Consider the following 222,794-nt stretch of genomic DNA (forward strand, 5'->3'; position numbering starts at 1 on the left):
TCGATGTCGCGGGGGTCGCGGGGGCCGGGGCCGATGTAGCGGGCGGAGGGGCGGACCAGGCGGCCGGTGCGCTTCTGTTCCAGGATGTGTGCGGACCAGCCGGCCGTGCGGGCGCAGGTGAACATGGAGGTGAACATGTGCGCCGGGACCTCGGCGAAGTCGAGGACGATGGCCGCCCAGAACTCGACGTTCGTCGCGAGCACGCGGTCGGGGCGGCGGTTGTGGAGCTCTTCCAGGGCGGCCTTCTCCAGCGCTTCGGCGACCTCGAAGCGGGGGGCGCCCAGCTCGCGGGCGGTGCGGCGCAGTACGCGCGCGCGGGGGTCCTCGGCGCGGTAGACGCGGTGGCCGAAGCCCATCAGGCGTTCGCCCTGGTCGAGGGCGCGCCGGACGTACGCCTCGGCGTCCCCGGTCCGTTCGATCTCCTCGATCATGCCGAGGACGCGGGAGGGGGCGCCGCCGTGCAGGGGGCCGGACATGGCTCCCACGGCGCCGGAGAGGGCCGCGGCGACGTCCGCGCCGGTGGAGGCGATGACGCGGGCGGTGAAGGTGGACGCGTTCATGCCGTGTTCGGCGGCGGAGGTCCAGTAGGCGTCGACGGCGGCGACGTGCTTGGGGTCGGGTTCGCCACGCCAGCGGATCATGAAGCGTTCGACGACGGACTGGGCCTTGTCGATCTCGCGCTGCGGGACCATGGGGCGGCCCTGGCCGCGGGCGGACTGGGCGACGTAGGACAGGGCCATGACGGCGGCGCGGGCGAGGTCTTCGCGGGCCTGCCCGGCGTCGATGTCGAGGAGGGGTTTCAGGCCCCAGACCGGGGCGAGCATGGCGAGGGCGGACTGGACGTCGACGCGGATGTCGCCGGAGTGGACGGGGATGGGGAACGGCTCGGCGGGCGGCAGGCCGGGGTTGAAGGCGCCGTCGACGAGCAGGCCCCACACGTTGCCGAAGGAGACGTGGCCGACGAGGTCCTCGATGTCGACGCCCCGGTACCGGAGTGCGCCGCCCTCCTTGTCGGGTTCGGCGATCTCCGTCTCGAACGCGACGACTCCTTCGAGCCCGGGTACGAAGTCGGACATCAGGCGGCTCCTCGAGATGTGTGCGACAGATGGTGCGACCGATGGCGCCGGCGGTTCCACGGTCCGTGCGGGGACTCGCGGTCCTGGGCGGTCACCCCAGTGATGCCCCGTGCGGCCGGCGGTCACCCAACCGGGATGGCATCAGCACCATATCCCCGAGTGCCACCTTTGGGGAGCCCTCGCGGCACTCAGTGCCACCTTCGGTGGGTGGCCTTCCGGTGGGTGGCCTCCGATACGGCAAGATGACCGCGTGAACGCCGCAGACGCCGTCTCTCCCGACCCCGCCTCGATGCGCAAGCAGTACCGGGCCGAGGGCCTCGCCGAGTCCGACCTGACCGCGACGCCCGTGGAGCAGTTCGCGCGCTGGTTCAAGCAGGCCGCGGCGGAGGCCCACCTGTTCGAGCCGAACGCCATGGTGGTCTCCACGGCGGACGCCGAGGGGCGGCCCAGCTCCCGCACGGTGCTGCTGAAGCACTTCGACGAGCAGGGCTTCGTCTTCTATACGAACTACGACTCGCGCAAGGCCCGTGACCTCGCGGAGAACCCGTACGTCTCGCTGCTCTTCCCGTGGCATGCGATGGCCCGGCAGGTGATCGTGCAGGGGGTGGCCCGGCGTACCGGCCGGGACGAGACGGCCGCGTACTTCCGCACCCGGCCGCACGGCTCGCAGCTCGGCGCGTGGGCCAGCGCCCAGTCGTCGGTCATCACCACCCGCGCCGAACTCGACGTCTCCTACGCCGAGCTGGCGGCCCGCTATCCGCAGGGCGAGCAGGTGCCGGTGCCGCCGCACTGGGGTGGTTTCCGGGTGGCGCCGCAGTCGGTGGAGTTCTGGCAGGGGCGGGAGAACCGGTTGCACGACCGGCTGCGGTACGTGGCGCAGGCGGACGGCAGCTGGCGGGTGGAGCGGCTCAGTCCGTGACGGGGTCAGCCCAGCGTCTCCTCCAGCAGCGTCGCCCACTGGGCCACGACCCGTTCGCGGCGCGGGCCGTCGTCGGTGAGGAGGTTGGCCAGGCCCAGGCCGCGGGCCATGTCCAGCAGGCCCTGGACGGTTTCCCGGACGCCGGGGCGGGACTCGTCGGCGTTCAGCAGTTCCACGGCTATGCGGTGGGTCTCGCGGCCGACGCGGGCCTCCAGCTCCGTCACGCGCGGGCGCAGTTGCTCCTCGTTCGACGCGGCCACCCACAGGTGCAGGGCCGCGCGGAAGAGAGGGCCGGTGTAGAGGTCGACGAGGGCCGAGACGACCGCTCGCCGGTCGCCCGCGGCGCCTTGGGGGAAGAGGGCGCGCAGCGCGAGGGAGCGTTCCTCGGCGACGTACTCGACGGCCGCGGTGAACAGGTCCTCGCGGGTGGGGAAGTGGTGCTGGGCGGCGCCGCGGGAGACGCCCGCGCGTTCGGCGACGACCGAGACGGTGGAGCCTGTCCAGCCGTGTTCGGCGAGGCAGGCCACGGCGGCTTCCAGGAGCCGCTGCCGAGTGGCCCGGCTGCGGTCCTGCTTGGGGGCGCGGTCGCCCGGGACACGGTCGACCGTGGTCACAGCACCCATGGGGGATCCCGTCGTTCGAGGAAGGCCGTCATCCCTTCGCGGGCGTCGGGCTGGGCGAACAACGAGGCGGAGAGCCTGTTCATCTCGCCCGCGTCCTCGGCGAAGGCCTCCAGAACTGTAGCCGTGAGCAGTTCCTTCGTCCGGGCCAGGGCCCCGGGTGCGGCCCTGCGCAGGCCGTCGAGGACGGGGGCGAGGGCGTCGTCCAGGTCGAGGTCGCCGGCGGCCCCGGTGACCAGGCCGATGCGGGCGGCCTCGGCCGCGCCGAAGGTCTCGCCGGTGAGGCAGTAGCGGGCGAGGGCCCGCGGGTCGACGCGGGGCAGCAGCGGCAGGGAGATGACGGCGGGCGCGACGCCGATGCGCACCTCGGTGAAAGAGAAGGTCGCCGCGGCGGAGGCGACCGCGATGTCGCAGGCCCCGAGCAGGCCCAGGCCGCCCGCCCGGACGTGCCCGGCGACCCGGGCCACGACCGGCTTGGGCAGCGTGACGATTCCCTCCAGCAGTCCGGTGAACGCCTCGGCGGGCGGGGGGTCGCGCAGGTCGGCGCCCGCGCAGAAGGTGTTGCCGGTGTGGGTGAGGACGACGGCGCGTACGCCGGGGTCCTGCCCGCACTGGCCGAGTGCGTCGGTCAGCTCGGCCACGAGCGCGCGCGACAGGGCGTTGCGGGTGTCCGGTGCGTCGAGGCTGAGGGTCTCGACACCCCGCGCGCGGGTACGGCCGATCAGTGACGTCATGTGCGTTCCTCCCTGAGCTGTCGGCGGAGGATCTTCCCGGAGGCGGCGCGGGGTACGGCGTCGATGAAGGTGACGTGGCGGACGCGCTTGTAGGGGGCGACCCGCTCGGCGACGTACAGGGCGACCTCCCCCTCGGAGAGGTCGGGCGCGGTGGGCCGGCGGACCACGTAGGCGTGCGGCACCTCGTTGCCGTCGTCGTGGTACTCGCCGATGACGGCGGCGTCGGCGATGCCGGGGTGGGTGAGCAGCAGTGCCTCGAGTTCGGCGGGGGCCACCTGGAAGCCCTTGTACTTGATGAGTTCCTTGACGCGGTCGACGACGAAGAGCCAGCCGTCCTCGTCGACGCGGCCGATGTCGCCGGTGTGCAGCCAGCCGTCGCCGTCGATCATGGCGGCGGTGGCGTCGGGGCGGCCGAGGTAGCCCTTCATGATCTGCGGGCCGCGGATGAGGATCTCGCCGGCCTCGCCCGCGCCGAGGTCCTTGTCGGGGTCGTCGAGGGAGACGATGCGCATCTCGGTGCCGGCGATGAGCTTGCCGACGGTGCCGGCGGGGGCGTCGGCCATGGCGTCGAGGGGGACGACGTGGGTGCCGGGGGACAGTTCCGTCATGCCGTAGGCCTGGCCGACGGGCGGCAGGCCGAGGCGTTCGGCGCAGGCGGCGGCGAGGCCGGCGTCCAGGGGCGCGGCGGCGCTGATGACGTACTCCACGGAGGAGAGGTCGTACTGGGTGACGGCCGGGTGCTTGGCGAGGGCCAGCACGATCGGTGGGGCCACGTACAGGGCGGTGATGCGGTGGTTCTGGATGGCCGCGAGGAAGGTCTCCAGGTCGAAGCGGGGCAGGACGACGACGGTGGCGCCCTTGCGCAGCGGCGCGTTCATCAGCGCGGTGAGGCCGTAGATGTGGAAGAAGGGCAGGACGGCGAGGACGCGGTCGCCGGGGCCGGCCGGGATCGCCGGTTCGAGCTGGGCGAGGTTGGTGGCGATCTGCCGGTGGGTGAGCATCACGCCCTTGGGGATGCCGGTGGTGCCGGAGGAGTACGGCAGGGCCGCCACGTCCTCGACGGGGTCGACGGCGGTCCGCGGCTCGGGGGCGGCCGAGGCGAGCATGTCGATCAGGGAGCGGTGGCCGGAGGCGCTGTCGCAGACGAAGATCTCCTTGACACCGCCCGAGAGTTCGGCGGCCCGGCGGGCCGTCTCCAGCAGCGGTGAGACGGTGACGATCCAGCGGGCGGCACAGTCGCCGAGCTGCTTGGCGAACTCCTCGGCCGTGCAGAGCGGGTGCACGGTGGTGACGGTGGCTCCCGCGCGCGTGGCGGCGTAGAACGCGAGCGGGAAGGCGACGGTGTTGGGGCTGTGCAGGGCGAGCACATCGCCCTTGCGGACTCCGGCGTCGGCGAGGGCGGCGGCGATCCGCCGGTGGAAGCGGTCCACCTGTTCGTAGGTGAGGGTGGTGCCGTCGGTGCCGTCGACGAGGGCCGGCCGGTCGCCGAACTCGGCGGCGCGGCCCAGCACGGCGTCGTGGATGGGGAGTTCTACGGGCGGAACGTCTGCGTACTCGCTGCGGAACATGGTTCCTCCTCGCTCACCGGCGGGTGGCCAGACGGTCAGTACGACTTGGGCAGGCCCAGGGTCTGGTGGGAGACGTAGTTGAGAATCATCTCCCGGCTCACCGGAGCAATACGAGCCACGCGCGCCGCCGTTATCAGCGAGGCGAGGCCGAACTCGCGCGTGAGGCCGTTGCCGCCGAGGGTGTGCACGGCCTGGTCGACCGCCTTCACGCAAGCCTCCCCGGCCGCGTACTTCGCCATGTTGGCGGCTTCGCCCGCCCCGGCGTCGTCCCCCGCGTCGTACAGACGGGCCGCCTTCTGCATCATCAGGCGGGCCAGTTCGAGGTCGATGTGCGCCTGCGCCAGGGGATGGGCGATGGCCTGGTGGGCGCCGATGGGGGTCGTCCAGACGGTGCGCTCGCGCGCGTACGCGACGGCTTTGGCGAGGGCGTGGCGGCCCATGCCGATCGCGAAGGCGGCCGTCATGATCCGCTCCGGGTTCAGGCCGGCGAACAGTTGGAGGAGCCCCGCGTCCTCGTCGCCGACGAGCGCGTCGGCGGGCAGCCGCACGTCGTCCAGGACCAGTTCGAACTGCTTCTCCGCGCCGTGCAGTTCCATGTCGATGCGGTGGCGGGTGAAGCCCTCCGCGTCGCGCGGGACGATGAACAGGCAGGGCTTGAGGCGGCCGGTGCGGGCGTCTTCCGTGCGGCCGACGATCAGGGTGGCGTCGGCGATGTCGACGCCGGAGACGAAGACCTTCCGGCCGGTCAGCAGCCAGTCGGTGCCGTCGCGGCGGGCGGTGGTGGTGATGCGGTGGCTGTTGGAGCCGGCGTCGGGCTCGGTGATGCCGAAGGCCATGAGGCGGGTGCCGTCCGCCAGCGCGGGGAGCCAGGTCCGTTTCTGGGCTTCCGTGCCGAAGCGGGCGATGACCGTGCCGCAGATCGCCGGGGAGACGATCATCATGAGGAGGGGGTTGCCCGCGGCGCCCAGCTCTTCGAGGACCAGGGAGAGCTCGGTGATGCCGCCGCCGCCTCCTCCGTAGGCTTCCGGGAGGTTGACGCCGATGTAGCCGAGCCTGGCGGCCTCTTGCCAGAGGGTCCTGGAGTCGCGCGGGTGGGTGGTGGCGAAGGACGAGACCGCCGCGCGGAGTGCCTTGTGCTCGTCGGGTTCGATGAGGGTGGTCATGATGGCTCCTTCGGGTGCTGCATCGTCGTGGTCGCTCGCGCTCACGCGGCGGAGCCGCCCGAGGGCACGGCCCCGCGCCACTAGGCCGCTTGCACTACCGCCAGCAGAGTGCCGACCTGTACCTGCTGTCCCGTCGTCACCGGCAGGGCGGTCAGCGTCCCCGTGACCGGTGCCGTGATGACGTGTTGCATCTTCATCGCTTCGAGCCAGACGATCGGTTCGCCCGCCTCGACACTCGATCCGGTGACGAGGCCGTTCGCGATCCTGACGACCGTGCCGGGCATGGGGGCGAGCAGGGAGCCCGGGGCGTGCCGGGCCACCGGCTCGGGGAACCGGGGAAGGGCCGTGAGGGTCGTGGCGTTCACGTGCACCTGGTCGTCGTAGCGGGCCACCTCGAAACGGCGCCGGACGCCCTCGACCTCCAGGACGACCAGCCCCGCGTCCGCGTGCACGACCCGCACGCCGTCCGCCGTCAGCCCGGTTCGCGTGTGCCGGTAGTGGACCTCGTGCGGCTCGCCCCCCACGGCGTAGCGCCTGACCTGCGGTTGTGAGGGCAGGTTGCGCCAGCCGCCGAAGCGGGAGCGGCCGTGCGCGTCCGCGAGGGCCGCCGCCAGGGGGGCGTACGGGTCGGGGGCCGGCGCGGTGAGCGTGGTGAGGTGGCGGTCGTAGAAGCCCGTGGTCATGCGGGCCGAGGTGAACTCCTCGTGACGCAGGGAGCGGATCAGGAGGTCCCGGTTGGTCACCGGGCCGTGGATCGTGGCCCTCTCCAGCGCGCCCGCCAGTTTGCGGACGGCCTCCGTGCGGGTGGGGGCGTGGGCGACGACCTTGGCGAGCATGGGGTCGTAGTGGACGCCGATCTCGTCGCCGTCGGTGCAGCCCGTGTCCAGGCGGACGCCGTCGGGGACGGTGAGGCGGTGCAGGGTGCCGGTCTGGGGGGTCCAGTCGTGCGCGGGGTCCTCGGCGTAGAGGCGGGCCTCGACGGCGTGGCCACGCGCGCGTGGGGGCTCGGGGGCCAGGGCGTGGCCTTCCGCGATGCGGAGCTGCTCCGCCACCAGGTCGAGGCCGAAGACGGCCTCCGTCACCGGGTGTTCGACCTGGAGGCGGGTGTTCATCTCCAGGAAGTGCGCCCGGCCGTCGGCGACGAGGAACTCGACGGTGCCCGCGCCGACGTAGTCGACGGCGCGGGCGGCGCGCACGGCGAGCGCGCACAGCTCCCGAGTGAGTTCCTCGGAGAGTCCGGGTGCCGGCGCCTCCTCGATCACCTTCTGGTGGCGGCGCTGGAGGGAGCAGTCGCGGGTGCCGAGCGCCCACACGGTGCCGTGGGCGTCGGCGAGCACCTGCACCTCCACATGGCGCCCGTTCTCGACGTAGGGCTCGACGAAGACCTCGCCGTCGCCGAAGGCGCTCGCGGCCTCGGCGCGCGCGCCGTCCATCGCGGCGCTCAGTTCGTCCAGGCGGCGCACGACGCGCATTCCGCGCCCTCCGCCGCCCGCGGCCGCCTTCACGAGCACCGGCAGGTCGGCCTCGGTGAGGGCGTCCTGGCGCAGGGGCGGGAGTCCCATGAGCGCCTTCGCGCGGGTCTTGGACGCCATCGCCTCGATCGCCTCCGGCGGCGGCCCGATCCAGACCAGGCCCGCGTCCAGGACGGCGCGCGCGAAGTCGGCGTTCTCGGAGAGGAAGCCGTACCCCGGGTGCACGGCGTCCGCGCCCGCCGTCACGGCCGCCTTCACGATCAGGTCGGCGCGCAGGTACGTGTCGGCGGGCGCCGCGCCCGGCAGGCGTACCGCCGTGTCGGCCACGCGCGCGTGCAGGGCGTTCGCGTCGGCGTCCGAGTGCACGGCGACCGTCCGGATCCCCGCCTCACGGCAGGTGCGGAAGACGCGGCAGGCGATCTCGCCTCGGTTGGCGGCGAGCACAGAAGTGATCACTTGGGGGTTCCTCACATCCGGAAGACGCCGAAGCCGCCCCGCGCTCCCTCGTAGGGCGCGGTGTGGACGGCCGACAGGCACAGGCCGAGGACGGTGCGGGTGTCGCGCGGGTCGATGACGCCGTCGTCGTACAGCCGCCCGGACAGGAACATCGGCAGCGACTCGGACTCGATCTGCTGCTCGACCATCGCGCGCAGGGCGGCGTCGGCGTCCTCGTCGTAGGGCCGTCCCTTCGCGGCGGCCGACTGGCGGGCGACGATCGACAGGACGCCCGCGAGCTGCTGCGGGCCCATGACGGCGGACTTGGCGCTGGGCCAGGCGAACAGGAAGCGGGGGTCGTAGGCGCGCCCGCACATGCCGTAGTGGCCGGCGCCGTACGACGCGCCCATGAGCACGGAGAGGTGCGGGACCCTCGAGTTGGAGACGGCGTTGATCATCATCGCGCCGTGCTTGATGATGCCGCCCTGCTCGTACTCTCTGCCGACCATGTAGCCGGTGGTGTTGTGCAGGAAGAGCAGCGGGATGTCGCGCTGGTTGGCGAGCTGGATGAACTGGGCGGCCTTCTGGGACTCCTCGCTGAACAGCACCCCCTGGGCGTTGGCCAGGATGCCGACCGGGTAGCCGTGCAGGGTCGCCCAGCCGGTGGCCAGGCTCGTCCCGTACAGCGGCTTGAACTCGTCGAAGTCGGAGGCGTCGACGACACGGGCGATCACCTCGCGCGGGTCGAAGGGGACCTTCAGGTCGCCGGGGACGATCCCCAGCAGTTCCTCCGGGTCGTACGCGGGAGGCGCGGCGGGGCCGGGATCCTCGTACGCCTTGCGGTGGTTGAGCCGCGCGACCACCCGCCGCGCCTGCCGCAGCGCGTCCCGCTCGTCGACGGCGAAGTAGTCGGCGAGGCCCGACACGCGCGCGTGCATCTCCGCGCCGCCCAGGGACTCGTCGTCGCTCTCCTCGCCGGTGGCCATCCTCACCAGCGGCGGCCCGCCGAGGAACACCTTGGCCCGCTCCTTGACCATGATCACGTGGTCGGACATGCCGGGGATGTACGCGCCCCCGGCGGTGGAGTTGCCGAAGACGACGGCGACGGTCGGGATGCCGGCGGCGGACAGCCGCGTCAGGTCCCGGAAGACGGCGCCCCCGGGGACGAAGATCTCCTTCTGCGAGGGCAGATCCGCCCCGCCGGACTCCACCAGGCTGATGCAGGGCAGCCGGTTGGCGAGCGCGATGTCGTTCGCGCGCAGGGCCTTCCTCAGGCTCCAGGGGTTGCTGGCGCCCCCGCGCACGGTCGGGTCGTTGGCGGTGATCAGGCACTCGACGCCCTCGACGACCCCGATGCCGGTGACGAGCGAGGCGCCGACCGCGTACTCGCTGCCCCAGGCGGCCAGCGGCGACAGCTCCAGGAAGGGGGTGTCGGGGTCGAGGAGCAGCTCGACGCGCTCGCGGGCGAGGAGCTTGCCGCGCGCGCGGTGCCTCGCCACGTACTTCTCCCCGCCTCCCGCGAGCGCCTTGGCGTGCTCGGCGGACAGGTCGGCGAGCTTGGCGAGCATGGCCTCGCGGTGGGCGCGGTAGTCGGGGCCGCGGGGGTCCAGGGCGGACGTGATGACCGTCAAAGGAGGGCCTCCGGAAGGTCCAGGTGGCGGGAGCGCAGCCATTCGCCGAGCGCCTTGGCCTGCGGGTCGAAACGGTGCTGTGCGGCGACGCCGTCGCCGAGGATGCCCTCGACGACGAAGTTCAGGGCGCGCAGGCCGGGCAGGACGTGCCGGGTGACCGTCAGCTCGCGGCTCTCCGGGATCAGCTCCCGGAACCGTTCGACGGTCAGCGCGTGCGCCAGCCACCGCCAGGCCTCGTCCGACCGCACCCACACCCCCACGTTGGCGTTCCCGCCCTTGTCGCCGCTGCGGGCGCCGGCGACGAGTCCGAGCGGGGCGCGCCGGACGGGCCCCGGCGGCAGCGGTTCGGGAAGGGGCGGCTGCGCCACCTCCTCCAGTACGCGGGTGCCGGCGGCCGGGGGTACGGGGATCCGGCGCCCGTCGGGGAGGACCGCTTGGTGCGCGACGGCGTCCTGGGGGACCTGGGCGGCCTCGAAGACGCCGTAGGGGGACCCCTTGCCGGGCGGCGCGAGCACATGGAACCCGGGGTAACTGGCCAGCGCCAGTTCCACGGCCGCACCGCTCGACGCGCGCCCCACCACCTCCTGCCGGGGATCCCGTACGACGAGCCGCAGCAGGGCGCTCGCGGTCTCCTCGGTCCCGGCGTCGGGACGGTCGGTACGGACGAGCTCCCACCGCACCTCTGCCGGCGGGGACTCGGCCAGGGCCCGCGCCATCTGCTCCCGCACCAGCGCGGCCTTGGCCTCGATGTCGAGGCCGGTGAGGACGAAGACGACCTCGTTGCGGAAGCCGCCGAGGCGGGTGCGGCCGACCTTCAGGGCCGGGGGCGGGGCCTCACCGCGCACGCCCTCGATCCGCACCCGGTCCGGGGCCTCCTGGGTGAGCCGTACGGTGTCCAGCCGGGCGGTGACGTCGGGTCCCGCGTACCGGGCGCCGCCGGTCTCGTACAGCAGCTGGGCGGTCACCGTGCCGATGTCGACGAAGCCGCCCGTCCCCGGGTGCTTGGTGATGACGCACCGGCCGTCCTCGTGCAGCTCGGCGAGGGGGAAGCCGGGCCGGCGGACGTCACCGCCGTGCTCCCGGAAGAAGGCGTAGTTGCCGCCGGTGGCCTGCGTCCCGCACTCCAGGACGTGTCCGGCGACGACGGCGCCCGCGAGCCGGTCGTACTCCGTGGGCCCCCAGCCGAAGTGGGCGGCGGCGGGCCCGGTGACGAGGGCCGCGTCCGTCACCCGCCCGGTCACCACGACGTCGGCGCCCTCCCGCAGACAGGCGGCGATACCGAAACCGCCGAGGTACGCGTGGGCGGTGAGGCTGTCGGGGTGGGAGGGGCCGAGGTCGTCGCCCTCGACGTGCGCGACGCGTACGGGGATGCCGAGCCGTTGCGCCGACTTCCGTACGGCGTCGGCGAGTCCGGCCGGGTTGAGGCCCCCGGCGTTGGTGACGATCCGCACGCCCCGGTCGTGGGCGAGGCCGAGGCATTCCTCCAGCTGGCGCAGGAAGGTGCGCGCGTACCCGGCGGACGGATCCCTGAGCCGGTCCCGACCGAGGATCAGCATGGTGAGTTCGGCGAGGTAGTCGCCGGTGAGGACGTCGAGTTCACCGCCGGTGAGCATCTCGCGCATCGCGTCGAAGCGGTCGCCGTAGAAGCCGGAGGCGTTGCCGACGCGCAGGACCGTCATCGCGCGGATCCCTCCGGCGGGCGGCCGGAGCCGGGCGGTCCCGCGAAGGCCTGGGCGATGTCCAGCCAGCGGTCGGCGTCGGGGCCGTACGCGTGGAGGGCGAGGTCGGCGCGGTGGGCGCGCCGGGTGACCAGGAGGCAGAAGTCGAGGGCGGGCCCGGTGACGCGCTGGGGGGCGTCCTCGGGGCCGTACGCCCACGACTCGCCCGACGGGCCGGTGAGTTCGACGCGGACGGGCTCGGTGGGGGCGGGCAGGCCGTGGACGCCGAAGGCGAAGTCACGGGTCCGCGTCCCGAGCCACGCGATGTGGCGGATGCGGTCGGTGGGAGCGCGGGTGACACCCAGGGCGTCGGCGACGTCCTGGCCGTGGGCCCAGGTCTCCATGAGGCGGGCGGTCGCCATGGACGCGGCGGACATGGGCGGGCCGTACCAGGGGAACCGTGCCCCGGCGGGCGCCGCGCGCAGCGCCTCCGCCAGGGCCTGTCGCCCGGCCCGCCAGTCGGCGAGGATCCGGGCGGGCGGCCCGGCGGCACCCTCCTCCGCCCCGTCGTCGACGAACCGGTCCGGCGCGGCCAGCGCCTTCTCGACCTCGCGGGCGAAGGCCTCCTGGTCCGTCACGGCGAGCAGCGCGGCGCGGTCGGTCCAGGCGAGATGCGCGATCTGATGGGCGATCGTCCACCCGGCGGCGGGCGTGGCGAGCGCCCACCGCTCTTCCGTCAACTCCGCGACGAGCGCGTCGAGTTCCTCGCTCTCGCGGTGCAGATCGCCGAACACGTCCACGTGACGCTCCCTCGGGGCACGACGGTGTGTGGTCGGGAGCATGCCAGCACGCCAGGAAACAAGCAAGCGTGCTTGCATTTTTAGGGGGCGCGGGTGCGGCGCGGGTACGCGAGCCGCTGCCGCCCGCTCACGTTCGCCGCCGACGCGAGGGCTCCGGGCGCGGGCGCCGCGCGGGTACCCGAGCCGCTGCCGCCCGCTCGCGTTCGCCGCCGACGCGAGGGCTCGGGGCGCGGGCGCAGGGGGTGGGCGATCCGCGTGGCGTAACCGTCCGGCAGGGCGTGGTGTCGAAGTCGTGCGCTCCCCCGGGGGCGACCCGCGCGTCGCAGCCGTCCGGCAGGGCGGTGACGGAGTCGTGCGCGCCGGCCGCGTCGGCCGCCCGGGCCGCGTGCCGCGCGGCCTGGGCGGCCCGCGCAGGCCGCCCGGAAGACCCCGGAATCTCCAGGCCCTGACGGCCAGCCAGCGCCACCCACCGGAAAGCCCCAGGTGGGGAGCCGTCAGGAAACCGGCCCCGTCGCCTTCCCGCGCCCCACCTGCGTCCGTACGGCACCCATGCTCGCCGCGATGACGAGGGCGATCGCGGCCGCCTCCGTGGCGGACAGGGCCTGGTCGAGGATGAGGAAGCCGGCCGTGGCCGCGAGGGCGGGCTCCAGGCTCATGAGGACGGCGAAGGTGGAGGCGGGCAGGCGGCGCAGGGCGAGGAGTTCGAGGGTGTACGGGAGGACGGAGGACAGCACCGCCACCGCCGCGCCGAGGCCCAGCGTCACCGGGTCGGCCAGCTTCGCGCCCGACTCGGCGATCCCCAGGGGCAGGAAGAGCAGCGCGCCCACCGCCATCGCGAGGGCGAGGCCGTCGGCCTGCGGGAAGCGGCGGCCCGTACGGGCGCTGAAGACGATGTACGCCGCCCACATCGCGCCCGCGCCCAGCGCGAACGCGACCCCCGCCCGGTCGAGGTCGCCGAATCCCCCGCCGCCGAGCAGGAAGACGCCGGCGAGGGCCAGCCCGGCCCAGACGAGGTTGATCGCCCGGCGCGAGGCCAGGACGGACAGGGCGAGGGGGCCGAGGACCTCCAGGGTGACCGCCGGGCCGAGCGGGATGCGGGCGACGGCCTGGTAGAAGAGGCCGTTCATCGCGGCCATCGTGATGCCGAAGACGACGACCGTGCCCCAGTCCGCGCGCGAGTGCCCGCGCAGGCGGGGCCGGCAGACCAGAAGGAGCACGACGGCCGCGACGAGCAGCCGGAGGGCCACCACCCCCAGCGCGCCCGCCCTCGGCATCAGGGTCACCGCGAGCGCCCCGCCGAACTGGACGGAGACACCGCCGGCGAGCACCAGGCCGACGGGTCCGAGAGAGCCGAAGCGGCCGGGGCCGCGCACCGTCCCGGCTGCTGCGGCCGACCGGGCGGGTGTGGCGGTGTCGGGGGTACTCACGGGCGGTCCTGGGGGCTCGACTCGGGCAGGCGTGTTCAGCGCGATGTACTACTCGGTGCAGGGTAGTGGACTCCGGTCAGGTGTGCGAAGGGATTACGCGCCTGTCCCGGCAGTGTCTCGAATACCGGACGCGGACACGGGGCCCGCAGGCCCCGCTCTCTCGCCATCGCCGCACCGCGCCCGCCACGGGTGCGCGCGGCCCGACGTGCGCGCGACCGACGTACGAGCACGCCGACGTACGGGCGGTCGACGCACGGACGGGCCGACGTACGGGCAGGCCGACGTACGGGCAGGCCGACGTGATGTACGGGCGCCCGTGCCGCCCTCAGTGCCGCCGCGTCATGTACAGCTCCAGTGCCTTGTGCAGCAGCCGGTTCAGCGGGAAGTCCCACTCCCCCAGGTACTCCACGGCCTCTCCGCCCGTGCCCACCTTGAAGCGGAGCAGGCCGAGCAGGTGGTTGGAGTCCTCCAGGGTGTCGGTGATGCCCCGCAGGTCGTAGACGCCGGCGCCGAGTTCGTGGGCGTCGCACATCATGCGCCACTGCATGGCGTTGTTGGGCTGGACCTCGCGCTTGCGGCTGGTGGAGGCGCCGTACGAGTACCAGACGTGCCGGCCCACGGTCAGCATGGTGGCCGCGGCGAGGACGTCGCCGTCGTGGTGGGCGAGGTAGAGCCGCATACGGTCGGGGTGTTCGGCGTTCAGCGCGGTCCACATGCGCTGGAAGTAGGGCAGGGGGCGCGGGATGAAGCGGTCGCGTTCGGCGGTCTCGGTGTAGAGCGTGTAGAAGGCCGGCAGGTCCTCGTAGCCGCCGCGGGCCACCTTCACCCCCGCCTTCTCCGCCTTCTTGATGTTGCGCCGCCACTGCTGGTTGAGGCCGCCGTGGATCTCCTCCAACGACCGTCCCGCGTACGGCACCTGGAACACGTACCGCGGCTGTCCGGCGGCGAAGCCGTCCTCGCCGCCGGGTTCGGCCCGCAGCCAGCCGGCGCGGCGCAGCCGGTCGGCGACGTCGACGGCGCGCGGCTCGTGCGAGGTCGCCTCGGCGTCCCGCAGGCGGTGGGCGTCCGGGTCGGCGATGGCCGCCTTGACGGCGTCGGCACTCCAGCGCCGTACGACGACGGGCGGGCCCATCTTCACCGAGAACGCGCCCCGCGCCTTGAGATGGGCGAGCATCGGCTCCAGCCAGCGCTCGACGAGATCCGGCGCGAACCAGTCGACGAGCGGCCCCTCGGGCAGATACGCCAGGTACTTCCTCAGCTTCGGCAGCGGCCGGAACAGCACCAGCCCCGCCCCGACGAGCCGGCCCTCCTCGAACCAGCCCACGCTCTCCGCCCGCCAGTCCGGCTTCACGTCGCCCCACGCGGGGATCTGCATGTGGCTGGCGGAAGGGAGGGCCTCGACGAACGCCAGGTGCTCGTCACGGGTGATGGACCGGACAGTGAGGATCATGCGCGGGGCTCCTTCGGAATGATCGCTGCGGCCATCGCACGACCGTTCCGGCCAGCCTAGGAGGCCATCCACGGCCGTCCCGGAGACCGAAGGCCCCCAGCGCCCGCGTGTCCCCCACCCGCGCGCGCAGGCGGACGTCCGCCCACTCGGCGGTCGCCTTCTGCGCCCCTTCCGCCACCACCTCCACCACACCTGGCGGCTGTGACGTCCTCCGCCCCCGGCCGTCACCTCCACCACACCTGGCGGCTGTGACGTCCCCCGCCCCCGGGGCCGTCACCTCCTCCGTCGCCCCTCTTCTCCGTCCGGCCCTTCTCGCCCGTCCAGCCCCTCCGCCAGCACTTCCGCCAGGTGCCGCCCCCGCACCCCCGCCAGTTGTTCCAGCTGTGTCCGGCAGGAGAAGCCGTCCGCCAGGACCACCGCGCCCGACGGCGCCTCGCGCACGGACGGCAGGAGCTGTTCCTCCGCACACGCCCTGGACACCTCGAAGTGCCCCGGCTCGAAGCCGAAGTTCCCGGCGAGGCCGCAGCAGCCGCCGCTCAGGTCGCCGGTGAGGCCGGCGGCCTCGCGCAGCCGGCGGTCGGCCGTGTCGCCCAGGACCGCGTGCTGGTGGCAGTGGGTCTGCCCGACCGCCGGGCGGTCCAGCCGGGGCGGTCTCCAGCCGGGAGCGTGCCGCTCCAGGGTTTCCGCGAGGGTCAGGACGCGGGCGGCGAGGCGGGCCGCGCGCGGGTCGTCGTGCAGCAACTCGGGGAGGTCGCCGCGCAGGGCGGCCGCGCAGCTCGGCTCCAGCACGACGACCGGGGCGTCCGTCTCCAGCACCGGCTCCATCAGCTCCAGGGTGCGGCGCAGCACCACGCGCGCGTGGTCGAGCTGCCCCGTGGAGATGTACGTCAGGCCGCAGCAGACGCGGTCGCGGCGGGCCGTCAGCAGGGCGGCCGCGGATCGCGACCGGGCGTCCCCGACCGGCCGGCCGCGCATCCGCAGCGTCGGCGGCAGCGCCACCCGCAGCCCGGCCGCCTCCAGAACGCGTACGGCCGCCCGTCCGACGGACGGTGAGAGGTACTCGGTGAAGGTGTCGGGCCACAGCACGACCAGCTCACCGCCGTCGGCGGCGGCACCGGTGGTCATCGCCCGCCCCCGCCTCCGCCACCACCGGCCGAACGGCTCCGTCGCCAGGCGGGGGATGTCCCGCTCCGGCGCGATCCCGCCGAGCCGCTTCGCCACCCGCCCCAACGGTCCGACGGCCGCCAGGGTGTTGAGCAGCGGTGCCGCGCGCGTACGGGCGGCCCAGCGCAGCCACAGCGGCAGACGGCCCATGGAGTAGTGGGCGGCCGGGCGGCGGCGGCCCGCGTAGTGGTGGTGGAGGAACTCCGCCTTGTACGTGGCCATGTCGACCTCGACCGGGCAGTCGGATCGGCAGCCCTTGCAGGACAGGCACAGGTCGAGGGCGTCGCGGACCTCCGGGGAGCGCCAGCCGTCGGTGACCAGCTCACCCGCCAGCATCTCGTGCAGCAGGCGGGCCCGCCCGCGCGTGGAGTGCTCCTCGCGGCCCGTCGCGCGAAACGACGGGCACATCACGGCCGGCCCGGTCGCCGTCGTCGTACGGCACTTGGCGACGCCGACGCAGCGGCGGACCGCGGCGGAGAAGTCGCCGTGGTCGCCGGGGTAGCCGAAGGCCACGTCGACGGGCTCACGCGGCAGGACGGAGAAGCGGAGGCCGGCGTCGAGGGGCGCGGGGCGGACCAGCATGCCCGGGTTGAGCAGGTCGTCGGGGTCCCAGACCGTCTTCGCCCGGGCGAAGAGGGCCACCATCTCCTCCCCGTACATGCGCGGCAGCAGCTCGGCGCGGGCCTGTCCGTCGCCGTGCTCCCCGGACAGCGAGCCGCCGTGCGCGACCACCAGGTCGGCCAGTTCCTCCGAGAAGCGCCGGAAGCGGGCGATGCCGGTGTCCGTGAGCAGGTCGAAGTCGATGCGGACGTGGATGCAGCCGTCCCCGAAGTGTCCGTACGGCGTGCCGCGCAGGCCGTGGGCGGCCAGCAGGGCGCGGAAGTCCCGAAGGTAGGCGCCGAGCCGGGCGGGCGGGACCGCGCAGTCCTCCCAGCCGGGCCAGGCCTCGGAGCCGTCCGGCATCCGGGTCGCCGTACCGCTGGCGTCCTCCCGGATCCGCCACAGGGCGCGCTGCCCGGCCGGGTCGGTCACCACGGCCGCGTCGACGACGTCCGCCGCGCGCACGATCGCCTCCGCACGCGCGCGTGCCCGCGCCGCCGACTCGCCGCCCGTCTCCACGAACAGCCAGGCCGCGCCGCGCGGCAGCTCCGCCGCCGACGGCACCAGGTCGGCCGCCATCCCCTCGACCGTCAGCGGCCGGTACGGCAACAGCCCGGCGGCGGCCTCGGCGGCGGCACTCTCGTCGGCGTAACCGAGGACCGCGAGCGCACGCGCGCGCGGTGCCTCGACGAGGTCGACGACCGCCTCCGTCAGCACGGCCAGGGTGCCCTCGGAGCCGCAGAAGGAGCGGGCGACGTCGGCGCCCTTCTCCGGCAGCAGCGCGTCCAGCGCGTACCCGGAGATCCGGCGGGGCAGCTCCGGGAAGCCGGTGCGCAGCCGCGCCAGCTCGCCCTCGACGAGGGGCCGCAGCCCGTCCGGTGCCCCCGCCCACTCCCGCCCGAGCCGCAGGCGCCGCCCGCGCGCGGTGACCACGGACAGCTCGCGCACGCTGTCCGCGGTCGTCCCCCACGCCACCGAGTGCGAGCCACAGGAGTTGTTGCCGATCATGCCGCCGAGCGTGCACCGGCTGTGCGTGGCGGGATCGGGGCCGAAGCGCAGCCCGTGCGGGGCGGCGGCCTCCTGGAGCCGGTCCAGGACCAGCCCGGGCTGCACGACGGCCGTCCGCGCGACCGGGTCCAGGGCGATCAGCCGGTTCAGGTACCGCGTGAAGTCCAGCACCACGCCCGTGCCCGTCGCCTGGCCCGCGATCGACGTGCCTGCGCCCCGCGGGACGACCGGCACGCCGTGGGCCCGGCACACCTCCAGCACGGCCGCCACGTCGTCGGCGTCCCGCGGGGCGACGACGCCCCGGGGGACCCGCCGGTAGTTGGACGCGTCCATGGTGACCAGCGCCCGGGAGGTGACGTCGAAGCCCACGTCGCCCCGGACGGCCCTGCGCAGCTCGGCCTCGAGATCCGTCATGCGTCCAGGATGCACCTCGTCACCGACAGTGACGGGAACGCCGGTCACCTCGTAGTTCCGCACAGGTCCGAACGCCGGAGATCTCGTCTCATCGAACGGACACGTTTCCGCGCCGTTTCCCCTAGGGGATACCCTCCGGACCGTGGCTGAGATCCAGATTCCTGCTGACATCAAGCCCGCGGACGGTCGATTCGGCGCGGGTCCCTCCAAGGTGCGGGTGGAGGCGCTGGACGCCCTGGCCGCCACCGGTACGTCCCTCCTCGGTACCTCCCACCGCCAGGCCCCGGTGAAGAACCTGGTCGGCCAGGTCCGTGAAGGCATCAGCGAGCTGTTCCAGCTCCCCGACGGCTACGAGGTCGTCCTCGGCAACGGCGGCTCCACCGCCTTCTGGGACATCGCGACCCACGGCCTGATCGAGAACAAGTCGCAGCACCTCAGCTTCGGCGAGTTCAGCTCCAAGTTCGCCAAGGCCGCCAAGCTGGCTCCCTGGCTCGCCGAGCCCACCGTGATCTCCTCCGACCCGGGCACCCACCCCGACCCGGAGGCCGAGGCGGGCGTCGACGTCTACGCCTTCACGCACAACGAGACGTCCACCGGTGTCGCCGCCCCCGTGAAGCGGGTCGAGGGCGCCGACGAGGGCGCGCTGGTCCTGGTGGACGCCACCTCCGGCGCCGGCGGCCTCCCGGTCGACATCGCCGAGACCGACGTCTACTACTTCGCCCCGCAGAAGTCCTTCGCCTCCGACGGCGGCCTGTGGATCGGGGTGTTCTCCCCGGCGGCGATCGAGCGCGCCGAGCGCGTCCACGCGTCCGGCCGCCACATCCCGGAGTTCTTCAGCCTCCCCACGGCGATCGACAACTCCCGCAAGAACCAGACGTACAACACCCCGGCGCTGGCCACCCTCTTCCTGCTGAACCAGCAGCTGGAGTGGATCAACGGCCAGGGCGGCCTCGACTGGTCCGTCCGCCGTACCGCCACCTCCGCGCGGACGCTGTACGGCTGGGCCGAGGACGTCAAGTACGCCAACCCCTTCGTCACCGACCCGGCCAAGCGCTCCCAGGTCATCGGCACGATCGACTTCACCGACGAGGTCGACGCCGCCGCCGTCGCCAAGGTCCTGCGCGCCAACGGCATCGTCGACACCGAGCCCTACCGCAAGCTCGGCCGCAACCAGCTCCGCGTCGCCATGTTCCCGGCGATCGACCCGGCGGACGTCGAGGCACTCACCAAGTGCGTCGACCACGTGATCGAGAAGCTGTAGTCGTCGTCCCTACGACGGTGAAGGGCGCCCGGCGAACACCGGGCGCCCTTCTCCGTGTCACGGCCAGGCCGCCCGGGCAGCCCGGGCCGGCTAGGCCGCCGTACAGCTCACACTCGGCACACCCCCGCCCCCGGGCGTGCCGCCGAACCCGAAGCTCGCCGAACCGCCCGCCGGGACGGTCCCGTTGTGGGCGGCGTTCGACGCCGTCACCGTCGGTCCGCTCTGGGTGTACGACGCGTTCCACATGCTGGTGACCTTTTGCGCGCCGCTCCAGGTCCAGGTCACCTTCCAGGAGTTGAGCGGCGCGGTCCCCGTGTTGGTCACCTTCACCTCGGCGTTGAAGCCGCCGCCCCAGTCGCTGCTGACGGTGTAGGCGGCGGCGCAGGCGGCCGTGCCGCCGCCACCGCCACCACCGCCACCGCCACCGCCGCTTCCCCCGCCGGCCGGGAAGCCCGGCGCCTTGATGCTCGCCAGGTACCCGTCCTTCACGGTGTCCACGGTCGACCAGTCGTCCTTGAGGATCCCGCCGGTGTCGCCGGAGTTGGGGTTCCACGACCAGAAGGTCCAGTGGAAGCTGTCGGCGCCGTACGCCGACGTCGAGCGCAGGTAGGTCACCAGCGCCGCCAGCCACTTCTGGTCCACGCCCGACTGGAGCGTCGTACCGAACTCGCCGAGCCAGACCGGGGCGATGTTCTGCTTGAAGACGTAGCCCCAGTACTTGTCCCAGATGCCGGGCAGGTTGTCGGGGAACGACGGGTCGCTGAACCAGGGCTGCTGGGCGACACTGGTGGCGTAGTCGTGGGCGGAGTACACCAGCCGGTTGGGGACGTCGAGCTGGACGGGGTACTGGGCCACGCCCATCAGGTTGCCGCCCCACCAGCCGTTGACGCCGTTGTGCGACTGGACGCCCTCGACCATGATCAGCAGCTCGGGGTTGACGGACAGGACGGCGTTGCCCGCCCGCTGGGCCGCGAGGCGCCAGTCCCGCGCGGTGTCGCCGCAGCCCCAACAGGCCGGGTCGTGCGGCTCGTTGTGCAGATCGATGCCGATGACCGTGGAGTTGCCCTTGTATCGGGTCGCCAGGGCCTTCAGGTTGGCGATCCACGTCGACTCGGGGACCGCCGAGGTGTACCAGAGCGCCGACTGGCCGGCCGCGTCCGGGCGGTGCCGGTCGAGGACGACCTTCAGGCCCGCCTGACCGGCGTACGCCACGATCCTGTCGAGCACCTGGAGGGACGTCAGGCCCTGGAGGTCGGCGTTCTTCCCGTCGGAGAAGTTGACGCTGTCCGGCATGGTGCCGCTCTTGAGGATGTCGTCGCTGAACGGCATGCGGATGGTGTTGTAGCCCAGCGACTTCATCTGGTCGATCATGCTCTTGTAGTCGCGGGCCCACAGGCCGTGGACGACGTGGTTGCCGGTCTCGAAGCCGAACCAGTTGATGCCGGCGATCCGGACCGGCTGCCCGGCCGCGTCGAGGATCTGGCGGCCGCTGGTGTGCCAGTAGCCGGCGCCGGCCTCGGCCGCACCGGCTTGCGCCGTTCCGGCGTCGGCCGCGCGGGCGCTCTGCGCGCCCGCCGCCAGCGGTAACAGCAGGGCCGCGACGACGGCGCACAGCGCTCTGCGCAGGTTGCGGAACATGTCGTTGCTTCCTCTCGGGGGAGGCGCGGGCCCGGAACTTATGGGAGCGCTCCCACAACACCGCGCACCTCCCAGGAAACTGACACAACATGACCACGTCAAGGCAACGGACAGCACCGGCGACGGACGATGCCGACGACGGCGACGAGGGCGCCGACGACGGCGGCGGCACCGGGACAGGTGCCGCCGCCGTGGCGCGCCGCCTCAGGTCCACCCGGGTCGGGTGAGCGCCCCTGTCACGGCGACCCGGACGGGCTGGACCGGATGCGGCGGGACGATGATGCCGCGGGACGATCGGGCCGGGCGGGACGTACGGACTGAACTGCCACCCGCTCGGCATCCCCCGCTCTCACCGGCTCAGCTTCTGGAACCTCCGTACCGCCAGCGGCAGGAAGATCACCGTCAGCACCACCGGCCAGATCCCCGCCATCAGCAGCGCGTGCTGTTCGACCCAGGAGTCACCGCCCCCGCCCGGCGTGCCCAGCAGTTCGCGTGCGGCGGCGGCCGTCGAGGAGATGGGGTTCCAGGCGGCCACGAAGCCCAGCCAGTCCGGCATGAGCTGGGGCGCGACGAAGATGCTGGAGATCATCGTCAGCGGGAAGGCCACCACGAACAGTCCGCCCGCCGCCTCCGGGTTGGGGACCAGCAGCCCCAGCCACACGCCGATCCAGATCAGCGCGAAGCGGAGCCACAGCAGCAGTCCGAACGCGGCCAGGAAGCCCCAGCCCCCGTCCGGCCGCCAGCCCATGGCGAACGCGGTCAGCATCATGATCGCCAACTCGGCGCAGGCGATGACCAGATCGGTCACCCCGCGTCCGGCGACCACGGCCGAGGAGGCCATCGGCATGGAGCGGAACCGGTCGATGACGCCCTTGGTGGAGTCGTGGACCACGAGGGTCGCCGTGTTGATGAAGCCGAACGCCATCGTCATCACGAACATGCCCGGCATCAGGAAGTCCTTGTAGTCCCCGCCGCCGGGCACCTGCATCGCGCTGCCGAAGACATAGCCGTAGAGGAGGACGGAGAGGATCGGGAAGCCCAGTTGCCAGGCGATGTTGACCGGTTGGCGCTGGTAGTGGGTCAGGCCGCGGCGGACGATGTTCCAGCAGTCGGCCAGCACCCAGTACGTGCGGCCGTGGCCGCTCTTCGAGGTCAGTTCGAGGGTGCTCACGCGGCGGCCTCCTTCTCCCGCTCGTCCCGCGAGACGTCGGTGCGGTGTCCGGTCAGGCGCAGGAACACGTCGTCGAGGCTCGGCCTGCGCAGTCCGATGTCCTCGACGGGCACGCCCTCGTCCTGGAGGGTGCGCGCCACCTCGGTGAGGGCGGCCACCCGGTCGGTCACGGGCGCGTGCACCCGCGACTCGCCCTCGTCCGCCTCCGGTTCGCCGTCCGAGACGCGGGCGACGACCTTCACCACGCGCGCGATGTCGGACCGCTCGGCGACCACGACCTCGATGCGGTCACCGCCGACGCGGTCCTTCAGCCCGTCCGGGCTGTCGTCGGCGATGGCCCGCCCCTGGTCGATGACGGTGATCCGGGAGGCGAGCTTGTCGGCCTCCTCCAGGTACTGCGTGGTCAGCAGCACGGTCGTACCGCCCGCCACCAACGCCCGTACGGACTCCCAGACCTCGCCGCGGCTACGGGGGTCCAGTCCCGTGGTCGGCTCGTCGAGGAAGAGGACGGCCGGGGCGAGGATCATCGAGGCGGCGAGGTCGAGGCGGCGCCGCATGCCGCCGCTGTACTTGGCGACGCCCCGGTCGGCGGCGTCGGTCAGGTCGAACTGCTCCAGGAGTTCGGTCGCCCGCAGTCGTGCCCGCTTCCCGCCCAGGTGGAACAGCCGCCCGAACATCTCCAGGTTCTGCCGTCCGGTGAGCACCTCGTCCACCGCCGCGTACTGTCCGGTGAGCCCGATCCGGGCGCGGACCTCGCGCGGCTGCCGGGCGACGTCCAGGCCGGCCACGCTCGCCCGGCCGCCGTCCAGCCGGACCAGCGTGGACAGGATGCGCACGGCGGTGGTCTTGCCGGCGCCGTTCGGCCCGAGCAGGCCGTGCACGGTGCCCTCACGGACGGCCAGGTCGAAGCCGTCCAGGGCGCGTTTCTCGCCGTACCTCTTGTGAAGTCCCTCGGCGTGCACGGCGTATCCGTCGGTCATGGGTCCCCCTTCCACTCAACTGGGTACAGCGTACCCGATTGCGCGTACGACGTACTCAGTTTTTTGCCGCGGGCATCTAAGCTGGTCTCCATGACGAGCGGTACGGGCAGTGCGAGTGGTGCGGGCGGCACGGAGACCAGCGGCAGCGGCGACATCGTGCGCACGCTCGAACTGCTGTGGGACACCGGTCGGCGCCCCAGCCGCGGGCCCAAGCCCGGCCTGACGCTCGACCGGATCGTGGAAGCGGCTGTCCACGTCGCGGACACCGAGGGCCTGGAGGCGCTGTCCATGCGCCGGGTCGCCACCGAACTCGGCACCGGCGCCATGTCGCTGTACCGCTACGTCCCCGGCAAGGCCGAGCTGCTCGACCTCATGCTCGACCGCGTCCAGCGACCCGGCGACCCGGCCGAACTCGGCGACGGCGGCTGGCGCGCGGCCCTGGAGGCCATGGCGCGCGGCACCCTCGCCCTCTACCGCCGCCACCCGTGGCTGCTCCGGATCAACCAGAGCCGCCCGCTCCTCGGCCCGAGCACCCTGGACGGCATGGAGCTGGTGCTCTCCCGCATCCGCCCCATGGGCCTGACCGACGCCGAGCTGGTCTCGGCGGTCGTCATGGTCGACGGGTACGTCGTCGGCGCCGCGCGCACCCAGGTGTACCAGGAGGAGGCGGAACTGAAGTCGGGTCGGACCACCGCCGAGTTCTACGCCGCCCAGGCCCCCTTCCTGGAGAAGATCATGACCACCGGCCGCTATCCCGTCCTCGCGTCCCTCGCCGAGGACACCTGGAGCCCCGACTTCGACCACTTCGAGTTCGGACTCCAGCGGATCCTGGACGGCCTGGAGGTGCTGGTGGAGCGGCGGCGGCGCGAGGACACCGCCCCCTAGGCCGGCCTCAGCGGCGCCGGAACAAGCGCCGGAAGCCGAACAGCGCGACGCACACGACGGCCACGGCGGCGGCGCCCAGCTTCACGTTCCCGCTCGCCCCCTCACCGCCGTCACCGTCGCCCGAGGCCGCCGAAGTCCCCTTCCCGGAGGGCGACTTCGAGGACTCCTCGGCGCCGGGCGCGTCCTCCGCCCGTACACCGCTGCCGGTGCCCTCGGTCCCGTACATCAGCTTCGAGCCGTCGGCCGAGTACGTCACGGACTCACCCTGCTGCTGCAACGGCACGTCGAGCCGCTCCAGCCGCTTGGGCCTGCCGTCGTTCCAGTCGTAGAGGATGCCGCCGAAGTAGCCCCGGACGGCGAGTCGCCGGCCGTCCGGGGAGAGGGCGGCGTCGGTGGCCCACAGGTCGATGGGGGTGACGGGGCTGAAGACGTTCGTGCCGGAGGCGGAGAGCGTGGCGGGGCCCTCGTACAGGTGCCCGCCGTCCTCCTGCTTGTCGATGAGGTAGACGCGCCCGGTGGTGGGGTGCACGACGAGCGACTCGGCGTCGCGGGAGCCGTCCGCGTACCTCACCACGTACTGGGTGGCGCGGACCGTCCGGTCCTTGAGCGTCGTGGGCTCGGGCAGCCGGTAGACCCATACGTAGGGCCACTGGACGCCGTCGTTGTCGCCGATGTCACCGACGTAGATCTGGTTGTCCGGGCCGATGGCGATCGCCTCGACGTCGCGCGGGGTGCCCACGCCGGTCATGGTGATCCTCGCGACCGTCCTGCCGGTGGCGCTGTCGACGGCGTAGAGGAAGGCGCCGGTGTCCTGGTCGTTGTGGGTCCAGTAGACGCCGGGGTGTTGGCGGGAGGCGGCCAGGCCGCTGGACTCGGTGATGCGGGAGTCCTCGATCGTGAAGCTCGGGTCTCCGTCGGCGGCGGAGGCGGGCGCCGCTTGGGCGGCCACGAGCAGGGCCCCGGCAAGGAGGGCGAACGGTCGGCGCATGCCCCAAGCCTGCCACCCCACCCGCGTTTTCCGGCGTGGTGGCAGGCCTCACACCCCACACGTCACCGTGATCCCCCATGATGAGCGGATGCTCAGGTTCATGCCCGTCGGTGACTCGATGACGATCGGCAGCGCCGGTGAACACACCTGGCGTTACCGGATGTGGCAGCACCTGTGCGCGACCTACGGCGGCCCCTTCACGCTCGTCGGCCCCCGCGAGACGCTGTACGACAAGGCGGCGGACGCCCCCACGTCGTACGCGTACGCCGAGCCCGGGTTCCCCCGTCATCACCTGGCCGGCTGGGGCGAGGGCTGGCAGCACATGGCGCCGCTGATCGGCGAGGCGGTGCGCGGGAGCCGGGCCGACGTCCTGCTGGTCTCCCTGGGCCTGATCGACCTCGGCTTCTACACGAACGCCGAGCAGACGGCGGAGAACGTCCGCGCCTTCATCGCCGCGGCCCGGGCGGCGAACCCGCGGGTGGGCATGGTCCTCCTCCCCGTCATCCCCAACATCCGCGCCACGGCCGACGCGCCCTTCGCCGTCCAGGTCGCCCGCTTCAACGAGCTCCTGGCGAAGACGGCCGCCGACCTCGACGAACCCGCCTCGCCCCTCCTGCTGGCCTCGGTTCCGGAGTCGTACGACATCCACACCGACACCTACGACGGCACCCACCCCAACGCGAGCGGCGAGCACAAGCTGGCGGCCGCCTTCGCCGAGGCGATGCACCAGGGCTGGGACGTGGGCGGGCCGTACGAGCCGGCCTGAGCTGCCAGAGGCGCACAACGGGAGCGCGCGGCGCGGTGAGTGCGGCGGGAGCGCGCGGCGCGGTGAGTGCGCCGTGTGACGTGGTCACCGTGCGTATCGTTGTACCGCGCGGCTGTGCTCGTCGATGGGACAGCCGGGGAGGAGCGCCACGATGACCGTCCTTGACGACAGGATCGCGATGGCCGAGAGCGACAACACGAGCACGCTCGACGAGATGTTCGAGCGACTCGAGAAGATGCCCGTCCCCGAGGGATACAAGGTCGAGATCGTCGAGGGGACCGTCTACATGTCGCCGCAGCGGGACACCCACTGGGAGATCATCCTGGACTTCGTCGAGCAACTGCGGACCAAGTACCCGCGCACGCGCGTGAAGTCCGACGTGCGCATCGACTACCCGGGTCACCTCAACGGGTTCGCGACCGACGTGACCGTGATGGCCGAGGGTGCCGCCAGGACGCAGGACGGCCACTGGCGCCACGAGGACGTGGAATTCGTCGCCGAGGTGATCTCCAAGGGGACCGCCGCCAACGACTACGGGCCCAAGAAGACCGCGTACGCCACCGCGGAGGTCCCCGTGTACGTCATCGCCGACCCCTACCAGGGGCGGTGCCACGTCTACACCGACCCCAAGGAAGGCGATTACCAGATCGAGACCACGGTCGCCTTCGGCAAGGACCTGGACCTCACCGGCACCGTCGTCGGCCTGACCCTCACCACCGACGAGTTCCCCCGCGACTGACCGGAACCGCTTGCATGGAGCGCACTCCAAGCCGTTGGCTTGGCAGTCATGAAGTACACGCAGCTGGGACGCACCGGCCTCAAGGTCAGCCGACTGGTCCTCGGGACCATGAACTTCGGACCGCAGACGGACGAGGCCGACAGTCACGCGATCATGGACGCGGCGCTGGACGCCGGCATCAACTTCTTCGACACCGCGAACGTGTACGGCTGGGGTGAGAACAAGGGCCGTACCGAGAAGATCATCGGCAGCTGGTTCGCGAAGGGCGGCGAGCGCCGCGACAAGGTGGTCCTCGCCACCAAGGTGTACGCGAACATGGCGGCGGACGACAACGCCTGGCCCAACCACGACAAGCTGTCCGCCCTCAACATCCGGCGGGCCGTCGACGCGTCGCTCAAGCGGCTGGGGACCGACTACATCGACCTCTACCAGTTCCACCACATCGACCGCGACACCCCGTTCGAGGAGATCTGGCAGGCCATCGACGTCCTCGTCCAGCAGGGCAAGATCCTCTACGCCGGCTCCTCCAACTTCCCCGGCTACAAGATCGCCCAGGCCAACGAGGCCGCCGCCCGGCGCGGATCGTACGGCCTGGTCAGCGAGCAGTGCCTGTACAACCTGGCCGAGCGGCGCGCCGAGATGGAGGTGATCCCGGCCGCACAGGACTACGGCCTCGGGGTGATCCCCTGGTCGCCGCTGCACGGCGGGCTGCTCGGCGGCGTCCTCAAGAAGGAGACCGAGGGCGGGCGCCGCGCCTCCGGACGGGCCGCCGACTCCCTCGCCGACCCCGCCGTCCGCGCCCAGGTCCAGGCCTACGAGGACCTCCTCGACAAGCACGGGCTGGAGCCCGGCGAGGCCGCGCTGGCCTGGCTGCTCACCCGGCCCGGCGTGACCGGCCCGATCGTCGGCCCGCGCACCGCCGGGCAGCTCGACTCCGCCCTGCGCGCGGCCGAACTGGAGCTGAGCGAGGACGTGCTGGCCGGCCTCGACGAGATCTTCCCGGGTCCGGGCCCCTCTCCGGAGGCCTTCGCCTGGTGACCCCGGCACCGGGTACGTCCCTCTAGGGGCGCGGGGAACCGCGCGGTCCCCCTGGGGGCGCGGGGAACCGCGCCCCCGGCCACAGCCGGCCCGCAGCCGACCGGCGACCCGTAGTTCCCCACCCCACCGGCAAAGCACCCGACCGCCGACCACGCTCGACAAGACCTCCCCGGCCCCACCCCCGGACGCCTTCCCCGGTGGCGACCGGCAGGGCTACATCCCGCCGAGGGCGCGGGGAACCGCGCATCCGGCCACAGCCGGCCCGCAGCCGCTGGGCGACCCGCAGTTCCCCGGCTCCACCGGCGGAGCGCCTCCGCTACTTTCCGAGCGCCGCCGCCACCGCCACGACGACGAACATCAACACGAGCACGGCGGCCATGATCTGGTTACGGGTTTTCGGGTCCACGCTTCGAGACTAACCGGCCCCGCCGAGCGTCCAGCGGGCGACCGCCTCGTAACGGGGCTGCTCCCCCGGCACCCCGGAGCGCGGCAGGTCGCTGCGGACCAGCACCAGCTCCTCCACCGTCCACGTCCGGCCGGCGAAGGCGGCCAGGGCCTCGACGTACGGCCGCGCGTCCACCGCGTCCCGGCTGCGGGCCAGCGTCAGGTGGGCCTTGTAGCGGCGGTGCTCCCCCATGTCCAGGCCGGCCTTGCGCGCCGCCGCCTCCGCCCGGTCGGCCAGCAGCCGCAGCGCCGCCACCTCCCCGGCCGCCCCGGCCCACAGCGCCCGCCCGTGCCCGAACTGCCCCCCGCCGCGCAACGCCAGCGCGAAGGGCGCGCTGCGGTGCGCGGCCCGCTCCAGCCGCGCCGACAGCTCCGGTACGACGTCCTCGTCGACCTCCCCGTAGAAGGCGAGCGTGAAGTGCCAGCCGGGGCGGCCGGTCCAGCGCAGCCCGTCCGCCCCGGGCAGCTTCCTCAACCGGGCGACCTCGGCGGCGAGTTCGTTGGCCACAGGCGCGGGCGGCAGGACGGCGGCGAAGAGTCTCATGCCCTCGATTTTCCCGGCGGACGCGCCCGCCCGCCCGGCATGATGACGTCATGGAGATCACCATCAGAGAAGGCGGCCCGGAGGACCTCCCCGTGATCCTCGGCATGCTGGACAGCAGTGTGGAGTGGCTGGTCTCACAGGGGCGCACCGGCCAGTGGGGGACCACTCCCCTGTCGGAGAACCCGAAGGTGGTGGAGTCGGTCCTCCGGTACATGGACGAGGGCAGCGCGTTCGTCGCCGAGGCCGACGGCGTACCGGCCGCCACCCTCACCCTCGACGGCGCGCCCGGCGCCTACCTGTCCCACCTCCCGCCGCCCGGCGAGCCCGAGCGGTACATCCACTGGCTCGCCTCCGACCGCCGCTTCAAGGGACTCGGCGTGGGCGGTGTCCTGCTCGAACACGCCGCCGAGGTGACCCGGCGGGCGGGCGTGGGCCTGCTGCGGGTGGACTGTTACGCGGGCGGCGACCGCAAGCTCGTCGCCTATTACGAGAGCCACGGCTTCACGCCCACGCAGACGTACACCGTCGGCGAGAACGACTGGCCGGGGCAGGTGCTGGCCCGGCGGGTGTGAGGTCCCGCCGGTCAGGCCGCCGCGGCCAGTTCCTCACGCCGCTCCCGCGGCACGAACCGCACCGTCGGATGCCCGTGCCGCCAGCCCACCGACAGCCGCAGGCCGCCGACGCGGGCCAGGAGCAGGCCGATGGTGACGGCCGCGGCGGCGGAGACCGCGCCGCCCACCGCGAGCCCGGCCCGGACGCCGTACGCGTCCGTGATCCAGCCGGCGATCGGCGCGCCCACCGGGGAGCCGCCCAGGAAGACCATCATGTACAGGGCCATGACACGGCCGCGCATGGCCGGGTCGGTGCCCATCTGGATGCTGGTGTTGGCGGTGACGTTGACCGTCATGCCGAACATCCCGATCGGGGCCATGAGCAGGGCGAACAGCCAGAGCGAGGGCGCCGTCGCCGCCACCAGCTCCACCACGCCGAACGCCACCGCCGCCGCGATCAGCACCCGCATCCGGGCCGTGCCGCGCCGGGCCGCCAGCAGCGCGCCGACCAGCGAGCCCACCGCCATCAGCGTGTTGAAGAGGCTGTAGGAGCCCGCGCCCGCGTGGAAGACGTCGTCGGCGAAGGCGGAGAGGTAGACGGGGAAGTTGAAGCCGAAGGTGCCGACGAAGCCGACCAGGACGATCGGCCAGATCAGGTCCGGGCGCCCGGCCACGTACCGCAGCCCCTCCCGCAGCTGGCCCTTGCCGCGCGGGGCGCGCTCGACGACGTGCAGCTCCCGCGCCCGCATCAGCAGCAGGCCGGCGATGGGCGCGACGAACGACAGGCCGTTGACGAGGAACGCCCATCCGGTGCCCACGCCGGTGATCATCAGACCGGCGACGGCGGGGCCGACCAGGCGGGCGGACTGGAAGTTGGCGGAGTTGAGGCTGACCGCGTTCTGCAACTGGTCCGGGCCGACCATCTCGGAGACGAAGGACTGGCGGGCCGGGTTGTCGACGACGGTCGCCAGACCGACGGCGAAGGCGGCGACGTAGACGTGCCAGACCTCGACGTGTCCGGAGAGGGTGAGCAGCGCGAGCGCGATGCCGGTGACGGCCATCGAGGACTGGGTGACCAGCAGGGCGCGGCGCTTGGGCAGACGGTCGACGAGGACGCCGCCGTACAGGCCGAACAGCAGCATCGGCAGGAACTGCAGGGCCGTCGTGACGCCGACGGCGGTGGCGGAGCCGGTGAGGCTGAGCACCAGCCAGTCCTGGGCGATGCGCTGCATCCAGGTGCCGATGTTGGAGACGACCTGGCCGGCGAAGAACAGGCGGTAGTTCCTGACCTTCAGCGAGCTGAACATCGAGGACCTGCGGGTGTCCCCGGACAGGCCGGGGGGAGAGTCGTGGGTGGTCGGTGCGGGGGCGGAGTCTGCTCCGGGTCCCGTACTCAAAAGGGTTCGCCTCCTCGTGAACTGCCTACAGGTGTGCGAGCTTCTCCAGCACGGGGGCGGCGGCGCGCAGTGCGGCCCACTCGTCCTCGTCGAGGCCGTCGACCAGGGAGGCCAGGAACGCGTTCCGCTTGCGGCGGCTCTCCTCGAGCATGGTCTCGGCCTGCTCGGTCTTGGTGACGACCTTCTGGCGCCGGTCCTCCGGGTGCGGCTCCAGCCGGACCAGGCCCTTGGCCTCCAGCAGCGCGACGATGCGGGTCATCGAGGGTGGCTGCACATGCTCCTTGCGGGCGAGCTCACCAGGGGTGGCACTGCCGCACAGGGAGAGGGTGCCGAGCACCGACATCTCGGTCGGGCTCAGCGACTCGTCGACCCGCTGGTGCTTGAGCCGACGGGACAACCGCATCACAGCGGATCGCAGCGAGTTCACGGCGGCAGCGTCGTCGCCATGGGTAAGGTCCGGCATGTTCTTTAGCGTAACTCATTACCCTCGCTAAAGACCAGTGGGGGCAGGCCCGATGCCCGTGACGCCCGACACGGAACCGCGAGGACGCCCCGATATCACTCATACGGGTGATACGCCCGGGGAAGGCCACCCGCCACCCCGAACCGTGCCGCGACCCTCATACGCATGGGGACCAGCGTGCTCAGCCTGCGCATAGACCACGAACTGCTCGAACGGCTCCGGCACCACGCCGCCAAACGAGGAATGAGCGTCCAGGACTATGTCGTCCGGACGCTCATTCGCGATGACTTCGACGAGCGGTTCCAGACCGCCGTCGAGGAGACGGAGAAGTTCTACGGGCTCACCTGAGGCACCCCGGCGGGGGCCCCATGCGTGAGGCACCCCGGGGGACTCAGGTCAGGCCCAGGGCCGGCATCAGGTAGTAGAAGGCGAACACGGCGGAGACCACGTACATCGGCGCCGGCACCTCCCGGCCGCGCCCGGCGGCCAGGCGCAGGACCGCGAAGGTGATGAAGCCCATGCCGATGCCGTTGGTGATCGAGTAGGTGAACGGCATCATCACCATCGTGACGAAGGCCGGGATGGCGATGGTGTGGTCGGCCCAGTCGATCTCCCGGACCGAGTTCGCCAGGATCAGGAAGCCGACGGCCAGCAGGGCCGGGGTGGCCGCCTGGGACGGGACCATCGTGGCGACGGGGGTCAGGAAGAGGGCGACGGTGAACAGGCCGCCGGTGACGAGGTTCGCGAAGCCGGTGCGGGCGCCCTCGCCGACGCCGGCCGTGGACTCCACGAAGGCGGTGGTGGCGGAGGAGGAACCGGCGCCACCGGCGGCGACGGCGAGACCGTCGACGAAGAGGACCTTGTTGATGCCGGGCATCTGACCCTGCGCGTCGGTCAGCTTGGCCTCGTCGCTGACGCCCATGATCGTGCCCATCGCGTCGAAGAAGCACGACAGCAGGACCGTGAAGACGAACAGGACGCCGGTCAGCACGCCGACCTTGGCGAACCCGCCGAACAGGCTGACCTCGCCGAGCAGCCCGAAGTCGGGGGTGGCGACGGGGTTGCCGGGCCACTCGGGGGTGGTCAGTCCCCAGCTCGGCACCTTGGCGACGGCGTTGACGACCAGCGCCAGGGCGGTCATGGCGACGATCGAGATCAGGATCGCGCCGGGCACCTTGCGCACGATCAGCGCGAGCGTCAGCAGCGCGCCCAGGACGAAGACGAGCACCGGCCAGCCGGTGAGGTGACCGCCACCGCCGAGCTGGAGCGGGACGGTCGTCCGGGCGGCGTCCGGCATACGGGTGACGAACCCGGAGTCCACGAGCCCGATCAGCATGATGAACAGGCCGATACCGATGGAGATCGCCTTGCGCAGCCCGAACGGCACGGCGTTCATGACGCGCTCGCGCAGGCCGGTGGCGACCAGCAGCATGACCGCGAAGCCCGCCAGCACCACCATGCCCATCGCGTCCGGCCAGGCCATACGGGGCGCGAGCTGGAGCGCGACGACGGAGTTCACGCCGAGACCGGCGGCCAGCGCGATCGGCACGTTGCCGATGACGCCCATCAGCAGCGTCGTGAACGCCGCGGTCACGCAGGTCGCGGTGACCAACTGGCCGTTGTCGAGCTGGTGCCCGTACATGTCCTTCGCGCTGCCCAGGATGATCGGGTTCAGCACGATGATGTACGCCATCGCGAAGAAGGTGGCGAAACCGCCACGGACCTCACGGGCCAGGGTGCTGCCCCGCTCGGAGATCCGGAAGTAGCGGTCGAGAGCGCCCTGGGCGGGCGCGCCGCCCGGCTCTTCGGGCGCGGGAACCTTGGCGGGGGCCGAGGTGGACATTGGCGATTCCTACGAACAGAAATGGTCAAAGACAAACGGTTTCAGTATGAACACATAAATGTACGGGACACCATCTCCGCGCGTAGACCCGTTCGCCTCGTAGGCTGTCCCCCATGGCGAAGTGGACCCCAACGCACGAGGCGCCGGAGCCCCTGGAGGGCCCCGTGGTCGCCACCATCACCGGCGGCACGATCCTCTGGTTCGCCCTCTTCCTCGTGCAGCTGCCCTTCTACGGCTGGTTCGACGACCACGGCCACCTGTGGTGGCTGTGGACCTGCCTGGCGGGCGGCGGCCTCGGCCTCATCGGGATCTGGTACGTCCGCAAGAGGGACGCGGCGCTCCGGCGGGCCGCGGACGCCGAGGAGGCCGGCGCGCCCCAGTAGGCGACGCGTAGTCCCACCGCACGACGTCCCGCCCCCCTCCGTCCTCCCCTGGTCGGATCTTCCGGGCATCCGGCGGGTGAACGCCCCAATCCGCACGTACCGTCGATTCCATGACCCATACCGACGCCGCCGCCCCCGCCCCGGCCTCCACGGCGACCGGGCTCACCACCGCCGAGGTCGCGGAGCGTGTCGCACGCGGTCAGGTCAACGACGTTCCGGTCCGCAGCAGTCGCGGCGTCGGCGAGATCGTCCGGGCGAACGTCTTCACCCGCTTCAACGCGATCATCGGCGTGCTCTGGCTGATCATGCTGGTGGTCGCGCCGATCCAGGACAGCCTCTTCGGGTTCGTGATCCTCGCCAACACCGGCATCGGCATCATCCAGGAGTGGCGGGCGAAGAAGACCCTCGACTCCCTGGCCGTGATCGGCGAGGCCCGGCCGACCGTCCGCCGGGACGGAATCGCCGTCGAGGTCAGCACCTCCGCCCTGGTCCTGGACGACCTCATCGAGATCGGCCCCGGGGACAAGATCGTCGTGGACGGCGTCTGCGTCGAGGCCGACAGCCTCGAGATCGACGAGTCCCTGCTGACCGGCGAGTCCGACCCCGTCGTCAAACACCCCGGCGACGCGGTCATGTCCGGCAGCTTCGTCGTCGCCGGCGGCGGCGCCTTCCGGGCCACGAAGGTCGGCCGCGAGGCCTACGCCGCCCAGCTCGCGGAGGAGGCCTCCCGCTTCACCCTCGTCCACTCCGAGCTGCGCTCCGGCATCTCCACGATCCTCAAGTACGTGACCTGGATGATGATCCCGGCCGCGGTCGGCCTGGTCATCACCCAGCTCTTCGTCAAGCAGAACGACCTCGGGGACTCCGTCGCCCGCACGGTCGGCGGCATCGTCCCGATGGTCCCGGAGGGCCTCGTCCTCCTCACCTCGGTCGCCTTCGCCATCGGCGTCATCCGGCTCGGCCGCAAGCAGTGCCTCGTCCAGGAACTCCCGGCCATCGAGGGCCTCGCCCGCGTCGACACCGTCTGCCTGGACAAGACCGGCACCCTCACCGAGGGCGGCATGGACGTCACCGAGGTCCGCTCCCTCAACGGCTGCGACGAGACCTACGTACGGCAGGTCCTCGGCGCGCTCGGCGAGTCGGACCCGCGCCCCAACGCCTCCCTCCAGGCCATCATCGACGCCTTCCCCGACGCCGACGACTGGCGCTGCACCATGTCGCTGCCCTTCTCCTCCGCCCGCAAGTACAGCGGCGCCACCTTCAGCGAGGGCGACGGCGAGACCAGTACCTGGCTGCTCGGCGCCCCCGACGTCCTGCTGACCGCGGACGACCCCGCCCTCGCCGAGACCGAGCGGCTCAACGAGCAGGGCCTGCGGGTGCTGCTGCTCGCCCGCGCCGCCCGTGACCTCGACGACCCCGAGGTCGCCCGCGGCGCCGGCGCCACCGCCCTCGTCGTCCTGGAGCAGCGGCTGCGCCCGGACGCCGCCGACACCCTGCGCTACTTCGCCGAGCAGAACGTCCACGCCAAGGTCATCTCCGGCGACAACGCGGTGTCGGTCGGCGCCGTGGCCGCCAAGCTCGGCCTGGACGCCCGTACGGTCGACGCGCGCCGGCTGCCCGCCGGGCGGGACGACATGGGCCGGGCCCTCGACGAGGCCACCGTGTTCGGCCGGGTCACCCCGCAGCAGAAGCGGGACATGGTCGGCGCCCTCCAGTCCCGCGGACGCACGGTCGCGATGACCGGGGACGGCGTCAACGACGTCCTCGCGCTGAAGGACGCGGACATCGGCGTGGCGATGGGCTCCGGCTCCGAGGCGACCCGGGCGGTCGCCCAGATCGTGCTGCTGAACAACAGCTTCGCCACCCTGCCCTCGGTGGTGGCGGAGGGTCGGCGGGTCATCGGCAACATCACCCGCGTGGCGACCCTGTTCCTGGTGAAGACGGTCTACTCGGTGCTGCTGGCGCTGCTGGTGGTGTGCTGGCAAGTGGAGTACCCGTTCCTGCCCCGCCACCTGACCCTGCTGTCCACCCTCACCATCGGCGTCCCCGCCTTCTTCCTCGCCCTCGCCCCCAACAGGGAACGGGCCCGGCCCCACTTCGTGCGCCGTGTGATGCGGTACTCGATCCCGGGCGGGGTGCTGGCCGGTGCGGCGACCTTCGTGACGTATCTCCTCGCCCGCCACCACTACACGGGCGCCGGCGCGCTGGACGCCGAGACGAGCGCCGCGACCCTCACGCTGTTCCTGATCTCGATGTGGGTGCTGGCGATCATCGCCCGCCCGTACACCTGGTGGCGGGTGGCGCTGGTGGCGTCGATGGGCGCGGCGTTCCTGGTCGTGCTGGTGGTGCCGTGGTTGCAGGACTTCTTCGCGCTGAAGCTGGTCGGGGTGACGATGCCGTGGATCGCGGTGGGCATCGCGGTGGCGGCGGCGGCCGCCCTGGAGTTCCTGTGGAAGTGGGTCGACCGCCGGTTCCCCGCCTGACGGCACCGGGGCGGGGGCGCCGACCCGACCGCCGGGGACAAGGCCCGCTCCCCGCTGGTTGCGGGGAGCGGGCCTCTCACTCGAAGTCCCTCGAGGACTCCGTCACTTCACGACCAAGTCGTTTCCGGCTCAGCCGTTTCGGGACCGGGTCGCGTCAGCGCACGTCGACGAAGTCACCCGCGGCCTTGACCGCCGGGGCGGTCGTGGTGCCCACGAAGCTGTAGCGGTAGTAGCCGTCCACGCTCGCCTTGACGGTGGTGCTCAGACCGCCGGTCGAGGTGGTCTTGACGCTCTTCACCGTGCTGTAGGTGGTGGAGCCCTTCTTGCGGAACTGGAGCTGCGCGTACACGCCGGCGTAGCCGGTGTACGTGTTGCTGTCCCAGTTGGCGCGGGTCAGCCGGCCCGTGACGGTGAGGGTCTTGCCCTTCGTCACCGGCTCCGGGGAGGCGTTGACCGTCAGCTGCGACAGGCGCTGGAGGCGGGTGGTGGCCAGGGCGTCGCCCTCGGTGTAGCCGACCTTGCTCCAGTCGATGTCGTCGGCCATCGGGTCGACGTCGTTCCAGTCGATGATGTAGCCGAGCGCCTTGAAGGTGGTGGCGTCGGCGTTGGTCAGCTCCTCGGACGGATAGATGTCGACGGTGCCCTTGCAGTTGGACACGGTCGCCGAGGCGGAGGTGCAGCTCGGCCAGTCGTCGCCGAGCAGGAAGTTGTCCGGGCTGTCGTACGAACCGCGGTAGATGAGGACGTCCAGCTCGGTGTCGGCCGCGTTGAGGTCGACGTCCGCGGCGTGCGTGACCGTGAAGGTGACCGGGACGGTGACCTTGGCGGTGGGGCCGACGACGATCGGCTTGCCGTTGTTGATCTTCACGCCGGAGAACTTGGCGTCCAGCGCGTAGGGGGTGCCGGTGTCGGCGGCGTCCTCACCCGTGAAGGCGGTCTTGCCGGAGGCGGCCTGGTGCGCGGCCTGGGCAGCCTTGAAGGAGTCGGCCTTGCTCGGCGTGGTGCCGTCGGCCTGCGCGGCCGGCACGGCAAGGGCGGAGAGGGCCAGGGCGCCGCTGACGGCGGCCACAGTGGCTCGAATGCGCATGAATGTCCCAAGTGGAGAAAGGGACTCTCCGGGCGGGTGCCTCCAGAGAGCCCGATTGGACGCGAGCCTGTCGGCTCGCGGGGTCAGATTCCCGACCGGGGGAAAAGGTTGTGCGGCTCGCGAAGGTGGAGCGGTGGCTGCCGTGCGCCGTCGCCTGTCACCGTCCCCGGCGATCCTCACGGAGGCGGTACAGGTGGACGTGGTGGTGCTGACGACCTTGCAGCATGTGTTTCCCCCCAGGTCGGTGGCGCCCGCGGAACGTGTGCGTCCCGGCGGGGCCCAAGTGCTCGACGAACCGGCAGAGACTGCCGGTTCGCTGCTTGAGACTCGCGACCCCGCCCAACGGTTGCACGTTGAGGAAGGAAATGTGGGCGACGTGTGAATGACCGTCAGTCGAACCAGCGGTCCCGCGCCAACTCCTGGGTCCGCGACGGGTCCTCCAGCAGCGCCGCCACCTCGAAGCGCCGCGGCCACTGCCGCGCCGCCCAGGCCAGCCCCGCGGCGACGCCCTCCAGGGTGGCGGCGTGCAGGACACCGTCGTGGGTGAGCCGCCAGTCGATCTCCACGCCGTCGACGACGAGTTCCTCGTGCTCCACGTACGTGTCCGGGGCTTGCGCCCCGAGCAGCACCCGCACCGGTTCCGGCACGTCGTGCTCGGTTCCCTCGGAGTCGACCTCGCCCGTCACGGACTCGCTCAGCCGCCGCACCTGGAACAGCTCGGCCAGCTCGGCGGCGCGCGACGGCCGTACGGGCAGCAGCGGGACGCCCTCGGTGAACGGCAGCAGGTCGGGCGAGTCCACGACGACCGCGTCGGCCGCGTCCACGACCTCCACCCGCCCGTCGACGACGGCCCGCACCTCGTCCGGCAGGGTCACCTGCTCCGGATCCAGCTCGGCCAACGCACCGTAGAGCCCGTGCAGTTGGCCTGCGGTGACCGGCCGCTCCGGATCGGCGAGCCGGTCCAGCAGTTCGGCGGCCCCGCCCGGCTCGTCGAGGAGCGCGGCCACGGACGTCCGTACGCCCAGCGCCCGCAGCACCTGCTCGTCGTCGAAGCCGGTGGCGTCGGCCTCGTCGTACAGCCCGCGCAGCAGCGGGTCCCCGCCGGCGGCGAGCAGCCCGGCCGGGCGCCGCCCGTCGAGCACGGGGTGCCCGCGCAGCCACCAGGCCGTGTACGGCCGTACGACCTCGTGGGTGCCGTCCGGCAGCAGGATGCGCATCGGCTGGATGAGGGCGTCGCGCAGGGGCGGCCGGGCGAGCAGGGCGAGGGCCTGCGGCCAGCGGTCGTCGTCGACGAGATCGAGATCGCGCACGGCGACCAGCTCGGTGGCGACCGGCGGCACCGGACTGTCGGGGAAACGGTCCAGGACGTCCTCGCACCACACGTCCACCGCGTCGAGCAGACCGGCGTCGTCGGGCTCGGCGAAGTCGCCCTCCCGGGGCTCGAGTTCGTCGGGGTCGAGGACGACGTCGGTGGCGCGTACGAGCGCGAAGTCGGCGAGGACCCCGCACGCGGCGAGGGGCTGCTCGCCCCACCTCTCGGCCAGCTCGGCATCGACCGCGGCCAGTTCGCCCTCGCGGATGACCTGCGCGAACGGGCTGCCGGGAAGCACGAGTTCACCCGCCGGGGCCGGCTCGCCGTCCTCGTCGGGAAGGGCGAGGGCCCCCAGCCAGGGCTCGTCGCCCGGCTCCAGACCGGCATCCCGGACCAGCGCGAGGACGGTGTCGGCGAGTTCCTCCGCGTCCGGGGCGTCCTCGTCCCAGGCACCGCCGTCGTCGTCCAGGGAGGCGGCGACGGCGGCCCGCACCTGCGGGGTGGTCAGGACGGCACGCGGGGTCGCGGGCAGCGCCCCGAGCTTCTCCAGAAGCGGATGCGCGGCCTGCGCGTGGGCGACCTTGAGCCCGAGCCGGCCGAGGACGTCGGCGTCGACGCCCGCCATGTCCGGCGTGGGAAGCAGCACCTGCCGGGGCCCGATCGTCGTCCGGCCGTCGGCGAGCGGCACCGGCAGCCCGGACAGCCGGTCCGGGTCGACCCCGGCGAGGCTGTCGTACAGCCAGTACCACCACTCGGGGTCCTTCTCCAGCCCCGCCAGCCGGTCGACGGCGTCGGCGAGCGGGATCCGGGCCACGCCGAGCGTACGCAGCTCCACGCGCCGCTCCAGCCCCGCGGGCAGCAGGGTCGGCAGCACCTCCGCGAGCACCCGTACGGTGTCGGCGCCGGCCCCCTCGACGACCTCGGCGTCGCGCGGCCGCAGGGCCTCCGGCAGCTCGCTGTCGCCCTCGGCGGGCCGCACGGCGGGCGGCAGGAAGGAGGTGCGCGGCAACCGGTCGAGGATCGCCTGCCGCAGGGCCCCGTCCAGCTCGCCCTTGCCCAGCGGACCCGGCACCAGGTCGATGATCCCGGCGGTCACCGGCCGCCAGTCGGCGAGCAGTTCGGTGTACCCGTCCGCCGCCCGCTGCACGAGGAAGTCGGTGAGCGGCCCGGGCGCGGCGTGCCGCCGGGTGGTGTCGAGGGGGAAGGAGGCGATGAGCAGGGCGGGCACGCCGAGGGGCTCGTCGCTGGGCGTCGGCGCGTGCACGACGGGGCTGGTACGCGGCCGGGCGGGCGCACCGTCGGCGTCGACGGGCACGGCCCACGTCACCGACCAGTGGGGCCGCAACCGCTCCTCCACCGGCCGGTCGGCGAGCAGGTCGGCGGTGAGGCGCCCGTGACCGGCGGCGATCCGCCACCGGGTGGTCCCGTCGCGCGAGTCCTCCACGACGGTGAGGGCGCCGTCGGTGTGCCGGCGCAGGGTGCGGGGAGCGGCGTCCCCGATCTCCACCACGACCTCTTCCAGTCCCGGCAGGGCGAGCAGCAGGGCGTCGTCGACGGCGGTGAGGAGCCGCTCGGCGAGATCGGCGGCGGCGGCGTCCCGCAGCGGCAGGATGACCGCCGTGTCGTACGGCTCGGGAGCGGTGCCCTCGGCCGCGAAGGGCAGCCGCAGCAGGGGCACGTGCCCGTCCCGGCGCCGGATCTCGTCGCCCAGCCCGGGACTGTGCCGGGCGGTCTCGGAGGCCAGCACCCGGGCCTCGGCGAGGGACCAGCGGATCCCGCCGTGCCGGCCGACGACGGCGGGTTCGTCGGTGACGGCGAGCACGGCGGCGAAACCGACACCGAACCGGCCGACCGACACCTGCTGTGTGTCCCGCTTGGCGGAGGCACGCAGGGTGGCGAGCGACTCGACACCGGCGGCGTCCAACGGCGCCCCGGTGTTCGCGGCGACCAGCACCTGTCCCCGGAGGGTCAGCCGAAGCCGCCCCGGCACCCCGGCCCTGGCGGCCGCGTCGGCGGCGTTCTGCGCGAGCTCGACGACGAGCCGGTCCCGGTAACCGCCGAGGACGAGATCCTCCTCGGCGTTGGCGTCCTCCCGGAATCGAGCGGGACTGGTGGCCCAGGCGTCCAGCACTCCACGACGCAGACGCGCCGTACCGAAAGGATCCGCACCCTCAGCTGCCGGCCGCACGAACTTGCTCACGTCGGTTCACTCTCCTCATCGGCGTGAGCTCGAAGGTACCGCGCCCCGACACCCCCCATCCTCCGGCCCACCCACCGGCCGCCGGAGCACCCGCCAAGGGGCTCCGCTCGGCCGGACAGCGCCCTGCCGTCGCCGTACGGCCCAGGACCGGGCCACCGTGGCAGCGGGCGGAGGGGGCGCAGCCGCGGCGGGCGCGTCGTGCCGCCACGACCCCGGCCCACCCACCGGCGGCAGGCGCTTCCACGCCCGCCCCCGCGGACGGTCCGCCGACCGCTACGAGTGCCCCAGCTCCGCCGACTCCTCGTCCGTGACCACCGGCACCGAGCCGGAGTCCGGCGACGGCCGCAGCGGGAAGGGATCCACACGCGTCTCGTCGATCACCGGCGCGGCCGGCCGCGGCGGCTTCGGCATGACCGCGGCCTCGGAGTGGCCGCCGCAGCCGTACGCCAGCGACACCACACGGCCGTCGGCGGGAGAGAACTCGTTGGCGCAGACCCCGAAGGCCTGGCCGAGGGAGCCCCCGATGGGGGTCAGGAAGCCGCACGTGACACATGACGCGGGCGCGGCCTGGGCCATGGGCGTCTTGGGCCCGAAGGACTCCTCCCAGCGGTCGGCGGCGGTGTGCAGCCCGTACCGCGAGAGGACCCGGGCGCGGCGCATGCCGAGCTCCTCCGCGACCGCCGCGATCGACCCCCGCGACGGCACCGTCGGAAGCTTCGCCGGCGGCCCCGCCGTCACCTCCGCGTCCTCCGCCTCCACCAGCTCGGCCATCTCCTCCGAGACGGCGGAACTCGGCGGCGCCACGTCCTCGCCGGTGTAGCCCGGTTCCAGGCGCAGGTCCTCCGCGTCCGTCGGCAGCAGATCGCCGGGGCCCATGTCCCCGGGGCGCAGCCGCTCGCTCCACGGCACCCACTCGGGAGCCAGCACCGCGTCCGGACCCGGCAGCAGCACCACCTCGTCCAGCGTCACGACCTTCGCGCGCGACGCCCGCGCCACCGTCACCGCCCAGCGCCAGCCCCGGTACCCGAGCTCCCGGCACTCGAAGAAGTGCGTCACCACACGGTCGCCCTCGGACAGCACGCCGACGTGCTCCCCGACCACGCCGGGCGCGGCGGCCTCCTCTGCCGCGGTGCGGGCGAGGTCGACGGCCTCGGCGCACAGGCGGTCGGGGGTGCGGCTTCGCGTGGTCGCTGCGCTCACAGGTATCGCTTCTCTCCTACGCCGTCACTCGGGTGCGGTTGCCACCGGCGGCGAAGCGAACGGAGCGGACCTGGGGGCCGCGTCGACGTTCGCGTCCGATCGCGCTCGGGCGCACCTCTGCCATCCATTGTGGGGGATGGCTGAGATACGCACGCTACCTGTTCGGAAGCTCTCAGCCCACACCGACGGTCCTTCTACGGGACTCCGAGCCGTGTTTCCCCCACCGTGACCCACGCGTTCCCCCCACCCACGACGGCCACCCACCCCGCACTCGCCCCCCGCTCGTCCCCGCCCCACCCCCGCCGCCGACCGGGCCGTACGCGCCCATACGCGCGGTAACCGCACTACACGGGCCCTTCTCGGGGCACTATGACGGGGTGGCAACCGCGAAGACACCCCAGGGCGCCACCGGGGCCGGTGGGGCGAAGGGGCACAAGGGGAGGATCCGGGTGAGCGGTTCGGGCCGGATGGGCGGGCCCGTCCGCGCGGTCGGTCGTGCCCTGCACCTTCCGTTCACGGGCACCGCCCGCGGCATCCGCAGAGCCACGCACGCGCACGGCGCCGGCGAGTCCGGCCTCGGCAAGCTGATCGAGCTGCACGGTGTGAACGGCGCCGGCGACGTGATGATCACCGTGGCCCTCGCCTCCACGGTCTTCTTCTCGGTCCCGACGGACGAGGCCCGCGGCCGGGTGGCGCTGTACCTGGCGATCACGATGGCGCCGTTCACGGTCCTGGCCCCGGTGATCGGCCCGCTCCTCGACAAGCTGCCGCACGGCCGCCGGGCCGCCATGGCGGGCGCCATGCTCGCCCGCGCCCTGCTGGCCCTGGTCCTCTCCGGCGCGGTCGTCACCGGCAGCATCGAGATGTACCCGGCGGCCCTCGGCGTCCTGGTCGCGTCGAAGGCGTACGGCGTGGTGAGAAGCGCCGTGGTGCCCCGTCTCCTGCCACCCCGCTTCTCCCTGGTGAAGGCGAACTCCCGGGTCACGCTCGGCGGCCTCCTGGCCACCGGCATCGCCGCCCCGGTGGCGGCCGGCCTCCAGGTCCTCGGCCCGCGCTATCCGCTCTACGGCGCCTTCGTGATCTTCGTCGCGGGAACGTTCCTGTCCTTCTCCCTCCCCCCGAAGGTCGACTCGGCGAAGGGCGAGGACACCGCGCTGCTCGCGGCGGACGAGCAGCACCTGCACGGCCCGCACCGCCGGCCGGTGAAGCGCCCGGGCCTCAGGACGGTCGGTATCGCCGTCACGCACGCCCTGGGCGCGAACGCCTCCCTGCGCTGGCTGTCCGGGTTCCTGACGTTCTTCCTGGCGTTCCTGCTGCGCGAGCACCCGCTGACCGGCCAGAGCGCGGCGGTGTCGCTGGGCATGGTGGCCGTGGCGGCGGGCACGGGCAACGCGCTCGGTACGGCGGTGGGGGCGTGGCTGCGCTCCAGGGCGCCGGAGCTGATCATCGTGACGGTGGTGGCGGTCGTGCTGGGCGCGGTGATCACGGCGGCCGTGTTCTTCGGGGCGTTCCTGGTGGCCTGCCTGGCTGCCGTCGCCGGCTTCTCGCAGGCGCTGTCGAAGCTGTCCCTGGACGCGCTGATCCAGCGGAACGTGCCGGAACTGGTGCGGACGTCGGCGTTCGCGCGCTCGGAGACGCTGCTCCAGATGTCCTGGGTGTTCGGCGGCGCGGTCGGTATCGCGATGCCGCTGAACGGGACGCTGGGCCTGTCGGTGGCCGCGGTGGTCGTGGCGACCGGCTGGGCCACCACCGCCCCCGGCCTGCTCGGCACGGCCCGGCAGGGCGGCCGGCCACGGACGGACGTGGCGTGACCGGCCCGGCGTGACCGACCCCGTGACCGACCCTGCGTGAGGGACGGCCTGACCAGGCACGCCCGGGGCTTCGGGGCGTATCCGGGCGGCCCCCGGTGCGTACCGCGTGGCGTAACGCACGGCCACGCCGCCCCCCGCGTAGGAGGACCGCTGGACGTGCCCGATAGCCTTCGGCCATGACCACGCTGCAATCCGCTGTGCGACGCCGCCGCGCCGTCGCCGCCGCCGGCGCCGTTTCCGCCGGACTGCTCGTCCTGTCGGCCTGCGACAAGCCGACGCCCCTGTCCACGATCACCGTCGGCCGCTCCTCGGTCAGCGCGGAGGCCACCTGCGGCGGCGAGGGCGACACCCTCAAGCCCGCGGACCTCACGAAGTGCCTGAAGGACGAGGACATCAAGTCGATCAGCGTCGACCCGGACGAGACCGTCCGCTTCGGCGTCGACCCCGAGGTCGCCGACGAGCGCTGGACGATCCTGATGAACGGTCAGCCGCTCACCGAGGACAGCGACAAGACGTACCGCACGATCCCGGGCAGCGTGTTCTTCAACGCCCAGTACGGCGCCCAGGGCGACTCCACCCTGGTCTCCATCAAGGCGGGCGACGGCAAGAAGGACAGCCAGGCGGTCACCGGCCTGTGGTCCTTCAAGCTCAAGAAGGACGACTGACCACGTCCCCCGCACCGTCCGCGCCGCGCGTCCTCGTGACCACCGCGGTCCCCGTCGAACGGGACGCGGTGGCACGAGCGTTTCCGGGGCCCGCCCGAGAGGTACGCCTCCCCGGCACGACCCTGCACCGCATCACCCCTGCCACATCGGCCACAGCCGCCACAGCCGGCACACGGCCGTACGACCTGCTGGCCGCGGGCGTGGGCCCCGCCCTCGCCGCCGCCTCCGTCGCCGCCGCCCTCACCGCGGCAGCCCTCGCCGACGCCCCCTACGGCCTGGTCGTCTCGACCGGCATCGCCGGCGGTTTCGCCCCCGAGGCGCCCCTCGGCTCGCTGGTCGTCGCCGACGAGATCACCGCCGCCGACCTGGGCGCGGAGACCGCCGACGGCTTCCTGCCGGTCACCGAGCTGGGCTTCGGCACGATCACCCACCGCCCGCCCGCGGCCCTCGTACGGCAGGCCGCGTCCGCCACCGGAGCGCGCACCGGCACGGTTCTGACCGTCTCGACCGTCACCGGCACCGCGGCCCGCGCGGCCGCCCTGCGCGAGCGCCACCCGCGGGCCCTCGCCGAGGCCATGGAGGGCTTCGGGGTCGCCGAGGCGGCCGCCGCGCACGGCACGCCCGTGCTGGAGATCCGCGCGGTCTCCAACCCCGTGGGCCCGCGCGACCGGGCCGCCTGGCGCATCGCGGACGCCCTGACCGCCCTGACGGAGGCCTTCGGGAAGCTCGCACCCGTCCTGGAGAGTTGGACCCCACATGACGACCAGTGACCCGCTGCCCGCCCCGCACCCGCTGCGCATCGCGTACTCGCCCTGCCCGAACGACACCTTCGTCTTCGACGCCCTCGCCCACGGCCGTGTCCCGGACGCGCCCGCGCTCGACGTGACGTTCGCGGACATCGACGTCACCAACGGCATGGCGGAGCGCGGCGAGTACGACGTGCTGAAGGTGTCGTACGCCGTGCTGCCGTACGTCCTCGACGAGTACGCGCTGCTGCCCTGCGGGGGCGCGCTGGGGCGGGGCTGCGGCCCGCTGGTGCTGACGCGGGAGGCGGGCACGGACCTCACCGGCCGTACGGTCGCCGTACCGAGCGAGAAGTCGACGGCGTATCTCCTCTTCCGCCTCTGGGCGGCGGACACCGTCCCCGGCGGGGTGGGCGAGATCGTGGTGATGCCGTTCCACGAGATCATGCCGGCCGTACGGGACGGGAAGGTCGACGCGGGCCTGGTCATCCACGAGGCACGCTTCACGTACCGGAACTACGGCCTGCACAGGCTCGCGGACATGGGCGAGCACTGGGAGTCCACGACCGGCCTGCCGATCCCGCTGGGCGCGATCATCGCGAAGCGGTCGCTGGGACCGGAGCGGCTGGGCCGGCTCGCCGCGTCGATCCGCGCCTCCGTCCGCGCGGCCTGGGACGCCCCCGAGATCTCCCGCCCGTACGTGATGGAACACGCCCAGGAAATGGACCCGTCGGTCGCCGACCAGCACATCGGCCTGTACGTCAACGAGTTCACGGCGGACCTGGGCGAGGACGGCTACGCGGCCGTACGCGGCCTGCTCACCCGCGCGGCGGCCGAGGGGCTGTTGCCGCCCCTCGGGCCGGGCGCGCTCGATTTCCCGTGAGCCGGGGCGGCCGGGTCAGACGTCCAACTGGTCGGCGACCGCGCGCAGCAGGCCCGCGATCTTCTTGCCCGAGGTCTTGTCGGGGTAGCGGCCCTTCTCCAGCATCGGGGTGATGTTCTCGAGGAGGGTCGTCAGGTCCTGGACGATGGAGGCCAGTTCGTCCGGCTTCTTGCGCTGGGCCGCCGCCACGGAAGGGGTCGGGTCGAGGATGACGACGGAGAGTGCCTGGTCACCGCGCTGTCCGGCCACGACGCCGAACTCCACGCGCTGTCCCGGCTTCAGCGTCTCGACTCCGGCGGGGAGGACCGAGGAATGGACGAAGACGTCGCCGCCGTCGTCGCGGGAGAGGAAGCCGAAGCCCTTCTCGCTGTTGAACCACTTGACCTTGCCGGTGGGCACGTCTGTCCTCGTCCTCGTACTCGTCGGAAAACTGCTTCGGAAAACGGCTCTTGATAGCACTACAGCGGGTCGACCATGACCCGCCGGTACCAAGGCTAATGGTCTCCGGGCGGGTGACAAGACGTCGCCCGGTTGTTCCTTCGCGCTGGGAACTACCCTGGTCCGGTGCGTGACAAAACCCAAACGAATTCCGCCGCGCCCGGTGACCGACTGATCCGTGCCGGTGCCATCGTGTTCTTCATCGGTGCCGTGGCCACTCTCGTCACCGTCGCCCCGCTGTTCCTCGGGACGACGCCTTTCCCGACGTACATGTTCGGATTGAGCATGCTCATGGGCGTCGGGTTCCTCATCGCGGGAGCGGGCGTCCTCCAGTCGGTCGCGGCGGGGCGCCGGCAGGCGCGAACGGCCGGAAGGTGACGGTCGCCGTGGCCGCCCCGGCGCACCGACCGGCGTGAACGGCCCCGGCGGTCAGGACACCGGGGCCGCCGCGAGGTGCCCGGCGAGCCACCCGGGGAACTCCGTGAGGTCGCCGAGCACCACGTCGGCCCCGGCGCCGGCCAGCTCCTCGGCGCTGCACGGGCCGGTCGCCACGGACACCGCGAGCGTGCCCGCGCCGCGGGCGCCGCGTATGTCGCCGACGTGGTCGCCGACGTAGACGCTCGCGCCGTGCTCGCGCAGCGCCGCCGCCTTCTGCTCCGCCCAGAGGTTGCCGATGACCGCGTCGGCGTCGATGCCGAGGTGCTCCAGGTGGAGCTTGGCGTTGGGCTCCCACTTGGCGGTCACCACGACCGCCCGCCCACCGGCCGCCCGCACGGCCTCGACCGCCTCCCGGGCGCCGGACATGGCGAGCGTGCGGGTGATCGCGTAGGCGGGGTACAGCTCGCGGTAGAAGTCGGCCACGGCCGCGACCCGCTCCGCCGGGAACCAGTTCGCGATCTCCTCCTCCAACGGCGGCCCCAGCCGCGTGATCACCAGATCGGCGTCGATGTACGCCCCCGTCCGCTCCGCCAGCGCCGTGTACACGGCGTGGATGCCCGGGCGGGAGTCGATCAGGGTCATGTCCAGATCGAAGCCGACGGTCGGCGCGGGTGAACTCGTGGAGGCCATGGGGGCCATTGTGCCGGGGCGGCGGGGGCGGCCACCGGCCTACTTCCGCCGTTGCGACCGCCACACCAGGAACAGCGCCGACGCCACCGCCGCGCCCCGCACCACCCACGGCAGGGTGTCGTTGACGGCGTCGTTCATCCGCCCCTCGGCGATGGGGGCGCCCCAGCGGCCCTCGCCGCGCCCCCACAGCCACACGAATCCCGCCGCGACCGCGAGCCCCGGCAGGACCATGACCGCCCACTTCGTCTCCCGCTCGGTCAGCCGGCGGGAGGCGTAGGCGATGAGCCAGCCCACGATCATCACGGGCCACTTCCCGATCACCGCGCCGACGACGAGACAGCCGGCGGCGATCAGCAGGAGGGGGTTGCTCCAGCGGCGGGCGCGCAGGGCGGGCAGCAGACGCCGGCGCCGGGCGGGCGCCTCTCCGTCCGCCGCGCCCTCCGCCGCCGCCGGCTGCGCCGCCCGCTCCGTCTCCTCCGGGTCCTCGGGGCGCGGCGGCTTCAGCATGTCCGGGATCTCGACGCCGCCGACGAACCCCGGCACCTCGTCACCGAGCCCGAAGGGGTTGGGCTCGCGCCGCCACCAGTCGGGGGTCTCCATGGCGTCGCCGAGTTCGTGCGCGCCGGCCCGGTGCGGTGGCGACGGCACGTCCGAGGGGGCGGGCGGGGGCGGGTCGGACCGGCGGGGGCGCGGTACGACCCGCCGGATCCCCTTCGGCCGCTCCGCCTCCCCCGCACGGTCCCGCTGTGCGGGCACGGAGGGCGCCCCCGTCTCCGGCGCAGCCGGGCTGTCGCCGGCCGCGGCCGCCACGATCTCGTCCGGCGAGCCGAGGCGGGCGAGGATCCGGCGCACGGCGGCGGGACTGTCGACGGGCGTCCTGGCCCGGCGCCGGTCGATCTCGTTCCGCAACTCCGAGACGAGCCGCATGCGCGTGGCCGACGACAACTGCCGCTGCTGCGCCACGTCTCCGACGCGGCTCAGATACTCGTAGACGACCTGGTCGCTCTCGATCCCCACGGGGAAGACGCTATCGCGCGCCCCGGACAAACCAGCCGCACACCAGTCAACCGGTACGGCACCTTGCGGGCGGGGACCGAGGCAGTCGGCCCACCCGGCACCTTGCGGGCGGAGGCCGACCCCCACCAGCCCGCCCGGGCATCTTGGGCGAGGGCCGACTCCACCGGCCGCCCGGCGCCCTTTGGCCGAGGGCCGACCCCCACCAGCTCGCCCGGCGCCCTTTGGGCGAGGACCGACCCCACCAGCCCGCCCCGCACCTCTCCGGCGCAAGCCGATCCCGTCAGCCCGCCCGGACCTCTTGAGCGAGCACCGACCCCACCAGCCCGCCCGGCACCTCTCCGGCGCAAGCCGATCCCGTCAGCCCGCCCGGACCTCTTGGGCGAGCACCGACCCCACCAGCCCGCCCGGCACCTCTCCGGCGGAGGCCGATTCCGTCAGCCCGTCCGGCGTTCGAGGACGAGGCCCCTTCAGGGCCGACGCGGGGGTCTGGGGGCGGCAGCCCCCGGGGACGGCCACCCCGACCAACCCGCACCACGTCGGCACAACCGCCGGAGGCAACCCGCTACCGTGGGTCAGATGAGCACCGAGGACCCCCCGGCCCCCCGGTCCCTCGCGGAAGCGCTCCGCGTTCGGGACGACGCCTCCCTGGCCGCTCTTCTGCGCCGTCGCCCCGATCTCATCACCCCGGTCCCCACCGACCTCACGCAGCTCGCCACCCGCGCCGGCACCCGCGCCTCCGTCGTACGGGCGCTGGAACGGCTGGACCGGTTCGCGTTGCAGACGGCGGAGGCGCTGGCCGTGGCCGGGGATCCGGCGACGTACGAGGAGCTGCTGGGGCTGATGGCGGGGGACGCGCCCGACCAGGCCGTCGCCCGTGCGCTGCCCGGTGCCGTGGCCGCCCTGCGTGAGCAGGCGCTCGTCTGGGGTGCCGACGACCGGCTGCGGCTGGTCCGCACCGCCCGTGAGCTGCTGGCGCCGTCCCCGCAGCACCCCTCCCCGACGGGTCTCGGCCCGTCCGTGCAGGAGGCCACCGCGGGCATGTCACCGGGCCGGATCCAGGAGATCGTGTCGGCGGCCGGGCTGCCGTCGACCCACGACTCCGTGTCCGCGGTCGCCGCGCTGACCGGCCTCTTCACCGACCGCGAGAAGATGAGGGCCCTGCTGGCCACGGCCCCCGCCGACTCCCTGGAGGTCCTCGAGCGGCTCGTCTGGGGGCCGCCGTACGGACAGGTCACCGCCGACCCCGCGCCCCGGCTGCGCTGGCTGCTCGACCGGGGTCTGCTGCTGCCGACCGCGCCCGGCACCGTGGTGCTGCCCCGCGAGGTCGCCCTGCACCTGCGGGCCGGCCGCGCGCACCGCACGCCCGAGCCGGCCCCGCCCGCCGTCGAGCCGACCGCCACCCATCGTCCACAGCTTGTGGACGCGACGGCGGCCGGCCAGGCGTACACGGCGCTGGCGACCGTCGAGGAACTGCTGAAGGACTGGGACGAGGGCGGCCCCGCCGTGCTGCGGGCGGGCGGACTCAGCGTGCGCGACCTGAAGCGGACCGCCGTCGCCCTGGACGTGTCCGAGCCGGTCGCCGCCTTCTGGGTCGAGCTGGCGTACGCGGCCGGGCTGCTCGCCTCCGACGGCGAGGCCGACGAGCGGTACGCGGCGACCCCGGCGTACGACGAGTGGCGGGAGCGTCCGGCCGCGGAGCGGTGGGCACGGCTGGCCGAGGCGTGGCTGGTGGCGACACGGACGTCGGGGCTGGTCGGCGGGCGGGACGCGAAGGACCGGACGCTGTCGGCGCTCGGGCCGGGGCTGGACCGTTCGGCCGCGCCGGAGGTGCGGCACCGGGTGCTGACACTGCTGGCCGCGCTGCCGGAGGGCGGCGCGCCGAACGCGGAGGCGGTGCTCGGCCTGCTGCGCTGGGAGCGGCCGCTGCGGGGCCCGCAAGGGGCTCAGGGCGAGGACGACCTGCGGTCCCGGCTGGCCCGCTGGACACTCACGGAGGCCGAGCTGCTGGGCGTGACCGGCCGGGGCGCGCTGTCGGCGCACGGCCGCGCCCTGCTGGGGGCACCGCCCGCCCCCCGGCCGGCCGCGCCCGGTCATCAGGCCGCCCCCCAGGCCGCCCCCGAGGACTCGGCCGGGCCCGGCGACAAGCTGCCCGTCCACCACCGCCCGACCACCACCGCCGCCACCCCGGCGCCCCTCTCCCCGCCCGAGCAGGCCGTGGCCACCGCGGCCGCCGCCCGCCTCCTCGCCCCCCTCCTCCCCGAACCCCTGGACCACGTGCTCCTCCAGGCCGACCTGACGGCGGTGGCCCCGGGCCCGCTGCAACGCCCGCTCGCCGACATGCTGGGCGTCCTCGCGGACGTCGAGTCGAAGGGCGGCGCGACCGTCTACCGGTTCACGCCCGCTTCCGTACGGCGCGCCCTGGACGCCGGCCGTACCGCCTCCGACCTGCACGCCTTCCTCGCCGAGCACTCCCGTACCCCGGCGCCGCAGCCGCTGGCGTACCTGATCGACGACGTGGCGCGCAGACACGGCCATCTGCGCGTGGGCGCGGCCTCCGCGTACGTCCGCTGCGACGACGACGCCCTCCTGAACGAGATCCTCGCCGACAAGCGCTCCGCCGCCCTGCGGCTGCGCCGCCTCGCGCCGACCGTGCTGGCGGCGCAGGCCGACCCGGCGACCCTCCTCGACGGCCTGCGCTCCCTGGGCTACGCGCCCGCCGCCGAGTCCGCCGAGGGTGACGTCCTGATCGCCCGCGCCCACGCCCACCGCACTCCGCCCCGTACGGCCCCCGAACCGGTCCCGGACGGCCCGCCCGTCCCCGACGCGACCCTCCTGACGGCGGCGATCCGCGCGATCCGGGCGGGCGACCTCGCCTCCACGGCCCCCCGCAAGCCCACCGACACCACCGCGCTCACCCCCGGCGAACTCCCCCGCACCAGCTCCGCCGAGACCCTCGCCACCGTGCAGGCCGCCGTCCTCACCGGCGAATCCCTGTGGATCGGCTACGTCAACGCCGAGGGGGGCGCCACCCAGCGCGTCATCGCCCCGGTCCGGGTGGAGGGCGGCTTCGTGACGGCGTACGACCACACGGCGGACGAGGTACGGACGTATCCGCTGCACCGGATCACCGGGGTGGCGGAGCTGGCGGACGACTGACTCGGCGGTCCTCGGCCGATTCAGCAGTCCTCGGCCCACTCAGCAGTCCTCGGCCCACTCAGCAGTCCTCTGCGGGCTCAGCAGTTCTCCGCGGGCTCAGCAGTTCTCCGCGGGCTCAGCAGTTCTCCGCGGGCTCAGCAGTCCTCGACCGGGGTCCCGGCGGGGACCCGGAAGTGTGCGCGGGCCGCGGTCTCCAGGCTCTCGGGCGACTCGGGGTCGCCGAGGCGGGATTCGGCGAAGAAGCTGAAGTGGGTCTCCTGCCACTCCGCGTTCCCCGCGCCGTCCGGCGCCTCCTCCCGCGAAACGACGCGGTAGCCGCCGTCCGTGTCCCGCCGCAGCCGCACCACCTGCGGGACGTGCGCGCCGCTGCACTCCACCAGGGCGCCGTCCCGCACCCCGTACTCCATGCAGAACGTGTCGACGCCGGCCCGCACCCCGCCCGCGCGCTCGTCCAGGTCCAGCGCCTCCGCCCGGCAGAACCACCTCGCCCGGAGGGCGGGCGTGCTCTCCCCGAGCCCGCTGCCCCGGGACTCCGCCACCAGCCGGGCCTCGATGACCGGCCGCACCTCGGCCCACAGCCGTGCGTCGACGGGCACCGGCCGCAGCACCCACGCCCCCGTCGCCACCAGAACCACGACGGCTCCCACGCCGGTGCCCCATCTGCGTGCCGACATCACCGCGAGCTCCTCACCGCGCCGCGCGCACCGCGCCGCTCCCGCCGGTCAAGACTCCCCGACGGCGTGCGGGGTTGCACGGCCCGCCGCACACCGCCGCCCGACGGCCCGTCGCCAACGGTGTGAGCCACGCCCCGGCCCGATCGGCGGCCCGTACGGCACACTGGATGTTTGGCCCGCGCGGAAGGATGCACGTACGTGAACGGACCTCTCATCGTCCAGTCCGACAAGACCCTGCTCCTGGAGGTCGACCACGAGCAGGCCGACGACTGCCGTCGGGCGATCGCGCCGTTCGCGGAGCTGGAGCGGGCGCCGGAGCACATCCACACCTACCGGGTGACCCCGCTGGGCCTGTGGAACGCGCGGGCGGCCGGGCACGACGCCGAGCAGGTCGTGGACGCGCTGGTGCAGTACAGCCGCTACCCGGTGCCGCACGCGCTGCTGGTCGACATCGCCGAGACGATGGACCGCTACGGCCGGCTGACCCTGAGCAAGCACCCGGCCCACGGCCTGGTCCTGACGACCACCGACCGGCCGGTCCTCGAGGAGATCCTCCGCTCCAAGCGGATCATCCCGCTCGTCGGCGCCCGCATCGACCCGGACACGGTCGCCGTGCACCCCTCCGAGCGCGGGCAGATCAAGCAGACGCTGCTGAGGCTGGGCTGGCCGGCCGAGGACCTCGCCGGGTACGTCGACGGCGAGGCGCACCCGATCGAGCTGGCCGAGGACGGCTGGGCGCTGCGGCCCTACCAGAAGCAGGCCGTGGAGAACTTCTGGCACGGCGGGTCCGGGGTCGTCGTCCTGCCCTGCGGTGCGGGCAAGACGCTGGTCGGCGCCGGCTCCATGGCGCAGGCGAAGTCCACCACCCTCATCCTCGTCACGAACACCGTCTCCGCCCGGCAGTGGAAGCACGAGCTGGTGAAGCGGACGTCGCTGACCGAGGACGAGATCGGCGAGTACAGCGGGACGAAGAAGGAGATCCGGCCCGTCACGATCGCCACGTACCAGGTGCTGACGACGAAGCGGAAGGGTGTCTACCCGCACCTGGAGCTGTTCGACTCCCGGGACTGGGGCCTGATCGTCTACGACGAGGTGCATCTGCTGCCGGCACCGGTCTTCAAGTTCACGGCGGACCTCCAGGCGCGCCGCCGTCTCGGCCTGACCGCGACGCTCGTCCGCGAGGACGGCCGTGAGTCGGACGTGTTCTCCCTGATCGGGCCGAAGCGGTTCGACGCGCCCTGGAAGGAGATCGAGGCGCAGGGATACATCGCGCCGGCCGACTGTGTCGAGGTCCGGGTGAACCTCACCGACTCCGAGCGGCTGGCGTACGCGACCGCCGAGACGGAGGAGAAGTACCGCTTCTGTGCGACGACGGCGACGAAGCGGAAGGTGACGGAGGCGCTCGTCCGCCGCTTCGCGGGCCAGCAGATCCTCGTCATCGGCCAGTACATCGACCAGCTCGACGAGTTGGGCGAGCACCTCGACGCGCCCGTGATCAAGGGCGAGACCTCCAACGCCCAGCGCGAGAAGCTCTTCGACGCCTTCCGGGAGGGCGAGATCAGCGTGCTGGTGGTCTCGAAGGTCGCGAACTTCTCGATCGACCTGCCGGAGGCGACGGTCGCCATCCAGGTGTCGGGAACCTTCGGGTCACGCCAGGAGGAGGCACAGCGTCTGGGCCGGGTGCTGCGGCCCAAGGCCGACGGCCACCAGGCCCACTTCTACTCGGTGGTAGCCCGCGACACGATCGACCAGGACTTCGCCGCGCACCGCCAGCGGTTCCTGGCGGAGCAGGGGTACGCCTACCGGATCGTGGACGCGGACGAGTTGCTGGCGGAGGGGGCCTGAGGCGCGGGCTCACAGGCGGGCGGCCGGACGCGTCACGCGCGGGCGCAAGGCGCGGACCCTCACAGGTCGGCGGCCCGGCGCGTCACCCGCGGGCCTGAGACGCGGGCTGCGTCACGGGGGCGGCCGGACGCGTCACCTGCGGCGGACGCCCGCCTCCTCCGCGTACTCGCCGAGCAGGATCACGTCGAAGGCGGCGCCGGCGAAGACCCTCACCGCGCGGAGGGCGTCGCCGAGGCGGTGGCGGTGGATGCCGGAGACGGAGGTCGCCCCGGACGGGCGACCGGGGGCCGGGTGGAGGGTCGCTGTACTCATGACTCCATGATGGAATCCGGGGCCCGAGCGCGGCATCGGTCTGCGGTGCCAAGCCGCGTACCGCGTTCGTACGCCTTCGGAGGGATGGCGTCCCCCTGGGGACGAGGCCGGTATCCCCTAGGGGTCGACAGCCACCGGCCGTACGTGAGGTCCCCGCGGCGCCGGGAAATCCGTTGGCCTCCCCCGATCCCCTCCCCCTAGAATCTCCGCTCTTGCCCGCCTCCCTCACGGAGAGCCGCCGTCCGGACGGAAACCGGACGGCATCCCGCAGCGCCCCTCTCGCAGGTCCCTCCGGAGGCACCCCCTTGTCCACGCCCGCCCACGACTCCCCCGCCGACCCCCTCGCCCGCGAGCGCGCCCACCTGAGCGCCTCCCGCTCCGCGCTGCGCGCCATGCGCGAGGACGTCGAGGCCCTCGACATCAGCGACGTCACCGCGAACTGGGTCAACGCCCAGATCCTGGAACGGCAGATCGCGGACCGCGTCAAGGCGCTCGCCGACCTCAGCGACACCCCGCTGTTCTTCGGCCGGCTCGACTACCTGCACCCACCGGGCGCCGAGCGGGCGGAGGGCGCCGAGGGGGAACGCTTCTACATCGGGCGCCGGCATGTGCACGACGCGGACGGCGACCCGATGGTCGTCGACTGGCGTGCGCCGGTGTCACAGCCGTTCTACCGGGCGTCCAGGAAGGACCCGATGGACATCGCGCTGCGCCGCCGCTTCGGGTACACGGGCGGCGACCTCACCGCGTACGAGGACGAGCGGCTCTCCGACCCGGCCGAGGCGGCGACCACCAGCAAGCTGCTCCAGCGGGAGATCGAGCGTCCGCGTGTCGGCCCGATGCGCGACATCGTGGCGACCATCCAGCCGGAGCAGGACGAGATCGTACGGTCGGGGCTGTCGGGCAGCGTGTGCGTGCAGGGAGGCCCGGGGACCGGGAAGACGGCCGTCGGCCTGCACCGCGTCGCGTACCTGCTCTACGCCCACCGCGAGCGGCTGGCCCGCACCGGGACGCTGGTCATCGGGCCGAACCGGTCCTTCCTCCACTACATCGAACAGGTGCTGCCCGCGCTGGGCGAACTGACGGTGCGCCAGTCCACGGTCGACGACCTGGTCGCGCACGTGGAGGTGCGGGGCACGGACGACGCGGCGGCCGCCGTCGTCAAGGGCGACGCCCGGATGGCGGAGGTGCTGCGCCGGGCCGTCCACTCCCACGTCACGCCGCCCACCGAGCCGGTCGTGGTCGTGCGCGGCTCCCGCCGCTGGCGCGTCCCGGCGTACGAACTCCAGGACATCGTCCGGGAGTTGCAGGACCGGGGCATCCGCTACGGCGCCGCCCGCGCCGCCCTGCCGCAGCGCATCGCGCACGCCGTGCTGGTGCAGATGGAGCGGGCCGGGGAGGCGCCGGACGACCGGGTGCAGGACGCCGTCGCCCGCAACAGCGCGGTGAAGGCGGCGGTCAGGGCGGTCTGGCCGGCCGTCGATCCGGCGAAACTGGTGCTGCGCCTGCTCACGGACGCGGACTTCCTCGCCCTGCACGCGGAGGGGATCCTCACCGAGGACGAGCGGAAGACGATCCTGTGGGCGAAGCCGGTGCGGTCGGTGAAGGCCGCCAAGTGGTCGGCCGCGGACGCGGTGTTGATCGACGAGGCGGCGGACCTGGTGGAGCGTACGCACTCGCTGGGGCACGTGGTGCTGGACGAGGCACAGGACCTGTCCCCCATGCAGTACCGGGCCGTCGGCCGCCGCTGCTCCACCGGCAGCGCGACCGTCCTCGGCGACCTGGCACAGGGCACCACGCCGTGGGCGACCCGGAGTTGGCAGGAGGCCCTGGCCCACCTCGGCAAGCCCGACGCGGCGGTCGAGGAACTGACGGCCGGTTTCCGCGTCCCGACGGACGTCATCACCTACGCCTCCCGCCTGCTCCCGCACATCGCCCCGGGCCTGACCCCGGTCGCGTCGGTCCGTGAGAACCCGGGCTTCTTCGACCTGCGCCCGGTCGGCGACACCGCCGAAGTCGTCGCCGCCTGCGAGGAGTTGCTGCGCAACGAGGGCTCGACGGGCCTGATCGCGGCCGACGCACGCGTCCCCGCTCTGGCCGAGGCACTCACGGCGGCCGGAATCCCGTATCTCGCCCCCGGCGAGGAGACGACCCGGGAAACCCGTCTGACCCTGGTCCCGGCGTCCCTGGCCAAGGGCTTGGAGTACGACTACGTGGTCCTCGACGAACCCCGGGCCGTGGTCGACGGCGAACCGGACGAACGCACCGGCCTGCGCCGCCTGTACGTCGCCCTGACCCGAGCCGTCTCGGGCCTGATCGTCACCCACACGGCACCCCTGCCGGCCCAGCTCACCTGACCGGTTCGGCCGCCGCACCCCTCCCGTCTTTCAGGCTTCAACGAAACTGCCTCCCATATCCACCAACGAGTACATTGGGTAAGAGGCAGGACAAAACAGGGTTGATGGCGATGGATGCGATCGTATCGTCGGCAGCCACGGCCTTGGTGGGGGCCATGACCACCGACGCATGGCAGCAGGCTCGAACGGCTCTCGTCACCTGGTGGCGCCGTATCCGCCCCCGCCAGGCGGGCAGGGTCGACGCGGCGCTCGTGGAGTCACGGGACCGTGTGCTGACGGCCCGTCGCACCGGGGACGAGAGCGCGGAATCCCACCTCGTCGCGGCCTGGGGTTCCCGCCTGGACGCGCTGCTGCGGGACGACCCCGCGCTGGTGGACGAGCTGCGGCGGCTGATCGACGAGGAGATCGCCCCGCTCCTGCGCGGCGAGGACGGCGCCCGCACCGGATCACACGAGTTCCGGGCCGAGGCATCCGGACACGGCCGGGTGTACCAGGCCGGGCGCGACCAGCACATTCACGGGCCATGAACCCCGCCGACCAGGATCTCGCGCACGGCGAGGGAATCCGGCTGGAGGCCCACGCCTCGGACCGGGCCAGGATCTACCAGGCGCGCCGGGATCTGTTCGTGTCGGAGCGGGACCTGCACCTGCACTACGAGGACGGCGTGCGCACGGCCCGCCGAGTCCGCACCGCCGCGGCCTCCCAGGGGTGCCCGTACCCCGGTCTGGCCGCCTTCAGCGCCGAACAGGCCCCGTACTTCTTCGGACGGGACGCGCTGGTGGCCAAGCTGCTGGTGCGGCTGGACGCCTGCCTCGCGGTGGGCGGCGCACTGGTCGTCGTCGCCCCTTCCGGCGCCGGGAAGTCCTCACTGCTCAGGGCGGGGCTCCTGCCCGAGGTCGCCCGTGGCGCTCTGCCGGGCTCGGCGCACTGGCCGCTCCTGTGGACGACCCCGACCGCGCACCCGATGGCGGAGCTCGGTGCCCGCCTGTCGGAGCTGGTGCCCGGCGGCCGGGGAACACCCGGCGACGGACCGGACGGGCCGCCGTGGCAGCCGGCCGTCCTGCGGCGCGCGCTCGCGGCGGACGACCGCGGGACCGGCGCGGAACGGCATCTGGTCCTGGTCGTGGACCAGCTGGAGGAACTGTTCACGCTCTGCGCCGACGAGCGGGAGCGGCGGGACTTCCTGGACGCGGTCCTGCGCATGGCCGACCTGGGCCCCGGCGGCGAACCACCCGTCGGCCTGGTCGTCTTCGGCCTGCGTTCGGACTTCTACACCCACTGCGCCACCCATCCGGGGCTCCTCGAAGCGGTGGAACGCAACCAGGTGATCGTGGGGCCGCTGTCCCGGGCCGGCGTGCGTGAGGTGATCCTGCATCCGGCCCGCGCGGTCGGGCTGGACGTCGAACCGGGCCTCGTACCGGTCCTGTTGCGTGACCTCGGCGCACCGGAGCCGGACCCCGCGCACCCGGGGACGGACGACGACGACGCCTACGAGATCGGGCGGCTGCCGCTCCTCGCCCACGCCCTGCGGGCCACCTGGCTGTGCCGGGCGGGCCACGTCCTCACCGTGGACGGCTACGAGTCCACCGGCGGCATCGCGCACAGTGTGACGGCCGCGGCGGACCGCTGCTTCGACCGGCTGGATCCGCGGGCCCGGCGGACGGCGCAGTCCGTGTTCCTGCGCCTGGTCAAGTTCGGCGACGGCACGGACGACACCCGTCGCCCGGCACGCTACGCGGAACTGCTGGACCGCTGCGGGCGCTCCGCCGAAACGGCCGAGGTCGTCGAGACGTTCACCCGGGGACGGCTGCTGACCCGGGAGCGGGACACGGTCACCATCACCCACGAGGTGCTGCTGCGGGCCTGGCCGCGCCTGCGGCAGTGGATCGAGGCCCACCGCGCGCAGTACATGGTCCGCCAGCGGCTGGAGGACGCGGCCGCCGCGTGGCAGGAGGCCGGCCGCGACCCGGGACTGCTGTACCGGGGCCACCGGCTGGACGAGGCCCGCGCCCTGGCCGACGACGAGGAAACGGACGGGCTCGGCCCCCTCGAGTCCGCGTTCCTGGCCGCCTCGGTACGGCAGCGGCACCGTACGCGCCGGATCCGCCAGGCGGTCATCGCCGGGCTGACGGCGTTGGCCGTCCTCGCCGCGGTCTCCGCCGTCCTCGCGTTCCACCAGCGCGACACGGCCCAGCAGGAACGCAACACCGCGATCCTCGGCCGGATCAGGGCCGAGGCCGAGCAGCTGCGCGCGACCGACCCCTCGCTGGCCGCCCAGCTGGATCTGGTCGCGCACCGGATGTCACCGGCCGATTCGACGGAGACCCGGCTGCTCAGCGCGCAGAACGTGCCCCTGGCCACCGTGCTGCGCGGTCACACCGACCGGGTGAACGCCGTGGACTTCGCTCCGGACGGGCGCACGCTGGCCAGCGCGGGCGGCGACGGCACGATCCGGCTGTGGGACACCACCCGGGCGGGCGGGCCGGTGCCGCTGGGCGCCCCGTTGGAAGGCTCCCCGGACGCGATACGGGCGCTCGCCTTCAGCCCTCGGGGACGGCACCTGGTCAGCACGGGCGACGACGGCGTCGTACGTCTGTGGGACATCGGCGACCCCGGCCGCCCGGACGACCTGGGGACCGCGGCCCGTGACGGTACCGGCGCCCTGAGGACGCTCGCCTTCAGCCCGGACGGACGCGCCCTGGCCGTGGCGGGCCACGACGGCCGCGTCCACCTGTGGGACGTCATCGACCCGGGGCACCCGACCTCACTCGCCGAACCTCTCCCCGCCTCCGCCGACCAGGTGAACGGGGTGGCCTTCAGCCCGGACGGCAGGCTGCTGGCGTCCGCGGGGAGCGACGGGACGGTGCGGCTGTGGAAGGTGACGGACCTGCGGCATCCGACGCCCGCCGGGCGGACGACCGACGTCCCCTTCCGGGCCGGCCTGCCGGGCTTCGCCCAGGCGGTCTCCTTCAGCCCGGACAGCGGCACGCTGGCAGTGGCCGGCAGCGATCAGGCCGCTCATCTGTGGGACGTCAGGAACCCGGCCAAGCCGGTCGCGCTCGAGGCCCCGGGCAGCAACAACGCCGTCAACACCGTCGACTTCTCCCACCGCGGCCACCTGATGGCCTACGGCGGGGACGACAACACCATCGGACTCGAGAACATGACGGATCCGGGCACCGTCCAGGAGTTCACCCAAGCCCTGAACGGCCACACCGGACCTGTGCTGGCCCTGGCCTTCGACCCGAAGGACAGCATGCTGGCCAGTGCGGGCGCCGACCACACCGTCCGCCTGTGGACGATCCCGCGCACGATCCTCAGCGGTCACACCGGTTTCGTCGACACCGTCGACGTGAGCCCCGACGGCCGTCTGCTCGCCTCGGGCTCGGAGGACAACACCGTCCGTCTCTGGGACGTCACGGACCCGGCCGATCCCCGTCCGGTCAGCGCGTCGATCCGCGGCCGCACACCGTACGTCAACTGGGTCGCCTTCAGCCCCGACGGGAGGACGCTCGCCGTGGCGGCCGGGCCGGACATCCGGATGTGGGACGTCACCGCCCCGTCCAGGCCCAAGCCGCTGAGCGAGCCGCTCCACAATCCGCGGGGGAACTTTCTGGCCGTCGAGTTCACCCCGGACGGGCGCACCCTGGCAGCCGGGAACGGCGACGGCACGGTCGCACTGTGGAACGTCTTCGATCCGTCCCGCCCCGTGCCCCTCGGACGGCCGCTGGAGACCCGCGCAGGCATCATCTGGCGGGTGGCCATCAGCCCGGACGGCCGCACGCTCGCCGCCTCCGGCGACGACGGCACGCTCCGCCTGTGGGACATCACCAGGCCCACGAACCCGTCGGCCCTGGGTGCACCCCTGCACGCCAGTGCGGACCCGCTCAGGACAGTCGCCTTCAGTCCGAACGGCCGTACCCTCGCCGCCTCCGGCAACGACGGCACGCTCCGTCTGTGGAACCTCACCGACCGCGCGCACCCCGCGTCCGTGGGCCCGCCCCTCACAGGCCACTCGGACACCGTCTACGGCCTGGCGTTCAGCCCGGACGGACGCACTCTGATCAGCAGCAGTTACGACACGACACTCAGGCTGTGGGACATCGACGAGCGAGGCCACGCGCAAGCCCACGGCTTGGCGGTGACCGGCCCCTCCGACTACGCCAACGTCGCTGTGTTCTCCCCTGACGGGCGCTTCCTCTTCATCGGCGTCGGTGAGGCGACGGTGCAGATCCTGCCGCTGTCCCCCCAGTCCGCCATCGACTACGTGTGCCGAGCGACCGGGAACCTGCTGACACCCGCGCTCTGGCACAAGCACGTCCCGCACCTGAGCTACGACCCGCCGTGCGACCGGCGGTGAGGGCCGCGCAGCCGGTCAGGCGCCGTCGAGCGCGCGCCGCCACTCCCCGACGGCCTCCGCCGACACCGGATTCGCCCAGCCCCCGGGCCGGGCCGCCCCGCCGATGTGGAACGCGTCGATGCCACCGGCCTTCAAGGCCGGTACGTGATCCAGCCGCAGCCCGCCGCCCACGAGAACCCGCTGCTCGTAGCCCTGCTCCCCGCGCCGTGCCGCCTCCGCGAGCAGCGTCGGGAGCCCGTCGTCCACCCCGGCGGCCGATCCCGCCGTGAGGTAGGTGTCCAGGCCGGGCAACCCGTCCAGTTGTTTGCGCAGGGCGTCCCGGTCGGCCGCGTGGTCGATGGCCCGGTGGAAGGTCCACCGGCAGCCGTCCAGCTCACCGACCACGCGCTCCACGGCGTCCAGGTCGACCCCGCCCTGCGGGTCGAGGAACCCCAGCACGAACTCCTCCGCGCCGGCCTCCCGCAGCTCCCGCGCGACCCGGGCCAGCCGGGGGAGGTCGCCTGCGGCGAAGCCGTCCGTCAGCCGCAGCATCACGCGCAGGTCGATGTCGACGGCGGCACGGATCCGGGCGACGGCCGCCACGGGCGGGGTGAGCCCGTCGGCGGCCATGTCGGTGACCAGCTCGAGGCGGTCCGCGCCTCCGGCCCGGGCGGCGATCGCGTCCTCGACGTCGAGGGCGATCACCTCCAGGACTGCACGCTTGCTCATGGGACCCCATTCGTCCGTCGGCGGCTTCCACAGTTCCACACAGGTCTAGTCCAATCTCAGCGTACGCCTGTCCGGGCCGGGACTCACCCGCCCTCCCCGGACGACCCGCGCGAAAATGCACCCATGGCCGATGCCTTCGACACCCCGGACACCTCCGACACCTCCGATGCCCCCGACGCCCTCGCGGCCCTCCGCGCCCGTTTCACCCGGGCCCTCGAAGCGGCCCGCGCCCCCGTCACCGCCCCCAACCCCCTCCCCTACGCCGACGACCTCCTCGCCCGCTGGCGGGAACCACAGCGCCGCTACCACACCCTCGCCCACCTCACCGCGGTCCTGGACCACGTCGACACCCTGGCCGGGTACGCCGACGACCCGGACGTCGTCCGGCTGGCCGCCTGGTTCCACGACGCGGTCTACCTGCCCGACCGCTCCGAGAACGAGGAGCGCTCGGCCCGCCTCGCCGAACGCGCCCTGCCCGAGGCCGGCCTGCCCGACGCGAAGACCGCCGAGGTCGCCCGTCTGGTCCGGCTGACCGTCACCCACGACCCGGGCGGCGACGACCGCGACGGCCAGGTCCTGTGCGACGCCGACCTCGCGATCCTGGCCGCACCGCCGTCGGCGTACGCCGCGTACACGGCCGCCGTCCGCGCGGAGTACCACTTCGTCCCGAACGAGGCCTTCCGCGAGGGCCGCGCGGCGATCCTGCGTCAGCTCCTCGCCCTGCCCCGCCTGTTCCGCACCCCGCACGGCGCGCGGGAGTGGGAGGCGACGGCGCGCTACAACCTGCGGGGCGAGCTGGACCTGCTGACGCGCTGACGCACGCGCCCCACCCGCACCTCGCACACGGAGCGCCGCGCATCGCACTGGCGGCCGAGGTGGGCGAGAAGATCTACGCGTATGAGCTGCGCGGGCGGCCGCGACCTGGCGTATGCGGGGCCCATCCTCGTGCTTTCGCCTCCCGCGGCCCCGCCCCCTTCCCGATAATTCCGTACGGCCGTGCCGCCGCGCGCGGGTCCGTGTACGTCGGGGGAAGCGGGGAGCGTCATGAGTCACCACGGCCCGTCCACGCCACCGGAGCCGCCCGGCCCCCCGCTCCCGGACCCCGACCACCACCGGCTGGCCCGGCGGAGCGTGCGCTGGACCGTGATCGGCGTGGTGATCAGCACCGCCCTCGCCCTGATCGGGCTGTACGTCGAGGCGGACGACTCCGGCCACGTTTCCGGCTCGGGCGGCACGACGAGCATCGGCGGCTCCACCGACACGGGCGGCACGGACAGCGGTGGAGGCACGGACACCGGCGGAGGCACCGACTCCGAGGGGACCACCGACGACGGGGGCACGTCCGACACCGGAGGCGCCTCGGAGGGCGCCACCACCGACGGGAGCTCCACCGACGGGAGCACCACCGACGGCGGTACGTCGGACGGGGGCACGTCCGACTCCGGCGGCACCTCCGGCGACGACGGCGGCACGGACGGCCTCACCTCCGCCGAGCACGACCTGCGCGACTCGCTCAACAGCGAGCAGTGGTCGCGCGACAGTTGCACGCGCACCTCGTGGCCCGGCTCGGACGCCGCCCTGTTCTGCACGGTGACCACCACCGACGAGTACGGCGTCGCCCACACCGGCAAGGCGAGCGTCGTGACGTACCCGACGAAGAGCGCCCGGGACGCCGTCTTCCAGCACTACGCCTCCCGCGTCCAGATGGGCGACTGCGAGACGCAGACCAACGTGTACGGCAGCTGGGCCGAGAACGACAGCCCCGAGCTGGCGGCCGGCGACGTGGTCTGCTACCTGGCGACCTCGGGGCAGTACGTCTTCCTCTGCAGCTACTACGACCGGCCCACGCTCGTGCAGATCACCGGCCCCGACCAGGCGAGCCTCGCCGCCTGGTGGCACACGATGGAGCCGGTGTTCAGCGACTGACGCCGTCCGCCCGGCCGCCGCCGCCCGCCCGGCCGCCGCCCTTGCGCCGGCGCAGCCCCGCCCCGTGCAGCAGCCGCACCACCTCCCGGCTGCTCACCTCGACCGCGCCGGCCGCCACCGCGTCCGCGTACGCGTGCGAGGGCACGTCGTAGTGGTCGCGCTCGAAGGCCCGCCTCGGGACCCCCAACTTCTCGGCGAAGACGTGCAGTTCCTCGTAGGAGACGTCGCTGACGAGGTGGGACCACATGCGTCCGTGCCCCGGCCAGTTCGGCGGGTCGATGTAGATCGTCACGCGCGCCTCACGAGGACGGCATCCCGCCGGTCGCCGAGCCGAGCGCGCCCACCGCCGCGACCTTCACGCCCGCCTTGTGGCACACCCAGTGCGGATCGGGCCCCAGTTCCGGCTCGACGTCGAGGGCGTGCGGATCGCCGGAGCCGCAGACCGGACACAGCGGCCAGCGCCCGTACCGCTCCAGCAGCGCGTCCTGCACGTCCTGCGCCACCAGCCCGGCGACGAAGGCCATGCCGTCCGGCCACTGCTCGACCCACCACCGCCGCTGGACGACGGACTCCTCGACCATGGACACCACGTCCGCCGCGGCCACCTCGCCCGCGGCCAGGTCGGCGAGCACGAGGGCACGGGCCGCGTGCAGCGCCTGTTCCAGAGGGCTGATGGGGTTGCCGGAGGGATCCATGTCCCCATTGTGCGCACTCTTGACCCCGGCGCCGAACCGAAAATAGCTTTCCTTGGTGACCCGGGACGTGAAGGAAACCTTCGGCGGCGCCGCGGCCTCCGCCCTGGCCTCGAAGATCCGCACGCTCGGCCCCTCCATGACCCGCTCCATGCAGCGCGTCGCCGAAGCCGTCGCGGGCGACCCCGCCGGCTGCGCCGCCCTCACGGTCACCGGCCTCGCCGAGCGGACCGGCACCAGCGAGGCCACCGTCGTCCGCACCGCCCGCCTCCTCGGCTACCCCGGCTACCGCGACCTGCGCCTCGCCCTCGCCGGCCTCGCGGCGCACCAGAAGTCCGGCCGCGCGCCCGCCCTCACCACCGACATCGCCGTCGACGACCCCCTCGCCGACGTCGTCGCCAAACTCGCCCACGACGAGCAGCGGACCCTCGCCGACACCGCCGCCGGTCTCGACACCGTCCAACTCGGCGCGGCGGTCGAGGCGGTGGCCGCCGCCCGCCGGACCGACGTCTACGGCATCGGCGCGTCCGGGCTGGTCGCCCAGGACCTCGTCCAGAAACTGCTGCGGATAGGGCTCATCGCCCACGCCCACAGCGATCCGCACCTCGCCGTGACCAACGCCGTGCAGCTGCGGGCGGGTGACGTCGCCGTCGCCATCACGCACTCCGGGTCGACGGGGGACGTCATCGAGCCGTTGCGGGTGGCGTTCGAACGGGGCGCGACGACCGTCGCCCTCACCGGGCGGCCCGGCGGGGCGGTCACGCAGTACGCGGATCACGTGCTGACGACGTCCACCGCGCGGGAGAGCGAGTTGCGGCCCGCGGCCATGTCGTCGCGTACGGGGCAGTTGCTGGTGGTGGACTGTCTGTTCGTGGGGGTGGCCCAGCGGACGTACGAGACGGCCGCGCCGGCGCTGGCCGCGAGCTACGAGGCGTTGGCTCACCGGCACCGGTAGGCGGCCGTGGGCCGCAGACCGTGGGGCTGATCGTTCGCGGACGGGCGCGGCGCCGTCGTGGCTCGTCGCGTCCACGCGGCGGAGCCGCATATCCATACAGTTCCGCGCCCCCGGGCCGCCCGCACGACCCACGTTGGAAAGAACCGGAAAGAGCCGCCTCCCATGACCTCCGCCTCCCGCCCCCACGACCTCCTCTCCCAACTGGACTCCCTCACCACCGAGGCCTTCCGTCCCGACCTCGCCGAGATCGACCGGTTGTCCACCCTCGAGATCGCCCGTCTCATGAACGGCGAGGACACCGCCGTACCCGCCGCCGTCGCACAGCGGTTGCCGGCCGTGGCCGCCGCCATCGACGCCATCGCCGAGCGGATGGCGCGGGGCGGGCGGCTGATCTACGCCGGTGCGGGCACCGCGGGTCGCCTGGGCGTCCTGGACGCCTCCGAGTGCCCGCCCACCTTCAACACCGCCCCGGGGCAGGTGGTGGGGCTCATCGCGGGCGGCCCGGAGGCCGTGGTCACCTCGGTCGAGGGGGCCGAGGACTCCCGGGAGCTGGCGCAGGCCGACCTGGCGGCGCTGGCGCTGACCCCCGACGACACGGTGGTCGGCATCTCGGCGTCCGGGCGTACGCCGTACGCGCTCGGGGCGGTGGCGTACGCTCGCTCGCGGGGCGCGCTGACCGTCGGGCTGGCGTGCAACGCGGGCAGTGCGCTGGCGGCGGCCGCCGAGCACGGCATCGAGGTCGTCGCCGGGCCGGAGCTGCTCACCGGGTCGACCCGGCTGAAGGCGGGCACGGCGCAGAAGCTGGTGCTGAACATGCTGTCGACGATCACGATGATCCGGCTGGGCAAGACGTACGGGAACCTGATGGTCGACGTCCGTGCCTCCAACGAGAAGCTGCGGGCCCGTTCGCGGCGGATCGTCTCGCTGGCGACGGGGGCGGGCGACGAGGAGGTCGAGAACGCCCTCTCGGCCACCGACGGCGAGGTGAAGGACGCGATCCTGGTGCTGCTCGCGGGGGTGGACGGGCCGACGGCCGCCCGCCTTCTGGAGGAGTCCGGCGGTCATCTGCGCGCCGCGCTCGCCGTGGCGCGGCCCTGAGCCGCACGCTCGGGGGGTGCCTACCGATCCCCTTGCCACGGCCACCGCGATCCTCCCCCTGGTCGGCGGCCCCGCGAACGTCACCTCCGTCGCCCACTGCATGACCCGGCTGCGGCTGGGCCTGGCCGATCCGTCCCGGGCGGACGAGGAGGCGCTGCGGGCGCTGCCCGGGGTGCTCGGGGTCGTCGTGGCCGACGGCCTCTACCAGGTGGTGCTCGGGCCGGGTGTGGTCACGAAGGTGACGGCCGCGTTCGAGGGGCTGGTGGCCGGGCCGACGGCCGCCGCGGAACTGGCCGCCCGGGGAGCCGCGTTGCGGGCGGAGCGCAGGCGGCGCAACGCGACCCCGGTCAAGGCCGCCCTGCGCCGCGTCGCCGCCGTCTTCGTCCCGCTCATCCCGGCCCTGATCGGCTGCGGGGTCCTCGCCGGCGTGAACGGGCTGCTGGTCAACGCCGGCCTGCTGCCGTGGCTGACGCCCGCGCTGGCCGCCGTCGCCTCCGGCTTCATGGCGCTGATCGCCGTCTTCGTCGGACACAACACGGCGAAGGAGTTCGGCGGCACGCCGGTGCTCGGCGGCGCGGTCGCGGCGATCGTCGTGTATCCGGGGGTGGCGAAGGTCACCGCGTTCGGGGTGACGCTCGCCCCGGGCCAGGGCGGAGTCCTCGGCGCGCTGGCGGCCGCGCTGCTGGCGACGTACGTGGAGAGGGCGTGCCGCGGCCGGATCCCGGACACGCTGGACGTGCTCCTCACCCCGACCCTGACCGTCCTCGTCGCGGGCCTCGCCACGCTGTACGGCCTCATGTACGCGGCCGGCGCGGTCTCCTCGGCCATCGGCACGGCCGCGAACTGGCTGCTCGTGACGACGGGCGCCTTCGCCGGCCTGGTCCTGGGCGGCCTGTTCCTGCCGCTGGTGATGCTGGGCCTGCACCAGGCCCTCATCCCCATCCACACCACCCTCATCGAGCAGCAGGGCTACACCGTGCTGCTCCCGATCCTGGCGATGGCGGGCGCGGGCCAGGTCGGCGCGTCGCTCGCGGTCTACGTCCGGCTGCGCCACGACACGTCGTTGCGTACGACGATCAGGTCGGCGCTCCCGGCGGGCCTGCTGGGCGTCGGCGAACCCCTGATCTACGGCGTCTCCCTCCCGCTGGGCCGGCCCTTCCTCACGGCCTGCGTGGGCGGGGCGGCCGGCGGGGCCTTCGTCGGCTTCTTCGCGATGCTCGGCGACCAGGTGGGCGCGACGGCGATCGGCCCGTCCGGCTGGGCCCTGTTCCCCCTGCTGGCCGGGAACCAGGGCTGGGGGACGCTGCTCGCGATCTACGCGGGCGGGCTGCTGACGGGCTACGCGGTCGGCTTCGCCGTGACGTACGTCCTCGGTGTCCCCGACCGCGCGGCGGCGTCCACCGCTTCCGGCGGTCCCTCCGGTGACCCGGCGCCTTCGCGGTCCGGGTGACGAAGGCCCCGGGTCCGCGTCGGCCGCCCCCTGCCCGCGCCGTGGCCGCCGTCCCCCGGCGCTGCCGGCGGTCCCGTCCTACCCTTGGGGGGCAACCGTCGAGCCGCCGTCCCCGGTGGACATCACCTCGGCACCGAGAACCCAAGGATGACGCCGACCGACATGAACCACGCCCAGCTCACCCACCTGGGCCGTGCCCTCCGCCTCCTCGGTGAGCACGGCGACGCCCTCACCGCGGACACCCCGGACGCCAAGCTGCACGAGGTCAAGGCCGATCTGCGGCGCGCCCTGGAGCTGCTGGAGGAGAGCGTCGACGGCGCCGCCCCCGCGACCCGCTGCGCCGAGCATCCGAACGGGCCCGTCGACGAAGGCGCCCCCGACCTGTGCCTGCTGTGCGAGACGCGTCGGCGAGCGGCCCGGCGCGCCGAGTTCAACGGCCCCGCCCCGCAGACGGCGCCCCGCACCGCTCCCTCCCGCTACGGCACCCGCGGCGACCGCCCCCAGCCCCAGCAGCGCTGGCTGCCGGAACTGTGGAACGGCCAGGAATGGCAGCTGTGCGGCACGCCCCGCCGCGACCGGCGCGAGGCCGAGCTGTACCTCGCCGCACTGCGGCGCGGCTCCCGGCCCGCCATGGCCTACCGGCTGGTGCACGAGTTCACCGACTACGAGGTCCTGCGCGTCTGGGGCACCCCGCTGAAGGTCGACATCGAACCCCTCGGCAATCTCTAGGTGGAGTGATCACGAGCGTGGTCACCGCTCGTGATCACTACGTCAGGGCGTCAGCAGGGGCAGCGGCGGGAAGTCATGGCCCTCCCAGAGGCGGCGGGCCGTCTCCTCCGGGTACGGGCGGACCTCCGGCTCCGCGTCGAACACCTGCACCAGCCGCCGCGTGTCGTACGCCGGCCAGCCCGGGTCGCCCGTCCTCGCGAACGCCGTCCAGGACTCGCGCATACGGGACGACAGCGCCCTCGCCTCCTCCGTCACCTCCGCGCCCGCGAACAGCAGGTTCCCCAGGTCCGCCTGGTAGGTGCCGAACAGCAGCGGGATGTCCAGGCCGTGGCAGGCGCCCAGGACACCGCCCATCCCGGGGGCCGGCCAGGTCAGCTCGTAGACGTGGGCCCGCCCGCCGCCCGCGACCTGCGCCTCGGCCAGGTGCAGGGACGGCATGTGGAACAGCCAGTCGGACTGCACCCGCTCGAACAGCTCGCCCGGCCCGGCCTGCGGATGGGCCGCCCGGTAAGCACGCTCCCCCGCCTCCCCGCCGCCCGGTGCGAACAGGCGCAGGACGCCCGTCGCCTGTTCCTCGGTCACCTTGCCCAGGAGCCCGGCCAGGACCACGAAGAGCCGGTACTCCTGCGCGTTGTGCCCGACGACCAGCTCCACGTCCCGGCCCGCACCGGCCGCCAGCGCCTGCCAGGGCGTCACCGGCAGGACCTCGCCGTCGACGACGGGCGAGAACGGGGTGACGGTGGGCGCGACCTGCCCCCACCGGTCCACCCGTTGCGCCATCTTCGCCGCGAGTGCCGCCCCCGCCTCGGTCAGCTCGCGCGGGTCGACCGTGGCCAGGTCGGCGGCCGTCGGGCGCAGTCCGGCCTCGGCGGCGATGGCGGCGGCGAGGTCACGGGCCAGCTCGTCGGAGAAGTACGTGCCGGGCACGCTCTGCGCGATCGCCCGCCCGAACAGGCCCCGCGCGCCCGGCATGGCCAGCAGCGCCGCCACCGATCCGGCGCCCGCGGACTCCCCGAAGACGGTGACCCGGCCCGGGTCCCCGCCGAACGCCGCGATGTTGTCCCGCACCCACTCCAGCGCGGCGACCTGGTCGAGCAGCCCCCGGTTGGCGGGCGCGCCCTCGATCCGGGCGAAACCCTCGATGCCGACGCGGTAGTTCAGGGTGACGACGACCAGGTCACCGGCGCGGGCGAGATGCTGGGCGTCGTAGCCGGGGCTGCCGGAGTGGCCGAGCTTGTAGGCGCCGCCGTGGATCCAGACCATCACCGGGCGAGGGGTCGTGGACCGGGCGTCCGGCGTCCAGACGTTCACCGTCAGCCAGTCGTCGCCCGTGGGCGCGTCCAGGACGCCGGTACGGCCCTGGATGCCCGCTTCCTGCGGGGGCGGCGGTCCGAAGGCGTACGCCTCCCGGACGCCCTCCCAGGGCACGGGCGGGCGCGGGGCCCGGAAACGGGCCGCTCCGACCGGGGGCGCGGCGAAGGGTATGCCGCGGAACACGGTGAGGTCGTCCTCCCGGCGTCCGCGGACGGCTCCGGCGGCGGTGCGCACCACGGGTCCGGCGTCGACTGTCGTCATCGATCACTCCTCATGAGGCGGGCTGCCGGTGGAACGGGCGGTGGAGGGGGAAAGTGCCGGGCGCGAGCGTTCCGGCCATGGGCCCGTGGCCGCGGGTGTGAAGGGTGGCGCCGGCGCCCCCTGGCGCCCGGGGCGCCGGAGCGCTCCAGGTGGGTGTCCGGGAGATGAATGATCCGCGTCTCCCGGACTCCACCCAGCACTTGGGGGGTGGGCCGCCGTTCTCAGCTCAGCGTGCGCAGCGCCGCCGCGTCGAACGGCTTCAGCTCGTCGAAGCGGCCGGAGAGTACCTTGGCCGCCCACTGCGGGTCCTGGAGGAGGGCGCGGCCGACGGCCACCAGGTCGAACTCGTCGCGCTCCAGACGGTCCAGGAGTTCGTCGATGCCCTTGACCGGGGAGCCCTCGCCCTGGAAGCCCTTGATGAAGTCGCCGTCGAGGCCGACCGAGCCGACGCTGACGACGGGCCTGCCGGTGAGCTTCTTCGTCCAGCCCGCGAGGTTGAGGTCGGAGCCGTCGAACTCCGGCAGCCAGTAACGGCGGGTGGAGGCGTGGAAGGCGTCGACGCCGGCCGCGGCGATCGGGGTGAGGATCGCCTCCAGTTCCTCCGGGGTCTCGGCGAGCCTCGCGTCGTAGGCGTCCTGCTTCCACTGCGAGTAGCGGAAGAGGACCGGGAACTCGGGCGAGACGGTCTCGCGGACCGCCGCGACGATCTCCGCCGCGAACTTGGTCCGGGCGACCGGGTCGCCGCCGTAGGCGTCCGTGCGGCGGTTGGTGCCCGCCCACAGGAACTGGTCGATGAGGTACCCGTGGGCGCCGTGGATCTCCACGCCGTCGAAGCCGATGCGCTCGGCGGCCGCGGCGGCCTCGGCGAACGCGCCGATGACGTCGTCCAGGTCACGCCGGGTCATCGCCTTGCCGGTGCCCTCAGTGCCGTCGACGCGCAGTCCGGACGGGCCGACGGCGGGGGCCTGCGGGAAGGGCGGATCGCCCTGCTCGCGGACCATGCCGATGTGCCACAGCTGCGGCACGATCGTCCCGCCCGCCGCGTGCACCGCCTCGGCGACCTTCGCCCAGCCCGCCAGCTGCTCCTCGCCGTGGAAGCGCGGCACCCGGTCGCTCTGCCCGGCCGACTCGTGGCCGACGTACGTGCCCTCGGTGACGATCAGACCCACCCCGGCGGCGGCGCGGCGGGCGTAGTACGACACGACGTCCGCGCCGGGGATGCCGCCCGGGGAGAACATGCGCGTCATGGGCGCCATCGCGATGCGGTTCGGGACGGTCAGGCCGTTGAGCTGGACGGGCCGGCCGAGTATCTCGGCGGCGCGGGAGGGTGCGGCGGGCGTGGCGGTCACGGCAGGGGGCTCCTCGGAGATGTCGTTCGGACGTCGGGCGGTGTGGGGTGTGCGGACGGTCGGGCGTTCCGAGCGGTATGTGCATGCGCATCGACCGCCCGCCGACGTCAACCGCCCGGCCGCCCCCGCCATTCCACCCTCCCGCCGAGGGCCCCTGTGATCCCGGACACGGCGCGGACCTCAAGGGTCACGGGCCGCCGGGAACCCCCGGTACGGCTAGGGAACGACCCTGAGGAGCCTGTTGGGCGAACCCGTACCGATGTTGCGCAACACTCCGATCGTCGCTCCGCCGACGAGGGCGCCGCGCACGGTCGCCGGGCTCGCGGTGGGATGGGAAGCGAGGTAGCCGGCCGCGGCGCCCACGACATGCGGGGTGGCCATCGAGGTGCCGGAGAGGGTGACCGTGGCGGTGTCGCCGGTGTGCCGGCCGGCGGGGATCGAGGATCCGGGGGCGAACAGGTCCAGGACCGAGCCGTAGTTGGAGTAACCGGCCCGGTAGTCGGCACTGGTGCCGGCGCCGACGGTGATCGCGGCGCCCACGCGGGCGGGTGACGTGTTCGCGGCGTCGGCGTTCGCGTTGCCTGCGGCCACGGCGTACGTGACGCCGGAGGCGATGGAGCTGCTCACCGCGGCGTCCAGCGCGGTGCTGGTGCCGCCGCCGAGCGACAGGTTGGCGACCGCGGGCCGGACGCGGTGCGAAGAGACCCAGTCCACGCCCGCGATGACGCCCGAGGTCGTGCCGGAACCGTCGCCGCCGAGCACGCGCACCGCCACGATCGGAAGCCTGGGCTGGTCGATCCGGTCCAGCCCCCGAGGGGGGTTGACCTGCGTCGCGTCGAGGCCGACCTTCTGGTCCTTCTCGACGTACGCGACGGCCGGATCCGCCGCGAGGCTCCTCGCCCCGGCCGCGCTGACGCGGACGGCGTAGCCGTTCTCGGCGGGCAGGACGGCACCGCTTCCCACGGCGGCGGTCGCGACGACCGCGGCGACGACCCGGCGCCGGGTCGTGAGGGTTTTTCGCCCGCTGGGGAGCCTTCCTCGCGCTGGAGCGGTCACCGCGTTCGCGGTGACCGCTCCAGGGAGGATGACCAGACCCCCCATTGGCGAGATATCGCTTTTACCCCATTCGCCGTTTGCGGTGACAAGTTGCTGCGGAGGGGCGCCCGACCAAAGGGTCATGCGGCCCTCGGGACACGGCCACCGGTGCGGGGGAACGCCCGAGGGCGGCACCCCCTGTCGGAACAGGGAGTGCCGCCCTCGGTACGAACGGACCGGACCGATCCTCGAAAGCCCCGGAGGCTTCGAAGGATCAGAAGTCCATGTCACCGCCCGGCATGCCGCCGCCGGCCGGGGCCGCGGACTTCTCCGGCTTGTCGGCGATGACGGCCTCGGTGGTGAGGAACAGCGCGGCGATCGACGCGGCGTTCTGCAGCGCGGAGCGCGTCACCTTGGCCGGGTCGATGATGCCCTCGGCGACCAGGTCGACGTACTCGCCGGTCGCGGCGTTCAGGCCGTGGCCCGGGGTCAGGTTGCGCACCTTCTCCACCACGACGCCGCCCTCGAGGCCGGCGTTGACCGCGATCTGCTTCAGCGGGGCCTCGAGCGCCAGCTTGACGGCGGCGGCACCGGTGGCCTCGTCGCCCTCCAGCTCGAGCTTCTCGAAGACCTGGGAGGCCTGGAGCAGGGCCACGCCACCACCGGCGACGATGCCCTCCTCGACGGCCGCCTTCGCGTTGCGGACGGCGTCCTCGATGCGGTGCTTGCGCTCCTTGAGCTCCACCTCGGTGGCGGCACCGGCCTTGATGACGGCCACGCCGCCCGCGAGCTTGGCCAGGCGCTCCTGGAGCTTCTCGCGGTCGTAGTCGGAGTCGCTGTTCTCGATCTCGGCGCGGATCTGGTTCACGCGGCCCGCGACCTGCTCGGAGGAGCCGGCGCCGTCGACGATGGTGGTCTCGTCCTTGGTGATGACGACCTTGCGGGCCTTGCCCAGCAGGTCGACGGTCGTGTTCTCGAGCTTGAGACCGACCTCCTCGGAGATGACCTCGCCGCCGGTGAGGATGGCGATGTCGTTCAGCATGGCCTTGCGACGGTCACCGAAGCCCGGGGCCTTGACCGCGACGGACTTGAAGGTGCCGCGGATCTTGTTGACGACCAGGGTCGACAGGGCCTCGCCCTCGACGTCCTCGGCGATGATCAGCAGCGGCTTGCCCGACTGCATGACCTTCTCCAGGAGCGGGAGCAGGTCCTTGACGTTGGAGATCTTGGAGTTCGCGATCAGGATGTACGGGTCGTCGAGGACGGCCTCCATACGCTCCATGTCGGTCGCGAAGTACGCCGAGATGTAGCCCTTGTCGAAGCGCATACCCTCGGTGAGCTCCAGCTCCAGACCGAAGGTCTGGGACTCCTCGACGGTGATGACGCCTTCCTTGCCGACCTTGTCCATGGCCTCGGCGATGAGCTCGCCGATCTGGGTGTCGGCGGCGGAGATGGAGGCCGTGGAGGCGATCTGCTCCTTGGTCTCGACGTCCTTCGCCTGCTCCAGCAGGGCGGCGGAGACGGCCTCGACGGCCTTCTCGATACCGCGCTTCAGGGCCATCGGGTTGGCGCCGGCGGCGACGTTGCGCAGACCCTCGCGGACCAGCGCCTGGGCGAGAACGGTCGCGGTGGTCGTACCGTCACCGGCGACGTCGTCCGTCTTCTTGGCGACTTCCTTGACCAGCTCGGCGCCGATCTTCTCGTACGGGTCCTCGAGCTCGATCTCCTTGGCGATGGAGACACCGTCGTTGGTGATCGTGGGGGCGCCCCACTTCTTCTCGAGGACGACGTTGCGGCCCTTGGGGCCGAGGGTCACCTTGACGGCGTCCGCGAGCTGGTTCATGCCGCGCTCGAGGCCGCGCCGCGCCTCCTCGTCGAACGCGATGATCTTGGCCATGTGAAGTGGTCCCTCCAGGACTGGGGGTGATTCCTTCGGACCGCGCCCGCGCCCGCGACGGACGGCTCGCACGCCTCGTGGTTCCTTGCCCCACCCGGCCTGCGGGCCTCACCGACCCGGTCCTTCGTTGTCACTCTCACCTTCAGAGTGCTAACGCCAATGATTAGCACTCGCCCCTGCCGAGTGCAAGCGCCTCGGGGGAAGCCGGGCGGCTCTCAGCCGCCCGCGAACACCCCCGGGCGAACGGAGGGAAGGCGTACGCGGCACACGGAAGGGGGGCGCCACACCCCGCCGGAGCGGCACGGACGGCGCGGCCGGGCAGCACGAAGGGCCCGCATCCCCGTCGGGATGCGGGCCCTTCGCTGAAAATGTTCAGGCGGTGACGCGAACCATGTCGGCCTGCGGGCCCTTCTGGCCCTGCGAGATCTCGAACTCGACCCGCTGGCCCTCTTCCAGGGTGCGGTAGCCGTCCATCTGAATCGCGCTGTAGTGGACGAAGACGTCCGCACCACCGTCGACCGCGATGAAGCCGTACCCCTTCTCCGCGTTGAACCACTTGACGGTGCCCTGAGCCATGCCTAACTCCCCTATTACTGGCCCTTGCACAGATCCACACTTCGCGGACCCGGGTCAGACCTCACCCCCCAGTTGGTTGGGGGCGTGCGCCGGAACGCGTCGACCGCGGCCGAATGTATCTGTCCAACTGCCCTCTGCAACAGGTCAATCGGACGAGAATTCTGGACGTCGACGGTCCGGAATATGGTGAGAATTCGCCCGGATTCAGGGCAAGTCGGGCCCCACAAAGGGAACGAAAGGCGCAAAATACCTGCACACTTTGGCTACTTCTCATCGCATGCGAAGCCGGAACTCATATGCGTTCGGCATGCGAAAGGCGGCGCGTTCCCCAACTGTACCGCGCTCAATCACACTGAATTGCCCCCTCCGCTTCTCTTACGGAGGGGGCAATTCGATGAACTCTCGGTAATCACTGTTACCGACGGTTACTACCGGCGGGTACTGACCGCGGGTCAGCCGCCCGCGACGGCCGGAATGATCGAGACGCCGGCGCCGTCCGGGGTCGCCGTCTCCAGCCCCTGCTCGAAGCGGACGTCGTCGTCGTTCACGTACACGTTGACGAACCGGCGCAGCTTGCCCTGGTCGTCCAGCACGCGCGCGGCGATACCGGTGTGGTTCTTCTCCAGGTCGGCGATGACCTCGGCGAGGGTCGCACCCTCCGCCGGGACCTCGGCCCGGCCGCCCGTGTAGGTGCGGAGGATGGTGGGGATGCGGACGGTGACGCTCATGACGGGTGACCTCCGGTCGGGTGAACGGCCTCAGGGGCGCGTGGGCTGTGTCGACGTGCGGCTCGGCCGCGTGGCGCTACCAGCCCCACCGGCCCGCGGGCGGACGACGATCTGTTACGCGAGACCAGCCTCGCGGAACGACTCCAGGTTCGGACGAATCGTCGCCGTGAGCCCGGTACCCGCCACCGCGTCCAGCGTCTTGAGACCGTCACCGGTGTTGAGGACCACCGTCGTCCTGGTCGGGTCGAGGAGACCGTTCTCGATCAGCTTGCGGGTCACACCGACCGTCACGCCACCCGCCGTCTCGGCGAAGATGCCCTCGGTCCGGGCCAGCACCTTGATCGCGTCAACGATCTGCTCGTCGGTCACGTCCTCCACCGCGCCGCCCGTGCGGCGCGCGATGTCGAGGACGTACGGACCGTCGGCCGGGTTGCCGATGGCGAGGGACTTGGCGATGGTGTCCGGCTTCTGCGGGCGGACGACGTCGTGGCCGGCCTTGTAGGCGACGGACACCGGCGAGCAGCCCTCGGCCTGCGCACCGAAGATCTTGTACGGCTTGTCCTCGACCAGCCCGAGCTTGATCAGCTCCTGAAGCCCCTTGTCGATCTTCGTGAGCTGCGAGCCGGAGGCGATGGGCACCACCAGCTGGTCCGGGAGCCGCCAGCCGAGCTGCTCGCAGATCTCGTACGCCAGCGTCTTGGAGCCCTCGGCGTAGTACGGCCGCAGGTTGACGTTGACGAAGCCCCAGCCCTCGCCCGCCGAGTCGCCGATGAGCTCGGAGCAGAAGCGGTTGACGTCGTCGTAGTTGCCCTCGATGCCGACGAGCTCGCCGCCGTAGACCGCGGCCATGACGACCTTGCCCTGCTCCAGGTCGTGCGGGATGAACACGCAGGAGCGGAAGCCGGCGCGGGCGGCGGCGGCACCGACGGCACCGGCGAGGTTGCCGGTGGAGGAGCAGGAGAGGGTGGTGAAGCCGAAGGCGCGGGCGGCCTCCAGGGCCTGGGCGACCACACGGTCCTTGAAGGAGTGCGTCGGGTTGCCGGAGTCGTCCTTGACGAAGAGCTTTCCGGGGTCGACGCCCAGCTCGCGCGCCAGGTTGTCGGCCTTGACCAGCTTGGTCCAGCCCGGGTTGATGTTGGGCTTGTCCGCCACGTCGGCCGGGACGGGCAGCAGCGGAGCGTAGCGCCAGATGTTCGCGGGGCCCGCCTCGATGCGCTTGCGCAGCTCCTCCGTCTCGTAGGAGGAGAAGTCGTACGCGATCTCGAGGGGACCGAAACACTCCTCGCAGGCGAAGACCGGGCCGAGGGGCACGCGGTGGCCGCACTCGCGGCAGCTCAGGGCCGCGGCGGGTCCGAGGTCGACGGTCGCGGAGTCGGCGGTGACGTTCGCGGTGCTGTCCGTGGTGCTTGCAACTGTCTGCGCAGCCATGTGAGGCGAGGCCCTTTCTCCTCATCTTCCTCACGGCGCATCTCGCCGTGAGACGGATTTGGCACCTTCCCTAGCCGGGAGCCTCGCGGAGCGATCGTGAACTGCCTGCGGCAGCGATCGGTACGAGACCGGCTGGAGGGTTGCCGGGGCTTCATCGGGCCGTATCCCTCTGCCCCTCTGGATGAGCGGTATGTGGTTGTGAACGCCGAAGACCCCGGACATGCGATGGTCATCCGCGTTGTTCAAGACTGTAACCGAAGGCCAGGACAGTTGAGAGAGTCGTCCGAACCGCGAGATGGATCACACGGTGACCCCTCGGGCACCTGGTGTGATCACGACAGTGAGGAGCCGCAGACCGTGCTGGAAGAAGTCGAGCGCTGGCTTGCCACCCGCTCCTGGTCCGTGACCGATCGCCCGCTCCACAGGATCCTGGCCGCCAAACGCGCCTCGGGCCGGACGGTGTCCGTCGTGCTGCCCGCGCTGAACGAGGAGGAGACGGTCGGCGACATCGTCGCGGTCATCCGTCACGACCTCATGCGGCAGGTCCCGCTCGTCGACGAGATCGTGGTCGTCGACTCGGGATCGACCGACCGCACGTCACAGGTCGCGGCGGCGGCCGGGGCCCGTGTCGTCCACCGGGACACGATCCTCCCCCGCATACCGGCCGTGCCCGGCAAGGGCGAGGTCCTGTGGCGCTCCCTGCTGGTCACCTCCGGGGACATCGTCTGTTTCGTCGACGCCGACCTGAAGGAGTTCTCCTCCGACTTCGTCTCGGGCATCGTGGGCCCGCTGCTCACCGACCCGGACGTCGACCTGGTCAAGGCCATGTACGACCGTCCGCTGGGCACCGAGTCGCATGCGCTCGCCCCCGGCGGGACGGCCGGCCAGGGCGGCCGGGTGACGGAGCTGATGGCCCGCCCGCTGCTCAACATGCACTGGCCGCAGCTGGCCGGATTCGTGCAGCCGCTGGGCGGCGAGTACGCGGCCCGCCGCAGCCTGCTGGAACAGCTGCCCTTCCCCGTCGGCTACGGCGTGGAGCTGGGCATGCTGGTCGACGCCCTGCACCTGGTGGGCCTCGACGCCATGGCCCAGGTGGACGTCGGCGTGCGCAGGCACCGCCACCAGGACGGGCAGGCGCTCGGCCGGATGGCGGCGGCCATCTACCGCACGGCCCAGCTCCGGCTGGCCCGCGGGCACCTCGTCCGTCCCGCCCTCACCCAGTTCGAGCGGGGTACGGACGGCTTCGAGCCGCGCACCTACTCGGTGGACACGGAGGAACGGCCGCCGATGGCGGAGATCGCGGAGTACGCGGCACGCAAGGTCGCGTGACACCGGGCCGCGGGCGTATACGGCTGGACACGGCCCCTCCACGCAGCGCGACCGTACGTTTGAGCGGATCCGGACCGGGCTAGGTTGTGGCGTATGGCTTCCACGGACGGTGCTGCTGCTCAGGGTGCTCAGGTGCTGGTCGCGTCCAACCGCGGCCCGGTCTCGTACGCGGTCGGTGAGGACGGCTCGCTGCACGCCAGGCGCGGCGGCGGCGGGCTGGTCTCCGGCCTGTCGGCGATCGGCCCCGACGCGGGCGCCCTCTGGGTCTGCTCGGCACTGACCGAGGGCGACCGGGAGGCGGTCCGGCGCGGGGTCGGCGAGGCGGGCGTGCGCATGCTGCCCATCCCTGCGGACGTGCACGCCGACGCGTACAACGGCATCGCCAACTCGGTGCTGTGGTTCATCCACCACCTGCTGTACCAGACCCCGACGGAGCCGGTCTTCGACGCGGAGTTCCGGCGCGAGTGGGCCTCGTACGAGACGTACAACCGCGCCTTCGCCGAGGCGCTGGCGGAGGAGGCGGCCGAGGGGGCGGCGGTCCTCGTGCAGGACTACCACCTGTGCCTCGTGCCCGGGATGCTGCGCGAGCTGCGCCCGGACCTGCGCATCGGCCACTTCTCGCACACGCCGTGGGCGCCGGTGGACTACTTCGGCCTGCTCCCCGACGACATCCGCGCCCAGCTGCTGCGGGGCATGCTCGGCGCGGACCGCCTGGGCTTCCTGACCCGCCGCTGGGCGGACGCGTTCACCGCGTGCTGCACGGAGTTCACGGGCGGCCTGGGAAGGACGGAGGTCGGTGTGCACGGCCTCGGCGCGGACGCCGACTTCCTGCGCGCCCGCTCCCACGAGCCGGACGTCGAGGAACGCCTTCCGGCCCTGCGCGAGGAGATCGGCACGGCGCCCGACGGCAGCGCCCGCAGGGCGATCGTCCGGGTCGACCGCACCGAGCTGTCGAAGAACATCGTGCGCGGCCTGCTGGCGTACGAGCAGTTCCTCGACGACCACCCCGAGTGGCGTGAGCGGGTCGTGCACGTCGCCTTCGCCTACCCCTCCCGCCAGGACCTCGCCGTCTACCGCGACTACACCGCCGAGGTGCAGCGGGTGGCGGTGGAGATCAACGAGCGGTTCGGCACCCCGGACTGGACCCCGGTCGTCCTGCACGTGAAGGACGACTTCGCGCGCTCCCTCGCCGCGTACCGCCTCGCCGACGTGGCCCTGGTCAACCCCATCCGGGACGGCATGAACCTCGTCGCGAAGGAGGTGCCGGTCGTCTCCGACCGGGGCTGCGCGCTGGTGCTGTCCCGGGAGGCGGGCGCCTACTGGGAGCTGGGCGACGACGCGATCGTGGTGAACCCGTACGACGTGCTGGAGACCGCGCGCGCCCTGCACGAGGCGCTGTCCATGGGTCCGGAGGAGCGGGCCGAGCGCACCAAACGACTGGTGGCGTCCGCGACCGCGCTGCCTCCGGCCCAGTGGTTCCTGGAGCAGTTGCAGGCGCTGAGGGAGATTCAGCCGAGCTGATCCGCCAGCGCCCGCAGCAGCCGTACGACGCCGGCCGGACCGTCGACGACGAGGTCGGCGCGGTCGGCGAGTTCCGTCACCTCCGCGCTGCCGCTGGCCACGAGCAGGCCGGGGACGCCGTCGGAGCGGAGCTTCTCGACGGCGGCGAAGGCGGGGAGGTCACCGAGGTCGTCGCCGGCGTAGAGGACCGCCTCGGCGCCGGTCTCGCGCATGTGCTCCAGCAGCGCCACGCCCTTGTCGACGCCGGGCGGCCGCAGTTCGAGGACCAACCGCCCCGGTTCGACGAGCAGCCCGTGCCGGGCGGCGAGGTCGGTCAGGGGCTGCCGCAGCGCCTCGAAGGCGGCCTGCGGCTCCCGCGCCTGGCGGGTGTGCACGGCGACGGCCCGCCCCTTCTCCTCCACCCAGGTCCCCTGCGGGGCACCGGCCCTCTCCAGCACCCCCGGCAGCTCGGCGCGGGCAGCGGCGACCCCGGGATGGGGGGCGGGGGCGCTGACGGTGCCGGTCCGGGCGTCCCACCGCTCGGCCCCGTAGTGCCCGAGCACGGCGAGGCGCTCCAGCCCCGGCACACCGGCGAAGCCGCCGTTGCGCACGGCCACGGCGGCGGGCCGGCCCGTGACCACGGCGACGGAGGCGATCTTCGGGGCGAGTTCCGCGAGGGCGGGGACGGCGTCGGGGTGCGCCCGGGCGTCGTCCGGGTTCTCGACGATCGGCGCGAGGGTGCCGTCGAAGTCGAGGGCGACGAGGGTGCTGCGGGGGTTGGCGAGGATCGCGCGCAGGGCGTCCCGGCCGGGTGCGGTCGTGGGGGTGGGGAGTGCGCGTTCGGGTTCCGCGGAGTGCGTCTCTTGGGTGCCCATAGGGTGACCATAACCGGGCGGGGTCGGCACCGGGGGACGGGTCCCGCAGCCCGGCACTCGCGGCAGTACCGCCCGCGCCTCTCCAGCGCCGGACCAGGCGATCCCGGCCCGTCCGGCGTCCGGGGACGAGCCCGTTCAGGGGCGAAGCGGGAGTCCGGGGGCCCGGGCCCCCCGGGAGGGGAAGCGCGGGGGCGACCGACCCGGTCCGCACGCACCACCTCAGCGCTCCGCCCGCCGGGCCTCCCGCACCCTGCGCAGCCGGTTGACCGTCACCGGGTCGTGGGCCAGCGCCCTCGGGTCGTCCAGGAGGGCGTTGAGGAGCTGGTAGTAGCGGACCGGGGACAGGTCCAGTTCCTCACGGATCGCCCGTTCCTTCGCCCCGGGCCCGGAGAACCCGCGCCGTTCCAGGGCGAGGACGTCCCGTTCCCTCGCCCCCAGTTCTGCCTCTGGCCGCTCCATGCCCGCACCGTAACCCAAGGCGTCAGCCGGCGGAGCCGCTCTCCGCGGTCGTCGCCGTCGCCTGCAACTGGCCGAGGACGCCGGAGGGGCTGCCGCCGGCGGTCACGGCGGAGCCGATCCGCTTCTTGATCTCCGCGCTGACCGTCGCCCACGAGGTCCGCCCCACCGGATACAGCTCGGACACCGGGAGCTCCTCCAGGAAGGGCTGGAGGTCCGCGTCCTCCGACGCCGCGCTCATGACCTGGGACGCGGAGTTGGTGACGGGCAGCAGGTCGTACTCGCGGGAGAAGGCGAGGACGTTCTCCTCGCTGTAGACGAAGTTCAGGAACTCCTTGATCTGCTCGGCGTGCCCGTTCTGCCGGAAGGCGGTCATCCAGTCGGCCACGCCCATGGAGACCTTGCCGGGGCCGTCGACGCCGGGCATCGGCACCATGCCGAACTTCACGCCCTTCTTCTCGGCCATCTTCATCAGCGAGGGGTGCCCGTTGAGCATGCCGGCCTGCCCGGCGGCGAACGCCGCGAACGCGTCGGCCCGGTTGAGCTTGCCCGGCTCGACCGGCCCGGTCAGGTCCTTGCCGACCAGCTCGTTCTTCAGCCAGGTGAAGGTCTGGACGTTCTCGGGGGAGTCGAGGCTGTAGCCGGTGGCGGTCGCGGTGTAGCCGCCTCCGCCGCTGAGCAGCCACTGCATGGTCTCGGCCTGCGCCTCCTCCGGCCCGAGGGGCAGCGCGTACGGGTACTTCACGCCCTCTTCCTTGAGCGCCTCGGCGTTCTCGGCGAGCTCGGCCCAGGTGGTGGGCGGGGTGATCCCGGCCTTGTCGAAGAGGGTCTTGTTGTAGAACAGCAGCCGCGTGGAGGCCGCGAACGGCATGCCGTACTGCACCCCCCTCACCTCGCCCGCGTCGGCGAGCTGCGGCACGAAGTCGGCCTGGACCGGTATGGAGAGCACGTCGCCGGCCTTGTAGAGCAGGTCGTCGGCGGCGTAGTCGGCGTACGCGCCGATCTGCGCCATGTCGGGTGCCTCGCCCGCGTCGACCATCTCCCTGACCTCGCGGTCGACGTCGTTCCAGGAGTGGACGGTGACCTCGACGGTGACGCCGGGGTGGTCCTTCTCGTACGCCTTGACCAGCGCGTCCCAGTACTTCTTGGAGCTGTTGGCGCTGCTGTCGCCGTAGTCGGCGGCGACGAGTCTGAGGGTGACGTCCCCGGAGTCACCGGTGACTCCGCATCCGGCGAGCACCGCCGTCATGCCCAGGGCGGAGACCGCCGCGACCGTTCCTGACCTGACTGCCCGCCGCTGCACTGCGTTTCTCCCGCTCGTCTGTGGCCGGACCGGTGACTGTCCACCGAGGAATGCCAATGAATGCTCCGACCAATGATCCCGATATTCGGAACAAGGTCTACACCACGTGAGTGGACTAGACCTCTTGAGGGTCGGCGGGCCACACTGTCCCCGTGAGACATGTCATCGCCCTCGACGTGGGCGGCACCGGGATGAAGGCCGCTCTGGTCGGGGCGGACGGCGCTCTGCTGCACCGGGCCCGCCGGGCCACCGGACGCGAGCGGGGCCCCGACGCGGTCGTCGCCGGCATCCTCGACTTCGCCGCGGAGCTGCGCGCGTACGGCGCCGAGCACCTCGGCGAGCCCGCGGCCGCCGCCGGTGTCGCCGTCCCCGGCATCGTCGACGAGGCCCGCGGCGTCGCCGCCTACGCGGCCAACCTCGGCTGGCGCGACGTCCCCCTGCGCGAGCTGCTCCGCGGCGAGCTGCGCATCCCGGTCGCCCTCGGCCACGACGTGCGCACCGGCGGCCTCGCTGAGGGCCGTGTCGGCGCGGCCCGGGGCGCCGACCGCTTCCTGTTCGTGGCGCTGGGCACCGGCATCGCGGGCGCGATCGGCGTCGAGGGCCGGGTGGAGGCGGGTGCGCACGGCTTCGCCGGCGAGATCGGCCATGTCGTCGTACGGCCCGGCGCGACCCCCTGTCCCTGCGGGCAGCGCGGCTGCCTGGAGCGGTTCGCGTCCGCGGCGGCGGTCGGCGAGGCGTGGGCGCGGGCCTGCGGGGTCCCGGAGGCGGACGCGGCGGACTGCGCGAAGGCCGTCACGTCCGGCGACCCGAACGCCGTCCGGGTCTGGCAACGGGCGGTGGACGCGCTCGCGGACGGCCTGGTCACCGCGCTCACCCTGCTGGACCCGCGCACGCTCGTCATCGGTGGCGGGCTCGCCGAGGCGGGGGAAACCTTGTTCACACCGCTGCGGGACGCCGTCCGGCAGCGGATCACCTTCCAGAGACTGCCGGAGATCGTCCCGGCGGCGCTGGGGGACACGGCCGGCTGCCTGGGCGCCGGGCTCCTGGCCTGGGATCTCCTGAAGACAACCGACGGTACGGAGGTAACCCCCTGATGGCCACCCCCCCAGGGGCGCGGGGAACTGCGCGACCAGCCACGACGCACCCGCAGACCGCGGGCGGCGGACGCACGACGGTGCTCGCCGGCGCCCGGGTGGTGCTGCCCACCGGCATGGTGCCCGACGGCAGCATCACCATCGACGGCACCCGCATCTCCGGTGCAACCCCGGCGGACGCCCAGGTCATCGACGTAAAAGGCCACTGGCTGCTCCCCGGCTTCGTGGACGTCCACAACCACGGCGGAGGCGGCGCGTCCTTCTCCGGCCCGGTGGACGGCGTGCTCGAGGCCATCCACACCCACCGCCGCCACGGCACCACCACCCTCGTCGCCTCCACCGTCACCGACGACATGGACTTCCTGGTCCGGCAGGCCGGGCTGCTGTCCGAGCTGGCCGAGCAGGGCGACCTCGCCGGGATCCACTTCGAGGGCCCGTTCATCTCGCCGTGCCGCAAGGGCGCGCACTCCGAGGAGCTGCTGCGCGACCCGGACCCGGCGGAGGTGCGCAAGCTGATCGACGCGGCGCGCGGCCAGGCGAGGATGGTCACCCTGGCCACCGAACTGCCCGGCGGCCTGGACTCCGTACGGCTGCTGGCCGAGCACGGGGTGATCGCGGCCGTCGGCCACACGGACGCCACGTACGAGCAGACCGTGCGGGCCATCGAGGCGGGCGCGACGGTCGCCACCCACCTCTTCAACGCGATGCCCGCCCTCGGCCACCGCGCCCCCGGCCCGATCGCCGCGCTCCTGGAGGACGAGCGGGTCACGGTCGAGCTGATCAACGACGGTGTCCATCTGCACCCGGCCGCCCTGGAGCTGGCCTTCCGGCACGCGGGCGCGGGCCGCGTGGCGTTCATCACGGACGCGATGGACGCGGCCGGCATCGGCGACGGCCGCTACATGCTCGGCCCGCTGGAGGTCGAGGTCAACGAGGGCGTGGCGCGGCTGGTGGAGGGCGGCTCGATCGCCGGTTCCACCCTCACCCTGGACCGCGCCTTCAAGCGGGCGGTGACGATCGACCGCCTCCCGGTCGAGGACGTCGTCGCGGCCCTGTCCGCCAACCCGGCCCGCCTGCTCGGGATGGACGACCGTGTGGGCTCCCTGGAGCCCGGCAAGGACGCCGACCTGGTCCTGCTGGACGAGGACTTCGACCTCAAGGGCGTGATGCGGCGCGGCGAGTGGGTGGTGGATCCCCGACTGACCTGAAACGTCCGCCCGTGGAGAGACGGTGGCCGACCCGAGGACTGGGCCGTCCGCCGTCTCTTTGGCATGATCGGGCCTCCGGCAGCCCGGAAGCGCGAGAGTCCGTGGCTCCGGGGTCCGGATGTCCGGGAGTCCGGGGTCTCGGTGTCCGGGATCGCAGGATCCCGGGGACACGGAAACGGAAGGCGAACGCCAGCTATCGGGGGAGGTCGGCCCAGGTGATCCTCACGGTCACGCTGAACACCGCTCTCGACATCACCTACCGCGTCCCGGCGCTGCGCCCGCACGCCACCCACCGGGTGACCGACGTGACGGAACGCCCCGGCGGCAAGGGGCTCAACGTGGCGCGCGTCCTGGCCGCCCTCGGCCACCGGGTCACGGTCACCGGCTTCGCGGGCGGCGCGACCGGCCGGGAGATCCGCGAACGCCTCACCGGCGTGACCGACGCCCTCGTCCCCGTCACCGGCGCCACCCGCCGCACGGTCGCCGTCGTGGACGAACGCACCGGCGACACCACCCAGCTGAACGAGCCGGGCCCGCTCATCACGCCCGCCGAGTGGTCCGCCTTCCAGGACGTGTACGAGGCGCTGGTGCCCGCGGCGCGGGCGGTGGCCCTGTGCGGCAGTCTGCCGCCGGGGGTCCCGGTGGGCGCGTACGCAGGCCTGGTGCGCACCGCGCGGGCCGCGGGGGTGCCGGTACTGCTGGACACCGGCGGCGAGCCCCTGCGCCGCGCGGTCGCCGCCCGCCCGGATCTGATCAAGCCGAACGCCGACGAACTGGCCGAGCTGACCGGCTCGCACGAACCGTGGCGCGCCACCCAGGACGCCCGCCGGCGCGGCGCGCACGCCGTGGTGCCATCCCTCGGCCCGGAAGGCCTGGTCGCGGCGACGCCGGAGGGCCGCTGGCGGGCCGCCCCGCCCGCCCGTCTGCGCGGCAACCCGACGGGCGCCGGCGACTCGGTCTCGGCCGGCCTGCTGTCGGGTCTGGTCGACGGCCTCCCCTGGCCGCGGACCCTGGCCCGCGCGGTCGCCCTGTCCGCGGCGACGGTTCTGGCCCCGGCGGCCGGCGAGTTCGACCGGGCCGCGTACGAGGAGCTGGTGGGGCGGGTGGCGGTGACCGGAGAGGTCACCGCCGCCTGAGGAACCCGCGGGCTACTTCTCGACCTGGCCCTTCTTCAGCCACAGCTGGTCGAGCAGGACGTTGCACTTGTCGCCGTTCTCGCAGGAGACGGCGATGGTGTTGGTGCCCTTGGTGAGGGCGGGCCAGGCGAAGGTGGTGGTCCAGCCCTTGGCGAAGTCGCCGTCGGCGGCCTTCGCGTAGTTCTTCATGCTCAGCTTGGAGCCGAAGACCTTGCCGTTGACGGTGAGCGTCATCGACTGGTCCTCGCCCGCCGCGCTGTAGTGGGCGAAGAGGGTGTACGTGTTGTCTTCGGGGATGCCGTTGACCGTCCAGGTGACGGAGTTGCCGACCTGGTTGAGGTTGGCGACGTAGATGCCGCCGTCCGCCTGCGCGCCCTGGACGTCCGAGGCGAGGGAGGCGGAGCCGCCGAGGCGCAGCGCCTTCGCGTCGACGGTCGGCAGTTCCGCCTCGTCGCTCGCGTCGCCGGCGCTGGACTCGCTGGGCGAGGCGGTCGCGGAGGAGGAGGGGGTGGTGGAGGCCTGATCGCCGCCCTTGGTCTCGTCGTCGGTGTTGCCGTTGGCCATGGCCACCGCGATGCCGATGACGACCGCGGCCACGACCGCGACCGCGCCGATCAGCAGGCCCTTGGTGTTGGGGCCGCGGCCGCGGCCGCCGCCGGGCGCCTGCTGGCGGTTGCCGGTGGGCGTGCCGCCGCCCGGGAAGGTCTCGGGCGCGGCGTAGTGGGTGTTCGGCTGGCCGTACGCACCCTGCTGCGGCACCGGCTGCCCGTACTGCGCGGTCGGCTGCTGCGGCTGCTGTCCGTAGCGGCGCTCGCCGACGGTGCGCACGCGGCTGACCGAGTTCGGGTAGCCGTAGCCACCACCGGAGGGCGGCTGGGCTCCGTTGGCCTGACCGTCGGCGTAGAGGTAGCCGAACGGGTCGTCGTCCTCGGGCGTGCTCGCGCCGTTGTTGCCGGGCGTCATCCCTTCGTACTCCTCAACAGGTGCGGGGCGGATGCGTACGCGTGTGAATACGTGCGGGGAAGAGCGAGCCTACCCGGTCCGCAGGGTCCGAACGGGTGACTCGGATCGCACACGCTCGACCAACAAGTCCCTGACCTGCGGGATCATCCCGCCCGTCTGTGTTGTTTGGGACGAGATCGTTTCTCGACGTACATCCGCTCGTCGGCGGACTTCAGGACCTCGTCGGCGGTCATCCCGCAGTGTGCCCAGCCGATGCCGAAGCTGGCGCCCACGCGCACGGCCCGGCCCTCGGCGCGGATCGGCTGGATGATCTCGTTGCGCAGGCGTACGGCGAGGTCCTGGGCGTCGGCGCGGCCGAGGCCGTCGGCGAGGATCACGAACTCGTCGCCGCCGAGCCGGGCGACGGTGTCGCCGTCGCGGACGCCGTGCGAGAGCCGTCGGGCGACCTCGATGAGGACCGCGTCACCCGCGTTGTGCCCGAACCGGTCGTTGATCGACTTGAAGCCGTCGAGATCGCAGAAGAGGACCGCGAGCCCCTTGGCGCCGTCGTCGCGGCCGCCGTCCTCGGGGGCGACGGTGTGCACGTGGTGGTCGTAGGCGTCGTAGGTCTCGCCGCCGCCGGGCCGGTAGTCGAAGCCGTGGCCGTTGGCGTCGAAGGCGGGGTGGCCGTAGGCCGCGTCCATCGCGTCGACGGCGGCGGGGTGGGTGGACTGCGGGCGCTGGCAGAGCCGGGAGGAGAGGCGGGAGCGCAGCTCGGCGGAGTTCGGCAGGCCGGTGAGGGAGTCGTGGGAGGCGCGGTGGGCGAGCTGGAGCTCGCGACGCTTGCGCTCCTCGATGTCCTCGACGTGGGTGAGCAGGAAGCGGGGGCCGTCGGCGGCGTCGGCGACCACGGAGTTGCGCAGGGACACCCAGACGTACGTCCCGTCGCGGCGGCCGAGCCGGAGTTCCGCGCGGCCGCCCTCCGCCGAGGTCCGCAGGAGCGTGCCTATGTCCTCGGGGTGGACGAGGTCGGAGAAGGAGTAGCGGCGCATCGCCGAGGCGGGACGGCCGAGGAGACGGCACAGGGCGTCGTTGGTGCGCAGGATCCTGCCGTGCTGGTCGCCGCCCATCTCGGCGATGGCCATGCCGGAGGGGGCGTACTCGAAGGCCTGGCGGAAGCTTTCCTCGCTGGCGCGCAGGGCCTGCTGCTCGCGCTCGAGACGGACCAGGGCGCGCTGCATGTTCGCACGTAGACGCGCGTTGCTGATGGCGATGGCGGCCTGGAAGGCGTACATCTGGAGCGCCTCGCGGCCCCAGGCGCCGGGCCGCCGGCCGTTGCGCGGCCGGTCCACGGAGAGGACCCCGATCAGCTCGCCGCAGGAGCCGCCGCCGGGCGCGGCGGGCGTGTACATCGGCGCGAACAGACGGTCGGAGGGGTGCCACTCGTCCTCGAAGCGGGGCGCGGGCCCGTCGGTGTACCACTGTGGGACGTCGTCGTCGTCGAGGATCCAGCCCTCGGTGTGCGGTATGAAGACCAGGTCGCCCCAGTTCTCGCCCATGCTCAGGCGCCGCTCCCAGGACTCGCGGGAGCCGACCCGGCCGGTGATGAGCGCCTCGGCGGCGGCGTTGCCGGAGAAGGCGGCGACGACCAGGTCGCCGTCGGGGCGCACGAGGTTGACGCACGCCAGTTCGTAACCGAGTGCGGTGACCACGCCGTCGGCGACGGTCTGCAGTGTGTCGGCCAGGCTGCGGGCCGTGTTCATGTCGGCCATGACCTGGTGCAGCTGTCGCAGGGACGCAAGGCGGACGTAAGGCTCCGACTCGGTCTCCATGCTCGCCCTCCCCCCGAGACTTCGCAGCGAATCAAGGGTTGTCTTCGGCGTAACGTCGTTTCTCTTCGTCGTGTCTGCCGTTGTTCCGCCGCTGGATCCGAACCAGTGACTGTTCTGTCGTGGGTCTGAACCAGTGACGCCTCCGCCACTGAATCACAGCGCGCTCCCCACTCGGTACACAGGGTCAACAATTCCTGGCTCTTGTGACTCAAGTCACAGAAGAACGTGAACAATTGAGTGGAGATTCTGCGTTTTCCCTGTGCGTTTACTGAGCGTATGACGGCTCACACCCGAGCGTACGCGAATCCATCCGCGGACCTACGACCGTTCTCGGGCGGAGGTCCGATGCGGGGCCGCCCGGACGGACACTAGCGTGCAGGCGTGCCTCCAGACGTGCTCAAGACTCTCGCCGCCCCCGTCGTCTCCCCCGCCTCCGGGCATGCTGAGGGGGTGAGCAACGACGAGTTCCGCGCCGCGATGTCCCGACTCACCGGCGGTGTGGTCCTGGTGACCGCGCAGGAGCCGCCGCTGGACCCGGACGACCCCGGCGCACCGGAGGGCGAGTACGCCGGCATGACGGCGACGGCGTTCCTGTCCGTCTCCCTCGACCCGCCGCTTGTGCTGGTCAGCCTGCGCACGGGCTCCCGCATGGACGACCTGCTGGACGAGCAGCCGCTGTGGGGTGTGTCGATGCTGTCCGAGAGCCAGCGCCACATCGCCGGACGCTTCGCGATGAAGGGCCGCCTCAGCGACCGCCTCCTGTTCGAGGACATCCCGTACACCCGGGGCGAGGTCACCGGCGCGCCCCTGGTCGGCGGCGCGCTCGCCACCCTGGAATGCCGCACCGAGCAGCGGGTGGAGGCGGGCGACCACACGCTGGTGATCGGCCGCGTGCTCCGAGCCCGGGTGCCCGGCGCCGAAGGCGGCCCGCTGGTCTATTTCAAGGGCCGTTACCGGCAGTTGAACTGAACGGACCGACGGACCGGGAACCGGGCAACTGAACGGGAATTCAGTGGTCCGGCATTGATCCCCCGCCCTACGGTGCCCGGATGACGACAACCACAACGGGAACTTCCCTCAGGCTCGAAGAAATCACCTCCGCAAATATCGAGAACGCGCTCGCCATTCGCGTCCGCCCCGAGCAGGAATTCGCGGTCTCCCCCGTGGTGAAGTCCCTCGCCGAGGCATACGTCCATCCCCGTACCGCCTGGCCGCGCCTGATCGTCGACGACGGCCGGCCCGTCGGTTTCCTCATGGCCTTCTTCGACATCGACTGGAACCTCGACGGCAGCCTCGTCCGCTCCGGCCTGTGGCGCCTGAACATCGCCGCGGGCGAACAGGGCCGCGGCTACGGCCGGTTCGCCGTCGAGTCCGTCGCCGCGGAGATCCGCCGCCGCGGCGGCAAGGAGCTGTACGTCACCTGGCATCCCGGCGAGCACGGCCCGGAGGGCTTCTACCGCGGCCTGGGCTTCCGGGACACCGGCGAGCGAAGCGAGGGGGAGACGGTGGGGGTACTGGCGTTGGACTAGGGGACGGTGAGCCGGGAGCGGGAGACCGCCGGGCCCGGGGCGGGAGCGGGAGACCGCCGGGCCCGGGGCGGGAGCGGGAGACCGCCGGGCCCGGCGCGGGACCACGAGACGGCCGGGGCCCCGGCACGCGAGCGGCGAGCGGCCGGAGTCCCGGCTACCGGGCCGTGGCGGCTGACGCCCCACCCGGCCCGGCCCGCTGCCGTGCCAGGGCAGCTGATGCCGGACCAGATGCCGGACTAGAGCAGTTCGATCTCCATCGCTGCCAGCCGGTCGGGGTCCGTCGCGATGTCGATCAGGACGATCCGGTCGTGTACGACCGTGAAGGTCAGCGTCTGCTCCACCCGCCCGTCGGCCGGCACGACGAGGCCGGTCGCGCCGTCGACCAGGGCGGCGCGCGCGGTGACGGCGAGGTGGGCGAAGCCGCTCGCGCCGGCCGCCACCGCCGACGCGCCCGCGGTGACCCTGACCTCGCTGCGGGCCATCACGTCGGGGTCGAGGACGTCCAGCAGCCCGTCGAGGTCGCCTTCCCGGGCGGCGGCCAGGAAGGCGTCGACGACGGCCCGTTGCCGGGCGCGGTCGACGTCGGGTTCCTCGGCGCCGCGCACCCGGCGCCGGGCCCGGCTGGCGAGCTGCCGGGCGGCGGCCGGGGTCCTGCCGATGATGCCGGCGATCTCCTCGAACGGCACCGCGAACAGGTCGTGCAGCACGAAGGCCAGCCGTTCGGCGGGGTTGAGGGTGTCCAGGACGACCAGCAGGGCGGCGCCCACGGAGTCGGCGAGCAGGGCGTCCTGGGCGGGGTCGGGGTCGGCGGAGGGCGCCGGGGTCCAGCTCTCCAGCGGTTCCTCGGCGCGGGAGCGGCGCGAGCGCAGCATGTCCAGGCAGATCCGGCCGACCACCGTCGTCAGCCAGCCGCCGAGGTTGTCGATCCCGTGCGCGTCGGACCGGCTGAGCCGCATCCACGCCTCCTGCACGGCGTCCTCGGCCTCGGCCGCGGACCCGAGCATGCGGTGCGCCACGGCCCGCAGATGGCCCCGGTGAGCCTCGAAGGACTCCGCCAGCAACTGGTTCTCGCTCATCCGCCCCAACCTCTCGTCACACCCCGTCGTCAGTGACCTCGACCGTCGTCAGTGACCTGACGGATCGCGGGACGGTGATGTGACAGACGGCTGTCGTGCCGTGAAACGGCGGGCGGGAGGGCGGGTCAGGACCAGTCCCGCCCGGTCCTCCCCCGCTTGGTCTCCGACCGCTGCTTCTTCTCCCGCAGCCGGCGCTCGTTGATCCCGCGCGGGATGCGGGTCGCCCTGCGGGGCTTCGGCGGGGGTGCCGTGGCCTCCGCGAGGAGGGCTGCGAGGCGTACGGCGGCGGTCTCGCGGTTGCGCCACTGGGAACGGTGCTCCGAGGCACGGACGGTGACGACCCCGTCGACGAGGCGCCCGGCGAGCCGCTCCAGCGCACGGGCCTTCCACACCTCGGGCAGCGCCTCGGTGCGGGCCAGGTCGAAGCGGAGCTCCACCTGCGAGTCACTGGTGTTGACGTGCTGCCCGCCGGGCCCCGACGACCGCGAGAAACGCCACATCAGCTCGGCCTCGGGGAGCGAGACGGAGCCACGGATGACATGGGGACCGGACATGCCGTACATGTTCCCGCGCCTGACCGGTCCACGTCACCCCATTATCCGGTGGGCCGTCCGTGGGTAAAGAAAGTAAAGACACGGGGAACCTTGTGCACCCTTCACCGCGTTCATAGGGGTAGCTGTAGCTTCGTGGCGCACGAAGCCTCTACGCACCGAGGGAAAGGACTCCCAACCATGGCTGTAAGCCTGTCCAAGGGTGGCAACGTCTCGCTCACCAAGGAGGCTCCGGGCCTGACCGCCGTCACCGTGGGCCTCGGCTGGGACGTCCGCACCACCACCGGCACGGACTTCGACCTCGACGCCTCGGCGATCGCGGTCAACCCCCAGGGCAAGGTCTACTCGGACGCCCACTTCGTCTTCTTCAACAACAAGCAGACCCCGGACAACACCATCGTCCACACCGGTGACAACCGCACCGGCGAGGGCGCGGGCGACGACGAGGCGATCAACGTCAACCTGGCGGCCCTCCCGGCCGACATCGACAAGATCGTCTTCCCGGTCTCCATCTACGACGCGGAGAACCGCTCGCAGAACTTCGGCCAGGTCCGCAACGCCTACATCCGCATCATCAACCAGGCCGGCGGCGCCGAGATCGCCCGCTACGACCTGTCGGAGGACGCGGCCACGGAGACGGCCATGGTCTTCGGCGAGCTGTACCGCAACGGCGCGGAGTGGAAGTTCCGCGCGGTCGGCCAGGGCTACGCCTCGGGCCTGGTGGGCATCGCGCAGGACTTCGGCGTGAACGTCTGAGCGAGCCCGCGCCTCGTCGCAGCCCCCGGCCTTTTCGGGCCGGGGGCTGCGCTCTGCGCCACGGGAGCGGACAGGCCGGATCGGCGGCCTCGTCCCACGTACCGCGATCCGACCGCACGGCGGCTCCCTCGCCCCGGACTAGCCTGCGTCGCATGCTCCTCACCGCCCTCAGCCCCGACATCCCCGCCCCCCTCCTCACCGAACTCACCGCCCTCTACGCCTCGAACCGCGCGTTCCACGCCCTCAGCGGTGACTTCGCCGACCCGGACGACATCCGCCCCGAGCAGGTCGCCGAGGCGTTGGCGGAGGAACTGGCGCATCCGGACGGTGAGGTGCTGCTGGCCCGGGTCGAGGAACGGCTCGTCGGGATCGTCGTCACCCTCGCCCGTCACCCCGACCCGGATGACCCGGACCCCTGGATCGGGCTGCTGATGGTCGACGCGGCCCGGCAGGGGCAGGGGCTCGGGCGGCGGATCGCCGAGGCCGTCGAGGCCCGCTTCCGCGCCGCCGGCCGCAGCGGCGTACGGCTCGCCGTGCTGGACGCCAACCCCGAGGGCCTCGCCTTCTGGACGGCGCTCGGGTACGAGGTCGTCGGCCATCGCGCCGATCGCCGGCACGGCCGCCCGTGTGCCGTGTTGCGCAAGCAACTGCTCGCTCCCACGCCCTCGCGTACGCCCCGCCGCGCCGCCCGCGTCGCCGTCGTCGACCCCGACGGGTCGGTGCTGCTCTTCCGGTACGACAACGTCGAGGTCGGTGTGCACTGGGCGCTGCCCGGCGGTGGACTGGAGGAGGGCGAGTCGCCGCGCGAGGGCGCGCTGCGGGAGCTGGCCGAGGAGACCGGGTGGACGGACCTGACGCCCGGTCCACTGCTGTGCACCTGGGAACACGACTTCACGCACTCCGGCATCCCCGTCCGCCAGCACGAACACGTCTACGTCACCCCCGGCCCGCGCCGCGAACCCACCGGCCCCCACCTGGCCGCCGCGCACGCCGCCGACGGCATCCTCACCTGGCGCTGGTGGTCGCGGCGTGAACTGGGGGAGCAGGCCGAACCGGTGTGGCCGCCGGGACTGGCCCGCCTCCTCGACGACTGGCGAACCGCCTGACGGCACCGGCGACCGGACCACCGCCGCTCCTGCTCAGAGGCGGTCCGGCCGACCCTCCCCGTACAGCCAGTCGGCCCAGATCGCGTCGAAGTCCTTGCCCGGGGCCTGTTCCTCCACGTACGCCGTGAAGTCGCCGGTGCCGGCGTTGCCGTGGCGGTGGGCGGCGGTCCAGCCCCGGACGAGGTCGTGGAAGGCGTCGTCGCCGACGGCCCGGCGGATCTGGTGGATCACCATCGCGCCGCGCTGGTAGACGGGGTCGCCGGAGAGGTGCGCGGCGCTCGGCTGCTGCGCGGGCGGGAACGACCAGAGGTCCTTGTACCTGTCCTCGCCGTGGGAGTAGAGCGCCTTGAAGGTCTGCTCGGCGGTGGCGCCGCCCTCGTCCTCCGTCCACAGCCACTCGGCGTAGGTGGCGAAGCCCTCGCTCAGCCACAGGTCCCGCCAGGTCCTCGGCGTGACGGAGTTGCCGAACCACTGGTGGGCGATCTCGTGCACGAGGAGCCCGGTGTCGGGGGCGCCGGGGAAGACGGGGCGGTTCTGGGTCTCCAGGGCGTAGCCGGAGTCGTCCGGGCGCTCGACGACCGCTCCCGTGGAGGAGAAGGGGTACGGACCGAAGGTGGCCGCCGCCCACGCCATCACCTCGGGGAGCCGGTCGAGCACCCGGCGGCTCGCGGCGGCCTGGGTGGGGTCGGCGGCGACGTACACGGGCAGGCCGTTCCCGGTGGTGGACCGGGTGACGTCGTAGCGGCCGATGCCGAGGGTGGCGACATGGCTCGCCATGGGTTCGGCGGTGTGCCAGGCGAAGGTGGTCCGCCCGCCGGTGGTCCGCTCGCTCCTCAGCTCCCCGTTGGAGACCGCCGTCAGGCCCTTCGGCACGGTGACGGTGATGTCGTACGACGCCTTGTCGGAGGGATGGTGGTTGCCGGGGAACCACGCCATGGAGCCGGTCGGCTGGCCCAGGGCCAGGGCGCCGTCGGCGGTGCGCAGCCAGCCCTCCTGCGAGCCGTCCGGGTCGGTGACCGTCTCCGGGCGGCCCGCGTAGCGCACGGTCACCTCGAAGGTGTCGCCCTGGTCGAGCCGGTCCTGCGGGCGGACGGTCAGCTCCTGGCCCTCGCGGTGGAAGGGGGCCGCCGCGCTCCCGACCCGGACCTCCTCGACCTCCATGCCCCGCAGGTCGAGGTTGAAGGCGGTCAGCGGGCGGGTGGCGCGCGCGGTGACCCGGGCGGTGCCGGACAGGCGGCTGGTCACCGGGTCGTAGGCGAGGTCCAGGACGTAGTGGCGGACGTCGTAACCACCGTTGCCGGCCTGCGGGAAGTACGGGTCACCGACGCCCGCGCCGCCGACGCCGCCCGGCCGGTCCGAGCCGCATGCGGTGAGGGCGGCGGGGAGGGCGAGCGCCACCAGGACGGCAACCGACCGGACAAGACGCGCGGATCGCGACATGCCACGGATCCTATGGCCGCGAACCTCCGCGAACCTGTGCCGACGCAGATCCCGTCCGCGTCCGAGGGAGACCGGCACCCGGCCCTCCCCCTCCCGCACAGGCCCGTCTCCACGCCCGGCGATGGCCCCTCCGGCGAACGGCAAAGGCCCGTGTCCGTCGGCGCCCCCGGCCCCCGCGGAGGCGTGACACCATCGCCTACGTGCTCGACATCGGCTATGCCCTCTCCAACCGGTTCCCCGACCCGCCGCAGACCGACTACCGCCGCGCGGATGTCCACGCGCTGCGGCACGACCTGTTCTGCGGGGACGTCTACCTCGCCGACACCAAGGCGGACCGGGAGTTGTCCACAGCCTGGGGATGGGTGCCGGTGCTCGACTTCGCGTGGGCGCTGTGCGACATCGTGGAGCGCCTCGACCGGGACCCGGCGGGCTCCCGCGCCTCCCGCCCCCAGTACGCGGAGCTGGACTTCACCGAGTCCACCGACCGCATGCTCTTCGAGCGCCGCTTCGGCTGGGTGGACATCGAGGCCGACTGGATGCCGGCCGAGGAACCCCCGCTGACCTTCTCCCACGCCGAACTGCGCCGCGAGGCCCGCGACTTCCTGCACGACCTGATCGCCGACCTGGTGGACCTGCACGAGGACCTGGGCGAGAACCCGGCGATCTGGACCTTGCAGGCCAAGTTCCCGAGGGTGGCGGGCCGGGCGGGCTAGAACGGGCCCTGATCCCGGGGGACCGGCCGTCGCGCCCCGCCGAGCAGGATCAGGTCGTCGGCCGACGTCTCGTGCGGCATGTCCCCCCAGGACAGGTAGCGGTGGCCCGTGCACAGCCGGGGTGCGTCCAGGCCGAGGCCGGCCATCACGTCGTAGTGCTGGTCGTTGGCGAACACATAGCGGCCGTCCTCCCCGTCCTCGGGGTCGAGGGGTGTCCCACGCAGCGCCGACTCCAGCGCCGCGCGGTCCACGGGAGCGGCGGCCAGGCGCAGGAAGGCGTCGGGATCCACGCCCACCGGCTCGGGAAACTCGAAGTCCTCCGCGAGGGCCGGCGGGTCGCCGTTCTCGTCGGTCTCCGGCTCACCGAAGTAGCCGGGGCAGGAGTCGTAGTGCAGCCGGAGGGCGCCGTCCTCGAAGACGAGCATCACGAGCACGTCCGAGTCGAACACGTACGTCCCCACCGCCGGCGCCCCGAGCAGCTCGCTCAGCGCCCCCGCGAGGTCCGGTGCCGACGTCTCCGCATCCGGATAGATCGCGGTGTGCCCCGGCCCCACCGGTAGCGCGTACCCCGTGACGTCCGCGCCCGCCAGCAGCGGCACCGCCTCCTCGCACGCCCGCGCCACCAGCACGTTCCCGTAGAACGTCCCCATTCCTCAGTCCTCCACCCTGATGCCCAGCTCCGCCGCCAGCACCGGCGCCAGATCGAGGAGTTGCGCCGAGCTGATCACCGCGCCCGACAGACGGTCCAGGCCGCCCGCGATGCCCAGTTCCGTCGCGCCGCGCAGGTCCACGTCCGTCAGGGTCGCCGCGGTGAAGTCGGCCGACTTCAGGGCGCAGTCCACGAACTCGACCCGCTCCAGCCTGGCGCCCCCGAAGTCGGGCTCGACCAGGACACAGCCTTCGAAGACGACGTCCCGCAGCCGGGCCTGTCGCAGGTTCAGATAGTCGATCTTGCCGCCGCGCACCAGGACGCGCTCCAGGACCGCGCCGTGCACCTGGGTGCCGCCGAGGCGGGCGTCGACGATCTCGACGTCCCGCAGGGTCGACTCGGCCAGGTTCGTGCCGACGCCCCGGATGCCGGTCAGGACCGAGTCGAGGAGGCGGGCGTGGGGCAGCCGCGTCCCGTCCAGCGCGCAGCTCGTCAACGCGCAGTCCATGAACCGCGCCCCCGCGCCGTCCTGCCCGGTGAGGTCCGTCCCCGCGAACTCCACCCCGTCGTAGTCCCCGTCGGGCTCCACCTCCCCGCCCCCGTACGCCTCCAGCGCCGGCAGCCGCACCTCCGGCCGCCGCGCGCCCTTCACCCCGCCCCCGCCCACACCCGTCCTCGCCATGCCCCCATGCTGCACGCCACCACTGACAATCCCGCTGACCTGCGCGAACACCCCCGATGTCACAAACCGGGGCCCTCCAGTGGTCTACCCGGCACAGGCGGCCCCGACCAGAAGGAGATCCCATGCACCACCTCACCGTCATCGGCGGCGGCTTCGCCGGTCTCACCGCCGCCATCGCCGCCGCCGAGGCCGGCGTCAAGGTCACCCTGCACGAGGCGCACCACACCCTCGGCGGACGGGCCCGGACCGCGCAGGAGCCGTACCGCACGAACGAAGGCCCGCACGCCCTCTACAACGGCGGCCCGCACTGGACCTGGCTGAAGCAGCGTGACCTCATCGGCCCGCTCGCTCCCCTTCCGCCCCTGGAGGGCGCCCGTCTCCGGCTGCGTCACCGGGGCGTCCTGCGCCGCACCCCGCCGTTCGCGATGCTCAAGCTGCTGCGCCCCGGCGCCCGCCGCGCGCCCGTGGACGCCGACTTCCTCACCTGGGCGACCGGGCTGGCCGGCGAGGAGGGCGCCCGCGCCGCCGCCCACTACTGCGCCGTCGCCCTCTTCCACCACGATCCCGGCGCCCTGTCCGCCGCCTTCGTGCAGGAACGCCTGCGCCGCGCCACCAAGCTGCCGCCCGAGGCGCACTACCCGCGCGGAGGCTGGGGCGCCCTGGTGGACCGGATGGCGGCCCGGGCATGGAACCTGGGGGTCAGGATGGAGACCCTGTCCCGCGTCGACACGCTCCCCACCGGCTCCCCCGTCATCGTCGCCACCTCCCTCGACGCCGCCCGCCGTCTCCTGGGGGACGACTCGCTGACCTGGCCGAGCGGCCGTACGGCGCTGATCGACCTCGCCGTCCGGGGCCGTCGCGGCGACGCCTTCGCCGTCTCCGACCTGGACGCGCCCGGCTGGATCGAGCGGTTCACCGCCCAGGACCGCACCCTCGCCCCGGCCGGCGAGCAGCTGATCCAGGGCCAGGTCCCGATCGCACCGCACGAGTCGAAGCGCGAGGGCGTCGCCCGCGCCGAGCAGCTCCTCGACCTCGGCTTCCCCGGCTGGCGCGAACGCGTCACCTGGCGCCGCGAGGCCGTGGCGGCGGGCCGTACGGGCGCGGTCGACCTGCCCGGAACCAGCTGGCGCGACCGCCCGGCCGTGGACCGCGGCGACGGCGTGTACCTGGCCGGCGACCAGGTGGCCGCCCCCGGCGTGCTGTCGGAGGTCTCCTTCACCAGCGCCCTGACCGCCGTCTCCCTCGCCCTCGGCCGGAACTCCCTTGACCTCAAGCATGCTTGAGGTCGAAGAGTGGGGTCCGCACAGGCCGTACGACAGGGGGACCCCATGCACGCCATCCGTCTGCACACCTTCGGCCCCGCCGAGAACCTCGTCCACGAGGAGGTCGAGGACCCGCGCCCGGGCCCCGGCCAGGTGCGTGTCGCCGTCGCGGCGGCCGGAGTGCACCTGCTGGACACCGCCCTGCGCGAGGGCGTCCGGGGCCCGGCGCCCGAGCTGCCGGCCCTGCCGACCGTCCCGGGCCGCGAGGTCGCCGGCGTGGTCGAGTCCCTCGGCGAGGGCGTCGAGGACGCGTGGCTCGGCAGACGGGTCGTCGTCCACCTCGGTTTCGCGCCGGGCGGCTACGCCGAACTGGCCGTCGCCGACGTCGCCCGCGTCCACGAGATCCCGCCGAACCTCGACGCCGCCCAGGCCGTCGCCATGATCGGCACGGGCCGTACGGCGATGGGGATCGCGCAGTTCGCCGAGCTGGGCCCCGGCTCCGTGGTCCTCGTCCCGGCCGCCGCGGGCGGCATCGGCACCCTGCTCGTGCAGTACGCCGGAAACGCGGGCGCCACCGTCGTCGGTCTGGCCGGCGGCCCCGAGAAGGTGGCGCGCGTGCGGGCGAACGGCGCCGACCTCGCCGTCGACTACCGGGACCCGGCCTGGCCCGAGCAGGTCCGCGCCCACCTCGGCGGACGCCCGGCCACCGTCGTCTTCGACGGCGTCGGCGGCGACGTCGCCCGCGAGGCCACCGCCCTGCTCGGTCCCGGCGGCCGCCACCTCGTCTTCGGCTGGTCGGGCGAGGGTCTGCACGACGGCCGGCCCCACCTCGTCGAGGGGGTCTCCCAGCAGGTCCTCGGCCCGGTGATGATGGCGAGGGCGGGCGGCCCCGACCCGCTCCGCACCCTCGAGCTGCGCGCCCTCACCGAGGCCGCCGCCGGCCGCCTCACCCCCGCCGTGCACCGCTTCCCCCTCTCCGCGGCAGCCGCCGCCCACCGCGCGCTGGAGGACCGACGGACCATCGGCAAGGTGGTCCTGGAGCCGTGACGCACAGTGGCGCACCGGTGACGGATCCGGGATGCGGGCCTGTCCGTTTCATGGTCTTCTGGCCGGGTGGATGTCGCCCGGGCAGAGGAACCGCCGGCGGAGCCCGACCCCCGCCGCTGGTGGGTGCTCGCGGTCATCGCCCTCGCTCAGCTCATGGTCGTCCTGGACGGGACGATCGTGAACATCGCGCTCCCTTCGGCGCAGCGCGACCTCGGCATGTCGGACGGCAACCGCCAATGGGTGATCACCGCCTACGCGCTGGCCTTCGGCGGCCTGCTCCTGCTCGGCGGCCGGATCGCCGACCTGGTGGGCCGCAAACGCACCTTCGTCATCGGCCTGATCGGCTTCGCCGCCGCCTCCGCGTTCGGCGGCGCGGCCACCACCCCGGCCATGCTGTTCGGCGCCCGTGCCCTCCAGGGCGTCTTCGCCGCCGTCCTGGCCCCGTCCGCCCTCAGCCTGCTGACCACGACCTTCACCGACCCCCGGGAGCGCGCGAGGGCGTTCGGCACCTACGGCACGCTCTCCGCCAGCGGCGCGGCGATCGGCTTCATCGTCGGCGGACTGCTCACCGAGTACCTCGACTGGCGCTGGTGCCTGTACGTCAACGTGCCCATCGCGGTCGTCGCCGTCTTCGGCGCCCTCACCCTCCTGCACGACCGCCCCGGCCGTGCGGGCGCCCGCCTCGACGTGCCCGGCGTCCTGCTGGGCTGCGGCGGCCTGGTGGCGATCGTCCACGGCTTCAGCGAGGCGGAACCGCGCGGCTGGACCGACCCGCTCGTGCCCGCCATGCTCGCGGCCGGGGTCGTGCTGCTGGCGGTGTTCGTGTGGTGGCAGAAGAGAGCGCCGGTGCCGCTGCTGCCCCTGCACATCCTGCGGGATCGCAACCGCGTCGGCTGCTACCTGACCATGGCCCTCGCGGTCATCGGCATGTTCGGGATGTTCCTGTTCATGACCTACTACCTCCAGGTCGTCCTCGGCTACTCCCCCGTGCGGACCGGCCTCGCCTTCCTCCCGCTGACCGCCTCGATCCTCACCGGCTCCACCCAGATCTCGGCCCGCCTGCTGCCCCGCGTCCCGCCCCGCGCGCTGATGGCCCCCGGCATGCTCCTCGCGGCCACCGGCATGCTGGTCCTCACCCGGATGACGGTGCGCAGCGAGTACGTCACCGAGATCCTCCCCGCCCTGATCCTGATGGGCCTCGGCATGGGCCTGACCTTCATGCCGGTCTTCGCCACGGCCACCGCGGGCGTCGCGGCCCAGGACTCCGGCGCCGCCTCCGCCATGGTCAACACCTCGCAGCAGGTGGGCGGTTCCATCGGCACGGCCCTGCTCAACTCGGTCGCCACCACCAGCGGCACCGCCTACATCGACGCCCGCCTCGCCGACCCCGTCCACCGGGCGCAGCTCACCGCGGAGGGCACGGTGCACGGCTACACGGTCGCCATCTGGTGGGCCGCCGCCATCATGCTGCTGGCGAGCCTGAGCGCGGGCCTGCTGGTCACGGCCAGGCCGCGCCGGCACGCGGCCCGCGCCGAGGAGGCCGTACCCGCGCCCGTCCCGTGACCCGGTGGTCCCGTCCGCCTCCGCACCAGCGCGCGTCGAGGACGGCGACCCGCCGCCGGCGGACGACCTGGAGCTCGCCCGCCGCCTGCGGGACCGCTGATCCGCCGGTCTAGCGGCTCTGCCTCCTCAGCTCCCCGGCCTGCCTGGCCAGCTTCTCCCGGTCGCCCGGCGGCAGGTAGGAGAAGCGGGGGCACAGCGTGTGCGCCGGGTCCCCCGGGAGCGGTGTGCGCATCAGGGCGACGGCCCTGTGCTTGAGCGCGTGCATGCCGTGGACGGCCGTCGGCAGCGCCGTCCGATCGCCCGAGAAGGCGAGGTACAGGCCGTCGACGAGCCGCGAGTACACCAGGTCGAACTCGATCAGCGCGGCGGTCTCCGGCCCGCCCCCCGAGTCGCCGTTGCGCGGGACGTACAGCGCCGGGTGGACGGCGCCGTAGTCGACCGGCAACAGGGCGCCCTCGGGTTCCTGGCCGGCCAGCTGGCCGGTGCGGAAGCGCCGGCCGGTCCGGAGCTCGCGGAAGCGGGCGTAGTGCGAGTACATCTGCCAGCCGGAGCGGAGCCTGTCCTCGGTGGTGACCTTCTTCGCCTCGTCCTCCAGGTGTTCCGGGGGCAGTCCCTCGCCCTCGTCCACGATCGTCCTGATCGCCTTGAGCGCGGAGGAGCGGTCCCGGACCTCAACCACATGGCCGGCGCCGCCGTAGTACTGGGTGTCCGGCACCTGGTTGCGGTGCCGGAACACCGTGTCGGGGCAGATCGCCGGGTCCTTCAGGGCCGTGGCGATCGCGTCGTAGAACTCGCCGATGGTGCGGTAGCCGCACGAGCCCGGCTCGATCTCACGCACGTCGGCCGCCCCGTGCAGCGGGTGCTCGATACGGACGAAGCCGTCCACGGCCTGCGGGGAGAGGGGCAGCAGCCGCAGCGTCCCGATGCCGGAGATCAGGGGGCTGTCCAGCGGATAGTCGGGCAGCGGGCTCAGGTTCCGGTGCCCCTGGAAGGCGACCGGTTCGGGACTCGGGGTCTCCCCCAGCGCGTTGAGGACGTTCGCGGCGAGCGTCATGTGGAGCATCTCCTCCATGACCACGCTGCGGATCGTCTGCGCCGCGCCGGTGTTGCGGCCCTCCCTGATGGAGTAGAGGGCGGTGAGGTAGACGGGGATGGTGCTGAGCTCCACGCCGATGGCCAGTTGCAGGGCGGCCTTCAGTTCGCTGAGCCCGGAGACGGGGGTCGACCGGGTCACCGGCCCGCTCCCTTCAGGTTCTCGGCGATCCGGTCGCCGGTGCGGATGGCCAGGGCGGTCATGGTGAGCGTCGGGTTGGAGGTGCCCAGCGTCGGCATGCTGCCGCAGCCGACGATGTAGAGGTTGTCCAGGTCGTGGCTGTGCTGGTGGCTGTCGACGACGGAGAACTGCGGGTCGTCGCCCATCCGGTGGGTGCCCACGACATGGCCCGCGCCGCGCACCCAGTACGTCACGCCGTCGTACTCCACGGCCGAGGCGTCGTTGGGGTCGTAGTGGGTGAAGTCGCCGGCCTCGTAGAGGGGGCGCCGCTGTGTCTCCGCGATGCCGAGCCGCCGGAACAGCTGCTTGCTCGCCTCCGCCGCCCAGGGCAGGGAGGCACGCACGTAATCGGACAGGTCGTAGTGGATGACCGGGCGGTGCTTGCCCAGCGCGTCCCGGTGACGGTCGTCCACGGTGACCCGGTTGGTGGGCTGCGGATCCTGTTCCAGCTCCCAGGCGAGGCGGAACTGGCGGGGCAGGATGTCACCGAGCCTGCGGCGCAGCTCCCCGCCGTAGAGCCGCGCCCTGCCGTCCCTGCCGCCGCCGACCAGGTCGTGGACGGTGTCGTAGGGGGCGTTCTCCGGGAAGTTCCAGCCCCAGTTGCCGATCTCCACGCGGAAGGCGGTGTGCTCCCTGCGGAAGGGGCCGTCGCGGAAGGCGGGGATGCCGGAGGTGGAGCCCGGGCCGCGGAAGGCGCCGGCGTTCTCCTGGAGCAGGCCCCAGGTCAGCAGCAGCGGATGGTCCATCAGGTTGCGGCCGACCTGGTCGCTGTTGTTGGCGGCGCCCGAGGCGAGCAGCAGGGTGGCGTTCTCGATGGCGTTGGCGGCGAGGACGTAGGTGTCGGCGGTCACCGTGTGGTCCGTCGGCGGCGTGCCGTTGTCGTAGTACGTCTTGTACCTGAGCCCGGTGACCGTGCCGGTGTCGCCAGGCTTCTGGGTGTGCTCCACCCGCATGACGACGCACCGGCTGCGCACGGCGACCCGCGCCCGCTCCCCCTGTCTCGGCTCCCGGTCGGGGTAGCGCACGATCAGCTCGTACAGCGTCTTGAGCGCGCTGTACTTGGCCTGCGCGGGGCAGATCGGGATGCAGCTGGAGTTGCCCTCGCAGCGCTGCCCCTGGTCGGCGTTGCCGACGGCGCCGACGACCTCGTACGCCGGTGTCGTCGGGGTGGAGTTGCGGGCCACCGGCGTGTTGCTGATCCGCACGGTGAACTCGTGGGCGGTGCCGTCCCTGCCCTTCAGGCCGACCGTCATGCCGTCGGCCAGCTTGGCCAGGTACTGGTCGAGGTGGCTGGAGGGGATGCGCTCCATGGGGAAGCTGTAGACCCCGCCCGGGAACCGCTTGGTGTCGGCGGCCGCGAAGAACTCCGCCGGGTTCGCGGCGAAGCCGGGGTAGTACTGGTCGGCGACGTTCGCGGCGACGCCGATGACGTCCCACTCGGCCCGCTCGTAGTACGGCTTCAGCTCCTCGTAGGTCAGCGGCCAGTCGACGCCCCGCCGGTACGTCGAGTGCATCCGGAAGTCGTGGGGCAGCATCCGCAGGCAGGTGCCCAGCCAGTGCAGGGTGGTGCCGCCGAGCGAGCGGGCGTAGTCACTGCCGAAGGGCAGCGGACCCATCTGGACGAAGTACCCCTTGTCGGCGGACACGCTGGTCCGCACGCCGTCCATGGCCGGCCGGCGGATGTCCATCACGTCCGGCTGTGGGGCCGAACCACCCGCCGGGTAGGGCGAGTTGGGGACCTTGACCAGCGCCTCGTGGTAGGCCTCCACGTAGGTGTCGTACTTGTCGGCGCTCATGGCCGTGGCCCGGCCGGCCTCCAGGATCAGGATGCGGGGGTGCCGGGCCGGGGTCTGGGCCGCGGCCTTCTCGACGACCGTCTTGGCGACCGTGGCCGCCGCGATACCGCCGCCGACGATCACCAGGTCGAAGTGCTCGCTACTCATGCGGGTCCTCGGGCTCACAGGGTCGGGGACAGCTGGGGGGGCTCGGCCCACGAGCCGAAACCGGGCGGCTTGGCGCCCATCGGGTGGGCGCCGGCGGCGGCCCAGACGAGGCCCTCGCGGTAGCCCTGGGCGGAGACGACGTGCTCGACGTCGTCCGCGGTGGAGCCGTTGACGTCGGAGTAGCCGCCGGCCGGCGGACACCAGGTGCCGAGGTACCAGAGCTTGATCAGGCTGACGGCGACCGGGCCGAAGCGGGGACTGTCGATCACCTCGGCTTCCAGCGCGGCGTGGCCGTGGTTCTTCCGGTCCGTCTCCAGCGCCTCGGCGGCCGCCCGCAGCAACTGCCCGGCCTCCCGCTCGCCGATGATCCGCAGCAGGGTGTCGTAGTACGTGTCGATCATGCCGGTGCCCGCCAGCTCGGCCCGGTCGAAGCCGGTGAGGGCGACGGAGAGGTCGGTGAAGATCTGCTGGGGTGTGGGGCGTGCGATGCCGCAGAACCCATGACTGGTCATATCCCCTCATTCACCCCGGAAGGAGCCCGAGTAACCGCGGCAGCGCGCCCGCCCCCGCCTTAAGGGGAAGTGAAGAAGCCGTGACGACGTGTGCGTATGTGCCGCACCGGGCGGGTGACACGGACCCGGAACACTTCACCCGCCCGGACCAGGGCCCGCGGCGGCAAACCGGCTGTCCGGGCGGCGCCCGGCGACCACGCGGCCCGGACACGGAACCGCCCGTCGCACAGACACACGACGGGCGGAACGCGGCGGGAGGAACCGGCCGCGGAGGAGAAGAGCCCCCTGTCGGACTCGAACCGACGACCTTCGCTTTACAAGAGCGGTGCTCTACCAGCTGAGCTAAGGAGGCCTGCACACAGGTGCCCGTGCAGTGTACCCAGCCACCGGGGGTGCCCCGTCGAAAATTTCCGCGAAGTTCACAGGGCCTCGGGTACTGACAGACCGGGCGGACGGCAGGTACCGTCCTGAGCCAGTTCACCCGCGTGGACTACACCAACCACCTTCCTACAACGGATCGTCCGGCACGTTCCTGCCGGTAGAAGGGGGCCCATCACCATGGCCACTGTCACGTTCGACAAGGCGACCCGGATCTACCCGGGTTCCACCAAGCCCGCCGTCGACGCACTCGAGATCGAGATCGAGGACGGCGAGTTCCTCGTCCTGGTCGGCCCGTCGGGTTGCGGCAAGTCCACCTCGCTCCGGATGCTCGCGGGGCTCGAGGACGTCAACGGCGGCGCCATCCGCATCGGTGACCGCGACGTCACGCACCTGCCGCCCAAGGACCGGGACATCGCCATGGTGTTCCAGAACTACGCGCTCTACCCGCACATGACGGTCGCCGACAACATGGGCTTCGCGCTCAAGATCGCCGGCGTCAACAAGGCGGAGATCCGGCAGAAGGTCGAGGAGGCCGCGAAGATCCTCGACCTCACCGAGTACCTCGACCGCAAGCCGAAGGCGCTCTCCGGCGGTCAGCGCCAGCGTGTCGCCATGGGCCGCGCGATCGTGCGTGAGCCCCAGGTCTTCCTCATGGACGAGCCGCTGTCCAACCTCGACGCCAAGCTCCGTGTGTCGACGCGTACGCAGATCGCCTCCCTCCAGCGCCGCCTGGGCATCACCACCGTCTACGTCACCCACGACCAGGTCGAGGCCCTGACGATGGGCGACCGGGTGGCGGTCCTCAAGGACGGTCTGCTCCAGCAGGTCGACACCCCGCGCAACATGTACGACCGCCCCGCCAACCTCTTCGTGGCCGGCTTCATCGGCTCCCCGGCGATGAACCTCATCGAGGTCCCGATCGCCGACGGCGGCGTGAAGTTCGGCAACTCGGTCGTGCCGGTCCAGCGCGACGCGCTCTCCGCCGCCACCGACAAGACGGTCACCGTCGGCGTCCGCCCCGAGCACTTCGACGTGGCCGGCGCCGACTCCGACCTGGGTGTCGCGGTCACCGTGAACGTGGTCGAGGAGCTCGGTTCCGACGCGTTCGTCTACGGCACCGCCAAGGTCGGCAGCGAGACCAAGGACCTCGTCGTCCGCGTCGGCGGCCGTGAGGTCCCCGAGAAGGGCAGCACGCTGCACGTCGTCCCGCGCTCCGGCGAGACCCACGTGTTCTCGACCTCGACGGGCGAGCGCCTCTCCGACTGAGCGACACGCACCGGGTGAATCACCCGGCTCGACGAGAAGGGCCCCGCAGCCTGCTGCGGGGCCCTTCTCGCGGTAACCGGACGCCCCGGCACACGGGGCGTTTCGATCAGCGGCGTCAACCCCCTACCCAATAAGGGGCACTTTTTCATCACCCACTCGGGTGACTAACGGTCGCCGAGCCATTACTCCACGCTACCCTCACACGCGTGAAGCACTCCGTGAAGCACTCCAGCACCCCACAGACGCGACGCGGCCGGGGCCCCGCCCGGCGGATCGGCCGCTCCCTCGCCCTCGTCCTGCCCGTCGTCATGGTGCTCTCGGGGACCCTCGCGGTCACCCGGGTCAACTGGACGGGGAACCCCACCTCCGACTCGGTGCTCACCGCCGCCGACGTCTCCACAGCGCACCGCGACTCGCACGGCGCCGTCCAGGCCCCGCAGGACGTCCTGCGCGACGAGCTCCTGACCGAGCTGCAGGAGAAGGACCCGGGCGTCGCGCTGACCCACCTCCAGGCCGCGGTGAACGGCGAGCCGTCCCTGGCGAAGCACTGCGCCTCCATCGCCCGCGCCCTGGGCCGCGCCGCCGTCCGCGTGTACGGCCCCTCACGCGCCCAGTCCTACTCCCGCCCCGTCTGCGACACGTCGTTCGCCTCGGGCGTCCTGGCAGCGCACAGCTGAGCCCCCCGTGGCTTCCCTCCGGGGGAGCCACACGACCGTGGAGGGACGCCGCGTACAGTGCGGGCATGACCCACCCGCACGCCGCGTCCCGCCCCACGCAAGCCGTCGTCCTGGCCGGTGGCCAGGGCTCCCGGCTGCGCCCCTACACCGACGACCGGCCCAAGCCGATGGTCGAGATCCCCGGGACGGGGACGCCGATCATCGGCCACCAGCTCGGCTGGCTCGCCGAGGAGGGCGTGACGGACGTCGTCGTCTCCTGCGGCCACCTCGCCGACGTCCTGCAGCACTGGCTGGACTCCGCCGACCTCCCCGTGAAGGTCACCACGGCCATCGAGCCCGAGCCCCTCGGCCGCGGCGGCGGCCTGAAGTACGCGGCCGCCCACCTGCCCCACCCCGACCGGCCCTGGTACGCCACCAACGGCGACATCTGGACCCGCTTCTCGCTGCGCGACATGGCGGACTTCCACACCGAGCGCGACGCCGTCGCGACCCTCGCGTTGGCGCGACCGCGCATTCCCTGGGGGGCGGTGCAGACGGACGGGTTCGGTCACATCACCGACTTCATCGAGTCCCCGCCGTCGACGTTCGAGATCAACGCGGGGGTCTACGTCTTCTCCCCCGAGTTCGCCGGCCTGCTCCCCGAGCGCGGCGACCACGAGCGCACGACCTTCCCGCACCTCGCGCGGGAGCGGCGGCTGGCGGGGTTCCCGATTCCGCAGGGCGCTTACTGGCGGGCGATCGACACGGCGAAGGACCTCACGGAGGCGGCGAGGGAACTGGCGGCGCTGGGTCGCTGACCGTCGCGCGGAAGGGACGACGCCGTCGGCTCGTTCTCCGGCCGCGGTCCGACTGCCGACGGGTCGTCGCGGGAGGCGCCGGCGTCGCGGTGCGGGAAGCGCCGTCGTCGCGAAGCGCCGTCGTTGTGGCGCGGGCCGACTGTGGCCGGTCGCGCCGGTTCCCCGCACCCTTCGGGGCACGGGGAACCGGTACGTCGTGAAATCGTCCGCCGGACTAACCGAGAAGCCCGCCCACCAGACCCCGCCGGCCGGAGGAGGACGAACCGCCGCCGTCGGGGCCGCCGGTGGAGCTGCCGGTGGAGCTGCCGGTGGAGCTGCCGGAGCTGGCGCCGCCGGAGGTGGGGCCGGAGCTGGTGCTGGGCTCCTGCTGCTCCTCGGGGCTGTACTCCTGCGCCGGGGCCTCGCCGACGGTGCCCTGGGTCTGGCTGGGCGCGCCGGTGGTGGCGCCCCCGGTGTCCCGGGTGGCGCCCGGAGTGCTCTCCTCGTCCTGCGTCGGCGCCTGCGAGGTGACGCCCTGGGTGGGCGAGACCGACGCGTACGGCTCCCTGCTGGACCGGTGCTCGCCGGACTCCTCGGGGAGCGGCGAGCCGGGCAGTTCGTTGCGCGGGGCCTCGCCCGGGCCGGGCACGACCACCCGGTCCGCGTCGCGGACCGCCCCGCCGAGCAGCGAGCCGACGAGCAGGGTGAGTCCGACGATGATCGCGGTGACGAGGGCACCGCGGCGCAGGACGTAGCGGCGCAGCTCCCACAGGTCGGAGCGTGGGCCGAGCCGGCGCCAGGCACCGGCGGCGAGACGGCCGTCGATGGAGTAGACGGGGGCCCCGGCGATGATCAGCGGCGACCAGGCGGCGAGGTAGATGATGTCGGGGGTCTCGTAGACCGGGACGGTCTTCCAGCTGACGGTGACGATGAGCGCGGCGGAGAGCATCGCGCCGCCCGCGGCGGCCACCCGCTGCCAGCAGCCCAGGACCGTGAGGACGCCCACGATGACCTGGAGGAAGGCGATGACGAGGCCGGAGCCGACGGGGTGGTGCAGGGCGAACTGGCGCAGCGGCTCGGCGACTTCCCAGGGATGCAGGGTGTTGAGCCACTTCACCATGGAGCCGCGCTTGCCGCCGTCGAAGTAGACGGGGTCGCACAGCTTGCCCATGCCGGCGTAGATGGAGATGAAGCCGAGCAGGAGGCGCAGCGGGAGCAGGACCCCGCCGAGGTTCATGCGACGGCCCGGGAAGTAGGCGTGCCGCGCGGGATCGTCGCCGTGCCGCTTGCTGCGCGGGGCGGTCTCCTCCGCGACGGCTTCGCCGAACTCCTCGAACCGTCTGTCGTCGTCGGCGGGCTGCTCGTAGGCGGGTTCTTCGTAGGCGCTGCCCACGGTGCGCATCTGCGGCAGCAGCCGCTGTTCGCCGGCGCCGGGGCCGCGCGGGTGGCCGACGACCGGGGTTTCGATGGTCTGTGCGGTGAGGTCGCCGTCGTAGCCGTCGTAGCCGTCGCCGTCCCCGACGCGGGGGATGACCTGGGTGACGCCGGCCTCGGCGGTGGGCGCGTCGCCGTGGCCGACGCTGCCCGCCCGCACGGCCTGGAGCAGGCGGTGGGCGCCGGTGTCGTCCGGGGCCGACCTGCCGCTCCAGACGACGGGCCGACGACGGGCCCCGGCGGCCGCACCGGCCGCGCCCGCGCTGCCCGCCGCGACGACGGGCAGGTGCGCGGTGTCCTGGGTGGCGCTCAAGTGCCGGGCGATGCGCGGGGATTGGTGACGCCCTGCCGACGCACCGAACTGCACGCGAAAGCTCGCGTGCGTGACGATGATCTGCGCCGGATCGCTCGGCACCTTCACCATGCTCAGCGCGGGAGCGTCGTCGAATCCCGACGAGCGGTCCCCCGTGGGTGTGCGGGGTGTTCTGGTGTCCACGCTCATCTAACCGAGCGACGTGTGGTTAGGACACTGCCTTGACCCACCGGATCTGTCCGGACCCCGTCAAGGTTGCACTACACGCCGGAATTGACCCGTTCAGGTGAGACGGCGGACGCTTGTTCAGCGCCGCCGACGCGCCGCCTCGTACAGCACGATCCCCGCCGCCACACCGGCGTTGAGCGACTCCGCCCCACCCGGCATGGGAATCCGCACCCGGACGTCACAGGTCTCGCCGACCAGTCGGGACAGGCCCTTGCCCTCGCTGCCGACGACGATGACGACCGGGCCCTCGAGGGCCTCCAGTTCGCCGATCTCCGACTCGCCGTCGGCGGCGAGACCGACGACCACGATGCCGGCCTTCTTGTACGCCTCCAGGGCGCGGGTGAGGTTGGTGGCGCGGGCGACCGGCGTGCGGGCGGCCGTGCCGGCGGACGTCTTCCAGGCTCCGGCGGTCATGCCGGCCGCGCGGCGCTCCGGGACGACCACGCCGTGACCGCCGAAGGCGGAGACGGACCGGACGACGGCACCGAGGTTGCGCGGGTCGGTCACGCCGTCGAGCGCGACGATCAGCGGGTCCTCGCCGTCGTCGTACGCGGCCTGGGCGAGGTCCTCGGGGTGCGCGTACTCGTACGGCGGGACCTGGAGGACCAGGCCCTGGTGGTTGAGGCCGTTCGTCATGCGGTCGAGCTCGGGGCGCGGGGCCTCCATGAGGTTGATCCCGCCGCGCTCGGCCGCCAGTTGCAGCGCCTCGCGCACCCGCTCGTCGTTGTCGATGAACTGCTGGACGTAGAGCGTGGAAGCGGGCACGCCCTCACGCAGCGCCTCGACGACCGGGTTGCGGCCGACGACCAGCTCGGACGCCGACTTGCCGCCGCGGCCGCGCGGCACCGGGCGGCGTGCGGTCTGCTTCGCCTTGGCGGTGGCGATGCGGTTCTTCTTGTGGCCCTTGCGCATCTCGGCGGGCGGGGTCGGGCCCTTGCCCTCCAGGCCCCGGCGTCGCTGGCCGCCACTGCCGACCTGCGCGCCCTTCTTGCCGGACATGCGGCGGTTGTTAGCGGCCATGACCTACCCGTCTGTCGTGATGCGTGTGTGTGTACGTAATGCAGTGTGCCGCCCGGACGCCCGGGCGGCACAATCGATCAAGGATCGATCAGAAGCGCTCAGCGCGGGCCGAGCGTCCAGCGCGGCCCCTGCGGGCCGTCCTCGATGACGAGGCCCGACTGGTTGAGCTGGTCGCGGATGGCGTCCGCGGTCGCCCAGTCCTTGCGGGCGCGCGCCGCCTCCCGCTGGTCGAGGACGAGTCGTACGAGGCTGTCGACGACGCCGTGCAGGTCCTCGCCGCGGTCGTTCTCCCCGGCCCAGTGCGGGTCGAGGGGGTCGAGGCCGAGGACGCCGAGCATGGCGCGGACCTCGGCCAGGCGGGCCACGGCGGCCTCCTTGTCGTCGGCGGCCAGCGCGCTGTTGCCCTGTCGGACGGTGGTGTGCACGACGGCGAGCGCCTGCGGCACACCCAGGTCGTCGTCCATCGCCTCGGCGAAGGCGGGCGGCACGTCGGCGGTGGGCTCGACGGCTCCCCCGGCCAGCTCGACGACGCGCTGCACGAAGCCCTCGATCCGCGCGAACGCCGACTCGGCCTCGCGCAGGGCCTCCTCGCTGTACTCGATCATCGAGCGGTAGTGCGGGGTGCCGAGGTAGTAGCGCAGGACGATGGGCCGCCACTGCTTGACCATCTCGGACACCAGCACCGAGTTGCCCAGCGACTTGGACATCTTCTCGCCGCTCATGGTGACCCAGGCGTTGTGCACCCAGTACCGCGCGAACTCGTCGCCGTAGGCCTTGGCCTGGGCGATCTCGTTCTCGTGGTGGGGGAAGATCAGGTCGATGCCGCCGCCGTGGATGTCGAAGGCACTGCCCAGGTACTTGTGGGCCATCGCCGAGCACTCCAGGTGCCAGCCGGGCCGGCCCCGCCCCCACGGCGTCTCCCAGCTCGGCTCGCCGGGCTTGGCGGCCTTCCACATCGCGAAGTCGCGGGGGTCCCGCTTGCCCGTCTCGCCCTCGCCCGACGGCTGGAGCAGGTTGTCCAGCTCCTGGTTGGACAGCCGCAGGTAGGCCGGGAAGGAGCGCACGTCGAAGTAGACGTTGCCGTCGGCCTCGTAGGCGTGACCGCGCTCGATGAGCCCGCGCATCATCTCGATCATCTCGGGGACGTGCCCGGTGGCCCGCGGCTCGTACGTCGGCGGCAGGCAGCCGAGGGCCCGGTAACCGTCGTTGAACGCCCGCTCGTTGTCGTACCCGATGGACCACCAGGGGCGGCCCTGGTCGTGGGACTTGGTGATGATCTTGTCGTCGATGTCGGTGACGTTGCGGACGAACGTGACGTCGTAGCCGCGGTAGGTGAACCAGCGGCGCAGGATGTCGAAGTTCAGGCCCGAGCGGATGTGCCCGATGTGCGGAGCCGCCTGCACGGTGGCACCGCACAGGTAGATCGAGACGCAACCCGGCTGGAGCGGGATGAAGTCACGAGTCTGCCGGGCGCTGGTGTCGTACAGGCGAATAGTCACCACTCCAGGGTAGTGGGCGTGGGATGGTGCCCCGCGCCCTTCCACCCAAGGGCCACACATTCGTGACACGGCGCGGCACGGGTCAGCCCGTGCGCACGACCAGGGCCGTCGCGATCGCCATCAGGCCCTCGTCACGGCCGGGGAAGCCGAGTCCGTCCGTCGTCGCCCCGGACACCGACACCGGTGCTCCCGCCGCCTCCGACAGCAGCTTCTGCGCCTCCTCGCGCCGCTTGCCGATCTTGGGACGGGGGCCGACGACCTGGACGGCGACGTTGCCGATGGTGAAGCCGGCCTCGCGGACGATCCGGGCGGCCTCGGTGAGGAGGGTGACACCGGAGGCGCCGGACCACTCGGGGCGGCCGGTGCCGAAGTGCCGACCCAGGTCACCGAGCCCGGCGGCGGAGAAGAGGGCGTTGCACGCGGCGTGCGCGACGACGTCCGCGTCGGAGTGCCCGGCCAGCCCCGGGCCCTCCCCCTCCCACTTCAGGCCCGCGCACCACAGCTCGCGGCCCTCCTCGAAGGCGTGGATGTCGGTGCCGATGCCGACCTGGGGCAGGACGAGCGGCGCCTCAGAAGCCATCGTTGAGCCTCCTGCGCGCCAGGACGGCCTCCGCGAGGACCAGGTCGAGCGGGCGGGTGACCTTGAAGGCCTCCTCGTGGCCGGGAACGACCACGACCGTCAGGCCGATCCGCTCGACCATGCCGGCGTCGTCGGTGACGTCGCCGGTCACCGTCTCGTGGGCGCGGACCAGCGTGGCCCGGTCGAAGCCCTGGGGCGTCTGGACGGCGCGGAGGCGAGCACGCTCGGGGGTGGCGACGACCGGCTCGGGGTCACCCGGGGTCGCGGCCGGCTCGACCTCCTTGACGGTGTCGGCGAGCGGGAGCGCCGGGACGACGGCCGGGGCGCCCTCACGGACCGCCTCGATCACCGCGTCGACGGTGTCGACGGGCACCAGCGGGCGGGCGGCGTCGTGCACGAGGACGATGTCGTAGCCGGGCGGCAGCGCGTCCAGGCCCAGCTTGACGGACTCCTGCCGGGTCTCGCCGCCGGGGACGACGAGGAAGTCGGTGCGCTCGGGCAGCGCGTGCGCGTCGAGCAGCGACTTGACCTCGGCGGTGCCCTCCGGCGGGGCCACGACGACCACGAGGGTGACGGCGCGGGAGGCGGCGAGGGCGCGCACCGCGTGGATCAGCATGGGGGTCCCGCCCAGGGTGCGGAGCGCCTTGGGGGCGCCCGGACCGAGGCGTACGCCCCGGCCGGCGGCCGGAATCACCGCGGCCGTGCGGGCGGGGGCGGGAGCGGGAAGCGAATCGTCAGACATCGGTTCCTGTCATGTTTGTGTGCTTCCGGCGGCTTTGTGTGCTTCCGGCGGCGCGGCGAGCGTGCGTGCCGGGCGTTGTCCGGCGAACGCCGGTTTGACGGCCGGGCCTACGTGGGTACGGAGACAGCGTGCCGGGCGCGACGCCTTGACCGGACCCTTCCGTGACGCGCCGGTCGAGCCAGCTGCCCGGGCCCGGCACGCCAGGACTCGGGGGAGTTCCCCGGGGGAAGAACAGGCGTACGGGGCTGGGAACGCGAACATGCCGCAGCGCCCGGCGACAGGAAATACGTCATCGGGCACCGCGGCATTTCACTGTGCTGAACCGAGGCCGGCTTGCGTCGGCGTCAGGACGCGAGGACCTCGTCGAGGAGCGCCTCGGCCTTGTCCTCGTTCGTGTTCTCCGCGAGCGCGAGCTCGCTCACCAGGATCTGGCGGGCCTTGGCGAGCATGCGCTTCTCACCGGCGGAGAGTCCACGCTCACGCTCACGACGCCACAGGTCACGCACGACTTCCGCGACCTTGATGACATCGCCGGAGGCGAGCTTCTCCAGATTTGCCTTGTAACGACGCGACCAGTTCGTGGGCTCCTCGGCGTACGGCGCGCGCAGCACCTCGAAGACCCGGTCCAGTCCGTCCTGACCGACCACATCACGCACGCCGACGAACTCCGCATTGTCCGCTGGCACACGTACCGTCAGGTCACCCTGGGCGACCTTCAGCACCAAGTAGGTCTTGTCCACGCCTTTGATCTGGCGAGTTTCGATGGCCTCGATCAGCGCGGCCCCGTGATGGGGATAGACCACGGTGTCGCCAACCTTGAACGTCATGTGACAGGTACCCCTTCCGTGGCTATCCAGGGTAACACGGATACGGCGTCTTCTGAATGGCGTTTTCGCAGGTCAGGGCATATCTCGGGGCTTGACAACAGCGACAGGAACGTGCTGCGACCGGGCACCGGAAGCAGGTATTCGCAGGTCGGAGCCGCTCTTCGAGGGGGGTGAAACGCGTACGTTACACACATCCGGAGCCCCCTCCCAACGGCGCAACATCCCCATATGTCCGGTTCCAGATGTGCGACTTACGCTACTCCGTTCGGCGTCCGCGGTCGCATCCGCGCCGTTTCCGGAATTGATCACACCGGCGGCCGGACAGCCGGTGATCAATTCCGCGGACGGTCCCGCATTCCCGCACGGAAAATCCGGGATCCCGGCTGAGCGGCGCTTATGTGAATGCGGGACGACGTCCGGACGATCACCAAGAAGCCAATGTGACTCCGGGTCGCTGTGAGTGGCGTGACCAGAGTGACGGAAGGGACCAGGCGGACCGCTCTGACGGAGGGGACGAGGTGCAGGTACGGCGCCCTGCGGGGCCCCGGAGGGCGCTAGAGGCGGGTCGGGTGCGGCGGCGCGGGAACGGCTCGGTAACCTAAGGCCCGCTGACAGACCCTTAGGGCGGCTTTATCCAAGGAGAGCTGCCCCTGCGTTCCAAGGAGATGCCGCCGCCGTGAGCAGCAGCCTTCGACGCGGCGCCCTCGCCGCCTCCGCCATCGCGTTCTCGATCGCCACGCTCGCCGCGTGCGGCGCCGGCAACGACGCCCAGACGCTGGAGATCAAGCCGGACAACGCCGCCACCAGCGTCGGCGACATCAAGCTGCAGAACGTCGTGATCATCACCCAGCCCGACCTGGAGTCGACGGGCCCGGCCGTGGTGTCGGCGACCGTCTTCAACAGCGGCCGCACCGCGCAGACGCTGGAGTCGATCTCCGTCGACGGCACCGGCAAGACCGCCGAGCTCAAGCCCGCCAAGGGCAGCGGCAAGCTGACCATCCCGGCCGGCGGCTCGGTCGTCATCGGCGGCGAGAACAACGCCACCGCCGTCCTGCCCAGCAGCCGTGAGGCGGTCCAGGACGGCAACGCCCAGAAGATCACCTTCACCTTCAGCGAGACCGGCGAGATCAGCCTGCGCGCCTTCGTCGTCCCCGCCGAGAGCTACTTCACCAAGTGGGGCCCGACGGAGGTCCCGACCGCCCCGGCGGGGTCCGCGTCCCCGTCCGTGACCGAGTCGCCCTCCGGGACGCCGGGCCACGAGGGTGCCGAGGGCGAGGGCACGACCGAGGGCGGCTCCCCGAGCGACACGGCCTCGGCGACCGCGTCGGAGTCGGCGGAGACCGGCCACTGAGCCTCTGACGTCCGGGTCCTCCGGCGTCCAGACGTCCGCGGCCTCGGACACACGGGGCCTGCGACGGGAGAGGCCTCGGTCGGCGCGGCCTCGGCACACGAGACCTCGACGTACGAGACCTCGACGTACGGCGGAAGGGCGGCACCCCCGCGAGGGTGCCGCCCTTCCGCCGTACGTGCCGCAGGGCGCTTCCGACGCTCCCTACGGCTCCAGAATGCTTCCTACGGCTCGAACTTGTAGCCGAGGCCGCGGACCGTCACCAGGTACCGCGGCGCGCCCGGGTCCGGCTCGATCTTGGCGCGCAGGCGCTTGACGTGGACGTCGAGGGTCTTGGTGTCTCCGACGTAGTCGGCGCCCCAGACGCGGTCGATGAGCTGCATGCGGGTCAGGACGCGGCCCGCGTTGCGCAGGAGCATCTCCAGCAGGTCGAACTCCTTCAGGGGCAGGTCGACCTTCGAGCCGGAGACGGTGACGACGTGGCGGTCGACGTCCATCCGGACCGGGCCGGCCTCCAGCGCCGCCGGGGTGACCTCCTCCGGCTCGCCGCGGCGGCGCAGCACCGCGCGAATACGGGCCACCAGCTCGCGCGAGGAGAACGGCTTGGTGACGTAGTCGTCGGCTCCTATCTCCAGGCCGACGACCTTGTCGATCTCGCTGTCCTTGGCGGTCACCATGATGACGGGGACGTTGGAGCGGCTGCGCAGCTGGCGGCACACCTCGGTGCCGGGCAGCCCCGGCAGCATCAGGTCGAGGAGGACGAGGTCGGCGCCGTTGCGCTCGAACTCGTCGAGTCCGTCGGGCCCGGTGGTCGCGACGGCGACCTCGAAGCCCTCCTTGCGGAGCATGTACGACAGGGCGTCGGAGAAGGACTCCTCGTCCTCGACGACGAGCACTCGGGTCACGGAAGGACCTCCGGGGCGGAAAGCGTCTGGTACGCGGTTGAGTCAGGCGGTGAGGAAGGGGATGAGGAAGGACGGGTGCCTCCGGCGGAGCCGTCGGCCTCGTCCTCGTTCTCGTTCTCGTAGTCGTCGGGGTCGGGGTGCTGGTGGGCGCGCTCGCGGGCGACACCCGCCTCCGGCAGCCGGAGCGTGAAGGTGGAGCCCTGTCCCTCGGCGCTCCACACCGTGACCTCCCCGCCGTGCGAGGCGGCCACGTGCTTGACGATGGCCAGCCCGAGGCCCGTGCCGCCGGTGGCACGGGAACGGGCCGGGTCGACGCGGTAGAAGCGCTCGAAGATGCGCTCCTTGTCCTTGTCGGAGATGCCGATGCCCTGGTCGGTCACCGCGATCTCGATCAGGTCCCCGCCGTTCACGGTCACCCGGCGGGCGGCTATGCCGACGCGGGTGCGGGCGGGTGAGTAGTTGACGGCGTTCTCGACCAGGTTGCCGAGGGCGGCGGCGAGCTGGCCCCGGTTCCCCCAGACGTGCAGGTCGGCCGTGCCGCCGGCGGCCATGGTGATCTGCTTGGCGCCCGCCTGGTGGCGGCAGCGGTCGACGGCCTCGGCGACCAGCTCCTCCACGCGGACCGGCTCGGCGTCCTCGAGGGGATCGTCGTTCTGCACCCGGGAGAGGTCGATGAGCTCCTGGACCAGGTTGGTCAGCCGCGTCGCCTCGATCTGCATCCGGCCGGCGAAACGCTGCACCGCCTCGGGGTCGTCGGAAGCGTCCATGACAGCCTCGGAGAGCAGGGAGAGCGCGCCGACCGGCGTCTTCAGTTCGTGGCTGACGTTCGCGACGAAGTCCCGCCGTACGGCCTCGATACGGCGGGCCTCGGTGAGGTCCTCGACGAGGAGGAGGACGAGCCGGGAGCCGAGCGGCGCGACCCGGGCGGAGACCGCGAGGGCCTCCCCGCGTCCCGTACCGCGCCGGGGCAGGTCCAGCTCGACCTGGCGTATTTCCCCGTCCCGTCTGGTGTCCCGCGCCATCTGGAGCATGGGTTCGACGGCGAGCTTGCCGCCACGGACGAGCCCGAGGGCGTACGCGGCGGAGCTGGCCTTGACGACGGCGTCGGCCTCGTCGAGGACGACGGCCGACGAACGGAGGACGGAGAGGACGGTGTCGACGCCCGGAGGCAGCACGGGATCGGTGTGCAAGGAAGTCCTGGTGGGTCGGTTCTGGTCGCGTTCGCTCCAACGGAACGCCAGCATGGCGATCACGCCGGTGAGCACCCCGGCGATCGCTGCCGCTGCGGCGACCGCCGCGTTCACGTCCATGAGGTCCAGGTTAGGCATGGCATCCGGCCTGGCCACAGCCATCGAGGTGGGAGCTGGAACACTCGTCGCCCAGAGTTCACCTTGGAGCCAGTGGTGGTTCATTTGAGGTGACGGAATCCGACGCGTAGGGGGCCGACCGTGGCACCGTGGGGTTCGCAGGCCGGTTGTACGGCCGGTTCTGGCCCCCGGAGCCCCCAAGCGACGCACGAGAGGGAACCCTGATGCGGGACGCGTACCACGAGGAACTGGACTCGATCGGCGACGGTCTGGTGGAGATGGCCCGGCTGGTCGGGTCGGCCGTCGGGCGCGCCACGACCGCCATCCTCGATGCCGATCTGAAGCTGGCCGAGAGCGTGATCGAGGCCGACAAGAAGGTCGACGAACTGCAGCACGACCTGGAGGCCCGGGCCATAGCGCTGCTGGCGCGGCAGCAGCCGGTGGCCACGGACCTGCGGATCGTCGTCACGTCGCTGCGCATGTCGGCCGACCTCGAGCGCTCCGGCGACCTCGCCCAGCACGTGGCGAAGCTGGCCCGGCTGCGCTTCCCCGAGCGGGCGGTGCCGCAGGACCTGCACGCCACGATCCTGGAGATGGGCCAGCTCGCCCAGCGCCTGATGGCGAAGGCGGCCGAGGTGATCATCACGAAGGACGTCGACCTCGCGCTCCAGCTGGAGACGGACGACGACGCCATGGACCTGCTGCACCGCACGCTCTTCCAGCACCTCATCGACGAGCGCTGGAAGCACGGCATCGAGACGGCGGTGGACGTCACCCTGCTCGGCCGCTACTACGAGCGCTTCGCCGACCACGCGGTCGCGGTCGCCAAGCGGGTCGTGTTCCTGGTGACGGGTGAGCACGCGGACGACCTCCAGCAGGACCTGACGACGGAGATCCAGCCGGTCGAGGGGGCGTAGGGCGGCCGGCCCCGAGGGGGGCGTGGAGCCGGCGTGGAGCCGGGGAGCGTAGGCGTGTGCCACGGCGTCCCGCGGCTGTCAGGGGCGTGGGGAAGCCTCCGTGCGCCGTTGATGCGCCCGGCGGAGCGGGCATGGAATGGACACAGGCGCTCTAGCCTCCAGGAGGAACCCATGGCCGAAGCCCCCAGCACCTCCACGCCCGACCCCACCCAGGAACGCCCGACCGAGCAGCCGGCCGAGATCAGGAACCTGACCCTGATCGGCGCGTGCGGCTGCGGCTCGGGATGCGGCTGCGGCTGCCAGTCGGGCAACCCCTGCCAGTGCGGCTGAGGGGTACGCGTCCGTACTCGTACGACGAGTGAGGGGTCCCGGTGTTCCCACCGGGACCCCTCACTCGTCATCAGCGGAGCCGTGCCGTCCGCGCGGTGACGCTCGGCGGGTCGCAGGGAAGGGTGGCCGGGCGCAGCATGGAAGAGCGGCGAAGGAAGAGAAAACAGAAAGCAGAGAGGGGGTGCACGGTCATGACCCGGTTCATGGACGTCCACCGCGGCATGAAGGGCATCACAGCCGACCAGCTGCACGAGGCCCACCAGGCCGACCTGGCCATCGAGGCGGAAGAGAACGTGCACTTCGAGCGCGCCTGGGCGGACCCGGAGTCCGGCACCGTCTACTGCCTCTCCGAGGCCCCGTCCGCGGATGCGGTACAACGCGTCCACGAACGCACCGGCCACAAGGCGGACGAGATCCACGCGGTGCCGCTGTCGGTATGACGGGCGTACTGAACGGCCCCTGACCGGGTGATGCGGTCGGGGGCCGTTGTCGCGCACGCTGTCCGCGGGAGGCTTGTGGGCGGTTACTTCTTCTTGCCCCGGGTGTTGTCGGGGATCTTGGGGAGCTGAGTTTTTTTGCTGGTCAGGGCGGTTACTGAGCAGCCGAACGGTCGTCGTTGGCCACTGTCGCGCGACCTCGGACGGCCCAGGGACGGCCCGGCCAACGGCCCGCTCAGCGACCTACGAACCGACGGGCAAGTCCCGAGCCCGCTGGCGGGCTTGAGCCCGAAGCTCCTTCAGACGACTGTGAAACGCGTTGTGGCGGTTCTGGTCGAGGTTCAGCGGGAGATCGAGTTCGGAGATGAGCTGCGACTCCAGGTCCCAGGGGTCGCCTTGCTCGATCCAGCACACCCGGGCATTGTCCGCCATCCACTGGCTCAGGGTCGCCTCGCCAGCCTTGCCGAAGGTCATCCGCTTGCCGCTGCCCACGCGGCGGAGCTCGAGTCCGAGCAGGCAGCCGAGGGTGAGCCGCAGCGTCGAGCCGGCCGCGTTGCCCCGGTAGTGGTAGCGCACCCGCTTGCGCAGGTTCTGCGTGCTGGTCCGGTTCGCCATGTACCGCGGTGCTATCCCGACGTAGAGCAGGCGCCCGGCGTCCAGGTCCTGGTGGGGCGGCTGCTTGAAGTGCCACCCGTAGACCCCTGCCGCCGCCGGGACAGGGCTCGGACGCACCAGGACCTCCTGCGCCGACCACAATCGGTCTGGACTGACGAGAGCGGTAGCTTCCACGAAGCCTCCATGCGTTCCATGGCTGATCGTCGCAGGCTACTGGTCGACGTTGACATGTGACATCAGCTTGGGAAGCTTGGGTTACTTGCGGACGGTTGCCGGCGGGCTGACCTGCGGCGGAGCGGCCACGGAGCCTCGCTAGCCGCCGGCCTGGCCCCCGTCATTCCCCGTGGTTGCCCGCGCGATCTGGCACGCGTCTGGCACGGGCGCGGCCGTCTGGCCTGTGCGCCCGCCGCGCCAGCGACCACCGATTTGGGAGTTCGATCACGCCTCGGTGTTGCTGCGGTCCGGTACGCGCACGTGTGCCACCCTCTCGTCAGGATTTGCCTGGGCCGTCACGCCCGACCGGAACAGCCGCAACAGGAACTCGGCAAGAGCGCCAGGGGTTGCCAGGGGGGCGATCGGAAGGGACTGTGCGGCCTCCCGTTCAGGATCTCCGCGTGCGTCCAAGGGAGCGCAGTGCCAGCCGTCCGTCATCCGCCAGAACACGACTGTTCCACGCGTCCATGGCCCGCCATGGAGGACGGGTTCGCCTTCCGTCCAATAGAGGGCGCTGGCGCGTGCCAGTCCCACCGTTCACTCCGCGGACCCCCAACCTCTCGAAGGGCACCGACGACAGCCGTGACGTACTGGCGCGTCTCAGCGTGTGCCAGGAGTTCTGCGTCCTTTGCAGAGGCCATCCCTGTCCGTCTCTCCCCTACGTGCTGATCTTCGAAGCGAACTGCCCGTAGGGAGAAGCCAGGGCCAAGACAACACATGACGGCCCAGAGACGGCCCAGCCCCCAGTAAGTCCCTGACCCGCGGAGAATTCGCGGGTCAGGGACTTACTGCTGTGCGCTTACTTCTTCTTGCCCTGGTTCTTGACCGCCTCGATCGCGGCCGCGGCCGCGTCCGGGTCCAGGTAGCGGCCGCCCGGGGTGACCGGCTTGAAGGCGGAGTCGAGTTCGTAGTACAGCGGGATGCCCGTGGGGATGTTCAGGCCCGCGATGTCGGCGTCGGAGATGCCGTCGAGGTGCTTGACGAGGGCGCGGAGGCTGTTGCCGTGGGCGGCGATCAGGACCGTGCGGCCGGTGAGGAGGTCGGGGACGATGCCGTCGTACCAGTACGGGAGCATGCGGATGACGACGTCCTTCAGGCACTCCGTGCGGGGGCGCAGCTCCGGCGGGATCGTCGCGTAGCGCGCGTCGTCCGACTGGGAGAACTCCGTGCCGTCCTCGAGGGGCGGGGGCGGGGTGTCGTAGGAGCGGCGCCACAGCATGAACTGCTCCTCGCCGAACTCGGCGAGGGTCTGGGCCTTGTCCTTGCCCTGGAGGGCGCCGTAGTGGCGCTCGTTCAGGCGCCAGGAGCGGTGGACCGGGATCCAGTGGCGGTCGGCGGACTCCAGGGCCAGCTGCGCGGTGCGGATCGCGCGCTTCTGGAGGGACGTGTGGACCACGTCGGGCAGCAGGCCGGCGTCCTTGAGCAGCTCACCGCCGCGGACCGCCTCCTTCTCGCCCTTCTCGTTGAGGTTGACGTCCACCCAGCCGGTGAACAGGTTCTTCGCGTTCCACTCGCTCTCGCCGTGGCGGAGGAGGATCAGCTTGTACGGTGCGTCGGCCATGCGTATGAGCGTAATCCAAGGCCCCCTGTCCACCTTCCCCCCGCCCGCAGGGCGGACGGTTGACGGTTTCTGTTAATTGAGTGGCCTCCGGCGGGCCTTCCTCCGTAAGTTCTCGTTACCGCCTGCGCCGCTTACATCGGGGGATCCTTCATGTCCGTCACCTCCTTGAGACGTGCCGCCCGGGAGACCGTCTCCGGGCTGCCCCGCGAGTTCTGGTGGCTGTGGACCAGCACCCTCGTCAACCGGCTCGGGGCCTTCGTCGCCACCTTCATGGCCCTGTATCTGACGCTCGACCGCGGGTACTCCGCCTCCTACGCCGGGCTCGTCGCCGCGCTGCACGGGCTGGGGGGAGTCGTCTCGTCCCTCGGCGGGGGCGTCATGGCCGACCGGCTCGGGCGGCGGCCCACGCTGCTCGTGGCCCAGGTGGCCACCGCCCTCTCCGTCGCCGCCCTGGGGTTCGTGCACCATCCCGTCGCCATCGCCGGTGTCGCCTTCCTCATCGGAATGGCCTCGCACGCCTCCCGGCCCGCCGTGCAGGCGATGATGGCCGACATCGTGCGACCGGAGGACCGGGTCCGGGCCTTCTCCCTCAACTACTGGGCCATCAACCTCGGCTTCGCCGTCTCCTCCATGGCCGCCGGCTTCATCGCCGAGGTCAGCTACCTCGCCGGCTTCCTCATCGAGGCCGGGATGACCCTCGTCTGCGCGGTCGTCGTCTTCCTCAAGCTGCCCGAGTCGCGGCCGGGCAAGGAGACCCAGGGCGGCAGGCAGGACGCCGTCGGGCTCGGGACCGTGCTGCGCGACCGGCGGTTCATGGGGCTCGTCGGGCTGTCCTTCCTCGTCGCGTTCGTCTTCCAGCAGGGGGCGGTCGGGCTGCCCGTGGCGATGGGCCAGGCCGGGTTCACCCCGGCCGACTACGGCATGGCCATCGCCGTCAACGGCATCCTCATCGTCGCCCTGCAGATCCCGGTCACGCGGTTCATCGAGCACCGGGACCCCGGCCGGCTGCTCGTGATCTCCTCCGTGCTCGCCGGGTACGGTTTCGGGCTCACCGCCTTCGCCGGGTCCGTCGGGGTCTTCGCGCTCACCGTCTGCGTGTGGACCCTCGCCGAGATCGTCAACGCGCCGACCCAGACGGGGCTCGTCGTCCGCCTCTCCCCCGTGCACGGGCGCGGGCGCTACCAGGGCATGTACACCATGTCGTGGGCCGTGGCGTCCCTGCTCGCCCCGCTCATGTCCGGCGTCGTCATCGACCGGTTCGGGGCGGAGTGGCTGTGGGGCCTGTGCGCGGTCGTCGGCACGGTGGCGGCGGCCGGGTTCGCCGTCCTGATGCGGCGGCTGCCGGAGGAGACCCCAGCGGGAATCCCGGCAGAGAAGCCGAGGGAAATCCCGGCGGGCATCCCGGCGGAAACGCTCGTGGAGACCTCCGAGGAGACCCCCGGCGAGATGGGCGACGGCTCCGCCCCCGATGCCGACGGACGCGGGACCAAGCCCGAGGTCAGCGCCGCCTGACCCGCCGGGCGGGGCCTCACGGGTGCATCCGCGCGCCCTTCAGCACCTTGTCCACCGCGTTCCGCGGGCCGTACACCGCCAGCCCCACCAGGTCGAGTTCGCCGGATCCCACGGCCCGCACCGCCGCGCGGTTGTCGCGGTCGTTGCCGGTGGCGAAGAGGTCGCCGGTGAACAGCGCGCGCGGGAGGGCACGGGACAGCACGCGCGCGTGGGCCGCCGTGATCGTCTCCTTCGTGCCCTCGAAGACCAGCACCGGCTGGCGGAACATCGGCAGGTAGGGGACGCCGTCCGCGTCCTCGTACGGCTCCCCGATCACCTCGGGGACCTGCGAGCCCAGACCGCTGACCAGGAACGCGGTGACGTTCAGGCGCTGCCAGGTCTCCAGGTCCTCGCGCAGCAGGACGGCGATCTTCGTGTCGAAGCGGATGGGTGCGTCGTCGTTCATGGTGCGAGACTGCCGTCCGGCGTGCGGCGGCGTCTTGTACGTTCTTTGCATGGCCGCCGCTCAGGACCGGGCCGCGCCGCCCACCGCCGACGTCTCCGCCTGGCGCCCCCGCGTCAAGGGCGTCGTGGAGGTCTTCCACGCGCACTTCACCGGGTACGCCTACCCGATGCACGTCCACGAGGCCTGGACGCTGCTCATCGTCGACGACGGGGCCGTACGGTACGACCTGGACCGGCACGAGCACGGGACGCCGCACGACACGGTGTCGCTGCTGCCGCCGCACGTGCCGCACAACGGCTCCCCCGTCACCCCGGACGGCTTCCGCAAGCGGGTGCTGTACCTGGACGCGAGCGTACTCGGGGAGGAGCTGATCGGGCCCGCCGTGGACGGGCCCGACCTGCGTGATCCCCTGTTGCGGCGGCGGGTCGGGCAGTTGCACGCGGCGCTCGCCCGGCCCGGCGACGAGTGGGAGGCCGACAGCCGGCTGACCCTGATCGGCGAGCGGCTGCGGAGCCATCTGCGGTCCACGGATCCGGTACCGGCGGCCCGCCGCGACCCCGTCCTCGCGCGCCGGCTGCGGGAACTCCTCGACGGGAGCGTGGTCGAGGGCGTCACCCTGGAGACGGCCGCCGCGCTGCTCCAGGCCCATCCGGCGCACCTGGTACGGGCGTTCAGCGGGGCGTACGGCATCGCGCCGCACCAGTACCTGACCGCCCGCCGGGTCGACCGGGCCCGTCGGCTGCTGCTCGACGGGCGTCCGGTGGGCGAGGTCGCGGTGGCCGCGGGCTTCTACGACCAGGCCCATCTCACCCGGCACTTCCGGAGGTTGGTCGGGGTGACCCCGGGGCGCTACTCGACCGCGCGCTACCTGACGTCGACGTAGTCGCCGGCCGCCGACGCGCCGCCGGTCGTGGCGGTCTCGCCGAAGGTCCAGCGCCAGTAGCCGTCGGCGTTCGCGGTGACCGTGGTCCTCAGGGCGCCCGTCGAGTCGGCGTTGACGATCCTGACGGTCGAGTAGGTGCTCGTACCGGCCTTGCGGAACTGCAGCCTCGCCGCCTTGCCGCCGTAGCCGACGTAGGTGTGCCTCGCCCGGTCGGCGCGCGTGAGCCTGCCGGTGACGGTGAGCGTCCTGCCCTTGACGACCGGTTCGGGGGAGGCGTTGACGGTGGCCTTCGCGGCGCGCTTGAGCTGCGTGCTGCCGAGGCCGGTCAGGTACTCCCGGCTCTTGAGCCGGTCGTCCGGCGTCCAGACCATCGCGTTGAAGGCGACCTTCCAGGTCGTGGCGTCGTTGTTGGAGTCCAGGCGGTAGGGCGGGGCGATGTAGAAGTCGCCGGCGCAGTTCGCGGCCCGGGAGTTGTCCTCGTCGCAGGTGATGATGCCGTGCCAGATGCCGCCGCTGGTGAAGCCCTGGGCGGGGGTGGTGTCGTGGTAGAGGAACGGGTTCGCGTCGATCGTGGCGAGCGAGTGGCCCGCCGGCCACGTCACGCGGAAGCTGACGCCGGGCCGCACCACCTGGGTGGTGCCGACGACGATGGGCTTGCCGCCGTTGACGTCCACGTTGGACACCGTGATGCCGGTGTCCGCCGCCTCCGCGGCCGGTGCGGCGAACGCCGTCAGGGCGAGCGCTCCCGCGAGTCCGGCCGCGGCGGTGGTTCTGCCTGCGCGCATGCGCGACCTCTTCAGAGCTGAAGGGACGAGTCGCGGCAGGCTAACAGCAGGTCAGCGGCGTTCAGTCGGCGGGACGGCGGGTGAGGTGGCCGAAGGCGTCCAGGTTGCGGGTGGACTCGCCGCGGGAGACGCGCCAGGCGTACTCCTTGCGGATCGCGGAGGCGAAACCGAGCTCCAGGAGCGTGTTGAAGGCGCCGTCGGCGGCCTCCAGGACCTGGCCGAGGAGGCGGTCGGTCTCGTCGGGGGTGACCCCGGCGAGGGGGAGGCGGGCGGTGACGTAGACGTCGCCGAGAGGGTCGACGGCGTAACTCACGCCGTACAGCTTGAGGTTGCGCTCGAGGAGCCAGCGGTGGACGCCGGACTCGTTCTCGTCGGGGTGGCGGATGACGAAGGCGTTCAGCGAGAGGGAGTGGCGGCCGACGATCAGGGAGACCGTCGTCTTCAGCTTGCGGGTGCCGGGGAGCTGGACCACGTAGGTGCCGGGCTCGGGGCTCTCCCACTCCAGTTCGGCGTCCTTCAGGACGCCTTCGATGACCTGCGTCGCGCGCTGCTGCTCACCCATGCTGGGAGCGTACGCGACGGCGGTGGGCCTGCGTCGCGGCCGTGTAGACGTCGGCGGTGGCGGCTGCCGCGGTGTCCCAGCCGAAGGACTGGGCGTGCCGGGCGGCGGCCGCGCCCATCCGGGCGGAGAGGTCCGGGGTGTCGGCGAAGTCCGCGAGCACGCGCGCGTAGCGGGCGGGTTCGTGGCCCTGCACCAGGAAGCCCGTCTCGTGGTCGCGGACGGCCACCGGCAGCCCGCCGACCGCGGCGGCGAGCACCGGCGTACCGGCCGCCTGGGCCTCTATGGCGACCAGGCCGAAGGACTCGCTGTAGGAGGGGACGACCAGGACGGATGCGGCGCGGAACCAGTCCGCGAGCTGGTCCTGTCCGACGGGCGGCCGGAAGCGTACGACGTCGCAGATGCCGAGGCGCGCGGCGAGCTTCTGCAGGCCCTCCGGCTTGGCGAGGCCGCTGCCGCTGGGGCCGCCGACGACGGGGACGACGAGCCGGGAGCGCAGTTCGGGGCGCTCGTCGAGGAGGACGGCCACGGCGCGCAGGAGGACGTCGGGGGCCTTGAGGGGCTGGATGCGGCCCGCGAAGAGGGGGATCAGTGCGTCCTGCGGGAGGCCGAGGCGGGCGCGGGCGGCGGCGCGGCCGTCGGCGGGGCTGAAGCGGTCGAGGTTGACGCCGGGGTGGACCACGGCGACCTTGCCGCGGTCGGCGGAGTAGTGCCGGACGAGTTCGTCGGCCTCCTCCGCGGTGTTGGCTATCAGGCGGTCGGCGGCGGCGACGATCTGGGTCTCGCCGATGACGCGGGCGGCGGGCTCGGGGGTGTCGCCGTCGGCCAGGTTGGCGTTCTTGACCTTGGCCATGGTGTGCATGGCGTGCACCAGGGGCGCGCCCCAGCGCTGGGCGGCCAGCCAGCCGACGTGGCCGGAGAGCCAGTAGTGCGAGTGTACGAGGTCGTAGTAGCCGGGGCGGTGGCCGGCCCACGCCTGCATCACGCCGTGTGTGAAGGCGCACAGCTGGGCGGGGAGGTCCTCCTTGGCGAGGCCCTCGTACGGGCCCGCGTCGACGTGCCGGACGAGGACGCCCGGGGCCAGGTCGACGGTCGGCGGGAGGCCGCCGGTCGTCGCGCGCGTGAAGATCTCGACCTCGATGTTGATCGCGGCGAGGCGCCGCGCGAGCTCCACGATGTAGACGTTCATGCCGCCGGCGTCACCGGTGCCGGGCTGGTGCAGGGGTGAGGTGTGCACGGAGAGCATGGCGACGCGACGGGGGCGACGGTGGAGCCTGAGCCGCGGGGGTGCCGCCGTAGAGCGACGCCCGAGCCTGCTGACGTAGTGGCTCACGTGGCGTTCCTCCTTGCTGCGGGCATGCCGGAAGGAGGGGGTGGGGCGCCCTCCAGGGGGTGCAACACCGGAGGAAGGCATTCCCATTCCGACGGCTCGGGGGCGGCGAGGGTTTTTTGCCCGGGCATTACCGGGGGTCGCTCAACCGTTCGAGAGTGGGGTGCGTCGCGGTCATGCGGTGGAGGCGAGGGGCGAGGGGCCGGGCTGCCAGGCGCCACGGGCCAGGGCCACGGAGCCAGAGGCTGCGGGCCAGAGGCTGCGGGGCCACGGACCACGAGCCGGAGATTGCGGGGTCACGGGTCCGAGGCATGCCGCTGCGGGCCGGGGAGGGCTTCCCCGCCCACCGCATACCCTCATAGGCATGACATCCCGCGCGACCCGCCCCGTGGGCACGGTTACGCGCGGGACGACCAACCCCAACCGGCTGCGCCGCATGGACCGCTGGATCGCCGCGGTCCACGGCGCCGAGCTGCGCCGCGCCGGCGCCCCCGTGGCCGTCGACCTCGGCTACGGCGCCGCCCCCTGGACGGCCGTGGAGCTGCTGACCCGCCTGCGCTCCGTCGCGCCGCACGCGCGCGTGGTGGGCGTCGAGATCGAACCGGCCCGGGTCACGGCGGCGAAGCCGTACGAGCGTGAGGGCCTCGTCTTCCGGCACGGCGGCTTCGAGGTCCCGCTCCCCGGGCGGCCGCACCTCATCCGCGCCGCCAACGTGCTGCGGCAGTACGACGAGGACGAGGTCGGCGCGGTCTGGGAGCGGCTGCGCGCACGGCTCGCCCCGGCGACGGGGGTGTCCGGCGGGGGGCTGCTGGTCGAGGGGACCTGCGACGAGATCGGGCGACGGCACGTGTGGGTCGCGCTCGGTCCGGAGGGCCCGCGCACGGTCACCTTCGCGACCCGGCTGGGATCCCTGGACCGGCCCTCGGACCTGGCGGAACGACTCCCGAAGGCACTGATCCACCGCAACGTGCCCGGCGAGCCCGTGCACGCCTTCCTCCGCGACTTCGACCGCGCCTGGGCCGCGGCAGCGCCGTACGCGGCCTACGGCGCCCGCCAGCGGTGGATCCGGGCGGTACGGGACCTGACGGCGGACTGGCCGGTCACGGACGGGCCGGGACGGTGGCGGCAGGGGGAAGTGACGGTGGGCTGGGGAGCCTTGGCTCCACAGGGGTGAGATCCCCCCGCCGGGAACGATCTCGACGAGGCGTTCGTCACAAAGACGACGAGATCGTCATCTCGGGGAGAGAACAGGGGCAAGGCAACCTCTGTCGTTTTCCGTCGTGTCGTGGCACGATCCCCAGGCGACCGTATGTTACTGACGGTTAATCACTTTTGATCTGCTTTTGGTTGTTTGGGGGACATATGGGTACGGGCAAGCGCGGCCTGATCGCGGCGGCCGTGACCGTGGTCTGCGCGGTCACCGTCCTGGCGGTGCCGGGTACGGCGTTCGCGGCCCCGAGCCCCACGCCGCTCCCGACGACGAACCCCAACCTGGCTCTGCCGCCGGCCGCTCCCGCCCCCGCCCCCGGCAAGGACCTCGAGGCGATCCGGGAGAAGCTCGACACGCTCTACCACGACGCCGCGGTCGCCACCGACGCCTACAACGCGGCGGAGGAGCAGGCCAAGAAGCAGTCCACGGAGCTCGTCGAACTGGCGAAGAAGATCGTCGAGGGGCGCGAGAAGCTGGCGGAGTTGAAGGACCGCGCCGGCGCCGCGGCCCGCTCCCAGTACCGCGGCGGCGGTCTGCCGGACGAGGCCCACCTGCTGCTCAGCGACACTCCGGGCGAGTTCCTCGACGGGGCGGGCCGGGTGATCCAGGGCCAGCGGGCGACCAAGGGCCTCATCGGCGAAATGACCCGCACCCAGCAGGACTTGGAGCAGTACGCCAAGGACGCCTCCGCGCAGTGGCAGAAGCTGGAGGCCAACCGCAAGGCCAAGGCGGAGGCCCAGAAGAAGATCGAGAAGCAGATCGCGGCGGCCGAGAAGCTCGAGTCCCAGCTGGAGAAGGAGGAGAAGGAGCGCCTCGCCCAGCTCCAGGAACAGGCCGCTCAGCAGGCGCAGACCGCCTGGCTGGACACCGGCATACTCGACGAGATCAAGGGCCAGGGGACCGCGCAGGGGCAGCGGGCCGTCCAGTACGCCACCGCGCAGATCGGCAAGCCGTACGAGTGGGGCGCCGAGGGCCCGTCCTCCTACGACTGCTCCGGCCTCACCTCCCAGGCCTGGGCGGACGCCGGCCGCGCCATCCCGCGTACCTCGCAGGAGCAGTGGCGGCAGCTGAAGCGCGTCCCCGTCAGCGACATGCGCCCCGGCGACCTGATCATCTACTTCGACGACGCCAGCCACGTCGCGCTGTACGTGGGCGACGGCGCGATGGTCCACGCCCCGCGCCCGGGCCGCACGATCACCGTCGCGGGGGCCGGTTCGATGCCGATCCTCGGGGTGGTCCGGCCGGACGCGTAAGCCCGTACGCGTACGGGCGCACGCATGAGGCCGGACACGTACGGGCGCACGCATGAGGCCGGACACACAAGACCCGGCGCATGAGGCCGGACGTGCAGGCGGCCGAAGCGTGGGACGCGGCGCGTGAGAACGGACGCGCGTGAGGCCGGATACGTAAGACGGACGCGGCGCGTGAGGCCGGACACAGCCGCGGCCCGCCCCCGTGACCACGGCCACGTGACCCACGGCACGCCCGTCGGCCGCCAAACCCGGTACTGACGTGACGTTCGTCATTCCGGTACCTCTCCCGCCCTGCCCAACTGCGGCGGATATTGCGGCATATGACAGTGGCCTGAGATCAAGCGGCGTGCTCCACACCATTCCGCTGCGGCGCCTTCTGCCGCTATGGTCCCCGTCGGTGGGTCGAGGTCCCTCGTCCCCGCCATGCCCTCGGGGGGAGGGAAGGAACCCACAACAATGCCCGCACCCGTACCGCGGCAGAGAGCGATCCCGGCCGTGGAGTGTGGTCAGGCGCAGGCCGCGCCCGCAGTCGGCGGCCCCTCCAAGGAAGAAGCCCCGCGCACGGACGACCGGAACGACATTCGCAACGCAGCGAACAACACGACGGTCGGGGACAACGCCATACCCGGCGACGGCGTCCCCCACGGCGTGAGCGCCGCCACCCACACCAATCTCACACTGCTGCTGATCGAGGACGACCCCACGGCCGCCCCGATCGTGCCCGACCTGCTGGACTCGGCCGGCAAGCCGATCCGTGTGCGCACCGCCCGCAACCTCACCGAGGCCGAGCGGCTGCTCACCGACGACGTCCACTGCATCCTGCTGGACCTCGCACTGCCCGCCCCGGGCCGCGTCGACGACGACGACGAGCTCGCCGTGCTCCGGCATGTGCTGCGGCTCGCGCCCCGGCACGCCGTGCTCGCGCTGACCACGTCCGGCGACGCCGAGCGCGGTGCCGAGGCGGTGCGCGTGGGCGCCCAGGACTACCTGTTCCGCGACGAGCTGGACGGCCGGCTGCTGAGCCGTGCCATCCGGTACGCCGTGGAGCGCAAACGGTCGGACACGGCCGAGCGGCGGCTCGCCGAGGGCAAGCTGCGCGCCCAGGAGAACGCCCGCCTGGAGCGCGGTCTGCTGCCCACGCCCCTCCTGGAGGGCTCCCCGCTGCGCTTCGCCGCCCGCTACCGCCCCGGCCGCTCGCGCGCGCTGCTCGGCGGTGACTTCTACGACACCGTCCGCACCCCGGACGGCACCGTCCACGCCATGATCGGCGACGTCTGCGGCCACGGCCCGGACGAAGCCGCACTCGGTGTGGAACTGCGGATCGCCTGGCGGGCGCTGACGCTGGCCGGCCTGTGCGGCGACGAACTGCTGAACACCCTTCAGCAGGTGCTGGAGCACGAGCGCGACAACGACGAGATCTTCGCGACGCTGTGCACGGTGGACATCGCGCCCGACGGCCGCCGCGCGGGCCTGTGCCTGGCGGGCCATCCGTCGCCACTGATCGCCCGCCCGGACCGGCCGGCCCGGCTGTTGCCGTACGACAACAACGGCCCCGCCCTCGGCCTGCTGCCGGGCGCCCGCTGGCCGCGGATGCAGGTCGAGCTGGGCGCCGAGTGGAGTCTGATGCTGTACACCGACGGTCTCATCGAGGGACACGTCGGCGAGGGCCGGGAGCGGCTGGGCCAGGACGGCATGGTGGAGATGATCCGCCGCCAGCTCGCGTCGGGCCTGCGCGGCGAGGACCTGCTGCGGGCGGCCGTCAACGAGGTCCGCGAGCTGAACGGCGGCGAGCTGACGGACGACGTGGCCGTGGTCCTGCTGGACCGGGTGGCGTAACGCTCCGCTGGGGGCGCCGTCGCGGATGCCCGCCGTTCGGCATGTCGCGGTGGGCCGACCGCGGGACGGCGGAATGCCCGTGCCCGGTCGCGCGCCCACGCGAGGCAGGGGGACCGGCGCGACGCAGCCCGGTACCGGAGCGGCGCAGCCTGGTACCGGCGCGGGGGCGGAGCGGGGTGCCTACCGGCCGCCGTTGTACGGCCCGTACGGCCCGTCGCTGCTGGAGCCGCCCCGGCTGCTGCGGCCGCCGCCCGGCAGGGAACGCAGGGCGGGCCGGACGTCGACCATGTACACGATGGTCGCGATCAGGCCGATGATCGGCAGGAACGACAGGATCGGAAAGATCAGGTTCACCACGAAGGCGATCCCGAGGATGATCATCCAGAAGGGCTTGGTCTGCTTGTCCGCCGCCCGGTAACCGTCCTCGCGGCGGATGGCCGCGTCGAACAGAGCGAACGCGCTGAACACGATCAGCGCCAGGCTCAGCAACGACATGAACCCCGCGAACCCCTGCATCAGCACAACGTCCACCACCCGACTCGGCACGACTCGGCTCGTCCTTTACGCGGTCACCGTACCCGCAACCGCGCTCCCGTTACCCGTACAACGGGCCGGGCACTGCCCGAGTGCCCGGCCCATCGCCGTATCCGTACAGGTATCCATAGCGGGATCGGCCTGCGGACCCGATGTGAACCCGCCTGCGGACCCGTATCCGGACCCGTCTGTGGATCTGTCCCCCCGCCGGTCTCACTTGGCCGGCGGAGTCGTCTTCTTCACGGTGGTGGTCCTGCGGGCCGGGGCCGGGGCCGGGGCCTTCTTGGCGGGGGCCTTCTTCGCCTGGGCGGGCTCGGCGGCCTTGGCCTCGGCGGGCTTCGGCTCCTCCTTGACCCGGACCGGCTCGGTCTTCGGCTCGTCCTTGCCCTCGACGACGATCGCCAGTTCCTCGATCTCCTCGGCGGCCTCGCCGCGCCAGGTCTTCACGGCCTGCTCGCCGTGCTCGGCGACCTTCTCGTAGGTCTCGCGGGCCTTCACGGCGTACTCGGCGGCGACGCCGACACTGCGCAGCGCGAGGTCCTGGGCGGTCTCGCCGAGCTTCTTCAGGTCGGCGTCGATCGTGGTGCCCAGCTTCTTCAGGTCACCGTCGATGGCGCCGAGGAACTCGCCGACCTTGGCCTGGAGGTTCTCCTGCGCCTCCTTGGCCTTGACGCCGGCCTCCTTGGCGCGGGTGGCGGCCTTCTCCTGAACGGACTTGGGGTCGGTGTTGCGGACGGCCTCGAACCGGGCCGGGGCCTCGGTGCGCAGCTGCTCGACCAGACCCGGCACCTTCTTCGCCTGCTTGAGGGCCAGGTCGGCGGTGCCGGCGGCGAAGTAGAGGGGGGTCGGGTCGGTGAAGGTCTTGCGCAGGTCGTCGGTGATGGCCATGGTGATGGTCCTCCGGTATTCGCGTTGTTGGCGTGCGTCGCGTTCGTGGATGTCGGTTGCCGCGGGTCCGCAGTCGGGCGGCCGGTCCCCTGGTCCGGTCAACCGGCCGTCTGCTGCGGACCGGCGTCGGTGCCGCCGGTCGTGCGGGTGGCGGGTACGGCGGCGGCGTCGTCCTGGGCGTCCACCGCACCGTCGCCGAGCGTGAATCCGTTCTCCTTGCGGAAGGACTCGTAGATCTGTAGCAGCGCCTGCTTCTGCTGCTCGGTCAGCGTGGGATCGGCGAGGATGACGGCGCGCGTCTCGACCTCGTCCCGGTCCCGCTCGGCATCGAGGATGCCGGCGCGGACGTACAGCGTCTCGGCGGAGATCCGCAGCGCCTTGGCGACCTGCTGCAACACCTCCGCGCTGGGCTTGCGCAGCCCGCGCTCGATCTGGCTCAGGTACGGGTTGGACACCCCGGCGGCATCGGCGAGCTGCCGCAGCGAGAGCTGAGCGTTTCGCCGCTGCTCGCGCAGGTACTCACCGAGATTGCCGACGTTGAGCGATGCCATGCCTCCAGCGTGCCCCACATCCGCTAACTTTTGCAAGCACCCGCTTGCAAAAGTGCGTCGTGTCACGGACGGGACGTATCCCCACAGATTCCCCGGCTCACCCGTGACACGAACCGGACGACACGGTGCCGGAAGACCGGGCGCTCGGATCATGCCGTGGACGGGCGGCCCTCATCGTGCACCGCTCCGAGGAACCGGCGTGGCAGGAGGGCGCGGCTGTCCGAGCCAGCCGTCCAACGCCGCGAGGTCCGCGTCCGTGAGGCCGTACCTGTGGTCCACGCGATGCAGGAGGGCGGGGGCCGGATGGTGGGCGGCGACCCAGGCCGCGTCGGTGGGCGTGATCTCGTCGTCGAGCCAGACGAAGGGCCGGCCGGCCGCCCAGGCGACCAAGGGCCGCGTCTTCCAGTGCAGGCCACCGAGTGCCGGGGTGTCCGGCCAGTCCACCACGGGCAGCGGGGGCAGGCCGAGCCACGGCGCCACGACGGCGTTCGCGTCGTCCAGCCAGGTCGTGGCCCACACCAGCTCGCACCCCAGAGCCAGCAGACGAGGGCCGAGGGACGGGTCGAGGCGGGGCAGGAGCGGGTGCGGGTGCGGATCGAGTCCTGTGCGGGCGCCGTGGACCGGGTACGGCCCCGGCCCGCCGAACGGGATCAGCGGCCCGTCGACGTCGAGGAAGAGCAGCATCACCGTCCAGCATCACCCGACCCACCCGAGCGCGGCCACCCCCACGAAGGCCCCCGCCCCAGCGCCCTCTGCCCACGCCCCCCACGGCCCTACCAGGGCACCCCTCTCCCCTCCACCACCTCCAGCCGCGACACGGCCCGCGTCAGCACCACGTACAGCCGGTTCAGTCCCCGCTCCTCGGCCTCCGCGATCGCCGTCGGTTCGACGGCGACGACGTGGTCGTACTCGAGGCCCTTGACGGCGGTCGCGGGGACCACCGTCACCCGGGAGGTGGGGTCCTCGGGGCCGGTCGCGGTGGGAATGCCGGCCTCGGTGAGGCACCGGCGGACGCGGGGCGCGTCGGCGTCGGCGGTGATGACGCCGATCGAGCCCTCGTGGGTGAGGGCGTCGCGGACGGCGGCCACCACCGCCTTCGGTACGTCGCCCTCCGCCCGCCGGATGCGGAGTTCGCCGTCGCGGCGGAGGGAACGGGCGGGCGGTACATCGTCGTCGAGGCGGGCGAGGAGGCGGTTGGCGAGGGCCAGGACCGCGCCGGGGACGCGGAAGCCGGTGGTCAGCGGGACCACCTTCGCGTCGGGTTTGCCGAGGTGGGTCAGCAGGTCCCGCCAGGAGCGCGCGGCCCAGGGGGTGGTGCCCTGGGCGAGGTCGCCGAGGACCGTGAGGGAACCGAAGGGCACCCGGCGCGCGATGGCCCGGCACTCCATCGGGGAGAGGTCCTGCGCCTCGTCGACCACGATGTGGCCGTAGCCCCGCGGGTGGTCGAGGAGCCCGGCCACCTCGTCGAGGAGGACGAGGTCGGCGGACGACCAGCGGGCGGACCTGACGGAGCGGGGCGGGCGCGGCCAGAGGAGGGCGTCCCGTTCGCCGGGGTGCAGGAGGCCGGTCGACCACCGCGTCAACTCATCGGAGGAGGCGAGGAGTCGGTGGACCAGCTCCTCCGGTCGCACCTTCGGCCACAGCTCGTCCACGCACGCGCTCACCGGCCGCGCCCGCTCCATCGCGCGCCGCCAGGAGGCCGGGCGCGGCCCGCTGCGCCGTTCGGCCTGCTCCTGGATCCGGCGCACGATCCGGCTCCGCACCCGCTCGCGCCCGACCTCGTACGGCGGTTCCTCGGCGAGGACGTCGGTCACGATCCGCGTCAGTTCGTCACCCGTGACCCGCCGGCGGTACGAACCGTCCGGCACGGTGAGGTCGTCCGCCCCGTCGGCGGTCACCCTGCCGTACAGCGCCCGGCGCAGCACCTCGGCCATGCGCGGGTCGTGCTTGACGGCGGCGGTGGGCGCGGGGTCGGTCGCGGTCACCGGGTGGCGGGCGATCTCGTCGGAGAGGGTGGACTGCCGCACGCCCGTCTCGCCGAGGGAGGGCAGGACCTCGGCGATGTAGGAGAGGAAGGTGCGGTGGGGGCCGAGGATCAGCAGGCCGCCGCGGCGGAAGCGCTGGGGGTGGGTGTAGAGGAGGTACGCGGCGCGGTGCAGGCCGACGGCGGTCTTGCCGGTGCCGGGAGCGCCCTGCACGCACACGGACTCGGTCGGCTCGGCCCGTACGAGGTCGTCCTGCTCGGGCTGGATCGTCGCCGCGATGTCACGCATCGGCCCGACCCGGGGGCGTTCGATCTCACGGGCGACGATGGCGCTCGTCCGGGGAACCGCGGGCTCCGCGAGCCTTAGGGACTCCCCGGGCCCACCGGGCTCGCCTGGCTCACAGGGCTCTCCGTGCTCCCCCCGCCCGAGGTGCTCGTCCTCCAGGGCGGTCAGGTCGGCGGAGTCGCCCCGGCTGCCCGGCGCCCAGCCGAAACGGCGGCGGACGGCGACGCCCTGCGGGTCGCGGGCACTGGCCTGGTAGAAGGCGCGGGCGACGGGGGCGCGCCAGTCGACGACGAGGGGCGGGGCGGCGGGGTGCTCGCCGATGCGGACGCGGCCGATGTGGTAGCCGAGGCCGTCGTGCTCGCCGCCGGCGCCCTCCGCGTAGTCCAGGCGGCCGAAGAAGAGGGGGCCTTCGGGGAGTTCGCGCAGGGACTTGGCCCGGCTGCGCAGCCGGTGGCCGAGGACCTCGGCGTCGGCACCGGAGGCGGAGACGTCCTCGCCGGTGACGACCTGGAGGTCGGCGCCCGCCAGCATCGCGGCGAGCGCGGCGCGGCAGGCGTCGTGGTGGGCGCGTTCACGGAGGAGGGCGGCGTGGAGGGCGGGCGCCGGGCGGGGAGTCTGCGGGTCGTCCTTCGGGGCGGGGTCGGGTGACGTCATACGGACGAGCGTACCCATATTCCGTAACCGAGTTAAATTTCTTACCGTGATTCATTACCGGCCCTCCGGGCTACGCCAGGTGCGCCAGCCCCGCTTCCAGCGCCCCGAACGCCCGCTCCGCCGCCGCCACCGCGTCCGGCCGTACGTCCTCCACCCGCTCCCCCGCCGCGATCCGCCGCCAGTTCTCCTGGGCGAGGATCCGCCGTACGGCGACGATCTGGCCGGCCGCGAGCCGCGCGTCGAGGTCGCCGCCGAGGGCGTCGGCCAGGGCGGCCTCGGACCGTTCCAGGTGGGCGTGGAGACGGGCGACCAGCGACGGGGTGCCGTAGAGCAGGGCGTGGAAGGCGCGGACGTCCGGATGGTCGTTGAGGCCGGTGACGGGGTCGGCGGCGGCCAGGCCGTCGAGGAAGTGCCGGCGCAGGGCGGCCAGCGGCGCGACCCCGTCCGCCCGCGCCCCGGCGACCACCTCCGCCGCCTCCCGCTCGTGGTCGGCGATCCGGTGCAGGACGAGGTCCTCCTTGGCCGGGAAGTACCGGAAGAGGGTCGGTTTGGAGATCTCCGCCGCGGCGGCGACCTCGGCGACGGACACCGCGTCGAACCCCCGCTCCACGAAGAGGCGGACGGCGACGTCCGACACGACCTGGTACATCCGCCGCTTCTTCCGCTCACGCAGCCCGGTGTCGCTCATGGGGGGAGCCTACGCAGCCCGGCCCGGCCGCCGCGGTCGGCGAGGCATGGACGCCGCCCCGCTCCCGGTCACCCAGCCGCTTCGGCCGGCCCGGGCCCGGGGTGCGCGCGGGGCGGCGGGGGCCGGGGCGAGCGGGAGCCGAGGCCGGGTGAGGGGATGCGGCGCCGGTGACGGGATGCGGCGCCGGGAGGAAAGGGAGGGCGGTGAGGAAAGGGAGGGCGGTGAGGGGAGGCGGGGGCGCCTGCGGTTGCCGGGGGGCGCGCGGTCGTGGGGAAGGCGGTGCCGGCGACCCGCCTGTCTCAGCCGGCCGACCGAGAACCCGGGCCGTCGCCGGTGAGGGAGCCCACCGGCAGCGGGTGCGCCACGTCCCAGAACGTGTCGAAGAACTCCCTGCGCCGGTTGATGATCTCCCGGGACCGCGGACCGTCGTCCCGGTGCCAGCGCGTCAGGAGCGAGTCGTACCCGATGAGGTCGAGCAGCCGGTCCGCGCCGTCCCCGGCCGCCCCCTGCGCCGGGACGGCCGGGCCGTACTCGTCGGGTCGCAGCTCGATCCTGTCGTAGATCCCCTCGAACGCCTGGTCCCGGTTGACGAGATACAGCTTGAGCACGGGCGACATGTGCAGCACGCGGAACTCCACCGACAGGGTGCCCTGGCCGTGGTGCTGCATGCGGCCGATCATCCCCTTCAGATCCGCCTCGTAGCCCGCGATCTTCCGCACCAGGTGCGCCCGGAATCCGGAGGCGTCCGCGGCCCCGCCGTCCGCCCGCACCAGGCCGGGCACCTCGATCGGCTTGGTGAAGTCGGGCACCAGGACCCGGATCGACACCGAGCGCCGGGGGTTCGGGGGCAGGCTCCCCAGCAGCTGCTTCAGCGGTACGGCGAAGGTCTCGCCGGTGAAGCCCAGCGCGGCGAGCTGGACGTCCTCCCCGCTCCACAGGGCCTCCCGGAACTCGTCCGCCAGGGCGCTCGGAGAGACCTCCGCGCCCGCGTGCGGCCGCTGGGCCGCGCTGAGTTCCGCGACCCCCTCGCTCAGCACCCGGATCGTGTCCCGCAGGTTCCCCGTCGCCTCCCGCTGCGCCTCGTGCGCCGAGTTCAGCCGCTGCACCTCGCTGTAGAGCACGTAGCCCACCAGGCTCAGCAGCGCCCCGCCGATGTAGACCTTCCCCTCCAGCGCGTCACCGACGGGCTTGACGAACTGGGCGACCAGACCCACGACGAAGACGGCCAGCAGCAGGAGCCGGGACACCGTGCTCTCCGCCTGCGCCCACCGTGCCGCCACCCTGCTTCTCAGTGATGTCTCCGCCACCAATTCCCCCTGTGCGCACGCGCCTTGGAACGAGCCTGCTCATGGTGCACGGTCGCGGGCCGGGTCAGGAAGGGCACACCCCGATCACACCCGGTCTCCGCCGCGTCCGCCGGCGCCGTCCTGCCCCGCCGCCCCGAGCAGCTTCGCGTACGACCCCAGCACCACCTTCGCCCCGGCGTCCCGCAACCGGGCCCGCTTGCCGGCGTTGCGGCCGTAGCCGATGAACCGGACACCCGCCCGCTCCGCGGCCTCGACGTCCGTCGGGGTGTCGCCGATCATCACCGCGTCGCCCGGCGACAGGTCCAGGTCGCGCAGGGCCCGGTCCAGGACGTCGGGATGCGGCTTCATCAGGCCGGGGTCGGCGGTGCGGCCGTGGACGGCCGCGAAGTACTGGCGCAGACCGTGGGCCCGGAGGTAGTGGTCGGCCGCGCGCGGGGCGTTGTTCGTGACGACGGCCAGCCGGGTTCCTCGTCCGGCCAGCCAGCGGACGAGGTCGTCCGCCCGCGGCGTGGGCCAGGCGATCCGGGCGGCGTCCAGCTCGCCCCGGGTGACGAGTTCCTCCAGGAGTTCCGGGAGGTCCCCGAGGTCGCGTTCCCGTCGTGCCCGGTGCACGGCGTGCAGCACCACGTGCGGGTCCTTGTCCGTCCGCTCCCGTCCGGAGAGGACGTCCAGGGCGCCGTGGGACTCGACGCAGCGCCGCAGGGCGTCGGCCACCCGCATCGACGAGCCCAGCGGGAAGAGCCGGCAGAGGGGCCCGTCGAAGTCGAACAGGACGCAGGCGACGCCCGGCCCGCCCACGCCGCCCGCCAGGAGCTCCCTCGCGTACTCGACGTCGTCGACGTCGTCGAGATCAACATCCATGCCGTTCCATCCGCTCCTCGGTTCGCCCCCGATGGTCCCCGTGCCACTGCCACAGTGCCTCCACGACCGCGTCCTCGCCGGGGACATCCGGCAGTCGCAGCGGCTCGCGCGCCCTGAGCAGTGCTCCGCGTATCCGTCCGGCCGCGCCGGACAGGTCGTTCCCGTCCGGGGCGGCGGGCAGCGCCTGCGCCGCCCGCATGATGTCGGGAAAGACCGACTGCGCGTACTCGAAACCGAGATAGACGGGCAGGTCCCGGTCCAGGCCGGCCATCATGTCCGGGTGGCCGCCGCGCTCCATGGCGTTCGCCCAGCTCTCGACGGCCAGCTTCCGTTCCACCGTGTCATAGCCCATGCGGACCACGTGGGTCGCGAGATCGTGCAGCGGGTCTCCGTACAGGGCGAGTTCCCAGTCGATGACCGACAGACGCTCCCCGCCACGCGTCCGCGCGACCACCACGTTGGCCCGGTGGACGTCCGTGTGGAGCAGGGCGAACGGCCGACGGCTCAGCTCTGGCACGGTCCGCAGGAAGCGCGCCATGGCGTCGGCCGGAATCCCCACCGCGTCGAAGAGCGTGCCGAACCGCGGCCGGTTGGGCTGGTGCACCCGCTCCTCGGTGAACCGGGCGAGCCAGCGCAGGAAGCCGTGGGTGTCGCCGTCGGCCGGCCAGTCCGCCGGGAGCGGGGGCAGCGCCGCGGGCGGTATGTCCGCCAGCCACACGAAGAACTGCGCCAGGGCCTCGATCCTCGCCTCACCGACCGGGCCACCGGGGCTCACCTCCGACAGCGCGTGTCCCGGCAGGTACTGGTGCAGTGCCCAGTCCCCGTAGTCCACCAGGCAGGCCGGCACGTCGTCCACGTGCTCCCCCACCACCCTCAGTACCTCCGACTCCCGGGGCCAGATCCGGGGTGCGACCTCGACCGCGACGAGTGGGGTACGGAAGTTGGCGCGCGTCGCCCCCGACGGCATGCCCAGCAGGAACGCCAGGACCTGGCCCAGGGGCGCGATGACGTTGACGTTGTGGTGGCCCGTGACCCTCTCGCCCGCAGGGCTGCGCCGCCGGACCTCCGCGAGGGGGCGGACCAACGCTCGATGCGCCCTGCGAAGCAGACGTTGCCGCATGACCGCAGAGTAGCGCCCCGGGTGTCTTCGTCGCCGTGCGTCACCACGCATGCCCCGACCGCCGCCCCTGTGCCGTGCTCACTCTGAACCGACCTTCTAGTGCGCCGGAGTTGGCCACGGCATCATGGTTCCCCAGGAGGCCGGCAGACACCCCTGCCGTTTCCCGTCCGAGGCTCACCACAGGGGGTAGTGAGTGTCTCCTCGCCCTTCGGGTGGCGGCAGCACGTCCCGGCTCGACCGCGTCCGGCAGTCCCTGAACGAGTGGAAACCCCGCGTCATCAAATGGCTGCTCGCCCTGGTGGCGGCGCTCGCCCTCGCCGCCGAGATCATCGATCCGCTCGGCGACGCGCTCAAGGGCCAGGGCTTCCTGGGCGGATCGTTCGCCGCGCTGATCGCCCTCATCCTCTTCGACGCCATCAGCGACTCCGAGCCCCGGGAGGTCTCGGGCGTCTACGTCCTCGCCAACCTCAACGACCTGCGCGACCCGTTCCGCGAGGCGTTCGAGGCGCGCCACGTCCGGGTCGACTTCTCCGGGTTCACCATGCAGACCCTGATCGACCTGCTCAGGGGTCCCCTGGAGCGGATGGCCGACGAAGAGGTGCGCACACAGGAACTGACGCTGCGCGTCATCATCGCCCACCTCAACCTGCCGATGAGCCTCCCGGGCCGGCTGGATCCCGCCCCGGAGGGCAGCGGACACCCGCCCGGGACCCTCTACTTCGCCGACTCCCCGGAGAACCGCCAGCGCATGCGGGAGGACTTCACCAAGCCCCGCTGGAACGACCTCAAGGACCTCCTCGACCGGGTCCACGAGCGGAACCCGAGGATCGCGATCTCCTGCGAGGTGCGGGAGTCACCGCAGATACCGGAGCGCAAGTTCTACATCCTGAACCAGGAGAAGATCTTCTACGCCCCGTACGGGATCGTGGACACCCATGTGCGCTGGCACGACGCCCCGTACCGCATCCTCGACACGGCCGGCTTCGGACTGCGGTACGGCAAGGCCCGCATCATCGGCTGGGACGCCCGGTCGCCCTCCCGCTCGACCCAGGCGATCGCGGAACACCACATGGAATGGCACCGCAACCTGTGGGAGAAGCTGGACTACATCAAGCCCGAGACCCCCGTCATCGCGGACCCTCGGTGGGTTCCGCCGGGGCGGCGGGGGGCCCGGTGAGGATCAGGCCCCGGGGCGCCGCCTCAGCTCCCGCAGCACCGTCTCCAGTGACCTCACCACCGTCGTGACGCCCGCTTCCCTCAGGAGTCCCTCCTTGCGCTCGTTGCGCGCGTAGCCCAGGAAGGGCACCCCGGCCTCCCGGGCCGCGACGAGGTCCGACGGGGCGTCACCGATCATCAGGGCGGCCGAGGGCGCCACGCGCATCGCGGACAGGGCGCGGTGCACGCAGTGCGGGTCCGGTTTGAGGAGGTGGCAGTCCTCGGTGCGGCCGTAGATGTGGGGTGCGAAGCAGGCGGTCAGACCGCGGCTCTCCAGGTACGTGAAGACCACCCGGGCGGAGTTGTTCGTGGTGACCGCGAGCCGCGCTCCCAGCGCCGTCCACGTCCGTATGAGGGGGTCGGCCCAGGCCGTCGGCATCGCCGAGGAGGCGGCCCGCAGCTCCTCATGGGTGAGCCGCTCCTCCAGCTCCGCCCGCAGATCGCTGCCGAGGCGCCGGCGGTCCACTGCGCGCAGGACGACCTGCGGGTCCGGCGACTCCCGCTCGGTCTCCGTCAGCAGGCCCAGCAGGCCCCGCCCCGCCAGCCACTCCACCAGCCCGTCGGTCACCCGCTCCGCCGAATGGCCGGCGAACAGCCGGCAAATCGGCCCGTCGAAGTCCCAGAGCACGACGCGGGCACGCGCGACCAGTTCTCGGAGCTCGTTCGATTCGGAGGGCACTACTTGAGTGTCAGGTCCGTGGTGATGGTTTCCCAGAGGGCGTCGAACCATTTCTGCGACTCCTCCACGAAGGCAGTCTCCCTGGGGCTCCGGCCCGCCGCGAAGGAGAAGAGCAGGGACTGGAAACCGAGCGTGTCGTACATGTCCAGCGTTCCGTCGTCGACCGACTCCTCGCGGCGCGTGACCAGGTAGTACCCGATCAGCGCCTCCCTCCCGTCGAGGAGGTAGAGCTTGATCGGCGGGGTGAAGGGCAGCGCACGGAAGGTCACCCGCACCTCCAGGCCGTGCGTCGAGCGCAGCGCCATGAGGTTGTGCCGCAGCACCTGCGCCTGGGCGTTGCGCATCGAGAGCCAGCGCTCGTGCACCGAGTCGTCGTCGCCGTGCCCGTCGACCGGCACCGGGAAGGCGAGGCTGATCTCGCGGGACGGCAGCAGAACGCGGACGTCGATCCGTCGCGGGCGGATGCGGCCTTCGTGGATGAGGCGCAGTGGCTCGCCCAGGGCGAGCATGAGGCTCTCGGCCGTGAGGCAGGCGGCGTCGATCCGGACGTCCGGCGCGGTGAAGGCCTCCGTCAGGCGGGGGGCCAGCGCGACCATCGTCGGCTGGGGCTCCTCCCGTTCCGGGTTGCGCGGCACGGCGATGCGCGGCGGGCTGCCCTTGCTGACGTTGGTGAGGAGGCCGTCCTCCTGGAGGACCCGCAGGGCCTGGCGTACGGCACCGCGCTCCACGCCGAACTCCTCGGCCAGTTCGGCCTGGGTGGGCAGGCGGTCGCCGGCCCTGAGGTCTCCGACGCGAATGCGTTCACGCAGCACGTCGGCGATCTCCTGCGGGGTGAGCCGCCTGCTGCCGTTCACTGCCGTCTTCTCCTCGGTCACCCGCTCACGGTACGGCTCTTCGTCACCTCGTCAGGTGCAGTTCCGTGCTGATGGTCTCCCACAACGAGTTGAACCACAGGTGGGACTGTTCGACGAAGGCGTTGTCGCGCGCTCCGGCACCCGCCTCGAAGCTGAACAGCATCGACCGGGAGCCCTCGGTGCCGTACGTCTCCATCCGCTCGTCGCCGACCTCCGTCGCCCGGCGGCCCAGGGTGTAGTAGGCGAAGAGCGCCTCCGACCCGTTGAGGAGGTAGAGCTTGACGGGCGGGGTGAAGGGCAGCGCGCGGAAGGTCACGTGCACGTCGACGCCGTGCGTGGAGCGCAGGGCCAGCAGGTTGTGCTGCATGACCTGTGCCTGGGCGTTGCGCATCGCGAGCCATTGCCGGTGGACGGGATGGTCGTGGCCGTGCTCCCCGACCGGGACCGGGAAGGCGAGGTCGATGTCCCGGGACGGCAGCAGCACGCGCACGTCCACCTTGGCCGGTTTCAGTCGCTCGGCATGGATCTGACGCAGGGGTTCGCCGAGGGCGAGAGTCAGCGTGGCCGAGGTCAGGCACACGGCGTCGATCTCGACGTGCGGGACGCTGAAGGCCGCGGTGATCCGCGGGGTCAGGGCCACCGCGGTGGGCAGCGGCGGCGCCGAGGAGTCGACGAGCGCCATGGCCGGGGTGGGGGCGACGGTCGCCGGGCTCCCCTTGGACATGTTGGTCAGCAGGTGCTCGCTCTGCAGGATCCGCAGGGCCTGCCGTACGGTGCCGCGTTCCACGCCGAACTCGTCGGCCAGCTGCGCCTGGGTGGGCATGCGCTGGCCGGGCCTGAGCTCACCGGACCTGATCCGGGCGCGCAGCACGTCCGCCACCTCGGGGGGTGACGGACGCGGTCTCCGTCGACCGTTGAGCACGGCGCTGTCCGACTTCACAGCAGAACACTACAACTTTGCGCCATCTTAGGGCAGTTGCTCAATAGATGGTTACAAGACACTTCCAAGTTGGGACAACTCTAACTAAGTTGGCAACCAACTAACCCAACATGGCTGTAGTTCGCGGGGTTGGTCGGACTCCCATCCGGAGGGGAGCCGGGAGCCCGGCCGTTCAGTGAGCACCGCGCAGCCACAACCGAACAGCACAGCCACAACTGAAGAACGGGCACCACCGCACAGCCACAACTGAAGAACGGCACAACAGAACCGCCAGCTCGACAGTCACCGCTACGGATCACCGAGATGGCACGGTCGGCGACAGGAAGGAGCCTCAGAACATGTCCGGGCACCAAGGCCGCCTGGACGTACGCAGCAGGGCGTCGGCCGACCGGGCGGCGCCCGCTCGTTCTTCCCGGACCCGCCCCAGCGCCGCCAGTCGCACCGCCGACTCGTCGCCCAGCCACAGCTTCGCGAGCTCGCCCACGTCCAGCGAGAGCTCGGCGCTCTCCGTCGTCGGCGCGCAGGACCCGCCCCGCGGTGACGCCTCCAGCCGGTAGCGGCCCCCCGCGAGACCTCCCGGGTCGGCCACCTCCAGCACCAGCGATCCCTCACCCCCGTACGTCCGCGCCTCCAGAGCCCGCACGACGTCCAGGATCCGCACCCACAACCAGTCCGACTGCGCGGTGATCCTGGCCGACCGCGGGTCCGGCAGCAGGAAGGGGAGCAGGTCGTCGGGGGCACGCCAGCCGCTCTTCACCGTCGTGACCCAGTCGATCGAGCAGAGGTAGCGCCACAGGGCGCGCTCGGCGGCCGGGGTCGCCGCGAGCAGCCACTTCACGGACACCGTGTTGTGCGGACGCTTGTCGGGCCAGTGGTCGTCCGCGGTGTACGCGGCCAGGCCCTCGACCTCGCCGTCCGGCGAGCGGTACAGCACGTGGAAGGGCTCGGTCCACGACGGCTCGAACCGTACGACGCCGGTGCTGAGCTGCCACCACAGGTCGGTGCGGCTGACGGCGCCCGGCTGGGCACGGCGGATCCGCTCGTGCAGGTCGGGGCCGAGCTTGCGGACGTCGTCGCCGTCGACGAGGTCGATCCGGCCGCCGGCCTCGTCCTGGCCGGAGCGGCGGGGGTCGAGGCCGGTGCGCGGCACGTCGACCGTCCACTCGGTCGCCCAGGTGGCGGGACCGAAGCCGTACCGGCCGTAGATCGGGTACTCGGCGGAGATCAGGGTGGCGACGACGGCCCCGCGGTCCTTCGCGGCCGCCAGGTCCTGGCCCATCATCCGGCTGAGGAGGCCACGGCGGCGGTGGGTGGCGGTGACGGTGACGCCCGTGACGGCGTTTGCGGGGACGGACGCTCCGCCGACGGCCGTGAGCTGCTGGTCGAAGGACCGGAAGGTGGCGACACACCGGCCGGCGTCGAAGGCGCCCAGGTAACGGCTGGGGGTGAACTGGGTCCGGCGGTTCGACACCTCGGGCTCGGCGACCACCGGCTCGCGCAGGAAGCCGGTGTTCACCGCGCGGAGCCACTCCGGGAACTCGGCTTCGGTGATCGGACGTACGTCGATGGCGGGTCGCGGGTCGCTCATGGGGTCACGGTAGGACGGGCCGGGGGCCGGTGTCGTGGCAGTTTCTCCGTCCCCGCCGTCCCGTCGGCCTCCCGGTCCGCCCGGGCGCCCGTTCCCCGCGGGCTGCCCTCCCCCGCCGCCCCGCCTACACCAACAGGTCGTCCACCTGCGCCTCTCCCTCCCGGTACCTGCGCGTGATCTCCGCCCCGCAGTCGTCCGCGGTCTTCTGAAGGAGCTGGCGGCGGCGGGAGACCTGCTGCTCGTAGCGGACGAGGCGGGCCATGGCCTCGCGCAGCTCGGGATCGGTGCGGGCGGCGAGGTCGGAGAGTTCGACCTCGGCCAGCATGTCCGCGGCCAGGCGGCGGTGTTCCTCGCTGTGCGGGGTGCCCAGGGTGACGTGGCGGGCGGAGGAGCGCTGGCGGGCCGGGCCGTCGGTGAGGATCTCCGACAGGCGCGTGACCACGGAGGCCTCGGCCGGCTCGGGCACGGCCGCGCTGCCGCGGCGGGCCAGTTCGGCGCGCAGGATGTCGATACGGCCCTGGAGCAGCCGTCGCAGGTAGCTGAGGTCGGCCTCGTCGCGCTGGGCGTCCCGACGCAGGCCGCGCAGCTCGGGCAGGCTCAGGCGGGACAGGTGGTGTTCGGGCGGCCCCGCGGGCGGCGCGCAGGGTGGACTGTCGGTGCGCTGCACGGGCGGACGCTGGGTGGTCGGGCCCAGCTGCCCGGTGCTCGGTGTGCTCATGTGCCTCTACCGTCCCCTCGACCGGCGTGTGGAAAGCATCGTGCCACCCCAAGTGGCCACTATGTGACCGAGTGCCCCCGAACGGCCTAGATCCGGGCCAAAGGATCAAAAAGAATCCCTGGGCGGCGGTTGCGCGGGCGCACGGCATGATGGTCCGCATGCGTGCAGTGGTGCAGAGGGTGGACGGCGCGAGCGTCGTCGTGGACGGCGAGACGGTGGGCGAGATCGCCGGCGAGGGGCTGTGCGTCCTGGTCGGTGTCACCCACGAGGACACCAAGGAGAAGGCGGCCCAGCTCGCCCGCAAGCTGTGGTCGATCCGGATGCTGTCCGACGAGAGGTCGTGCAGCGACGTCGACGCGCCCCTGCTGGTCATCAGCCAGTTCACGCTCTACGGCGACGCCCGCAAGGGCCGCCGTCCCACCTGGAACGCGGCCGCCCCCGGCGAGGTGGCCGAGCCGCTCGTCGACGAAGTGGTGGCCCAGCTGCGCGCACTGGGCGCGACGGTGGAGACGGGCCGGTTCGGCGCGCGGATGCGGGTGTCCCTGACCAACGACGGCCCGTTCACCGTACTGATCGAGATCTGAGCCGGACCGAGTTCCGAGCGGGGGCGGGTTCCGAGCGGGGGCGGGTTCCGAGCGGGGGCGGGTTCCGAGCGGGGGTCGAGTCCCCAGCGGGGTCGAGTAGAGCGGGGCCGAGTTCCGAGCCGGGCCGGCCGAGGCCGGGCGGGACAACTTCGCGCCATCCGCCCACAGTTGTCGGCAGCTCGTTTATGGATCCCGGCCATGTGGGGATAACCAGAGCTAGTTGGTTGCCAACTCGGCCATCCTGGTCGAAGATGCCCTCAGGTTTCCGGCTTCCCTGTCAGCCCAGGTGAGTTGGACGCGAGGTCGTCGACGACTGATCACCGGGGTCTGTAGCAGCAGGCCCCGGACGGCTCGGATCGCCCCGGGGATCACCACGACCCCCGGGGCAACAGTCGTGCTTTCCCTACGGGTAACGGCGGAGGCCTTCTCCCCTTCCCGGCGTATCCCTTTTCCCGTACCCGACGCGGTGTTGCCTCGCCCGGCAGGTGGGCATCTCTCCGGCACGGCCTGCGCGGCTGCTACCGCGTCGGCCGCTCACCTGGGCTGACGAAGGGAGAGGGGCATGGGACACCACCTGCCCGAAGAGCGGAGCCCCGGAACACCACCGGGGACGAGGGACGACGGGGCCGATGTCGCACGGCTGCCGGTGTCGAACGCCATCGCGGCGGTGATCATCGCCGTCGCGGCGCTCCTGGGCGGCATCGCGGTGCTGATCTTGATGCCGGGGACGCTCGAGGCGCTGGGCACCGCGGTGACGATCAGCGGTTCGGGCTTCACGCTGGCGGCGAGAATCGCCGTCCCTCGCTGACCCGGACCGGACCCACCGGCACGCTGCCGGGCCCCGCCGCACGCACGGGACCCGGCAGACGAGGGCCGCTCAGGGCTCGACCACGACCTCCTGGGCCGCCGCCGTCGTGTCCGCCACCAGGGGGGCGTCCACCGGGACGTTCCGCTTGACCAGGGCCAGGGCGACCGGGCCGAGTTCGTGGTGGCGTACGGACGTGGTGATGAAGCCGATTCTGCGGCCGTCGGGACCGTCGTCGGCGAGGCGGAGTTCGGTGCCGGAGGGCGGCAGGTGGACCTCGCTGCCGTCCAGGTGCAGGAAGACCAGACGGCGCGGGGGCTTGCCCAGGTTCTGGACGCGGGCGACCGTCTCCTGCCCGCGGTAGCAGCCCTTCTGGAGGTGGACCGCGGTGCCGATCCAGCCCAGCTCGTGCGGGATGGTGCGGTGGTCGGTCTCGAAGCCCAGGCGCGGGCGGTGCCGCTCGACGCGCAGCGCCTCGTGGGCGAGGATCCCGGCGGCCGGTCCGGCCTTCGCGGCGTACGACTCCAGGTCGGCGCGCGGGAGGAAGAGGTCACGGCCGTACGCCGTCTCGCGGACGACGACGCCCTCGGGCACCTCGGCGATCGAACCGGCCGGCAGGTGCACCACCGCGAACGCGTCCGTCCGGTCGGCGACCTCGACCCGGTAGAAGAACTTCATCGACTCCAGGTACGCGATCAGCGCGCCCTGGGTGCCGGGTTCGACGTGGGCCCAGACCGTCGCCCCGTCGTCCACCAGATAGAGCGCGTGTTCGATATGGCCGTGCGCGGAGAGGATCAGCGCTTCGGTGGCCTCGCCGACGGGCAGGTCGCTGACGTGCTGGGTGAGCAGCAGGTGCAGCCAGCTGAGCCGGTCCTCACCGGAGACCGCCACGACCCCTCGGTGCGAGAGGTCCACGAATCCGGTGCCGTCGGCGAGGGCGCGCTGCTCGCGGAACAGGTCGCCGTAGTGGGCGGCGACGCCTTCGTCCACGCCCTCGGCGGGCACGGCGCCGGGCAGGGACAGCAGGGGGCTCTTCATGAAGCCAAGCCTACGTCTCAGTAGTTGAACTCTTGGCAGCCGAACTCTTGAGCGAGCAGTCCTCGCAGCGGCCGAAGATCGCGAAGTGCTTCATGTCGGTGTCGAAGCCGAACGTCTCGCGCAGCTTCGCCGTGAACTCGGCGGCGACCTCGACGTCCGCCTCGATGACGTCTCCGCAGTCTCGGCAGACGAGGTGGATGTGGTGATGCCGGTCGGCGAGGTGGTAGGTCGGCGCACCGTGCCCCAGGTGGGCGTGACTGACCAGCCCGAGCTCCTCCAGGAGCTCCAGGGTCCGGTAGACGGTGGAAATGTTGACCCCCGACGCGGTCTTCCTCACTTCCACGAGGATGTCGTCGGGGGTCGCGTGCTCCAGGGTGTCCACGGCTTCGAGCACGAGTTGCCGCTGCGGGGTCAGGCGGTAGCCGCGCTGCCGCAGGTCGCTCTTCCAGTCGGTGCTCACCACACCAGAGAGTCTAGGACTACTTGAAGAAGGCGATGCCGTCGTCCGGCATGTCGTCGGGCAGGGCCTTGGCCCAGCGCTCGACCTCCTCCGGCGTGACGACCTTCTTCAGGTGGGCCGACATGTAGGGGCGCAGCTCCACGTCGGGGGTCTGCTTCTCGCCGACCCACATGAGGTCGCTCTTGACGTAGCCGTACAGACGCTTGCCGCCGGAGTACGGGCGGGAGGCCGCCGTACGGGCCACCGCGTCCGTGACCAGGTCGATCTGGGGCTTCTTGTCGGCGAGCTCGCCGTACCAGATCTCGATGACGCCGTCGTCGCGGGTCAGGGTCACCTCGACCTTGCGGGCGTCGTCGATCCGCCAGAAGCCGGACTCGGACTCCAGGGGCCGGACCTTGTTGCCGTCCTGGTCGAGGACCCAGGTGTGGGAGCGGTACTCCAGGAAGTCCCGGCCGTCGTGCGTGAAGGTGACCTCCTGCCCGAAGTTGCACTTCTCGGAGCCGGGGAAGTCGTGCACGCCCGCGCCCGCCCAGCTGCCGAGCAGGAAGGCGAGGGGCACGAGGTCCTTGTGGAGGTCGGACGGGATCTCGATCATGGGTGGCAGTTCCTGAACGTGGTCGGTCAGCGCTGGCCCTGGTACAGCTTCTTCACGGTCAGTCCGGCGAAGGCGAGGACGCCGACGCAGACCAGGACCAGCAGGGCTTCGAAGAAGATCTCCACGGGGTGCTCCTCGGGATGAGCGTAATGGGTTCCGTACGGACACAGGGCCGGGCCCCAGCTTACGCGGCCGGGGCCCGGCCCTCCGTGTGAGGTACGCCCTCGCGGTGGTCAGCCCAGCAGCTGGCTCTGCAGCGTCACCGTCTGCTGGAAGGGGACGGCGGCGGCCTCGCCCTTGCGGGACTGCACGATCAGCGCCACGACGTCCCCCGCGCGCAGGTAGGCCTGCCGCACGTGCTCGGCACCGTACGGCTTCACCTCGTCGTAGGCGTAGCGCGTGATGCCCTCGGGGTCGGCGTCGCCCGGATAGGCGTCGTCGAACTCCGTCTCGGCGGCGCCGCGGGCGGCGTGCACGGGGGCGTCGTACCCGGTGAGCTCGCCGTACAGCTCGTCGGCCGACCGGCCGGTGCCGAACCGGAGCAGGTAGACGCGGGTGTGCGTGCCGTCCGCGGTGGTCCAGCCGCGGGCGGCGACGTGCCGCAGCCCGTAGTCGGTGAGCAGCTGACCGACCTCGTCCCGGTCCTCCGGCGACTCGTACACCGTCAGGAAGTCCTTGGCGGCCAGCCAGCCGTCCGTGCCGCGCAGCGCCTTGTCGTCGGTCGCTCCCTCGGGCGCGGGCAGCAGCAGCGCCCTCAGGTCCGCGTAATGGCCTCCGGCGGCGTTCTCCTCGGCCAGCGGGCCGGGGCTGCCGGACGGCAACGGCGGCCGGGTGATCTCCGGGTACGCCCAGCGCCCGTCCGACTCGGTGGCGAGCCCCGGCACGTCGGTGCGCTCCAGGCCCGCGATCCCGTACGCCGTCCCCGCCCCGGCCGCCGCGAACACCACGACCACGGCGGTCCAGCGGAGCACGGCCCGCAGGAGACGGCGGTCCTTCCGCGGAGCGGGGGGCGGGAGCAGGGCGTCCGGGCCGCCGGGAGCCCGCTCGGCGGCGGGCTGCTCCCCGGGGGCGGGCGGCGCGTCCACGGTCGTCAGGGGCCCGTCCACCGTCGTCTGCGGCGCCTCCGGCCCGTCCACCGTCGTCTGCGGCGCGTCCACCGTCGTCTGCGGCTGCTCGGTCATACGGCCTGTCCCGGGTCGTCGATGCGGTCGAGTTGTGCGGCGAAGAACGTGGCAACGGCCTGTCCGCTGATCGGGTCCGGGCCGTCCGCGGTGGCGCTGACCAGGACGTCACCCACGTACGCGGTGCAGAAGGCGAGGCCCAGGTCCTCCTTGTCGCCCTTGGGCGTGAGAAAGCACCGCGCGTCCTTGTGCCCCTTGATCCGGGGGCCCTTGCGGAAGACGTCCGTGGCGGCGAGGAAGTCGTTGAAGCCGGTCGCGAGCCGGCGCACGGCGGTGCGGTTCTCCATCCGGGAGAGAGTGACGCCGACGGTCAGCTCGCCCCCGTCGCTGTAGGGGTCGTGGCGGACGAGGTAGCTGCGCATCGCCATGCCCTGGATGCGCTGTTTGTCGATCATCTTCTCCATCTCGCGCCGCGTCGAGCCGGGCAGGTCCTTGATCGACTCCTTGCTCAGGGCGACGGCCTGGTCGCCGGTGAACTCGACGTCGGAACCGAACTCGCCGATGTCGGGACCGCGCTCGTGGCCACCCGTGGAGCCGTCGCCCGCGTAGGGCAGGAACAGCGCGCTCAGCCCCGGAGCCCGGGACTTCGTGTCCTTCTCGCTCTCCGGGTCCGCCTTGGCCGCCGCCGGGAACTTCCACGTGGGTGCGCCCGGGTCGCGGTCGGCGTCCCGCACGGTCACGACCGTGAGGCAGACGCCCGCGACGAGCGCGCCGGCCAGCAGCACGGATCCGGCGACGGCCGCGACACGGCGGGGACGGACACGACGGGCGGGCTTCTCCGTGACGGGCCGGGAGTCGCTCGCGACGATCTCGGGGTTCTCGCTCACAGCTTCCCCATCTGCCGCTGGGCCAGGTCCATGATCTTCGCCTTCGGGATCGGCCTGCTGTCGTAGATCCGCACCTCCATGTAGAGGTCTCCACGCCAGGCGTGCGCCTCGGCCGAGTACAGCGGGAGGTAGCCCGGCTTGCGTTCCGGTGTGTCGTGCACGAACGCCATCCCGTCCCCGGTGCCGGGGACGGGCCAACCGCGGGTGTCGTCCTCGTCCTCGGCCCAGTAGGAGCCGTTCCCGGCCCACTCGGACGCCGCCAGGGTGTCCTCCTGGTGGAACTGGGCGAGGTAGATCTCGACGTTGTACGTCTGGCCCACCCGCCAGGTGGTCGCGGCCGCGCGGCGGAACTCGTCGCCGACGAGGTCGCTGAAGACGCTGGCCGGCCCCTGGAACGTCTCCGCGTACTCGGCGAGGTCCACCCAGCCGTCGGTGCCCACCGTGTACTCGGTGTCCCGCGCCCCCTTGGGCCGGTCGAGCAGCAGCTTGCGCAGGTCGCCGTCGGTCTTCACCTTGTGGTCCTGCGCCGCCGACAGCGGCTCGACCTCGCCCTCGGCCTGCGCGACCACGGGCTGGGAGAGCGGCGGCAGCGGCGTGGGCTCGCGCTCCGCCTGGATCAGGTAGCCGGTGCAGGTGCCGGCGACGACGCCGAGGGCGGCGGCCGCGGCGATCATCAGCGTCGTACGGCCGCGGCGGCGGGTGCGCGCCGGGGGCGCCACCTCGTCCGCGGTTTCCTGCACGGTTTCCTGAGCGGTCTCCTGGGCGGTTTCCTGGGCGGTTTCCTGGGCCCTTCCGGGCTCCGCCGCCTGCTCCCCGGCCTGCTCGTCGACCCGTTCGTCGTCCTGCTCGTCGACCTGCTCGTCGACCTGTGGCTCCACGCACGTCCCCCTCAGAACGTAAGCGCGTTCCATCACGCGCCTCACAGGAGACCCATGGTCAACACAGGGAGTTGTAAAGCCGTTGATTACGATTCGAGCATGGCGAAAAAGCTCGTGATCAAGGTGACCGCGGGGGCCGATGCCCCCGAGCGGTGCTCGCAGGCGTTCACGGTCGCGGCGGTGGCCGTGGCCAGCGGGGTGGAGGTGTCCCTCTGGCTGACCGGGGAGTCGGCCTGGTTCGCGCTGCCGGGCCGGGCCGCCGAGTTCGAGCTGCCGCACGCCGCCCCGCTGCCCGACCTCCTCGACTCGGTCCTGGCCGGCGGCCGGCTCACGCTGTGCACGCAGTGCGCGGCCCGGCGGGACATCACGGAGAAGGACGTCCTGGAGGGCGTACGGATCGCGGGCGCGCAGGTGTTCGTGCAGGAGGCGCTGGGCGAGGACACGCAGGCACTGGTCTACTGAGGGCGTTTCCTGCCGTCGAGTTCGTCCCACCACTCGTCGGACTTCGGGTCGCCGGACGGGTCGTCCCACCAGCGGTCGTCGGGGCCGCGCCGGTTGGCGACCATCGCGGCGAGCGGCGGGATGACCATCGCGACCAGGCACATCCCGACGGCCACCGGAACCGACCAGAGGCGCACGACGCCCCAGGCCAGGACGAACAGCGCGATGCAGGTGCCCATCATGGCGAAGTACGTGTGACGCCGCCGTGCGTACATGGGTCCAGGGTAGGTCCGCGGCCCCGGCTGCGGGCAGGCCGAAGGGCCGCACCCCGGGTTCCGGCCCGGGGTGCGGCCCTTCGGTCGTTCACTCGTTCACCGGTCCGTTCAGACCGCGATCGCGACCTCCGCGAGGCCGCCCTTCTGGGCGACGACGGTGCGGTCGGCGGTGGCGCCGGGGACGAGAGCGCGCACGGTCCAGGTGCCCTCGGCCGCGTAGAAGCGGAACTGGCCCGTGGCGGAGGTCGGGACCTCCGCGGTGAACTCGCCGGTCGAGTCCAGCAGACGGACGTAGCCCGTCACTGGCTCGCCGTCGCGGGTCACCTGACCCTGGATCGTGGTCTCACCGGGCTTGATCGTCGAGGCGTCCGGGCCGCCGGCCTTCGCTCCACACATGTCTTTCTCCAGAGAGGTCTTGGTCTGACCGGAAGGTCGGTCGGGTGGGATTACTTACCGGCGCCGAGCTCGATCGGCACGCCGACGAGGGAGCCGTACTCGGTCCAGGAACCGTCGTAGTTCTTGACGTTCTCGACACCGAGCAGCTCGTGCAGCACGAACCAGGTCAGGGCCGAGCGCTCACCGATACGGCAGTAGGCGATGGTGTCCTTGGCCAGGTCGACGTTCTCCTCGGCGTAGAGCTCCTTGAGCTCCTCGTCCGACTTGAAGGTGCCGTCGTCGTTGGCGTTCTTCGACCAGGGGATGTTCCTGGCGGACGGGACGTGGCCCGGACGCTGCGACTGCTCCTGCGGCAGGTGGGCCGGGGCGAGCAGCTTGCCGGAGAACTCGTCGGGCGAACGGACGTCCACCAGGTTCTGGCTGCCGATCGCGGCGACGACGTCGTCACGGAAGGCACGGATCGACGTGTCCTGCGGCTTGGCCTTGTACTCGGTGGCGGGGCGCTCGGGCACCTCGTCGCCGGGGACCAGCTCGCGGGCGTCCAGCTCCCACTTCTTGCGGCCACCGTCGAGGAGCTTGACGTTCTCGTGGCCGTACAGCTTGAAGTACCAGTAGGCGTAGGACGCGAACCAGTTGTTGTTTCCGCCGTAGAGGACCACCAGCGTGTCGTTGGCGATGCCCTTCGCCGAGAGGAGCTTCTCGAAGCCCTCCTGGTCGATGAAGTCACGGCGGACCGGGTCCTGGAGGTCCTTGGTCCAGTCGATCCGGATCGCGTTCTTGATGTGGTTCTTCTCGTAGGCGGACGTGTCCTCGTCCACCTCCACGATGGCGATGTTCTCGTCGTCCAGGTGGTCCTGCAGCCAGTCGGCGTCGACCAGGACGTCGCTGCGGCTCATGCTCGTTCTCCTCCGGGGCAGTTGCGGCGGGGGTGTGCAAGAAGAAGGGTGCGCGGCCGGGTCTCGCCGACGGCCGGCACACGGATGCCCTCGGACGAGGGCGCCGGGAGGCGCGGAAGGCCGGCGGCGCTTCCGCTCAGAAGGGGCGACAGAGCATGGCGGCGACGCGGCACAGGTCTACTGCCCGCCGCTTCGTGAGATCCGCCTGTCGCTTCATGCAGTCGATCGTAGGGATGGACAGGCGGGCGTGTCACCGGCGTGTCGCATAGTGAGATGCGATCGTCCGAATATTGGGAACGGGTGGGTGCCCGGGGCGCCCCCGCGTGGATTCCGGGTGGGTGTATCCGGCATCACATCTGCGGTACGGACGCCCCCGTCTCGCCCTTCGGACGGTTGCCGTCCATCAGGGGCGAGTACTACCCGGCCAGACGGACGTTGGAACCCTTCACCGAGAACTCCACACCGTTCTTCCCCGCCTCGACCTTGTCGAGCTGGATGCCGCCCGGCAGGTCGTCGATCTTCTGCTCGAAGTCGGTGATGGAACGCACCTCGTTCTCGGCGGCCTGCACCCCGCCGAAGCTGGGCAGCGAGTCGGCGTGCACGCGGACGGTGTCGCCCTCGACGGCGACCGAGCTGAGCACGGAGAGGGGCTGCGGCAGCTTGGTGCCGAGGACGGTCGCCTCGACGGTGACCTTGATCTTGCCGTTGCCGCCGTCGGAGAGTCCGACGACCTCGGCGGTGACGCCGGGGGCGACCTGCGTCGGCTCGCTCTTCGCGGCCTTCAGCAGCTCGGCGTACGTGATGGACGCGGTGCCGGTGGCGGTGGCCGCGGTGGCGGAGCTGTAGTCGCCGGAGAACGCGACGCCCCGCATGTTCGCCTGGAGGTCGTCGATGCGGATCTTCTGCCCCTCGGTGCCCACCGCCTCGTAGTCCTGGATGCCGACCTCGACGTCGTCCAGCTCGCCGCCGACGACCTGGGTGAGGAAGGGGAAGCCCTTGATGGACACGTCCGGGGTGGCCGAGAGGTTCTCGGTCGTCCGCAGCCTGTCCGCGGCCTCGTCCTCGGCGAAGTTCACGGCGAGGCGGTCCGCGAGCACGAAGAGACCGCCGAGGATCACGACGACGACCAGCAGTATTCGAAGTGCGCGCATTGCGGTTGTTCCCCCACCGGACGGCTGAGCGGTCAATGACCACCCACGGTAACCCTGAGGTGAGGGGTGGCCGGTGGATTGTCGATCAGCTGTGACAGAGCTATCCGAGCGCCCGTCCCAGCACGTACACCGCCGGTGCCGCCGCCGACAGCGGCAACGCCACCCCGGCCGTGAAGTGGACGAAGCGCGACGGGTAGTCGTAACTGGCGACCCGGTGGCCGATCAGGGCGCAGACCGCCGCGCCCGCGCCGAGGAACGCGCCCTCGGTCCCCAGCCCGGTCATCCCGCCGACCGCGATGCCGGCGCCTGCGGCGGCGAGCAGGGAGACGACCACCGACGCCGGGGTCGGCAGGGGCAGCGCGCGGGCCAGGACGGCGACCGCGACGGCGGCGGCGCCGACCGTCACCGCGTCCGGGTCGGCCCCCAGGTGGCCGGTGGCGACGATGGCCAGGGCGGCCGAGGCGACGGTCGCCATCAGGCCGTACATCCGCTCGTCGGGGTCCGCGTGCGAGCGGAGCTGGAGGACGAGGCAGAGCAGGACCCAGACGCCGAGGGAGCCGAGGATGGCGGCGGGTGCGTGGGCGCGGCCCGCCACGAGCAGGGCCACGTCGGCGACCAGCGCGCCCAGGAAGGCGAGGGCGATGCCCTGCCGGGCGGGCCACATGCCGTTCAGCCGGAACCAGCCCGCCGCCGTGACGGCCTGGAGGACGACGAGCGGGACGAGCAGCGCGTACGTGCCGACGGCCGCCGTACCGGACAGGAGCAGACCGAGGAACGCGGTGAGCGCCGCGGGCTGCATGCCGGGCTCGATGATCGGCGAGCGACCCTCCAGGCGGGCCCGCTGGGCGTCGGTGACGCGCGCGTTGCCGGCGAGGGTGGCGGGACCGTAGGAGGGGGCATCACCTGCGCCGCCGCCTTCGGGCCGGGGCCCGGGGGCGGGCGCGGGGGCCGTCGGCTCGGGGGCGGGGACCGGGGCGGACGCGTAGGCGGGAGGCGTGTACGACGCCTGCTGCCGTCCGTACGGGTCCTGCTGCTGCCCGTGCGGCTCCTGCTGGTGGCCGTAGGGCTCCTGCTGATGGCCGTGGGACTGCTGCTGGCCGTAGGGCTCCTGCTGATGCCCGTGGGACTGCTGCTGGCCGTAGGGCTCCTGCTGCTGGCCGTACGACTCCTGCTGCTGGCCGTAGGGCTCCTGCCGCTGGCCGTACGACTCCTGCTGCTGCCAGGACGGTGCCTGGGCGGGGTGGTGCTCGGGCCGTTGGGCGCCCGGCAGGGGGCCGCCGTACACCGGTGCCTCGCCGGTCTGCGGCGGCAGGTACGCCGTCTCCGCCGGGTCCCCCGCGGCGACCGGCGGCTGCATGCTGGTCTCCCAGGTCTGGCCCTGCCACTGCTGGGTGTACTGGAGGTGGGCCTGCGGGTCCTCGTACCCGTGCTGCTGCCCGGGCCACGCCTGCGACTGCTGGTACGGGTCATGGCCCTCGTGTCCCTGGCCGTGGCCCTGCCCCTGTCCCTGCCCCTGTCCCTGCCCATACGGCTGGTCGGTCATCGTCACCCTCCTGCGAACGGCGGGAGCACCTCGACCGTGCCGCCGTCGGCCAGCCGTACCGTCTCATGTGCGCGGGTGCCCACGGGGTCACCGTCGACGAGGAACGAGCACCGCCGCAGCACACGCACGAGTTCACCGGGGTGTCGCTGTCGCGCGGCCTCGAGCGCGTCGGCGAGGGTGGCCGCGTCGTACGGCTCCTCGGCGACACCGGCCGCGGCCTTGGCGGCCGCCCAGTAGCGCACCGTGCCCTTTGCCATCTCGTTCCTCAGTCGGTTCGGTCGGTCCATCGACGGTCGTTCAACAGGGTCAGGCTAGCCCGCCCGGGAGACCGCCCAGTCCCCGATGCGGGCCAGCAGAGCGTCGTCGGCGGCGTGTTCGGCGTGGCCCATGCCGGGCTCGAGCCAGAGTTCGCCGTGCTCACCGGCGGCCTCGGCCAGCATCCGGGGATGGTCGAGGGGGAAGTAGCCGTCCCGGTCGCCGTGGACGATCAGCAGCGGTGTCGGTGCCATCCTCCGGACCGCCTCCGCCGGGGACAGCGGCACCGGGTCCCATTCCCGGTGGTGGATGCGGGTGCGGAAGCCGTAGCGGCCGACCAGGCGGCCCTCGGGGCGGGTGACCAGCCAGTGCAGACGGCGCATGGGGGCCGTGCCCCGGTAGTACCAGCGGGCGGGCGCGCTGACCGAGACCACCGCGTCGGCCCCGCGCCCGTCCTCCCGGTGCAGGGCCGCGTGCCGCAGCACCACCGAGCCGCCCATGGAGAAGCCGACGGTGGCCACCCGCGTGTGCCCGATGCCACGGGCCCACTCGACCGCGGCCGCCAGGTCGAGGACCTCGCGGTCGCCGACCGTGGAGCGTCCGCCGGAGCGGCCGTGGCCCCGGAAGGAGAAGGTGACGACCGCCCCGTACCGCCCGAACGTGGACGCCACCCGGCGCACGTGCGGGCGGTCAACATCGCCCGTGAAACCGTGGGCCACGACGAACACCAGGTCACGGCACGGTGGCGCGGAGGCGTCGTATACGACCGCGCCCGGGTCGTATACGGAATCGAGGGAAACACCGTCGGCAGTGCGCAGAAACGTCCGGAAAGGTGTGCGTCTGTTCGTCTCGCAGTGCGGACGATCGACGGAACGCACCACATGACCCGCCCGACCATTGCTCATGTGGGCTATTCTGCTGGGCAGAGGACTCGGGCAGCGTAGCCCCCGGGTCCTTTTGTGCTTTCGGAAGCGTTGTATACGACGCGGGAAACCGCAGGTGTACGGGGCCCCGGGACGCAGAGCAGTGCCGCACCGCACACGTCCTCGCAGGGACCGAGGAGGAACCAGACGTATGAGTTCTCTGCTGCTCCTGACCAACGCCCTCCAGCCGTCGACGGAGGTGCTCCCCGCCCTCGGCCTGCTGCTGCACAACGTGCGGGTGGCTCCCGCCGAGGGCCCCGCCCTCGTCGACACCCCGGGTGCCGACGTCATCCTGATCGACGGACGCCGTGACCTGCCGCAGGTCCGCAGTCTGTGCCAGCTGCTGCGCTCCACCGGGCCCGGCTGTCCGCTCATCCTGGTCGTGACCGAGGGCGGCCTGGCCGCCGTCACCGCCGACTGGGGCATCGACGACGTCCTGCTGGACACCGCCGGACCGGCGGAGGTCGAGGCGCGGCTGCGCCTGGCCATGGGCCGTCAGCAGATCGTCAACGACGACTCCCCGATGGAGATCCGCAACGGCGACCTGTCCGTCGACGAGGCCACCTACTCCGCCAAGCTCAAGGGCCGCGTCCTCGACCTCACCTTCAAGGAGTTCGAGCTCCTGAAGTACCTCGCGCAGCACCCGGGCCGCGTCTTCACGCGCGCGCAACTGCTCCAGGAGGTCTGGGGCTACGACTACTTCGGCGGCACCCGGACGGTCGACGTCCACGTACGGCGTCTGCGCGCCAAGCTCGGACCCGAGCACGAGTCGCTGATCGGAACCGTCCGGAACGTCGGTTATCGATTCGTTACGCCCGAGAAGATCGACCGTGGCGCCGAGGAGACCAAGGGCAAGGCGGACCGGTCAAAGGCCGACGAACCGGACAACGAGGACGCCGTGAGCGCGGAAGAGGTCTCGGCGGAGGCGTAGCGCCCACGCGGGCGGGCGCCACTCGCGCCCGTTCTCGCCCGTCCGTGCGCAGCGATGCCGCGTACGCCCTGCCCGGAGCGGGTCCATCCGCGTAGACTCCGCGCGTGGCCAAGGTGACTCGGGACGACGTAGCGCGGCTGGCAGGGACGTCCACTGCCGTGGTCAGCTACGTCATCAACAACGGACCCCGGCCGGTCGCCCCGGCCACGCGCGAGCGTGTCCTCGCCGCCATCAAGGAGCTGGGGTACCGCCCGGACCGGGTCGCGCAGGCGATGGCGTCCCGGCGCACGGACCTCATAGGCCTGATCATCCCCGACGCCCGCCAGCCCTTCTTCGGGGAGATGGCGCACGCGGTCGAGCAGGCCGCGTCCGAGCGCGGCAAGATGGTGCTCGTCGGCAACACCGACTACGTGGGCGAGCGCGAGGTCCACTACCTGCGCGCCTTCCTCGGGATGCGGGTCTCCGGACTGATCCTCGTCAGCCACGCGCTCAACGATCTGGCGGCCGCCGAGATCGACGCCTGGGACGCCCGGGTGGTCCTGCTGCACGAGCGGCCCGAGGCCATCGACGACGTTGCCGTCGTCACCGACGACCTGGGCGGCGCCCAGCTCGCCGTACGGCATCTGCTGGAACACGGGTACGAGTACGTCGCCTGTGTGGGCGGCACCGCCGAGACGCCCTCCGTGGGCGACCCCGTCTCCGACCACGTCGAGGGCTGGCGGCGGGCCATGGACGAGGCCGGGATCAGCACCGAGGGCCGGCTCTTCGAAGCGCCGTACAACCGCTACGACGCCTACCGGATAGCTCTGGAGCTGCTGTCGGGCCCGGACCGGCCGCCCGCCGTCTTCTGCTCCACCGACGACCAGGCGATCGGTCTGCTGCGGGCCGCGCGCGAGCTGCGCATCGACGTGCCCGGCGAGCTGGGCGTGGCCGGCTTCGACGACATCAAGGAGGCGGCACTCGCCGATCCGCCCCTGACGACGGTCGCGTCGGACCGTTCGGCGATGGCGCGCTCGGCGGTGGACCTAGTCCTGGACGACGGGCTGCGGGTCGCCGGGTCGCGGCGCGAGCGGCTGAAGGTGTTCCCGTCGCGACTGGTGGTGCGGCGCTCCTGCGGCTGCACCTGACGGCTGCCACGGGTGCGGCCGCCTGCCGACACCGGGCCTGCGGGTACGGGGCGCGTGCGGGTACGGGGCCTGCGGGTACGGGGCCTGCGGGTTCGGGGCCTGCGGGTTCGGGGCCTGCCCTGTATGAAGGGTTTCTGAGAGGTACGGTCCCGCGCCCAGCACCGGCTTTATATCGGGCGTACGAGCTTCTGCCGGGCTTCTCAGGGAGCACTCAGGGAGCTCTCATGGTCGGGCGACAAGCTCATGGCCATGACCGAGAGCATCCGCCGCAGCGGCGAGTACGAGAACCACGAGAACCCGTACCAGGGCGCCCCGCAGCACGCCTCCACCCCCGTCAACCCGGAATGGCCGCCCCCGCCCGCCCACCAGCCGGCGCCGCAGCCCGTCGAGCCGGCCGCCGTGTGGCAGACGCAGGCGTGGGCTCAGGCCTCCGGCGGGGACGGCAGCGGCGGCGGGACCGCTCTCCTGACGCCCGTGGCGGCCGGGCCCGCGCCGGCGCCGAGGAGGAAGCGCACCCGGGGCCCGGTCGCGCTGCTCGCGGCGGTGGCGATCGTCGCCGCGGCCATCGGCGGCGGCACGGCCTACGGCATCCAGGAGCTGACCGGCAAGGACGAGGTGGTCGCCTCGTCCACGACGACCAGCGTGGTGCCCTCCAGCAGGACGGGTGACGTCGCCACGATCGCCGCGGCGGTCAGCCCGAGCGTCGTCGAGATCAACGCCACCCTCGCCGGCGGGTCCTCGACCGGCTCCGGCGTGATCATCACCGGCGACGGCGAGATCATCACCAACAACCACGTCATCTCCGGCGCCTCCTCGATCAAGGTGACGACCAGCGACGGCAAGTCGTACAACGCCACGGTCGTCGGCACCGACAGCAAGAAGGACCTCGCCCTGATCAAGCTGGAGAACGCCTCCGGCCTGAAGGCGGCGACCCTCGGCAACTCCGACGGCGTCCAGGTCGGTGACACGGTCGTCGCGATCGGCTCCCCCGAGGGCCTCACCGGCACCGTCACCAGCGGCATCGTCTCCGCCCTCGACCGGGACGTGACCGTCTCGACCGACGAGAGCCAGGGGCAGCAGCAACAGCAGCAGGGCGGTGGCTGGCCGTTCGAGTTCGGCGGGCAGCAGTTCAACGGTGACACCGGCTCGTCCACGACGACGTACAAGGCGATCCAGACGGACGCCTCCCTGAACCCCGGCAACTCCGGCGGCGCGCTGATCGACGCCAACGGCAACATCATCGGCATCAACTCCGCGATGTACTCCGCCGCGGACGCCACCTCCGCCGACGCCGGCAGCGTCGGCCTCGGCTTCGCCATCCCGATCAACACCGTCAAGACCGACCTGCCCACACTGCGGGCCGGCGGCTCCGACAGCTGAACGTCCTCGTCAACGAGCAGGGAGCACGTCATGATCAAGCAGGTTTCGCACCCGGTGACCGGCGTCGGCGCGGCCGACCTCGCCCTGGCCCTCGACGTGGCGTACGAGCTGCACGCCCCGGTGCGGCGGACGCCGCGCGCGCCGGAGGTGGCGACGGCCGCCGACGGGACCCCCGCGGGCCGCCGGTCCAGGGCCCGCCGCCGCCGGACCGCTCGCGCTCTCTGAGCCCGCCGCCCTTTACGCGCCCGCCGGGAACCATGCGAGGCTGAAGGCCCAGCCCGTGTCGTCCCACCGCACCCGAGGAATCCACACCCATGAGCCCCGCCGAAGGCGACCGTGACCCCCAGCGCATCCTGATCGTCGACGACGAGCCGGCGGTGCGCGAAGCACTCCAGCGCAGCCTCGCCTTCGAGGGCTACGACACGGAGGTCGCCGTGGACGGCGCGGACGCCCTGGAGAAGGCGACCGCCTACCGGCCCGACCTGGTCGTCCTCGACATCCAGATGCCCCGCATGGACGGCCTGACCGCCGCCCGCCGCATCCGCGGCGCCGGCGACACCACGCCCATCCTCATGCTGACCGCCCGCGACACGGTCGGCGACCGGGTCACCGGCCTCGACGCGGGCGCCGACGACTACCTGGTCAAGCCCTTCGAACTCGACGAGCTCTTCGCCCGCGTCCGCGCCCTGCTGCGCCGCAGCTCCTACGCGGCCGCCGTGACGGACGACGCCCAGGAGGACGAGGCCCTCACCTTCGCCGACCTGCGCATGGACCTCGCGACGCGCGAGGTCAGGCGCGGCGGGCGGCCGGTGGAACTGACCCGCACGGAGTTCACGCTCCTGGAGATGTTCATGGCGCACCCGCGCCAGGTCCTCACCCGGGAGCAGATCCTGAAGGCGGTCTGGGGCTTCGACTTCGAGCCCTCGTCCAACTCCCTCGACGTGTACGTGATGTACCTCCGCCGCAAGACCGAGGCGGGCGGCGAGCCGCGGCTCGTGCACACCGTGCGGGGTGTGGGGTACGTGTTGCGCCAGGGCGGGGCGGAGTGAACAGGGTCGTCCGCCGGTTCCGGGCCCTTCCCATCCGCACCCGGCTGTCGATGCTGGTCGCGGCGGCGGTGGCGTTCGCGGTGGCGGCGGTCTCGGTGACGTGTTGGTTCATCGTGCAGGGGAAGCTGTACGAGGAGCTGGAGAACGACCTGCGGTCGGGCGTCTCGCGTGCGCAGCCGGCGAACCTGGTGGCCGCCGCCCTCGAGACCTGTGCTCAGTCGCCGTCCGACGCCTTCCCCTTCGGCCCGCGTTTCAAGGGCTACTCCCAGTTGGTCCAGTCGAACGGCAAGTCCTGTATCTACGGCGCCTCCACGGCGCTGGTGAAGCTCACCGGCAGCGACACGAACGTGGCGAAGAACCCTCAGCGGGAAGTCGTCCGCAACGGCGTCGACGCCGACGGCAACGCGGTGCGCGTCCTGACCACGGCGCTCGTCGTCGACGGCGCCGACGGCCAGTACGTCGTCAAGGACGCCGCCCTCCTTGTCGCCGTTCCTCTGAAGAGCACCCAGTCCACCCTCAACGAACTCGCCCTCATCCTCCTCCTGGTCTCCGGCGTCGGAGTCCTCGGGGCCGGTGCCGCCGGGCTCGCGGTCGCGCGGGCCGGGCTGCGTCCCGTCGACAAGCTCACCGAGGCCGTCGAGCACGTCGCCCGGACGGAGGACCTGAGCATCCGTATCCCGGTGGAGGACGAGAGCGAGGACGAGGTGGCGCGGCTCTCCCGCTCGTTCAACTCGATGACCTCCGCCCTCGCCAACTCCCGTGAACTGCAACAGCAGCTGATCGCGGACGCCGGTCACGAACTCCGCACCCCCCTCACCTCCCTGCGCACGAACATCGAACTCCTCACCCGGAGCGAGGAGACGGGCCGTCCCCTCCCCGAGGCGGACCGCAAGGCGCTGCTCGCCTCGGTGAAGGCGCAGATGACGGAACTGGCGTCCCTCATAGGCGACCTCCAGGAACTGTCCCGCTCGGAAGGCCAGCGCGGCGAACGCGTGCAGGTGGTCTCCCTGGAGGACACCGTCGAGGCGGCCCTGCGCCGGGCCCGCCTCCGCGGCCCGGAGCTGACCATCACCGCGTCCCTGGACCCCTGGTTCACCCGGGCGGAACCGGCGGCGCTGGAGCGCGCGGTGGTCAACATCCTCGACAACGCGGTGAAGTTCAGCCCGGAGGGCGGCACGGTCGACGTCCGGCTGACCGACGGCGTCCTGACCGTACGCGACCACGGCCCCGGCATCCCCGAGGACGAACTCCCGCACGTCTTCGACCGCTTCTGGCGCTCCCCCGGCGCGAGGGCCCTCCCCGGCTCGGGCCTCGGCCTGTCGATCGTCGCCCGCACGGTGGAGGAGGCCGGCGGCGACGTCACCCTGGCCCGCGCCCAGGGCGGCGGCACGGTGGCGACCGTACGCCTGCCGGGGGCGCCGACGCCTCCGCCGGAGACTGCGGCCATGTGACCTCCCTGCCCCGGCAACCTTTCCGCTCCGTGCGGCGACCCACCAGCGGTCCCACTCCCCCACACGGAACGGAAGGTCGTATGAGCGCGTACCGCGTCACACATACGGACAGGCCCCGCCACCGCAGGCGCGGGAAGGCTCTCGCGGTCGGTGTGCCGTTGGTCCTGACCGCGGCCGGCACGCTGGCGTACGGAACGGTGTTCGGGCTCGGCACCCAGCAGAACGCGTCCGCCGCCACCACCGCCCCCGCCTGGGCCACCGCCGCGGCCGACGGTTTCGCCTCCGTCAACGCGCTCGGCCAGAACGGCACCTACGGGGGCCGGGACGGCAGGACCGTCACCGTGACGACCCTCGCCGACCTGGAGAAGTACGCGACGGCCGCCGAGCCGTACGTGATCGTCGTCGCGGCCACCATCAACATGAACCCGGTCGGCAAGGAGATCAGGGTCGCGTCCGACAAGACCATCGTCGGGTCCGGGACCTCCGGGCACATCGTCGGCGGCGGCTTCTTCCTCGGGCAGGGCGTCCACAACGTGATCATCCGGAACCTGACGATCCGGGACGCGTACCAGGGTGTCTGGAACGACAAGGAGCACGACTTCGACGCCGTCCAGATGGACGGGGCGCACCACGTCTGGATCGACCACAACGACCTGCGGCGCATGGCCGACGGGCTGATCGACGTCCGCAAGGACAGCACGTACGTGACCGTGTCCTGGAACAAGCTGAGCGACGACAACAAGGCGTTCGGCATCGGCTGGACCGAGAACGTCGTCACCGACATCACGATCCACCACAACTGGATCCGTGAGACCGAGCAGCGCAACCCGTCGACGGACAACGCCGCCCACGCGCACCTCTACAACAACTACCTGGAGGACGTGGCGGGCACCACCATCAAGTCCTCGTACGGCAACTACTCGCGCGGCGGCACGAGGATGGTCCTGGAGAACTCCTACTTCCAGGGCGTCAACAACCCCGTCATCAAGGACAGCACCGCGTCGATCGTCCAGCGGGGCAACACCTTCGTCTCGACGAGCGGGCGCAACGAGAGCGGGGGCAGCGCCTTCGACCCGAAGACGTACTACGCCTACACGCTGGACAGAACCGCCGACGTGCCCGCGCTCCTGAAGTCGGGTGCGGGGCCGCGTACGTCGATCGGTACGGCCTCCGCCACCACGAAGGCCGCCGCCGCGACGACCCTCACCGTCGCGCAGGACGGCAGCGGGCAGTACCGGACCGTGCAGGCGGCCGTGAACGCCGTACCGGCGAACAACCCCTCCCGGGTGGTCATCTCCGTCAAGCCGGGCACGTACCGCGAGACGGTCCGGGTCCCGGCCAACAAGCCGCACGTCACGATCCAGGGCACGGGCGGCAGCCGCAAGGACACGGTGATCGTCTACAACAACGCGGCGGGCACGCCGAAGCCCGACGGTTCCGGCACGTACGGCACGGGCGGCAGCGCCACCGTCGCCGTCGAGGCGGACGACTTCCAGGCCCGCAACCTGACCGTCTCCAACGACTTCGACGAGGCCGCCAACCAGTCCCTCTCCGGTCACCAGGCGGTCGCCCTGCGCACCGCCGCGGACAAGGTGTTCCTCGACGGCGTCATCGTCAGCGGCGACCAGGACACCCTGCTGGTGGACACCGCGGCCAAGGACCGGCTGGGCCGGGTCTACATGACCAACTCCTACGTCATCGGCAACGTCGACTTCATCTTCGGCCGGGCCACCGCGGTGATCGACCGGTCCGTCATCACCCTGAAGAAGCGCTGGAACGGCACCTCGGCCGGCTACGTCACCGCCCCGAGCACGCCCGCCAACCGCAAGGGCATCCTGATCGCCAACTCCACCGTCAACGGTGACGTGTCCGACCGCAGCTTCCACCTCGGCCGCCCCTGGCACGCCGGGGGCGACGCGACCCTCGACCCGCAGACGACGGTCCGCAACACCACGCTCAGCGCCGCGATCAAGACCGCTCCGTGGACCGACATGAGCGGCTTCTCCTGGAAGGACGACCGGTTCGCCGAGTACCAGAACACCGGTGCGGGCGCGGGCAGCGCGAGCAGCGACCGCCCCCAGCTCACCGCCGCCCAGGCCGCCGACCAGGAGGTCGCGGACTGGCTGGCGGGCTGGACGCCTACGGCTTCCTGACCGGGACGTCGCGGAGGTCGCGGAGGTCGCGGACGTCGGGGACGTCGGGGACGTCGCCGCCCCAGCGCGGGCGCAGGTCGCGCATCAGCGCCGTGAAGCGGTCCCATGCCTTGGGGCCGCTTCCGTCGTTCAGGGGGTTGTCGCTCAGGGGGTAGTGCAGGGCCCGGCCCAGGCGGACCGGCTGGGGGCCGGTCGTCGCGTGCGGCTCGTCGACGGCCAGGGTCAGCGACACCGGGACCGGCGGGGCCTCCGCGTGCGGTGGCACGGTCAGATCGCGGCGAGCCGCGCGGAGCGAGGTCAGGAGGGTGACCAGGTCGTGGTCGGCGGCCAGGGTCTCGACGAGCGGGGCGATCGCGTCCAGGGGGACGGGCTCGTCCGCTCCGTGGCCGACGGCGAGTGTGATCTCCTCCTCCACTCCCCCCGTCGTGCGCCGCACCCGGACGGTGGCGATCGCCGGGCGGCCGGGACGGCCGACGGCGGTCAACCAGGTGGGGCGGGGGGCGCGGGATCGGGCCAGGTCCGTCAACGGACGGGTCGACCAGGGCAGGTTGACCGGTTCCGCGGTGCTCCAGCCGGCCGGCGGGGCGCCGGTGAGGTGCCGGAAGGCGGCCTCCAGGGCGCCCCCCAGGACCAGGTTCTCGCCGGCGGGGTGGCGGGTGCGGAAGGACAGGATCAGCTGGCGGTCGTCCGTGGGCGGGGCAGCCGTGAAGGGCGCTGCCGGGCCGTCCGCGTCGGGTACCGGGGCGAAGGCGCCGTCCGTCCAGTGCAGGATCACGCCGGACAGGCCGTCGTAGTAGCCGAGGTCGGGATCCTGGACCACCCAGCGGTTGGGCAGGCCCCGCAGGGCCGTGCGGGCGGGGAGCGTGAGGCGGGCGGTGGGCGGGGTGACGATCTGCAGGGCGCGCTCGCCCTCGGTGGCGGTGCGCAGCGCGTCGGAGAGCCAGCTCGTCATGGCGACCAGGGGACGGTCCTGGATGACAATGGCCGCCCGGTCGGTGAGGACGTCGACCGCGGGGGCGGTGGAGGCCGGGGCCGGGACCGCCGACACGTCCGTGGTCAGCGGGACGACCTCCGTGGTGACGGCCTCCGGGGGCCAGACCGTGCCGCCGAGGACCGTCGCCAGCCGTCCGGCGAAGGAACCCGCGAGACGTCCGGCCTCGGCGACGGCGGTGGAGGCCCGGGCCTCGGTCCACCACACGGGCGGCGGGACGTCGTGGCCGAGCAGGCGGACGGTCTCCCCCGGGACCTGGACCAGCACCGGCGCCTCCACGGAGACCAGCGGCCGTCCGTCGGTGGCACACAGCTGGACGACCGCACCTTCGGCGAGGGTGTCGACGCCGAGGCCGGGGCCGCCGGCGTACAGGCCGGCGAGCAGGGCGGGCAGGTCCGGCATCCTGGGAGTGAGGGCGATGACGTCCTTGGTCACGAGGTTTCTTCCCGGGCTTCCGTCAGAGCGGTCTGGATGAGTTGGTGGGGACGGCCGCGGCGTACGAACGTGCCCCGTCCGGGCGGCAGCTGGGAGGCGTACAGGCCGGGGAAAAGCCGGCCCTCGGTGCGGTCGCCGGTCATGACGAGGGCGGCCGTTCCCGTCTCGCGCAATGTGGTCAGCAGCGGTTCGTACAGGGCGCGGGAGGCGCCGGCGGTGCGGCGGGCGAGCACGAAGTGCAGGCCGATGTCCTGCGCGGAGGACACGTACGGCAGGAAGGGTGATAGGGGCTGCTGGCCGGCGGTGGTGAGGATGTCGTAGTCGTCGACGAGGATGACGATCCGTGGGCCGGTGAAGACGGGATCGGTGGTGATCGTGTCCGGGTCGGCACTCTCCGGAAGGCGTTTCTCCAGCTCGGTCGCGATGCCCGTGGACAGGGCGGCGGCGAGCTTGGCGTTATGGGCGTAGCCGCCGCGGTACGGCTCCGGGACGACACCGCGCAGGCCCCTGCGCGGGTCGTAGACGCCGAAGACCAGTTCCTCGTCGGAGTACCGCGCCACGAGTCCGGCGACGATCAGCTTCAGCAGGTTCGTCTTGCCGCACTCGTTGTCGCCGAGGACCAGCAGGTGCTGATCGGTGCCGAACAGGTCGAGCGCGACCGGTGCGAGGGCGTCCTGGTCGACGCCGAGGGGGACGCGGTGCGGCTCGGTGGCCGGCGAGGGCAGCCGGGCGGCGGTCAGGCGGGTCGGCAGCACCCGCACCGGGGGCGCGAGTTCGCCGTGCCAGGCGGCGCGCAGGGTGCGGACGGCGCCTTCCAGGGCCGGGCCCAGATCGCCGGTCGTGCGCCGACCGTCGATGCGGGGCAGGGCGACCTGCGCGAACAGCTTGCCGTCGGTCAGGGCGCGGCCGGGCACGTCCGGGGCGAGGGTCTCCGACAGTTTGCGGTCGACGGAGGAGTCGGAGGGGTCGTTCAGGCGCAACTCGACGCGGCTGCCGAACATCGACTGGGAGGCGATCCGCACGTCGTTCCAGCGCAGCATGCCCGCCACCACGTGGATGCCGTAGCCGCCGCCGCGCTTGAGCAGGTCGACGACCGGGTCGTCGAGGTCGGCGAACTCGTCGCGCAGCGCGCCGAACCCGTCGATCAGCAGGACGACGTCGGTGGCGCCGAGCTGCGGCAGCCGGCCCTGTCTGCGCAGGTGGCGGAGCTGTTCGACGGAGTCGATGCCGTGCTCGCGGAAGACCGCCTCGCGTTCGGCGAGCATCATGCGCATCTCGGCGACCGTGCGCGCGGCCCGCTCCTGGTCGGCGCGCCCGGCGATCCCGCCGACGTGCGGCAGCCCCGCCAGTGCCGACAGTCCGCCGCCCGCCAAGTCCAGGCCGTACACGGCGACGTCGTACGGGGTGTGGGTCAGCGCGAGGGAGAGGGCGAGGGTGCGCAGGAGGGTCCTCTTGCCGGACTGCGGGCCGCCGATCACCGCCACGTGCCCGCCGGCCACCGTGAGGTCGAGCAGCCAGGGCTGCTGCCACTGGCGGGCCGGGTCGTCGAGCGTGCCCAGCGGGACCCGCATCGGGCCGTCGGCGGCGGCCAGCCGCACGCCGTCCGGGCCGGCGCTCAGCGGGCCCGCCGCCGCGTCGAGGGGGGTCGCGTCCGGGAGTGGGGGCAGCCAGATACGACGTACCGGCGGTGCCCCGGCGGCGAGTTGGGCGACCATCACGGAGAGGGTGGTGGGACCGGTCTCGCGCCTGACGGGTTCCTCGGCCTCCGGCGTCGCGTCCTGCTGTCGCGGGGTGTGGTACGTCGGGTAGGGCAGGGCGAGCGGCCGGTCGTCCCGCTGTTCACGCACCGCCGGCCCGTGGTGGGTGCCGGAGACGTATCCCGCTTTGAACCGCTCGTACGTCGAGGTGTCCACCTTGAGATAGCCGAAGCCCGGCAGTGGGGGCAGGTGGAACGCGTCGGTGGTGTCGAGGACCGTGCGTGACTCGTCGGCGGAGAAGGTGCGCAGGCCGAGCCGGTACGACAGGTAGGTGTCCAGGCCCTTGAGCCTGCCGCCCTCGATGCGCTGGCTGGACAGCAGCAGATGGACGCCGATGGAGCGGCCGATGCGGCCGATGGACAGGAACAGGTCGATGAAGTCCGGTTTGGCGGTGATGAGTTCGCCGAACTCGTCGATGACGACGAAGAGGTGCGGGAGGGGGTCGAGGTCGCTTCTCTCCGTGGCGCGCAGGACGGCGTAGTGGCCGATGTCGGCGACGTTGCCCGCGTCCTTGAGGACCTGCTGACGCCGCTTGACCTCGCCGGCGAGGCTGGAGTGGACGCGTTCGACGAGGCCGGCCTGGTTCTCCAGGTTGGTGATCATCCCGGCGACGTGCGGGAGGCCGGCGAAGGGGGCGAAGGTGGCGCCGCCCTTGTAGTCGACCAGGACGAGGGCCAGGTCCTCGGGGGAGTGGGTGGCGGCGAGGGCGAGGACGAGGGTGCGCAGCAGCTCGCTCTTGCCGGAGCCGGTGGCGCCCACGCACAGGCCGTGCGGGCCCATGCCGAGCTGGGAGGACTCCTTCAGGTCGAGCAGGACGGGCTCGTGACGGTCGGTGAGGCCGATGGGGACGCGCAGGAAGTCGCGTTCGGAACGGGGTTTCCACAGGGTGGGGAGGTCGAGGGTCGCGGGGTCGTCGATGCCGAGGAGCGCGGGGAAGTCGACGGGCCCGGAGACCGGGGTGCCCTCGGCGGCGGACTCCGGCGACAGCCGCAGCGGAGCCAGCAGGCGGGCGATGCCCTCGGCGGTGGGGGCGGTGACGGGGTCGACGGTGCCGGTGGCCGTGGTGGCGGGGCGCAGGTCGTCGACGGTGACCCGGTCGCCGTCCACCGTGATGCGCACGCTCACCTCGTCCGGCTCGTGCACCTGCTCCTGGAGGAGGTGGAGCACGGTGACGCCCATGTCGGGCAGGCCGATCGCCGCGTCGGGGCGCGGGAGTTCGGCCGCGGTGGCGCCGTACGTGTCGCTGACGACGAGCATCCGCGCGGCCAGCCGTACCGCGCCCCGATCGGCCAGGCCCCGGCGGACCTCGGCGGCGTAGGCGGCGCGGCGGCGCAGGTCCGGGGCGCACAGCCGGGCCAGGGAGGTGAGGTCGGGGACGATGCGGCGGGCGGCGACCGGGCCGTCGAAGATCTGCGGGTCGAGGACGTGGGGCAGCCACTTGGCCCAGGCCCAGGTGGGCTCGTCGGCGGTGGCGAGGGCGAGGGCGACGTCGTCCGGGGCGTGGGTGACGGCTGTCTGGAGGAGGAGGGCGCGGGCGACACGCAGGACGTCGTCCCGGTCGGCGCCGACGACGCTGACGTTGCCGGCCCGGTCCAGGGGGACGGTGAGCGGGAAGTCGGTGGCGGTGGAGAAACGGTTCCGGAGGGCGCGGGCCTCGTTGAGCATGAAGGGGTCCGGCGGGGTCAGGACACCGCCGACGCCGCTCTGCCCGATGACCAGGTCCTGCACCGGGACGTCACCGACGCCGACGCGGACGCGCAGGAAGTCCGCATCGGTGCGGCGGCGCTCCCACAGGCGTGCCGGGTCACGCACGAGGTCGTACAGGGCCTGCGGAGGCGGATCGAGGAGACGGGAGCGGCGGCGTCGGTCCCGTTCGTCCGCGCCCAGTTCGGCGCGCAACTCCTCCAGGTACTCCAGATAGCGCTCGCGCTGTACGCGCCGGGTGCGCTGCGCCTTCCCGCGCTGCGACAGGAACAGCGCCAGCGCGCCGAACAACGCCACGACCAGCACGATCGCGCCGAGCGCGGCGAACTGGCTGTTGCGGATGACGGTCATCAGCACCACGGAGCTGATGACGCCGGCCATCGGCAGCAGCGCGGTCGCCGCGTTGCCCACCCGGCCCTCGGGCAGGTTCGGCGGAGGCTCGACCGTACGGGCCGGCGCCGGCTCCAGGGGCCGGGTGCTGCGCGCGGGCCGGTGCACCACCCGCTGGGTCATCGCACCCTCACCGCCCTGCGCATCGCCTCGGCCGCCAGCCGGACGGCCGCGTCACGGGTGCCTTCGCCCAGCATCGCGGTGTGGATGGGCCCTCCTTGGGCGAGGTGACGGTCGTAGGGGAGCGGGATCACGGGCACGCCGGGCCGGCGCAGATGGGCGGCGGCGGTTTTCGCGTCGAGGGTGGTGTCCGGTGTCGCCGAGCTCAGGGCGACGACGGTTCCGGCGAGCGCGGAGTGCGGCAACTGGCCGAGCCAGTCCAGCACCTGGCGGGTGCCGTCGACGCCCTCGGCGGTCATCGGGGCGACGACGACCCGCGCGTGGGCCGTGTCCATCGCGGTACGGGCCACCTCGCCGGGGAGCGTCTCGCAGTCCACCACCGTGACGGCGAAGTAGCGGCGCAGGGCCAGGGTCACCGTGCGATACGTCCCTACGTCCAGGGGCGCGCCGACCCGGCCCTGGCTCGCCGGCAGCAGCCAGCCGCCGTCCGTGACCGGCACCAGGTAGCCGGTGATGTCGGTCAGGTGCATGGCGGGGGTGAGGATTCGGGCAAGGTCCCCCGCCGACCAGCGCACCGACTCCGCGCCCATGCGGACCGGGAGCGTGCCGAGAGCGGCATCGGCTTCCAGGGTGAGGACGGGGTCGTGCCGGTAGTGGTTGAACGTACGGCCCAGCAGCGCGGAGACGGTGGACTTGCCGACGCCGCCGCGGATCGAGGTGACCGCTATGACCCGGCCGGTGGTGACCGGCTGCTGCACCTCCTGAGCGAGGCGGCTCCGCTCGACGACCTCCTGATTCGCGGAGGCCGTCAGCCTGCGCAGCCCGCGCCCGGCGCGACGGGTGACGGGATCGCCGTGCTGGGGCCGGCCGAGGGCGATGGCGAGCCGGGGGTCGAGGGTGGGCAGGGTCTCCGGGGTGGGGAGGTGCTTCCGCGGTGGGGTGGAGCCCCGGGGATGGGGCGGGGTGGGCTGCGGTGCGGGGGCGGGGGGTGAGGGGGGCGGGGATGCGGTGGGGTCTGCGGGGGCCGCAGGTGTCAAAGGCTGCGGCGCGGGAGCCGGGGGTGCGGTGGGGGCGACGGGAACCGCAGGTGTCGTGGGACCGACTGGAGCAGCAGGCGCCGTGGGGCCGGCGGAGGCCGCCGGTGCCGTGGGCCTGGCGGGTGGCGGTGTCGGCGGCTGTACCTCGCGCGCCGTGCCGTCCGTCAGCTCCCGCAGCACCTCCCGCTGCCAGTGCTCTCCCCCGCCCATACCGCTCCTCCCGCTCCCCTCACGCGAAGGTGTCGAGCAGCCGCCCGTACACCCCGAACACGCCGACGACCAGCGGGAACAGGGCGATGACGGCCAGCGATTCCACGGTGTCGCCGAGCCGCCGCAGCCGCACCCGCAGATGCTCGGCCGGCTCCCCGGCCAGCACCGCCAGCGGTACGACCGCCGACAGCGCGAGCACGGCCAGCGGCCCCGCCGGGGAGCCGGCGTGTGCGAGCCACACGGTGATCAGCCGCAGCGCGACACAGGCGGAGGCCAACAACAGCGCCACGACCTCGACGGTGAGGGGGAAGGCGCGGGCCCGCAGGGCGAGGACGACGGTGGCGGCGACGGCCAGCCCGACGGTCCACGGCGAGGTGGTGCGCAGCGCGAGCACCCCGCCCGCGGCACCGGACACGCCGAGCACGAGCGTCGCGAGCGCGAGCCCGCGGTGGGTGGCCGCGAGTGCGGTGCCGACCTCGTGACGGGCGACCGTCGCACCGCCGGTACGCCGGTCGTCGAGCCGGGTGAGTCCCGAGGCCATCAGGGCGAGCCGGGGCAGCAGGCCGAGCACGACGAGGGAGACGACGACGAGGAGGGCGCCGACCCGGGCCTGCTGGGCGGCCGTGCCGGCCCCGTCCTGCGTCCCGAGAGCCACCTCCCAAACGGCTACGACGGCGGCGAGCGCCCCGGCCCCGGTCAGCGCCGCCCTCCCGAGTGGGGTGACCCGGCCGGCCAGCGCGAGGACGACGGCGACGACTCCGGTCAGGGCGGCGAGCCGTGTCCCGCCCGCCCAGGCGTGGGCGTCGGCGAGGGCCGAGACGCCGAGGACACCCAGCGCGCCGGCGGTGGCGACGAGGGTGGCGGCGAGCTGGGGACGGTGGAATCGCCCGCAGAACAGCCCGGCGAGGGCGGCGAGCACCGCGACGGCCAGTATCCCGCCGCCGAGGGCGGCCGGTCCGACGTACCCTCGCGCGAGCAGGGCGGACGCCACGGCCCACAGCACGACGGCACACCCGGCGACGACCCGCCGCGCCTCCGGCCGCCAGCGCCAGGCCCGTACGCCGAGGTCGTCGGCGACCTCGTCACTGACGTCGTGGACGACGGGCGCCGAGGGCGCGTCCTCCGCCCGCACCAGCCGCAGCACCGTTCCGTCGGGGATTCCGGCGGACTCCAGGGTGTGGTCGTGGGCGAGTGCCGAGCCGTCCGCGGTCACCAGATGCCGCACTTCCGGCCGCCCGGCCGGGCGGTCCTCCAAGAGCCCCATGATCTCCGGGAGCAGGACACCGACGGGCTCCCGCGCGGGCAGGACGAGGTCGATCCGGTGCCGCTCACCGACCAGGGTGATCCGGCTGAGCGCGGTACGACTTGTGGTCGCGGTACTGCTCAAGGCCCCCGTGGCTGTCACGTGTTCGAACCTATCACCGGGTGGTCGCAGGGACGGAGGACGAGGACTGGGGGGAGGGCGGCACGGACGTGGACCCGTACGGGCTCTTCCCGATCACCCGGTTCGCCACGAACGACCAGCCCACACACCCCGCACACACCACGGCCGCGATCACGACCCCGGCAAACGCCTTCCCGATCCGCTCGTCCACGGAACGCCGTTGACGCTGCGCGCCGAAGAGCAGGGCGTCCCGCAGACGTCGGCGGCGGACCGCCACGGATTCGAGGAGCTGGTTGTCGTAGTCCTGGGCGGTCATGTGTTCCACCCGCTCACGTCGGGAACTCGCCCAGCCAGGCCCGCCGGAGAAGGAAGTGAGGCAGGTACTCGGACTCGACCTCGATCGGGAGTTCGCCGTCGTACGCGAGGCAGGCGATGGCGAGCGGGCCGAGCGCCACGGCGCCGTCGATGTCCTTCTCCCGATCCTCGGTGAGCGTCCAGTACGCCTTGTGCAGCTTCAGCGCCTCCTCCAGGGCTGGGCTGAAGCCCTCCACGTCCCTGCGGACGAAGTGATAGAAGAGGTTGATCGGCGGATACAGCAGGCCCTGCAACAGGTCCTGGGGGGCGATCCGCGCCACGGAGGGGTCCGACTTCTCGAAGGTGGCCGTCAGCTTCTCCACCAGACCCGGCCGCCGCAGCCAGTACGTCTGCAGCGTGTCCACCCAGTCGTAGACGTACTCGTCGTACGCCCCCTCCGGTGCCCGCAGCCGCTCCAGCGGGATCTCACACAACTGGGTCATGCGCTGCTGGTCACGGCAGATCACGGCCAGCCAGAAGGCGGTGAGCCAGGTGCCGGCGTCGGCCGACGAGAGCCGGCCGGCGGACGGGAGGCTGCGCACCTTGTGGTTGATGCGGCACTCGACCCGGCCCTCACTCACACCGGACACGGCGAACAGCGCCGAGCCGAGCTGCATGGCGTTGACCGTCGCCTCCCACGTCTCCACCGCGGCCGCCTCCGGGTCGACGACGCAGCGGGCGCGCAGCGCCATGACAGCGGTGGTGAACGCGAAGTCGATCATGTCGGTCGACTCCTCGAGGCCGTCGATCCGTCGGCCGACCCGTTGCCCCAACCGCTCCGCGAAGGCCTCGGCATCGGTTGCGGGCGAGGTGTGCCGGGCCACAGTCACAGTCACGGAAGAGTCCCCTTGCTGATGTCGAACCGGCGGTACTGGTAGCCAGTGTACGTGCCGGCATTACGCTCACCCTTTACCACGACATATTCCAGTTTCCCTTGCTGCAACGCCTTTTCCATGGCGTCGACGAGGTCGTCCTCACCGCGCTTTTCCATGTGGGCGAGGATGTCGTAGAAGTACTCCCGGCTGCCCTGGGAAACCTGCTTACCGCTCGGCAGCGCACGGCTGCCCAGTTCCGTTCCGGGACTGCTCTTCGCCTCGACGACGACTATGCGACCGTCCTCGTGCATCCACACCTGGTCGAACTGGTCGTTGCCGTTCTTCGGGCCGAGCAGCGTCTGCTTCTGGAAATCCGGATACCGCTCCGCGATGTAGTGGAGTTCGGCCGCCTTCTCTCCGAATTCCTCGGTCGCATCGCGCATCGCAGTATGCGATTCCTTGTACGTTCCCCTGGCCTCGCCCAGTTCCGCGGCGGTCTCCGGAGTGCCGTGAATGTCGTGAGCCCGTCCGGCCTCGCCCTTCCACCTGTTGATGGCGTTGTCGAGCTGCACCGCGAAATAGCGCTTTCGGGCCGCTTCGTCCAGGGCCTTGAGCCGGCCTTCGTCGCTGACGGTCTTCCGTCCGACGCTCAGGTAGTCGTCGTCGATGAAGTGCGGCTCGGGTGCCGCCGGGGTGTCCTTGGCCCGGATCCACGGCCCGCCCTCCTCCAACTGCACGAGCTGCGGCGGGTTGTATCCGCTTTCGTCGCGGAGCTTCAGGTTGGTACGCCAGCCGTTCTTCTTGTAGTACCGCTCGAAGTAGCCGGGCTCGTGGTTGGCGCGGTAGACCTGGATCTCCTGGATCTGGTCCAGCGTGAGCGATCCCCGCGGGCCGTACGGGTTGGGACCCTCACGCATCAAGCTGGGACGCGGGACCTCCGCGCGGGGAGCGGGCACGCCGCCCTCCGCACCGGCCGTACCGCCCGTGCCGCCGTCCGGCGTCTCGTCGCCGGCCCGGCCCAGGTCGTCCAGACCTCCATCGCCACCGCCCCGGCCGGACCCCGAACCGACGACCGGGCCGGTTCCGGTGCCGGCACCGACGCCGCTGCCCCCGTGGCCGTGGGCGACCGTGCCGCCGCCTGCCGCGCCTGGCCGGCCGGATGTGCCGGACATGCCGGAATCGGTGCCCCGCGCTGCTCCGCCGGCGGGCTCATCCGTGCCGCGGGACGTGTCCCCGGCTCCGGTGCTGCCGGACGTCGTTGTCTCGTGGCGGGACCGGGCCGACAGGTCGTCACCCGTGCGCGCACCGACCCCGGCGAGTTCACGTTCCCGTACCTCACCGGCCGCCTGCGCCGCGACGGAACGTTCCCTCAGCGGTGCGTCGGTGACGATCTCGCCGTCCTTGACGACGACGAACCTGCCGTCCTCGACGACCAGCACGGACCGTCCGCCGTCGTCGGCGAACTCCAGGACGCTGCGCGGGGTACGCGGTTCAGGAAGGGTGTTCACGCCGCGCAGGCTTTCCGCGACCTGGGTGATCCTGGGAAGGGCATGGCCCGTCACCTTGATCGTGGCGCTGATCGGGTCGATGGCGTCGCCTACCTTCGCGACCGTGTTGGCGACCTTGGCTGCGTTGCCCGCCCTGCCCGCCGAGGCGGCCTTGAGGGGACCGACGCCCAGCGTCAGCCCGTTGAAGACGACGGTGGCCGCGGCGCGGGCCGGGTTCTCCCCCCACATGTCCCAGGCGACGAAGGACTTCGCGAACTCCTTGGCGTACACCTTGCTGTCCTGGGCGAAGTCGGTCGCGAAGACACCCTCGGGCTTCTTGCCACCGGACTCCATCAGGTACGTCTCCGCCCCCACGACCGCCCGGACCAGGCCTTCCCACGAGTCCTTGAACTGGTCCCCGCCGTTGAGGCCGGTCAGGGAGAAGACGCCGTCGACCGTGCCCCAGATGTTGTCGACGATCAGCCCGTCCCAGACGAAGCTCTTGAAGTAGTAGTCGAAGTCCTCCGGGTCCCACCAGTCGTGGGACTGGGTGACCGGAGTGCCCCAGGGCAGCTCCTTCACCTGGTCCAGCACCTCGGTGCTGTATCCGTACAGCTCCGCGCCCAGCGGCCTGAGCTGCTTGGCCCCGGTGTTCAGGACGTACTGCGTACCGCCCACCAGCGCCGTGATCTTGTTGTTGCAGGCGATCTCCGCGGCCGCGAACGCGGACTGCGCGGCGTTCACCTCGTGCAGCAGTGCCTGGTGCTCCGCCACCTTGTCCGCGTCGTCGGTCCAGTTCTCGTCGAACGCCCCGCTGTCCGTCTTCAGCCCCGCCACGAAGGTGGCCGCCTCGGTCTGCAACCGCTCCAGCCGCTGGGCGATCGGCGCCACTTCGGCGGCGTACGCGCTCAGCGCGTCGGCCACCGTGGCGACCTTGTCCGCGAACGTGTCGGCCGCGTCCCGCGCCGGCGCCGTCGAGGCGAACAGGTCCTCCGCCTCGGGCGCCTGGTAGAACGCCGTGAGTCCCTGGAACTGCCGGTGCGCCTCGCCGCCCGCCTGGCGGACACCGTCCGAGTCGACCCGCAGGGCGTCGATGTGCTGCTCCAGCTGGGCCAGATCACCCGTGAACAGCGGAATGGACTCCGGCTCGATCACAGACGGCCCGCCTTCCAGCCCTCCGGCATGTCCGGCCGGACCAGCCCGGACGCGCGCCGTTGCAGCTCGGCCGCCATCTCCAGGTCACCTTCCTGATAGGCAACGGTGGCCTCCACCGCGCCGTTGACCGAATTGCCGATCCGCACGCCGACGAACTGCAACTCCTCGGCCGTACCCGTCATGAACTCCGCGAGGGCGGCGGCGACCAGCCCCGTCTGCCCCTTGTGCGCGCCGCTCGCCCCGCCCGGGGCGAGCGTCCCGGCCGAGGTGGCCGCGCCCTCGATGTCGTCCGAGTACGCCTTCACGATGTCGTTCAGGACCGTCATCACGTCCCCGACGTTCGAGACCACGGTCCCGACCCCGGACGGAGAGATGTCCCACCCAGGCATGCGTCAGCCCCCGTTCCCTGTCCCCGTTTTCCCGTTTCCCCGTTTCCCCGTTTCCCCGGTCTCCGCTGTCCCGCCCGCTGCCCTCGTCGTCCCCGGTTGGCGCGTGGTTCGGCAGGGTTCGCGTCCGGCGTCACCAGCGTCAGCCGATGTTGTCCACCGCCGCGCGAGCCCTCGCCAGGGTCGACTGAGCGGTGCCGTCGTTCTGCTCCATCGTCGTGCGGACCAGCCGGATGATCTCGCGGACCTCGGCGGCGGCACGGTGCCAGCGCTGCTCCTTGCCGTGGTACTCGTCGGCGACGCCGTCCGCGGTGAAGTCGGCCATCGCGGCCTTGACCGCACGATCGCGGTCGTTCAGCACGCGCTCCAACTGGCCCACGACGCCGGCCAGACTGGTCTGCACCTCGGACGAGGCACCGGTGTCGTACGAGCGGCGGTCGAGGTTCTGCGCCATGATCGGATTCCCCCTTGGAAACAGTGAAGACGAGAAGGCGCCCCTACGGGCGTCCGCTACCGTGCGCCGAAACGGGCGGCGTCGAAGTTGGCCGAGCCCATGTTCTGGTGGGCGTTGGACTCCAGTTCCGTGTCACCGGTGCCGAACGCGGTGTCCATGCCGGACTGGCCGCCCAGGATCGCGTTGAGCGAGCCGTTCAAGTCGTTGGTGATCTCGTCGGCATGCGCCTTGAACGTGTCGAACGCGGCCTTGCCCGCCCCGTTGAACTTCCCCTCCAACGGTTCGGCCGCCTGCACCAGCAACGTGATGAGCGTGCCCAGGTCCTCGCTGGATCCGACGGTGCTCTTGCCCAGGTCCGAGAGGGTCGTCGATCCCATGTCGAACTTCATCGTTCCACCCCCGTGTGTCACGTGTTGCCCACAGCTCACATCATTTCGAACACCTTCTCGCACAACGGGTTGCGTGCGCAACGCAGTTGACGGTCCGTGACATGACGCCGACATTGCGCTGACGAACCCGTTACCCGCTCCGTCCGCCCAGCGGTCAACGGGTCACGGTGTCCACGGCGGCCGGGTTCGTGCTCCGGCCCGCCCTCCTGCTTCTCGGCGGGCGGCCCTCAGATCCGCAACACCAGCGTGTCGTCCGGTGCGGACCCGGTCGGTGCCGCGCCCGGCCAGGGTTCCGCCAGCCTCGCGTAGACCGGGCAGCGGTTCATCAGTTCCTCGTGCGTGCCGGCGTCCAGCAACCGGCCCTCGTCGATCACGAGCACGCGGTCGGCGTCCGGGGCGAGGCTGAGGTCGTGGGTGATCATCATCGTCGTACGGCCGGACATCAGCCGGCGCAGGGGCTGGACGACCTGGCGGGCGGCGACCGAGTCGAGGCCGGCGGTCGGTTCGTCGAGGACGAGGACGGGGGCGGCGCGGAGCATCGCGCGGGCGATGGCGACGCGTTGGAGCTGGCCGCCGGAGAGGGCGGCGGTGCCGGGGGCGAGGGGGGTGTCGTAGCCGTCGGGGAGGGCGGTGATGAAGTCGTGGGCCGCCGCTGACCTCGCCGCCTGTTGATCTCCGCGTCCGTCGCGCCGGGCCGGCCGCAGGCGATGTTCTCGCGGATCGTGCCGTTGAGGACGAGGGTCTGCTGCGGGAGCAGCGCGATGGTCTCGCGCAGGAATTCCTAGCGGTACGTCCGTCAGCGGGACGCCGTCCAGGGAGATGACGCCGCTGTCGGGGTCGTAGAAGCGGGTGAGGAGCTTGGCGAGGGTGGACTTGCCGGCGCCGCTCGGGCCGGTGACCAGGACCAGTTCGCCCGGGCTCGCGCCGAGGGTCATGTCCCGTACGGAGTCCCCGGACGCCTGGGGGTAGCGGAAGCTGACGCCGTGGAAGCCGACCCGGCCGCGCACCGGCCAGGGGGCGACCGGGGTGGCGGGGTCCCGCACGGCCGGGTGGGCGTCGAGGAGTTCGGCGACGCGTTCCGCGCCGGCCGTGGCCGCGGTGACCGTCAGGCCGAGCTGGCCGAGGTTGCGGACCGGCGGGTAGAGGTAGCCGATGAAGGCGGCGAAGGCGAGCAGGGCGCCGAGTGTCATGCGGCCCGCGGAGATCTCCCAGACGCGAGGCCGATCACCGCCAGCATGTACAGCGTCTCGACGACCTCCACGAACTGCTCGTACATCTCGCTCAGCCGCGCCCCGCGCACGCTCGCCCGCATCCACGCGCGGGCCTGCGTGTCGAGGCGCCGCTGCTCGTCCCGGCGCCGGTTGTAGGCCTGGGTCAGCACGATGTTGCCGAGCGACTCCTCCACCACGGACGTGATCGCGCCGTCTGCGTGCGCAGCTTCACACACGAGGCGGCCGCGTCGGTGACGCGGCCGCCTCGGGAAGAACGACGTGCCGGTGAGGGCGTTGCCGGGGTTACTGCACGATCGTGATCCGGTTCGCCGCCGGAGGCGCGATCGGGCTGGCGGCCGAGGAGTTGGCCGTCAGGTACTGCTCCAGGGCGGCCAGGTCGTCGGTGCCGACCAGGTCGTTCGTGCCCTGGCCCAGGGTGGTGATGCCGTCGCCGCCGCCCGCGAGGAAGCTGTTCGTCGCGACGCGGTACGTGGCGGCCGGGTCGATGGCCGCGCCGTTCAGCTTGATGGAGTCCGTGACGACCCGGTCGGCGCCCGTCTTCGTCAGGTCCAGGGTGTACGTCAGCCCGGAGGACGGCTGGAGAATCTTCGGCGACGCCGCGTTCGAGCCGCTCACCTGCTCCTTGAGCACCTGGATCAGCTGCGCCCCGGTGAAGTCCTGAAGGTTCACGGTGTTGGAGAACGGCTGCACGGTGAAGCCCTCGGCGTACGTCACCACGCCGTCGCCCTCGGTGCCCTTGGCCGCGTAGGTCAGGCCCGCCCTGACACCGCCCGGGTTCATCAGCGCGAGATCGGTCTCCGGGTCCAGTTGCTTGCCGTACGCCAGCTGCGCGTCCGCGATCAGGTCGCCCATCGGGGACTCGGTGCCCGAGTTGGGGATGTCGGCGGAGATGTAGCCGATCGCGCGGTTGCCGATGGGCGCGGCCAGCGTGTTCCACTTGCTGATCAGCTCGGTCATGTCGGGCGCCTTGGCCACGGTCCGGGTGACCACGTGGTTCGCCGACTTCACCGCCGTCCGGGCGATGTCACCGGTGAAGCGGTCGTACGTCAGCGTGGTGTCCGTGTACAGGCGGCCGAACGACGCCGCCGAGGTCACCGTGCGCGGCTTGCCCGACGGGTCGTTGATGGTGCACGCGTACGCGGCGTGCGTGTGACCCGTCACCAGCGCGTCCACCGACGGCGTGATGTTCTTCGCGATGTCGACGATCGGGCCGGAGACGCCGTCACCCGCACCCGGCGAGTCGCAGTTGTAGTTGTACGACGTCGAGGCGGGCAGGCCGCCCTCGTGGATCAGCGCCACGATCGACCGCACGCCCTGGCGCTGGAGCACCTTGGCGTACTTGTTGATCGTCTCGACCTCGTCCTTGAACTTCAGGCCCTTGACGCCCTCCGCGGAGACGACGCCCGGCGTGTCCTCCAGGGTCACGCCGATGAAGCCGATCTTGACGTCCTTCTTCTTCCAGACCCAGTACGGCTTCAGGATCGGCTTGCCGGACTTCTCGTCCAGCACGTTCGCCGCGAGGTAGGGGAAGTCGGCGCCCGCGAAACCCTCGTCCGTGTAGCAGCCGTCCGTCGGGTGGCAGCCGCCGTTCTGCAGGCGGGCCAGCTCCTTGGCGCCCTCGTCGAACTCGTGGTTGCCGACGGACGTGACGTCCAGCTCCAGCTTGTTCAGCGCCTCGATGGTGGGCTCGTCGTGGAACAGGCCGGAGATCAGCGGGGAGGCGCCGACCATGTCGCCGCCGGCCGCGGTGATGGAGTACTTGTTGCCCTCGCGCGCCTGGCGCAGGTGCGTGGCGAGGTACTCCACACCGCCCGCGTCGATCGTCTTCGTCGTGCCGTCCTCATGGACCTCCGTGACCCGGCCGGAGGAGCCGGCCGGCGGCTCCAGGTTGCCGTGCAGGTCGTTGAAGGACAGCAGCTGCACGTCCTGGTAGCGGCTGGGCAGCGGCTTGGCGTGCTCGGTGTCCTGCGCGCCCGCGGGCAGCGCGGCGACCAGCGCGCCGGCGGTGGCCAGCCCGGCGGCCACCGCGAGCAGTCCGTACGTACGGCGTCTGCGGCTCGGATACGACTGGGAAGTGGCTGGCATGCGCCCCCCTGTGGTGTCGGCGTCCTCCGGGCCGGCCCGGCCCTGAGAGGCGTGTGAGATGAGTGGCCCCGTCGGGCCGCAGCCTAGAGTCAACGCGCGTAGCGCGACAGGGGGTTCATGGTTACATCCTGGTTTCCCTTTGCCCTGCGCCTGCCGTCGGCCGCGCTGTTCCGTCCGCCTTTCCGCCTGCCGCCACTTTGCGTGGCCCGCCCCTTACCCTCGTACGCATGACCAGCGACGACACCGCACGGACCCACGGCTCCCGATCCATCGAGACCTATTCCGCGCTCTCCCCCGAACAGACCGAGGCCGTCCTCGAACTGCTCGCGGAGGCCGCCCGGAACGACGGCCAGCAGGCGGTGTCCGAACAGGGCCGGCTGCAGTTGCGCGGTGGCGCCCGCGAGGGTGTCGCCCATCTGCTGCTCAGCGTCGGCGACGAACTCGTCGGCTACGCCCAGCTGGAGGACACCGACCCCGTCGAGGCCCCGGCCGCCGAACTCGTCGTCCATCCCCTGCACCGCGGCCACGGGCACGGCCGCGCGCTGGGCTCGGCCCTGCTCGCCGCCTCCGGCAAGCGGCTGCGGGTCTGGGCCCACGGCGGCCACTCCGCAGCCCGGCACCTGGCGCAGGTCCTGGGGCTGACGCTGTTCCGGGAACTTCGCCAGATGCGACGGTCCCTGACCGACCTGGAACTGCCCGAGCCGGTCCTGCCCGAGGGCGTCACCGTCCGCACCTTCGTCCCCGGGCAGGACGACGGTGCCTGGCTCGCCGTCAACGCCGCCGCCTTCGCCCACCACCCCGAACAGGGCGCCCTCACCCAGCGCGACCTCGACGACCGCCAGGCCGAGCCCTGGTTCGACCCCGCCGGCTTCTTCCTCGCCTTCCGCGGGGACCAACTCGTCGGCTTCCACTGGACCAAGGTCCACGCCGAGGAACAACTGGGCGAGGTGTACGTCCTCGGTGTCGCGCCCGGCGCCCAGGGCGGCGGCCTGGGCAAGTCCCTCACCACGATCGGCCTGCGGCATCTCGCGGCGCAGGGGCTGCCCACGGCGATGCTCTACGTCGACGCCGACAACAAGGCGGCGGTCTCGGTGTACGAGCGGTTGGGCTTCACGACCCATGAGACGGACCTGATGTACCGGACGGAGACGTGAGCACTCGTTGACCTGCCGACGCGGCATGGGCACTTCGTTGGCCTGTCGGCGGTGGCCTGGCACTTCGTGGCCTACAGACGGACGCGGTAGCGCTTCGTTGGCCTACAGACGGATGCGGGAGGGCTTCGTTGGCCTACCCGCCGAGACGTGAGCGCTTCCGTGATGGCGGCGGGTGTGGATGCGGGCGTCGCCAGGGCCGGCGTCGCCCGGGGCTTACGCCCCCCAATCCCCGCGTCGGTCTGAACGGCGGTCTCGGTCCTCAGGCTCTCCCGGAGAGGGCGCCCCCGGACAGGTCGAGATGCGCCGGCCGGCGTCTCAACGGCTCCGGTGTGCACAGCGCCGTCGCCGCCACCGTCGCTCCCAGCACCACCGCCCATCTCACCTGCGTGGCCTCCCACCACGGCTCCCCCGGCACCGCCGACAACCCCCACCGCTCCGGAACGAGCACGACCACCAGGGCGGCTGCGCCGAGCCGGATCGCCGTCCCCTTCCCCACTTCCGCCGTGTCCGTGAAGCGGACGGCGGCCGAGGCGAGGGCGAGAGCGGCCGCGGCCATGGCCGCGGCCTCCAGGGTGGCCGGACCGAGGGGCGGACGGTTCGGCTCGGGTATGAGCAGCAGGGCCGCCGTCCACCACAGGGCCACGAGCGGAACCACGAGTGCCAGACGCAGGCCGGCCCGCAGCGACCGGCCGAGCGGGGTCGTCGCGGTCGTGTGCCGCGCGGGGTCGTCGAGCAGAAAGGCCAGCCCGAGCGCACCGCTCAACGCGACGAACCGCAGCAGCACCGCCCCCAGTTCCTCACCCGGCGCCCGCCCCACCAGCCGCACGGCCCCGGCGAGCGCCAGCCCCAATCCTCCTGCCACGGCCAACACCCGCCGGGGAAGCGTCTGCCAGACCGCCGGGACGAGGTCCCGGAGCAGGGCGTGGGTGAGCGGTATCCGCTTACGGGGACGGCCCGGGCCCGGCTTACCGGACTCATGGGGCCCGCTGCGGTGACCGGCCGATCGACACTCTCGTCCCTCTCCTCCTCGCCCCTCTACTCCTCGTCCCTCTCTTCCGCGCCCCTCTCTTCCGCGCCCCTCTACTCCTCGCTCCTCAGCTCCTCGCCCCTCTACTCCGCGCCCCTCTACTCCTCGCTCCTCAGCTCCTCGCCCCTCTACTCCTCGCACGAGTCCGCCCCCTCCGGTGCCGCGACCCCGAGCAGCCGCGCTGCCTCCGCCGTGGACGTCTTCGGGGACGTCAGTTCCGACCAGTGGGTCTTGACCTGGGTGGACACCTGGGCCTGGGGGCGGGTCAGGAGTTCGCGGACCACCGCTGTCTGCTGTGCCGTCAGGGACAGGCCGTTCGTCGGGGCCAGGACGTGGCCGGAGCCGATGGTGGCGTCGTCCAGGCGCAGCTTCGTGAAGGTGGACAGGGGGGTGGGGTCGGTGCCCAGGACGAGCCACATGATCGTCACGGGCCTGGCGTCGCAGAAGTCCTGCGCCGCGTCCTCCGAGCCCGCCACCAGGACGGTGGCGACGCCGACCGCGAACTCGGGGACGCGGTTGCCGCCCCAGCGGGTGCCGACGGTCACCTCGGCGGGCGTGGTGGAAGGGGCCAGGGAGGAGTCGACCTCGATGCCACCGCTGGTGTCGATGCGCTGGCGCACCGTCAGGCGGGTCTCGGCGGCAGTGCCCCCCGCCGCGGACTGGACACGGTCGACGACTCGGGCCCAGTCGTCGCGCACCCCGTTCCACTCGGGGAAGGCGCAGTACGTGGACCTGCCGTACGTGGTGCAGGACTGCACCTTCTGCGGTGTCGTGGACGCCGTCTTCCGTGCCGCCTCCAGGGCCTCCGTGTCGCGCGGGACCTGGCCGATCACGCCGGCCGTGGTGGCCGCGAGGGCGAGGGCCGTCGCCGCCCGGACGGCGCGGATGCGGCCGCCGGAGAAGAGGAGGGCCGCGCAGCTCAGCAGCGCGCACAGGCCCGCCAGGTACAGCGCGTGCCAGGCGGCCGGGCGGCCGAGCAGGTCGGAGGGGACCGGGTCGTCGCCGCCTGCGATGTCGGAGACGGGGATCGGGGAGAGCCGGCTCACCCAGGCATCGTCGGACCCCGCCGCCGCCGAGGCGGTCACGATCAGCAGGTACACGGCGACCACGAACAGTATGGGCGCGAAGGAGGAGGGCACCACCCGGGCCAGCAGCACGCCCGTGATGCCGGCGAGCAGGACGGACAGGGGGCCGACGGCCAGTTCACCGAGCGAGCCGTGACCGATCGCGCCGGGCTTCAGCGCCTCCCGGGTGAACTCGGCCGCGACGACGACCGCCGTGAGCGCCGCGAACGGCACCACGGAGAGCAGATGGGCGAGGGTGCGCCGCCAGGGCTCCATGGCCAGGACGTCGAACTGCTGGACCGTGCCGTGCTTCCGCGAGCGCAGCGCGGCCGCGTTGGTGCAGACGAGCAGGGCGATGGCGAGCAGCAGGGGTGCCGTCTGGGTCTCGCGGTCGACCCGGTGGAGCACGGGGAAGTCGTCCATGCCCTCCTGGCGCATCAACCCCACGGCGACGACGCCCACGTAGAGGGCGGTGAAGACCAGCACCGGGATCTGGAGCAGCAGCTCGCGGGCCTCGAAACGGGCCAGGGCGAGCACGGCGCCGGTGCGGCGGGCGGGGCGGTCGGGGCCGGGGAACGTGGCGGCCGGTTCCCGCAGGGGTGTGATCGTGGTGTTCATGCCGTCACCGTCCTGCTCTCGCTGTCGAGGGCGAGCAGGTAGCCGTCCTCCAGGGTGGGTTCGAGGAGATCGGCGCCCTTCGGGGGGTCGCCGATGTTGCGGAAGGTGCCGGTGCCGGTGCGCCAGCCGGCCAGGGCTCCCGGGTCGCGCTCCGCGCTGCTCCAGACCCGGCCGGCCGCGCGGGCGGTCAGCTCGGCGGGGGTGCCCTCGAAGCGGACGCGGCCGCGGGCCAGAACCACCACCCGGTGGCAGAGCATCGCCACGTCCTCCGTCTGGTGGGTGGACAGCAGGACCGTGCGGCCCTCACCGGCCTCGGCGACCAGTTCCCGGAACCGCATGCGCTGTTCGGGGTCCAGTCCGACGGTCGGCTCGTCCAGGACGAGGAAGCCGGGGTCGCCGACGAGCGCGGCGGCCAGGGCGACGCGCTGCCGCATCCCGCCGGACAGCCGCTTGATGCGCTTGCCGCGTACGCCGGAGAGGTCGACGGCCTCCAGCACGCGCCGCACTTCGCGGTGGCGTGCGCCGCGGTCGGTCAGCTCCTTGAGGATCGCCACGTAGTCGACGAAGTCGAAGGCCGTGAAGTCCGGGTGGAAGCCGGGGGTCTGGGGCAGGTAGCCGAGTGTGCGGCGCAGGGCCAGGCGGCCGGCCGCCGTGCCCGGGTCGTGGCCCAGGACCGCGAACTCGCCCCGGTCGGGCGGCACGGCCGTGGCCAGCACCCGCAGGAGGGTGGTCTTCCCGGCGCCGTTGGGGCCGAGCAGGCCGGTGACGCCCCGGGTCAGTCGCAGCGAGACGCCGTCGAGGGCGTGCGTGCCGCCGTAGCGCAGGGACAGGCCGGTGGCCGTCACGGTGGTGGACGCGGTGGTCATGGAAGGCTCCTGGAAGTCCGGTCGGCTGGCGGGGACGGGAGGCGGTGTCATACCGCGCCTCCGTCCGGGAAACCGCCGACGGGACGGGCGTCGAAGCGGTCACGGGTCTGGTGGAGCAGCACGGTGGCGAGGACCGCGATCGCCGCCGAGGCCGACTGTCCGGCCGCCGTGAAGGGGACGAGCGTGCCGTGGGTGTGGGCCTGCGCCACCACCAGCAGCGTCAGCCAGGCGCCGCCGACCAGGGCGGGCGCGAGGGTCGGGCCCAGCCGGGGGGTCAGCGCCAGGCCCGTCGCGGTGAGGGCGAGCGCGGGCAGCAACCAGGTCAGGGCCAGCAGCCCGTACTCCGGCAGGGCGAGGGTCGCCAGGCCGTTGAACGCCAGGCCCGCGGTGAGCACCGCGACCGTGCGGATCATCAGCAGCCGGAAGCCGTGCATCGGGGCGACGACGGCCATCTCGTACGACGGGTCGAGCGCCGGGCCGTAGGAGAGGGCGACTCCGGCGAGCGGGAGCAGCGGGGCGAGGGCGAGGAACAGGGCGGGCCGGTCCACCAGATGGACCGCGAGGACCGTCATGACCAGCAGGGACACCACCGCCAGCAGCCAGGAGCGACGCAGCACCGGGGTCGCCGTCAGCAACCGCGCGGTGTGGTCGGCCACGCCGAGCCGCATCAGCAGCCGCTCGGACACGCTCGGCCGCGGCGCGTCCAGCTCGGCGTCCAGCCGCTCCCAGCCGGCGTCCAGCGCGACCGGGTCGACGGTGCCCGCGAGCCGGGCCCGGCACTGCGCGCACCCCGTGAGGTGCGTGTCGGCGGACCACAGCAGGGGCGGCGCCAACTCGCCCCGCCCGTACGCACGCAGGTCCTCTTCTGCCACGTGCCACGTCATGCCAGCGCCTCCCGCAGTTGCTTGCGGGCCCGCTGTGCCCGCGTCTTGACCGTGCCGGCGGGGATGCCGAGCAGGGCGGCCGCCTCCCGGGTGGTGAGTCCGTCGATGACGGTGGCCTGGAGGACCGCCCGCAGCTCCGGGGAGAGGCGGGTGAGGGCCCCGGCGAGGTCCCCGTGCTCCACCCCCGCGAGCACGCGGTCCTCCGCCGAGGCCTCGTCACGGTGGCGCAGCCGGGCCAGCGCCTGGCGCAGGCGGCCACGGGCACCGTCGCCGCGCACGGCGTCGACCAGCCGGCGGGCGCCGATGCGCCACAGCCAGCCGGCCACGTCGCCCTCCTCGCGATAGCGGGCGCTGCCCCGCCACACCGCGAGGAACGTCTCCTGCACGACGTCGTCGACTATCCCGGGGTCGGCACAGCGGCTGCGCATGCGCGCGGTCAGCCACGGCGCGTACCGCCGGTACAGCTCCTCGAAGGCGTGACGGTCCCCGTCTGCCGCGATGGCACGCAGCAGCTCCCCGTCGCTTCTCGTTTCGCTCACATCCCCTCATCGGACGAGCCCCGCCGATCGGTTCACGGTCCGGCCCACAATTTTTTTCGCCCCACACCGGGCCCGGTATCTCCGGTTCCGATCGGCGTCGACCGCGGCGAGCCCGGTGCGCCGGCGCGGACCGGCTCGCCCCAGCCCCGGCCTTCCCTCTCGCCCCAGCCCCGATCTTCCCTTCCCCGCACCCCCGTTGGCTCGCCGCACCCCCGGCGCCCGCCTGCCCAGCCCCGGCCCGCCGCGCTGCCGACCTCTCTCCCCCTCCCCCAAGCTTCCCCAAGCCCTCCGAGACCCCCTTGACGGACCCACCCCCCTTCCACCACCCTTTCACTACTCAATTAGTGAAAGGGTGGTTGTCGAAGTGGTCGAATACCGCATCGACCGGCACAGCGGCGTGGCCACCTACATCCAGATCGTCCAGCAGACGAAACAGGCCCTCCGCCTCGGCATGCTGCGCCCCGGTGACAAGCTGCCGACGGCCCGCGAGGTCGTCGAGGCGACCGCCATCAACCCGAACACCGTGCTGAAGGCCTACCGCGAGCTGGAACGCGACGGACTCGTCGAGGCCCGCCGCGGTCTCGGCACCTTCGTGCGGCGCGGGCTGAGCACCGCCCCGGCCGACTCGCCCCTGCGTACCGAGCTGGACGCCTGGGCCGCCAGGGCACGTGCGGCCGGCCTGGACCGTGACGACGTCGCCGCGCTCTTCACCGCCGTACTCGACCAGCACTTCGGCGGACACCTCGCCGACCACGACCAGCACTCCCAGGGGGACCCCTCATGACCGACACCGCCATGGCGGCCACCGCGCTCGGCAAGCGTTTCGGCCGGCGCGGGGGCTGGGCGCTGCGCGACTGCACGTTCCGGCTGCCCGCCGGGCGCGTCTGTGCCGTCGTCGGACCCAACGGGGCGGGAAAATCCACGCTCCTCGCCCTCGCCGCCGGTCTGCTGGCCCCTTCCGAGGGCACGGTCACCGTCCTCGGCACGGATCCGGCGTCGGCACGCACGCGTGTCGGCTACGTCGCCCAGGCCAAGCCGCTGTACCCGCAGCTCACGGTCGCCGAGACGCTGCTCGTGGGCGCCGATCTCAACCCGGCCCGCTGGGACGCCGGGACCGCCGAGCGGATCGTTGCCGCAGGCGATCTCGACCCCAAGGCGAGGATCCGCGCCCTCTCCGGCGGCCAGCGCACCCGCGTCGCCCTCGCCCTGGCCCTCGGCAAGCGGCCGGAGCTGCTGCTCCTGGACGAGCCGATGGCCGACCTCGACCCGCTCGCCCGGCACGAGCTGATGGGCACCCTGATGGCGCAGGCGGCGCAGCACGGCACCACGATCGTGATGTCCTCGCACGTCGTCGCCGAACTGGAGGACTCCTGCGACCACCTCCTGCTGGTCGGCGGCGGCCGGATCCGGCTGGCCGGCGAGATCGACGAACTGCTCGACGCCCACGCGCGCGTGAGCGCGCCCAGGGAGCCCGCGGAGTCCGCGCAGTCCGCCGAATCCGCAGAGTCCGCCGAATCCGCGGAGCCCGCCGACCTGACCCCGCACACGGTCGTCGAGAAGCGGGTCACCGGCCGCCAGCTCACCGCGCTCCTGCGCCCGGCCGGCCCCCTCCCCGACGCCTGGCGCCCCACGCCCCCGTCCCTGGAGGAACTCGTCCTCGCCTACCTCCGCAATCCCCAGGCGGCACCCCTGGTCCCCGCGACGCCCGAGGAGACCGCCGCATGACCGGCCTCGCCACTCCCGCACCGGAGCCCCCGGAGCCCGCGAACACCCCGGCCTCGAAGACCTCCCGGACCTCCCCGGCCCCGAGGACCCCGAGAACCCCGATGAGCCCGAGGACCGGTGACGGCCTCACCGCCACCCGCCACCACCTCCGCTGGCTCCTGCGTCTCCACCGCCCCGCCCTCTACGTCTGGGCCGTCCTCGTCACCCTCCTCGCCCTGGCCCTGCTGTGGCTGTGGGGTCCCCTCACCGACGCCGCCGCCGCGGGCTGGCGCCAGTACGACGCCTGCCGCGACGGCGGCCCGTGCCTCTACGACCAGGACGCGATCCTCCGCTTCAAGGACGTGTACACGTACACGAACATCCCCTTGAACGCCCTCCCGTTCCTCGTCGCCGCCTGGTCCGGCGCCGCGCTCGTCGGCCGCGAGACGGAGAGCGGCACCGCCCGCCTCGCCTGGACCCAGGGCATGTCCCCACTGCGCTGGCTGACCGTCAAGCTCGCCGTCCCCGCCGTCCTGGTCACCGCGGGCACGAGTCTGCTGGTGCTGCTGCACCGCCTCGCCTGGTCGGCGAGCCAAGGCCGCATCGACACCGCCAAGACCTGGTACGACAACCCGACCCTGCACGCCAACAGCCCCCTCACGGTCGCCCTCGCCCTGGCCGGCCTCGCCGCCGGCGCCCTCGCGGGCCTGCTGCTGCGCCGTACGCTGCCCGCGCTGCTGCTCGGCCTGGGCGTCACCGCCGCCCTCCGGGTCCTGTCCGATCTGGCCATGCCACACCTGTGGCCGGCCGTCACCCGGGTCACCAGCCGCAACGACGGCTACCTGTACGACGGCGTCCAGGTCGACGCGGGCCTCGTCACCTCCACCGGCGCGCACATCGCCGACCCCGGCTGCGGGCCGTCGTACGTCGACGGCTGCGCCGATGTGTACGACAGGCTCGACGTCACCGGCTTCTACGTCACCTTCCACCCCGAGTCGCACTACTGGCCCCTGCAGCTCACCACCACCGCCCTCGTCCTCACCGTCGCCGCCGCCCTCACCCTGGCCGCGTTCCTGCTGCTCAGGCGGTCGACGGCCACTCCACGCGCCCGCCGGGAGGCCGCCGTATGACCGCCGTCGTCGCCACCCGCACCACCGGCAGCGGCACCGTGGGCCCGGCACGCCACTGGGGCACCGTGCGCACCGTCCTGCGTCTGCACCGCGCCGCGCTGCTCCTCTGGGGGCTGGCCGTGCTGGGCCTGACCGGCTGGCTGGTGTGGCTCACCGCGGTCACCGCGGGCGAGGAACGCACGCGGCTGGAGAACTGCGACAGCGCGGGCCAGGACTGGTGCGACCCGGCGTTCGGCACCTTCGGCTTCGGCGAGTACGTCGGCGGGATCGGCCTGTTGTCCGCCCACGCCTTCCTGGCCGTCGCCGCGTTCGCGGGCGGGTCGCTGATCGGACGCGAGCTGGAGAACGGCACCGCGTGGCTCGCCTGGGCCCAGGGCGTCTCGCCCGCCCGCTGGCTGACCGCCAAGCTCGCCGTCCCCGGGCTCGCCGTGACCGCCGGCGCGACCACCCTGGTCCTGGCGTACCGCTGGGTCTGGGGTGCCGACGGGGACCTCCTGATGGGCACAGGCTGGATGGAGGGCCAGGAGTTCGTGGCCCGCGGCCCCGTCGCGGTCGCGTACGCCCTGTGCGCCGTCGCCGTCGGCACCCTCACCGCGCTCCTGCTGCGCCGCGCCCTGCCCGCGCTCGGCGTCTCCGTCGCCGTGACGTGGCTGCTCGTCCGCGTCCTGGCGGAGTACCGCGCCTCCCTGTGGCCCGCGGTGTCCCGCTCCTCGGCGGCCCAGGTGCTCGAACCGCCGGACACCGCGTGGCATCTGGAGACGGGCGCCCTGGTCCACGGCCGCCGTGTGCCGAACGTCCAGTTCTGGCAGTGCGAGGGCACGGCCGGGTTCCGCCACCGCTGCTTGGACGACCGGGGCGTCACCGGCTTCTACACGACGTACCACCCCGAGTCCCATTTCTGGCCGCTCCAGCTCGTGGAGACCGGCATCGTCCTCGCCGTCGCCGCCCTCGCGACCGTGGCCGCCTTCCGCGTCCTGCGCCGCGGCACGGCCTGATCCCCGGCCCGCCCTGCGTACGTCCCTCCCCCGCGCCTCCCCCGGCACGAGGGACGTACGCCCGCCCGGTGCCGCGTCGCGACCCTCGCAAGTAGCCCCAGCACCCGCCTACGACCGCCCGACCACTGTCAGCCCCCAGCACCCCACGCCACCGCTCACCCCACAAGCCCCCAGCGCTCCACACCACCACCCCACCCCCGCGAGCCGTCCCACCCCCGCGAGCCGCCCCCCGATATCCCACACGCCATGTCTCCGTAACCATCGGTTCAGACGACCTTGCGACGCTCGGCCAATGAACCCCGCCGTGCCCGAGCCTTCGCCGCCCCCACAGGCGAATCACCGCGCCGGGAACGTTGCCGCGCTCCCGCCCGCACGTTCCGACGCGCCCGTCAGGGTGGCGGCGCGGAACAATGGGGCCATGAGCCAGCACACCCAGGCACAGGTCCAGCAGACCCAGGCGCAGGTCCAGCACCCCCAGCCCTCCGTGGGCTCCATAGCCGCGCACCGCCCGCACACCGTGGCCGCCGCGGTCTCCGACCTGGAACCCGACATCGACTCCGACCTCGACATGTACGAGGAGTCGCGGCAGGACGGGCTCCAGCTGCCGCAGGGTCGTTTCCTCGACCGGGAACGCAGCTGGCTCGCGTTCAACGAGCGCGTCCTTGAGCTGGCCGAGGATCCGAACACGCCCCTCCTGGAGCGGGCGAACTTCCTCGCCATCTTCGCGAGCAACCTCGACGAGTTCTTCATGGTCCGGGTGGCCGGTCTGAAGCGCCGTATCGCCACCGGCGTCGCCACCCGCTCCGCCTCCGGCCTCCAGCCGCGCGAGGTCCTGGAGATGATCTGGGCCCGCTCCCGCGAGCTGATGGCCCGGCACGCCGCCTGCTACCACGAGGACGTCGCCCCCGCGCTCGCGGAGGAGGGCATCCACCTGGTCCGCTGGAGCGAGCTGACGGAGAAGGAGCAGGCCCGGCTCTTCACGCTCTTCCGGCACCAGATCTTCCCGGTCCTGACCCCGCTGGCGGTCGACCCCGCGCACCCGTTCCCGTACATCTCGGGTCTCTCGCTCAACCTCGCGGTCGTCGTACGCAACCCCGTCAGCGGCCACAAGCACTTCGCGCGCGTCAAGGTGCCGCCGCTGCTGTCCCGCTTCCTGGAGAGCTCCCCGGGCCGCTACGTCCCCCTCGAGGACGTCATCGCCGCCCACCTGGAGGAGCTGTTCCCGGGCATGGAGGTGCTGGAGCACCACGCCTTCCGCCTCACCCGCAACGAGGACCTGGAGGTCGAGGAGGACGACGCCGAGAACCTGCTCCAGGCCCTGGAGAAGGAGCTCATGCGGCGCCGCTTCGGGCCGCCGGTGCGCCTGGAGGTCGAGGAGTCCATCGACCGCGAGGTGCTCGACCTGCTGGTGCGCGAGCTGAAGATCAGCGAGGCCGAGGTGTACCCGCTGCCGGGTCCCCTGGACCTCACCGGCCTCTTCCGCATCAGCAGCCTCGACCGGCAGGAGCTGAAGTACCCGAAGTTCATCGCCGGCACCCACCGCGACCTCGCCGAGGTCGAGTCCGCGTCCCCGCCGGACATCTTCGGCGCGCTGCGCAGCCGCGACGTGCTCCTGCACCACCCCTACGACTCCTTCTCCACGTCCGTCCAGGCCTTCCTGGAGCAGGCGGCCGCCGACCCGGACGTCCTCGCGATCAAGCAGACCCTGTACCGGACCTCCGGCGACTCCCCGATCGTGGACGCGCTCATCGACGCCGCCGAGTCCGGCAAGCAGGTCCTCGTCCTGGTCGAGATCAAGGCCCGCTTCGACGAGCACGCCAACATCAAGTGGGCCCGCAAGCTGGAGGAGGCCGGCTGCCACGTGGTCTACGGCCTGGTCGGCCTGAAGACCCACTGCAAGCTGTCCCTGGTGGTCCGTCAGGAGGGCGAGACGCTACGGCGTTACAGCCACGTCGGCACCGGCAACTACCACCCGAAGACGGCCCGCCTCTACGAGGACCTCGGCCTGCTCACCGCCGACCCGCAGGTCGGCGCGGACCTCTCCGACCTCTTCAACCGGCTCTCCGGCTACTCCCGCCGCGAGACCTACCGCCGGCTGCTGGTCGCCCCCAAGTCGCTGCGCGACGGCCTGGTCTCGCGGATCAACAAGGAGGTCCAGCACCACCGTGCCGGACGTCCCGCCTACGTCCGCGTCAAGGTCAACTCGATGGTCGACGAGGCCGTCATCGACGCCCTCTACGGGGCGTCCCAGGCCGGTGTGCCCGTCGACGTCTGGGTGCGCGGCATCTGCGCGGTCCGCCCGGGCGTGCCCGGCCTGTCGGAGAACATCCGCGTCCGTTCGATCCTCGGCCGCTTCCTGGAGCACTCCCGCGTGTTCGCCTTCGGAAACGGCGGCGAGCCCGAGGTGTGGTTCGGCAGCGCGGACATGATGCACCGCAACCTCGACCGCCGTATCGAGGCCATGGTCAGGGTCACCGACCCGGCCCACCGCGCGGCCCTGAACCGGCTGCTGGAGACCGGCATGTCGGACACCACCGCCTCCTGGCACCTCGGTCCGGACGGCGAGTGGACCCGGCACGCCACCGACGCGGACGGCGGGCCCCTGCGCAACGTCCAGGAGATGCTCATAGACGCCCGGAGGCGCCGGCGTGGCACAGCGACACCATGACCTGACGGACTCCGCGGCCGGGTCCGTGACGGGGGACGTCCTCGCGGCCTACCTCCGGGCCCAGGCCACGGAGTTCCTCCGCGCGCTGCGCCTGCACCGGGAGACCGGCGGCGGCGCGTCGAACGGCTCGGCGCACACGGGGGACTCGGTCGACGCGGCCCGCGCCCTGCGCCGCTCGGCCCGCCGCATCAGCGGCAGCCTGCACACCTTCCGTCCCCTCCTCGACCCCGACTGGTCCGAGGAGATCCGCCCCGAACTGGCCTGGGTGTCCGGCACGCTGGCCCTGGAACACGCCTGCGAGGCCCGTCTGGAACGGCTGCTGCTGGCCCTGCACCGCTTGTCGGGGGCCCCGGTGCTGCCGACGCAGAAGGCGGGGACGGGGAACCCCTCACGTCCGTCGGGAACGGGGAACCCATCACGTGCGTCGGGAACGGGGAACCCGTCACGTGCGTCGGGGGCGAGCGCGGCCGCGGGCGCCGGCACCCCGGCCGGGGTGTCCGCGACGGCCGCCGGCACGTCGGCGGGGGCGTCGTCCACGACGGGAGCGGGCGCCTCGACCGGGACACCCACCACCGGAGCCGGCCCCTCAGCCGGAGCATCCACCACCAGCCCCGGCCCCTCAGCCGGAGCACCCACCGGCCCGAACGCCCCGACCGGGACAGCCCCCACCGGCTCCAGCACCGCGACCGGAGCATCCTCGACCGGCACCGGCACCGGCCCTGGCGCCTCACCGGGGACAGGCCCCGCCACGTCCGCCGGTAAGGGCGGCGGACGTACCGCCGTGAGCGCGACGGCCACCGGCACCGGCGCCTCCCCGGCCACGGGCGGCGGCCGTACCGCCGGAGCGGCCGCCCACCCCGCGGCGTCCGGCACCGCCCACCCGGCCGCCCCGGACCGCGGCAGCCTCACCGTGGGCGCGGCCAAGGCGGGCGCCCTGCTGGACCGCCAGCTGACCCTGGCCCGCACCCGGGCCCACTCCACCGCCCTCCAGGCCCTCGGCTCCTCCCGCTTCCACGCCGTCGCCGACAAGGTCGCCGTCCTGGCCAGCGAGGTCCCCCTCACCCGCACCGCCGCCACCACCGACCTGCGCCCCTTCGCCGCCGCCGCCGAGGAACGCCTCGCGGACGCCGTCGCCGCGCTCCCGCTGGTCACCGCGGGACACCCGTACAACGCGGAGGCCCTGGTCCACGGACTGTCCCCGGACCCGGCCCCGCACCCGCAGGACGCGCCCTGGCACCAGGTCCGCCTGCTGCTGCGGCTGCACCGCTACGCCCTGGAGGTCCTGCACGCCCTCGACGCCGACGGCGCCCCCCTCGACGGGCGGCTGCTCTGCGCCGGACAGGCCCTCGACCGGCACCGCGACGCCTCCGAGGCGGCGGCCGCCGCGGCCCATGCGGCCCGCACGCCCCGCATCGCCCCGGCGACGGCGTACGCGCTCGGTGTGCTGCACGCGGACCAGCGGCACGAGGTGGAGGCGGCCCGGTACGCCTTCCAGCGCTCGTGGCAGAAACAGCCCATCGGCACGGGCGCGTCCTAGCCCGGCCCCCGGGAACTCGTACCCGACCCGGAACGGGGACCAGTCCGAACCAGGAGGCGGTGACCCGGTGAGCTCCCCCCACGAGACTCCCGTCCAGGCGGCCGGCTGCGTCCTGTGGCGCCGCTCGCCGGTCGACGGTGAGCTGGAGATCTGTCTGGTGCACCGGCCCAAGTACGACGACTGGTCGCACCCCAAGGGCAAGCTGAAGCGCGGCGAGGACCATCTGGCCGGCGCGGTGCGCGAGGTGGCCGAGGAGACGGGTTACACCGCGCGTCCCGGCGCCCCGCTCCCCACGGTCCGCTACTCCGCCCAGGGCCGCCCCAAGGAGGTCCGCTACTGGGCGGCCGAGTCCGTCTCCGGCGGCTTCACCCCGAACGACGAGGTGGACCGCGTCCTGTGGCTGTCGCCCACGGCCGCCCGCGCCCGCCTCACCCAGCCGAGGGACCGCACCCTCGTGGACGCTCTGCTGCACACCCTGCACCCCGCGTGATCCGGAACCACGCCGTGTCCTCGGCGTGAGCGTTCCGTGACCTAACCGCACCGTCCACAGGGGTTCACCTCGCGTTCATGTGTGCCCGTAGGCGGCTTCACCTGATCTGCCTAGTTTCGGCCTTACGCGGTGCGGCGCGCGGCCTGAAGGGCGCGCTCGCGCCACCCAGACCTCGCACGCCGCCGGATTCAGGACGGCGGCTCCTGGAAGGATCTCCCTCAAGTGAAGCTTCAGCGCATGAACCGGCGGGCCCTCACCCTCGGTGCTCTCGCCGTCTCCGGCGCCCTGGCCCTCACGGCGTGCGGCTCCGACGAGACCGGTGGCAGCGGTGACAGCACCTCCTCCGCCACCGCCGCGGCCGGGTCCGTCAAGTGTGACGACGCCAAGGGCCAGCTGCTCGCCGACGGCTCCTCCGCGCAGAAGAACGCGATCGACGCCTGGGTCAAGAACTTCACGCAGGCCTGCAACGGCGTACAGGTCAACTACAAGGGCTCCGGCTCGGGCGCCGGTGTCACCGCGTTCACGCAGGGCCAGGTCGCCTTCGCCGGTTCCGACTCCGCGCTGAAGCCGGAAGAGGTCACCGCCTCCCAGAAGATCTGCTCCGGCGGCCAGGGCATCGACCTGCCGATGGTCGGCGGCCCGATCGCCGTCGCCTACAACGTCTCGGGCGTGGACAACCTCGTCCTGGACGCCCCGACGATCGCCAAGATCTTCAACGGCAAGATCACCAACTGGAACGACGCGGCGATCAAGAAGCTCAACCCCGACGCGAAGCTGCCCGACCTGAAGATCCAGCCGTACCACCGCTCGGACGAGTCGGGCACCACGGACAACTTCACCAAGTACCTGATCGCCACCGCCAAGAGCGACTGGCCCTACTCCGGCGGCAAGGCCTGGCAGGCCAAGGGCGGCCAGTCCGCGTCCGGCTCCTCCGGTGTCGCCCAGGGCGTCAAGCAGACCAACGGCGCCATCGGCTACATGGAGCTGTCGTACGCCAAGGACGGCCTCGGCACGGTCGCCATCGACACCGGCGCCTCCGCCCCGGTCAAGGCCTCCTCCGACGGCGCGACCAAGGCCATCGCGGACGCCCAGATCGTCGGCACGGGCAACGACCTCGCGCTGAAGATCAACTACGCCACCAAGGCCGACGGCGCCTACCCGATCACCCTGGTGACGTACGAGATCGTCTGCGACAAGGGCAACAAGGCCGACAGCCTGCCCGCCACCAAGGCGTTCCTGCGCTACATCGCCAGCGAGGAGGGCCAGGGCATCCTCTCCGGCATCGACTACGCGCCGATCCCCGACTCCATCATCACCAAGGTCCGCACCACCATCGAGGGCCTGAGCTGATCTGAAGGTGCGGTCCGACGCCGGCGGAACCCGGCGCGGACCGCACCATCCGGTGCACCGCCGCCAGGGGCCGCCCGCACACCCGGCCCCGCCCGAGCCGCCCACCGACGAGCGGCTCCGCAGACCGGAGAACCCATGGACATAACGACGCGCAAGCCAACAGACGACGTACCCCCTCCCCTCGCGCCGCCGAGCCCTGCCGAGCAGAAGCGGGCCGCCCGCGGCGCCACCCGGCCCGGTGACCGGATCTTCCTCGCGCTCTCCCGCGGGTCGGGCATCCTGCTGCTGGCGATCATGGCCGCGATCGCGGTCTTCCTCACCTACCGGGCGACGCTCGCCATCAGCAAGGACGAGGCGAACTTCCTCACCGCCTTCGAGTGGAACACCAACCTGGTTCCGCCGAAGTTCGGCATCGCCGTCCTCGCCTTCGGCACCGTGGTCTCCTCGATCATCGCCATGGTCATCGCGGTCCCGATCGCGGTCGCCATCGCCCTGTTCCTCACCCACTACGCCCCGCGCCGGCTGCGCGGCCCCATCGCGTACGTGATCGACCTGCTCGCCGCCGTCCCGTCCATCGTGTACGGCCTGTGGGGCGCCCTGATCCTCGTGCCGCACCTCGACGGCCTGTTCGGCTGGCTGAACGACTATCTCGGCTGGACCGGGATCTTCTCCTGGGACGAGGGTGCCCCGCGCTCGATGCTCACGGTCGGCATCCTCCTCGCCATCATGATCCTGCCGATCATCACCAACGTCAGCCGCGAGGTCTTCCGCCAGGTCCCGCAGACCCACGAGGAGGCGGCCCTGGCGCTGGGCGCGACCCGCTGGGAAGTGGTCCGCATGGCGGTCCTGCCCTTCGGCCGCTCCGGCGTGATCTCGGCGTCGATGCTCGGCCTCGGCCGCGCGCTCGGCGAGACGATGGCGGTGGCCACGGTGCTCTCCCCCGACTTCGACATCCACGCCAGCCTGCTCAACCCGGGCGGCGGCACCTTCGCCCAGAACATCGCCAGCAAGTTCAACGAGGCGACGGAGTTCGGCCGGGACGCGCTCATCGCCTCCGGTCTGGTCCTGTTCGTCATCACCCTGCTGGTCAACGGCGCGGCCCGCGCGATCATCGCCCGCCGCAAGGAGTACTCGGGGGCCAACGCATGAGCAACGCCGTCGTCACCGCCAAGCGCCCCAGCACCCTGCGCGGCGCCAGCCTGCCGAAGTGGAGCCCCTGGGCCATCGCGGCCGCCTCCGTCGCCGTCGCGGTCGCCATCGGCCTCGCCGCCGGCCTGCACAGCCGCATCCAGTGGGGACTGATCGCCGGTCTCCTGTTCGTCCTCGGCACCTACGGCATCGCCGCCCGCGTCGAGGGCCGCCGCCAGGCCAAGGACCGTATCGCCACCGCCCTGGTCTGGGTCGCCTTCCTCATCGCGGTCGTACCGCTGGCTTCGCTGATCTGGGCCACGGTCCAGCGCGGCGTGAAGGTCCTGGACGTCTACTTCCTGACCCACTCCATGGGCGTGGTCGCCGACTCGGAGCCGGGAGGTGGCATCTACCACGCCATCCTCGGCAGCGTGGAACAGGTCGGCCTCGCCACCCTGATCGGCGCCCCGATCGGCATCCTCACCGCGATCTACCTGGTGGAGTACGGCCGGGGCAACCTGGCCCGCGCGGTCACCTTCTTCGTGGACGTCATGACGGGCATCCCGTCCATCGTGGCCGGCCTCTTCATCCTCAGCCTCATGCTGATGTTCGACATGCAGCCCTTCGGCTTCGCCGGTTCGATGGCCCTGGCGATCCTGATGATGCCGGTGGTCGTCCGCTCGACGGAGGAGATGCTCAAGCTCGTCCCGAACGAGCTGCGCGAGGCCTCTCTCGCCCTCGGCGTCCCGAAGTGGCGCACGATCCTGAAGGTGGTCGTCCCGACCTCCGTCGGCGGCATCATCACGGGCGTCATGCTGGCGGTGGCCCGTATCGCCGGCGAGACGGCCCCCGTCCTGCTCCTCGTCTTCGGCAACCCGTTCATCAACGCGAACCCCTTCGAGGGCGCGCAGGCGTCCCTGCCCCTGTACATCTACCAGCAGTACGCGCAGAGCGCGGGTTCACAGGCGGCGTACGACCGCGCCTGGGCGGCGTCGCTGACGCTGATCGCCTTCGTGATGATCCTCAACCTGCTGGCCCGCGGGATCGCCCGCTGGAAGGCCCCGAAGTCCGGTCGCTGACGCGGCCAATCAGCGACCGACCGATCTGGAAGTGAAGTAGAGACATGGCCAAGCGAATCGACGTGAGCGGACTGACCGCGTACTACGGCTCCCACAAGGCGATCGAGGACATCTCGATGACCGTCGAGCCGCGCTCGGTGACGGCGTTCATCGGCCCGTCCGGCTGCGGCAAGTCGACGTTCCTGCGCACCCTGAACCGCATGCACGAGGTCACGGCCGGCGGACGGGTCGAGGGCAAGGTCCTGCTGGACGACGAGGACCTGTACGGCCAGGGCATCGACCCTGTGTCGGTCCGCCGCGAGGTCGGCATGGTCTTCCAGCGCCCGAACCCCTTCCCCACGATGTCGATCTTCGACAACGTGGCCGCGGGCCTGCGCCTGAACGGCAACTACAAGAAGAGCGAACTGCAGGACATCGTCGAGAAGTCCCTCAAGGGCGCGAACCTCTGGAACGAGGTGAAGGACCGCCTGAACAAGCCCGGCTCGGGCCTCTCGGGCGGCCAGCAGCAGCGGCTGTGCATCGCGCGTGCGATAGCCGTGGAACCGAACGTCCTCCTGATGGACGAGCCGTGCTCGGCCCTCGACCCGATCTCGACCCTCGCCATCGAGGACCTGATCGGCGAGCTGAAGGAACGCTTCACGATCGTCATCGTCACGCACAACATGCAGCAGGCCGCCCGCGTCTCCGACCGCACCGCGTTCTTCAACCTCGCGGCGGTCGGCCAGCCCGGCAAGCTGATCGAGATCGACGACACGGAGCGCATCTTCTCCAACCCGTCGGTCCAGGCCACGGAGGACTACATCTCCGGCCGCTTCGGCTGAGCCGACGCCCCACCCGACCCCTCGCGGTGCTGCATGGCGGTGCCACCGCGAGGCCGAAGGACCCGCCCCCTGACTTCCAGGGGGCGGGTCCGTGGTTTTTGCGAGGGGGTGGAGGGATCCGTGGATTGGCGCGGCCGGGACCAACGAGTGGCTACGACGACATCCTCACGTCGGCATCCTCACGTCGGCATCCTCACGACGGACGCCCCCAGCCCGCGACATGGCGCTGCCCTGCTCGTCCGTCTCCGCGACCACGTCCGCGCGCCCGTTGCCCGCCACGAGCGCGGCGGCTTCCGCAGGGCCTGAGTTCCACAGCCGCAGGTCGTCGCGATGCACCTGTGGAGTGCGTCTGGACGGTGTCCGGCAGTGGGTGGGGTTCCTTCGCTCGGGCACGCGGGCAGGCAACCGACGCCCAGACACCGCACGCGCCGAAAACCCCCGCCCCCTACAGAAACGCCAGGTTCACGATCCAGAACGCGCACGCCGCCACCGTCGCCGCCGCAGGCATCGTGATGAACCACCCCAGCACGATGTTCTTGGCGACACCCCACCGCACGGCGTTGATCCGCTTCGTCGCACCCACACCCATGATCGCCGACGTGATGACATGTGTCGTGGAGATCGGCGCCTTGAAGAGGAACGCCGTGGTGAACATGATCGACGCACCCGTCGTCTCCGCCGCGAACCCCTGCGGCGGATCGAGCTCGATGATCTTCCGCCCGAGCGTACGCATGATGCGCCACCCACCCGCGTACGTCCCCAGCGACAGCATCACCGCGCACACGATCTTGACCCACACCGGGATCGGATCGCCGTAGTCCTCGACGTCGGCGATGACCAGCGCCATCACCACGATGCCCATCGTCTTCTGCGCGTCCTGGAGCCCGTGCCCGAGCGCCATCCCGGCCGCGGACACCGTCTGCGCGATCCGGAATCCCCGCTTGGCCTTGTGCGGATTGGCCCGCCGGAATATCCACATGATCGCGGTCATCACCAGGTAGCCGACCCCCAGACCGACCAACGGCGAGACGAACATCGGGATGACGATCTTCTCCAGCACCCCGTGCCAGTAGACCGTCGTCCCACCGGCGAGCGCCGCCCCCACCATGCCGCCGAACAGCGCGTGCGAGGACGACGAGGGCAGCCCGAAGTACCAGGTGACCAGGTTCCAGGTGATCGCACCGACCAGCGCCGCGAAGAGGATCCCCATCCCCTTCGAGCCCTCGGGTGTCTGGATCAGCCCCTCGCTGACGGTCTTGGCGACCCCGGACCCCAGGAAGGCACCGCCGAGGTTCATCACCGCCGCCATCAGCAGCGCCGCCCGAGGCGTCAGCGCCCGCGTCGACACGGACGTCGCGATCGCGTTCGCCGAGTCGTGGAAGCCGTTCGTGTACGTGAAGAAGAGCGCGACGCCGATGGTCGCGACCAGAGCGAAGGTGTCCATGAAGGGGTCAGGACTCCTTGACCGCGATGGTCTCCACCGTGTTCGCCACGTGCTCGAACGCGTCCGCCGCCTCCTCCAGCACGTCCACGATCTGCTTGAGCTTGAGCACCTCGATCGCGTCGTACTTGCCACTGAAGAGGTGGGCGAGCAGCTTGCGGTGGATCTGGTCCGCCTGGTTCTCCAGCCGGTTGACCTCGATCCAGTACTCGGTGAGGTTCTCCATGGTCCGCAGGTTCGGCATGGCCTCGGCCGTCAGCTCCGCCGCCCGCGCCAGCACCTCGATCTGCTGGTCGACGCCCTTGGGCAGTTCCTCGACGTTGTAGAGGACGACCAGGTCGACGGCCTCCTCCATGAAGTCCATGATGTCGTCGAGGGACGAGGCGAGGGAGTAGATGTCCTCGCGGTCGAACGGCGTGATGAACGAGGAGTTCAGCTGGTGGAAGATCGCATGCGTGGCGTCGTCACCGGCGTGTTCCGCGGCCCGCATACGCTCTGCGATCTCGGCCCGGCCGGCGGTGTCCGCCCCGAGCAGTTCCATGAGGAGTTTCGAGCCGGTGACGATGTTGTCCGCGGACGCGGCGAACATGTCGTAGAAGCTCGTCTCCCTGGGGGTCAGACGAAAGCGCACTTGGGGTCCTCAGGATGCATCGGTTTCGGTCAGGCTGATGCTAGGCGCATCATCCGGCCACGGCTAATGGGCCGTCCCCCAGTGTCGCCCATCGGGTGGGGCGACCGGCAACGGGGCCGCCGGCTGGTCCAGTCCACAGGCCGCCAAAGCGACGGCCTCAGGCCCTCATACCCGCCAAAGTTCGGTACGATATACCCAGTAGGGGTATATATCTGGAGGACGCGATGACCACCACCGAGGCCGGCGCGGGAGCGCCCTCCGCCGCACCCGAGGCAGCCCCCGGGACAACCGCACCGGCAGCACCCGAGGCCGCACCGGCCACGCCCGAGGCCGCACCGGCCCACCCGGCCGTGCACGGTTACCACAAGCAGAAGGACGAACACCTCAAGCGCCTGCGCCGTATCGAGGGCCAGATCCGCGGCCTGCAACGGATGGTCGACGAGGACACCTACTGCATCGACATACTCACCCAGGTGTCCGCCTCCACCAAGGCCCTGCAGTCCTTCGCGCTGCAACTGCTGGAGGAGCACCTGCGCCACTGCGTCGCCGACGCGGCCGTCAAGGGCGGCGCCGAGATCGACGCGAAGGTGGAGGAGGCGACGAAGGCGATCGGCCGCCTGCTGCGGACGTGACCCGGGTGACAGACGTACGCCTCCACGAGGCAGGCGTACGTCCCCCCTGGCCCCGCACCCACGGACCGCTCCCCTGGACCCGCAACCCATGAACTCGCGCACCTGAACCAAGGCCGATGGACTCAGGCAGGCGGACTCACGTGGGCCGGGCACTCAGCCGCCGGAGGCGTCCCGCTCCTCCGCCACTCTCAGCACCTCGTCGATGCTCGCCAGACTGAGCCGCTCCTCCGCCGCCGAAGCAGCGATGATCAGCTCTCCGCACAGCTCGATCTCGGCGAGGGCCACGTGGTCCTGAACCGCCGTACCGCCGACCAGAGCCACGCGCATCACCTCGTCTCTGCCGTCACCGACTTCCTAGAGTAGGGAGCGGCGTACATACCGCGCATGGCACGGACGGGCTAGTCCTTGTGCCCGCCCTTGGCCGGATCCGTTCGTCGCCCGGCGGTCGGAGCCCGCTCACTCCTCGGCGATCCGCCCCGCGTAGATGTCCCGCGCGGCCGGAAGCCGTACGTCGACGGGGGCACCGAAGTCGTACAGCAGCGTCGTCGAGGCGACCGCGACGGCCTCCGCCTGGCGGCCGTTGACGAAGCTGAAGCGGTGCCGGACCTTGCGGATGCGGCCCTCGTCGTCGAGGTAGACGTCGAACGGCACCGCGGCCGTGGCGAACCCTTTCGCCGCCGCGCCCAGGGAACCCCGGCCGCCCTCGGAGGCCTCCTCGGCGGCCGCGGCCAGGTCGGCGGTCCCCCGGTAGTGCCGCACCTCGGTCCCGGCCAGCTCCGTCCTGCCGACGTACGTCGCCGTGCGCGTCCCCCGCAGGACCTCGGCGGCCGCGTACGGGTCGGTGGCGCCGCCGGTGACCAGGTTGCCGTCGGACAGCGTCGCCGTCTCCACCCGCACCCACTTGTCGGCGGGGACTCCGGCGCCCCGGTTCTTCATGAACAGCGCGCCCGGCGCGAGGAGTTCGGTGATGGGCCGGTGCCGGCTGGTCCCGGCCGGGTCCTGCGGCAGCACGACCCGCAACCGCCCGAGCTGCTTGCGGTAGTCGTAGACGCCCTCGCCCCGGATGGTCACGCGGGTCCCGCCTGTGGCCATCTCCATCGACGTCCGCGCCTTCGAACTGCCCGCCCGGACCAGTGTGTCGGCGGCCCGGCGCAGCGCCTCGACCGGGTCGCCCGCGGGCGCGTCGTCGGCGGCGGCCCCGCTGCCGGAGCACCCGGCGGCCCCGGCACAGATCCCGGCCACGAGCCCCGCGACGACCACCGTTCCCCACCGCCGCTGCTGCTGCTCCGCCATCGCCTGTCTACCCCCAGCCGGTACGTCCGTCACGGGCCCCCTGTCGTTGCGGTTAACGACGGTCGGGCGGACCCCGTCACGCGTGAGCCAAGGCTTGCGGTCGCCATGTGAGGCCCTTACCGGCACTGGGTAACGTGTCCATGTGACCCAGCAGGACCGCTCGGCCCCCTCCCCCACCGACGGGGAACTCCACCGCACCACGACCGTCGAACACGGCGCCTTCTGTCTCGCCCGGTGCACCTGCGGCTGGCGCGGCCCGGCGCGCAGAGCGAGAAGCCTCGCCAGAGCGGACGCGAAGGGCCACACACACGACTGAGTCCCCCGGCCGCCCCCCGCTGACCTGCACCGCCCTTCCGCCCACCTGTCGCTGCCCCTCCGCCGGCCTCCGCCGGCCTCCGCCGGCCTTTCGCTGCGGCCTCCACCGAACTTCTCCACCGAACCCCTCCACCGATTCCCGCGACCGATTTCCCCCTCCCCGGGGAACCCGCCGCCCTCCGCCCCCGTCTGGCTCCATGAAGCCGACGGAAGGCACGGAACATGGAACGGCGTACGTTCATCGCAGGCGGCACGGCCGCGGTCGCGGCGGTCGCGACGGCCGCGTGCAGGGCGGCGGACGGCGGCGGGAGCGCGTCGGCCAGTGAGACCTCGCTCCGGACCACGAGCACCGTGGCCGCCGCGAACTGGGCGGCCCTCGCCCGTGACCTGGACGGCCCCCTGATCCGCCCCGGCGACGCCTCCTGGACGGCGGCCCGGCAGCTGTACAACACGCGCTTCGACGCGCTCAAGCCGGCCGCGGTCGCCTACGTCGCCCACGCCGACGACATCCGCACCGTCCTGGCGTACGCCCGCGCCCACGGCAAGAAGGTCGCCATCCGCAACGGCGGCCACTCCTACGGCGGCTGGTCCTCCGGCAACGAACGGCTGATTCTCGACGTCTCCGCACTGAGCCGGGTGCGCGCGAGCGGCGGCTCGGCCGTGGTCGGCGCCGGCGCCAAGCTGATCGACGTCTACCGCGCGCTGACCGCGAAGGGCGTGACGATCCCGGCGGGCTCCTGTCCGACGGTCGGCGTCTCCGGCCTGGTCCTCGGCGGCGGCCACGGCGTGGTCTCCCGGGCATACGGCCTGACCTGCGACAGCCTCACGCAGGCGACGATCGTCACGGCGGACGGGAAGCAGCTCACCGCCGACGCCATCCGGAACAAGGACCTGTTCTGGGCCCTGCGCGGCGCCGGCAACGCCAACTTCGGCGTGGTCACGGAGCTGCACTTCCGGACCCACCCGGCCCCGCAGGCCGTGACCTGCTCCCTCTCCTGGCCCTGGTCGAAGGCGGCCGCGGTGGTGAAGGCCTGGCAGGAGTGGGGCCCGGCCCAGCCGGACGAGATCTGGTCCTCCCTCCACCTGTCGAACACGCCCGGCGGCACGCCCAGGATCTCCGTCGCCGCCTTCTCCATCGGCACCTACGGCCAGCTCCAGAACGCCGTGGACCGCCTGGCCGACCGGGTGGGCTCCCCCGCGACCGGCGTCTCCCTGCGCCGCCGCTCCTACGAGGAGGCCATGGAGGTCTACGCCGGCTGCTCCTCCTTCGCCACGGACGCCCAGTGCCACCTGCCGGGCTCGATCCCGGGCCGCTCCCCGCAGGGCAAGCTGGTCCGGGAGACCTACGCGGCCCGCTCCGACTTCTTCGACCGCTCACTGTCGGCGGCCGGCATCCAGACGCTGCTCCGGCAGACGGCGGCCGTCCGCGGCGGCTCGGGCAGCATCGCCCTCACGGCACTGGGCGGCGCGGTGAACCGTGTCTCCCCCACGGCCACGGCCTTCGTCCACCGCCGCTCCCGGATGCTGGCCCAGTACATCGCCTCCTGGCGCGCCGGCACGACCGGCACCACGGCCCAGTCCTGGCTGACCTCGGCCCACGGCGCCATGCGGCCGTACGCCTCGGGCGCCGCGTACCAGAACTACGCGGACCCGAACCTGACGAACTGGAAGAAGGCCTACTACGGCGACGCGCTCCCCCGCCTGACCCAACTGAAGAAGCAGTACGACCCGAGGGGCCTCTTCGCCTATCCCCAGGGCCTCTAGGCCGGCGGGCCGCCGGCAACCGTGCCGCCGGGGGCGGCACGGGTGGACCCAGGTGGACGCCGGTCACCTCGACCGAGGTTACGCGGCGAGGTCCCGCTCCTCGGCCGAGGCCTCCATGCGGGCTCCCGGGACCACCGCGTCCCTTCCCGCCGCCGCCCGAGCGGAACGGCTCCGCACGACCCACCCCACCCGGGGCGACCGCTCCACCGCCTTCAAGACGGGGGTGAGCAACAGGGAGGCCACCGGGGACAGCAGCAACGCCACAGCCGTACCGAGCGCGAACCCGCCGACCACGTCGGTCGGGTAGTGCACGCCCATGTACACCCGGCAGAACCCCTCCAGCAGCCCGAGCCCGAGCCCCACCAGTCCGAACTTCCGGTGGGCGACGAACAGCGCGACCGCCATGGCCATGGTGATGGTGGCGTGGTCGCTCACGAAGGAGTAGTCGGTCTTGCCGGAGACGAGAACCTCGAGCCCCTGGTGGTCGTAGAACGGCCGGGGCCGCTCCACGAACCCGCGTATCGGCACGTTCACCAGCACCGCGACCCCGGCGGCCAGCGGCGCCCACACCAGCGCGGCCACGGACGAGGCGGCCTCCTCGGCCGACCCGGGACGGCGCCGCACGGTCCACCAGCACCAGACCACCAGCAGCACCATGGCCAGCAGCAGCCCGTACTCGCCGACGAACTCGACGACCCGGTCCAGCCAGTGCGGGGCGGCCTTGGCCAGGCCGTTGATGTCATAGAGCAGGTCGACGTCGGGGTTCGACCCGGATGCGGCGAGTCCAGCCATGGTGCTGCGGCCCCTTCGTCGTGTTCTGCCCGGCGCGCCTCACGCACGCCCGCTCGTGCCCACCCCCGTGGGTCGTAGATCCGCTTCCGCCGGTCCAGTCGGTCACAGGCATTGCTCGGCTACGTCAACAGGAACGCACGGCCCCGGTTGATACGTTCCACTCTCCACTGAATGATCACTCAGACGTTACCGAAGAGAGATACATCCCCGCAGCTCAGCGGGGTGGTTATGGACCGGTTCAGACAGTCGTCGGCAGCGCTTTCGCGCCATCTTCGGTCACTCGGGTGGCACCGAAGTACTTGGGGGTGTCGATCGGGTCGAACCGGATGACGGCCCCCGTGCGGGGCGCGTCGATCATGTATCCGCCGCCGACGTAGATCCCCACGTGATCGATGGCCCGGGAGTTGTTCGGGTCGGTCGAGAAGAACACCAGGTCCCCCGGCAGCAATTCGTCCCGCGAGGGGTGCGGCCCCGCGTTGTACTGATCGTTCGCCACCCGGGGCAGGGTGATCCCCACACTCTCGTACGCCGCCTTGGTCAACCCGGAACAGTCGAACCGTCCGCCCTGCTCAGGCGTACCGTTCCCACCCCACAGATACGGCGTACCAAGCTTCGTCTGGGCGTAGTGGATGGCCCCCGCGGCCTGCTCGGAGGGGTCCACTCGGGTGACGGGGGCGGCGAAGGACTCCGCGAGCGTCGTGATCGTCTTCACGTAGTTCTGGGTCTCCTTGTACGGCGGCACTCCCCCGTACTTGATGACCGCGTACGCCCCGGCGTTGTAGGACGCGAGCATGTTGTGGGTGGGATCCCCGGGAACGTCCTTCACGTACGACGCGAGTTCGCAGTCGTACGACGCGGCCGATGGAATCGCGTCATTCGGGTCCCAGACGTCTCGGTCCCCGTCGCCGTCGCCGTCGATTCCGTGCGTGGCCCAGGTCCCGGGGATGAATTGCGCTATCCCCTGGGCCTTCGCCGGACTCTTGGCATTCGGGTTGAATCCGCTCTCCTGGTACAGCTGGGCGGCGAGCAGTGCGGGGTTGATCGCGGCGCAGAGGGTGCCCCACTTCTGCACGAGCGCCTGGTACGCGGCCGGAACCGCTCCCTTGGCCAGCCCCACGCTCTTGCCGCCCACGCCGTTGACGATGTTCCCGGCGACGACGTACACGCCGACGACGAGCAGCATCACGAAGCTGAGTCCCGCCGCACCGACGGCACCCGCCACGACCCACGCCTTACGCACCGTCAACCGCCCATCACCCAAGGGGAGTACGCCCGCGTCAGTTTACGAGCTTCCCACCCGAAAGCCGGCGCAACCGATGCTCTCGTCATCGCTGGGTCCGCCCTTGACGTGGTGGATCACCGCGGTCCAGCCCCCGGGGTCGTTCGCCACGGGGAACGCCCGGTCGACCTGGCCCTTCGGCCAGTGGCTCGGGAAGTCGTCCGGGTGCGTCAGTTCGAAGTAGCCGCGTCCTCCCAGTACTTGTCCGATGCCCCCCCCACCCCGCCCCGCCCCGCCCCGCCCCGCCCCGCCACGTCAACGGCAGTCATCGCGTACGTCAAGCACTCCCCATGATTCGACCCCGGCTTCCCCATCCACGGCCATGATTCGGCAACCCGTGCGCCAAGGTCCGGACTCGGGCATACGTTCCCCCCGTGAATTCCGAAGACACTCCCCTCAGATCCATCCGCCGCGCCTTCGCCCGCCGCTCCCTGCTGCGCGGCGGCTTCGCCGGGGCGGTGGCCCTGGGCGGCGCGGGGCTCGCGGCGGCCCCCGCCTCCGCCGCCCCCTCTCCGGCCTCCGCCCCGCGCGGCACCGCCGCCCGCCCCACCACCGCCGCGGAGGCCCTGAAGGAACTCGCCGCGGGAAACCGCCGCTGGCGCACCTTCCGCGAACGGCACCCGGACGAGACCCCCGCCGTCCGCCAGAGCCTGACGAAGGGTCAGCACCCCTTCGCGGTCGTCCTCGGCTGCATCGACTCCCGCGTGCCCCCCGAGCTGGTCTTCGACCAGGGCCTCGGCGACCTGATGACCGTCCGCACGGCGGGCGAGGTCCTGGACGAGGCCGTACTGGGCAGCATCGCCTACGGGGTCCTCGAACTCGGCATACCGCTGGTCGTGGTGCTCGGTCACCAGTCGTGCGGTGCCGTGAAGGCGGCCGTCCAGGCGGATCTGTCCGGCGAGCCGCTGCCCGCCCACATCCAGTACCTGGCCGACCAGATAGCCCCGACGATCGACCGCACGCAGGACGGCGACGCCCGCATCGACGCGACCATCGACGCCAACATCCGGGCCGTCCGTTCCCGCCTCGCCGGCGAGCCCGACCTCGCCGAGCGGATCGCCACCGGGAAACTGGCCGTCGTGGGCGCCCGCTACGAGCTGACCAACCAACTCGTCCACCGCATCGTCTAGCGCCTGTTGTGACCGTGCTGGTCACAGCCGCTCTCTGGGGGCTGTGACCAGCACGGTCACGTCATGTGTGTGAGCGTGTCGGCCCTCACCGCGAGGCGGTCGACCCGGGCGGGCCGCGGGGGAAGGCGCGCCGGTAGTCGCTCGGCGACACCCCGATGTGTTTGAGGAAGTGGTGGCGAAGGTTGTTGGCGGTGCCGAGGCCGCTCAGCTCCCCGACCTTCTCGATCGGCAGGTCCGTCGATTCCAGCAGGGTCCGGGCCCGCCCCAGACGCTGGTCGAGGAGCCACTGGAGCGGAGTTGTGCCGGTGGCCGCGTGGAGCCGCCGGTAGAACGTCCGGGGACTCATCGCGGCCCGTCGCGCGAGGTCCGCGACCGTCAGCGGCCGGTCCAGGTGTGTCCTGGCCCAGTCGAGTACGGGCGCCAGTCCCTCGTCGTCCCTCGACGGCACGGACACCTCGATGAACTGGGCCTGCCCGCCGGGCCGGTGGGCGGGTACCACCATGCGGCGGGCCAGCTGGTTGGCGACGTGCGCACCGAGGTCGCGGCGCACGAGATGCAGGCACAGGTCGAGCCCCGCGGTCAGGCCGGCGCTGGTGAGCACATCTCCGTCGTCCACGTACAGCACGGACGCGTCGACCTGCACCTTCGGGTACCGCTCGGCCAGTTGGGCGGTGTGCATCCAGTGGGCGGTGGCACGACGTCCGTCGAGCAGCCCCGCCTCGGCGAGTGCGAAGGCGCCGGTGCACAGGGAGACCATGCGGGCGCCCGCGTCGTGGGCGCGACGCAGGGCCGTGATCAGCTCCGGCGGCAGGGGTCTGCCCTCGTCGACGCAGGGATCGGGCACCGAGGGCACGACGACCGTGTCGGCACCGACGAGATCGTCGAGGCCGTAGGGGGTCCGCAGCGTCAGTCCGGCGCCGGCCGCCGTGCCGCCCCGCGCTGTCGTCCCGGTCCCGCACAGCCGCAAGTCGTACCAGGGGTCGGCGAGGTCTGGTTGCGGCGTCCCGAAGACGGTGCACGGGATGCTCAGTTCGTACAGGTCCCATGAGGGGACCGTCATCTCCTCGGTGACGACAACGGCGACAGAACCGGCGCTCATGCCCCGAAGGCTATGGCAGGAATTTGGTGAGTCCCGGCACCAGTGTCACTTCTCCTCTCCGCCGCGCACTGCGAGCGTGGCGTGCACAAGATCACTCGTCGACGTGATCACCCGTCACATCGGCACTCGCGAGGAGCTGACGCATGAACACCGACCGCCAAGCCGTCACCGTCGTCGGACTGGGCTCCATGGGCTCGGCGCTGGCCGCCGCGTTACTGGACCGGGGCCATCCGACCACTGTGTGGAACCGGTCCCCGGATAAGGCCCGGCCGCTGGCCGACCGGGGCGCCCGCCCGGCAGCGACGCCCGGGGAGGCGATCGCGGCGAGCCCGCTCACCATCGTCTGCGTTCTGGATTACGAGGCGCTGCACACGGTCCTCGACCCCGTCGTCGGCACTCTGCCGGGCAGGACCCTGGTCAACCTCACGTCCGGCTCCCCGGAGCAGGCCCATGAGGCCGCCGCGTGGGCCCGGTCCCACGGCGCCGACTACCTCGACGGCGCGATCATGACCACCCCGCCCGGCGTGGGCAGCCCCGAGATGATGTTCCTGTACAGCGGTTCGCGTGCCGTCCTCGACGCCCACCTGCCGACCCTGGGGGCCCTGGGCGACCCTGTGTACCTGGGCGCCGATCCCGGACTGGCCTCTCTCTACGACGCCGCGCTTCTCGGCCTGATGTGGTCCACCATGACCGGCTGGCTGCACGGCACCGCGCTGGTCGGCGCGGAGAAGACGCCGGCCACGGCCTTCACCCCCGTCGCGATCCGCTGGCTGACAGCCGTGGCGGGGTTCCTGAACACCTACGCGCCCCAGGTGGACGCCGGCCGCTACCCGGGCGACGACGCCACCGTCGACGTACAGATCGCCGCCATCGATCACCTGATCCACGCCGCGGCGGCCCGAGGCGTCGACAACGCCCTGCCCGAGCTGCTGAAGGCCGCGATGGAGCGGGCCAGGGCCGCGGGGCACGGCTCCGACAGCTTCGCCAGCGTGATCGAGGTGCTGAAGACCGGCCGGCCCCGGGGGTGATCCCTCACGGGTCGGCGGCCGCGTCCCGGTACAGCTCCGCGGCCTCCGGCCCGAGCACCACGCTGTACGAGATGTCCGCCGTGGCCCCGCCCTGCTGGTGCCCGCCGAGGATCCCCACGACCTCCCCGTCCCCGTCGACCCAGGGGCTGCCGCTGGTTCCGCCGGTGAAGTCGGGACAGTCGATCCGCTGTTGGGTGGAGCTGTGGGCGGCGGGCCGGTTGGTGCAGGTGATCGGCGTGTCACCGGAGTTGGGATAGCCGGTGACGGTCACGACGGTGGCCCCGGTGGCGGCCCGCGTGACGAACCGATTGCCACCCACGACGTCCTCGACCCCCTTCCCGCCCCGGTCGTGGAGCACCGCGAACGCCACGTCGCTGTCCTCGTCCTGCCCCTTGGCCCACCCGTCCGGCAGGAAGGCCCGCTCCACCTTCCACACCCCGTAGGGGGCCCTCCCGTCCCGGTATCCGGGCACGAAGACGAGACCCCCCACCCCGCTCTGCCCGCCGAGACAGTGCGCGGCGGTGACGATGAGATCGCGGTGCGGGCTGTGGACGACCGACGCGGTGCAGAAGTGGCCGCCGGTGAGGTCGTCGGAGGCGAACAGTGCCCCGACCCGCGCGGACCGCGCCGTCGCCGCCGCCACGACAGTCACCCCCAGGGCGCCGGGCCCGTCATCGGCCGCCACCTCGGAGGCGGCGGTGACGGCCAGCAGCACGACGGCGACGAGAAGGAGGCGGGGGCTGCGCTTCATCGCCCCCACTGTGGCCCCCGAAGGTGAGAGTCCGGTCAAACGCGGCGCTCTACCGGCACTCGGCCCACAGCAACTTCCCGGCGGCCAGCTCAGCCGCACCCCATCTCTCCGCACAGGCCCGCACGAGACGCAGCCCGCGCCCGTTCTCGGCGTCCTCGTCCGGCGGTACGACGACGGAGTCACCGTCGGCCGGCACGAACCCCGGCGGCACGCGGGGGTCGCTGTCCCACACCCCGACCCGCAGCCCACCCGCGTCCACCGAGCGCAACCGCAGGCCGTAGTCACCGGTGGTGTGGAGGTGCGCGTTGGCGAGCAGCTCGGCGGCCAGCAGCTCGGCGGTGGGGGTGAGCTCGGCGAGCGAGTGAGCGGCGAGCACGGCACGGAGGGTGACGCGGGCGATCCCCGGCGCGCGTGGATCGTGCGGGAGTTGGAGGGTGTAGGACCAGGGCGGGGTTACGGTGGGCATGGAAGTCTCCGATCACTGTGGGGAGTTGGGACATTGCGTACGGTGCCCAGTGACGCCGCCGCCCCGTCGGGCGGTGTACTTCTGGGCGGAGCGGGCGCCCGCAGTTAAAGTAGCGGCGAGTTGTAAGTTCTTAGACCGAAATCCTCGAAGCTCTTCAGTGTTCACGCGTGTGGGTGACAAGGAGTCGAACGTTGGCCATGAGAAGCACCCCCACCGGCCGTCAAGTCCGGCTGGGCGCCGAGCTGCGCAAGCTGCGCGAACGGGCGGGCCTGACCTCGACACAGGCGGCACAACTGCTGGGCATCAAGCAGAACCAGGTCAGCAACATGGAAGCCGGCCGCCACGGCGTGAGCCCCGACCGGCTGCGCGGCATCGCCTGCGCCTACGACTGCTCCGACAAAGCCCTGATCGAGGCGCTCGCCGCGATGACCCCCGACCGCAGGCGCGGCTGGTGGGAGGAGTACCGCGAGATCCTGCCCGCCGCCCTGCTGGACATGGCCGAGGTCGAGCACCACGCCACAGGGTTCCGAACCGCCGTGACCGTCCACATCCCCGGGCTCTTCCAGACCACGGACTACGCCCGCGAGATCTTCCGCCAGGACGTACCGGAGATGTCACCGCCGGACATCGAGCACCGGGTGTCGTTCCGCGTCAAACGCCAAGCCGTGCTCTACCAGGACTCGCCGACCCCTCACCAGGCGATCATCCATGAGGCGGCCCTGCGCATGAAGTTCGGCGGCACCGCCGTGACCCGCTCACAGCTCCAGCACCTCCTGGGCATGAGCGAACGGGAGCACATCACCGTTCTGGTGATCCCCTTCGACGCCGGAACCTTCCCCGGCTCAGGGCAGTCGATCTACTACTGCACAGGTCCCGTACCGCAGCTCGACACCGTGAACCTCGACCAGTCGCACGGTCCGGTGTTCCTCGATTCCGAGGCCCAGCTCGACAAGTACCGGATCCTGTTGAACCGTATGGAGGCCTGCGCGCTCTCTCCCTCGGAGTCGCGGGATCTCATCCACAAAGTCGTCCAGGACCTGTGAGGAAAGCCGAATGCCCACCCTCTCCTGGCAGAAGTCGTCCTACTGCGCGCAGGGCAACTCCTGCGTCCACATCGCCACCACCCCCCACCGCATCCACCTCACCGAAAGCGGCGACCCCTCCGCCGCGATAGTCACGGCGGCCCCCGCCGCCTTCCACGCCCTCCTCCAGGTACTCAAGAAGGACACCCCCCGTGGCTGACATCCCCGCCGACCTCACCTGGATCCGCGCCGCCCCGCCGGAGGCGACCGGCCCCGGCCCCTGGATCGAGATCGCCTTCGGCGAGGGCGACGACGGCGAGGCCCCCGTCTACCTCCGCGAAACCAGCGACCCGGAGAACGTCGTCACGACGAACCGCCGCAAGTGGGACGCGTTCGTACTGGGGGTACAGGCGGGGGAGTTCGACCACTTCGTGGAAGGCGTCGAGACCGGCACCTGACGGCGTGCGGCAGACCCTGCTGGTCGCAGTCCTCAACCAATGGCCGCGACCAGCACTTTCCCCACCGGCCTGGAAGCCACTGCCGTTCCCACTGCCGCCGCCGCACCCGCGCGTGAGCGGTCAGCCGTCGATCACCTCGGTGTTCTGGCAGGCGACCATGAGCCACCGCCCGTCCTCCTTCGCCATCACGTACAGCGGACTGCCCGGGTTGCCGACCTGTTCGCGGCCGTCCTTCGTCCAGTACCGCGCGCGGGCCTTCACGGCGGCGACGTCCGGCCGGATGAACAGCACGTGCTCCACCTCGTACGTGACCGTCCCGTCCCCCATCGCTCCGGGCAGCACGCGGTGCGTGAACTCGGAGATCTCGGCACGGTCGTACAGGCGTCTGCCGTGGGCCGTCGTCCACAGGGCGTCCTCGCGGAAGAGGGAGACGAACTCGTCGGGAAGCTCGTTGCGCTGACTGTGCTCGACGGTGGCCACCACGGCCCGGATCGCTTCGAGGTCGGCCGTCCGAGCGGCCGTGACATCAGTGCTCTGCATGCCACCGATGCTCGTAGCTCAACCAAGCTTGAGGTCAAGCCCGTGAAACTCCACGACTCTTTTGTCCTCTGACCCTCCGTCACCGTGCGCACGGAGCAGCCACCGTGGGCCGTGAGGGCCACTCGGGGCAACGGCGAACGGGCCGCACCCCCAGCCACGGTCCGTTCGCCGTGGGTCATCGGTCGGCATGAGAACATCGAGAAGGCCTCTCACCCGACCGGCCGTCAGAAACGGCACAGGGCTGTGAAGTGGGTCAACGACGGAACCACACGACAGGTTCCGCACCGACCTCATTGCCCGGGGTGACCTGCCGTGATACACAGAGTGACCGTACGAGCTATTCGTACGAATCCCGACCGGTAATGACGCCAAGTCGACATACGACGGCGACTTTGTCGGCGACAATGAGGCCTGACCTCTGCACACCGCAGGGGACCGACTGCGGAACTACCCACCAGGGGCGGTGACTTACATGCTCTTTGCGGCCGACAAGGGAGACATCAACACCATCATCGGCGGGATCGCTCCGGACTGGGGGCCCTTCGGCAGCCTGGGCAACGAGGCGAAGGTGATGATCGAGGTCGTGATGGCGGTCGCCATCCTGATCTGCCTCGGCATCGCCATCTGGGGTGCGGCCAAGCAACGCATCGGCGCCACGGCCCTGCGGGACACCTTCAGCGCGGAACAGGGCAAGGGCCTCATCATCGCCGGACTGACAGGCGTCTTCATCATCGGCTCACTCGGCACACTGTTCACGATCGTGTACGGCATGGCCGTCTAGCCGCCCCCGCCCGCCCCAGTCCCGTCCGGGCACGCCCGGCCCCTCCACCCCACCCATCCGTCGTGCCCACCGGCTGAGGTTGCGTTTCCCTGATGTCGAGTCACCACACCGCGCCCGCGCGGGAACCAGCACGGCTACCGTCGTACTTCTACGCGTTCCGGTACGGCAGTGAGGGGGCGTACGCGGCATGAGTCCCGGCGACGAGCACGACTACGGCGAACCCACGGGCACGCGCATGCGCCTGCCCGACAGCGACCCCTACGGCGGCGCCCGCCGCCCCGGCCGCTCCTCCTCACGGAGCCTGGTCACGGTGGTCGGCGTGGTCGTCCTCCTCATCGCCGCGATCGCCTTCGCGAACCGTGGAGGAGACGATTCCGAATCCCCCACGGCAGCGGGCGAGGCCAACAAGCCGGAGACGGCGGCAACGGCAGCGAGCGGGACGAAGCCGGTGGGGACGAAGCGCGGGGGCATCCCGTCGGGTTTCGCCCGCACCGAGCAGGGCGCCCAGTCGGCGGCCACCAACTACGCCGTGGCTCTCGGCTCGACCGGCATGTTCCAGAAGGACACCCGGCACGGCATCGTCGACACCGTCTACACCGCCGACGCCGCGGCCAAGCTCCAGGCGCCCATGGACCGGGCCTACTCGGCCGACTTCCTCGCCAAGCTGGGCCTCGACGCGAACGGCGACGCGCCCGAGGGCAACACGTTCGTCTCCCGCGTCGTCCCGGTGGGAGCCACCGTCCAGGCGTACAGCGACACCACCGCCAAGGTCGCCGTCTGGTACCTCGGCCTGATCGGCATGTCCGGCGAGAACTCCACCGACCCCGTCACCTCGTCGTGGCAGACCTGGACCTTCGACCTGCGGTGGGCCGACGGCGACTGGAAGATCGTCAGCGACACGCAGACGGACGGCCCCGCGCCGGTCCCCGGCGACGACAAGGTCGCCTCCTCCGACGAGATCAGCAAGGCCATCCAGGAGTACGGAGGGTTCACGTATGCCCGGTAACCCGCACCGCGTGCTCCGGCTCGCCGGAGTCGTCACGGCCGTCCAGACCTCGGCCGTACTGCTGGCCACCCGCGCCTTCGCGGCGCCCACGCCCGACCCCACGCCGTCCGGGTCGCCCTCCGCGTCGCCGTCCCCCTCCAGCAGCCTGGACTGCAGCCTCATCCCCGGAGAGGCCAAGAAGTACTGCGAGCGGGGCAACACCACCTCCGACGGCACCACCTCCACCCCCGGCGTCTCCGACACCCTCGACCCCCTCTCCTCCCTCGCCAAGGGCTGTGCCGACGCCGCCGCATGGACCGTCGACAAGCTCAGCGAGGCCGTGAAGGACACGGCGAACGTCGACTTCACCAACCCCAGGTTCCTCCAGCAGTACGCCGTCGTCTTCGCGGCCTCCACCGTCCTGACCCTCCTGCTGTGGCTGCTGGCCGTGGCCAAGCGGGCGGTCCGCGGCGTCCCCCTGACCACCGCCATCGGCGAAGCCGTCGGCTTCCTCTGGCTCACCGTCCTGGCCTCCGCCTTCACCCCGCTGATCCTCTACACGGTCGTATCGGCGACGGACGGCATCACCGAGGTCCTCGCCAAGGCCACCGGCGACCAGACCGACACCTTCTTCGGCACCTTCTCCGCCGCCCTGGAGAAGGGCGAGGACATCGGCGGCGGCCCGATCATGCTGATCGTGGTCTCCCTGGTCTCCATCCTCGCCGCCGGCGTGCTCTGGCTGGAGCTGGTCATCAGGGCCGCCCTGCTCTACGTCGGCGCCCTGCTCGGCACGGTCGTCTACGCCGGCCTCGTCGACAAGAACCTGTGGGGCCACGTCCGCCGCTGGGCCGGCATCATGATCGCCGTCATCCTGATCAAGCCGGTCATCGTGATCGTGCTGGGACTGGCCGGCGCCCTGTCCGCCGACGACGGCCCGGACGCCTTCTCCGCCGTCGTCTCCGGCCTCGCCATCATCCTGCTCGCCATCTTCGCCAGCGCGATGATCTACCGCTTCGTCCCCGGCTTCGGCGACGAGATCGCGGGCTCCCGCAACAACCGCATCATGCAGAGCGCCGAGGGCAAGGCCGCCGCCGTCATCAGCTCCCCGGCGACCCTCGTCGCCCAGGGCATCAAGACGCACAGCACCCGCGCCGACAGCAACGGCGGCGGCGGGTCCGCCTCCAGCGGCCCCCGCCCCGCCAACCAGGCCGCCGGCGGCGTCGCAGCGCACAGCACGCGCACCTCGAACGGCGGCGGCGGATCCGTCCCCTCCGCCGCACCCGCGCCCCGCTCCAGCAGCGCCGTGAACAGCCCGCACGCCAGCAACACCCGCAACAGCAGTACCAACCGCACGGGAGGTGAAGGGCGTTGACGACCGAGTCCCACGTGTCCCACGCGGTCACGCCCCGCCGTACATATCTGATCGGCCGCGCCCGGCCGAACGCGATCGTCGGCCGCAACCGCGAGACCGGAGAGATCGCGCTCATCGTCATCGGCGCGTTCCTCGGCATGATGTGCGGGCTCCTCGTCCCCCTCCTCACCCTGCGCATCGTGCTGCTCGCCGGCTTCCCGATGATCGCGCTGGCCGCGGTCTACGTGCCGTACAAGCACCGCACGTTCTACAAGTGGTTCGAGATCAACCGCAGCTACAAGCGCACCCTGCGCCAGGGCACGACGTACCGCTCCGCCGCCATGGAGGCCGGAACCCGCCTCGACGGCCAGGAGATCGAGATCGGCCCGCCGCCCGGCATCGGCCGCATCACCTGGCTCGCCGCCCCCTTCGGCCCCGACGAGATCGCCGTACTCCTGCACGCCGACCGCCGTACGGTGACGGCCGCGATCGAGATCGAGGGCCCCGGCGTCGGCCTGCGCGACAGCGAGGACCAGGAGGCCCTCGTCGACCGCTTCGGCACGCTGCTCAAGCACGTGGCCAACGGCGACGGCTTCGTCACCCGCCTCCAGATGCTCGCCCGCACCCTCCCCGCCGACCCCGACGCCCACGCCAAGGACGTCGCCCAGCGCGGCGACGACAAGGCGCTGCCGTGGTTGCAGCAGTCGTACGACCAGCTCCAGTCCATGGTGTCCACGAGCAGCGAGCAGCACCGCGCCTACCTCGTCGCCTGCATGCACTACACCCGCGAACTGGCCGCCGAGGCCCACGCCATGGCCCGCGCCGCCCGCCCGCAGAACGGCCGCAAGCTGGACCGCGACGCCGGCCTCGCCGTCGTCATGGCCCGCGAGCTGACCGACATCTGCTCCCGCCTCCAGGAGGCGGACATCCGTGTCCGCCAGCCCCTCGGCCAGGGCCGCCTCGCCTCGCTCATCCACTCCATGTACGACCCGGACCACCCGATCGATCACATCCAGGCGATGACCCGGCGCAACGCCTGGCCGGCCGAGCTGGACGCCATGGAGCCCACCTACCTCCAGGCCAAGACCCGCGAGTCCTCCACCCGCGCCCCCTGGTGCCACGCCACCGCCTGGATCAAGGAATGGCCGATGACCCCGGTCGGCGTGAACTTCCTCGCCCCGCTCCTCGTCCACACCCCGGACGTCATCCGGACGGTCGCCGTGACGATGGACCTCGAACCCACCGAGGTGGCCATCGAACGCATGCTGACGGAGAAGACCAACGACGAGGCGGAGGCGAGCCGCGCCGCCAAGATGAACCGCACCGTGGACCCCCGTGACGTCGCCGCCCACTCCCGCCTCGACCAGCGCGGCGAGGACCTGGCCAGCGGCGCGGCGGGCGTGAACCTGGTCGGCTACATCACCGTCTCCTCCCGCACCCCCGAGGCCCTCGCCCGCGACAAGCGGACGATAAGGGCGTCGGCCGGCAAGTCGTACCTCAAGCTGGAGTGGTGCGACCGAGAGCACCACCGCGCCTTCGTGAACACACTCCCGTTCGCCACCGGCATTCGAAGGTAGGGCTTCACATGCGGGACCCGCTGACCGTCCTCACCGACGCCTTCACGTCCTTCCTCTTCGGCAAGGTCGAGACGACCCGACTGCCGGTCCGCACCTCCACCGGCCAGGCCCAGGCGGTCTACCTCCCGACCGCCGCTCCCGGCCTGGGCGACTCGGGCGTGATCATCGGGCGCGAGGTCTACTCCGGCAAGGGCTACATCTACGACCCCTTCCAGCTGTACGGCCAGCAGCTCCCGGCCCCGCACTGGCTGGTCCTCGGCGAGTCCGGCAACGGCAAGTCGGCGCTCGAGAAGACGTACGTCCTGCGCCAGCTCCGCTTCCGCGACCGCCAGGTCGTCGTCCTGGACGCCCAGGGCGAGGACGGCGTCGGCGAATGGAACCTCATCGCGCAGGCGCTGGGCATAACCCCCATCCGCCTGGACCCGATGGCCGCACTGGACCACGGCATCCGCCTGAATCCACTGGACCCGTCGATCACGACCACCGGGCAGCTCGCGCTGCTGCGGACCATCATCGAGGTCGCGATGGGCCACGGCCTGGACGAACGCGCGGGCTTCGCCCTCAAGGTCGCCCACGCCTACGTCAACGAGACGATCGTCGAACGCCAGCCGGTCCTCTCCGACATCGTCGAGCAGCTACGGCACCCCGAACCGGAGTCGGCGGAGGCGATGAACGTCGCCCTGGACGACGTACGGGCCTGGGGCCTGGACGTGGCGCTGGTCCTGGACCGTCTGGTCGACGGTGACCTCCGCGGCATGTTCGACGGCCCGACGACGGTCGGCATCGACCTGGACGCCCCGCTGATCGTCTTCGACCTCTCCCACATCGACCGCAACTCCATCGCGATGCCGATCCTCATGG

General features: G+C 72.3%; 209 protein-coding genes, 1 tRNA gene, 1 pseudogene and 1 riboswitch (2 of these 212 cut by a window edge). Of the genes and pseudogenes, 89 read left to right on the plus strand and 122 right to left on the minus strand.

Translation table 11 applies throughout. The annotated features are described in order from the left end of the window. A protein-coding gene (locus tag ACF1A1_RS24000; protein ID WP_392002560.1) for a citrate synthase 2 crosses the window boundary here: on the minus strand, positions 1 to 1,076 show its 5' portion. It extends 94 nt beyond the left edge of the window; the window shows 1,076 of its 1,170 coding nt (coding positions 1-1,076); the start codon lies at positions 1,074 to 1,076; its stop codon lies beyond the left edge, outside the window. Between the two features lie 289 nt (positions 1,077 to 1,365). On the opposite strand from ACF1A1_RS24000, the gene pdxH reads away from it, so the two are divergent. Continuing rightward, positions 1,366 to 1,995 (plus strand): pyridoxamine 5'-phosphate oxidase, encoded by a 630-nt coding sequence (gene pdxH, locus ACF1A1_RS24005; RefSeq protein ID WP_392002886.1) that lies wholly within the window; start codon positions 1,366 to 1,368, stop codon positions 1,993 to 1,995. A gap of 5 nt (positions 1,996 to 2,000) precedes the next feature. On the opposite strand, the gene ACF1A1_RS24010 is transcribed toward pdxH, so the two are convergent. The 11 genes from ACF1A1_RS24010 to ACF1A1_RS24060 form a co-directional block, all read right to left on the minus strand. Beyond that, the gene (locus ACF1A1_RS24010; RefSeq protein WP_392002562.1) at positions 2,001 to 2,618 is read right to left on the minus strand and encodes a TetR/AcrR family transcriptional regulator; all 618 of its coding nucleotides are present in this window, start codon (positions 2,616 to 2,618) and stop codon (positions 2,001 to 2,003) included. Continuing rightward, positions 2,606 to 3,349: an enoyl-CoA hydratase family protein gene (locus ACF1A1_RS24015; protein WP_392002563.1), complete on the minus strand. Its 744-nt coding sequence runs from the start codon at positions 3,347 to 3,349 to the stop codon at positions 2,606 to 2,608. The genes ACF1A1_RS24010 and ACF1A1_RS24015 overlap by 13 nt, the downstream gene beginning before the upstream one ends. Continuing rightward, positions 3,346 to 4,917: a 4-coumarate--CoA ligase family protein gene (locus tag ACF1A1_RS24020; RefSeq protein WP_392002565.1), complete on the minus strand. Its 1,572-nt coding sequence runs from the start codon at positions 4,915 to 4,917 to the stop codon at positions 3,346 to 3,348. Before ACF1A1_RS24020 ends, ACF1A1_RS24015 begins: the two co-directional genes overlap by 4 nt. A 35-nt stretch (positions 4,918 to 4,952) precedes the next feature. Then, the gene (locus ACF1A1_RS24025; RefSeq protein WP_392002567.1) at positions 4,953 to 6,080 is read right to left on the minus strand and encodes an acyl-CoA dehydrogenase family protein; all 1,128 of its coding nucleotides are present in this window, start codon (positions 6,078 to 6,080) and stop codon (positions 4,953 to 4,955) included. Positions 6,081 to 6,160: 80 nt separating this feature from the next. Next, positions 6,161 to 8,008, minus strand: a complete 1,848-nt coding sequence (locus ACF1A1_RS24030) for a biotin carboxylase N-terminal domain-containing protein (protein ID WP_392002569.1) — start codon at positions 8,006 to 8,008, stop codon at positions 6,161 to 6,163. Positions 8,009 to 8,019: 11 nt separating this feature from the next. Beyond that, positions 8,020 to 9,618: an acyl-CoA carboxylase subunit beta gene (locus ACF1A1_RS24035; protein ID WP_392002571.1), complete on the minus strand. Its 1,599-nt coding sequence runs from the start codon at positions 9,616 to 9,618 to the stop codon at positions 8,020 to 8,022. Then, positions 9,615 to 11,297, minus strand: coding sequence for an acyclic terpene utilization AtuA family protein (locus ACF1A1_RS24040; RefSeq protein WP_392002573.1), 1,683 nt, complete (start codon positions 11,295 to 11,297; stop codon positions 9,615 to 9,617). The genes ACF1A1_RS24035 and ACF1A1_RS24040 overlap by 4 nt, the downstream gene beginning before the upstream one ends. Then, entirely contained in the window at positions 11,294 to 12,076 is a 783-nt protein-coding gene (locus tag ACF1A1_RS24045) for a TIGR03084 family metal-binding protein (RefSeq protein ID WP_392002575.1), read from the minus strand. The genes ACF1A1_RS24040 and ACF1A1_RS24045 overlap by 4 nt, the downstream gene beginning before the upstream one ends. 494 nt (positions 12,077 to 12,570) lie before the next feature. Further along, entirely contained in the window at positions 12,571 to 13,503 is a 933-nt protein-coding gene (locus ACF1A1_RS24050; RefSeq protein WP_392002577.1) for a DMT family transporter, read from the minus strand. A gap of 325 nt (positions 13,504 to 13,828) precedes the next feature. Then, the gene (locus ACF1A1_RS24055) at positions 13,829 to 14,953 is read right to left on the minus strand and encodes a lipid II:glycine glycyltransferase FemX (RefSeq protein ID WP_392002579.1); all 1,125 of its coding nucleotides are present in this window, start codon (positions 14,951 to 14,953) and stop codon (positions 13,829 to 13,831) included. 273 nt (positions 14,954 to 15,226) lie between these two features. Next, positions 15,227 to 18,139: an FAD-binding and (Fe-S)-binding domain-containing protein gene (locus ACF1A1_RS24060; protein ID WP_392002581.1), complete on the minus strand. Its 2,913-nt coding sequence runs from the start codon at positions 18,137 to 18,139 to the stop codon at positions 15,227 to 15,229. A gap of 142 nt (positions 18,140 to 18,281) precedes the next feature. On the opposite strand from ACF1A1_RS24060, the gene serC reads away from it, so the two are divergent. Next, complete coding sequence (gene serC / locus ACF1A1_RS24065; protein ID WP_392002583.1) at positions 18,282 to 19,400, plus strand: phosphoserine transaminase; 1,119 nt, start codon at positions 18,282 to 18,284, stop codon at positions 19,398 to 19,400. A gap of 90 nt (positions 19,401 to 19,490) precedes the next feature. On the opposite strand, the gene ACF1A1_RS24070 is transcribed toward serC, so the two are convergent. Then, a complete protein-coding gene (locus ACF1A1_RS24070; RefSeq protein WP_392002585.1) occupies positions 19,491 to 21,038 on the minus strand; it encodes a cellulase family glycosylhydrolase in 1,548 nt (515 codons plus the stop codon). An 89-nt stretch (positions 21,039 to 21,127) separates the two neighbouring features. On the opposite strand from ACF1A1_RS24070, the gene ACF1A1_RS24075 reads away from it, so the two are divergent. Next, positions 21,128 to 21,265: a hypothetical protein gene (locus tag ACF1A1_RS24075; protein ID WP_392002587.1), complete on the plus strand. Its 138-nt coding sequence runs from the start codon at positions 21,128 to 21,130 to the stop codon at positions 21,263 to 21,265. 122 nt (positions 21,266 to 21,387) lie between these two features. On the opposite strand, the gene ACF1A1_RS24080 is transcribed toward ACF1A1_RS24075, so the two are convergent. Together ACF1A1_RS24080 and ACF1A1_RS24085 are read right to left on the minus strand one after the other, a co-directional pair. Further along, positions 21,388 to 22,209, minus strand: coding sequence for an ABC transporter permease (locus tag ACF1A1_RS24080; protein ID WP_392002589.1), 822 nt, complete (start codon positions 22,207 to 22,209; stop codon positions 21,388 to 21,390). Beyond that, positions 22,206 to 23,189, minus strand: coding sequence for an ATP-binding cassette domain-containing protein (locus tag ACF1A1_RS24085; protein WP_392002591.1), 984 nt, complete (start codon positions 23,187 to 23,189; stop codon positions 22,206 to 22,208). The genes ACF1A1_RS24080 and ACF1A1_RS24085 overlap by 4 nt, the downstream gene beginning before the upstream one ends. A gap of 90 nt (positions 23,190 to 23,279) precedes the next feature. On the opposite strand from ACF1A1_RS24085, the gene ACF1A1_RS24090 reads away from it, so the two are divergent. Then, a complete protein-coding gene (locus ACF1A1_RS24090; protein WP_392002593.1) occupies positions 23,280 to 24,074 on the plus strand; it encodes a TetR/AcrR family transcriptional regulator in 795 nt (264 codons plus the stop codon). Between the two features lie 7 nt (positions 24,075 to 24,081). Here the strand turns inward: ACF1A1_RS24090 and ACF1A1_RS24095 are convergent, their stop codons facing one another. Next, positions 24,082 to 25,062 (minus strand): WD40 repeat domain-containing protein, encoded by a 981-nt coding sequence (locus ACF1A1_RS24095; protein ID WP_392002595.1) that lies wholly within the window; start codon positions 25,060 to 25,062, stop codon positions 24,082 to 24,084. A gap of 88 nt (positions 25,063 to 25,150) precedes the next feature. Between ACF1A1_RS24095 and ACF1A1_RS24100 the strand changes: the two genes are divergently transcribed. The 3 genes from ACF1A1_RS24100 (at position 25,151) to ACF1A1_RS24110 (ending at position 27,605) form a co-directional block, all read left to right on the plus strand. Further along, positions 25,151 to 25,828, plus strand: a complete 678-nt coding sequence (locus ACF1A1_RS24100; RefSeq protein WP_392002597.1) for a GDSL-type esterase/lipase family protein — start codon at positions 25,151 to 25,153, stop codon at positions 25,826 to 25,828. Positions 25,829 to 25,979: 151 nt separating this feature from the next. Continuing rightward, on the plus strand, positions 25,980 to 26,567 hold the full coding sequence (locus tag ACF1A1_RS24105; RefSeq protein ID WP_392002599.1) for a Uma2 family endonuclease: 588 nt from the start codon (positions 25,980 to 25,982) through the stop codon (positions 26,565 to 26,567). 48 nt (positions 26,568 to 26,615) lie between these two features. Further along, positions 26,616 to 27,605, plus strand: coding sequence for an aldo/keto reductase (locus tag ACF1A1_RS24110; RefSeq protein ID WP_392002601.1), 990 nt, complete (start codon positions 26,616 to 26,618; stop codon positions 27,603 to 27,605). 415 nt (positions 27,606 to 28,020) lie between these two features. Here the strand turns inward: ACF1A1_RS24110 and thpR are convergent, their stop codons facing one another. Further along, the gene (thpR, locus tag ACF1A1_RS24115) at positions 28,021 to 28,593 is read right to left on the minus strand and encodes an RNA 2',3'-cyclic phosphodiesterase (protein WP_392002603.1); all 573 of its coding nucleotides are present in this window, start codon (positions 28,591 to 28,593) and stop codon (positions 28,021 to 28,023) included. Positions 28,594 to 28,643: 50 nt separating this feature from the next. On the opposite strand from thpR, the gene ACF1A1_RS24120 reads away from it, so the two are divergent. After that, on the plus strand, positions 28,644 to 29,165 hold the full coding sequence (locus ACF1A1_RS24120) for a GNAT family N-acetyltransferase (protein WP_392002605.1): 522 nt from the start codon (positions 28,644 to 28,646) through the stop codon (positions 29,163 to 29,165). A gap of 11 nt (positions 29,166 to 29,176) precedes the next feature. Here ACF1A1_RS24120 and ACF1A1_RS24125 read toward each other — a convergent pair whose 3' ends face one another. After that, positions 29,177 to 30,541 carry an MFS transporter gene (locus ACF1A1_RS24125; RefSeq protein WP_392002607.1) on the minus strand — a complete coding sequence of 455 codons (1,365 nt, stop codon included), beginning with the start codon at positions 30,539 to 30,541 and terminating at the stop codon, positions 29,177 to 29,179. 25 nt (positions 30,542 to 30,566) lie between these two features. Beyond that, complete coding sequence (locus tag ACF1A1_RS24130; protein ID WP_392002609.1) at positions 30,567 to 31,004, minus strand: MarR family winged helix-turn-helix transcriptional regulator; 438 nt, start codon at positions 31,002 to 31,004, stop codon at positions 30,567 to 30,569. Between the two features lie 165 nt (positions 31,005 to 31,169). On the opposite strand from ACF1A1_RS24130, the gene ACF1A1_RS24135 reads away from it, so the two are divergent. Continuing rightward, a complete protein-coding gene (locus ACF1A1_RS24135; RefSeq protein ID WP_360334291.1) occupies positions 31,170 to 31,352 on the plus strand; it encodes a ribbon-helix-helix protein, CopG family in 183 nt (60 codons plus the stop codon). A 43-nt stretch (positions 31,353 to 31,395) separates the two neighbouring features. Here ACF1A1_RS24135 and ACF1A1_RS24140 read toward each other — a convergent pair whose 3' ends face one another. Continuing rightward, positions 31,396 to 32,847: an NCS2 family permease gene (locus ACF1A1_RS24140; protein WP_392002611.1), complete on the minus strand. Its 1,452-nt coding sequence runs from the start codon at positions 32,845 to 32,847 to the stop codon at positions 31,396 to 31,398. Between the two features lie 113 nt (positions 32,848 to 32,960). Here ACF1A1_RS24140 and ACF1A1_RS24145 point away from each other — a divergent pair, with 113 nt between their 5' ends. Together ACF1A1_RS24145 and ACF1A1_RS24150 are read left to right on the plus strand one after the other, a co-directional pair. Continuing rightward, complete coding sequence (locus ACF1A1_RS24145) at positions 32,961 to 33,230, plus strand: DUF2530 domain-containing protein (RefSeq protein WP_392002613.1); 270 nt, start codon at positions 32,961 to 32,963, stop codon at positions 33,228 to 33,230. Between the two features lie 110 nt (positions 33,231 to 33,340). After that, positions 33,341 to 35,713 (plus strand): HAD-IC family P-type ATPase, encoded by a 2,373-nt coding sequence (locus tag ACF1A1_RS24150; protein WP_392002615.1) that lies wholly within the window; start codon positions 33,341 to 33,343, stop codon positions 35,711 to 35,713. A gap of 154 nt (positions 35,714 to 35,867) precedes the next feature. Here the strand turns inward: ACF1A1_RS24150 and ACF1A1_RS24155 are convergent, their stop codons facing one another. From ACF1A1_RS24155 to ACF1A1_RS24165, 3 genes are all read right to left on the minus strand, one after another. Beyond that, positions 35,868 to 36,800 carry a hypothetical protein gene (locus ACF1A1_RS24155; RefSeq protein WP_392002617.1) on the minus strand — a complete coding sequence of 311 codons (933 nt, stop codon included), beginning with the start codon at positions 36,798 to 36,800 and terminating at the stop codon, positions 35,868 to 35,870. Positions 36,801 to 37,189: 389 nt separating this feature from the next. Beyond that, on the minus strand, positions 37,190 to 40,312 hold the full coding sequence (locus ACF1A1_RS24160; protein WP_392002619.1) for a sacsin N-terminal ATP-binding-like domain-containing protein: 3,123 nt from the start codon (positions 40,310 to 40,312) through the stop codon (positions 37,190 to 37,192). 273 nt (positions 40,313 to 40,585) lie between these two features. Beyond that, the gene (locus ACF1A1_RS24165) at positions 40,586 to 41,512 is read right to left on the minus strand and encodes a DUF3027 domain-containing protein (protein WP_392002621.1); all 927 of its coding nucleotides are present in this window, start codon (positions 41,510 to 41,512) and stop codon (positions 40,586 to 40,588) included. A 377-nt stretch (positions 41,513 to 41,889) separates the two neighbouring features. Here ACF1A1_RS24165 and ACF1A1_RS24170 point away from each other — a divergent pair, with 377 nt between their 5' ends. From ACF1A1_RS24170 to ACF1A1_RS24185, 4 genes are all read left to right on the plus strand, one after another. Then, on the plus strand, positions 41,890 to 43,323 hold the full coding sequence (locus ACF1A1_RS24170; RefSeq protein ID WP_392002623.1) for an MFS transporter: 1,434 nt from the start codon (positions 41,890 to 41,892) through the stop codon (positions 43,321 to 43,323). Positions 43,324 to 43,520: 197 nt separating this feature from the next. Further along, positions 43,521 to 43,988, plus strand: coding sequence for a DUF2771 domain-containing protein (locus ACF1A1_RS24175; RefSeq protein WP_392002888.1), 468 nt, complete (start codon positions 43,521 to 43,523; stop codon positions 43,986 to 43,988). Further along, positions 43,958 to 44,758 carry a futalosine hydrolase gene (locus ACF1A1_RS24180; RefSeq protein WP_392002625.1) on the plus strand — a complete coding sequence of 267 codons (801 nt, stop codon included), beginning with the start codon at positions 43,958 to 43,960 and terminating at the stop codon, positions 44,756 to 44,758. Before ACF1A1_RS24175 ends, ACF1A1_RS24180 begins: the two co-directional genes overlap by 31 nt. Further along, entirely contained in the window at positions 44,745 to 45,614 is an 870-nt protein-coding gene (locus tag ACF1A1_RS24185; RefSeq protein ID WP_392002627.1) for a 1,4-dihydroxy-6-naphthoate synthase, read from the plus strand. Before ACF1A1_RS24180 ends, ACF1A1_RS24185 begins: the two co-directional genes overlap by 14 nt. 15 nt (positions 45,615 to 45,629) lie before the next feature. Here ACF1A1_RS24185 and ACF1A1_RS24190 read toward each other — a convergent pair whose 3' ends face one another. Next, positions 45,630 to 46,013 (minus strand): cold-shock protein, encoded by a 384-nt coding sequence (locus tag ACF1A1_RS24190; RefSeq protein ID WP_392002629.1) that lies wholly within the window; start codon positions 46,011 to 46,013, stop codon positions 45,630 to 45,632. A 165-nt stretch (positions 46,014 to 46,178) separates the two neighbouring features. On the opposite strand from ACF1A1_RS24190, the gene ACF1A1_RS24195 reads away from it, so the two are divergent. Then, complete coding sequence (locus tag ACF1A1_RS24195) at positions 46,179 to 46,430, plus strand: hypothetical protein (protein WP_392002631.1); 252 nt, start codon at positions 46,179 to 46,181, stop codon at positions 46,428 to 46,430. Positions 46,431 to 46,481: 51 nt separating this feature from the next. On the opposite strand, the gene ACF1A1_RS24200 is transcribed toward ACF1A1_RS24195, so the two are convergent. Together ACF1A1_RS24200 and ACF1A1_RS24205 are read right to left on the minus strand one after the other, a co-directional pair. Further along, positions 46,482 to 47,120: an HAD family hydrolase gene (locus ACF1A1_RS24200; RefSeq protein WP_392002633.1), complete on the minus strand. Its 639-nt coding sequence runs from the start codon at positions 47,118 to 47,120 to the stop codon at positions 46,482 to 46,484. A 39-nt stretch (positions 47,121 to 47,159) separates the two neighbouring features. Further along, positions 47,160 to 48,137, minus strand: a complete 978-nt coding sequence (locus tag ACF1A1_RS24205; RefSeq protein WP_392002635.1) for a hypothetical protein — start codon at positions 48,135 to 48,137, stop codon at positions 47,160 to 47,162. Positions 48,138 to 48,713: 576 nt separating this feature from the next. On the opposite strand from ACF1A1_RS24205, the gene ACF1A1_RS24210 reads away from it, so the two are divergent. Beyond that, positions 48,714 to 51,293: a helicase-associated domain-containing protein gene (locus ACF1A1_RS24210; protein WP_392002637.1), complete on the plus strand. Its 2,580-nt coding sequence runs from the start codon at positions 48,714 to 48,716 to the stop codon at positions 51,291 to 51,293. A gap of 134 nt (positions 51,294 to 51,427) precedes the next feature. Here the strand turns inward: ACF1A1_RS24210 and ACF1A1_RS24215 are convergent, their stop codons facing one another. Continuing rightward, complete coding sequence (locus tag ACF1A1_RS24215) at positions 51,428 to 51,967, minus strand: hypothetical protein (protein ID WP_392002639.1); 540 nt, start codon at positions 51,965 to 51,967, stop codon at positions 51,428 to 51,430. Between the two features lie 198 nt (positions 51,968 to 52,165). On the opposite strand from ACF1A1_RS24215, the gene ACF1A1_RS24220 reads away from it, so the two are divergent. Further along, positions 52,166 to 53,812, plus strand: a complete 1,647-nt coding sequence (locus ACF1A1_RS24220) for a DNA repair helicase XPB (protein WP_392002641.1) — start codon at positions 52,166 to 52,168, stop codon at positions 53,810 to 53,812. A 132-nt stretch (positions 53,813 to 53,944) separates the two neighbouring features. On the opposite strand, the gene ACF1A1_RS24225 is transcribed toward ACF1A1_RS24220, so the two are convergent. Then, positions 53,945 to 54,124: a hypothetical protein gene (locus tag ACF1A1_RS24225; RefSeq protein ID WP_392002643.1), complete on the minus strand. Its 180-nt coding sequence runs from the start codon at positions 54,122 to 54,124 to the stop codon at positions 53,945 to 53,947. Between the two features lie 305 nt (positions 54,125 to 54,429). Between ACF1A1_RS24225 and ACF1A1_RS24230 the strand changes: the two genes are divergently transcribed. The 3 genes from ACF1A1_RS24230 (at position 54,430) to ACF1A1_RS24240 (ending at position 60,841) form a co-directional block, all read left to right on the plus strand. Then, entirely contained in the window at positions 54,430 to 56,481 is a 2,052-nt protein-coding gene (locus ACF1A1_RS24230; protein WP_392002645.1) for a HelD family protein, read from the plus strand. Between the two features lie 155 nt (positions 56,482 to 56,636). Continuing rightward, the gene (locus ACF1A1_RS24235; protein WP_392002646.1) at positions 56,637 to 57,008 is read left to right on the plus strand and encodes a hypothetical protein; all 372 of its coding nucleotides are present in this window, start codon (positions 56,637 to 56,639) and stop codon (positions 57,006 to 57,008) included. Then, entirely contained in the window at positions 57,005 to 60,841 is a 3,837-nt protein-coding gene (locus tag ACF1A1_RS24240; protein ID WP_392002648.1) for a hypothetical protein, read from the plus strand. The genes ACF1A1_RS24235 and ACF1A1_RS24240 overlap by 4 nt, the downstream gene beginning before the upstream one ends. A 15-nt stretch (positions 60,842 to 60,856) precedes the next feature. Here the strand turns inward: ACF1A1_RS24240 and ACF1A1_RS24245 are convergent, their stop codons facing one another. After that, a complete protein-coding gene (locus tag ACF1A1_RS24245; protein WP_392002650.1) occupies positions 60,857 to 61,549 on the minus strand; it encodes a copper homeostasis protein CutC in 693 nt (230 codons plus the stop codon). A 123-nt stretch (positions 61,550 to 61,672) separates the two neighbouring features. Here ACF1A1_RS24245 and ACF1A1_RS24250 point away from each other — a divergent pair, with 123 nt between their 5' ends. Continuing rightward, positions 61,673 to 62,365, plus strand: a complete 693-nt coding sequence (locus ACF1A1_RS24250; RefSeq protein ID WP_392002652.1) for a hypothetical protein — start codon at positions 61,673 to 61,675, stop codon at positions 62,363 to 62,365. Between the two features lie 228 nt (positions 62,366 to 62,593). Next, positions 62,594 to 63,475, plus strand: coding sequence for a hypothetical protein (locus ACF1A1_RS24255; protein ID WP_392002654.1), 882 nt, complete (start codon positions 62,594 to 62,596; stop codon positions 63,473 to 63,475). Here the strand turns inward: ACF1A1_RS24255 and ACF1A1_RS24260 are convergent. Both ACF1A1_RS24260 and ACF1A1_RS24265 read right to left on the minus strand, forming a co-directional pair. Continuing rightward, positions 63,465 to 63,767, minus strand: coding sequence for a DUF4031 domain-containing protein (locus tag ACF1A1_RS24260; protein WP_392002655.1), 303 nt, complete (start codon positions 63,765 to 63,767; stop codon positions 63,465 to 63,467). The genes ACF1A1_RS24255 and ACF1A1_RS24260 overlap by 11 nt on opposite strands. A gap of 7 nt (positions 63,768 to 63,774) precedes the next feature. Continuing rightward, positions 63,775 to 64,170 (minus strand): hypothetical protein, encoded by a 396-nt coding sequence (locus tag ACF1A1_RS24265; RefSeq protein WP_392002656.1) that lies wholly within the window; start codon positions 64,168 to 64,170, stop codon positions 63,775 to 63,777. Positions 64,171 to 64,225: 55 nt separating this feature from the next. On the opposite strand from ACF1A1_RS24265, the gene ACF1A1_RS24270 reads away from it, so the two are divergent. The 4 genes from ACF1A1_RS24270 to ACF1A1_RS24285 all read left to right on the plus strand — a co-directional run bounded on the left by ACF1A1_RS24270 (position 64,226) and on the right by ACF1A1_RS24285 (position 68,399). Next, positions 64,226 to 65,122 carry a MurR/RpiR family transcriptional regulator gene (locus tag ACF1A1_RS24270; protein WP_392002658.1) on the plus strand — a complete coding sequence of 299 codons (897 nt, stop codon included), beginning with the start codon at positions 64,226 to 64,228 and terminating at the stop codon, positions 65,120 to 65,122. Positions 65,123 to 65,284: 162 nt separating this feature from the next. After that, positions 65,285 to 66,220 carry an N-acetylmuramic acid 6-phosphate etherase gene (gene murQ, locus ACF1A1_RS24275; RefSeq protein ID WP_392002660.1) on the plus strand — a complete coding sequence of 312 codons (936 nt, stop codon included), beginning with the start codon at positions 65,285 to 65,287 and terminating at the stop codon, positions 66,218 to 66,220. 16 nt (positions 66,221 to 66,236) lie between these two features. After that, on the plus strand, positions 66,237 to 67,670 hold the full coding sequence (locus ACF1A1_RS24280; protein ID WP_392002662.1) for a PTS transporter subunit EIIC: 1,434 nt from the start codon (positions 66,237 to 66,239) through the stop codon (positions 67,668 to 67,670). Positions 67,671 to 67,832: 162 nt separating this feature from the next. Next, positions 67,833 to 68,399, plus strand: coding sequence for a hypothetical protein (locus tag ACF1A1_RS24285; RefSeq protein ID WP_392002889.1), 567 nt, complete (start codon positions 67,833 to 67,835; stop codon positions 68,397 to 68,399). A 42-nt stretch (positions 68,400 to 68,441) separates the two neighbouring features. Here the strand turns inward: ACF1A1_RS24285 and ACF1A1_RS24290 are convergent, their stop codons facing one another. The 7 genes from ACF1A1_RS24290 to thrC form a co-directional block, all read right to left on the minus strand. After that, entirely contained in the window at positions 68,442 to 69,974 is a 1,533-nt protein-coding gene (locus ACF1A1_RS24290; RefSeq protein WP_392002664.1) for a carboxylesterase/lipase family protein, read from the minus strand. Between the two features lie 221 nt (positions 69,975 to 70,195). Next, the gene (locus ACF1A1_RS24295; protein ID WP_392002666.1) at positions 70,196 to 71,323 is read right to left on the minus strand and encodes an NADH:flavin oxidoreductase; all 1,128 of its coding nucleotides are present in this window, start codon (positions 71,321 to 71,323) and stop codon (positions 70,196 to 70,198) included. A gap of 216 nt (positions 71,324 to 71,539) precedes the next feature. Then, positions 71,540 to 72,424 (minus strand): S8 family serine peptidase, encoded by an 885-nt coding sequence (locus ACF1A1_RS24300; protein WP_392002668.1) that lies wholly within the window; start codon positions 72,422 to 72,424, stop codon positions 71,540 to 71,542. Positions 72,425 to 72,632: 208 nt separating this feature from the next. After that, positions 72,633 to 74,255 carry a chaperonin GroEL gene (gene groL / locus ACF1A1_RS24305; protein ID WP_392002670.1) on the minus strand — a complete coding sequence of 541 codons (1,623 nt, stop codon included), beginning with the start codon at positions 74,253 to 74,255 and terminating at the stop codon, positions 72,633 to 72,635. 372 nt (positions 74,256 to 74,627) lie between these two features. Next, positions 74,628 to 74,831 carry a cold-shock protein gene (locus ACF1A1_RS24310; protein WP_004986573.1) on the minus strand — a complete coding sequence of 68 codons (204 nt, stop codon included), beginning with the start codon at positions 74,829 to 74,831 and terminating at the stop codon, positions 74,628 to 74,630. A gap of 452 nt (positions 74,832 to 75,283) precedes the next feature. After that, on the minus strand, positions 75,284 to 75,559 hold the full coding sequence (locus ACF1A1_RS24315; RefSeq protein ID WP_392002672.1) for a MoaD/ThiS family protein: 276 nt from the start codon (positions 75,557 to 75,559) through the stop codon (positions 75,284 to 75,286). A gap of 114 nt (positions 75,560 to 75,673) precedes the next feature. Continuing rightward, complete coding sequence (thrC, locus tag ACF1A1_RS24320; protein WP_392002674.1) at positions 75,674 to 76,987, minus strand: threonine synthase; 1,314 nt, start codon at positions 76,985 to 76,987, stop codon at positions 75,674 to 75,676. 18 nt (positions 76,988 to 77,005) lie between these two features. Continuing rightward, a riboswitch (SAM riboswitch) is annotated at positions 77,006 to 77,175 on the minus strand. 169 nt (positions 77,176 to 77,344) lie between these two features. Between thrC and ACF1A1_RS24325 the strand changes: the two genes are divergently transcribed. Both ACF1A1_RS24325 and ACF1A1_RS24330 read left to right on the plus strand, forming a co-directional pair. After that, positions 77,345 to 78,316: a glucosyl-3-phosphoglycerate synthase gene (locus tag ACF1A1_RS24325; RefSeq protein ID WP_392002676.1), complete on the plus strand. Its 972-nt coding sequence runs from the start codon at positions 77,345 to 77,347 to the stop codon at positions 78,314 to 78,316. Between the two features lie 93 nt (positions 78,317 to 78,409). Beyond that, entirely contained in the window at positions 78,410 to 79,837 is a 1,428-nt protein-coding gene (locus ACF1A1_RS24330) for a trehalose-6-phosphate synthase (RefSeq protein ID WP_392002678.1), read from the plus strand. Here ACF1A1_RS24330 and otsB read toward each other — a convergent pair. From otsB to ACF1A1_RS24345, 3 genes are all read right to left on the minus strand, one after another. After that, positions 79,825 to 80,691, minus strand: a complete 867-nt coding sequence (gene otsB, locus ACF1A1_RS24335) for a trehalose-phosphatase (RefSeq protein WP_392002680.1) — start codon at positions 80,689 to 80,691, stop codon at positions 79,825 to 79,827. The genes ACF1A1_RS24330 and otsB overlap by 13 nt on opposite strands. A 219-nt stretch (positions 80,692 to 80,910) precedes the next feature. Further along, positions 80,911 to 81,150, minus strand: a complete 240-nt coding sequence (locus tag ACF1A1_RS24340; RefSeq protein WP_392002682.1) for a DUF3263 domain-containing protein — start codon at positions 81,148 to 81,150, stop codon at positions 80,911 to 80,913. 22 nt (positions 81,151 to 81,172) lie between these two features. Next, complete coding sequence (locus tag ACF1A1_RS24345) at positions 81,173 to 82,396, minus strand: extracellular solute-binding protein (RefSeq protein WP_392002891.1); 1,224 nt, start codon at positions 82,394 to 82,396, stop codon at positions 81,173 to 81,175. 206 nt (positions 82,397 to 82,602) lie between these two features. On the opposite strand from ACF1A1_RS24345, the gene ACF1A1_RS24350 reads away from it, so the two are divergent. From ACF1A1_RS24350 to ACF1A1_RS24360, 3 genes are all read left to right on the plus strand, one after another. Beyond that, positions 82,603 to 83,544, plus strand: a complete 942-nt coding sequence (locus ACF1A1_RS24350; RefSeq protein ID WP_392002684.1) for an ROK family protein — start codon at positions 82,603 to 82,605, stop codon at positions 83,542 to 83,544. Between the two features lie 116 nt (positions 83,545 to 83,660). After that, a complete protein-coding gene (gene nagA, locus ACF1A1_RS24355; RefSeq protein ID WP_392002892.1) occupies positions 83,661 to 84,752 on the plus strand; it encodes an N-acetylglucosamine-6-phosphate deacetylase in 1,092 nt (363 codons plus the stop codon). 215 nt (positions 84,753 to 84,967) lie between these two features. Then, positions 84,968 to 85,888 carry a 1-phosphofructokinase family hexose kinase gene (locus tag ACF1A1_RS24360; protein WP_392002686.1) on the plus strand — a complete coding sequence of 307 codons (921 nt, stop codon included), beginning with the start codon at positions 84,968 to 84,970 and terminating at the stop codon, positions 85,886 to 85,888. A 12-nt stretch (positions 85,889 to 85,900) separates the two neighbouring features. On the opposite strand, the gene ACF1A1_RS24365 is transcribed toward ACF1A1_RS24360, so the two are convergent. Together ACF1A1_RS24365 and cdgB are read right to left on the minus strand one after the other, a co-directional pair. After that, complete coding sequence (locus ACF1A1_RS24365) at positions 85,901 to 86,851, minus strand: carbohydrate-binding protein (protein WP_392002687.1); 951 nt, start codon at positions 86,849 to 86,851, stop codon at positions 85,901 to 85,903. Between the two features lie 143 nt (positions 86,852 to 86,994). Continuing rightward, positions 86,995 to 88,662 (minus strand): diguanylate cyclase CdgB, encoded by a 1,668-nt coding sequence (cdgB, locus tag ACF1A1_RS24370; protein WP_392002689.1) that lies wholly within the window; start codon positions 88,660 to 88,662, stop codon positions 86,995 to 86,997. A gap of 450 nt (positions 88,663 to 89,112) precedes the next feature. Between cdgB and ACF1A1_RS24375 the strand changes: the two genes are divergently transcribed. Together ACF1A1_RS24375 and ACF1A1_RS24380 are read left to right on the plus strand one after the other, a co-directional pair. Further along, entirely contained in the window at positions 89,113 to 89,631 is a 519-nt protein-coding gene (locus ACF1A1_RS24375) for a flavin reductase family protein (protein WP_392002893.1), read from the plus strand. 80 nt (positions 89,632 to 89,711) lie between these two features. After that, positions 89,712 to 90,191, plus strand: coding sequence for a GNAT family N-acetyltransferase (locus tag ACF1A1_RS24380; RefSeq protein WP_392002690.1), 480 nt, complete (start codon positions 89,712 to 89,714; stop codon positions 90,189 to 90,191). A 236-nt stretch (positions 90,192 to 90,427) separates the two neighbouring features. On the opposite strand, the gene ACF1A1_RS24385 is transcribed toward ACF1A1_RS24380, so the two are convergent. Next, positions 90,428 to 91,267: a sigma-70 family RNA polymerase sigma factor gene (locus ACF1A1_RS24385; protein WP_392002691.1), complete on the minus strand. Its 840-nt coding sequence runs from the start codon at positions 91,265 to 91,267 to the stop codon at positions 90,428 to 90,430. Between the two features lie 125 nt (positions 91,268 to 91,392). Continuing rightward, positions 91,393 to 91,830 carry an alternative ribosome rescue aminoacyl-tRNA hydrolase ArfB gene (gene arfB, locus ACF1A1_RS24390; protein ID WP_392002692.1) on the minus strand — a complete coding sequence of 146 codons (438 nt, stop codon included), beginning with the start codon at positions 91,828 to 91,830 and terminating at the stop codon, positions 91,393 to 91,395. Between the two features lie 168 nt (positions 91,831 to 91,998). Between arfB and ACF1A1_RS24395 the strand changes: the two genes are divergently transcribed. Together ACF1A1_RS24395 and ACF1A1_RS24400 are read left to right on the plus strand one after the other, a co-directional pair. Beyond that, positions 91,999 to 92,574: a TerD family protein gene (locus tag ACF1A1_RS24395; protein ID WP_392002693.1), complete on the plus strand. Its 576-nt coding sequence runs from the start codon at positions 91,999 to 92,001 to the stop codon at positions 92,572 to 92,574. A 152-nt stretch (positions 92,575 to 92,726) separates the two neighbouring features. After that, a complete protein-coding gene (locus ACF1A1_RS24400; RefSeq protein WP_392002694.1) occupies positions 92,727 to 93,680 on the plus strand; it encodes a GNAT family N-acetyltransferase in 954 nt (317 codons plus the stop codon). Between the two features lie 33 nt (positions 93,681 to 93,713). On the opposite strand, the gene ACF1A1_RS24405 is transcribed toward ACF1A1_RS24400, so the two are convergent. Further along, the gene (locus ACF1A1_RS24405) at positions 93,714 to 95,120 is read right to left on the minus strand and encodes a M1 family metallopeptidase (RefSeq protein WP_392002695.1); all 1,407 of its coding nucleotides are present in this window, start codon (positions 95,118 to 95,120) and stop codon (positions 93,714 to 93,716) included. A 200-nt stretch (positions 95,121 to 95,320) separates the two neighbouring features. On the opposite strand from ACF1A1_RS24405, the gene ACF1A1_RS24410 reads away from it, so the two are divergent. Next, positions 95,321 to 95,833, plus strand: coding sequence for a hypothetical protein (locus ACF1A1_RS24410; RefSeq protein ID WP_392002696.1), 513 nt, complete (start codon positions 95,321 to 95,323; stop codon positions 95,831 to 95,833). Here the strand turns inward: ACF1A1_RS24410 and ACF1A1_RS24415 are convergent. Together ACF1A1_RS24415 and ACF1A1_RS24420 are read right to left on the minus strand one after the other, a co-directional pair. Next, positions 95,830 to 96,483, minus strand: a complete 654-nt coding sequence (locus ACF1A1_RS24415; RefSeq protein ID WP_392002698.1) for a hypothetical protein — start codon at positions 96,481 to 96,483, stop codon at positions 95,830 to 95,832. The two genes, ACF1A1_RS24410 and ACF1A1_RS24415, sit on opposite strands and share 4 nt — an antisense overlap. 3 nt (positions 96,484 to 96,486) lie before the next feature. Further along, positions 96,487 to 97,164, minus strand: coding sequence for a pentapeptide repeat-containing protein (locus ACF1A1_RS24420; protein ID WP_392002700.1), 678 nt, complete (start codon positions 97,162 to 97,164; stop codon positions 96,487 to 96,489). Between the two features lie 122 nt (positions 97,165 to 97,286). Here ACF1A1_RS24420 and ACF1A1_RS24425 point away from each other — a divergent pair, with 122 nt between their 5' ends. The 3 genes from ACF1A1_RS24425 (at position 97,287) to ACF1A1_RS24435 (ending at position 101,036) form a co-directional block, all read left to right on the plus strand. After that, positions 97,287 to 98,447 (plus strand): NAD(P)-binding protein, encoded by a 1,161-nt coding sequence (locus ACF1A1_RS24425; protein ID WP_392002702.1) that lies wholly within the window; start codon positions 97,287 to 97,289, stop codon positions 98,445 to 98,447. A gap of 45 nt (positions 98,448 to 98,492) precedes the next feature. Continuing rightward, complete coding sequence (locus ACF1A1_RS24430; protein WP_392002704.1) at positions 98,493 to 99,473, plus strand: zinc-binding dehydrogenase; 981 nt, start codon at positions 98,493 to 98,495, stop codon at positions 99,471 to 99,473. 66 nt (positions 99,474 to 99,539) lie between these two features. After that, positions 99,540 to 101,036, plus strand: coding sequence for an MFS transporter (locus ACF1A1_RS24435; protein WP_392002705.1), 1,497 nt, complete (start codon positions 99,540 to 99,542; stop codon positions 101,034 to 101,036). 109 nt (positions 101,037 to 101,145) lie between these two features. On the opposite strand, the gene ACF1A1_RS24440 is transcribed toward ACF1A1_RS24435, so the two are convergent. The 4 genes from ACF1A1_RS24440 to ACF1A1_RS24455 all read right to left on the minus strand — a co-directional run bounded on the left by ACF1A1_RS24440 (position 101,146) and on the right by ACF1A1_RS24455 (position 105,116). After that, positions 101,146 to 102,270: a ferritin-like protein gene (locus tag ACF1A1_RS24440; protein ID WP_392002706.1), complete on the minus strand. Its 1,125-nt coding sequence runs from the start codon at positions 102,268 to 102,270 to the stop codon at positions 101,146 to 101,148. Continuing rightward, positions 102,267 to 104,252 (minus strand): GMC family oxidoreductase, encoded by a 1,986-nt coding sequence (locus ACF1A1_RS24445; protein WP_392002708.1) that lies wholly within the window; start codon positions 104,250 to 104,252, stop codon positions 102,267 to 102,269. Before ACF1A1_RS24445 ends, ACF1A1_RS24440 begins: the two co-directional genes overlap by 4 nt. A gap of 14 nt (positions 104,253 to 104,266) precedes the next feature. Then, positions 104,267 to 104,764 carry a hypothetical protein gene (locus tag ACF1A1_RS24450; RefSeq protein ID WP_392002709.1) on the minus strand — a complete coding sequence of 166 codons (498 nt, stop codon included), beginning with the start codon at positions 104,762 to 104,764 and terminating at the stop codon, positions 104,267 to 104,269. Positions 104,765 to 105,043: 279 nt separating this feature from the next. Further along, positions 105,044 to 105,116, minus strand: a tRNA-Thr gene (locus ACF1A1_RS24455). Positions 105,117 to 105,322: 206 nt separating this feature from the next. On the opposite strand from ACF1A1_RS24455, the gene ACF1A1_RS24460 reads away from it, so the two are divergent. From ACF1A1_RS24460 to ACF1A1_RS24470, 3 genes are all read left to right on the plus strand, one after another. After that, the gene (locus tag ACF1A1_RS24460; protein ID WP_392002711.1) at positions 105,323 to 106,411 is read left to right on the plus strand and encodes an ABC transporter ATP-binding protein; all 1,089 of its coding nucleotides are present in this window, start codon (positions 105,323 to 105,325) and stop codon (positions 106,409 to 106,411) included. 218 nt (positions 106,412 to 106,629) lie between these two features. Continuing rightward, a complete protein-coding gene (locus ACF1A1_RS24465) occupies positions 106,630 to 107,088 on the plus strand; it encodes a hypothetical protein (RefSeq protein WP_392002894.1) in 459 nt (152 codons plus the stop codon). A gap of 65 nt (positions 107,089 to 107,153) precedes the next feature. Then, a complete protein-coding gene (locus tag ACF1A1_RS24470; protein WP_392002713.1) occupies positions 107,154 to 107,885 on the plus strand; it encodes an NDP-sugar synthase in 732 nt (243 codons plus the stop codon). 214 nt (positions 107,886 to 108,099) lie between these two features. Here ACF1A1_RS24470 and ACF1A1_RS24475 read toward each other — a convergent pair whose 3' ends face one another. From ACF1A1_RS24475 to ACF1A1_RS24500, 6 genes are all read right to left on the minus strand, one after another. Continuing rightward, positions 108,100 to 109,800, minus strand: coding sequence for a DoxX family protein (locus tag ACF1A1_RS24475; protein ID WP_392002714.1), 1,701 nt, complete (start codon positions 109,798 to 109,800; stop codon positions 108,100 to 108,102). A gap of 117 nt (positions 109,801 to 109,917) precedes the next feature. Continuing rightward, the gene (gene rlmB, locus ACF1A1_RS24480; protein ID WP_392002716.1) at positions 109,918 to 110,859 is read right to left on the minus strand and encodes a 23S rRNA (guanosine(2251)-2'-O)-methyltransferase RlmB; all 942 of its coding nucleotides are present in this window, start codon (positions 110,857 to 110,859) and stop codon (positions 109,918 to 109,920) included. 98 nt (positions 110,860 to 110,957) lie between these two features. Further along, positions 110,958 to 112,358, minus strand: a complete 1,401-nt coding sequence (cysS, locus tag ACF1A1_RS24485) for a cysteine--tRNA ligase (protein WP_392002717.1) — start codon at positions 112,356 to 112,358, stop codon at positions 110,958 to 110,960. Positions 112,359 to 112,440: 82 nt separating this feature from the next. Next, entirely contained in the window at positions 112,441 to 112,938 is a 498-nt protein-coding gene (ispF, locus tag ACF1A1_RS24490; protein WP_392002719.1) for a 2-C-methyl-D-erythritol 2,4-cyclodiphosphate synthase, read from the minus strand. Next, on the minus strand, positions 112,928 to 113,680 hold the full coding sequence (gene ispD, locus ACF1A1_RS24495; RefSeq protein ID WP_392002720.1) for a 2-C-methyl-D-erythritol 4-phosphate cytidylyltransferase: 753 nt from the start codon (positions 113,678 to 113,680) through the stop codon (positions 112,928 to 112,930). Before ispD ends, ispF begins: the two co-directional genes overlap by 11 nt. Before the next feature lie 344 nt (positions 113,681 to 114,024). Continuing rightward, positions 114,025 to 114,507, minus strand: a complete 483-nt coding sequence (locus ACF1A1_RS24500; protein ID WP_003953493.1) for a CarD family transcriptional regulator — start codon at positions 114,505 to 114,507, stop codon at positions 114,025 to 114,027. Positions 114,508 to 115,183: 676 nt separating this feature from the next. Here ACF1A1_RS24500 and ACF1A1_RS24505 point away from each other — a divergent pair. Then, the gene (locus ACF1A1_RS24505) at positions 115,184 to 115,858 is read left to right on the plus strand and encodes a DUF461 domain-containing protein (RefSeq protein ID WP_392002722.1); all 675 of its coding nucleotides are present in this window, start codon (positions 115,184 to 115,186) and stop codon (positions 115,856 to 115,858) included. 221 nt (positions 115,859 to 116,079) lie between these two features. Here the strand turns inward: ACF1A1_RS24505 and ACF1A1_RS24510 are convergent, their stop codons facing one another. Together ACF1A1_RS24510 and ACF1A1_RS24515 are read right to left on the minus strand one after the other, a co-directional pair. After that, positions 116,080 to 116,760: a response regulator gene (locus ACF1A1_RS24510; protein ID WP_385078381.1), complete on the minus strand. Its 681-nt coding sequence runs from the start codon at positions 116,758 to 116,760 to the stop codon at positions 116,080 to 116,082. Next, positions 116,757 to 118,070 carry a sensor histidine kinase gene (locus tag ACF1A1_RS24515; RefSeq protein ID WP_392002724.1) on the minus strand — a complete coding sequence of 438 codons (1,314 nt, stop codon included), beginning with the start codon at positions 118,068 to 118,070 and terminating at the stop codon, positions 116,757 to 116,759. The genes ACF1A1_RS24510 and ACF1A1_RS24515 overlap by 4 nt, the downstream gene beginning before the upstream one ends. Positions 118,071 to 118,291: 221 nt before the next feature. Here ACF1A1_RS24515 and phoU point away from each other — a divergent pair, with 221 nt between their 5' ends. The 3 genes from phoU (at position 118,292) to ACF1A1_RS24530 (ending at position 119,754) form a co-directional block, all read left to right on the plus strand. After that, positions 118,292 to 118,984 carry a phosphate signaling complex protein PhoU gene (gene phoU / locus ACF1A1_RS24520; RefSeq protein WP_392002725.1) on the plus strand — a complete coding sequence of 231 codons (693 nt, stop codon included), beginning with the start codon at positions 118,292 to 118,294 and terminating at the stop codon, positions 118,982 to 118,984. A gap of 171 nt (positions 118,985 to 119,155) precedes the next feature. After that, entirely contained in the window at positions 119,156 to 119,314 is a 159-nt protein-coding gene (locus ACF1A1_RS24525) for a hypothetical protein (protein WP_392002726.1), read from the plus strand. 191 nt (positions 119,315 to 119,505) lie between these two features. Continuing rightward, the gene (locus ACF1A1_RS24530) at positions 119,506 to 119,754 is read left to right on the plus strand and encodes an SCO4226 family nickel-binding protein (protein ID WP_392002727.1); all 249 of its coding nucleotides are present in this window, start codon (positions 119,506 to 119,508) and stop codon (positions 119,752 to 119,754) included. Between the two features lie 240 nt (positions 119,755 to 119,994). Here the strand turns inward: ACF1A1_RS24530 and ACF1A1_RS24535 are convergent, their stop codons facing one another. Together ACF1A1_RS24535 and ACF1A1_RS24540 are read right to left on the minus strand one after the other, a co-directional pair. Then, entirely contained in the window at positions 119,995 to 120,483 is a 489-nt protein-coding gene (locus ACF1A1_RS24535; protein ID WP_392002729.1) for a GIY-YIG nuclease family protein, read from the minus strand. 895 nt (positions 120,484 to 121,378) lie between these two features. Then, positions 121,379 to 122,140: a phosphoglyceromutase gene (locus tag ACF1A1_RS24540; RefSeq protein ID WP_392002731.1), complete on the minus strand. Its 762-nt coding sequence runs from the start codon at positions 122,138 to 122,140 to the stop codon at positions 121,379 to 121,381. Between the two features lie 150 nt (positions 122,141 to 122,290). On the opposite strand from ACF1A1_RS24540, the gene ACF1A1_RS24545 reads away from it, so the two are divergent. Continuing rightward, a complete protein-coding gene (locus tag ACF1A1_RS24545) occupies positions 122,291 to 123,652 on the plus strand; it encodes an MDR family MFS transporter (RefSeq protein ID WP_392002732.1) in 1,362 nt (453 codons plus the stop codon). Between the two features lie 16 nt (positions 123,653 to 123,668). Here the strand turns inward: ACF1A1_RS24545 and ACF1A1_RS24550 are convergent, their stop codons facing one another. Beyond that, entirely contained in the window at positions 123,669 to 124,097 is a 429-nt protein-coding gene (locus ACF1A1_RS24550) for a DUF2000 family protein (RefSeq protein ID WP_392002734.1), read from the minus strand. 49 nt (positions 124,098 to 124,146) lie between these two features. Here ACF1A1_RS24550 and ACF1A1_RS24555 point away from each other — a divergent pair, with 49 nt between their 5' ends. Then, entirely contained in the window at positions 124,147 to 124,980 is an 834-nt protein-coding gene (locus ACF1A1_RS24555) for an AraC family transcriptional regulator (RefSeq protein ID WP_392002735.1), read from the plus strand. On the opposite strand, the gene ACF1A1_RS24560 is transcribed toward ACF1A1_RS24555, so the two are convergent. From ACF1A1_RS24560 to mshA, 3 genes are all read right to left on the minus strand, one after another. Further along, complete coding sequence (locus ACF1A1_RS24560) at positions 124,962 to 125,765, minus strand: hypothetical protein (protein WP_392002737.1); 804 nt, start codon at positions 125,763 to 125,765, stop codon at positions 124,962 to 124,964. The two genes, ACF1A1_RS24555 and ACF1A1_RS24560, sit on opposite strands and share 19 nt — an antisense overlap. Positions 125,766 to 125,826: 61 nt before the next feature. Further along, positions 125,827 to 126,327, minus strand: a complete 501-nt coding sequence (locus tag ACF1A1_RS24565) for a YbjN domain-containing protein (protein ID WP_392002738.1) — start codon at positions 126,325 to 126,327, stop codon at positions 125,827 to 125,829. Beyond that, on the minus strand, positions 126,320 to 127,657 hold the full coding sequence (gene mshA / locus ACF1A1_RS24570) for a D-inositol-3-phosphate glycosyltransferase (RefSeq protein ID WP_392002739.1): 1,338 nt from the start codon (positions 127,655 to 127,657) through the stop codon (positions 126,320 to 126,322). The genes ACF1A1_RS24565 and mshA overlap by 8 nt, the downstream gene beginning before the upstream one ends. 361 nt (positions 127,658 to 128,018) lie before the next feature. Between mshA and ACF1A1_RS24575 the strand changes: the two genes are divergently transcribed. From ACF1A1_RS24575 to ACF1A1_RS24585, 3 genes are all read left to right on the plus strand, one after another. Beyond that, entirely contained in the window at positions 128,019 to 128,828 is an 810-nt protein-coding gene (locus ACF1A1_RS24575; RefSeq protein WP_392002740.1) for a class I SAM-dependent methyltransferase, read from the plus strand. A gap of 188 nt (positions 128,829 to 129,016) precedes the next feature. Further along, positions 129,017 to 130,117, plus strand: coding sequence for an NlpC/P60 family protein (locus tag ACF1A1_RS24580; RefSeq protein WP_392002741.1), 1,101 nt, complete (start codon positions 129,017 to 129,019; stop codon positions 130,115 to 130,117). 456 nt (positions 130,118 to 130,573) lie between these two features. Then, positions 130,574 to 131,953 (plus strand): PP2C family protein-serine/threonine phosphatase, encoded by a 1,380-nt coding sequence (locus ACF1A1_RS24585; protein WP_392002743.1) that lies wholly within the window; start codon positions 130,574 to 130,576, stop codon positions 131,951 to 131,953. 180 nt (positions 131,954 to 132,133) lie between these two features. Here ACF1A1_RS24585 and ACF1A1_RS24590 read toward each other — a convergent pair whose 3' ends face one another. The 9 genes from ACF1A1_RS24590 to ACF1A1_RS24630 all read right to left on the minus strand — a co-directional run bounded on the left by ACF1A1_RS24590 (position 132,134) and on the right by ACF1A1_RS24630 (position 140,826). Continuing rightward, positions 132,134 to 132,469, minus strand: a complete 336-nt coding sequence (locus ACF1A1_RS24590; RefSeq protein ID WP_392002895.1) for a DUF2516 family protein — start codon at positions 132,467 to 132,469, stop codon at positions 132,134 to 132,136. Positions 132,470 to 132,700: 231 nt separating this feature from the next. Next, positions 132,701 to 133,375 carry a hypothetical protein gene (locus ACF1A1_RS24595; protein ID WP_392002744.1) on the minus strand — a complete coding sequence of 225 codons (675 nt, stop codon included), beginning with the start codon at positions 133,373 to 133,375 and terminating at the stop codon, positions 132,701 to 132,703. A gap of 98 nt (positions 133,376 to 133,473) precedes the next feature. Next, positions 133,474 to 133,926: a helix-turn-helix domain-containing protein gene (locus ACF1A1_RS24600; RefSeq protein WP_392002746.1), complete on the minus strand. Its 453-nt coding sequence runs from the start codon at positions 133,924 to 133,926 to the stop codon at positions 133,474 to 133,476. Between the two features lie 171 nt (positions 133,927 to 134,097). Beyond that, positions 134,098 to 134,610 carry an HAD domain-containing protein gene (locus ACF1A1_RS24605; protein ID WP_392002747.1) on the minus strand — a complete coding sequence of 171 codons (513 nt, stop codon included), beginning with the start codon at positions 134,608 to 134,610 and terminating at the stop codon, positions 134,098 to 134,100. Between the two features lie 89 nt (positions 134,611 to 134,699). Then, positions 134,700 to 136,850 carry a HelD family protein gene (locus ACF1A1_RS24610; RefSeq protein ID WP_392002749.1) on the minus strand — a complete coding sequence of 717 codons (2,151 nt, stop codon included), beginning with the start codon at positions 136,848 to 136,850 and terminating at the stop codon, positions 134,700 to 134,702. A gap of 70 nt (positions 136,851 to 136,920) precedes the next feature. Further along, positions 136,921 to 137,538, minus strand: a complete 618-nt coding sequence (locus ACF1A1_RS24615) for a TetR family transcriptional regulator (RefSeq protein ID WP_392002751.1) — start codon at positions 137,536 to 137,538, stop codon at positions 136,921 to 136,923. A gap of 299 nt (positions 137,539 to 137,837) precedes the next feature. Next, positions 137,838 to 138,845 carry an ATP/GTP-binding protein gene (locus ACF1A1_RS24620; protein ID WP_392002753.1) on the minus strand — a complete coding sequence of 336 codons (1,008 nt, stop codon included), beginning with the start codon at positions 138,843 to 138,845 and terminating at the stop codon, positions 137,838 to 137,840. 84 nt (positions 138,846 to 138,929) lie between these two features. Further along, complete coding sequence (locus ACF1A1_RS24625) at positions 138,930 to 139,706, minus strand: HAD family hydrolase (protein WP_392002755.1); 777 nt, start codon at positions 139,704 to 139,706, stop codon at positions 138,930 to 138,932. Next, positions 139,696 to 140,826 carry a phosphotransferase family protein gene (locus tag ACF1A1_RS24630; protein ID WP_392002756.1) on the minus strand — a complete coding sequence of 377 codons (1,131 nt, stop codon included), beginning with the start codon at positions 140,824 to 140,826 and terminating at the stop codon, positions 139,696 to 139,698. The genes ACF1A1_RS24625 and ACF1A1_RS24630 overlap by 11 nt, the downstream gene beginning before the upstream one ends. A 193-nt stretch (positions 140,827 to 141,019) precedes the next feature. Here ACF1A1_RS24630 and ACF1A1_RS24635 point away from each other — a divergent pair, with 193 nt between their 5' ends. Further along, the gene (locus tag ACF1A1_RS24635) at positions 141,020 to 142,003 is read left to right on the plus strand and encodes a hypothetical protein (RefSeq protein ID WP_392002758.1); all 984 of its coding nucleotides are present in this window, start codon (positions 141,020 to 141,022) and stop codon (positions 142,001 to 142,003) included. Positions 142,004 to 142,006: 3 nt separating this feature from the next. Here ACF1A1_RS24635 and ACF1A1_RS24640 read toward each other — a convergent pair whose 3' ends face one another. The 5 genes from ACF1A1_RS24640 to ACF1A1_RS24660 all read right to left on the minus strand — a co-directional run bounded on the left by ACF1A1_RS24640 (position 142,007) and on the right by ACF1A1_RS24660 (position 146,820). Further along, positions 142,007 to 142,771: an HAD family hydrolase gene (locus ACF1A1_RS24640; RefSeq protein WP_392002760.1), complete on the minus strand. Its 765-nt coding sequence runs from the start codon at positions 142,769 to 142,771 to the stop codon at positions 142,007 to 142,009. Beyond that, positions 142,720 to 143,595, minus strand: coding sequence for a winged helix-turn-helix domain-containing protein (locus ACF1A1_RS24645; protein ID WP_392002762.1), 876 nt, complete (start codon positions 143,593 to 143,595; stop codon positions 142,720 to 142,722). Before ACF1A1_RS24645 ends, ACF1A1_RS24640 begins: the two co-directional genes overlap by 52 nt. A gap of 22 nt (positions 143,596 to 143,617) precedes the next feature. After that, the gene (locus ACF1A1_RS24650; RefSeq protein ID WP_392002896.1) at positions 143,618 to 144,454 is read right to left on the minus strand and encodes a GntR family transcriptional regulator; all 837 of its coding nucleotides are present in this window, start codon (positions 144,452 to 144,454) and stop codon (positions 143,618 to 143,620) included. A 391-nt stretch (positions 144,455 to 144,845) separates the two neighbouring features. After that, positions 144,846 to 146,102 (minus strand): GNAT family N-acetyltransferase, encoded by a 1,257-nt coding sequence (locus tag ACF1A1_RS24655; RefSeq protein WP_392002763.1) that lies wholly within the window; start codon positions 146,100 to 146,102, stop codon positions 144,846 to 144,848. Between the two features lie 124 nt (positions 146,103 to 146,226). Next, a complete protein-coding gene (locus ACF1A1_RS24660) occupies positions 146,227 to 146,820 on the minus strand; it encodes a hypothetical protein (protein ID WP_392002765.1) in 594 nt (197 codons plus the stop codon). A gap of 158 nt (positions 146,821 to 146,978) precedes the next feature. Here ACF1A1_RS24660 and dtd point away from each other — a divergent pair, with 158 nt between their 5' ends. Both dtd and ACF1A1_RS24670 read left to right on the plus strand, forming a co-directional pair. After that, positions 146,979 to 147,404 (plus strand): D-aminoacyl-tRNA deacylase, encoded by a 426-nt coding sequence (gene dtd, locus ACF1A1_RS24665; RefSeq protein WP_392002766.1) that lies wholly within the window; start codon positions 146,979 to 146,981, stop codon positions 147,402 to 147,404. Positions 147,405 to 147,966: 562 nt separating this feature from the next. Beyond that, positions 147,967 to 148,212: a hypothetical protein gene (locus ACF1A1_RS24670; protein WP_392002767.1), complete on the plus strand. Its 246-nt coding sequence runs from the start codon at positions 147,967 to 147,969 to the stop codon at positions 148,210 to 148,212. A gap of 69 nt (positions 148,213 to 148,281) precedes the next feature. Here ACF1A1_RS24670 and ACF1A1_RS24675 read toward each other — a convergent pair whose 3' ends face one another. The 6 genes from ACF1A1_RS24675 to ACF1A1_RS24700 form a co-directional block, all read right to left on the minus strand. Next, the gene (locus ACF1A1_RS24675; RefSeq protein WP_392002769.1) at positions 148,282 to 149,247 is read right to left on the minus strand and encodes a YgfZ/GcvT domain-containing protein; all 966 of its coding nucleotides are present in this window, start codon (positions 149,245 to 149,247) and stop codon (positions 148,282 to 148,284) included. Between the two features lie 10 nt (positions 149,248 to 149,257). Continuing rightward, a complete protein-coding gene (locus ACF1A1_RS24680; protein WP_392002771.1) occupies positions 149,258 to 149,710 on the minus strand; it encodes a Fur family transcriptional regulator in 453 nt (150 codons plus the stop codon). A 16-nt stretch (positions 149,711 to 149,726) separates the two neighbouring features. Beyond that, a complete protein-coding gene (locus ACF1A1_RS24685; protein WP_392002772.1) occupies positions 149,727 to 150,302 on the minus strand; it encodes an FABP family protein in 576 nt (191 codons plus the stop codon). A gap of 233 nt (positions 150,303 to 150,535) precedes the next feature. Next, on the minus strand, positions 150,536 to 151,483 hold the full coding sequence (locus ACF1A1_RS24690; RefSeq protein ID WP_392002773.1) for a hypothetical protein: 948 nt from the start codon (positions 151,481 to 151,483) through the stop codon (positions 150,536 to 150,538). Then, positions 151,480 to 152,310, minus strand: coding sequence for a hypothetical protein (locus ACF1A1_RS24695; RefSeq protein WP_392002775.1), 831 nt, complete (start codon positions 152,308 to 152,310; stop codon positions 151,480 to 151,482). Before ACF1A1_RS24695 ends, ACF1A1_RS24690 begins: the two co-directional genes overlap by 4 nt. Next, on the minus strand, positions 152,307 to 153,188 hold the full coding sequence (locus ACF1A1_RS24700) for a hypothetical protein (protein ID WP_392002776.1): 882 nt from the start codon (positions 153,186 to 153,188) through the stop codon (positions 152,307 to 152,309). Before ACF1A1_RS24700 ends, ACF1A1_RS24695 begins: the two co-directional genes overlap by 4 nt. A 99-nt stretch (positions 153,189 to 153,287) precedes the next feature. On the opposite strand from ACF1A1_RS24700, the gene ACF1A1_RS24705 reads away from it, so the two are divergent. Beyond that, on the plus strand, positions 153,288 to 153,650 hold the full coding sequence (locus ACF1A1_RS24705) for a DsrE family protein (protein WP_392002778.1): 363 nt from the start codon (positions 153,288 to 153,290) through the stop codon (positions 153,648 to 153,650). On the opposite strand, the gene ACF1A1_RS24710 is transcribed toward ACF1A1_RS24705, so the two are convergent. The 8 genes from ACF1A1_RS24710 to ACF1A1_RS24745 form a co-directional block, all read right to left on the minus strand. Beyond that, the gene (locus ACF1A1_RS24710; protein WP_392002780.1) at positions 153,644 to 153,904 is read right to left on the minus strand and encodes a DUF3099 domain-containing protein; all 261 of its coding nucleotides are present in this window, start codon (positions 153,902 to 153,904) and stop codon (positions 153,644 to 153,646) included. The two genes, ACF1A1_RS24705 and ACF1A1_RS24710, sit on opposite strands and share 7 nt — an antisense overlap. Positions 153,905 to 154,012: 108 nt before the next feature. After that, positions 154,013 to 154,300: a DUF1416 domain-containing protein gene (locus tag ACF1A1_RS24715; RefSeq protein WP_028421436.1), complete on the minus strand. Its 288-nt coding sequence runs from the start codon at positions 154,298 to 154,300 to the stop codon at positions 154,013 to 154,015. 50 nt (positions 154,301 to 154,350) lie between these two features. Next, a complete protein-coding gene (locus ACF1A1_RS24720) occupies positions 154,351 to 155,196 on the minus strand; it encodes a sulfurtransferase (RefSeq protein ID WP_392002782.1) in 846 nt (281 codons plus the stop codon). A 136-nt stretch (positions 155,197 to 155,332) separates the two neighbouring features. Beyond that, positions 155,333 to 155,413, minus strand: coding sequence for an Ms5788A family Cys-rich leader peptide (locus ACF1A1_RS24725; protein WP_350751515.1), 81 nt, complete (start codon positions 155,411 to 155,413; stop codon positions 155,333 to 155,335). A gap of 199 nt (positions 155,414 to 155,612) precedes the next feature. Beyond that, a complete protein-coding gene (locus ACF1A1_RS24730; protein WP_392002784.1) occupies positions 155,613 to 156,347 on the minus strand; it encodes a DUF2993 domain-containing protein in 735 nt (244 codons plus the stop codon). 100 nt (positions 156,348 to 156,447) lie between these two features. Beyond that, positions 156,448 to 157,890, minus strand: coding sequence for a hypothetical protein (locus ACF1A1_RS24735; RefSeq protein WP_392002785.1), 1,443 nt, complete (start codon positions 157,888 to 157,890; stop codon positions 156,448 to 156,450). A gap of 2 nt (positions 157,891 to 157,892) precedes the next feature. After that, entirely contained in the window at positions 157,893 to 158,147 is a 255-nt protein-coding gene (locus ACF1A1_RS24740; protein WP_392002786.1) for a MoaD/ThiS family protein, read from the minus strand. Between the two features lie 54 nt (positions 158,148 to 158,201). Further along, entirely contained in the window at positions 158,202 to 159,050 is an 849-nt protein-coding gene (locus ACF1A1_RS24745; protein WP_392002787.1) for an alpha/beta hydrolase, read from the minus strand. A 169-nt stretch (positions 159,051 to 159,219) separates the two neighbouring features. On the opposite strand from ACF1A1_RS24745, the gene ACF1A1_RS24750 reads away from it, so the two are divergent. The 7 genes from ACF1A1_RS24750 (at position 159,220) to ACF1A1_RS24780 (ending at position 167,159) form a co-directional block, all read left to right on the plus strand. Then, the gene (locus ACF1A1_RS24750) at positions 159,220 to 159,999 is read left to right on the plus strand and encodes a response regulator transcription factor (protein ID WP_392002789.1); all 780 of its coding nucleotides are present in this window, start codon (positions 159,220 to 159,222) and stop codon (positions 159,997 to 159,999) included. 104 nt (positions 160,000 to 160,103) lie between these two features. Next, positions 160,104 to 161,126: a LacI family DNA-binding transcriptional regulator gene (locus ACF1A1_RS24755; protein ID WP_392002790.1), complete on the plus strand. Its 1,023-nt coding sequence runs from the start codon at positions 160,104 to 160,106 to the stop codon at positions 161,124 to 161,126. Positions 161,127 to 161,375: 249 nt separating this feature from the next. Continuing rightward, positions 161,376 to 162,506: a S1C family serine protease gene (locus ACF1A1_RS24760; RefSeq protein ID WP_392002792.1), complete on the plus strand. Its 1,131-nt coding sequence runs from the start codon at positions 161,376 to 161,378 to the stop codon at positions 162,504 to 162,506. Positions 162,507 to 162,536: 30 nt separating this feature from the next. Then, a complete protein-coding gene (locus tag ACF1A1_RS24765) occupies positions 162,537 to 162,731 on the plus strand; it encodes a hypothetical protein (RefSeq protein ID WP_392002793.1) in 195 nt (64 codons plus the stop codon). Between the two features lie 89 nt (positions 162,732 to 162,820). Continuing rightward, positions 162,821 to 163,555 carry a response regulator transcription factor gene (locus ACF1A1_RS24770; RefSeq protein ID WP_392002795.1) on the plus strand — a complete coding sequence of 245 codons (735 nt, stop codon included), beginning with the start codon at positions 162,821 to 162,823 and terminating at the stop codon, positions 163,553 to 163,555. Next, positions 163,552 to 165,006 carry an ATP-binding protein gene (locus ACF1A1_RS24775; RefSeq protein WP_392002796.1) on the plus strand — a complete coding sequence of 485 codons (1,455 nt, stop codon included), beginning with the start codon at positions 163,552 to 163,554 and terminating at the stop codon, positions 165,004 to 165,006. Before ACF1A1_RS24770 ends, ACF1A1_RS24775 begins: the two co-directional genes overlap by 4 nt. 80 nt (positions 165,007 to 165,086) lie before the next feature. Then, a complete protein-coding gene (locus ACF1A1_RS24780; protein WP_392002798.1) occupies positions 165,087 to 167,159 on the plus strand; it encodes a pectinesterase family protein in 2,073 nt (690 codons plus the stop codon). On the opposite strand, the gene ACF1A1_RS24785 is transcribed toward ACF1A1_RS24780, so the two are convergent. The 13 genes from ACF1A1_RS24785 to ACF1A1_RS24845 form a co-directional block, all read right to left on the minus strand. After that, positions 167,146 to 168,585, minus strand: a complete 1,440-nt coding sequence (locus ACF1A1_RS24785) for a DUF6177 family protein (protein ID WP_392002800.1) — start codon at positions 168,583 to 168,585, stop codon at positions 167,146 to 167,148. The two genes, ACF1A1_RS24780 and ACF1A1_RS24785, sit on opposite strands and share 14 nt — an antisense overlap. Beyond that, a complete protein-coding gene (gene eccCb / locus ACF1A1_RS24790) occupies positions 168,582 to 172,559 on the minus strand; it encodes a type VII secretion protein EccCb (RefSeq protein WP_392002802.1) in 3,978 nt (1,325 codons plus the stop codon). The genes ACF1A1_RS24785 and eccCb overlap by 4 nt, the downstream gene beginning before the upstream one ends. Then, positions 172,556 to 173,593, minus strand: coding sequence for a type VII secretion protein (locus ACF1A1_RS24795; RefSeq protein ID WP_392002803.1), 1,038 nt, complete (start codon positions 173,591 to 173,593; stop codon positions 172,556 to 172,558). Before ACF1A1_RS24795 ends, eccCb begins: the two co-directional genes overlap by 4 nt. Before the next feature lie 229 nt (positions 173,594 to 173,822). Beyond that, on the minus strand, positions 173,823 to 175,190 hold the full coding sequence (eccD, locus tag ACF1A1_RS24800) for a type VII secretion integral membrane protein EccD (protein WP_392002804.1): 1,368 nt from the start codon (positions 175,188 to 175,190) through the stop codon (positions 173,823 to 173,825). A 31-nt stretch (positions 175,191 to 175,221) separates the two neighbouring features. Further along, entirely contained in the window at positions 175,222 to 175,503 is a 282-nt protein-coding gene (locus ACF1A1_RS24805) for a hypothetical protein (RefSeq protein ID WP_392002805.1), read from the minus strand. A gap of 13 nt (positions 175,504 to 175,516) precedes the next feature. After that, positions 175,517 to 176,377, minus strand: coding sequence for an immunity 49 family protein (locus tag ACF1A1_RS24810; RefSeq protein ID WP_392002806.1), 861 nt, complete (start codon positions 176,375 to 176,377; stop codon positions 175,517 to 175,519). After that, complete coding sequence (locus ACF1A1_RS24815) at positions 176,374 to 178,998, minus strand: hypothetical protein (protein WP_392002808.1); 2,625 nt, start codon at positions 178,996 to 178,998, stop codon at positions 176,374 to 176,376. The genes ACF1A1_RS24810 and ACF1A1_RS24815 overlap by 4 nt, the downstream gene beginning before the upstream one ends. Next, on the minus strand, positions 178,995 to 179,387 hold the full coding sequence (locus ACF1A1_RS24820) for a DUF6507 family protein (RefSeq protein ID WP_392002809.1): 393 nt from the start codon (positions 179,385 to 179,387) through the stop codon (positions 178,995 to 178,997). The genes ACF1A1_RS24815 and ACF1A1_RS24820 overlap by 4 nt, the downstream gene beginning before the upstream one ends. A 139-nt stretch (positions 179,388 to 179,526) precedes the next feature. Continuing rightward, complete coding sequence (locus ACF1A1_RS24825) at positions 179,527 to 179,838, minus strand: pore-forming ESAT-6 family protein (protein WP_392002810.1); 312 nt, start codon at positions 179,836 to 179,838, stop codon at positions 179,527 to 179,529. Between the two features lie 56 nt (positions 179,839 to 179,894). Then, positions 179,895 to 180,227 (minus strand): hypothetical protein, encoded by a 333-nt coding sequence (locus tag ACF1A1_RS24830; protein WP_392002811.1) that lies wholly within the window; start codon positions 180,225 to 180,227, stop codon positions 179,895 to 179,897. A gap of 227 nt (positions 180,228 to 180,454) precedes the next feature. After that, positions 180,455 to 181,417, minus strand: coding sequence for an ABC transporter ATP-binding protein (locus tag ACF1A1_RS24835; protein WP_392002812.1), 963 nt, complete (start codon positions 181,415 to 181,417; stop codon positions 180,455 to 180,457). Next, positions 181,414 to 181,635: a hypothetical protein gene (locus ACF1A1_RS24840; protein ID WP_392002814.1), complete on the minus strand. Its 222-nt coding sequence runs from the start codon at positions 181,633 to 181,635 to the stop codon at positions 181,414 to 181,416. The genes ACF1A1_RS24835 and ACF1A1_RS24840 overlap by 4 nt, the downstream gene beginning before the upstream one ends. A gap of 106 nt (positions 181,636 to 181,741) precedes the next feature. Continuing rightward, positions 181,742 to 183,544 (minus strand): bifunctional metallophosphatase/5'-nucleotidase, encoded by a 1,803-nt coding sequence (locus ACF1A1_RS24845; RefSeq protein ID WP_392002816.1) that lies wholly within the window; start codon positions 183,542 to 183,544, stop codon positions 181,742 to 181,744. Between the two features lie 227 nt (positions 183,545 to 183,771). Between ACF1A1_RS24845 and mshD the strand changes: the two genes are divergently transcribed. Continuing rightward, a complete protein-coding gene (gene mshD, locus ACF1A1_RS24850; RefSeq protein WP_392002818.1) occupies positions 183,772 to 184,698 on the plus strand; it encodes a mycothiol synthase in 927 nt (308 codons plus the stop codon). A 259-nt stretch (positions 184,699 to 184,957) separates the two neighbouring features. Here the strand turns inward: mshD and ACF1A1_RS24855 are convergent, their stop codons facing one another. From ACF1A1_RS24855 to ACF1A1_RS24875, 5 genes are all read right to left on the minus strand, one after another. Next, a complete protein-coding gene (locus tag ACF1A1_RS24855) occupies positions 184,958 to 185,560 on the minus strand; it encodes an ABC transporter (RefSeq protein WP_392002819.1) in 603 nt (200 codons plus the stop codon). A gap of 293 nt (positions 185,561 to 185,853) precedes the next feature. Continuing rightward, positions 185,854 to 187,407 (minus strand): ABC transporter permease, encoded by a 1,554-nt coding sequence (locus tag ACF1A1_RS24860; RefSeq protein WP_392002821.1) that lies wholly within the window; start codon positions 187,405 to 187,407, stop codon positions 185,854 to 185,856. Continuing rightward, positions 187,404 to 188,273, minus strand: a complete 870-nt coding sequence (locus ACF1A1_RS24865; protein ID WP_392002822.1) for an ABC transporter ATP-binding protein — start codon at positions 188,271 to 188,273, stop codon at positions 187,404 to 187,406. The genes ACF1A1_RS24860 and ACF1A1_RS24865 overlap by 4 nt, the downstream gene beginning before the upstream one ends. Positions 188,274 to 188,320: 47 nt before the next feature. Then, positions 188,321 to 189,157: a zf-HC2 domain-containing protein gene (locus ACF1A1_RS24870; RefSeq protein WP_392002823.1), complete on the minus strand. Its 837-nt coding sequence runs from the start codon at positions 189,155 to 189,157 to the stop codon at positions 188,321 to 188,323. Beyond that, positions 189,154 to 189,696 (minus strand): RNA polymerase sigma factor, encoded by a 543-nt coding sequence (locus ACF1A1_RS24875; RefSeq protein WP_392002825.1) that lies wholly within the window; start codon positions 189,694 to 189,696, stop codon positions 189,154 to 189,156. Before ACF1A1_RS24875 ends, ACF1A1_RS24870 begins: the two co-directional genes overlap by 4 nt. 364 nt (positions 189,697 to 190,060) lie before the next feature. Here ACF1A1_RS24875 and ACF1A1_RS24880 point away from each other — a divergent pair, with 364 nt between their 5' ends. The 12 genes and pseudogenes from ACF1A1_RS24880 (at position 190,061) to pstB (ending at position 202,598) form a co-directional block, all read left to right on the plus strand. Further along, a complete protein-coding gene (locus tag ACF1A1_RS24880; RefSeq protein WP_392002898.1) occupies positions 190,061 to 190,480 on the plus strand; it encodes a GntR family transcriptional regulator in 420 nt (139 codons plus the stop codon). Next, the gene (locus tag ACF1A1_RS24885) at positions 190,477 to 191,421 is read left to right on the plus strand and encodes an ABC transporter ATP-binding protein (RefSeq protein WP_392002826.1); all 945 of its coding nucleotides are present in this window, start codon (positions 190,477 to 190,479) and stop codon (positions 191,419 to 191,421) included. The genes ACF1A1_RS24880 and ACF1A1_RS24885 overlap by 4 nt, the downstream gene beginning before the upstream one ends. Further along, positions 191,418 to 192,530, plus strand: a complete 1,113-nt coding sequence (locus ACF1A1_RS24890) for an ABC transporter permease (RefSeq protein WP_392002827.1) — start codon at positions 191,418 to 191,420, stop codon at positions 192,528 to 192,530. The genes ACF1A1_RS24885 and ACF1A1_RS24890 overlap by 4 nt, the downstream gene beginning before the upstream one ends. Continuing rightward, on the plus strand, positions 192,527 to 193,525 hold the full coding sequence (locus tag ACF1A1_RS24895; RefSeq protein WP_392002828.1) for a hypothetical protein: 999 nt from the start codon (positions 192,527 to 192,529) through the stop codon (positions 193,523 to 193,525). Before ACF1A1_RS24890 ends, ACF1A1_RS24895 begins: the two co-directional genes overlap by 4 nt. A gap of 292 nt (positions 193,526 to 193,817) precedes the next feature. Then, the gene (locus ACF1A1_RS24900) at positions 193,818 to 196,193 is read left to right on the plus strand and encodes an RNA degradosome polyphosphate kinase (RefSeq protein ID WP_392002830.1); all 2,376 of its coding nucleotides are present in this window, start codon (positions 193,818 to 193,820) and stop codon (positions 196,191 to 196,193) included. Between the two features lie 25 nt (positions 196,194 to 196,218). Continuing rightward, positions 196,219 to 196,530: pseudogene (locus tag ACF1A1_RS24905) on the plus strand (CHAD domain-containing protein); the annotation flags it as partial. A gap of 156 nt (positions 196,531 to 196,686) precedes the next feature. After that, the gene (locus ACF1A1_RS24910; RefSeq protein ID WP_392002899.1) at positions 196,687 to 197,730 is read left to right on the plus strand and encodes a CHAD domain-containing protein; all 1,044 of its coding nucleotides are present in this window, start codon (positions 196,687 to 196,689) and stop codon (positions 197,728 to 197,730) included. A 67-nt stretch (positions 197,731 to 197,797) separates the two neighbouring features. After that, a complete protein-coding gene (locus tag ACF1A1_RS24915; protein ID WP_392002832.1) occupies positions 197,798 to 198,220 on the plus strand; it encodes an NUDIX hydrolase in 423 nt (140 codons plus the stop codon). A gap of 222 nt (positions 198,221 to 198,442) precedes the next feature. Then, complete coding sequence (gene pstS, locus ACF1A1_RS24920) at positions 198,443 to 199,570, plus strand: phosphate ABC transporter substrate-binding protein PstS (RefSeq protein WP_392002833.1); 1,128 nt, start codon at positions 198,443 to 198,445, stop codon at positions 199,568 to 199,570. A 135-nt stretch (positions 199,571 to 199,705) separates the two neighbouring features. Beyond that, the gene (gene pstC, locus ACF1A1_RS24925) at positions 199,706 to 200,719 is read left to right on the plus strand and encodes a phosphate ABC transporter permease subunit PstC (protein ID WP_392002835.1); all 1,014 of its coding nucleotides are present in this window, start codon (positions 199,706 to 199,708) and stop codon (positions 200,717 to 200,719) included. After that, positions 200,716 to 201,777 (plus strand): phosphate ABC transporter permease PstA, encoded by a 1,062-nt coding sequence (pstA, locus tag ACF1A1_RS24930; RefSeq protein ID WP_392002837.1) that lies wholly within the window; start codon positions 200,716 to 200,718, stop codon positions 201,775 to 201,777. The genes pstC and pstA overlap by 4 nt, the downstream gene beginning before the upstream one ends. Before the next feature lie 44 nt (positions 201,778 to 201,821). Continuing rightward, entirely contained in the window at positions 201,822 to 202,598 is a 777-nt protein-coding gene (pstB, locus tag ACF1A1_RS24935) for a phosphate ABC transporter ATP-binding protein PstB (RefSeq protein WP_392002838.1), read from the plus strand. Between the two features lie 445 nt (positions 202,599 to 203,043). Here pstB and ACF1A1_RS24940 read toward each other — a convergent pair whose 3' ends face one another. Together ACF1A1_RS24940 and ACF1A1_RS24945 are read right to left on the minus strand one after the other, a co-directional pair. Then, positions 203,044 to 204,042: an anion permease gene (locus tag ACF1A1_RS24940; protein WP_392002840.1), complete on the minus strand. Its 999-nt coding sequence runs from the start codon at positions 204,040 to 204,042 to the stop codon at positions 203,044 to 203,046. A 7-nt stretch (positions 204,043 to 204,049) separates the two neighbouring features. Continuing rightward, positions 204,050 to 204,670 carry a DUF47 domain-containing protein gene (locus ACF1A1_RS24945; RefSeq protein WP_392002842.1) on the minus strand — a complete coding sequence of 207 codons (621 nt, stop codon included), beginning with the start codon at positions 204,668 to 204,670 and terminating at the stop codon, positions 204,050 to 204,052. A gap of 224 nt (positions 204,671 to 204,894) precedes the next feature. Here ACF1A1_RS24945 and ACF1A1_RS24950 point away from each other — a divergent pair, with 224 nt between their 5' ends. Further along, positions 204,895 to 205,302: a metal-sensitive transcriptional regulator gene (locus tag ACF1A1_RS24950; protein ID WP_392002843.1), complete on the plus strand. Its 408-nt coding sequence runs from the start codon at positions 204,895 to 204,897 to the stop codon at positions 205,300 to 205,302. Positions 205,303 to 205,455: 153 nt separating this feature from the next. Here the strand turns inward: ACF1A1_RS24950 and ACF1A1_RS24955 are convergent, their stop codons facing one another. Both ACF1A1_RS24955 and ACF1A1_RS24960 read right to left on the minus strand, forming a co-directional pair. After that, positions 205,456 to 205,623 carry a hypothetical protein gene (locus tag ACF1A1_RS24955; RefSeq protein WP_392002900.1) on the minus strand — a complete coding sequence of 56 codons (168 nt, stop codon included), beginning with the start codon at positions 205,621 to 205,623 and terminating at the stop codon, positions 205,456 to 205,458. Positions 205,624 to 205,758: 135 nt separating this feature from the next. Next, positions 205,759 to 206,595 carry a hypothetical protein gene (locus ACF1A1_RS24960; protein ID WP_392002845.1) on the minus strand — a complete coding sequence of 279 codons (837 nt, stop codon included), beginning with the start codon at positions 206,593 to 206,595 and terminating at the stop codon, positions 205,759 to 205,761. A 142-nt stretch (positions 206,596 to 206,737) separates the two neighbouring features. Here ACF1A1_RS24960 and ACF1A1_RS24965 point away from each other — a divergent pair, with 142 nt between their 5' ends. After that, positions 206,738 to 206,911, plus strand: coding sequence for a hypothetical protein (locus ACF1A1_RS24965; protein ID WP_392002847.1), 174 nt, complete (start codon positions 206,738 to 206,740; stop codon positions 206,909 to 206,911). Positions 206,912 to 207,132: 221 nt separating this feature from the next. After that, positions 207,133 to 208,674, plus strand: coding sequence for an FAD-binding oxidoreductase (locus ACF1A1_RS24970; RefSeq protein ID WP_392002848.1), 1,542 nt, complete (start codon positions 207,133 to 207,135; stop codon positions 208,672 to 208,674). Positions 208,675 to 208,752: 78 nt separating this feature from the next. On the opposite strand, the gene ACF1A1_RS24975 is transcribed toward ACF1A1_RS24970, so the two are convergent. Next, positions 208,753 to 209,466, minus strand: coding sequence for a phosphatase PAP2 family protein (locus ACF1A1_RS24975; protein WP_392002849.1), 714 nt, complete (start codon positions 209,464 to 209,466; stop codon positions 208,753 to 208,755). 238 nt (positions 209,467 to 209,704) lie between these two features. Then, positions 209,705 to 210,712: an NlpC/P60 family protein gene (locus ACF1A1_RS24980; protein WP_392002851.1), complete on the minus strand. Its 1,008-nt coding sequence runs from the start codon at positions 210,710 to 210,712 to the stop codon at positions 209,705 to 209,707. A gap of 407 nt (positions 210,713 to 211,119) precedes the next feature. Here ACF1A1_RS24980 and ACF1A1_RS24985 point away from each other — a divergent pair, with 407 nt between their 5' ends. Beyond that, on the plus strand, positions 211,120 to 211,875 hold the full coding sequence (locus ACF1A1_RS24985) for a carbonic anhydrase (RefSeq protein WP_392002852.1): 756 nt from the start codon (positions 211,120 to 211,122) through the stop codon (positions 211,873 to 211,875). Between the two features lie 85 nt (positions 211,876 to 211,960). On the opposite strand, the gene ACF1A1_RS24990 is transcribed toward ACF1A1_RS24985, so the two are convergent. Continuing rightward, positions 211,961 to 212,974 carry a GlxA family transcriptional regulator gene (locus ACF1A1_RS24990; RefSeq protein WP_392002854.1) on the minus strand — a complete coding sequence of 338 codons (1,014 nt, stop codon included), beginning with the start codon at positions 212,972 to 212,974 and terminating at the stop codon, positions 211,961 to 211,963. 143 nt (positions 212,975 to 213,117) lie between these two features. Here ACF1A1_RS24990 and ACF1A1_RS24995 point away from each other — a divergent pair, with 143 nt between their 5' ends. Continuing rightward, the gene (locus tag ACF1A1_RS24995) at positions 213,118 to 214,002 is read left to right on the plus strand and encodes an NAD(P)-dependent oxidoreductase (RefSeq protein WP_392002856.1); all 885 of its coding nucleotides are present in this window, start codon (positions 213,118 to 213,120) and stop codon (positions 214,000 to 214,002) included. Positions 214,003 to 214,006: 4 nt separating this feature from the next. On the opposite strand, the gene ACF1A1_RS25000 is transcribed toward ACF1A1_RS24995, so the two are convergent. Together ACF1A1_RS25000 and ACF1A1_RS25005 are read right to left on the minus strand one after the other, a co-directional pair. Next, a complete protein-coding gene (locus tag ACF1A1_RS25000) occupies positions 214,007 to 214,753 on the minus strand; it encodes a trypsin-like serine peptidase (RefSeq protein ID WP_392002857.1) in 747 nt (248 codons plus the stop codon). Between the two features lie 49 nt (positions 214,754 to 214,802). After that, positions 214,803 to 215,219 carry an ATP-binding protein gene (locus ACF1A1_RS25005; protein WP_392002859.1) on the minus strand — a complete coding sequence of 139 codons (417 nt, stop codon included), beginning with the start codon at positions 215,217 to 215,219 and terminating at the stop codon, positions 214,803 to 214,805. Positions 215,220 to 215,416: 197 nt separating this feature from the next. On the opposite strand from ACF1A1_RS25005, the gene ACF1A1_RS25010 reads away from it, so the two are divergent. The 3 genes from ACF1A1_RS25010 to ACF1A1_RS25020 are packed head-to-tail and all read left to right on the plus strand — an operon-like array spanning position 215,417 to position 216,699. Continuing rightward, on the plus strand, positions 215,417 to 216,262 hold the full coding sequence (locus ACF1A1_RS25010; protein ID WP_392002860.1) for a helix-turn-helix domain-containing protein: 846 nt from the start codon (positions 215,417 to 215,419) through the stop codon (positions 216,260 to 216,262). A 10-nt stretch (positions 216,263 to 216,272) separates the two neighbouring features. After that, positions 216,273 to 216,461 carry a DUF397 domain-containing protein gene (locus ACF1A1_RS25015; protein ID WP_392002861.1) on the plus strand — a complete coding sequence of 63 codons (189 nt, stop codon included), beginning with the start codon at positions 216,273 to 216,275 and terminating at the stop codon, positions 216,459 to 216,461. Then, a complete protein-coding gene (locus tag ACF1A1_RS25020; RefSeq protein ID WP_392002863.1) occupies positions 216,454 to 216,699 on the plus strand; it encodes a DUF397 domain-containing protein in 246 nt (81 codons plus the stop codon). The genes ACF1A1_RS25015 and ACF1A1_RS25020 overlap by 8 nt, the downstream gene beginning before the upstream one ends. Before the next feature lie 120 nt (positions 216,700 to 216,819). Here ACF1A1_RS25020 and ACF1A1_RS25025 read toward each other — a convergent pair whose 3' ends face one another. After that, entirely contained in the window at positions 216,820 to 217,239 is a 420-nt protein-coding gene (locus tag ACF1A1_RS25025; RefSeq protein WP_392002864.1) for an SgcJ/EcaC family oxidoreductase, read from the minus strand. Between the two features lie 472 nt (positions 217,240 to 217,711). On the opposite strand from ACF1A1_RS25025, the gene ACF1A1_RS25030 reads away from it, so the two are divergent. The 5 genes from ACF1A1_RS25030 to ACF1A1_RS25050 form a co-directional block, all read left to right on the plus strand. Then, on the plus strand, positions 217,712 to 218,020 hold the full coding sequence (locus ACF1A1_RS25030; protein ID WP_004000049.1) for a hypothetical protein: 309 nt from the start codon (positions 217,712 to 217,714) through the stop codon (positions 218,018 to 218,020). Positions 218,021 to 218,207: 187 nt separating this feature from the next. Continuing rightward, positions 218,208 to 219,026 (plus strand): hypothetical protein, encoded by an 819-nt coding sequence (locus ACF1A1_RS25035; protein WP_392002866.1) that lies wholly within the window; start codon positions 218,208 to 218,210, stop codon positions 219,024 to 219,026. Further along, the gene (locus ACF1A1_RS25040) at positions 219,016 to 220,377 is read left to right on the plus strand and encodes a hypothetical protein (RefSeq protein WP_392002868.1); all 1,362 of its coding nucleotides are present in this window, start codon (positions 219,016 to 219,018) and stop codon (positions 220,375 to 220,377) included. Before ACF1A1_RS25035 ends, ACF1A1_RS25040 begins: the two co-directional genes overlap by 11 nt. Continuing rightward, on the plus strand, positions 220,374 to 221,933 hold the full coding sequence (locus ACF1A1_RS25045; protein WP_392002869.1) for an SCO6880 family protein: 1,560 nt from the start codon (positions 220,374 to 220,376) through the stop codon (positions 221,931 to 221,933). The genes ACF1A1_RS25040 and ACF1A1_RS25045 overlap by 4 nt, the downstream gene beginning before the upstream one ends. 8 nt (positions 221,934 to 221,941) lie before the next feature. Then, positions 221,942 to 222,794 carry the 5' portion of an ATP-binding protein gene (locus ACF1A1_RS25050; protein WP_392002870.1) on the plus strand. 572 nt of this gene lie beyond the right edge of the window, so only the first 853 of its 1,425 coding nucleotides appear in the window; its start codon is at positions 221,942 to 221,944; its stop codon lies off the right edge, out of view.

It is taken from the genome of Streptomyces sp. NPDC014995 (genome assembly GCF_043080745.1).
Taxonomy (GTDB): Bacteria; Actinomycetota; Actinomycetes; order Streptomycetales; family Streptomycetaceae; genus Streptomyces.

What these genes read in the sequence shown, in the direction of transcription:
- phoU (WP_392002725.1), top strand. Translation starts at nt 118,292, where the DNA reads ATGCGGGACGCGTACCACGAGGAACTGGACTCGATCGGCGACGGTCTG.
- ACF1A1_RS24255 (WP_392002654.1), top strand. Translation starts at nt 62,594, where the DNA reads ATGAGTCACCACGGCCCGTCCACGCCACCGGAGCCGCCCGGCCCCCCG.
- ACF1A1_RS24475 (WP_392002714.1), bottom strand. Translation starts at nt 109,800, where the DNA reads ATGAGCGTGGACACCAGAACACCCCGCACACCCACGGGGGACCGCTCG.
- ACF1A1_RS24185 (WP_392002627.1), top strand. Translation starts at nt 44,745, where the DNA reads ATGACGACCAGTGACCCGCTGCCCGCCCCGCACCCGCTGCGCATCGCG.
- arfB (WP_392002692.1), bottom strand. Translation starts at nt 91,830, where the DNA reads ATGTACGGCATGTCCGGTCCCCATGTCATCCGTGGCTCCGTCTCGCTC.
- ACF1A1_RS24415 (WP_392002698.1), bottom strand. Translation starts at nt 96,483, where the DNA reads ATGGGGACGTTCTACGGGAACGTGCTGGTGGCGCGGGCGTGCGAGGAG.
- ACF1A1_RS24585 (WP_392002743.1), top strand. Translation starts at nt 130,574, where the DNA reads ATGCCCGCACCCGTACCGCGGCAGAGAGCGATCCCGGCCGTGGAGTGT.
- ACF1A1_RS24500 (WP_003953493.1), bottom strand. Translation starts at nt 114,507, where the DNA reads ATGACGTTCAAGGTTGGCGACACCGTGGTCTATCCCCATCACGGGGCC.
- ispD (WP_392002720.1), bottom strand. Translation starts at nt 113,680, where the DNA reads ATGTCTGACGATTCGCTTCCCGCTCCCGCCCCCGCCCGCACGGCCGCG.
- ACF1A1_RS24540 (WP_392002731.1), bottom strand. Translation starts at nt 122,140, where the DNA reads ATGGCCGACGCACCGTACAAGCTGATCCTCCTCCGCCACGGCGAGAGC.
- thrC (WP_392002674.1), bottom strand. Translation starts at nt 76,987, where the DNA reads ATGGCTGCGCAGACAGTTGCAAGCACCACGGACAGCACCGCGAACGTC.
- ACF1A1_RS24885 (WP_392002826.1), top strand. Translation starts at nt 190,477, where the DNA reads ATGACCGACACCGCCATGGCGGCCACCGCGCTCGGCAAGCGTTTCGGC.
- ACF1A1_RS24200 (WP_392002633.1), bottom strand. Translation starts at nt 47,120, where the DNA reads ATGGCCTCCACGAGTTCACCCGCGCCGACCGTCGGCTTCGATCTGGAC.
- eccCb (WP_392002802.1), bottom strand. Translation starts at nt 172,559, where the DNA reads ATGACCCAGCGGGTGGTGCACCGGCCCGCGCGCAGCACCCGGCCCCTG.
- ACF1A1_RS24120 (WP_392002605.1), top strand. Translation starts at nt 28,644, where the DNA reads ATGGAGATCACCATCAGAGAAGGCGGCCCGGAGGACCTCCCCGTGATC.
- ACF1A1_RS24090 (WP_392002593.1), top strand. Translation starts at nt 23,280, where the DNA reads ATGACGAGCGGTACGGGCAGTGCGAGTGGTGCGGGCGGCACGGAGACC.
- ACF1A1_RS24245 (WP_392002650.1), bottom strand. Translation starts at nt 61,549, where the DNA reads ATGAGCAAGCGTGCAGTCCTGGAGGTGATCGCCCTCGACGTCGAGGAC.
- pstC (WP_392002835.1), top strand. Translation starts at nt 199,706, where the DNA reads ATGGACATAACGACGCGCAAGCCAACAGACGACGTACCCCCTCCCCTC.
- ACF1A1_RS24100 (WP_392002597.1), top strand. Translation starts at nt 25,151, where the DNA reads ATGCTCAGGTTCATGCCCGTCGGTGACTCGATGACGATCGGCAGCGCC.
- ACF1A1_RS24610 (WP_392002749.1), bottom strand. Translation starts at nt 136,850, where the DNA reads ATGACGTCACCCGACCCCGCCCCGAAGGACGACCCGCAGACTCCCCGC.
- ACF1A1_RS24240 (WP_392002648.1), top strand. Translation starts at nt 57,005, where the DNA reads ATGAACCCCGCCGACCAGGATCTCGCGCACGGCGAGGGAATCCGGCTG.
- ACF1A1_RS24970 (WP_392002848.1), top strand. Translation starts at nt 207,133, where the DNA reads ATGGAACGGCGTACGTTCATCGCAGGCGGCACGGCCGCGGTCGCGGCG.
- ACF1A1_RS24150 (WP_392002615.1), top strand. Translation starts at nt 33,341, where the DNA reads ATGACCCATACCGACGCCGCCGCCCCCGCCCCGGCCTCCACGGCGACC.
- ispF (WP_392002719.1), bottom strand. Translation starts at nt 112,938, where the DNA reads ATGGCTTCTGAGGCGCCGCTCGTCCTGCCCCAGGTCGGCATCGGCACC.
- ACF1A1_RS24640 (WP_392002760.1), bottom strand. Translation starts at nt 142,771, where the DNA reads ATGGTTCGACGCCCTCTGGGAAACCATCACCACGGACCTGACACTCAA.
- ACF1A1_RS24805 (WP_392002805.1), bottom strand. Translation starts at nt 175,503, where the DNA reads ATGACCGCCCAGGACTACGACAACCAGCTCCTCGAATCCGTGGCGGTC.
- ACF1A1_RS24705 (WP_392002778.1), top strand. Translation starts at nt 153,288, where the DNA reads ATGGCGAAAAAGCTCGTGATCAAGGTGACCGCGGGGGCCGATGCCCCC.
- ACF1A1_RS24750 (WP_392002789.1), top strand. Translation starts at nt 159,220, where the DNA reads ATGAGTTCTCTGCTGCTCCTGACCAACGCCCTCCAGCCGTCGACGGAG.
- ACF1A1_RS24405 (WP_392002695.1), bottom strand. Translation starts at nt 95,120, where the DNA reads ATGTCGCGATCCGCGCGTCTTGTCCGGTCGGTTGCCGTCCTGGTGGCG.
- ACF1A1_RS24155 (WP_392002617.1), bottom strand. Translation starts at nt 36,800, where the DNA reads ATGCGCATTCGAGCCACTGTGGCCGCCGTCAGCGGCGCCCTGGCCCTC.
- ACF1A1_RS24515 (WP_392002724.1), bottom strand. Translation starts at nt 118,070, where the DNA reads ATGGACGTGAACGCGGCGGTCGCCGCAGCGGCAGCGATCGCCGGGGTG.
- ACF1A1_RS24085 (WP_392002591.1), bottom strand. Translation starts at nt 23,189, where the DNA reads ATGACCGACGGATACGCCGTGCACGCCGAGGGACTTCACAAGAGGTAC.
- groL (WP_392002670.1), bottom strand. Translation starts at nt 74,255, where the DNA reads ATGGCCAAGATCATCGCGTTCGACGAGGAGGCGCGGCGCGGCCTCGAG.
- ACF1A1_RS24130 (WP_392002609.1), bottom strand. Translation starts at nt 31,004, where the DNA reads ATGCCGGACCTTACCCATGGCGACGACGCTGCCGCCGTGAACTCGCTG.
- ACF1A1_RS24215 (WP_392002639.1), bottom strand. Translation starts at nt 51,967, where the DNA reads ATGTCGGCACGCAGATGGGGCACCGGCGTGGGAGCCGTCGTGGTTCTG.
- ACF1A1_RS24830 (WP_392002811.1), bottom strand. Translation starts at nt 180,227, where the DNA reads ATGAAGTTCGACATGGGATCGACGACCCTCTCGGACCTGGGCAAGAGC.
- ACF1A1_RS24895 (WP_392002828.1), top strand. Translation starts at nt 192,527, where the DNA reads ATGACCGCCGTCGTCGCCACCCGCACCACCGGCAGCGGCACCGTGGGC.
- ACF1A1_RS24765 (WP_392002793.1), top strand. Translation starts at nt 162,537, where the DNA reads ATGATCAAGCAGGTTTCGCACCCGGTGACCGGCGTCGGCGCGGCCGAC.
- ACF1A1_RS24995 (WP_392002856.1), top strand. Translation starts at nt 213,118, where the DNA reads ATGAACACCGACCGCCAAGCCGTCACCGTCGTCGGACTGGGCTCCATG.
- ACF1A1_RS24845 (WP_392002816.1), bottom strand. Translation starts at nt 183,544, where the DNA reads ATGCCAGCCACTTCCCAGTCGTATCCGAGCCGCAGACGCCGTACGTAC.
- ACF1A1_RS24860 (WP_392002821.1), bottom strand. Translation starts at nt 187,407, where the DNA reads ATGAACACCACGATCACACCCCTGCGGGAACCGGCCGCCACGTTCCCC.
- ACF1A1_RS24565 (WP_392002738.1), bottom strand. Translation starts at nt 126,327, where the DNA reads ATGGGTGAGCAGCAGCGCGCGACGCAGGTCATCGAAGGCGTCCTGAAG.
- ACF1A1_RS24225 (WP_392002643.1), bottom strand. Translation starts at nt 54,124, where the DNA reads ATGAGTACAGCGACCCTCCACCCGGCCCCCGGTCGCCCGTCCGGGGCG.
- ACF1A1_RS24445 (WP_392002708.1), bottom strand. Translation starts at nt 104,252, where the DNA reads ATGAGTAGCGAGCACTTCGACCTGGTGATCGTCGGCGGCGGTATCGCG.
- otsB (WP_392002680.1), bottom strand. Translation starts at nt 80,691, where the DNA reads ATGGGCACCCAAGAGACGCACTCCGCGGAACCCGAACGCGCACTCCCC.
- ACF1A1_RS24780 (WP_392002798.1), top strand. Translation starts at nt 165,087, where the DNA reads ATGAGCGCGTACCGCGTCACACATACGGACAGGCCCCGCCACCGCAGG.
- nagA (WP_392002892.1), top strand. Translation starts at nt 83,661, where the DNA reads ATGGTGCCCGACGGCAGCATCACCATCGACGGCACCCGCATCTCCGGT.
- ACF1A1_RS24990 (WP_392002854.1), bottom strand. Translation starts at nt 212,974, where the DNA reads ATGAGCGCCGGTTCTGTCGCCGTTGTCGTCACCGAGGAGATGACGGTC.
- ACF1A1_RS24820 (WP_392002809.1), bottom strand. Translation starts at nt 179,387, where the DNA reads ATGCCTGGGTGGGACATCTCTCCGTCCGGGGTCGGGACCGTGGTCTCG.
- ACF1A1_RS25040 (WP_392002868.1), top strand. Translation starts at nt 219,016, where the DNA reads ATGCCCGGTAACCCGCACCGCGTGCTCCGGCTCGCCGGAGTCGTCACG.
- ACF1A1_RS24630 (WP_392002756.1), bottom strand. Translation starts at nt 140,826, where the DNA reads ATGCGGCAACGTCTGCTTCGCAGGGCGCATCGAGCGTTGGTCCGCCCC.
- ACF1A1_RS24425 (WP_392002702.1), top strand. Translation starts at nt 97,287, where the DNA reads ATGCACCACCTCACCGTCATCGGCGGCGGCTTCGCCGGTCTCACCGCC.
- ACF1A1_RS24210 (WP_392002637.1), top strand. Translation starts at nt 48,714, where the DNA reads ATGAGCACCGAGGACCCCCCGGCCCCCCGGTCCCTCGCGGAAGCGCTC.
- ACF1A1_RS24870 (WP_392002823.1), bottom strand. Translation starts at nt 189,157, where the DNA reads ATGACGTGGCACGTGGCAGAAGAGGACCTGCGTGCGTACGGGCGGGGC.
- ACF1A1_RS24760 (WP_392002792.1), top strand. Translation starts at nt 161,376, where the DNA reads ATGACCGAGAGCATCCGCCGCAGCGGCGAGTACGAGAACCACGAGAAC.
- ACF1A1_RS24310 (WP_004986573.1), bottom strand. Translation starts at nt 74,831, where the DNA reads ATGGCTCAGGGCACCGTCAAGTGGTTCAACGCGGAGAAGGGGTACGGC.
- ACF1A1_RS24285 (WP_392002889.1), top strand. Translation starts at nt 67,833, where the DNA reads ATGAACCACGCCCAGCTCACCCACCTGGGCCGTGCCCTCCGCCTCCTC.
- ACF1A1_RS24450 (WP_392002709.1), bottom strand. Translation starts at nt 104,764, where the DNA reads ATGACCAGTCATGGGTTCTGCGGCATCGCACGCCCCACACCCCAGCAG.
- ACF1A1_RS24075 (WP_392002587.1), top strand. Translation starts at nt 21,128, where the DNA reads ATGACCACGTCAAGGCAACGGACAGCACCGGCGACGGACGATGCCGAC.
- thpR (WP_392002603.1), bottom strand. Translation starts at nt 28,593, where the DNA reads ATGAGACTCTTCGCCGCCGTCCTGCCGCCCGCGCCTGTGGCCAACGAA.
- ACF1A1_RS24745 (WP_392002787.1), bottom strand. Translation starts at nt 159,050, where the DNA reads ATGAGCAATGGTCGGGCGGGTCATGTGGTGCGTTCCGTCGATCGTCCG.
- ACF1A1_RS24070 (WP_392002585.1), bottom strand. Translation starts at nt 21,038, where the DNA reads ATGTTCCGCAACCTGCGCAGAGCGCTGTGCGCCGTCGTCGCGGCCCTG.
- pstA (WP_392002837.1), top strand. Translation starts at nt 200,716, where the DNA reads ATGAGCAACGCCGTCGTCACCGCCAAGCGCCCCAGCACCCTGCGCGGC.
- ACF1A1_RS24340 (WP_392002682.1), bottom strand. Translation starts at nt 81,150, where the DNA reads ATGGAGCGGCCAGAGGCAGAACTGGGGGCGAGGGAACGGGACGTCCTC.
- ACF1A1_RS24940 (WP_392002840.1), bottom strand. Translation starts at nt 204,042, where the DNA reads ATGGACACCTTCGCTCTGGTCGCGACCATCGGCGTCGCGCTCTTCTTC.
- ACF1A1_RS24675 (WP_392002769.1), bottom strand. Translation starts at nt 149,247, where the DNA reads ATGAAGAGCCCCCTGCTGTCCCTGCCCGGCGCCGTGCCCGCCGAGGGC.
- ACF1A1_RS24690 (WP_392002773.1), bottom strand. Translation starts at nt 151,483, where the DNA reads ATGACCGAGCAGCCGCAGACGACGGTGGACGCGCCGCAGACGACGGTG.
- rlmB (WP_392002716.1), bottom strand. Translation starts at nt 110,859, where the DNA reads ATGGCCGCTAACAACCGCCGCATGTCCGGCAAGAAGGGCGCGCAGGTC.
- ACF1A1_RS24300 (WP_392002668.1), bottom strand. Translation starts at nt 72,424, where the DNA reads ATGGGGGGTCTGGTCATCCTCCCTGGAGCGGTCACCGCGAACGCGGTG.
- ACF1A1_RS24345 (WP_392002891.1), bottom strand. Translation starts at nt 82,396, where the DNA reads ATGACGGCGGTGCTCGCCGGATGCGGAGTCACCGGTGACTCCGGGGAC.
- ACF1A1_RS24580 (WP_392002741.1), top strand. Translation starts at nt 129,017, where the DNA reads ATGGGTACGGGCAAGCGCGGCCTGATCGCGGCGGCCGTGACCGTGGTC.
- ACF1A1_RS24460 (WP_392002711.1), top strand. Translation starts at nt 105,323, where the DNA reads ATGGCCACTGTCACGTTCGACAAGGCGACCCGGATCTACCCGGGTTCC.
- ACF1A1_RS24420 (WP_392002700.1), bottom strand. Translation starts at nt 97,164, where the DNA reads ATGGCGAGGACGGGTGTGGGCGGGGGCGGGGTGAAGGGCGCGCGGCGG.
- ACF1A1_RS24265 (WP_392002656.1), bottom strand. Translation starts at nt 64,170, where the DNA reads ATGGATCCCTCCGGCAACCCCATCAGCCCTCTGGAACAGGCGCTGCAC.
- ACF1A1_RS24055 (WP_392002579.1), bottom strand. Translation starts at nt 14,953, where the DNA reads ATGATCCTCACTGTCCGGTCCATCACCCGTGACGAGCACCTGGCGTTC.
- ACF1A1_RS24900 (WP_392002830.1), top strand. Translation starts at nt 193,818, where the DNA reads ATGAACCCCGCCGTGCCCGAGCCTTCGCCGCCCCCACAGGCGAATCAC.
- ACF1A1_RS24550 (WP_392002734.1), bottom strand. Translation starts at nt 124,097, where the DNA reads ATGAACGACGACGCACCCATCCGCTTCGACACGAAGATCGCCGTCCTG.
- ACF1A1_RS25015 (WP_392002861.1), top strand. Translation starts at nt 216,273, where the DNA reads ATGCCCACCCTCTCCTGGCAGAAGTCGTCCTACTGCGCGCAGGGCAAC.
- ACF1A1_RS24590 (WP_392002895.1), bottom strand. Translation starts at nt 132,469, where the DNA reads ATGCAGGGGTTCGCGGGGTTCATGTCGTTGCTGAGCCTGGCGCTGATC.
- ACF1A1_RS24770 (WP_392002795.1), top strand. Translation starts at nt 162,821, where the DNA reads ATGAGCCCCGCCGAAGGCGACCGTGACCCCCAGCGCATCCTGATCGTC.
- ACF1A1_RS24615 (WP_392002751.1), bottom strand. Translation starts at nt 137,538, where the DNA reads ATGAGCGACACCGGGCTGCGTGAGCGGAAGAAGCGGCGGATGTACCAG.
- ACF1A1_RS24145 (WP_392002613.1), top strand. Translation starts at nt 32,961, where the DNA reads ATGGCGAAGTGGACCCCAACGCACGAGGCGCCGGAGCCCCTGGAGGGC.
- ACF1A1_RS24660 (WP_392002765.1), bottom strand. Translation starts at nt 146,820, where the DNA reads ATGAGCACACCGAGCACCGGGCAGCTGGGCCCGACCACCCAGCGTCCG.
- ACF1A1_RS24395 (WP_392002693.1), top strand. Translation starts at nt 91,999, where the DNA reads ATGGCTGTAAGCCTGTCCAAGGGTGGCAACGTCTCGCTCACCAAGGAG.
- ACF1A1_RS24470 (WP_392002713.1), top strand. Translation starts at nt 107,154, where the DNA reads ATGACCCACCCGCACGCCGCGTCCCGCCCCACGCAAGCCGTCGTCCTG.
- ACF1A1_RS24595 (WP_392002744.1), bottom strand. Translation starts at nt 133,375, where the DNA reads ATGGCCATCACCGACGACCTGCGCAAGACCTTCACCGACCCGACCCCC.
- ACF1A1_RS24060 (WP_392002581.1), bottom strand. Translation starts at nt 18,139, where the DNA reads ATGACGGATCTCGAGGCCGAGCTGCGCAGGGCCGTCCGGGGCGACGTG.
- ACF1A1_RS24015 (WP_392002563.1), bottom strand. Translation starts at nt 3,349, where the DNA reads ATGACGTCACTGATCGGCCGTACCCGCGCGCGGGGTGTCGAGACCCTC.
- ACF1A1_RS24655 (WP_392002763.1), bottom strand. Translation starts at nt 146,102, where the DNA reads ATGAGCGACCCGCGACCCGCCATCGACGTACGTCCGATCACCGAAGCC.
- pdxH (WP_392002886.1), top strand. Translation starts at nt 1,366, where the DNA reads ATGCGCAAGCAGTACCGGGCCGAGGGCCTCGCCGAGTCCGACCTGACC.
- ACF1A1_RS24715 (WP_028421436.1), bottom strand. Translation starts at nt 154,300, where the DNA reads ATGTGTGGAGCGAAGGCCGGCGGCCCGGACGCCTCGACGATCAAGCCC.
- ACF1A1_RS24095 (WP_392002595.1), bottom strand. Translation starts at nt 25,062, where the DNA reads ATGCGCCGACCGTTCGCCCTCCTTGCCGGGGCCCTGCTCGTGGCCGCC.
- ACF1A1_RS24235 (WP_392002646.1), top strand. Translation starts at nt 56,637, where the DNA reads ATGACCACCGACGCATGGCAGCAGGCTCGAACGGCTCTCGTCACCTGG.
- ACF1A1_RS25025 (WP_392002864.1), bottom strand. Translation starts at nt 217,239, where the DNA reads ATGCAGAGCACTGATGTCACGGCCGCTCGGACGGCCGACCTCGAAGCG.
- ACF1A1_RS24110 (WP_392002601.1), top strand. Translation starts at nt 26,616, where the DNA reads ATGAAGTACACGCAGCTGGGACGCACCGGCCTCAAGGTCAGCCGACTG.
- ACF1A1_RS24025 (WP_392002567.1), bottom strand. Translation starts at nt 6,080, where the DNA reads ATGACCACCCTCATCGAACCCGACGAGCACAAGGCACTCCGCGCGGCG.
- ACF1A1_RS24625 (WP_392002755.1), bottom strand. Translation starts at nt 139,706, where the DNA reads ATGGATGTTGATCTCGACGACGTCGACGACGTCGAGTACGCGAGGGAG.
- ACF1A1_RS24685 (WP_392002772.1), bottom strand. Translation starts at nt 150,302, where the DNA reads ATGATCGAGATCCCGTCCGACCTCCACAAGGACCTCGTGCCCCTCGCC.
- ACF1A1_RS24725 (WP_350751515.1), bottom strand. Translation starts at nt 155,413, where the DNA reads ATGAAGCGACAGGCGGATCTCACGAAGCGGCGGGCAGTAGACCTGTGC.
- ACF1A1_RS24670 (WP_392002767.1), top strand. Translation starts at nt 147,967, where the DNA reads ATGGGACACCACCTGCCCGAAGAGCGGAGCCCCGGAACACCACCGGGG.
- ACF1A1_RS24720 (WP_392002782.1), bottom strand. Translation starts at nt 155,196, where the DNA reads ATGAGCCGCAGCGACGTCCTGGTCGACGCCGACTGGCTGCAGGACCAC.
- ACF1A1_RS24605 (WP_392002747.1), bottom strand. Translation starts at nt 134,610, where the DNA reads ATGCTGCTCTTCCTCGACGTCGACGGGCCGCTGATCCCGTTCGGCGGG.
- ACF1A1_RS25000 (WP_392002857.1), bottom strand. Translation starts at nt 214,753, where the DNA reads ATGAAGCGCAGCCCCCGCCTCCTTCTCGTCGCCGTCGTGCTGCTGGCC.
- ACF1A1_RS24040 (WP_392002573.1), bottom strand. Translation starts at nt 11,297, where the DNA reads ATGACGGTCCTGCGCGTCGGCAACGCCTCCGGCTTCTACGGCGACCGC.
- ACF1A1_RS25035 (WP_392002866.1), top strand. Translation starts at nt 218,208, where the DNA reads ATGAGTCCCGGCGACGAGCACGACTACGGCGAACCCACGGGCACGCGC.
- ACF1A1_RS24250 (WP_392002652.1), top strand. Translation starts at nt 61,673, where the DNA reads ATGGCCGATGCCTTCGACACCCCGGACACCTCCGACACCTCCGATGCC.
- ACF1A1_RS24315 (WP_392002672.1), bottom strand. Translation starts at nt 75,559, where the DNA reads ATGAGCGTCACCGTCCGCATCCCCACCATCCTCCGCACCTACACGGGC.
- ACF1A1_RS25010 (WP_392002860.1), top strand. Translation starts at nt 215,417, where the DNA reads ATGAGAAGCACCCCCACCGGCCGTCAAGTCCGGCTGGGCGCCGAGCTG.
- ACF1A1_RS24825 (WP_392002810.1), bottom strand. Translation starts at nt 179,838, where the DNA reads ATGGCGCAGAACCTCGACCGCCGCTCGTACGACACCGGTGCCTCGTCC.
- ACF1A1_RS24530 (WP_392002727.1), top strand. Translation starts at nt 119,506, where the DNA reads ATGACCCGGTTCATGGACGTCCACCGCGGCATGAAGGGCATCACAGCC.
- ACF1A1_RS24710 (WP_392002780.1), bottom strand. Translation starts at nt 153,904, where the DNA reads ATGTACGCACGGCGGCGTCACACGTACTTCGCCATGATGGGCACCTGC.
- ACF1A1_RS25030 (WP_004000049.1), top strand. Translation starts at nt 217,712, where the DNA reads ATGCTCTTTGCGGCCGACAAGGGAGACATCAACACCATCATCGGCGGG.
- ACF1A1_RS24010 (WP_392002562.1), bottom strand. Translation starts at nt 2,618, where the DNA reads ATGGGTGCTGTGACCACGGTCGACCGTGTCCCGGGCGACCGCGCCCCC.
- pstB (WP_392002838.1), top strand. Translation starts at nt 201,822, where the DNA reads ATGGCCAAGCGAATCGACGTGAGCGGACTGACCGCGTACTACGGCTCC.
- ACF1A1_RS24555 (WP_392002735.1), top strand. Translation starts at nt 124,147, where the DNA reads ATGGCCGCCGCTCAGGACCGGGCCGCGCCGCCCACCGCCGACGTCTCC.
- ACF1A1_RS24385 (WP_392002691.1), bottom strand. Translation starts at nt 91,267, where the DNA reads ATGAGCGAGAACCAGTTGCTGGCGGAGTCCTTCGAGGCTCACCGGGGC.
- ACF1A1_RS24600 (WP_392002746.1), bottom strand. Translation starts at nt 133,926, where the DNA reads ATGGCATCGCTCAACGTCGGCAATCTCGGTGAGTACCTGCGCGAGCAG.
- ACF1A1_RS24975 (WP_392002849.1), bottom strand. Translation starts at nt 209,466, where the DNA reads ATGGCTGGACTCGCCGCATCCGGGTCGAACCCCGACGTCGACCTGCTC.
- ACF1A1_RS24135 (WP_360334291.1), top strand. Translation starts at nt 31,170, where the DNA reads ATGGGGACCAGCGTGCTCAGCCTGCGCATAGACCACGAACTGCTCGAA.
- ACF1A1_RS24740 (WP_392002786.1), bottom strand. Translation starts at nt 158,147, where the DNA reads ATGGCAAAGGGCACGGTGCGCTACTGGGCGGCCGCCAAGGCCGCGGCC.
- cdgB (WP_392002689.1), bottom strand. Translation starts at nt 88,662, where the DNA reads ATGGAGACCGAGTCGGAGCCTTACGTCCGCCTTGCGTCCCTGCGACAG.
- mshD (WP_392002818.1), top strand. Translation starts at nt 183,772, where the DNA reads ATGACCAGCGACGACACCGCACGGACCCACGGCTCCCGATCCATCGAG.
- ACF1A1_RS24890 (WP_392002827.1), top strand. Translation starts at nt 191,418, where the DNA reads ATGACCGGCCTCGCCACTCCCGCACCGGAGCCCCCGGAGCCCGCGAAC.
- ACF1A1_RS24365 (WP_392002687.1), bottom strand. Translation starts at nt 86,851, where the DNA reads ATGACGCCCGGCAACAACGGCGCGAGCACGCCCGAGGACGACGACCCG.
- ACF1A1_RS24380 (WP_392002690.1), top strand. Translation starts at nt 89,712, where the DNA reads ATGACGACAACCACAACGGGAACTTCCCTCAGGCTCGAAGAAATCACC.
- ACF1A1_RS24730 (WP_392002784.1), bottom strand. Translation starts at nt 156,347, where the DNA reads ATGCGCGCACTTCGAATACTGCTGGTCGTCGTCGTGATCCTCGGCGGT.
- ACF1A1_RS24330 (WP_392002678.1), top strand. Translation starts at nt 78,410, where the DNA reads ATGGCTTCCACGGACGGTGCTGCTGCTCAGGGTGCTCAGGTGCTGGTC.
- ACF1A1_RS24960 (WP_392002845.1), bottom strand. Translation starts at nt 206,595, where the DNA reads ATGGCGGAGCAGCAGCAGCGGCGGTGGGGAACGGTGGTCGTCGCGGGG.
- ACF1A1_RS24950 (WP_392002843.1), top strand. Translation starts at nt 204,895, where the DNA reads ATGACCACCACCGAGGCCGGCGCGGGAGCGCCCTCCGCCGCACCCGAG.
- ACF1A1_RS24865 (WP_392002822.1), bottom strand. Translation starts at nt 188,273, where the DNA reads ATGACCACCGCGTCCACCACCGTGACGGCCACCGGCCTGTCCCTGCGC.
- ACF1A1_RS24525 (WP_392002726.1), top strand. Translation starts at nt 119,156, where the DNA reads ATGGCCGAAGCCCCCAGCACCTCCACGCCCGACCCCACCCAGGAACGC.
- ACF1A1_RS24140 (WP_392002611.1), bottom strand. Translation starts at nt 32,847, where the DNA reads ATGTCCACCTCGGCCCCCGCCAAGGTTCCCGCGCCCGAAGAGCCGGGC.
- ACF1A1_RS24105 (WP_392002599.1), top strand. Translation starts at nt 25,980, where the DNA reads ATGACCGTCCTTGACGACAGGATCGCGATGGCCGAGAGCGACAACACG.
- ACF1A1_RS24575 (WP_392002740.1), top strand. Translation starts at nt 128,019, where the DNA reads ATGACATCCCGCGCGACCCGCCCCGTGGGCACGGTTACGCGCGGGACG.
- ACF1A1_RS25005 (WP_392002859.1), bottom strand. Translation starts at nt 215,219, where the DNA reads ATGCCCACCGTAACCCCGCCCTGGTCCTACACCCTCCAACTCCCGCAC.
- ACF1A1_RS24430 (WP_392002704.1), top strand. Translation starts at nt 98,493, where the DNA reads ATGCACGCCATCCGTCTGCACACCTTCGGCCCCGCCGAGAACCTCGTC.
- dtd (WP_392002766.1), top strand. Translation starts at nt 146,979, where the DNA reads ATGCGTGCAGTGGTGCAGAGGGTGGACGGCGCGAGCGTCGTCGTGGAC.
- ACF1A1_RS24400 (WP_392002694.1), top strand. Translation starts at nt 92,727, where the DNA reads ATGCTCCTCACCGCCCTCAGCCCCGACATCCCCGCCCCCCTCCTCACC.
- ACF1A1_RS24835 (WP_392002812.1), bottom strand. Translation starts at nt 181,417, where the DNA reads ATGACACTCGGCGCCCTGCTCGCCTTCGCCGCCTTCATCGGCTACCTC.
- ACF1A1_RS24290 (WP_392002664.1), bottom strand. Translation starts at nt 69,974, where the DNA reads ATGACGACAGTCGACGCCGGACCCGTGGTGCGCACCGCCGCCGGAGCC.
- ACF1A1_RS24560 (WP_392002737.1), bottom strand. Translation starts at nt 125,765, where the DNA reads ATGCGCGCAGGCAGAACCACCGCCGCGGCCGGACTCGCGGGAGCGCTC.
- ACF1A1_RS24735 (WP_392002785.1), bottom strand. Translation starts at nt 157,890, where the DNA reads ATGACCGACCAGCCGTATGGGCAGGGACAGGGGCAGGGACAGGGGCAG.
- ACF1A1_RS24020 (WP_392002565.1), bottom strand. Translation starts at nt 4,917, where the DNA reads ATGTTCCGCAGCGAGTACGCAGACGTTCCGCCCGTAGAACTCCCCATC.
- ACF1A1_RS24545 (WP_392002732.1), top strand. Translation starts at nt 122,291, where the DNA reads ATGTCCGTCACCTCCTTGAGACGTGCCGCCCGGGAGACCGTCTCCGGG.
- murQ (WP_392002660.1), top strand. Translation starts at nt 65,285, where the DNA reads ATGACCTCCGCCTCCCGCCCCCACGACCTCCTCTCCCAACTGGACTCC.